Source organism: Halomonas sp. DN3 (assembly GCF_024137905.1).
Classification (GTDB): domain Bacteria; phylum Pseudomonadota; class Gammaproteobacteria; order Pseudomonadales; family Halomonadaceae; genus Halomonas; species Halomonas litopenaei.
This window is the reverse complement of sequence record NZ_CP099965.1, coordinates 1-230,686: the sequence shown is the minus strand read 5'-3', so window position 1 is coordinate 230,686 and position 230,686 is coordinate 1. Positions and strand designations below refer to the sequence as shown.

Annotated in this window: 206 protein-coding genes, 2 other RNA genes and 1 pseudogene (1 of these 209 cut by a window edge); 111 read left to right on the top strand and 98 right to left on the bottom strand. The window is 64.7% G+C overall.

Annotated elements, in window-relative coordinates; translation table 11 throughout:
- A protein-coding gene (locus NKF27_RS01040; RefSeq protein ID WP_253556392.1) for an RnfH family protein crosses the window boundary here: on the bottom strand, positions 1–131 show its start. The gene continues 169 nt to the left of window position 1, outside the view; only the first 131 of its 300 coding nucleotides appear in the window; its start codon is at positions 129–131; the stop codon falls past the left edge of the window.
- Positions 132–219: 88 nt separating this feature from the next.
- Positions 220–654, bottom strand: a complete 435-nt coding sequence (locus NKF27_RS01035) for a type II toxin-antitoxin system RatA family toxin (RefSeq protein WP_045992292.1) — start codon at positions 652–654, stop codon at positions 220–222.
- 221 nt (positions 655–875) lie between these two features.
- Between NKF27_RS01035 and smpB the strand changes: the two genes are divergently transcribed.
- Together smpB and ssrA are read left to right on the top strand one after the other, a co-directional pair.
- Positions 876–1,367, top strand: coding sequence for an SsrA-binding protein SmpB (gene smpB / locus NKF27_RS01030; RefSeq protein ID WP_045992293.1), 492 nt, complete (start codon positions 876–878; stop codon positions 1,365–1,367).
- Between the two features lie 54 nt (positions 1,368–1,421).
- Positions 1,422–1,801, top strand: a transfer-messenger RNA (tmRNA) gene (ssrA, locus tag NKF27_RS01025).
- 650 nt (positions 1,802–2,451) lie between these two features.
- Here ssrA and thpD read toward each other — a convergent pair.
- On the bottom strand, positions 2,452–3,327 hold the full coding sequence (thpD, locus tag NKF27_RS01020) for an ectoine hydroxylase (RefSeq protein WP_301271175.1): 876 nt from the start codon (positions 3,325–3,327) through the stop codon (positions 2,452–2,454).
- A 665-nt stretch (positions 3,328–3,992) separates the two neighbouring features.
- Between thpD and NKF27_RS01015 the strand changes: the two genes are divergently transcribed.
- From NKF27_RS01015 to NKF27_RS01005, 3 genes are all read left to right on the top strand, one after another.
- The gene (locus NKF27_RS01015) at positions 3,993–4,181 is read left to right on the top strand and encodes a DUF3008 family protein (RefSeq protein WP_108131823.1); all 189 of its coding nucleotides are present in this window, start codon (positions 3,993–3,995) and stop codon (positions 4,179–4,181) included.
- A 109-nt stretch (positions 4,182–4,290) separates the two neighbouring features.
- The gene (locus tag NKF27_RS01010) at positions 4,291–4,965 is read left to right on the top strand and encodes a response regulator transcription factor (protein WP_253554982.1); all 675 of its coding nucleotides are present in this window, start codon (positions 4,291–4,293) and stop codon (positions 4,963–4,965) included.
- Positions 4,965–6,362, top strand: coding sequence for an ATP-binding protein (locus NKF27_RS01005; protein ID WP_367399263.1), 1,398 nt, complete (start codon positions 4,965–4,967; stop codon positions 6,360–6,362). Before NKF27_RS01010 ends, NKF27_RS01005 begins: the two co-directional genes overlap by 1 nt.
- Before the next feature lie 42 nt (positions 6,363–6,404).
- Here NKF27_RS01005 and NKF27_RS01000 read toward each other — a convergent pair whose 3' ends face one another.
- Positions 6,405–6,869 (bottom strand): HPP family protein, encoded by a 465-nt coding sequence (locus tag NKF27_RS01000; RefSeq protein WP_308812437.1) that lies wholly within the window; start codon positions 6,867–6,869, stop codon positions 6,405–6,407.
- 798 nt (positions 6,870–7,667) lie between these two features.
- Here NKF27_RS01000 and NKF27_RS00995 point away from each other — a divergent pair.
- The 6 genes from NKF27_RS00995 to NKF27_RS00970 all read left to right on the top strand — a co-directional run bounded on the left by NKF27_RS00995 (position 7,668) and on the right by NKF27_RS00970 (position 15,227).
- A complete protein-coding gene (locus tag NKF27_RS00995) occupies positions 7,668–10,187 on the top strand; it encodes an EAL domain-containing protein (protein WP_253554978.1) in 2,520 nt (839 codons plus the stop codon).
- 155 nt (positions 10,188–10,342) lie between these two features.
- Entirely contained in the window at positions 10,343–10,789 is a 447-nt protein-coding gene (mntR, locus tag NKF27_RS00990; protein WP_045993173.1) for a manganese-binding transcriptional regulator MntR, read from the top strand.
- A gap of 251 nt (positions 10,790–11,040) precedes the next feature.
- Positions 11,041–12,048, top strand: a complete 1,008-nt coding sequence (locus NKF27_RS00985) for a zinc ABC transporter substrate-binding protein (protein ID WP_253554977.1) — start codon at positions 11,041–11,043, stop codon at positions 12,046–12,048.
- 55 nt (positions 12,049–12,103) lie between these two features.
- Positions 12,104–12,940, top strand: a complete 837-nt coding sequence (locus NKF27_RS00980) for a metal ABC transporter ATP-binding protein (protein ID WP_253554976.1) — start codon at positions 12,104–12,106, stop codon at positions 12,938–12,940.
- On the top strand, positions 12,937–14,085 hold the full coding sequence (locus NKF27_RS00975; protein WP_253554975.1) for a metal ABC transporter permease: 1,149 nt from the start codon (positions 12,937–12,939) through the stop codon (positions 14,083–14,085). The genes NKF27_RS00980 and NKF27_RS00975 overlap by 4 nt, the downstream gene beginning before the upstream one ends.
- Positions 14,082–15,227, top strand: a complete 1,146-nt coding sequence (locus NKF27_RS00970) for a metal ABC transporter permease (RefSeq protein WP_213227384.1) — start codon at positions 14,082–14,084, stop codon at positions 15,225–15,227. Before NKF27_RS00975 ends, NKF27_RS00970 begins: the two co-directional genes overlap by 4 nt.
- A 159-nt stretch (positions 15,228–15,386) precedes the next feature.
- Here NKF27_RS00970 and NKF27_RS00965 read toward each other — a convergent pair whose 3' ends face one another.
- Positions 15,387–16,175, bottom strand: coding sequence for a transporter substrate-binding domain-containing protein (locus NKF27_RS00965; RefSeq protein ID WP_108131830.1), 789 nt, complete (start codon positions 16,173–16,175; stop codon positions 15,387–15,389).
- Positions 16,176–16,312: 137 nt separating this feature from the next.
- Between NKF27_RS00965 and NKF27_RS00960 the strand changes: the two genes are divergently transcribed.
- From NKF27_RS00960 to NKF27_RS00940, 5 genes are all read left to right on the top strand, one after another.
- Positions 16,313–17,251: a LysR family transcriptional regulator gene (locus tag NKF27_RS00960; RefSeq protein ID WP_045993168.1), complete on the top strand. Its 939-nt coding sequence runs from the start codon at positions 16,313–16,315 to the stop codon at positions 17,249–17,251.
- Between the two features lie 117 nt (positions 17,252–17,368).
- Positions 17,369–18,403, top strand: coding sequence for a TRAP transporter substrate-binding protein DctP (dctP, locus tag NKF27_RS00955; protein WP_253554974.1), 1,035 nt, complete (start codon positions 17,369–17,371; stop codon positions 18,401–18,403).
- A gap of 236 nt (positions 18,404–18,639) precedes the next feature.
- Complete coding sequence (locus NKF27_RS00950; protein WP_253554973.1) at positions 18,640–19,143, top strand: TRAP transporter small permease; 504 nt, start codon at positions 18,640–18,642, stop codon at positions 19,141–19,143.
- Positions 19,140–20,417, top strand: coding sequence for a TRAP transporter large permease (locus NKF27_RS00945; protein ID WP_045993165.1), 1,278 nt, complete (start codon positions 19,140–19,142; stop codon positions 20,415–20,417). The genes NKF27_RS00950 and NKF27_RS00945 overlap by 4 nt, the downstream gene beginning before the upstream one ends.
- A gap of 7 nt (positions 20,418–20,424) precedes the next feature.
- On the top strand, positions 20,425–21,201 hold the full coding sequence (locus tag NKF27_RS00940; protein WP_253554970.1) for a M15 family metallopeptidase: 777 nt from the start codon (positions 20,425–20,427) through the stop codon (positions 21,199–21,201).
- A gap of 9 nt (positions 21,202–21,210) precedes the next feature.
- Here NKF27_RS00940 and NKF27_RS00935 read toward each other — a convergent pair whose 3' ends face one another.
- From NKF27_RS00935 to NKF27_RS00920, 4 genes are read right to left on the bottom strand one after another with little or no spacing between them, the layout of a single operon-like run.
- Positions 21,211–22,089 (bottom strand): hypothetical protein, encoded by an 879-nt coding sequence (locus NKF27_RS00935; RefSeq protein WP_253554967.1) that lies wholly within the window; start codon positions 22,087–22,089, stop codon positions 21,211–21,213.
- Between the two features lie 17 nt (positions 22,090–22,106).
- Complete coding sequence (locus NKF27_RS00930; RefSeq protein ID WP_253554964.1) at positions 22,107–23,360, bottom strand: hypothetical protein; 1,254 nt, start codon at positions 23,358–23,360, stop codon at positions 22,107–22,109.
- Positions 23,357–23,983: a hypothetical protein gene (locus NKF27_RS00925; protein ID WP_045993163.1), complete on the bottom strand. Its 627-nt coding sequence runs from the start codon at positions 23,981–23,983 to the stop codon at positions 23,357–23,359. The genes NKF27_RS00930 and NKF27_RS00925 overlap by 4 nt, the downstream gene beginning before the upstream one ends.
- Positions 23,980–27,669 carry an ATP-binding protein gene (locus tag NKF27_RS00920; protein ID WP_253554961.1) on the bottom strand — a complete coding sequence of 1,230 codons (3,690 nt, stop codon included), beginning with the start codon at positions 27,667–27,669 and terminating at the stop codon, positions 23,980–23,982. The genes NKF27_RS00925 and NKF27_RS00920 overlap by 4 nt, the downstream gene beginning before the upstream one ends.
- Before the next feature lie 210 nt (positions 27,670–27,879).
- Here NKF27_RS00920 and NKF27_RS00915 point away from each other — a divergent pair, with 210 nt between their 5' ends.
- Together NKF27_RS00915 and NKF27_RS00910 are read left to right on the top strand one after the other, a co-directional pair.
- Positions 27,880–28,512: a hypothetical protein gene (locus NKF27_RS00915; protein ID WP_253554958.1), complete on the top strand. Its 633-nt coding sequence runs from the start codon at positions 27,880–27,882 to the stop codon at positions 28,510–28,512.
- Between the two features lie 319 nt (positions 28,513–28,831).
- Positions 28,832–29,788, top strand: a complete 957-nt coding sequence (locus tag NKF27_RS00910) for an SUMF1/EgtB/PvdO family nonheme iron enzyme (RefSeq protein ID WP_253554955.1) — start codon at positions 28,832–28,834, stop codon at positions 29,786–29,788.
- 65 nt (positions 29,789–29,853) lie between these two features.
- Here the strand turns inward: NKF27_RS00910 and NKF27_RS00905 are convergent, their stop codons facing one another.
- Positions 29,854–30,171, bottom strand: a complete 318-nt coding sequence (locus NKF27_RS00905) for a hypothetical protein (protein ID WP_253554953.1) — start codon at positions 30,169–30,171, stop codon at positions 29,854–29,856.
- Between the two features lie 34 nt (positions 30,172–30,205).
- On the opposite strand from NKF27_RS00905, the gene NKF27_RS00900 reads away from it, so the two are divergent.
- Positions 30,206–31,225, top strand: coding sequence for an IS30 family transposase (locus NKF27_RS00900; protein ID WP_108450240.1), 1,020 nt, complete (start codon positions 30,206–30,208; stop codon positions 31,223–31,225).
- Between the two features lie 1,941 nt (positions 31,226–33,166).
- Here the strand turns inward: NKF27_RS00900 and NKF27_RS00895 are convergent.
- The gene (locus tag NKF27_RS00895) at positions 33,167–33,478 is read right to left on the bottom strand and encodes a hypothetical protein (RefSeq protein WP_253554951.1); all 312 of its coding nucleotides are present in this window, start codon (positions 33,476–33,478) and stop codon (positions 33,167–33,169) included.
- A 310-nt stretch (positions 33,479–33,788) separates the two neighbouring features.
- Here NKF27_RS00895 and NKF27_RS00890 point away from each other — a divergent pair, with 310 nt between their 5' ends.
- A complete protein-coding gene (locus NKF27_RS00890) occupies positions 33,789–34,559 on the top strand; it encodes an SUMF1/EgtB/PvdO family nonheme iron enzyme (RefSeq protein ID WP_253554949.1) in 771 nt (256 codons plus the stop codon).
- Positions 34,560–34,787: 228 nt separating this feature from the next.
- On the opposite strand, the gene NKF27_RS00885 is transcribed toward NKF27_RS00890, so the two are convergent.
- The 11 genes from NKF27_RS00885 to NKF27_RS00835 form a co-directional block, all read right to left on the bottom strand.
- Positions 34,788–36,977, bottom strand: a complete 2,190-nt coding sequence (locus NKF27_RS00885; protein ID WP_253554947.1) for a hypothetical protein — start codon at positions 36,975–36,977, stop codon at positions 34,788–34,790.
- Position 36,978: 1 nt separating this feature from the next.
- Positions 36,979–39,816, bottom strand: a complete 2,838-nt coding sequence (locus NKF27_RS00880) for a type VI secretion system Vgr family protein (RefSeq protein WP_253554946.1) — start codon at positions 39,814–39,816, stop codon at positions 36,979–36,981.
- 340 nt (positions 39,817–40,156) lie between these two features.
- Entirely contained in the window at positions 40,157–41,986 is a 1,830-nt protein-coding gene (locus NKF27_RS00875) for a TRAP transporter fused permease subunit (RefSeq protein WP_253554945.1), read from the bottom strand.
- 74 nt (positions 41,987–42,060) lie between these two features.
- Complete coding sequence (locus tag NKF27_RS00870) at positions 42,061–43,035, bottom strand: TAXI family TRAP transporter solute-binding subunit (RefSeq protein ID WP_253554944.1); 975 nt, start codon at positions 43,033–43,035, stop codon at positions 42,061–42,063.
- 361 nt (positions 43,036–43,396) lie between these two features.
- Positions 43,397–44,383: an inositol 2-dehydrogenase gene (gene iolG / locus NKF27_RS00865; protein WP_253554943.1), complete on the bottom strand. Its 987-nt coding sequence runs from the start codon at positions 44,381–44,383 to the stop codon at positions 43,397–43,399.
- A gap of 370 nt (positions 44,384–44,753) precedes the next feature.
- Complete coding sequence (locus NKF27_RS00860) at positions 44,754–45,542, bottom strand: hypothetical protein (protein ID WP_253554942.1); 789 nt, start codon at positions 45,540–45,542, stop codon at positions 44,754–44,756.
- Between the two features lie 21 nt (positions 45,543–45,563).
- Positions 45,564–46,304 carry an SDR family NAD(P)-dependent oxidoreductase gene (locus tag NKF27_RS00855; RefSeq protein WP_253554941.1) on the bottom strand — a complete coding sequence of 247 codons (741 nt, stop codon included), beginning with the start codon at positions 46,302–46,304 and terminating at the stop codon, positions 45,564–45,566.
- Positions 46,305–46,404: 100 nt separating this feature from the next.
- Complete coding sequence (locus NKF27_RS00850) at positions 46,405–47,193, bottom strand: SDR family NAD(P)-dependent oxidoreductase (protein WP_253554939.1); 789 nt, start codon at positions 47,191–47,193, stop codon at positions 46,405–46,407.
- A complete protein-coding gene (locus NKF27_RS00845) occupies positions 47,190–48,548 on the bottom strand; it encodes an MFS transporter (RefSeq protein WP_253554936.1) in 1,359 nt (452 codons plus the stop codon). Before NKF27_RS00845 ends, NKF27_RS00850 begins: the two co-directional genes overlap by 4 nt.
- Before the next feature lie 61 nt (positions 48,549–48,609).
- Positions 48,610–49,491: a polysaccharide deacetylase gene (locus NKF27_RS00840; RefSeq protein ID WP_045993136.1), complete on the bottom strand. Its 882-nt coding sequence runs from the start codon at positions 49,489–49,491 to the stop codon at positions 48,610–48,612.
- A gap of 577 nt (positions 49,492–50,068) precedes the next feature.
- The gene (locus NKF27_RS00835; protein WP_253554934.1) at positions 50,069–51,085 is read right to left on the bottom strand and encodes a GntR family transcriptional regulator; all 1,017 of its coding nucleotides are present in this window, start codon (positions 51,083–51,085) and stop codon (positions 50,069–50,071) included.
- 381 nt (positions 51,086–51,466) lie between these two features.
- Here NKF27_RS00835 and NKF27_RS00830 point away from each other — a divergent pair, with 381 nt between their 5' ends.
- The 5 genes from NKF27_RS00830 to NKF27_RS00810 are packed head-to-tail and all read left to right on the top strand — an operon-like array spanning position 51,467 to position 57,043.
- Positions 51,467–52,987 carry an NCS1 family transporter gene (locus NKF27_RS00830; RefSeq protein ID WP_253554932.1) on the top strand — a complete coding sequence of 507 codons (1,521 nt, stop codon included), beginning with the start codon at positions 51,467–51,469 and terminating at the stop codon, positions 52,985–52,987.
- Between the two features lie 55 nt (positions 52,988–53,042).
- Positions 53,043–54,422 carry an amidase family protein gene (locus NKF27_RS00825; protein WP_253554931.1) on the top strand — a complete coding sequence of 460 codons (1,380 nt, stop codon included), beginning with the start codon at positions 53,043–53,045 and terminating at the stop codon, positions 54,420–54,422.
- 41 nt (positions 54,423–54,463) lie between these two features.
- Entirely contained in the window at positions 54,464–54,766 is a 303-nt protein-coding gene (locus tag NKF27_RS00820) for a hypothetical protein (protein ID WP_045993133.1), read from the top strand.
- 29 nt (positions 54,767–54,795) lie between these two features.
- Positions 54,796–55,836: a GTP-binding protein gene (locus tag NKF27_RS00815; protein ID WP_108449500.1), complete on the top strand. Its 1,041-nt coding sequence runs from the start codon at positions 54,796–54,798 to the stop codon at positions 55,834–55,836.
- Positions 55,829–57,043, top strand: a complete 1,215-nt coding sequence (locus tag NKF27_RS00810; RefSeq protein WP_045993131.1) for a PotD/PotF family extracellular solute-binding protein — start codon at positions 55,829–55,831, stop codon at positions 57,041–57,043. Before NKF27_RS00815 ends, NKF27_RS00810 begins: the two co-directional genes overlap by 8 nt.
- 68 nt (positions 57,044–57,111) lie before the next feature.
- On the opposite strand, the gene NKF27_RS00805 is transcribed toward NKF27_RS00810, so the two are convergent.
- Together NKF27_RS00805 and gap are read right to left on the bottom strand one after the other, a co-directional pair.
- A complete protein-coding gene (locus NKF27_RS00805) occupies positions 57,112–57,855 on the bottom strand; it encodes a sulfite exporter TauE/SafE family protein (protein ID WP_253554930.1) in 744 nt (247 codons plus the stop codon).
- A 134-nt stretch (positions 57,856–57,989) separates the two neighbouring features.
- The gene (gene gap / locus NKF27_RS00800; protein WP_045993129.1) at positions 57,990–58,991 is read right to left on the bottom strand and encodes a type I glyceraldehyde-3-phosphate dehydrogenase; all 1,002 of its coding nucleotides are present in this window, start codon (positions 58,989–58,991) and stop codon (positions 57,990–57,992) included.
- A gap of 361 nt (positions 58,992–59,352) precedes the next feature.
- Between gap and NKF27_RS00795 the strand changes: the two genes are divergently transcribed.
- Complete coding sequence (locus tag NKF27_RS00795; protein ID WP_108131858.1) at positions 59,353–59,829, top strand: methylglyoxal synthase; 477 nt, start codon at positions 59,353–59,355, stop codon at positions 59,827–59,829.
- A 20-nt stretch (positions 59,830–59,849) separates the two neighbouring features.
- Positions 59,850–61,520 (top strand): glucose-6-phosphate isomerase, encoded by a 1,671-nt coding sequence (gene pgi, locus NKF27_RS00790; protein WP_045993127.1) that lies wholly within the window; start codon positions 59,850–59,852, stop codon positions 61,518–61,520.
- Positions 61,521–61,812: 292 nt separating this feature from the next.
- Here pgi and NKF27_RS00785 read toward each other — a convergent pair whose 3' ends face one another.
- Together NKF27_RS00785 and NKF27_RS00780 are read right to left on the bottom strand one after the other, a co-directional pair.
- A complete protein-coding gene (locus NKF27_RS00785; protein ID WP_253554929.1) occupies positions 61,813–62,232 on the bottom strand; it encodes a CrcB family protein in 420 nt (139 codons plus the stop codon).
- 22 nt (positions 62,233–62,254) lie between these two features.
- On the bottom strand, positions 62,255–62,623 hold the full coding sequence (locus NKF27_RS00780; protein ID WP_222568059.1) for a CrcB family protein: 369 nt from the start codon (positions 62,621–62,623) through the stop codon (positions 62,255–62,257).
- A 424-nt stretch (positions 62,624–63,047) separates the two neighbouring features.
- Between NKF27_RS00780 and ybiO the strand changes: the two genes are divergently transcribed.
- Positions 63,048–65,423, top strand: a complete 2,376-nt coding sequence (gene ybiO, locus NKF27_RS00775) for a mechanosensitive channel protein (protein ID WP_253554928.1) — start codon at positions 63,048–63,050, stop codon at positions 65,421–65,423.
- 324 nt (positions 65,424–65,747) lie between these two features.
- Here the strand turns inward: ybiO and NKF27_RS00770 are convergent, their stop codons facing one another.
- The 4 genes from NKF27_RS00770 to hemC are packed head-to-tail and all read right to left on the bottom strand — an operon-like array spanning position 65,748 to position 70,294.
- Entirely contained in the window at positions 65,748–66,974 is a 1,227-nt protein-coding gene (locus NKF27_RS00770; protein ID WP_045993949.1) for a heme biosynthesis HemY N-terminal domain-containing protein, read from the bottom strand.
- On the bottom strand, positions 66,971–68,563 hold the full coding sequence (locus NKF27_RS00765; RefSeq protein WP_253554927.1) for a uroporphyrinogen-III C-methyltransferase: 1,593 nt from the start codon (positions 68,561–68,563) through the stop codon (positions 66,971–66,973). The genes NKF27_RS00770 and NKF27_RS00765 overlap by 4 nt, the downstream gene beginning before the upstream one ends.
- A gap of 25 nt (positions 68,564–68,588) precedes the next feature.
- Positions 68,589–69,353, bottom strand: coding sequence for a uroporphyrinogen-III synthase (locus NKF27_RS00760; RefSeq protein WP_253554925.1), 765 nt, complete (start codon positions 69,351–69,353; stop codon positions 68,589–68,591).
- Positions 69,353–70,294 carry a hydroxymethylbilane synthase gene (hemC, locus tag NKF27_RS00755; RefSeq protein ID WP_108131862.1) on the bottom strand — a complete coding sequence of 314 codons (942 nt, stop codon included), beginning with the start codon at positions 70,292–70,294 and terminating at the stop codon, positions 69,353–69,355. Before hemC ends, NKF27_RS00760 begins: the two co-directional genes overlap by 1 nt.
- Before the next feature lie 321 nt (positions 70,295–70,615).
- Between hemC and argH the strand changes: the two genes are divergently transcribed.
- The 8 genes from argH (at position 70,616) to NKF27_RS00715 (ending at position 78,134) form a co-directional block, all read left to right on the top strand.
- The gene (argH, locus tag NKF27_RS00750; RefSeq protein WP_108131863.1) at positions 70,616–72,031 is read left to right on the top strand and encodes an argininosuccinate lyase; all 1,416 of its coding nucleotides are present in this window, start codon (positions 70,616–70,618) and stop codon (positions 72,029–72,031) included.
- The gene (locus tag NKF27_RS00745) at positions 72,028–72,243 is read left to right on the top strand and encodes a lipoprotein (RefSeq protein WP_253554922.1); all 216 of its coding nucleotides are present in this window, start codon (positions 72,028–72,030) and stop codon (positions 72,241–72,243) included. The genes argH and NKF27_RS00745 overlap by 4 nt, the downstream gene beginning before the upstream one ends.
- Positions 72,244–72,245: 2 nt before the next feature.
- Complete coding sequence (lysA, locus tag NKF27_RS00740) at positions 72,246–73,553, top strand: diaminopimelate decarboxylase (RefSeq protein WP_253554919.1); 1,308 nt, start codon at positions 72,246–72,248, stop codon at positions 73,551–73,553.
- Positions 73,553–74,386, top strand: coding sequence for a diaminopimelate epimerase (gene dapF / locus NKF27_RS00735; protein ID WP_108449492.1), 834 nt, complete (start codon positions 73,553–73,555; stop codon positions 74,384–74,386). The genes lysA and dapF overlap by 1 nt, the downstream gene beginning before the upstream one ends.
- 115 nt (positions 74,387–74,501) lie before the next feature.
- On the top strand, positions 74,502–75,221 hold the full coding sequence (locus NKF27_RS00730; RefSeq protein WP_045993941.1) for a DUF484 family protein: 720 nt from the start codon (positions 74,502–74,504) through the stop codon (positions 75,219–75,221).
- 16 nt (positions 75,222–75,237) lie between these two features.
- Positions 75,238–76,194 carry a tyrosine recombinase XerC gene (locus tag NKF27_RS00725; protein ID WP_253554917.1) on the top strand — a complete coding sequence of 319 codons (957 nt, stop codon included), beginning with the start codon at positions 75,238–75,240 and terminating at the stop codon, positions 76,192–76,194.
- A complete protein-coding gene (locus NKF27_RS00720; RefSeq protein WP_253554915.1) occupies positions 76,191–76,949 on the top strand; it encodes an HAD family hydrolase in 759 nt (252 codons plus the stop codon). The genes NKF27_RS00725 and NKF27_RS00720 overlap by 4 nt, the downstream gene beginning before the upstream one ends.
- A gap of 75 nt (positions 76,950–77,024) precedes the next feature.
- Entirely contained in the window at positions 77,025–78,134 is a 1,110-nt protein-coding gene (locus NKF27_RS00715) for a fimbrial protein (RefSeq protein ID WP_253554914.1), read from the top strand.
- A gap of 18 nt (positions 78,135–78,152) precedes the next feature.
- Here the strand turns inward: NKF27_RS00715 and yihA are convergent, their stop codons facing one another.
- On the bottom strand, positions 78,153–78,764 hold the full coding sequence (gene yihA, locus NKF27_RS00710) for a ribosome biogenesis GTP-binding protein YihA/YsxC (protein ID WP_253554912.1): 612 nt from the start codon (positions 78,762–78,764) through the stop codon (positions 78,153–78,155).
- 233 nt (positions 78,765–78,997) lie between these two features.
- Between yihA and NKF27_RS00705 the strand changes: the two genes are divergently transcribed.
- The 6 genes from NKF27_RS00705 (at position 78,998) to NKF27_RS00680 (ending at position 84,932) form a co-directional block, all read left to right on the top strand.
- Entirely contained in the window at positions 78,998–79,618 is a 621-nt protein-coding gene (locus NKF27_RS00705; protein WP_253554910.1) for a cytochrome c, read from the top strand.
- 214 nt (positions 79,619–79,832) lie between these two features.
- Entirely contained in the window at positions 79,833–80,474 is a 642-nt protein-coding gene (locus NKF27_RS00700; RefSeq protein WP_253554909.1) for a thiol:disulfide interchange protein DsbA/DsbL, read from the top strand.
- On the top strand, positions 80,471–81,295 hold the full coding sequence (locus NKF27_RS00695) for an endonuclease/exonuclease/phosphatase family protein (RefSeq protein ID WP_253554908.1): 825 nt from the start codon (positions 80,471–80,473) through the stop codon (positions 81,293–81,295). Before NKF27_RS00700 ends, NKF27_RS00695 begins: the two co-directional genes overlap by 4 nt.
- 302 nt (positions 81,296–81,597) lie before the next feature.
- Positions 81,598–82,158, top strand: a complete 561-nt coding sequence (locus tag NKF27_RS00690; protein WP_253554907.1) for a TRAP transporter small permease subunit — start codon at positions 81,598–81,600, stop codon at positions 82,156–82,158.
- Entirely contained in the window at positions 82,159–83,562 is a 1,404-nt protein-coding gene (locus tag NKF27_RS00685) for a TRAP transporter large permease subunit (RefSeq protein WP_108131869.1), read from the top strand.
- A 266-nt stretch (positions 83,563–83,828) separates the two neighbouring features.
- Complete coding sequence (locus NKF27_RS00680; RefSeq protein WP_045993932.1) at positions 83,829–84,932, top strand: TRAP transporter substrate-binding protein; 1,104 nt, start codon at positions 83,829–83,831, stop codon at positions 84,930–84,932.
- Between the two features lie 138 nt (positions 84,933–85,070).
- Here the strand turns inward: NKF27_RS00680 and NKF27_RS00675 are convergent, their stop codons facing one another.
- Entirely contained in the window at positions 85,071–85,496 is a 426-nt protein-coding gene (locus NKF27_RS00675) for a YqaA family protein (protein WP_045993931.1), read from the bottom strand.
- Between the two features lie 74 nt (positions 85,497–85,570).
- On the opposite strand from NKF27_RS00675, the gene thiD reads away from it, so the two are divergent.
- The 5 genes from thiD (at position 85,571) to NKF27_RS00650 (ending at position 90,265) form a co-directional block, all read left to right on the top strand.
- Positions 85,571–86,401, top strand: coding sequence for a bifunctional hydroxymethylpyrimidine kinase/phosphomethylpyrimidine kinase (gene thiD, locus NKF27_RS00670; RefSeq protein WP_253554906.1), 831 nt, complete (start codon positions 85,571–85,573; stop codon positions 86,399–86,401).
- A 181-nt stretch (positions 86,402–86,582) separates the two neighbouring features.
- Positions 86,583–87,428: a universal stress protein gene (locus NKF27_RS00665; RefSeq protein WP_045993929.1), complete on the top strand. Its 846-nt coding sequence runs from the start codon at positions 86,583–86,585 to the stop codon at positions 87,426–87,428.
- Between the two features lie 86 nt (positions 87,429–87,514).
- On the top strand, positions 87,515–88,126 hold the full coding sequence (locus tag NKF27_RS00660) for a chalcone isomerase family protein (RefSeq protein WP_253554905.1): 612 nt from the start codon (positions 87,515–87,517) through the stop codon (positions 88,124–88,126).
- Between the two features lie 90 nt (positions 88,127–88,216).
- The gene (dtd, locus tag NKF27_RS00655; RefSeq protein WP_045993928.1) at positions 88,217–88,654 is read left to right on the top strand and encodes a D-aminoacyl-tRNA deacylase; all 438 of its coding nucleotides are present in this window, start codon (positions 88,217–88,219) and stop codon (positions 88,652–88,654) included.
- Positions 88,655–88,852: 198 nt separating this feature from the next.
- The gene (locus NKF27_RS00650) at positions 88,853–90,265 is read left to right on the top strand and encodes a uracil-xanthine permease family protein (protein ID WP_253554903.1); all 1,413 of its coding nucleotides are present in this window, start codon (positions 88,853–88,855) and stop codon (positions 90,263–90,265) included.
- Between the two features lie 73 nt (positions 90,266–90,338).
- On the opposite strand, the gene NKF27_RS00645 is transcribed toward NKF27_RS00650, so the two are convergent.
- Positions 90,339–92,285, bottom strand: coding sequence for an ATP-binding cassette domain-containing protein (locus tag NKF27_RS00645; protein ID WP_253554901.1), 1,947 nt, complete (start codon positions 92,283–92,285; stop codon positions 90,339–90,341).
- A gap of 71 nt (positions 92,286–92,356) precedes the next feature.
- Between NKF27_RS00645 and NKF27_RS00640 the strand changes: the two genes are divergently transcribed.
- From NKF27_RS00640 to NKF27_RS00610, 7 genes are all read left to right on the top strand, one after another.
- Entirely contained in the window at positions 92,357–92,884 is a 528-nt protein-coding gene (locus NKF27_RS00640; RefSeq protein ID WP_253554899.1) for a TIGR02444 family protein, read from the top strand.
- 158 nt (positions 92,885–93,042) lie between these two features.
- On the top strand, positions 93,043–94,065 hold the full coding sequence (gene dctP / locus NKF27_RS00635; RefSeq protein WP_108131873.1) for a TRAP transporter substrate-binding protein DctP: 1,023 nt from the start codon (positions 93,043–93,045) through the stop codon (positions 94,063–94,065).
- Between the two features lie 217 nt (positions 94,066–94,282).
- Positions 94,283–94,861 carry a TRAP transporter small permease gene (locus NKF27_RS00630; protein WP_045993924.1) on the top strand — a complete coding sequence of 193 codons (579 nt, stop codon included), beginning with the start codon at positions 94,283–94,285 and terminating at the stop codon, positions 94,859–94,861.
- A 34-nt stretch (positions 94,862–94,895) separates the two neighbouring features.
- Complete coding sequence (locus NKF27_RS00625) at positions 94,896–96,179, top strand: TRAP transporter large permease (RefSeq protein ID WP_045993923.1); 1,284 nt, start codon at positions 94,896–94,898, stop codon at positions 96,177–96,179.
- 45 nt (positions 96,180–96,224) lie between these two features.
- A complete protein-coding gene (locus NKF27_RS00620) occupies positions 96,225–96,668 on the top strand; it encodes a universal stress protein (RefSeq protein WP_045993922.1) in 444 nt (147 codons plus the stop codon).
- Between the two features lie 169 nt (positions 96,669–96,837).
- Positions 96,838–97,554, top strand: coding sequence for an FKBP-type peptidyl-prolyl cis-trans isomerase (locus NKF27_RS00615; RefSeq protein ID WP_045993921.1), 717 nt, complete (start codon positions 96,838–96,840; stop codon positions 97,552–97,554).
- Between the two features lie 4 nt (positions 97,555–97,558).
- Positions 97,559–98,668 (top strand): alpha/beta hydrolase, encoded by a 1,110-nt coding sequence (locus tag NKF27_RS00610; RefSeq protein ID WP_253554896.1) that lies wholly within the window; start codon positions 97,559–97,561, stop codon positions 98,666–98,668.
- On the opposite strand, the gene NKF27_RS00605 is transcribed toward NKF27_RS00610, so the two are convergent.
- A complete protein-coding gene (locus NKF27_RS00605; protein WP_253554893.1) occupies positions 98,598–99,224 on the bottom strand; it encodes an SCO family protein in 627 nt (208 codons plus the stop codon). The genes NKF27_RS00610 and NKF27_RS00605 overlap by 71 nt on opposite strands.
- Entirely contained in the window at positions 99,221–99,742 is a 522-nt protein-coding gene (locus NKF27_RS00600) for a hypothetical protein (protein ID WP_253554891.1), read from the bottom strand. The genes NKF27_RS00605 and NKF27_RS00600 overlap by 4 nt, the downstream gene beginning before the upstream one ends.
- A 157-nt stretch (positions 99,743–99,899) precedes the next feature.
- On the opposite strand from NKF27_RS00600, the gene NKF27_RS00595 reads away from it, so the two are divergent.
- On the top strand, positions 99,900–100,811 hold the full coding sequence (locus tag NKF27_RS00595; RefSeq protein WP_253554890.1) for an AEC family transporter: 912 nt from the start codon (positions 99,900–99,902) through the stop codon (positions 100,809–100,811).
- Positions 100,812–101,478: 667 nt separating this feature from the next.
- On the opposite strand, the gene NKF27_RS00590 is transcribed toward NKF27_RS00595, so the two are convergent.
- The gene (locus NKF27_RS00590; protein WP_045993916.1) at positions 101,479–102,408 is read right to left on the bottom strand and encodes a LysR substrate-binding domain-containing protein; all 930 of its coding nucleotides are present in this window, start codon (positions 102,406–102,408) and stop codon (positions 101,479–101,481) included.
- Between the two features lie 168 nt (positions 102,409–102,576).
- On the opposite strand from NKF27_RS00590, the pseudogene NKF27_RS00585 reads away from it, so the two are divergent.
- Positions 102,577–103,524 (top strand): annotated as a pseudogene (locus NKF27_RS00585) (DMT family transporter); the annotation flags it as partial.
- A 58-nt stretch (positions 103,525–103,582) separates the two neighbouring features.
- On the opposite strand, the gene trmB reads toward NKF27_RS00585, so the two are convergent.
- From trmB to thiS, 3 genes are all read right to left on the bottom strand, one after another.
- Positions 103,583–104,329 carry a tRNA (guanosine(46)-N7)-methyltransferase TrmB gene (gene trmB, locus NKF27_RS00580; RefSeq protein WP_045993958.1) on the bottom strand — a complete coding sequence of 249 codons (747 nt, stop codon included), beginning with the start codon at positions 104,327–104,329 and terminating at the stop codon, positions 103,583–103,585.
- Positions 104,330–104,414: 85 nt separating this feature from the next.
- Complete coding sequence (locus tag NKF27_RS00575; protein ID WP_045993915.1) at positions 104,415–105,209, bottom strand: thiazole synthase; 795 nt, start codon at positions 105,207–105,209, stop codon at positions 104,415–104,417.
- Between the two features lie 86 nt (positions 105,210–105,295).
- Positions 105,296–105,496 carry a sulfur carrier protein ThiS gene (gene thiS, locus NKF27_RS00570; protein ID WP_181248714.1) on the bottom strand — a complete coding sequence of 67 codons (201 nt, stop codon included), beginning with the start codon at positions 105,494–105,496 and terminating at the stop codon, positions 105,296–105,298.
- Positions 105,497–105,602: 106 nt separating this feature from the next.
- Here thiS and NKF27_RS00565 point away from each other — a divergent pair, with 106 nt between their 5' ends.
- A complete protein-coding gene (locus NKF27_RS00565; protein ID WP_124805041.1) occupies positions 105,603–105,995 on the top strand; it encodes a DUF423 domain-containing protein in 393 nt (130 codons plus the stop codon).
- Positions 105,996–106,004: 9 nt separating this feature from the next.
- Here NKF27_RS00565 and NKF27_RS00560 read toward each other — a convergent pair whose 3' ends face one another.
- Both NKF27_RS00560 and NKF27_RS00555 read right to left on the bottom strand, forming a co-directional pair.
- Positions 106,005–106,418 carry a PaaI family thioesterase gene (locus NKF27_RS00560; protein ID WP_045993913.1) on the bottom strand — a complete coding sequence of 138 codons (414 nt, stop codon included), beginning with the start codon at positions 106,416–106,418 and terminating at the stop codon, positions 106,005–106,007.
- Positions 106,419–106,618: 200 nt separating this feature from the next.
- Positions 106,619–108,805, bottom strand: coding sequence for a malate synthase G (locus NKF27_RS00555; protein ID WP_253554889.1), 2,187 nt, complete (start codon positions 108,803–108,805; stop codon positions 106,619–106,621).
- 473 nt (positions 108,806–109,278) lie between these two features.
- On the opposite strand from NKF27_RS00555, the gene NKF27_RS00550 reads away from it, so the two are divergent.
- Positions 109,279–110,301, top strand: a complete 1,023-nt coding sequence (locus NKF27_RS00550) for an alpha/beta hydrolase (RefSeq protein ID WP_108449478.1) — start codon at positions 109,279–109,281, stop codon at positions 110,299–110,301.
- Positions 110,286–110,822, top strand: a complete 537-nt coding sequence (locus NKF27_RS00545; protein ID WP_240184265.1) for a hypothetical protein — start codon at positions 110,286–110,288, stop codon at positions 110,820–110,822. The genes NKF27_RS00550 and NKF27_RS00545 overlap by 16 nt, the downstream gene beginning before the upstream one ends.
- A 108-nt stretch (positions 110,823–110,930) precedes the next feature.
- Here the strand turns inward: NKF27_RS00545 and NKF27_RS00540 are convergent, their stop codons facing one another.
- Both NKF27_RS00540 and NKF27_RS00535 read right to left on the bottom strand, forming a co-directional pair.
- The gene (locus tag NKF27_RS00540; RefSeq protein ID WP_253554888.1) at positions 110,931–112,436 is read right to left on the bottom strand and encodes a YifB family Mg chelatase-like AAA ATPase; all 1,506 of its coding nucleotides are present in this window, start codon (positions 112,434–112,436) and stop codon (positions 110,931–110,933) included.
- Positions 112,437–112,555: 119 nt separating this feature from the next.
- The gene (locus NKF27_RS00535; RefSeq protein WP_253554887.1) at positions 112,556–112,930 is read right to left on the bottom strand and encodes an accessory factor UbiK family protein; all 375 of its coding nucleotides are present in this window, start codon (positions 112,928–112,930) and stop codon (positions 112,556–112,558) included.
- Positions 112,931–113,339: 409 nt separating this feature from the next.
- Between NKF27_RS00535 and NKF27_RS00530 the strand changes: the two genes are divergently transcribed.
- The 3 genes from NKF27_RS00530 (at position 113,340) to glnK (ending at position 115,506) form a co-directional block, all read left to right on the top strand.
- On the top strand, positions 113,340–113,678 hold the full coding sequence (locus tag NKF27_RS00530; RefSeq protein WP_045993909.1) for a P-II family nitrogen regulator: 339 nt from the start codon (positions 113,340–113,342) through the stop codon (positions 113,676–113,678).
- Between the two features lie 49 nt (positions 113,679–113,727).
- Positions 113,728–114,978, top strand: a complete 1,251-nt coding sequence (locus NKF27_RS00525; protein ID WP_253554886.1) for an ammonium transporter — start codon at positions 113,728–113,730, stop codon at positions 114,976–114,978.
- A 189-nt stretch (positions 114,979–115,167) separates the two neighbouring features.
- Complete coding sequence (gene glnK / locus NKF27_RS00520) at positions 115,168–115,506, top strand: P-II family nitrogen regulator (RefSeq protein ID WP_045993907.1); 339 nt, start codon at positions 115,168–115,170, stop codon at positions 115,504–115,506.
- 173 nt (positions 115,507–115,679) lie between these two features.
- On the opposite strand, the gene NKF27_RS00515 is transcribed toward glnK, so the two are convergent.
- Positions 115,680–115,895, bottom strand: coding sequence for a DUF3820 family protein (locus tag NKF27_RS00515; protein ID WP_045993906.1), 216 nt, complete (start codon positions 115,893–115,895; stop codon positions 115,680–115,682).
- 155 nt (positions 115,896–116,050) lie between these two features.
- On the opposite strand from NKF27_RS00515, the gene NKF27_RS00510 reads away from it, so the two are divergent.
- Positions 116,051–116,686, top strand: coding sequence for an SDR family oxidoreductase (locus NKF27_RS00510; protein ID WP_045993905.1), 636 nt, complete (start codon positions 116,051–116,053; stop codon positions 116,684–116,686).
- 103 nt (positions 116,687–116,789) lie between these two features.
- Here the strand turns inward: NKF27_RS00510 and NKF27_RS00505 are convergent, their stop codons facing one another.
- The gene (locus NKF27_RS00505) at positions 116,790–117,566 is read right to left on the bottom strand and encodes a ferredoxin--NADP reductase (RefSeq protein WP_045993904.1); all 777 of its coding nucleotides are present in this window, start codon (positions 117,564–117,566) and stop codon (positions 116,790–116,792) included.
- A 187-nt stretch (positions 117,567–117,753) separates the two neighbouring features.
- Between NKF27_RS00505 and NKF27_RS00500 the strand changes: the two genes are divergently transcribed.
- Positions 117,754–118,680: a LysR family transcriptional regulator gene (locus NKF27_RS00500; RefSeq protein ID WP_045993903.1), complete on the top strand. Its 927-nt coding sequence runs from the start codon at positions 117,754–117,756 to the stop codon at positions 118,678–118,680.
- A gap of 58 nt (positions 118,681–118,738) precedes the next feature.
- On the opposite strand, the gene NKF27_RS00495 is transcribed toward NKF27_RS00500, so the two are convergent.
- Positions 118,739–119,170, bottom strand: coding sequence for a host attachment protein (locus NKF27_RS00495; RefSeq protein ID WP_045993902.1), 432 nt, complete (start codon positions 119,168–119,170; stop codon positions 118,739–118,741).
- Positions 119,171–119,460: 290 nt separating this feature from the next.
- Here NKF27_RS00495 and NKF27_RS00490 point away from each other — a divergent pair, with 290 nt between their 5' ends.
- Positions 119,461–119,979: a hypothetical protein gene (locus NKF27_RS00490; RefSeq protein WP_253554885.1), complete on the top strand. Its 519-nt coding sequence runs from the start codon at positions 119,461–119,463 to the stop codon at positions 119,977–119,979.
- Positions 119,980–120,144: 165 nt separating this feature from the next.
- On the opposite strand, the gene NKF27_RS00485 is transcribed toward NKF27_RS00490, so the two are convergent.
- Both NKF27_RS00485 and hemE read right to left on the bottom strand, forming a co-directional pair.
- Positions 120,145–120,462: a VanZ family protein gene (locus NKF27_RS00485; protein ID WP_253554884.1), complete on the bottom strand. Its 318-nt coding sequence runs from the start codon at positions 120,460–120,462 to the stop codon at positions 120,145–120,147.
- 49 nt (positions 120,463–120,511) lie between these two features.
- Positions 120,512–121,588: a uroporphyrinogen decarboxylase gene (hemE, locus tag NKF27_RS00480; protein WP_253556390.1), complete on the bottom strand. Its 1,077-nt coding sequence runs from the start codon at positions 121,586–121,588 to the stop codon at positions 120,512–120,514.
- 171 nt (positions 121,589–121,759) lie between these two features.
- On the opposite strand from hemE, the gene ribA reads away from it, so the two are divergent.
- From ribA to NKF27_RS00455, 5 genes are all read left to right on the top strand, one after another.
- Entirely contained in the window at positions 121,760–122,395 is a 636-nt protein-coding gene (ribA, locus tag NKF27_RS00475; protein ID WP_045993900.1) for a GTP cyclohydrolase II, read from the top strand.
- An 84-nt stretch (positions 122,396–122,479) separates the two neighbouring features.
- On the top strand, positions 122,480–122,764 hold the full coding sequence (locus NKF27_RS00470; RefSeq protein ID WP_045993899.1) for a hypothetical protein: 285 nt from the start codon (positions 122,480–122,482) through the stop codon (positions 122,762–122,764).
- Between the two features lie 174 nt (positions 122,765–122,938).
- A complete protein-coding gene (locus NKF27_RS00465) occupies positions 122,939–123,256 on the top strand; it encodes a hypothetical protein (RefSeq protein WP_253554881.1) in 318 nt (105 codons plus the stop codon).
- Between the two features lie 427 nt (positions 123,257–123,683).
- Positions 123,684–123,980, top strand: a complete 297-nt coding sequence (locus NKF27_RS00460; RefSeq protein WP_108131883.1) for a hypothetical protein — start codon at positions 123,684–123,686, stop codon at positions 123,978–123,980.
- A 204-nt stretch (positions 123,981–124,184) separates the two neighbouring features.
- Complete coding sequence (locus NKF27_RS00455) at positions 124,185–124,481, top strand: hypothetical protein (protein WP_222516226.1); 297 nt, start codon at positions 124,185–124,187, stop codon at positions 124,479–124,481.
- A gap of 216 nt (positions 124,482–124,697) precedes the next feature.
- Here NKF27_RS00455 and NKF27_RS00450 read toward each other — a convergent pair whose 3' ends face one another.
- The gene (locus tag NKF27_RS00450) at positions 124,698–126,248 is read right to left on the bottom strand and encodes a Na+/H+ antiporter NhaC family protein (RefSeq protein WP_108131884.1); all 1,551 of its coding nucleotides are present in this window, start codon (positions 126,246–126,248) and stop codon (positions 124,698–124,700) included.
- 418 nt (positions 126,249–126,666) lie between these two features.
- Entirely contained in the window at positions 126,667–127,446 is a 780-nt protein-coding gene (djlA, locus tag NKF27_RS00445; protein ID WP_045993894.1) for a co-chaperone DjlA, read from the bottom strand.
- Between the two features lie 228 nt (positions 127,447–127,674).
- Here djlA and NKF27_RS00440 point away from each other — a divergent pair, with 228 nt between their 5' ends.
- Entirely contained in the window at positions 127,675–127,857 is a 183-nt protein-coding gene (locus NKF27_RS00440) for a hypothetical protein (protein WP_253554879.1), read from the top strand.
- Between the two features lie 89 nt (positions 127,858–127,946).
- On the opposite strand, the gene dxs is transcribed toward NKF27_RS00440, so the two are convergent.
- The 3 genes from dxs to NKF27_RS00425 are packed head-to-tail and all read right to left on the bottom strand — an operon-like array spanning position 127,947 to position 131,029.
- Positions 127,947–129,860: a 1-deoxy-D-xylulose-5-phosphate synthase gene (gene dxs / locus NKF27_RS00435; protein WP_253554876.1), complete on the bottom strand. Its 1,914-nt coding sequence runs from the start codon at positions 129,858–129,860 to the stop codon at positions 127,947–127,949.
- Positions 129,861–129,876: 16 nt separating this feature from the next.
- Entirely contained in the window at positions 129,877–130,746 is an 870-nt protein-coding gene (gene ispA, locus NKF27_RS00430; RefSeq protein ID WP_045993952.1) for a (2E,6E)-farnesyl diphosphate synthase, read from the bottom strand.
- A 4-nt stretch (positions 130,747–130,750) separates the two neighbouring features.
- Positions 130,751–131,029 carry an exodeoxyribonuclease VII small subunit gene (locus NKF27_RS00425; protein WP_045993891.1) on the bottom strand — a complete coding sequence of 93 codons (279 nt, stop codon included), beginning with the start codon at positions 131,027–131,029 and terminating at the stop codon, positions 130,751–130,753.
- A gap of 338 nt (positions 131,030–131,367) precedes the next feature.
- On the opposite strand from NKF27_RS00425, the gene serA reads away from it, so the two are divergent.
- The 4 genes from serA to NKF27_RS00405 all read left to right on the top strand — a co-directional run bounded on the left by serA (position 131,368) and on the right by NKF27_RS00405 (position 137,009).
- A complete protein-coding gene (serA, locus tag NKF27_RS00420) occupies positions 131,368–132,618 on the top strand; it encodes a phosphoglycerate dehydrogenase (RefSeq protein ID WP_045993890.1) in 1,251 nt (416 codons plus the stop codon).
- A 241-nt stretch (positions 132,619–132,859) separates the two neighbouring features.
- On the top strand, positions 132,860–133,762 hold the full coding sequence (locus tag NKF27_RS00415) for a DMT family transporter (protein WP_108131888.1): 903 nt from the start codon (positions 132,860–132,862) through the stop codon (positions 133,760–133,762).
- 282 nt (positions 133,763–134,044) lie between these two features.
- Positions 134,045–135,400, top strand: a complete 1,356-nt coding sequence (locus NKF27_RS00410; RefSeq protein WP_222568036.1) for an 8-oxoguanine deaminase — start codon at positions 134,045–134,047, stop codon at positions 135,398–135,400.
- A gap of 259 nt (positions 135,401–135,659) precedes the next feature.
- On the top strand, positions 135,660–137,009 hold the full coding sequence (locus NKF27_RS00405) for a uracil-xanthine permease family protein (protein ID WP_052704445.1): 1,350 nt from the start codon (positions 135,660–135,662) through the stop codon (positions 137,007–137,009).
- Positions 137,010–137,105: 96 nt separating this feature from the next.
- Here NKF27_RS00405 and NKF27_RS00400 read toward each other — a convergent pair whose 3' ends face one another.
- On the bottom strand, positions 137,106–137,669 hold the full coding sequence (locus tag NKF27_RS00400; protein WP_162816504.1) for a GNAT family N-acetyltransferase: 564 nt from the start codon (positions 137,667–137,669) through the stop codon (positions 137,106–137,108).
- Positions 137,670–137,901: 232 nt separating this feature from the next.
- Between NKF27_RS00400 and NKF27_RS00395 the strand changes: the two genes are divergently transcribed.
- The 4 genes from NKF27_RS00395 (at position 137,902) to NKF27_RS21210 (ending at position 140,369) form a co-directional block, all read left to right on the top strand.
- Positions 137,902–138,711 (top strand): enoyl-CoA hydratase, encoded by an 810-nt coding sequence (locus NKF27_RS00395; protein WP_253554873.1) that lies wholly within the window; start codon positions 137,902–137,904, stop codon positions 138,709–138,711.
- Positions 138,712–138,834: 123 nt separating this feature from the next.
- Positions 138,835–139,671 carry an IclR family transcriptional regulator gene (locus tag NKF27_RS00390; RefSeq protein WP_045993885.1) on the top strand — a complete coding sequence of 279 codons (837 nt, stop codon included), beginning with the start codon at positions 138,835–138,837 and terminating at the stop codon, positions 139,669–139,671.
- Positions 139,672–139,707: 36 nt separating this feature from the next.
- Complete coding sequence (locus tag NKF27_RS00385; RefSeq protein WP_253554871.1) at positions 139,708–140,082, top strand: Rieske 2Fe-2S domain-containing protein; 375 nt, start codon at positions 139,708–139,710, stop codon at positions 140,080–140,082.
- A gap of 89 nt (positions 140,083–140,171) precedes the next feature.
- A complete protein-coding gene (locus NKF27_RS21210) occupies positions 140,172–140,369 on the top strand; it encodes a BrnT family toxin (RefSeq protein ID WP_367399262.1) in 198 nt (65 codons plus the stop codon).
- A gap of 225 nt (positions 140,370–140,594) precedes the next feature.
- On the opposite strand, the gene NKF27_RS00380 is transcribed toward NKF27_RS21210, so the two are convergent.
- Both NKF27_RS00380 and NKF27_RS00375 read right to left on the bottom strand, forming a co-directional pair.
- Positions 140,595–141,182: a MarR family winged helix-turn-helix transcriptional regulator gene (locus tag NKF27_RS00380; RefSeq protein WP_222568034.1), complete on the bottom strand. Its 588-nt coding sequence runs from the start codon at positions 141,180–141,182 to the stop codon at positions 140,595–140,597.
- Positions 141,183–141,293: 111 nt separating this feature from the next.
- On the bottom strand, positions 141,294–142,493 hold the full coding sequence (locus NKF27_RS00375; RefSeq protein ID WP_253554869.1) for a diguanylate cyclase: 1,200 nt from the start codon (positions 142,491–142,493) through the stop codon (positions 141,294–141,296).
- A 700-nt stretch (positions 142,494–143,193) separates the two neighbouring features.
- Here NKF27_RS00375 and hmgA point away from each other — a divergent pair.
- The 4 genes from hmgA to NKF27_RS00355 all read left to right on the top strand — a co-directional run bounded on the left by hmgA (position 143,194) and on the right by NKF27_RS00355 (position 147,709).
- Positions 143,194–144,513 (top strand): homogentisate 1,2-dioxygenase, encoded by a 1,320-nt coding sequence (gene hmgA / locus NKF27_RS00370; RefSeq protein ID WP_253554867.1) that lies wholly within the window; start codon positions 143,194–143,196, stop codon positions 144,511–144,513.
- 33 nt (positions 144,514–144,546) lie between these two features.
- Complete coding sequence (locus tag NKF27_RS00365; RefSeq protein WP_253554865.1) at positions 144,547–145,569, top strand: fumarylacetoacetate hydrolase family protein; 1,023 nt, start codon at positions 144,547–144,549, stop codon at positions 145,567–145,569.
- A gap of 145 nt (positions 145,570–145,714) precedes the next feature.
- Positions 145,715–146,350 carry a maleylacetoacetate isomerase gene (gene maiA, locus NKF27_RS00360; protein WP_253554864.1) on the top strand — a complete coding sequence of 212 codons (636 nt, stop codon included), beginning with the start codon at positions 145,715–145,717 and terminating at the stop codon, positions 146,348–146,350.
- A gap of 150 nt (positions 146,351–146,500) precedes the next feature.
- Positions 146,501–147,709: a multidrug effflux MFS transporter gene (locus tag NKF27_RS00355; protein ID WP_253554862.1), complete on the top strand. Its 1,209-nt coding sequence runs from the start codon at positions 146,501–146,503 to the stop codon at positions 147,707–147,709.
- 88 nt (positions 147,710–147,797) lie between these two features.
- Here NKF27_RS00355 and NKF27_RS00350 read toward each other — a convergent pair whose 3' ends face one another.
- Both NKF27_RS00350 and NKF27_RS00345 read right to left on the bottom strand, forming a co-directional pair.
- Positions 147,798–148,202: a hypothetical protein gene (locus tag NKF27_RS00350; protein ID WP_045993854.1), complete on the bottom strand. Its 405-nt coding sequence runs from the start codon at positions 148,200–148,202 to the stop codon at positions 147,798–147,800.
- 78 nt (positions 148,203–148,280) lie between these two features.
- Positions 148,281–149,177: a PhzF family phenazine biosynthesis protein gene (locus NKF27_RS00345; RefSeq protein ID WP_253554859.1), complete on the bottom strand. Its 897-nt coding sequence runs from the start codon at positions 149,175–149,177 to the stop codon at positions 148,281–148,283.
- 273 nt (positions 149,178–149,450) lie between these two features.
- Between NKF27_RS00345 and pyrB the strand changes: the two genes are divergently transcribed.
- Complete coding sequence (gene pyrB / locus NKF27_RS00340; protein WP_108131899.1) at positions 149,451–150,479, top strand: aspartate carbamoyltransferase; 1,029 nt, start codon at positions 149,451–149,453, stop codon at positions 150,477–150,479.
- A gap of 43 nt (positions 150,480–150,522) precedes the next feature.
- Here the strand turns inward: pyrB and NKF27_RS00335 are convergent, their stop codons facing one another.
- Positions 150,523–151,329 carry a helix-turn-helix transcriptional regulator gene (locus NKF27_RS00335; RefSeq protein WP_052704441.1) on the bottom strand — a complete coding sequence of 269 codons (807 nt, stop codon included), beginning with the start codon at positions 151,327–151,329 and terminating at the stop codon, positions 150,523–150,525.
- A gap of 116 nt (positions 151,330–151,445) precedes the next feature.
- Between NKF27_RS00335 and NKF27_RS00330 the strand changes: the two genes are divergently transcribed.
- Complete coding sequence (locus NKF27_RS00330; RefSeq protein WP_253554856.1) at positions 151,446–152,258, top strand: carbon-nitrogen hydrolase family protein; 813 nt, start codon at positions 151,446–151,448, stop codon at positions 152,256–152,258.
- Positions 152,259–152,355: 97 nt separating this feature from the next.
- Positions 152,356–153,678 (top strand): APC family permease, encoded by a 1,323-nt coding sequence (locus NKF27_RS00325; protein ID WP_253554854.1) that lies wholly within the window; start codon positions 152,356–152,358, stop codon positions 153,676–153,678.
- A gap of 92 nt (positions 153,679–153,770) precedes the next feature.
- On the opposite strand, the gene ruvX is transcribed toward NKF27_RS00325, so the two are convergent.
- The 18 genes from ruvX to NKF27_RS00235 form a co-directional block, all read right to left on the bottom strand.
- Positions 153,771–154,226 carry a Holliday junction resolvase RuvX gene (gene ruvX, locus NKF27_RS00320; RefSeq protein ID WP_045993848.1) on the bottom strand — a complete coding sequence of 152 codons (456 nt, stop codon included), beginning with the start codon at positions 154,224–154,226 and terminating at the stop codon, positions 153,771–153,773.
- Positions 154,226–154,783, bottom strand: a complete 558-nt coding sequence (locus tag NKF27_RS00315; protein ID WP_045993847.1) for a YqgE/AlgH family protein — start codon at positions 154,781–154,783, stop codon at positions 154,226–154,228. The genes ruvX and NKF27_RS00315 overlap by 1 nt, the downstream gene beginning before the upstream one ends.
- A 151-nt stretch (positions 154,784–154,934) precedes the next feature.
- On the bottom strand, positions 154,935–155,900 hold the full coding sequence (gshB, locus tag NKF27_RS00310) for a glutathione synthase (protein WP_253554852.1): 966 nt from the start codon (positions 155,898–155,900) through the stop codon (positions 154,935–154,937).
- 129 nt (positions 155,901–156,029) lie between these two features.
- Positions 156,030–156,689 (bottom strand): S1 RNA-binding domain-containing protein, encoded by a 660-nt coding sequence (locus tag NKF27_RS00305; protein WP_253556389.1) that lies wholly within the window; start codon positions 156,687–156,689, stop codon positions 156,030–156,032.
- A gap of 395 nt (positions 156,690–157,084) precedes the next feature.
- The gene (locus tag NKF27_RS00300; RefSeq protein WP_083970522.1) at positions 157,085–157,429 is read right to left on the bottom strand and encodes a hypothetical protein; all 345 of its coding nucleotides are present in this window, start codon (positions 157,427–157,429) and stop codon (positions 157,085–157,087) included.
- A gap of 146 nt (positions 157,430–157,575) precedes the next feature.
- The gene (locus NKF27_RS00295; RefSeq protein WP_253554850.1) at positions 157,576–159,153 is read right to left on the bottom strand and encodes an aldehyde dehydrogenase (NADP(+)); all 1,578 of its coding nucleotides are present in this window, start codon (positions 159,151–159,153) and stop codon (positions 157,576–157,578) included.
- Between the two features lie 77 nt (positions 159,154–159,230).
- Positions 159,231–160,163, bottom strand: a complete 933-nt coding sequence (locus tag NKF27_RS00290) for an amidohydrolase (protein WP_253554847.1) — start codon at positions 160,161–160,163, stop codon at positions 159,231–159,233.
- A gap of 9 nt (positions 160,164–160,172) precedes the next feature.
- A complete protein-coding gene (locus tag NKF27_RS00285; protein ID WP_108449625.1) occupies positions 160,173–161,453 on the bottom strand; it encodes a TRAP transporter large permease subunit in 1,281 nt (426 codons plus the stop codon).
- Positions 161,450–162,022 carry a TRAP transporter small permease gene (locus tag NKF27_RS00280; protein WP_253554845.1) on the bottom strand — a complete coding sequence of 191 codons (573 nt, stop codon included), beginning with the start codon at positions 162,020–162,022 and terminating at the stop codon, positions 161,450–161,452. The genes NKF27_RS00285 and NKF27_RS00280 overlap by 4 nt, the downstream gene beginning before the upstream one ends.
- A gap of 59 nt (positions 162,023–162,081) precedes the next feature.
- Positions 162,082–163,077, bottom strand: a complete 996-nt coding sequence (locus tag NKF27_RS00275; protein WP_253554844.1) for a TRAP transporter substrate-binding protein — start codon at positions 163,075–163,077, stop codon at positions 162,082–162,084.
- A 93-nt stretch (positions 163,078–163,170) separates the two neighbouring features.
- Positions 163,171–164,166, bottom strand: a complete 996-nt coding sequence (locus NKF27_RS00270; protein WP_253554843.1) for an amidohydrolase — start codon at positions 164,164–164,166, stop codon at positions 163,171–163,173.
- A gap of 25 nt (positions 164,167–164,191) precedes the next feature.
- Positions 164,192–165,205 carry a TRAP transporter substrate-binding protein gene (locus NKF27_RS00265; protein ID WP_253554842.1) on the bottom strand — a complete coding sequence of 338 codons (1,014 nt, stop codon included), beginning with the start codon at positions 165,203–165,205 and terminating at the stop codon, positions 164,192–164,194.
- Positions 165,206–165,284: 79 nt separating this feature from the next.
- Entirely contained in the window at positions 165,285–166,286 is a 1,002-nt protein-coding gene (gene araD1, locus NKF27_RS00260; RefSeq protein WP_253554841.1) for an AraD1 family protein, read from the bottom strand.
- A 7-nt stretch (positions 166,287–166,293) separates the two neighbouring features.
- Positions 166,294–167,466, bottom strand: coding sequence for an L-rhamnonate dehydratase (locus NKF27_RS00255; protein WP_253554840.1), 1,173 nt, complete (start codon positions 167,464–167,466; stop codon positions 166,294–166,296).
- 76 nt (positions 167,467–167,542) lie between these two features.
- Complete coding sequence (locus NKF27_RS00250) at positions 167,543–168,538, bottom strand: 4-hydroxythreonine-4-phosphate dehydrogenase PdxA (RefSeq protein WP_253554839.1); 996 nt, start codon at positions 168,536–168,538, stop codon at positions 167,543–167,545.
- Between the two features lie 37 nt (positions 168,539–168,575).
- Positions 168,576–169,859 (bottom strand): TRAP transporter large permease, encoded by a 1,284-nt coding sequence (locus NKF27_RS00245; protein WP_108449618.1) that lies wholly within the window; start codon positions 169,857–169,859, stop codon positions 168,576–168,578.
- Positions 169,856–170,488: a TRAP transporter small permease gene (locus NKF27_RS00240; protein ID WP_253554838.1), complete on the bottom strand. Its 633-nt coding sequence runs from the start codon at positions 170,486–170,488 to the stop codon at positions 169,856–169,858. The genes NKF27_RS00245 and NKF27_RS00240 overlap by 4 nt, the downstream gene beginning before the upstream one ends.
- Positions 170,489–170,492: 4 nt before the next feature.
- Positions 170,493–171,467 (bottom strand): TRAP transporter substrate-binding protein, encoded by a 975-nt coding sequence (locus NKF27_RS00235; RefSeq protein WP_213227491.1) that lies wholly within the window; start codon positions 171,465–171,467, stop codon positions 170,493–170,495.
- Between the two features lie 397 nt (positions 171,468–171,864).
- Between NKF27_RS00235 and NKF27_RS00230 the strand changes: the two genes are divergently transcribed.
- Positions 171,865–172,605, top strand: a complete 741-nt coding sequence (locus NKF27_RS00230; protein ID WP_253554837.1) for a FadR/GntR family transcriptional regulator — start codon at positions 171,865–171,867, stop codon at positions 172,603–172,605.
- A gap of 50 nt (positions 172,606–172,655) precedes the next feature.
- Here the strand turns inward: NKF27_RS00230 and NKF27_RS00225 are convergent, their stop codons facing one another.
- The 3 genes from NKF27_RS00225 to NKF27_RS00215 are packed head-to-tail and all read right to left on the bottom strand — an operon-like array spanning position 172,656 to position 174,245.
- A complete protein-coding gene (locus tag NKF27_RS00225) occupies positions 172,656–172,895 on the bottom strand; it encodes a DUF2938 family protein (RefSeq protein ID WP_301271174.1) in 240 nt (79 codons plus the stop codon).
- 34 nt (positions 172,896–172,929) lie between these two features.
- Positions 172,930–173,949 carry an IS30 family transposase gene (locus NKF27_RS00220; RefSeq protein WP_108450240.1) on the bottom strand — a complete coding sequence of 340 codons (1,020 nt, stop codon included), beginning with the start codon at positions 173,947–173,949 and terminating at the stop codon, positions 172,930–172,932.
- A gap of 38 nt (positions 173,950–173,987) precedes the next feature.
- Positions 173,988–174,245: a DUF2938 family protein gene (locus NKF27_RS00215; RefSeq protein WP_253554833.1), complete on the bottom strand. Its 258-nt coding sequence runs from the start codon at positions 174,243–174,245 to the stop codon at positions 173,988–173,990.
- Between the two features lie 154 nt (positions 174,246–174,399).
- Here NKF27_RS00215 and NKF27_RS00210 point away from each other — a divergent pair, with 154 nt between their 5' ends.
- Positions 174,400–174,903, top strand: a complete 504-nt coding sequence (locus NKF27_RS00210) for a helix-turn-helix domain-containing protein (protein WP_253554832.1) — start codon at positions 174,400–174,402, stop codon at positions 174,901–174,903.
- Between the two features lie 127 nt (positions 174,904–175,030).
- Here NKF27_RS00210 and NKF27_RS00205 read toward each other — a convergent pair whose 3' ends face one another.
- Genes NKF27_RS00205 through NKF27_RS00195 form a run of 3 tightly spaced genes read right to left on the bottom strand, consistent with a single transcriptional unit; the run spans position 175,031 to position 176,779 of the window.
- The gene (locus tag NKF27_RS00205; protein ID WP_253554830.1) at positions 175,031–175,771 is read right to left on the bottom strand and encodes a 16S rRNA (uracil(1498)-N(3))-methyltransferase; all 741 of its coding nucleotides are present in this window, start codon (positions 175,769–175,771) and stop codon (positions 175,031–175,033) included.
- Complete coding sequence (gene secB, locus NKF27_RS00200) at positions 175,771–176,313, bottom strand: protein-export chaperone SecB (protein WP_045990989.1); 543 nt, start codon at positions 176,311–176,313, stop codon at positions 175,771–175,773. The genes NKF27_RS00205 and secB overlap by 1 nt, the downstream gene beginning before the upstream one ends.
- Positions 176,314–176,356: 43 nt before the next feature.
- The gene (locus tag NKF27_RS00195; RefSeq protein WP_045990988.1) at positions 176,357–176,779 is read right to left on the bottom strand and encodes a rhodanese-like domain-containing protein; all 423 of its coding nucleotides are present in this window, start codon (positions 176,777–176,779) and stop codon (positions 176,357–176,359) included.
- Positions 176,780–177,273: 494 nt separating this feature from the next.
- On the opposite strand from NKF27_RS00195, the gene gpmI reads away from it, so the two are divergent.
- The 3 genes from gpmI (at position 177,274) to NKF27_RS00180 (ending at position 181,495) form a co-directional block, all read left to right on the top strand.
- Positions 177,274–178,845: a 2,3-bisphosphoglycerate-independent phosphoglycerate mutase gene (gene gpmI / locus NKF27_RS00190; protein ID WP_253554828.1), complete on the top strand. Its 1,572-nt coding sequence runs from the start codon at positions 177,274–177,276 to the stop codon at positions 178,843–178,845.
- A 167-nt stretch (positions 178,846–179,012) separates the two neighbouring features.
- Complete coding sequence (locus NKF27_RS00185; protein ID WP_253554826.1) at positions 179,013–180,119, top strand: murein hydrolase activator EnvC; 1,107 nt, start codon at positions 179,013–179,015, stop codon at positions 180,117–180,119.
- Between the two features lie 71 nt (positions 180,120–180,190).
- Positions 180,191–181,495: a S41 family peptidase gene (locus NKF27_RS00180; protein WP_253554824.1), complete on the top strand. Its 1,305-nt coding sequence runs from the start codon at positions 180,191–180,193 to the stop codon at positions 181,493–181,495.
- A 198-nt stretch (positions 181,496–181,693) separates the two neighbouring features.
- Here the strand turns inward: NKF27_RS00180 and NKF27_RS00175 are convergent, their stop codons facing one another.
- The 3 genes from NKF27_RS00175 to NKF27_RS00165 form a co-directional block, all read right to left on the bottom strand.
- A complete protein-coding gene (locus NKF27_RS00175) occupies positions 181,694–182,956 on the bottom strand; it encodes a UbiH/UbiF/VisC/COQ6 family ubiquinone biosynthesis hydroxylase (protein ID WP_222516252.1) in 1,263 nt (420 codons plus the stop codon).
- Between the two features lie 254 nt (positions 182,957–183,210).
- On the bottom strand, positions 183,211–184,557 hold the full coding sequence (gene ubiH, locus NKF27_RS00170; protein WP_253554822.1) for a 2-octaprenyl-6-methoxyphenyl hydroxylase: 1,347 nt from the start codon (positions 184,555–184,557) through the stop codon (positions 183,211–183,213).
- A 474-nt stretch (positions 184,558–185,031) separates the two neighbouring features.
- A complete protein-coding gene (locus NKF27_RS00165; RefSeq protein ID WP_045990983.1) occupies positions 185,032–185,616 on the bottom strand; it encodes a UPF0149 family protein in 585 nt (194 codons plus the stop codon).
- A gap of 232 nt (positions 185,617–185,848) precedes the next feature.
- Between NKF27_RS00165 and NKF27_RS00160 the strand changes: the two genes are divergently transcribed.
- From NKF27_RS00160 to NKF27_RS00150, 3 genes are all read left to right on the top strand, one after another.
- On the top strand, positions 185,849–186,160 hold the full coding sequence (locus NKF27_RS00160) for a cell division protein ZapA (protein WP_045990982.1): 312 nt from the start codon (positions 185,849–185,851) through the stop codon (positions 186,158–186,160).
- Between the two features lie 210 nt (positions 186,161–186,370).
- Positions 186,371–186,555, top strand: a non-coding RNA gene (gene ssrS, locus NKF27_RS00155) — 6S RNA.
- Positions 186,556–186,591: 36 nt separating this feature from the next.
- The gene (locus NKF27_RS00150) at positions 186,592–187,212 is read left to right on the top strand and encodes a 5-formyltetrahydrofolate cyclo-ligase (RefSeq protein WP_253554819.1); all 621 of its coding nucleotides are present in this window, start codon (positions 186,592–186,594) and stop codon (positions 187,210–187,212) included.
- A gap of 387 nt (positions 187,213–187,599) precedes the next feature.
- Here the strand turns inward: NKF27_RS00150 and ilvA are convergent, their stop codons facing one another.
- Positions 187,600–189,162: a threonine ammonia-lyase, biosynthetic gene (ilvA, locus tag NKF27_RS00145; protein ID WP_260425355.1), complete on the bottom strand. Its 1,563-nt coding sequence runs from the start codon at positions 189,160–189,162 to the stop codon at positions 187,600–187,602.
- Positions 189,163–189,366: 204 nt separating this feature from the next.
- Between ilvA and rpiA the strand changes: the two genes are divergently transcribed.
- From rpiA to pelG, 9 genes are all read left to right on the top strand, one after another.
- Positions 189,367–190,041, top strand: coding sequence for a ribose-5-phosphate isomerase RpiA (gene rpiA, locus NKF27_RS00140; RefSeq protein WP_045990979.1), 675 nt, complete (start codon positions 189,367–189,369; stop codon positions 190,039–190,041).
- Between the two features lie 753 nt (positions 190,042–190,794).
- A complete protein-coding gene (locus tag NKF27_RS00135; RefSeq protein ID WP_253554816.1) occupies positions 190,795–191,754 on the top strand; it encodes an NAD-dependent epimerase/dehydratase family protein in 960 nt (319 codons plus the stop codon).
- Positions 191,751–194,570 carry a bifunctional glycoside hydrolase 114/ polysaccharide deacetylase family protein gene (locus tag NKF27_RS00130; protein ID WP_253554813.1) on the top strand — a complete coding sequence of 940 codons (2,820 nt, stop codon included), beginning with the start codon at positions 191,751–191,753 and terminating at the stop codon, positions 194,568–194,570. The genes NKF27_RS00135 and NKF27_RS00130 overlap by 4 nt, the downstream gene beginning before the upstream one ends.
- Positions 194,563–198,222, top strand: coding sequence for a tetratricopeptide repeat protein (locus tag NKF27_RS00125; RefSeq protein WP_253554812.1), 3,660 nt, complete (start codon positions 194,563–194,565; stop codon positions 198,220–198,222). The genes NKF27_RS00130 and NKF27_RS00125 overlap by 8 nt, the downstream gene beginning before the upstream one ends.
- A 26-nt stretch (positions 198,223–198,248) precedes the next feature.
- Positions 198,249–198,776: a hypothetical protein gene (locus tag NKF27_RS00120; protein ID WP_253554810.1), complete on the top strand. Its 528-nt coding sequence runs from the start codon at positions 198,249–198,251 to the stop codon at positions 198,774–198,776.
- A gap of 7 nt (positions 198,777–198,783) precedes the next feature.
- The gene (locus NKF27_RS00115) at positions 198,784–200,190 is read left to right on the top strand and encodes a PelD GGDEF domain-containing protein (RefSeq protein WP_253554808.1); all 1,407 of its coding nucleotides are present in this window, start codon (positions 198,784–198,786) and stop codon (positions 200,188–200,190) included.
- Complete coding sequence (locus NKF27_RS00110) at positions 200,177–201,187, top strand: hypothetical protein (RefSeq protein WP_253554807.1); 1,011 nt, start codon at positions 200,177–200,179, stop codon at positions 201,185–201,187. The genes NKF27_RS00115 and NKF27_RS00110 overlap by 14 nt, the downstream gene beginning before the upstream one ends.
- On the top strand, positions 201,184–202,761 hold the full coding sequence (pelF, locus tag NKF27_RS00105) for a GT4 family glycosyltransferase PelF (protein WP_253554805.1): 1,578 nt from the start codon (positions 201,184–201,186) through the stop codon (positions 202,759–202,761). Before NKF27_RS00110 ends, pelF begins: the two co-directional genes overlap by 4 nt.
- A gap of 51 nt (positions 202,762–202,812) precedes the next feature.
- Positions 202,813–204,189 (top strand): exopolysaccharide Pel transporter PelG, encoded by a 1,377-nt coding sequence (gene pelG / locus NKF27_RS00100; protein WP_253554803.1) that lies wholly within the window; start codon positions 202,813–202,815, stop codon positions 204,187–204,189.
- Positions 204,190–204,293: 104 nt separating this feature from the next.
- Here the strand turns inward: pelG and waaA are convergent, their stop codons facing one another.
- Genes waaA through NKF27_RS00085 form a run of 3 tightly spaced genes read right to left on the bottom strand, consistent with a single transcriptional unit; the run spans position 204,294 to position 208,121 of the window.
- Positions 204,294–205,589 carry a lipid IV(A) 3-deoxy-D-manno-octulosonic acid transferase gene (waaA, locus tag NKF27_RS00095; RefSeq protein WP_253554801.1) on the bottom strand — a complete coding sequence of 432 codons (1,296 nt, stop codon included), beginning with the start codon at positions 205,587–205,589 and terminating at the stop codon, positions 204,294–204,296.
- 2 nt (positions 205,590–205,591) lie between these two features.
- Positions 205,592–207,022, bottom strand: coding sequence for a bifunctional D-glycero-beta-D-manno-heptose-7-phosphate kinase/D-glycero-beta-D-manno-heptose 1-phosphate adenylyltransferase HldE (gene hldE, locus NKF27_RS00090; RefSeq protein WP_045990977.1), 1,431 nt, complete (start codon positions 207,020–207,022; stop codon positions 205,592–205,594).
- Complete coding sequence (locus NKF27_RS00085) at positions 207,012–208,121, bottom strand: glycosyltransferase family 9 protein (protein ID WP_253554800.1); 1,110 nt, start codon at positions 208,119–208,121, stop codon at positions 207,012–207,014. The genes hldE and NKF27_RS00085 overlap by 11 nt, the downstream gene beginning before the upstream one ends.
- On the opposite strand from NKF27_RS00085, the gene NKF27_RS00080 reads away from it, so the two are divergent.
- Positions 208,120–208,842: a 3-deoxy-D-manno-octulosonic acid kinase gene (locus NKF27_RS00080; protein WP_045990975.1), complete on the top strand. Its 723-nt coding sequence runs from the start codon at positions 208,120–208,122 to the stop codon at positions 208,840–208,842. The two genes, NKF27_RS00085 and NKF27_RS00080, sit on opposite strands and share 2 nt — an antisense overlap.
- A gap of 128 nt (positions 208,843–208,970) precedes the next feature.
- Here NKF27_RS00080 and NKF27_RS00075 read toward each other — a convergent pair whose 3' ends face one another.
- Positions 208,971–210,116, bottom strand: a complete 1,146-nt coding sequence (locus NKF27_RS00075) for a glycosyltransferase family 4 protein (RefSeq protein ID WP_253554799.1) — start codon at positions 210,114–210,116, stop codon at positions 208,971–208,973.
- 38 nt (positions 210,117–210,154) lie between these two features.
- Here NKF27_RS00075 and NKF27_RS00070 point away from each other — a divergent pair, with 38 nt between their 5' ends.
- The 3 genes from NKF27_RS00070 (at position 210,155) to NKF27_RS00060 (ending at position 213,788) form a co-directional block, all read left to right on the top strand.
- Positions 210,155–211,267: a glycosyltransferase family 9 protein gene (locus tag NKF27_RS00070; RefSeq protein WP_253554798.1), complete on the top strand. Its 1,113-nt coding sequence runs from the start codon at positions 210,155–210,157 to the stop codon at positions 211,265–211,267.
- Between the two features lie 87 nt (positions 211,268–211,354).
- Positions 211,355–212,113 carry a glycosyltransferase family 2 protein gene (locus NKF27_RS00065; RefSeq protein WP_045990973.1) on the top strand — a complete coding sequence of 253 codons (759 nt, stop codon included), beginning with the start codon at positions 211,355–211,357 and terminating at the stop codon, positions 212,111–212,113.
- Between the two features lie 40 nt (positions 212,114–212,153).
- Entirely contained in the window at positions 212,154–213,788 is a 1,635-nt protein-coding gene (locus tag NKF27_RS00060) for a sulfatase-like hydrolase/transferase (protein ID WP_253554797.1), read from the top strand.
- A 111-nt stretch (positions 213,789–213,899) separates the two neighbouring features.
- Here the strand turns inward: NKF27_RS00060 and waaF are convergent, their stop codons facing one another.
- The gene (gene waaF, locus NKF27_RS00055) at positions 213,900–214,952 is read right to left on the bottom strand and encodes a lipopolysaccharide heptosyltransferase II (RefSeq protein WP_253556531.1); all 1,053 of its coding nucleotides are present in this window, start codon (positions 214,950–214,952) and stop codon (positions 213,900–213,902) included.
- A gap of 13 nt (positions 214,953–214,965) precedes the next feature.
- Positions 214,966–215,922 carry an ADP-glyceromanno-heptose 6-epimerase gene (gene rfaD / locus NKF27_RS00050; RefSeq protein ID WP_108131940.1) on the bottom strand — a complete coding sequence of 319 codons (957 nt, stop codon included), beginning with the start codon at positions 215,920–215,922 and terminating at the stop codon, positions 214,966–214,968.
- Between the two features lie 92 nt (positions 215,923–216,014).
- On the opposite strand from rfaD, the gene glyQ reads away from it, so the two are divergent.
- Entirely contained in the window at positions 216,015–216,977 is a 963-nt protein-coding gene (glyQ, locus tag NKF27_RS00045; protein WP_108131941.1) for a glycine--tRNA ligase subunit alpha, read from the top strand.
- A gap of 2 nt (positions 216,978–216,979) precedes the next feature.
- Entirely contained in the window at positions 216,980–219,046 is a 2,067-nt protein-coding gene (glyS, locus tag NKF27_RS00040; protein WP_253554796.1) for a glycine--tRNA ligase subunit beta, read from the top strand.
- A 503-nt stretch (positions 219,047–219,549) separates the two neighbouring features.
- On the opposite strand, the gene NKF27_RS00035 is transcribed toward glyS, so the two are convergent.
- Positions 219,550–220,716, bottom strand: coding sequence for a zinc-binding dehydrogenase (locus tag NKF27_RS00035; RefSeq protein ID WP_253554795.1), 1,167 nt, complete (start codon positions 220,714–220,716; stop codon positions 219,550–219,552).
- Positions 220,717–221,038: 322 nt separating this feature from the next.
- Here NKF27_RS00035 and NKF27_RS00030 point away from each other — a divergent pair, with 322 nt between their 5' ends.
- On the top strand, positions 221,039–221,998 hold the full coding sequence (locus NKF27_RS00030; protein WP_253554793.1) for a LysR family transcriptional regulator: 960 nt from the start codon (positions 221,039–221,041) through the stop codon (positions 221,996–221,998).
- Positions 221,999–222,473: 475 nt separating this feature from the next.
- Positions 222,474–223,043 (top strand): D-glycero-beta-D-manno-heptose 1,7-bisphosphate 7-phosphatase, encoded by a 570-nt coding sequence (gene gmhB, locus NKF27_RS00025; protein ID WP_108131946.1) that lies wholly within the window; start codon positions 222,474–222,476, stop codon positions 223,041–223,043.
- A 1,294-nt stretch (positions 223,044–224,337) separates the two neighbouring features.
- On the opposite strand, the gene gyrB is transcribed toward gmhB, so the two are convergent.
- Genes gyrB through dnaA form a run of 4 tightly spaced genes read right to left on the bottom strand, consistent with a single transcriptional unit; the run spans position 224,338 to position 230,553 of the window.
- On the bottom strand, positions 224,338–226,758 hold the full coding sequence (gene gyrB / locus NKF27_RS00020; RefSeq protein WP_045995091.1) for a DNA topoisomerase (ATP-hydrolyzing) subunit B: 2,421 nt from the start codon (positions 226,756–226,758) through the stop codon (positions 224,338–224,340).
- Positions 226,755–227,885, bottom strand: a complete 1,131-nt coding sequence (recF, locus tag NKF27_RS00015; RefSeq protein WP_253554791.1) for a DNA replication/repair protein RecF — start codon at positions 227,883–227,885, stop codon at positions 226,755–226,757. The genes gyrB and recF overlap by 4 nt, the downstream gene beginning before the upstream one ends.
- A gap of 28 nt (positions 227,886–227,913) precedes the next feature.
- Positions 227,914–229,017 (bottom strand): DNA polymerase III subunit beta, encoded by a 1,104-nt coding sequence (dnaN, locus tag NKF27_RS00010; protein WP_253554790.1) that lies wholly within the window; start codon positions 229,015–229,017, stop codon positions 227,914–227,916.
- Between the two features lie 60 nt (positions 229,018–229,077).
- Positions 229,078–230,553: a chromosomal replication initiator protein DnaA gene (gene dnaA / locus NKF27_RS00005; protein WP_045995088.1), complete on the bottom strand. Its 1,476-nt coding sequence runs from the start codon at positions 230,551–230,553 to the stop codon at positions 229,078–229,080.
- Between the last annotated feature and the right edge of the window lie 133 nt (positions 230,554–230,686).

The window sequence follows — 230,686 nt, the reverse complement described above, 5'->3', positions numbered from 1 at the left end:
GGCAACTCGGGAAACAGCGACGGCAGGTCGGCCAACGCCAGCGCTTCACAGGCGGTCGTGCCCTTGGCGACGCGCAGCGCGACAAGGCGCTGCTTGTGCGGCAAGGCAAAGGCCACTTCCACGCGAAGCACCTCGTCGCTTGCGTCTTCCTTTATATCTGGCCGCGCCGAGTGCTCGGCAGGTGTGGGCTCGACACGAGTAGCCGAGGGTCTTGCGCTGTCAGCGCCCATAAAGCTCATCGGCACGCCGCGTAAAGGCATCCACCTGCTGGCCCGCGATCTGCTGGAAGACCTTGCCAAAGGCCATGCCCAGCAGCCGACTGGAGAACTCGAAGTCCATCTCCAGGCTGACCTTGCACACGTTCTCGCCCATGGTGATGAACTTCCAGCGCCCGTCCAGTCGCTTGAACGGCCCCTTTACCAGCGACAGCTCGATACGGTCAGGCTCGTGCAGGTCATTTCGGGTGACGATGGTCTGTTCGATGCCGGCCCGCCCCAGGGTCATTTCGCCGATCAGGTGCGATTCGTCCTTCTCCAGCAGCCGCGCGCGACGGCAGCCCGGCAGAAACTCCGGATAGCGCTCGAAATCGTTGACCAGATCGAACATCTGCTTGGGGGTGTGCCGCACCATGGCGGACCGATTGACGGTTGGCATTGACCTCTCCGCTGACTTCCAGAAGCCCAGGGCGTATCATGAGCGGTTATTTCGGCCTCAAATGGTAGCACGCTTCCCCGGCAGAACTGGAGACAGCCGAAAGGGGGACCGACGGGCAGCGCCGCCGTGGCAATCGCCTGGCGTCGACCAGCAACGCTACGCATCGGGCCGCATCGGTTACGACACCGCTTCCACGACCGATTCAGACATCAAGAGGTTCCATGGCCAGCAAGAAGGGAAAGGACAAGGGTCCCGGCAACAACACCATCGCCCAGAACAAGAAGGCGCGCTTCGAATACCATATCGACGAGTCCTTCGAGGCCGGGCTGGTGCTGGCGGGATGGGAGGTCAAGAGCCTGCGTGCCGGCAAGGCACAGCTCACCGACACCTACATTCTGGTGAAGAACGGCGAGGCCTGGTTGCTCGGCAGCCATATCATGCCGCTCAACACCACCAGCACCCATGAGGTGGCGGACCCCACGCGCACGCGCAAGCTGCTGCTTCACCGCAAGGAGATCGCCAAGATCTTCTCGCGCACCCAGGACAAGGGGCACACCTGTGTGCCGCTGAAGCTGTACTGGAAAGGCAGCCGGGTGAAGTGTGAACTGGCGCTGGTGACGGGCAAGAAGCTGCACGACAAGCGCGCCACCGAGAAGGACCGCGACTGGCAGCGTCAGAAGGGCCGCGTCATGCGGGAACAAAACCGCGCCTGAGCCGTCAGATGTAGTACAGACCGCCGGATCTTTGGTACACTGGCGGGGCGTTACGGGGGCGACATGGTTTCGACGCTGATGACAACCCCTGAGGTGCATGCCGAGAGCGTGATGTATCTCGTAAATCCAACATCACGATTAAATAGTCGCAAACGACGAAAACTACGCTCAGGGCGCGCTGGCAGCGTAAAAACTGCTAGCTTCTAGTCCTACCCGGCGGCGACGTGCTCATCCGTTGCCAATGGGCTACGAGCCAAGATAGGTGAGATCGCGGTTGGCGCTGTCCTCTCGTCAATCGCTAAACTTTGGAGGAATCGCGTTTCGGGATCCTGCCCGTCGGAGCCCGAGGCGTTAAATCAAATGACGGAACTAAGCATGTAGAGCCAATGGGCGAGTGTCGGCGGACGCGGGTTCGATTCCCGCCGCCTCCACCAACACCAGAAGAAGACCACCTGTTAAAGGGTGGTCTTTTTCGTTTCAGGGCACACAACCAGAAAAGAAGAGCCAATAGCTAGGTCGGCGCTCTCTACAGACCCGGGCTTCAATTCCCGCCGCCTCCACCAACACCGACGAAAGAACCTCCCTTGTGGAGGTTTTTTGTGCCCGAAGGAAACCAGGACCGAAGACGACCCAAGGGCGAGGTCGGCGCTCTCTACAGACCCAGGGCTTCGATTCCCGCCGCCTCCACCAACACCGACGAAAAAGCCACCTCATCTGAAGGTGGCTTTTTTGTGGCCAAGCTATGTGCAGGCCAATAAGAGCCAATAGCTAGGTCGGCGCTCTCCACAGACCCCGGGCTTCGATTCCCGCCGCCTCCACCAACACCGACGAAAGAACCTCCTTTACGGAGGTTTTTTTGTGTCTGCAAGGTCCACGACCCAAGGGCAAGGTCGGCGCTCTCTACAGGCTCCGGGCTTCGATTCCCGCCACCTCCACCAACATCGACGAAAAAGCCACCTTGTGAATCAAGGTGGCGTTTGCTGCTGGAGGTTCTCGAGTCCCAGCGACGATGGCCAGGCGAGCGCGTGACATCGCCGGTGATGGCGGAGAGGTAGGTGGCGTCGGCGCTCACCCTCTCTGGCTCTCACTCTGTCTGATGCTTTCCCTCGACAGGCTTGAGCGGGCTGTAGTCCTTGCGCGTGGCCAGGAACTCAGGGCGAGGCTTGTTGCCGCAGTAGGGGTCGTGGAGGGTATTCTCGACACTGTTATAGACGAAGAACAGGTTACTTCTCGGCCAGCAGGACATATTGATATTGGAGCCGTGCAGCGTATTGCACTCGAACATCACCAATGAGCCAGAATCGCCTTTCGGCGCCTCTATATCGTTCTCCAGCATCAGTTTCTTCAGGCTGGCGGCATCAGGAACACCGATGTCCTGGCTCTTCAATGACTCCTTGTAGTTGTCCTCCGGGGTGCGCCCGACACAAGGAACGAACTGCTTGTGGGACCCTGGTATCAGCATCGAGGGGCCGTTGAATTCACCGTTATCCGTCAGAATGATCGAGCAGCTCAGTGACCGCATCCGAGGCATGCCGTCTTCGCTATGCCAGGTCTCGAAGTCCGAGTGCCAGTCAAAACCTTTCCCCTTGAAGCCGGGCTTGTAGTTGATACGCGACTGATGGATGTAGACGTCACTACCGAGTATCTGCTGCACCATGGCCAATAGCCTCGGGTCCCGTGTCAGACGGCTGAAACGATCCGAGACCTGATGTATGCCGAAGATCGACCGGATCTCCTGTTTTCCGGGCTCCAGCACCGTCCCTTCGGACAATTTGAGGTCTTCGTCCTCTTCGTACTCCCGCAATTCCTGGATAAAGGCATCCATCTCTTCCTTGTCGAAGAAGTTCTCGAAAGAGAGAAAGCCTTTTCTATCAAACTCATCAAGCTCTTCTTCGCTCAGGGGGCCGTTCGCTCGCTGCTGCTCATCGCAATGAACGACCGGGTCGATGCGCTCGAACATGCCCAGCTTACGCTCCAGGCGTGTCGGAAAAAGATCCTGTGTATCTCGCATGCTGGCTTCCTCCCTTGTCATGGCAGAATCGCTAAACGAAAGACGAAGACGCCATGCCTGCCCGAGTCACCCATGAATCATCATGGACACGACTCGACGGGCGCTTTATGTCAAAGCTCTTGCAATAGCGTCTGAACAACACGTCACTTCGAAAATCATTCAGGTAATCCATTACGTCGCCACCAGACGCTGCCAGAGCGGGCCGCTGTTTCGTACTTCTTATTGAAAAGAGTTGTAACGCCGTGTGACCTCGCTTCTTCACATTACTTCGAACCTCGATGGTGAGATTTCGCGGCGGCCAAGCTGCCACCACTGTGCCGAGGCAAAGGCGTGAAAACCCCGGCGCAAGGACACCACCACGAAAGATCACAGGCAGACACACTCCCTGGCGAACGTCGCTCTTCCATTCATGTGATTTCGCCCACTCGCCTCGTGAATACGTTTCGGTATCGCGGCAACTGGCGTTGAACACGTAAAACACAAGTGATTATGCTGGGGCTGATCCGGGTCGAACCGGTAAGGTCAGGCTTCTCGTCGAAAGATCCTTTGAGCCTGCCAGGCAGCAAGCCATGAACGCCGGTACAACAATCTTCTTTCTCTTCAAGGAGGTAACCATGCCAGCGAAGTCGAAAGCCCAGCAGATGGCGGCAGGAGCAGCCCTCGCTGCCAAGCGTGGTGAACAGAAGGTGAGCGAACTCGACGGTGCCGCCCGGTCGATGTACGACTCGATGAGCGAAGACGAACTGGAAAAGATGGCGTCGACCGAGCGTACCGGCAAGCCCAGGCACGATTCGCAGTCCTAGGCAGAGAACAGCGTCGGATCAAGACTCCCGTCGATCCTTAAGCGTAGATTAAGGTTTTGCGCCCCATACTGGCTGAGTGACGGTTGGGTAGATCGACGGAGAACATGCCATGCGGGCACTACTGGTGGAGGATGACCCTCTGTTGGGGGAGGGCATCAAGGTCGCGCTTGAACGAGAGGGCTATGCACTCGACTGGTTCACCTGCGGCAAGCCGGCTCTCGAGGCGCTGGCCCTGGAGGCATTTTCGGTGGTGATCCTGGACCTTGGCCTGCCCGACTGCGATGGACTAGAGGTTCTGAGACGCCTGCGCCAGCAAAGTGCCATGCCGGTCCTGATCCTGACCGCCCGTGACGCCGTGGAAGAACGTATCCAGGGCTTGGACGCCGGGGCAGACGACTACGTATTGAAGCCCTTCGACCTCCAGGAACTGCTCGCGCGCCTGCGCGTCGTGATTCGACGAGCGGCTGGCCGCGCCAGCTCCACCATCGACATCGGCACGCTGTGCATCGATGAGGCCCGCCATTGCGTCGACTGGCAAGGACGGGGCATCGCCCTGAGTCGTCGCGAGTTCGCCCTGCTGATCGAGCTTGCCCGCCAACCCGGCCAGGTACTGTCCCGCCCCCGCCTGGAGAGCCTGCTCTACGGCTGGGGAGAAGAACTCGAGTCCAACGCGCTGGAAGTTCACGTGCATCATCTTCGCAAGAAGCTGCACAAGGAGATGATCACCACGGTGCGCGGCATCGGCTATCGCCTCAATACCGACTTTCTGGCCGTCGCCACGTGATGTCGATCCATCGCTATCTGTTTCGCACCCTGGCCCTGTCCCTGGCCATGGTGGCGCTGTTGTCGGTGGTGGCCGCCTGGCTGATCTCGCAGAACGAGCTGGAAGAGATCCTCGATGCCCAGCTCGCCTTTACCGGCAGGGGGCTGATGAGCATGCTCCCCGAGGCGCCCGAGGCTGACGACTATCGACGCCTGGCCCGGTGGATGGACCAGCGCAAGGCCAGCGCCCGCCTATACGCTGACAGCGGCACGTCCGACAAGCCCCCGGCGACACCAGGCCAGACCTATCACCACGAAGAGCGCAAGATGGGCTTCGGGCTGTGGACCGAGACCGGCCAGCCGGTGCTGATTGGCCCAGGATGGCAAGACGTCGACCGCCAGCCCCGGATGCCGCCACCCGGTGAGCAGGGTTTCACATGGCGATCACTGGGAGAATCTCGCTGGCGCGTCTTTGCCCTGCACGATACGGATCGCGGTCTGTGGCTACAGATCGGTATCGAACGGGACTTCTTTCTCGACATCATCGAGCGCATTACGCTCAACCACCTCTGGCCCATGCTGCTGCTGATGCCGCTGTGCCTGTTGCTGGTGCTGCGTCATATTCGGCGCGGCCTGCGCCCCATCGAGCGACTATCGCAGCAGGTGGAGCATCGAGACTCCGCCGACCTGAGTCGCATCGAACTGGACGTGCCGACGGAATTGGCCGGACTAAGGGGCTCACTCAACGACTTCATCGGGCGGCTCAAGGCGACCCTGGAAAAGGAGAGGCGCTTCACCGCGGATGCCGCCCATGAACTGCGCACTCCTCTGGCAGCCCTGAAGATCCACCTGGACAACGCCCTGGCAGGCGAAGGCGACGCCCTGCCCAAGGCTCGCCAGGGCGTCGAGCGACTCCAGCGCGTGGTGGAGCAGCTGCTGGTCCTGGCACGGGTCGATCGCCACACCGGTGCTGCACCAGAAAGGGTAGACCTGCGCTCGACCCTGCTGGACCTCGCGGCCGAACTCTGGCCGCTGGCCGACGCTCGTGGCCAGCAACTCCGTCTGGAGCACGTAGATCCGACCACGGTCGAGGGTAATGCCACGGAGCTTGGCATCATGATCCGCAATCTGCTGGACAACGCGCTGCGCTACACACCAGACGGTGGCACCATCGAAGCCATCCTTCACGAAGAGCCCCAGGGTGTGCGTCTAAGCATCCTCGATAGCGGCCCCGGCATTCCCGCTAAGCACCTGGAGCGAGTCACCGAGCGCTTCCATCGCGCCAGCGACGCCACCACCACCGGTAGCGGTCTGGGCCTTTCCATCGTGCTTGCCCTGGCTCAACAGCAGGACGTCGAAGTCAGCCTGAACAACCGTGAGTCAGCAGGGTTTGACGCCACACTTCGCTGGCGACGCTGACATGCCACCCGGCCGTGCAGCACGCCGTCACGCATCGTCACCTCACCACCAATGGCGTGGGTATCGACGATGCCGGGCCAGATTGTTGATCAGGGTAGCGATCACCAACAGCAGCAGGCACCCCGCCGCCACCGGTACCAGCGCGTATCCCCACCCCAACGCGTGCAGCTCCGGTGAGCCAATGACCGCGATCAAGGCCGTTGCGCCGCCTGGGGGGTGCAGGGTGTGGGTCAACTGCATCACCAGAATCGAACTGGAGACCGCGACCGCGGCAGCCAGCCAGTCATCCCCCAGCCATAGCCAGCAGAGCACGCCGACCAGAGCTGACAGGACATTGCCGCCCAGAACATTGCGGGGCTGCGCCAGAGGGCTGTCAGGGGTGGAATACAACAGCACAGAAGTCGCACCGAAGGAGCCGATCATCAACAGTGCCTGAGTCGATAGCCATTCGTGGCTCAACCAGCCGACGCCGGCCATGCCGACAAAGGCGCCAACCCACGACCACAAGGCATCCTTCCAGCACAGTTGCCCACGCTCAGCGTTCCCACCTTTCATCTTGCCCAGATACGTTTTCACCACCCGCCACCCCGGTTGTCCTGCCGACTCATTCAAAAGGGCCGCATACTCTTGCAAAGGTGGCATCCCGAGGGAAATAGCCTTTTGGCATGCATCTATAGCAAAAGCGATAGTGTCAGGCAGCTCCCCGCCAACCTGGTCAGGCTGTGAATTGGCCTCGGGATGCTGGCGCGAGGCCTATCCCGGACGACACCGCCGTCGAGGTTTCGCCGGTCTTGCAATGTATCCTTGTGGACGGCTTTCGCCCGGAAATTGTCGGTGGGTAGCGCCTGCGCCAAGCGACGGCTCGGCACAGGCATCGTTGGCGCACCCCATTGCCCGGTGAGGTCTGCACCGCACACGCCAGACAGCAGTACAACAAGGTCGACGACCCGAGGCCGCACAGATAGATGTTGACCAAAATGTTTGCCCGAATCGGCAACCAGGGTCGACTCGACTAAAGACAGCCGCACGCTTCGGCGCCGTCTCAGCGGCTGGCATCGCCTGCTTACGGTTAAATTTTTCTCCCGAGACAGACGCCGGCATTTACACTTTTTTCACCGCCAGGACAACAATATAGCGCCCTGTATCACGCAAGCATTGACCGACAATTCTATACTCAAACGCGGATCCATCATGCTGGCGTGGCGACCACTCAGCCCGGCAGGAGCCTTTGCTCTACGCGCCAGGTCATGCTAATCAATGAAGAGGTTGTCTTAAGGCCTTACTACAAGGGACCCACCCCGACCCATGCCGCCCATCTTTATTACCTACCCGCAGGTCGCCCAGGCCATACAGGGAGTACACACGCCCTGGCTCGTCGTCCTGTCGTGTCTGGTGGCACTGGTATCGGTGTATTCGGCCATGGCCGTCGGCGAACGCGTTCACTCTGCGCGATGGCAACATCGACGCAGGGCCTGGTGGCTGGCCGGTGGCACCATGATGGGGCTAGGCATCTGGAGCATGCACTTCACCGGCATGCTCGCCTATCGTCTGCCCTTTCCCGCCCATCATGGTCTGTGGCTGACCCTGGCTTCTTTGCTGCCGGCGGTGGTCGCCGGCCTGATCGCCGTGGCGGCGATGGCTCGCAGGGGACTGTCCACCACGCGCAAGATCATCGCGGGATGCCTGCTGGGGCTGGGTATCGCCACCATGCACTACACCGGCATGGCAGCCATGGAGGCGCCTGCCAGCATGCGCTTCGCTCCCATTCCCTTGCTGCTGTCACTGGTGATCTCGCTGCCCTTTGGTATCGCCAGCATCTACAGCTTCCATGCGTCCAGACACTTGCCCCGCGTGCAGGGCATTCGCCTGGGCAGCCTGCTGGCAGCGGTGTTCGCCGCCCTGGCCATCTGCAGCATGCACTATTCGGCCATGATGGCGGTGTACTTTCTGCCGGACCCAGGCTGGCAGGCGACGGCACCAATGGCCCATCACGGCTCGCTACTGGCCACCGCCGTCGCCGTGCTGTCATTTCTGTTTGCGCTGACCACCCTGGTCACGGTGCTTGTCGACAGGCGGCTACAGGACAGCGCCATGCGCATGCAGGTCTCACGCCGCCAGTTGGTGGATGTCATCGAATCGATGCACGATGGCGTCGTACTGCTGGATCAGCGTGCCCGCATGATCATGTGCAACCACGCCTTCGAGACCCTGACCGGTGTGCCCCATACCGACCTCCAGGGCCACTCGATGCTCAAGCTCAACACCCTGCTGCGGCTCGATCAGCATCGCAGCCAGGTACTGCGCTCGCTGCGAGAAAATGGCGCCTGGATCGGCGATGTCGAGGTCCGACACCGCCAAGGTCGCCGCTTCCCTGCGCGCCTGAGCATCAATCGTGTACGCGCCGACGAAGACGGTAGCGGGCATTTTGTCGCCACCCTCAGCGATACCTCCGCCCACCATGACGCCCAGCAGCATATCCGTTACCAGGCCTATCACGACGGCCTGACCACCTTGCCCAATCGCAGCTCGCTGCAGGAACGCATCCACGCCCTGCAACTGGCCAGCGACATCAGTGGCCGGCACATCATGTTGCTGCTGGTGGATATCGACAACTTCAAGGGCATCAACGATGCCCTCGGTCAGGCCACCGGAGATCGCCTGCTCAAGGCGCTGGCGGCCCGTCTCAGGCCCTGGGCCAGGCAAGCCAACGATCTGGCGCGGCTGAGCAGCAATGAATTTGCGCTGCTCTACGACGGTCTCTCGGTCTCCCCTGAGAATGCCATGGGGCAGGCCAGGGAAAAGGCACGCAGCGTACTGGAATCCTTGAACGGCGACTATTCGCTGGCCGGCGAGCGCCACAGCTGCCGCGTCAGCGGCGGCTACCTGTTGTTTCGTGGCGGTGACCTCGGCGTCAGCGAACTGCTCAAGCGCGCTGGCCTGGCCCTGCTCGAGAGCAAGAGCGAGGCCGCCCAGCGTCCTTGCGCCTTTGAAGCCAGCATGGTCGAGCGCCTGAATGCTCGACTCAGGCTCGAGCGACAGCTCAAGGACGCGGTCGTCGGCGAGCAATTGCGCCAGTACCTGCAGCCTCAGGTCGATCACCAGGGCACGATTACCGGCGCAGAGGTACTGCTGCGCTGGGAGCATCCGGAGCTGGGGCTGGTCTCGCCGAGTGCCTTCATCAGCCTGGCCGAGGACACCGGCCAGATCATCGAACTGGGCAACTGGGTGCTGCGCAAGACCTGTGAGCTGCTGGCCGACTGGCAACACGACCCCCACAGAAGCGCCTGGACCCTGTCGGTCAACGTCAGCGCCCGGGAATTCCAGCGCGCCGACTTCGTCACCGGCGTGGAGAGGGCCCTGACGGATACCGGGGCGCCTGCAAGCCAGCTGACCCTGGAGCTCACCGAGTCCTTGATGCTGGGTGAGGCCTATCCGGTCATCGATACCCTGACCCACCTGCGCACCCTCGGGGTGCGCTTCGCCATCGATGACTTCGGTACCGGCTATTCCTCTCTGGCCTACCTCAAGCGCCTCCCGCTGGACAGCCTGAAGATCGATGTGGCCTTCGTCCGCGATCTGACCGATGACCCCACTGCGGCTCCCATCGCCCAGACCATCATCGCCCTCGCCCAGACCCTGCAACTCGGTGTCATCGCCGAGGGTGTCGAAACCGTGGAGCAGCAAAAGCGGCTGCTGGAGCTGGGCTGTCGTTCATTCCAGGGTTATCTGTACTCGAAGCCCCTTCCCCTCCATCAATTCCTGGCCCTGTCGTCGCGCCGCCGACTGCCGGTAGGTGGATCGGCGATGCCACTGCTTCAGGGCTGACGATTTCTCTGACATGGGCATATGCGAGAAGGTCTCGACTCGGGTACGCCTCTTCCCGCGGAACACCTCTACGTGAGGTATCACCTTTGCTGAACTTGCATTACCGCCACCAATTGGCAAGATGGACACCCTGACCCGAGGCGACTCCATCCCCCATGAACGACCCCCTCAACCACGACGAACGCGCATCGCTGATTTCCCCGGAAAGCCACGTCGAGGGGTTTCGCAAGGCACGAGACGCACGCCGCACCGAACTGATCGAAGACTACGTCGAGCTGATCTCGGATCTGATCACCGACGGCGGTGAAGCGCGCCAGACCGATATCGCCCGCCGCCTGGGCGTCGCCCAGCCCACCGTCGCCAAGATGCTCAAGCGTCTCGATGACGAGGGCCTGATCATCAAGCGCCCCTATCGCGGCATCTTCCTGACCGACAAGGGCAAGGCCCTGGCCGATGCCAGCCGCGAACGACACCAGATCGTCGAAGCCTTCCTGATCAAGCTGGGCATCAATCCCGAAACCGCGCGGGTCGACGCCGAAGGCATCGAGCACCATGTCAGCGCCGAGACCCTGGCCGCCTTCGAACGCTTTCTGAAACGCTGACGCCATCGCCGGAGCCCATCCCATCCGGCTCCGTGCCCCCTCCCCCCCTCAGCCAGCCCCGGCCACCTCCAGGCGACAGGGCCTGTCGGTGCGCTCCAACGCGCGAATAGCCTGACTCGATCACCTCGATTAGCGCTCTACGCTTGACGCGAGGGGCCTTAGGCGCCAAAACTTAGCCACGTCTATAAATGATAGCCAAATAGCACTTCGATGCTGCTTGCGCGTTGTTCTTGCCCCGAGGAGCCCTGTTCATGCGTCGTTCAGCCCCGGCTTCGGCCCTGCTGACCCTGGCCTCGCTGGCCGCTCTGACCACCACCCAGGTTCACGCCCAATCCGACGCTGCGAAGACGCAGGCACCGCTGGATGTGGTCGTCACTGTCGGCATGCTCGGCGATCTGGTCGAACAGGTGGGCGGCGACTGCGTCGCGGTCAACACCATGATGGGGCCGGGGATCGATCCCCACCTGTACCAGGCCAGCGCCCGCGACGTGCACGATCTCGATCAGGCCGAGCTGATCCTCTACAGCGGCTTTTCACTGGAGGGCCAGCTCGGCAAGGTGTTCGATCGATTTTCCCGGATCAAGCCCACCGCTGCGGTAAGTGAGCAGGCCGTCGGCGACGACCAACTTATCCACACCCAGGACGCCTATGGCGTCGACCCCCACCTGTGGATGGATGCAGGACTCTGGGCCCGGAACGTTCCGGTCATCGCGGAACTGCTGGGAGAGCAGCGTCCGCACTGTGCCGAGGCCATGCAGCAGCGCGCCGAGGCCTACCAGGCGTCACTGGCCGAACTCGATGACTGGATTCAGGCCAGCATCGACAGCATCCCGGCCGAGCAGCGCATCCTGGTGACCGCCCACGACGCCTTCGGCTACTACGGACGCGCCTACAGCATCGAGGTGGCCGGCATCCAGGGGCTATCCACCGCCACCGAGACCGGCGTGGCCGATATTCGCCGCATGGCCGAGCTGGTGGTCGAGCGTGGCGTTCCCGCCATGTTCGTCGAGAGCACCATCAATCCGCGCACCGTCCAGGCGGTGATCGACGCCGCCGCCGATCAGGACCACCGGGTCGAGATCGGCGGGCAGCTCTATTCCGACGCCATGGGCGCCAAGGGCACCCTGGAGGGCACCTACATCGGCATGCTCAAGAGCAACACCGAGCATATCGTCAGCGCCCTGGGCGGTCAGCCCGCCCCCTTGCCCGAGGCCCTCGCGGAGCAGATCGCCTCCGCCAGCCAGGACGCCGACCAGTGAACACCACCACCCCGCAGCGCTTGAACGCCACCGCGAGGTCGACAGGAGCCACACCATGAGCGAGCAGCTCCACGAACCCGACCTGGCCCTCCACGTGGAGGACCTGACGGTCAGCTACCATGGCAAGCCGGTGCTGTGGGACATCGATTTCGACGTACCGCCCGGTGTCATGGCCGCCATCGTCGGCCCCAACGGCGCCGGCAAGAGCACCTTGATCAAGAGCATCCTCGGCCTGGTGCCCAGCGTCGCCGGCCACGTCACCCTGCATGGACGCCCCTACCGCCAGGCGCGGAGGCGGGTCGGCTACGTGCCCCAGCGCTCCACGGTGGACTGGGACTTTCCCACCACCGCACAGGACGTGGTCGGCATGGGCCTCTACGGCCGGCTGGGCTGGCTCAGGCGGCCCGGCCGCCGCGAGCGACACGAGGCCATGCAGGCGCTGGAGATGGTCGGCATGGACGGCTTTGCCGATCGCCAGATCAGCCAGTTGTCCGGCGGCCAGCAGCAGCGGGTGTTCCTGGCCCGGGCGCTGGTCCAGAAGGCCGACGTCTACTTCCTCGATGAGCCCATGGCAGGCGTCGACGCCACCACCGAACGCGCCATCGTCGACATCCTGCGCAGGCTGCGGGACCAGGGCAAGACGGTGATCGTGGTCCACCACGACCTGCAGACGGTGCGCAGCTACTTCGACTGGATGCTGATGCTCAACGTGCGAGTGATCGCCCAGGGGCCGGTCAACGACGTCTATACCGCCGACAACCTGCGCCGCGCCTACGGCGGCCAGATCGCCCTGCTCGACGATGTCACCGGCGCCATTCCCGCCGAGCGCGAGCTCGCCGGCCAGCGACCCGAGGCGCGCCCGCAGCAAAGCCGTGAAGAGGTGCCGAGATGAGCCTGAACGCCCTGCTCGGCGACTACACCCTGCAGAACGTGGTGATGGGCGCGGCGATGCTGGGTCTGGTCAGCGGCGTGCTCGGCTGTTTCGCGGTGCTGCGCAAGCAGAGCCTGCTCGGCGATACCCTGTCCCACGCGGCGCTACCCGGTGTCTGCCTGGGCTTCATCATCGCCGGGGGCCGCGAGATGGGCAGCATCCTCGCCGGCGCGCTGTTCACCGGCTCCTTGGCGGCGCTGGTGATGCTGCTGCTGACCCGCATGAGCCGGCTCAAGACCGACGCCGCCCTTGGCATCTCGCTCAGCGTGTTCTTCGCCATAGGGGTGGTGCTGTTGACCTATATCCAGGGCACCGGCAACGCATCCCAGGGGGGACTAGACGCCTTCCTGTTCGGCCAGGCCGCCGCCACCCTGCGCAGCGACCTGTGGATCATGGCCGGCGTCAGCGGCGTGGCGCTGGTGCTGGTCGGCGGGCTGTGGAAGGAATTCAAGCTGGTGTCCTTCGACGCCGAATTCGCTGCCACACAGGGCCTGCCGGTCACACTGCTCGAGGCCTTGATGACGGTGATGATCGCCCTGGCCGTGGTGGTCGGCCTGCAGATGGTCGGCGTGGTGCTGATGGCAGCCATGGTCATCGCCCCGGCGGTGGCGGCGCGTCAGTGGGCCAACAAACTGGAGACCATGGTCATGCTGTCGGCGCTGTTCGGTATCGTCGGTGGCGTCACCGGCGCCTTGATCAGTGCCCTCGGCCCGGGGCTCGCCACCGGGCCGCTGATCATCCTGAGCCTGTCCAGCGTGGTGCTGGTATCGCTGCTGTTTGCGCCTCACCGGGGCTTTGTGTGGGAAATCCTCAAGCTTCAGCGTGATCGTCGCCAGCTACGTCACCAGCGCGTGCTCACCACCCTCTACCAGCTCGCCAGCCACCACGCCGATCGCCAGTATCGCTCCGAGAAACGCATGGTGGACGCCTACCTGGGCACCGACAGTCGACGCGCGCTGGAGCGGTTGAGCGCCCGTGGCCTGATCACCCAGCAGACGCCGCCGTCCCACGAACCCGGTGACCACAAGCGCTGGGTACTGACGCCGGAAGGCTGCCGCGAGGCCGAACGCATCCTCGATGACCTGGGCCGGGGAGGCCGCGCATGATGGCATCGCTGTTCAACAATATTCCGCTGATGATCATGCTGGTCGGCGCCCTCGTCGGCATCGCCTCCAGCCTGGTCGGGACCTTTCTGGTACTGCGTGGCACCAGCATGCTGTCCGACGCCATCGGCCATTCCATCGTCTTCGGCATCGTGGTGGTGTGGTTGCTGACCCACCAGGCCAGCGGACCGCTGCAGATCATCGGCGCGGCGCTCACCGGCATCTTCACCGTGTTTCTTACCGAGCTGCTGGTGTCGACCCAGAAGGTCAAGAAGGACGCCGCCATCGGTCTGGTGTTCCCGGTGCTGTTTTCCCTCGGGGTCCTGCTGATCAACCTGTACGCCAGCGACGTGCACATCGATGCCCACACCGTGCTGCTCGGCGAGATCGGCTTCGTGTGGCTCGACACCCTGCCTATCGGCGGTGTCGAGGTGCCCCGGGCGCTGGTCTCCATGGGGGCCATGACGGCGCTGAACCTGGCCTTCGTGGCGGCCTTCTACAAGGAGCTGAAGCTCGCCACCTTCGACAGCGCCCTGGCCAAGGCGCTGGGCTTCGCGCCGACCGCGCTGTTCTATGTGCTGCTGCTGTTGACCAGCGGCACCGCGGTGGCCGCTTTCGACGCTGTGGGCGCGGTGCTGTTCGTGGCCTTTGTCATCGTGCCGCCCTCGGCGGCCTACCTGCTCACCGACCGGCTGTGGAAGATCTTCGTCTACGCCTCGCTGATCGCCGCCGCCTCCAGCGTCTCGGGCTACTATCTGGCGGTGGCCTGGGACGTCTCCATCGGCGGCATGATGGCAGTGATGACCGGCGTCTTCCTCGCCCTGGCCTTCCTCCTCGGCCCGCGCTACGGCGTCTTCGCTCAATGGCTCGAACGTCGCCGCCAGCGCGAGCTGAACGAGAGCCGTACCCTGATGGTGCACCTCTATCACCACGAGGACGGCCCGGAGAAGGCGGTGGAAAACGTCACCATGGCGCTGCGTGATCACCTGATGTGGGACCCCGCCCGTGCCGAGCGGGTGGTGGAGCGCTCGCGCCAGCGCCATCTGGTCGTCCAGGAGGGCGAGCGCCTGCACCTGACCCAGGCCGGACGCAACCTGGCCCGGGAGATACTCGAGCCCGGCGCCAAGGCCGAGACCGGGGCCTGAGCCTGAGCACCGCGCGGACCCGGATACGCCTCTGGCAGCGACATAAGCCCAGCTAGCGCAACAAAAAGGGCGGCCAATGGCCGCCCTTTTCGTGTTCCAACTACCGGTATCAAAGTCGCTTACTGGGCCTGGCGAGGGTCCGGCCAGGCCAGACCATCTTCAGATCTTGATGTCGTAGTCCACGTACTTGTGCATCAGCTCGTCGTAGGTGCCGTCTTCCTTGATCTCGGCCAGGGCCTGGTTGAACTGCTCTGCGAGCTCCTTGTCGCGGGGACGGAAGGCCACCGCCACACCATGGCCGAAGTACGACTTGGGCTCACGGATCAACTCGGAGCTGACCACCACCTCGCTGTCGGCCTCGTCCACCTGCAGATTGGCCAGCGCCAGCGGGTAGTACATGAAGGCGCTGTCCAGGCGTCCGGTCTTGACGTCCAGCGCCAGGTCCTCGGCGGTGGCGTAGCGACGAACCTCCATGATGTCGCCATAGGTGTCGGTGATGAAGCGATCGCGGATGGTGCCGCGCTGTACACCCACCGTCAGGCCTTCGAGGCTGTCGCGATCATCGGGGTCGATCTGCTGATCACGCAGGGTCACCCACACGCTGGGGTTGGAGTAGTAGGGTTCGGAGAACAGCACCTGCTGCCTGCGCTCCTCGGTGATCGCCATCGATGACATGATGGCGTCGTACTTGCGCGCCATCAGCCCCGGGATGATGCCATCCCAGCTCTGCTCGACCCACTCGCACTGGCGCTGGATGCGCCGGCACACCTCTTCCCCGAGCTCCACCTCGAAACCGGCAAGGGTGCCATCGGGAAGACGATACTCGAAGGGCTCGAACGGGATATCCACCCCCAGCTTGAGTGGCTCATCCGCCTGAACGGTGGTGGTAGCAAGGGCGGAGAGCCCGATCAGGGCGCCAAGCAGCAGGGGGCGGGAAAACGATCGCATCCGTGAGATTCCTTTTTTGCGTTATGGTTATTGATCTATGCCTTTTGGGCCTGATGAGTCTGCCACTCTCCGCCTGCGCCGCCAAGCCACTTGCAGGACAATGACAGACACCGCCCCACCACGACCAAGGAATTCCGATGCTCAACGGCCGTGCCCTGGCCTATCTGTGTGAAGTGCAGCGCCGTGGCTCGCTGCGCGCCGCCGCCGTCCACCTCAATGTGGACGTTTCGGCCATCAGCCGACTGATCCGGCGCCAGGAAGAAGAGCTGGCGACGCCCCTGCTGACCCGCCACCCCGACGGCGTCTCGCTGACCGAAGCCGGGCGCCTGCTGGTCGACCACCATCGCGCCCAGTGCGACGCCGAGAGCGCCACCCTATCGCGGCTCAACGCCCTGCAGAGCCTGAACAGCGGGGAGGTTCGTCTGGCGGTGGGCGAAGGCTTTATCGCCGATCTGATCAACGCCCCGCTGCAGACCTTCATGACCGCCCACCCGGGCATCGACATCGTGGTGGTGATGGCCGGCGTCAACGAGGCCATGGCCCTGATCCGCGATCGCGAGGTGGACCTGGCGCTGCTGTATGCCCCACCGGTGGACCCGACGCTGCACTGCCATGTCGAGCGCCGCCACCCGCTGGACCTGATCGTACCCGCCGACCACCCGCTGACGCGGCGCCAGACGCCGCTGACCCTCTACGAGATCAGCGACTGGCCGCTGGCGCTGATGGACAACCCCTTCGGCATGCGCCAGATGGTCGATCAGGTGGCCCACCAGGAGCGCCTGCATCTGACCTCACGGCTGCACACCAATTCGGTGGCGGTGCTGAAGAACTTCGTGCGCTCCGGGATCGGTGTCACCTTCATGCCGGAACTGACCGTTGCCGACGATATCGAGCAGGGGCTGATCCGGGTGTTGCCGCTGGCCCATCCGGTGCTCAATGGTGCCCGCGCCCAGATCGTCAGCCGCCAGGATCGACCGCTCTCGGTGGCCGCCGAGGCGTGCCTGTCCCATCTCAGACGAGGCATGCGCTTCTTTCAGGATGACGCCCCTCGCGTCAAGGCAGCTTGCCGCTACTGAGGCGTTGCCTGAAGATCAACGCTATAGGGTTTGATTAGTCAACGCGACAACGCCTAGTCTCGATATCGACTTGCAACGATGCCGTTTTACAACAACACGACAACACCGGAGAGTCCCATGAGCCTGTTTCGTCCCCTTCCCCTGGTCGCCGCCCTGTCCACCGCTGCGGCGCTGAGCCTGTCGGCCGCTTCGGCGCTGGCCGCCACCACCGTCAACCTGAGCTACAACGGCGCCCCGGATCCGGACAAGAACGCCGTCCACGTCTTCGCCACCAACCTCAAGGAACTGGTGGAAGAAAAGACCGGCGGTGAGCTCGAGCTCAAGCTCTACCCCAACAGCATGCTGGGTGAAGAGCAGGAGCGCATGGAGCAGACCATGGCCTCGCCGAGCCTGAACATCGCCTCCTTCGCCGGCATGTCGCCGATCGTTCCCGAGGTATTCGTCAGCGCCATCCCCTTCCTGTTCAAGGATTTCGATGACGCCCGCACCTTCTTCGACGAAGGCGCCTACTGGCAGGCGGTGAAGGACGATCTCGAGGGCCGCGCCGGGCTTGAGCTGCTGGCGGTGGTCGAGGAAGGCGGCTTCCTGGCCTTCACCAACGACAAGACACCGATCGCCGAGCCGGCCGACTTCGAGGGCCTGCGCTTCCGCGCCATGGACCCGAGTCAGGTGGCCCTGTACGAAGCCTTTGGCGCCTCCGGCACCCCGATTCCCTGGACCGAGGTCTACATGGCGCTGAAGACCGGCGTCGCCGACGGCCAGATGAACCCGCCGATGTACATCATCCTGGGCAGCCTGTACGAGGTGCAGGACTACCTGACGCTGGCCAACATCCAGTACTCCGACCAGTTCCTGGTGGGCAACGCCAGCATGATCAACGGCTGGGATGAAGAGACCCAGGCGGCCTTCCGCGAGGCGGTGGCCGAGGCCAACCAGCTGGCCCGTGAGCACAACCAGGCCAAGGTCGACGAGCGCATCGCCTACCTCGAGGAGCAGGGCATGGAGGTCATCCGTCCCAGCGCCGAGCAGCTCGAGGCCTTCCGCCAGCAGGGCCAACCGGCCTATCTGGAGTGGCTCAAGGACCAGAACATCGAGCAGCGCTACATCGACATGGCCCTGGATGACGCTGGCGTCGAGCTCAGCGGCGAATAACCGCTAGACCGTGCTCAGGCCCTGACGGGCCTGAGCCAGACAGCCCAAGCAAGCGCCTGGCGGCCATACCCGTCGACCAGGCGCTGCCCAGAGCGCGGCTGCCTTGAGCCCCTCTACACTGGGACTTTTCACTAAAGCCCGGTCGCTGGAAAGCCTCAATCTCCGGATAATCCTCGATTGGATGCTGCCCGAGGGCGCTCCGCCGATCTTCACCCCTGCCGTGGAAGCCTTTGCCAATGTCCTGGTCACTTGCCCACTCTCCGCCGCTGATGGCCCTGCGGCGACTATCGCTATGGGTCGCCAGCACCCTGCTGGTGATCGACCTGCTCGCCATGCTCTACGGCGTGCTCGCGCGCTACCTGGCCGGCGGCGCGCCGATCTGGACCGATGAGCTGGCCCGCTACCTGATCATCGGCGCGGTGATGCTGGCGCTTGGCAGCGTCTGGATCGAGGGCGGCCATATGCGTGTCGCTCTGATCGAGCGGCTGATTCCGCGCCTGGCCAGCAGGCTACTGTCCTGGTACCAGTGGCTGTTGACCCTGGTGCTGGCCATCGGCGGTGCCTGGTTCAGCTTCCAGTACGCCCAGTCGGTGGCCATCTTCCAGAGCCAGGGGCTTGGCATCAGCCGCGCGGTACCGGTGATGTCCGTGCCTATCGGGTTCGCCCTGCTGGCGCTGATGGCGCTGTGCCACGGGCCTCACCCGCTGCCCACCCTGGACACCGAGGAGCCGCACTCATGACCCTCGCCATGCTGGCAGTGTTTATCATCCATGTGCTGCTCGGCCTGCCGCTGTTCATCTCGCTGCTGGCCACCGCGGTGGTCGGTTTTGCCTTCGTCGACCTGTCGATGATCCCGCGCATGATGCCCCAGCAGTTCTTCGGCGGCATCGACGCCTTCTCGCTGATGGCCATCCCGCTGTTTATCCTGGCCGGCAACCTGATGAACGCGTCGAAACTGACCGACCGGCTGATGGCCCTGGCGCGCCTGCTGGTGGGCCACCTGCGTGGCGGCATGGGCCACGTCAATGTGGTCTCCAGCGTGTTCTTCGCTGGCGTCAACGGCTCGGCGGTCGCCGACACCTCGGCGCTGGGCTCGCTGCTGGTACCGGCCATGCGCAAGGAAGGCTACTCCACCGCCTTTGCCGCCGGCCTCACCGCCGGCAGCTCGCTGATCGGGCCGATCATCCCTCCCAGCATCTTCATGATTCTGTACGCCTCGCTGACCAATACCTCGGTGGGTGACCTGTTTCTGGCAGGCGTCATCCCCGGGCTGCTGCTGGGCGCCGCCTTCATGGGCATGAACGCCGTCTACGCCAGGCGCAAGGGCCTGCCCAGGGGCGACGGCTGGCCCGGGGCACGCCAGCTGGGCATCGCCGCCCTGGGGGCGCTGCCCGCGCTGATGGCGCCCTTCCTGATCGTCGCCGGCATCGTCATGGGACTGGTCACACCGACCGAATCGGGTGCGCTGACCGTCGCCTATGTGGCGCTCTACGGCGTGCTTGCCGGCAACCTGAGCCTGGCCGGGCTGTGGCGGGCCTGCGTGGACACCACCCGCCTGACCGCCGCCATCTTCGTGATCATGGCCGCTTCCAGTACGGTGAGCTGGCTGTTGTCCTACGCCCAGGTGCCGAATCAGTTCGTCGAACTGCTGACCCCCTACGTCGACAACCCGGTGGTCATCCTGCTGCTGCTGAGCCTGATCACCTTCATCACCGGGATGTTCATGGAGGAGGTCTCGGCACTGATGCTGCTGACGCCGATCTTTGCCCCGGTGGCAATGATGGCGGGTATAGATCCAGTCCATCTGGGCATCATCATCACCCTCAATATCACCATCGCGCTGATCACGCCGCCCATGGGCGCCTGCGTCTTTGTCGCCGCCGCCGTCAGCCGGCTCGAGATCACCGCGCTGTTTCGCACCATCTGGCCCTTCGTGGTCATCGCCCTGCTGGTCCTGGTGGCACTGATCCTGGTGCCCTCACTGACCCTGTGGCTCCCGACCACCCTGGGATGAGGCAACCATGACCCAAGATCGCTCTTCTCGTGATGCCTGCCGCGATCCGCGTCACACACCGATCCCCCTCGCATCGGAGCCGGCCTGGTCGCAGCTACGCCAGATTGCCATCCAGGGGCTCGACGAACCGCTGGTACCGATGAGCCTGGCACCGGTGCCGGTGAAGGTATTTCCGGCCTACGCCCGCCTCGGCATCCCCGGGGCGATCAACGAGTGCTACGTGCGCGAAGGCGTCTACCGCCGGGTGCTCGCCGCGGCCCGCTCGCTGCCCAAGGGAGTCGGCTTGATCGTGCTCGACGGCTGGCGTCCCTGGCGGGTCCAGCAGTACCTGTTCGAGACCTTGATGGAGGCGATTCGCGGCAATCACCCCGACATCGCCGAGGATGAACTGCTCGAGCGCACCCGGGAATTCGTCGCCGAGCCGAGCACCAGCCCGACCGGCCCCAGCCCGCACTTGAGCGGTGGCGCGGTCGACGTCACCCTGTGCGACGAAGACGGCCTGCCGCTGCCCATGGGTACGCTGTTCGACGAGGCGATACCGGCCTCCCACACGGCCTTCTACGAAGCCAAGGAGGCCCCCGACGCGACAGAACGCGAGGTCCGCGACAATCGTCGCCTGCTCTACCACACCATGGCCGCCCAGGGCTTCACCAACCTGCCCAGCGAATGGTGGCACTTCGACTTCGGCGACCAGCTATGGGCGCACTACGGCGGCCACCCCCAGGCGCTGTACGGCCCGGCGGAACTGGATACCATCGAGAATCGCTGGCGGCGCCAGCTCTAGGGAACTGACTCAGCGCAGCGCCACGGCCTCGAGGGGGCCAGCAAACCACTGCTGGCGCAGGCCGCGCTGCTGATCGAGGATCAGCGCGAGGTAGTCGCGCAAGGGGTGAGCGGCGCTCAGGCCCTCGCGATGGCGCCTGAGCGCTGCCTGGTGTGGCATCTGCTCGGCGGGCTGGTGCAACCCGCTGGCCTTGTGATTGAGGGTAGCAAGCGACGGCAGCAGAAGGTGGCTGGCGCCGCTCGCCAGGGCGATGGCGATACCGGCGGCGTCGAAGTCCCCGAGATACAGGTGCGGGCGCTGATCACGAAAGCGCTCGCCCCAGGCCGCCCCCAGGGCATCAAACCCCTGGCGATAGAGGGTGTCGCCACGATAGACCACCAGCGGGGCGACGACCTCGCCCAGCGCCCCCAGGGTGCCATCCAGCTCATAGAAGCTGTCCAGGTTTTCTACCTGCACCAGGGCGTCGAAGGCGGCCAGGCTGAGGTCGCGCCAGTCCAGGTCGCGAATCTCTCGCGGGGTGGTGGCAAGCCAGGCCGGCGTTGCCGAGGCCGGGGCGCTGGCCAGCACCCTGGCCTGGCGGGGTGCTGCGCGATTGGCCTTGTCCTCGTCAAAGCCGTGCGCAGCCTGCTCTCGGGTGGAGCGCCCACGGGTGGTGGCGTCGATGGGCCTATGCCCCAGCTCCTGAAGCGTCGTGTCGATGGCTTCAAGCAGGCGCCGGTCAAAGCGCAGCGTGGCCCCCCGGCGATAGTCATCAAGCCTGATGTCATGCGCGTCGCAGAACGCCTCGATCGCCACGATCGCCTTCAGCGAGCGGTTGCGCTCCACCGTCCGGGCAGCCTTTAGCTCCCGGGCGATACGCGAAAGCACCGCGTAGTCGGTCGGCTTCAATGCCCCTTCCGCCACGCCTAGACCACCAGCGCCAGGCTGACGTCGTGGATCAACTGGACGTCGTTGAAGGGGCCGGCCGGGCTCTCGTCGGGAATCAGCCGAAAGGCGCGCTGCTCCTCGCGGGGAAGGCCCTGGTACTCGGCGATGACCTGAAACAGCCAGATCTCCGGGTCCCACTCGAGTTCGCTCTCGGCCAGATACGCCAGGGCACTGGTGCCCGACGGGGCGCCAGCGGCGGGCGCCTGCTGGTCGACCACGTCCAGGTAGAAGCGCTCCACATCCTGCTTGAGCGCCTGCTGACGGGCCTCCACCATGCTCTGCGCCTCGACCATGGCAGGGCCTGCCACCTCGGCCTGTTCCGGCCGGTGGACCGCCACCGGCAACTGGTGCAGCAGCCCCGTGAGCACCTCGGCGTCGCGATGGTGATCCAGCGCCGGGGCGGCGGCGGCGTGCAGCGGGCTTGAGTGGTTGAACAGCTCCGGCACCTCGCTGCGGCGGGTGTAGTTGCCCGGCACAAAGCCCGGATGCTCACGCAGGAAGGCGGCCATGCCGGCCACCAGCCGGCTCTGCTTCTGCTGCTGGCGAAAGCGCGCCATCAGCTCGATCAGTCGTCCCTGGACCTCGCGCAGGTTGGTGTAGTGCTGGCTCAACTGCTGCTGAAGCTGGCTGATCAGCAGCTTGCGCAGGGCGCCGTCGCTGCCGACCAGATCGATCAGCTCGTCGAAGTCGATCAGCGCCATGCCGTCGAGCAGGCGCACGATCTGCTTCTGGGCGCGGTCGTTCTCGCGGATCTTGTCGTTGAGTCGGCTGACGAAGCCGAAGTCACTGTTGAGCCGCTGCCACAGGCTGTCGATGGCGTCGGCAAAGCGGCCGTTGAGGTCGTCCACCTCCTGGCGCAGGCGCAACATCAGCGGCCCCTGCTGCCAGTGCTCGCCCAGGCTGACCGCCTCGCGGTAGCTCTGCACCAGGTTGCGGATCTGCTCCAGGGTCTCGCCGACGTCGGCGTTGACGTGGCGGCGGGTCTCGTCGGCCAGCATCTCGGCGATCAGCTCGCGCACCTTGGGGGTCAGCTTGACCGCGCCGTGCTCGTCGGGCCGCCACAGAATCCGCGCCGCCAACAGCTTGCGCAGAGCGCCTTCGGTCAAGGTCTCCAGCGGCACCTCGTCGCGGGTATAGCCCTGCATCAGCAGGTCGGCGTAGCGCCCCAGCAGCGACAACCGCTCGGTGCCGGTGGCAACCAGCCGGCTCTCGAGCGAGTGTTCCTCGCTCATAGCAGCGTCTCCTGGCGGGCCGGTGCCTCGTCATCCACCGGCAGGTTCTCCTCGTCGCGGATAAAGCGCACCAACTCCACCAGGTAGTCGATCTTGGCGGTCACCAGAAAGACCTGGCGGTCGGCGTGGGGCTGCAGCAGGTAGCCGTGCTCCTTCAGACGCTTGAACACCTGCTTCATCTGGGCGTCGAGCTGCTCGCTCTGGGAGCCGAAGAAGGGATCGGTGGCCAGCCGCTCCAGGCGCTCGCGCAAGCTCTGGTTGTCCTCGCACTTGGCGCTGAACTCGGCGGGCTTGAGCACGTCACCGGGGGCCGCCAGGGAGTCCTGGCCCAGCGCCTCCTGCACCAGTTGCAGCCATTCGAGCAGCGGCAGCAGGCTGTTGACGGTCTCGCCGAGCTGGCGCGAAAGCTGCTCACGGGCGTCTTCGTTGAGCTGACGCCAGGCCAGAAAGTGGACGCTGCGATCCTCGTTGGTGGCCAGGCGGCGGTTGAGCGGGCGCAGGTAGATGTCGATCTGCTCGCGCACCTCCTCGTCCTGGAGCTTGCGAAAGGCGCTCTCGTCGCTGACGGCGCAGATGAACTCGCCGGCCAGCAGCCGTTCAAGCAGGGGACCATGTTCGATCATTGGGTGACCTCCTCGGCGCTGCGCTGCTTGAGACGCTGAGCCAGCTTGCTCAGGCGGGGTTCGATGCGCTTGAGCCGGCGCCGGCCCGGCTGGGCGGCGTCACGGTCGATCAGGTAGCGGTTGTGGAACAGCAGCAGCACGTCGGACTCCGGGTTGGGGAAGGCGCCGACGATGTGGATATGGTTGCTGTCGCAGGCCTCGAACAGCTTCTCGACGTTGTGGTAGGCCAGGGTGCCGATCTCGTCAATGGGCCAGTGCACGCTGATCTCGGCCTGGCCGCGCAGCAGTCGGGTAAAGGCCAGCAGGAACTTGCACAGGATCAGGTAGGCCATGCCGTGGCTCGATGATTCGAGCAGCTGGCGATCGTTCTTGATCACAAGGTCAGTGCCGCCCTCGTTGAGGTGCAATTCCAGGCGCAGCAGGCTCTCGAAGCTGTACTGCTGGTCGCTGCGCAGCAGGTCGACCACGTCGGCCAGGGCGTTGAGGTAGTCGTCCCCCGGCAGTCCGCCGGCCTCCTGCCAGTCGCGATAGTCTTGGGCGAAGCGCTTGAGCGGCTCCCAGAAGCCCAGCTCGTCGATGGTCGACTGAATGCGCACTTCGGCCTTGGTGATGCCCTCCAGGCGCAGGTCGTCGGCGACCTCTTCGGACAGCCGCCGACTCTGGGCACTGATGCGCCGATTCAGGTCACGAAAGACGGTAAAGAACTTGTCCAGATCGGCGCCGAGATTGCGCCCCTGCTGGACCAGCTGCTGCTGCTGGTCCTCGAGCAGCTTGAGCATTCCGCGCAGCAGCGGCAGCAGCCGGCGCGGGCTGGGCTCGGCGCCGTCGGCGGCGTCATCCTCGCGCAGCTTGGCGCGCTCGGCGCTCATGGTATCGACAAAGCCGGTGCTGGCGCCCTTGATCAGCTCGCTTTCGACCTGCTCGCAGCCCTTGCGCAGGGCGTCCATCTCACGAGCACGCTCCGACAGCGCCTGGCGGGTGCGCTCGATGCGCTCGTGGACGTCGCCGGGGGCATCGTGCCGGGGCGCCGGAGAGGGGTCCAGCGGCAGTTGCTCGACCTGCACCAGCAGTGGCTTCAAGGCGTCGATCACCTCGGCCTCGGCGCTGCGTCGGGCCTTCAGTTCGCCCAGCGCCTGCTGGTGGGCGGCGCGGTCGGACTGGAATTCGGCCTTGCGCTGCTCTCGTTCGCGCTCGGCACCCTCCTTGTCGCGTACCAGCCGGGTTTCCTTGTCGACCAGCTCGGGCTTGCGCTGGCCCCAGTCCAGGCGCATGAAGCGGCGATAGTCTTCCAGCTGCTCCTGGCGCGAAGCGGTCAGCCGGATACGCTCGTCCAGCGAGGCCAGTCGCGCCTTGGTGTCCTTCAGCGAGGCCAGGTCCACGCCCTGCTCCTGCAGTTCACGGTCGAAGGCCGCCTCGAGCTCCTGGCGCTGGCGCTGATGCTCGCTCTTCTGGTCGCTCTGGTACTGCTTCAACTGGCGGATCTGGTCATCGACGCCGTCGAGGCGGCTCTGGCCGTCGGCCTTCACCTCCAGCATCTGCGCCTGGTGGGTCTTGGCCAGGGTATCCAGGGCGGCGCGCTTCTCCTCCTTCAGCCCATCGTGGCTGGCGCGCTGGGCGGCCAGCGCCTCCTCCAGGCCCTGACGCCGCGCCTTCTGCTGGCGGGCGTGACGCTCCTGCAGCTGGCTACGCGCGTCGCGGGCGTAGTCGACCTCGGACTCGGCGCGCTTGAGCTCCATGCGTGCGCGACGTAGCGCTTCCTCGGCGGACTGTACCCGCTCATTGGCCGCCTTCATCTGGCGCTCGGCGGCCTGCACCGCGCTCTCGGCACGCACCTCGGCGGCCTCGGCCTGCTCGATGGCGGCCAGCAGACTGGCCTCCTCCTGGGCGTACTCGGGCACCTCGACCGCGGCCAGATCCAGGCTCACCCCGAACAGCTCGTCGTGGTCCTGCTCGCCGACACGGGGCGACAGGTCGCGGCGCTCCAGCAGCTCCGGCGCGATCACCTTGCCCAGACGCTGCTCCCAGCCGGGACGATGGAAGCGCAGGAAGTGGCGCAGGGTGCCCTGGGCCGGGTCACGTTGCTGGTGCAGGCCATAGGTGTGAGCTTCGGCCCTGGAAAGCTGATGGCGGGCATCATCAAGTTCCTTTTCGGCCTGATCGCGGGCGCGCTTGAGGGTGTCGAGCTCCTCGCGCAGCGCCCCCAGCGTCTCGCTCGCCGCCTCGCGGTCGGTCTGGGCCTGGTCGAGGCGAGCCTGGGCCAGCTCCGCCTCCTGGATTTCCTCGGCGCTGGCAGCGCTGGCGGCCAACTGGGCCTTAAGCTCGGCCAGCCGCTCGACGCCGCTTTCCAGGCGCTCACGGTAGCTCTCGTCGAGCTCCTGGCGCTGCTGCTGGTAGCGCTGTTCGAGCTCGCTTTCCTGACGCCACTGCTGGTCACGCAGCTCTTCGCGGGTCTCGCCCAGCTCGTCGATGCGCGCCTGGGTCTCCTCGGTCTGGCGGGCCAGCTCATCGCCCAGCTCACGCAGGCGTCCTTCAAGGCGTGACTGGCTTTCCTGGAAGGCGTTCTGCATCACCGCCAGGTGCTCGCGCAGCTGCTGGCTCTGGTCGCGCCACTGGGGCAGCGCCTGGACGTCACGCTCCAGCGCCGGCATGTCGGCCTCCTCGTAGGCCTCGAAGGTCGCCTGCAGGTCAGAAAGCTCGCGCTGGGTCTGCTCCAGCTCGCTGGTCATCTCGCTCAAGCGGTCGTTGAGGGCGTCGCGGGCCTGTTCGTAGGCGGCTTCACGCTCCTGGAACTCACGCTGGCGGTTGCCGATCTCGGCCTCGGCGTCGGCCAGGGTGCGCTCGGCGCGGTGGCGGTCGGCCTCGAGCTGGGGCTTCAACTGCCACAGGGTCGTCTCGCGCTCGGCGATCTCCTGATCGAGCTCATCGAGCTTGCCAAGCGATCGCTCCAGCGGCTCCAGTCGCTTGGACTGGCGCATCTGGGCGATCCACTCCCGTGCCTTGGTATTGCGGATGCGGGTCACCGGCAGTTCGACACCGTCCTCCTCGAAGATCGCCGCCAGCATGGTCTTGAGGGTATCCATCTTGCCCTCCTTGGCGTGCACCGCGCTGATCAGCTTCTCCATGTGGCGGATGCGATGCTCCGGCTTGACCAGGCTGAACTGGGCGGCCATCTGGCGAAGACGCAGGCTTTCCTTGCGGTTGCCCTGCTGGTGGGTGAAGTCGTTCTGGATCACCGAACGAAACTCCGAGGTGGCACCCAGCTTGGGCGACACCGGAATACCCTCACGACGCAGCTGGCTGGCCCAGTCGCCATAGTCCAGCGCCGCCACCCCAGCCTCACTCTCCACCAGGTAGTGCCCGGGCTGGTAGGGCGCACCGACGAAGCGATACTCGACGCCACCGTCGCTCTTGCGGGTCAGCACCGCCTGGCAGACGTTGCCCGCCTCGCGGCGGTACTCGTAGATCAGGTAGCTGTTGCGGTTGGGCAGGTAGAAGGCGTCAAACTTCTTGCGAGTCTTGGGCACCACCTTGTTGGGCAGCTCACCGTAGAACACCGGGACCAGCCGCTGCAGCGTGGTCTTGCCCGAGGCGTTGGTGCCGCAGATGTTGGTATGGCCGTCGACGTCCAGCTCGACCACCCCCTCGAGGTGGCCGTGGATCATCACGATGCGCAACAGGTGAGCCATTGGGATTCCTTGGTCGCTTGCCCGGTAGGAGGGCTATTCTGCCAGAGACGAAGCGCCCTGACAGTGCGACCAGAGTTGCCCGACAGCAAGCTTTCGCCTACAAGGTTCCTGCGACAGGGATAGCCCGACACGCCCCCGTCACCCCGAACGACTCCTTGCTCCGCATCCATCCATCGCTATCCACGCACCACACCACAGGGAAAGACCGCCATGCACTTCGCCACCCTCGGCCCCGAGGACAGCAACCACGCCCTGGTGCTCGCCCGCTATCTCGACGATCGCAGGCTCAAGGAGCCTGACCTCGCCGACATCGAGCCCCGGATCAGCCTGGTGGATGACTTCATCGGCGCCTTCGAGGAACTGGTCGCCGGAGGCTACGACTATGTACTGCAGGTCAGTGCCCACCCCAGCCACGCCGACTGCGTCGGGCGCTTCATGCATCGCGCCTTTCCGGTGGACGCCTTTATCGCCCCCAGCCGCCCGCTGGCGCTGGTAGCCCGCGCTGACGTGGCCCAGCCGAAAAGCGTGCTGCGACAGCCCGCCACCCGCCACTACACCGACCTTTCGGCCTTCGCGGAACACGACGCCCCCACCATCGTCGCCGCCCTCGAGCAACTGCTGGACGGCCAGGCCGACGCCGCCATCGTCGCCGAGGACGCCATCGAGCGTCATCCCGACCGGCTGCGGCTGATTCAGCCCCTGGGGCCCGCCCTGGATACCTGGATCCTTTACGCCAATCGGCCCCTGTTCCCGGACAGGGAGCAGGGGCCGATGCTGGGCGCCAACGACGCCATGGCAGAGCACTTCGCCGAAACAAGGGCACGCAATGCCGGCAAAGGGTGATATCTGGCTTCCAGGTTTAAGGTAGACGTGACCACCTGAAATTTCGCAGTCATTACGGATGCTACGGTTGTATTAGTCGACGTAGCTTGCAAGCCCGATTCACGCCAAGAATCAGCAGCCGGCAACGCCTGTAAAGCAGCTTAATTCGGCAATATAAATATCACTATTAATTGAAATCCACCAACCAAGAAACCTGGTCAGTTGCTGAGGCGATGTTACTCCAGCAAAGACAATCAATTTGTACGAAATTGCTCACAAGATATTGGTCATAATGGTGATAAACTTCCCAATCGCACTGACAATGCCTTGGAGACCCACCGTGGAAGGGATCTATCGATTTGGCGCCTTCGTTGTCATCAGCCTGGCCCTGGCTGGCTGTGATGACGTCTCATCTCAGGCAATGAATGGAACAGAATCATCGGATCAGGACAATGTGCCTCCCAACCAGGAAGCCGTCGCAGCACTGGTCCAGAAAACCATGGACAATCTGGTCTTTGTCGAAGGCGGAAGCTTTCAGATGGGAGACTTCGGACCCATCGACCCCAAGGCTGAAGGCTTGTACTATACGGCAGATACAGACGACGAGCCTGTACATAAGGTAACCTTGGATAGCTACTCCATTTCCGCCTACCAGGTCTCCTACGCTGATTTCGATATCTATACCGAGGCCACGGGACAGCCACAGATCAATATTGAAGGAAGAAATGTCGAATATCGAGCGCCTGATGTCCCCGTCGGTGTCGACTGGTATCAGGCGCGGGATTACTGCGAGTGGCTGGCAGATCAGACGGGACTTCCCTTTGCCCTGCCCACCGAAGCCCAGTGGGAGTATGCGGCACGTTCCCGGGGACAATTTCAGCTCTTCGGGACGTTTGATGGAAAATATATGAACCCAGGAGTCAATTTCCCTACACGAGAGGAGATAAAGTCTAGTACACCTTCTGGGCGGATAGGGCCGCACACTATAGGGCTTTACCCTGCCAATTCGCTCGGTATTTACCAAATGGGGTTGAATGGATTTGAGTGGGTCAGCGACTGGTATGACGAAAATTACTACGAGATAGCACCAGAAGAAAACCCTAGCGGCCCAGATAATGGAAACACCAAGGTTTTACGGGGAGCTTCTTTTTCAGAAGGAGACAGGGAAAAACTTTTAATAAATAGGCGAAATTCTGTTCCAGACCTCTCTTATGATCATCCACAGGGAAATTTAACACATAGACCTTTTAGGCTATTTACCGTCAGGTGCGCTGAAAATTCTGAAAAAAAGCCCTAGTCTTTCGGACCAGAAAGCACATTACAACATCCTTACAACTAAATATGCATCATATGTTCACCGACCTATCTAGCTTCATGAGTAGTCTCGCTCACATCTTCCACAACACAAATTGAATCATTTCCGCAAGGTGTTCCAAAGTCGCGCGCCACGTTTCCTTGCATAAAATACTCGCGACTGTCGTTTCTATAAATTTCAACGCCAATAGAAGCCTTTTCACGTAGCCTTGCCCGAAGATAGACCAAATCACTTTCGAAATGACTCGATAGCGGTGGCGGGAGGTCTTTCTCTCCTCTAGCCAAAAATTCTGATACTGCTTCTTGGCCTTTCTCCCACTCAACAAACTTCCCCACTTCGGGGGTCACGGCGGTCTCAATGAGCAAGTGCAACACCTGATCGATCAGGTACGCTATCGCTATGACTCATTGCTACCACCACCTTACTGCTGAAGAACGTGCCACCATCATGCTGATGCGTGAAGGTCACTCGATACGCTCCATCGCCAAGTTCCTTGGGAGAGCTGCCAGCACGATTTCTCGAGAACTGGCTCGGCATGCGGTACCTTCTCATGCTGGCTATGACGCCAGTCTGGCGGGTTTCAGGGCCACGCTGACGCGACATCGAGCACGACGACAATCGAAGTTGCGCCTTGGTACGCCTCTCTTCGATCTGGTGACCTACCTGTTGCGCAAGTACTGGTCTCCTAGGCAGATAGCCATCACACTGAAGCGCATGTATCCAAATGACCCTACACGTCAGGTCTCCCACGAGGCCATCTACAACGCGCTCTATGTGATGCCCCGAGGCTCGCTGAAAAAAGAGCTCATTGCTTGCCTTCGGCAGGGGAAGGGAAAGCGGCGTCCACGCAGTCGTGGCAAGGATCGTCGCCGCCAAATTCCTGACTTGGTCAGTATTCATCTCCGGCCGCCTGAGATCGAAGATCGGTTGATGCCCGGGCATTGGGAAGGCGACCTCATCATGGGGGCCAGCAACCGTTCTGCCGTAGGCACGTTGGTTGAGCGCACGACACGCTTCGTCATCCTGGTGAAAATGGACGGTACGACCGCGACGGATGCGATGGTCGGCTTTAGTGACAAATTGAACCGTGTTCCACGCTCACTACGGCTGTCGATGACCTACGACCAAGGGAGCGAGATGGTCAAGCATGCCGAAATAACCCAACGTACCGGGACAGCCATCTACTTCGCCGATCCACACAGCCCGTGGCAACGTGGGTCTAACGAGAATACCAATGGTCTGCTTCGACAGTATCTGCCCAAAGGAACGGACCTATCGACCTACACCCAGGAGGAGCTCGATGAGATCGCAGACTCACTCAATACCAGGCCTAGAGAGACGTTGAACGCCAAGACGCCTCTGGAGGTATACGCGGAGGTTCTCCAGAAATCAGTGCCCGGATCTCCGGCACTCCAATAGTGTTGCGCTTGTAGGTTGAGACCGCCCACTCTTTTCATTACACTTTTAAACTCGCTTTTTGACTGAATCAAGCGAAGAATGTTCATTATTGCTTCTTTCCGGTCGTTCATAAACCCAAAAAAACTTGGATTTTCCCACCACCCTTCCAAGTCACGATTCCCCGGGTATAGGCGATCGAACGCATTAGTTTTCATTAATTGAAAAATAATCATCCCCTTGGTATCAGGGGTGGAATACCTAAGAATCCATGGGTCCTCATTGATCTTTTCCGCAAGGCTTCCTCTTTGATAAGCAGATCCAATACTGTCAGAGAACTCATTAAAAATACTTACTGTAACATCATGTATTTCATCTGCTGTTTCTTTAAGGTAGCTTCTCAACTCATTCCCGCAAACTGTCGAAGCAGCAATAATGTTTGAAATTGAAAAAAACGCATCTTCACTTATAAAGAACAGCTTTCCATAGTCAATATTCTTCAGCTGGTATGCCACCCATTTTACGAACTCCAGCAAAAGACTCGCATCCACCTCGAAATCGACTTTTCCCTTTGCACCAAAACCGAAACAAAAGCCCGCCTTGGCGGAGATTCGGAACTTTCCATTTTCGTAGCGGACGCCAAAATTGGCCCCACCACCAATGCCTGCAAGGGCTGCGCCTCCTGTCGCTGTCTTGGCGAAGTGCTTGAACTTATGGCCTTCCTCGGGGTTCTTCCATTCCAGTTGTACACCGACGATAGCTTCCAATTGCCCGCCGGCAAAGGCCGCCATACCTGTCGCCGCCTCGGTATTGTCGGGGCTGCCATTGTCGTTTTCTCGCAGGATAACGCGCTGCTCACCGGGCAGACCGAAACGCACCAGTTCTCCCTGTACACCGTTGGCCTGCAGCTTTCCCTGGCGCATTTCCACATTGAGGTTGAGTTCTGCAGCGATACTGGCGCCTACGCCTCCTGCAATGGTCATCAGGGTGCGGCTTCTGATCATGCCGAGGTCCAGGGTTTGTTGCCCGGGCAGCTCACAGGCCAGCATCAGACCGCCAGCCGGCGTACAGTAATCCAGTGTGGCCTTGGCTTCCGCCAATACGAGTTCTGCCTTGGCGTCTGCCTTTAGCGTGGCCTTGCCGGTAAAAGGGTTGAACTCGCCAGACAGGCCACTGGCCCCCGATGTCCAGCGCATCAACTGGGCTTCGGCGGATAGCTCGACACGATAGCTGTCGCGGTGATGTTCCTCACCTTCCACGATCTCATGCTTTGCGGACAGATTTCGGTTGATGGCCTCGGACCACTTGAACAGGTCAAGGGTTTCCTTGTCTTTCTTGAGCCAGTCCTCAAACCAGGGGAAATCGACCTTGATCTTGGCCTGTCCTCGAACATTCGTCATCTGGCGAATCAACTTGTCGCTATCGACTCGACCACCGGTCAGCACACTCTCACTGGCGTTGGCACCACCACTGGCAAGGGGAATCTCTTCGGCGAAAGCCCTGATGATGTGTGAACGCGCGTAGGCCAGGCGGAAGTGTTGGGTGCGTGAACCTCCGCGGCGAATCGGGATCAGCTCCATGACCTTGTTGGTTTCGCTGCTGAGCTCCGTCAATGGCTCGATGACGTTCTTGAGTACTTGGTTCTTGTGCTCCACCTTGCGCTGCGCCGCCACGATTTCGCCCTGAAGCACTTCCTTGTCCAACAGGAAGCGATGATCGCGACGCGCCGACATCATCAGTGCCATATAGTTGCTGTTGGCTACTGACAGTTCGGCAAGGGCGTCCTGGTATTCCTCGACCACCATCTCCATCAGCCGACATTCTTCAACAAAGCTGGCGGCGGCTTCGGCCGGGACGCTCAGCAACTGGTCGCGTCCCACTGCGTAGAACAGCAGTGGAGATTCACCTACATGGACATCCTGTCCTTGCGGCATCAATCGGGTCTGTACGGCTCCATCCGTCATCTCAAGCGTCTCCCTGCTGGTCAAGGATATCATCGGCATCATCGAGGCGATCAAGCACGGTGACGCTCAGGCGCTCGGGTTGGCGGGTGACCACATTGCGTGTGCGTCCTTCGCCATCGCTACGCCCCTCGATCACTTGACCTTCCGATGTTTCGATCCGGTAGTGGGCGTATCGCAGGGGGGCTTGGGTTCGCTTATCGCGAAGGATGAAGTACTCGGCGAAGATTCCCTGTGGCGGGGGAAGCGGTTGCAGCACCTGCTGGATACTTGCCGGCCCACCAAACAGATGCTGCCCGCCCTTGACGTCGATCATTCCGGGTCCATGGATCTCGATGTTGCCGCCTTTCCGCAGAAATTACGGGCACTACGGTTGTATTAGTCGACGTAGCTTCTAAGCCCGATTCACGCCATAAATCAGCGGCCAGCAACGCCTGTAAAGCAGTCTATTTCGGCAATACAGGCACAACTATTAAGCGAGACCCACCAATCAAGGAAACTGGTCAGTTGCTGAGGCGATGTTACTCCAGCAAAGACAACCAGTTTGTAAGAAATTACTCACAAAGGTTTGATCAGCGAGGTGATAAAATTACCAGTCGCACTAGACAATGCCTTGGAGACCCACCATGGAAGGGATCTATCGATTTGGCGCCTTCGTTGTCATCGGCCTGACCCTGGCTGGCTGTGATGACGTCTCATCTCAGGCAATGAATGGAACAGACTCATCGGGTCAGGACAATGAACCTCCCAACCAGGAAGCCGTCGCAGCACTGGTTCAGAAAACCATGGACAACCTGGTTTTTGTCGAAGGCGGAAGCTTTCAGATGGGAGACTTCGGACCCATCGATCCCAAGGCAGGTGGCCTACCATACAGCCCCTATTCCGATAACAAGCCATTGCATGAGGTAACGCTGGATAGCTATTCCATTTCCGCCTACCAGGTCTCCTACGCCGACTTCGATATCTATACCGAGGCCACCGGCCAGCCACGGATCAACACCGAAGGTTTTGAGGTGGAGTATCGGGCTCCCGATGTACCCGCCGGTGTCGACTGGTATCAGGCCCGGGACTACTGCCAGTGGTTGGCAGATCAGACGGGGCTTCCCTTTGCCCTGCCCACCGAGGCCCAGTGGGAGTACGCCGCCCGATCGCGAGGGCAGTTTCTTCCGCTAGCAACCAACGATGGTTATATTCGCCGTGGTGAAAATTACCCTTCTCGCGAGGAAATTATTGCCAGCACTCCGTCTCCTCACGTTGGTCCACAGACTATAGGCCTTATTCCCCCCAACCCCCTTGGAGTGTACCAAATGGGTCTAAATGGTTTTGAGTGGGTAAATGATTGGTACAGTGAGGACTACTACGATGTATCACCAGAGGTGAACCCTACAGGACCTTAGTCCGGAGACCTAAAAGTCCTGCGCGGCACGGATTTTGGCGAGGGCAATCGTTCCAATTTAGTAATAAATAGACGAAAGAGAACTCCCGATTTGTTCTATGATGACCCTAGAGGTTTAACCGATCACAGCGCTTATCGTGTAAATACTGCCAGGTGCAGCTTGAATTTAAAAGATAAATTGTGAGATATTCTTTTCTATTCAACAATAATTAATTTTTCATGAGTTTTATCAGGATTGAACTTTTACGATGCACTGTGAACTGTTCTCGCAGGCTCTGGAAAAGTAACTTGAAATAGATCTTTGTGATCTGTATTCTTGCCTATCGTTTCTTACAATCGGCATCCCCACTCTGCTCTTTTCCCACAATCGAGCTCGCAGATGAATAAACTCTCTGGCGTAGTGTGAGGAAAATGGTCTTGGCAGCTCTTGTTCTCCACGGCCCAAAAACTCCTCGACTATCTGTTCACCGTCTTCCCAGTTGATCGTCTCGCCCACTCTTGGTACCACCCTTTGCATGACGTTGCGATATTCATTGATTGACTGGACCAGACGTAGAACATTCATGATCGCTTCTTTACGGTCGTTCATAAACCCGAAAATACTGGGGTCTTCCCACCACCCCTCCAAATCACGATTTCCGGGGTAAAAACGATCAAAGGTGTTGGTTTGCATTAACCAATAAATGGTCACGCCTTTTGCATCTGGAGTGGCATACTTAATTATTCCCTCTCCCGAGTTTATACGTTCTGCCAAGTCACCTCTTTCTGCTGCGGACTTTATGTTTTCGTTTACCACATGAAACATACGGTTAAGGTCGTCAATGATATCTGACACATCTTCCCGAAGATGGGTGCTCAGCCGCTTTCCATCTATGGCGGCCATAGTCACTATTCCTGTTATTGCATAAAATGCATCGTTTTCAATGAAAAACAACCTTCTATAATCAATGTTCTTCAACTGGTATGCTACCCACTTTACGAACTCCAGCAAAAGACTCGCATCTACCTCGAAATCGACTTTTCCCTTTGCTCCAAAACCGAAACAAAAGCCGACTTTGGCGGAGATTCGGAACTTTCCATTTTCGTAGCGGACGCCAAAATTGGCCCCACCACCAATGCCTGCAAGGGCTGCGCCTCCTGTCGCTGTCTTGGCGAAGGGCTTGAACTTATGGCCCTCCTCTGGGTTTTTCCATTCCAGTTGTACACCGACGATAGCTTCCAATTGCCCGCCGGCAAAGGCCGCCATACCTGTCGCCGCCTCGGTATTGTCGGGGCTGCCATTGTCGTTTTCTCGCAGGATAACGCGCTGCTCACCGGGCAGACCGAAACGCACCAGTTCTCCCTGTACACCGTTGGCCTGCAGCTTTCCCTGGCGCATTTCCACATTGAGGTTGAGTTCTGCAGCGATACTGGCGCCTACGCCTCCTGCAATGGTCATCAGGGTGCGGCTTCTGATCATGCCGAGGTCCAGGGTTTGTTGCCCGGGCAGCTCACAGGCCAGCATCAGACCGCCAGCCGGCGTACAGTAATCCAATGTGGCCTTGGCTTCCGCCAATACGAGTTCTGCCTTGGCGTCTGCCTTTAGCGTGGCCTTGCCGGTAAAAGGGTTGAACTCGCCAGACAGGCCACTGGCCCCCGATGTCCAGCGCATCAACTGGGCTTCGGCGGATAGCTCGACACGATAGCTATCGCGGTGATGTTCCTCACCTTCCACGATCTCATGCTTTGCGGACAGATTTCGGTTGATGGCCTCGGACCACTTGAACAGATCAAGGGTTTCCTTGTCTTTCTTCAGCCACTCCTCAAACCACGGAAAATCGGCCTTGATCTTGGCCTGTCCTCGAACATCCGTCATCTGGCGAATCAACTTGTCGCTGTCGACTCGACCACCCGTCAGCACACTCTCACTGGCGTTGGCGCCACCACTTGCGAGGGGAATCTCTTCAGCGAAGGCCCTGATGATGTGTGAACGCGCGTAGGCCAGGCGGAAGTGTTCGGTGCGTGAACCTCCGCGCCGAATCGGGATCAGCTCCATGACCTTGTTGGTTTCGCTGCTGAGCTCCGTCAATGGCTCGATGACGTTCTTGAGTACTTGGTTCTTGTGCTCCACCTTGCGCTGCGCCGCCACGATTTCGCCCTGAAGCACTTCCTTGTCCAACAGGAAGCGATGATCGCGACGCGCCGACATCATCAGTGCCATATAGTTGCTGTTGGCTACTGACAGTTCGGCAAGGGCGTCCTGGTATTCCTCGACCACCATCTCCATCAGCCGACATTCTTCAACAAAGCTGGCGGCGGCTTCGGCCGGGACGCTCAGCAACTGGTCGCGTCCCACTGCGTAGAACAGCAGTGGAGATTCACCTACATGGACATCCTGTCCTTGCGGCATCAATCGGGTCTGTACGGCTCCATCCGTCATCTCAAGCGTCTCCCTGCTGGTCAAGGATGTCATCGGCATCATCGAGGCGATCAAGCACGGTGACGCTCAGGCGCTCGGGTTGGCGGGTGACCACATTGCGTGTGCGTCCTTCGCCATCGCTACGCCCCTCGATCACTTGACCTTCCGATGTTTCGATCCGGTAGTGGGCGTATCGCAGGGGGGCTTGGGTTCGCTTATCGCGAAGGATGAAGTACTCGGCGAAGATTCCCTGTGGCGGGGGAAGCGGTTGCAGCACCTGCTGGATACTTGCCGGCCCACCAAACAGATGCTGCCCGCCCTTGACGTCGATCATTCCGGGTCCATGGATCTCGATGTTGCCGCCCTTGAGCCGGATGTAGCCGCCGCCGCTGGCCAGCAGAATTTCCTCGGCGGCGGCGATCTGTACGGTGTCCTCTGTGGAGGTGATGGTCAGGGTCTTTTCTGCGGTCAGCGCCATCTCGTCGCTCTGGGCCTGCACCTCGACCTTGCCCTGGGCGGCAAACAGCTTGATACCCCGGCGCTGCACGAACAGCGAAAGCTTGTCCGACAGGGCGCCGATCAGGCTTCGGCCGGCGGCCAGGTTGATATCCTCGCCGCTGGATAGGCTTAGCGACTTGCCCTGGGCAAGATGGGTGGATTGGGGGGTACTGGCGACGATGCCCGCCGGTGAAGCCAGGTGCAGCCAGGGCTGCTTGAGCATTCCTGCCTCACCGCGACCGGCCTGGCTGGCGCCTCTGGCGGTGGACTGATCGCTGTCTTCAGGGGGCGGCGCGGCGGCCTGCCCGTAGCGGCCCTGGGCGTCTTCGCCGGCCTGTCTGAGGTTGTCGCGACTATCGAGCGCCTCGGCGTCGTGTTCGACGGCGCTGGTGCTGAGGCCGTCGGCCAGTTGCCAGGCGCTGGCAAGCTCCCGGTAAGCCGGGGCCAGCGCCAACTGTTCGCCGTTGACGCCGAGCTGGCCCCAGCTGGTCAGCAGCAGGCCCTGGTGGGCACGGACGGCCCCGTAGGCGTCGCTGCGCAGCTCGAAGCCGGTGCCGCGAAAGTCGCCTCGGGTGTTGCCGTGCTGGTGGATCAGGTAGCCCAGGTTGAGCTGGCTCCTGGCGTGCTCGGAATTGAGCCGTACCCGCTCCTGGTCGGTGGCGTCGTCGAACACCAGTTCGTTGTACTTGCCACCTCGGTAGGTCTTCGACTTGAAGCCCGACAGCAGACCGTTGGAGTGCCACTCGGGACGCTGATCTCCGTTGTAGACGCGCCCGGTGATCAGCGGACGATCCGGGTCACCTTCGAGAAAGTCGACGATCACTTCCTGACCGATACGCGGGACGAAGACGCCACCCCAGCCGGCACCGGCGTTGGGCTCGGACACTCTCAGCCAGCAGCTGGGGAGGGCGTCACGCTGGCCGGAGCCTGGCTGGCCGCGATCCCAGTGAAACTGTACCTTGACCCGGTTGAGCCGGTCGGTGTGGATCTCTTCGCCCTCGGGACCGACCACGATGGCGGTGTGGGGGCCACCCATCACCGGGCGCGGATGATCCAGCGACGAGCGATAGGGCTGGCTCAGGCGCTGGGCTTCGAAATCGACCAGGTAATGGCCGGTGCCGGCGCGCTGGTAGTCGTCGCGGTGGAGGCTGTCGTCTTCAAGGCCATGGGCTCGCCGGGCAAGGTCCAGCTCGTCTTGCAGGCTACCTGGGAGGGTGGAGAGATGGGCCGATACCGGCAGGGAATTTTCGGCGTGCAGGGTGAGGCCCAGCACCAGAAACTCGCGTTCGGGTAGATCGCCTCGCTCATGCTGGCGGTGCTGGGTCAGCTCGAAATGCCGCCCCACCTGCAGTTGCCGCGCGCCACCGGCGCCGAAAAAGCGCTTGGCGCGGGACTCAAGCGCCTGCAGGCGATGCTCGGTCAGCCGCTCACCGCGAGGATGATCGCGATAGTAGTACTCGCCGGGAGTGTCGTAGACCTCCTGGTCACTCGGCTTGCCCTGGTCGGGGTGGGTGTCGAGTGCGGTGCGCTTGATCAAACGGGGCTGCTTGTAGTCGTAGGTGGCGAGACTGACCCGCGTGGGCTGCTGCTGGCGACGACCACCCCACTGGGTGATGGCGTCCTCGCTTTCGGTGGCGCCCTGGCGATGAAAGCGGATCTGGCGCGGTGCCACCGGCGAGCAGGTCGCCACGTCGTCGGTGATGATCAGTCGGTGGCCCGTTTCTCTGTGACTGAGCCCGCCGTGGACGGATGGGGTGGAGCCTGTTGCGTAGCCCAATTCCGCGTCGTCTGCCTGTTGGTGCTCGACGTAATAGAACAGGCCTTCCTGCTCCATCAGGCGGTTGACGAAGTGGTAGTCGCTCTCGCGGTACTGCACGCAGTAGCTGCGCGCGGGATACTCGCGGCGCAGGTCGAAGCGCCAGCCGCCTCGGGCGATGGGGTGCTGGGCAAAAACCGCCTCGATCACCTCAATGACACTCAGGTCCTGAAAGATGCGGCTGTCGCGCCCGAGGCTCAGCATCGTCAGCCAGGGCACCAGTGTCAGCTGGTAGTAATAGACGCCGCCGTCCTCGCCGAGCAGGGCCGCCGACTCCACCAGGCCGGAGTGTTGGCGATACTGGCCGTCGGCCTGACGAATGGACAGCGTGGCGGGCTGGGCCATCAGCGTCTTGAGTTCGATATCACCTCGCTGGGAGATGACGTCGAGGCGGTAGCGGAAGGGCCGGGACATCGATTCTTCGCCCACCAGACGGTGGGGGATCAGCGACTGGCCGGCCATTTTGAGCTTGAGCAGCCGCTGATCCTGCGACAGCGCGACGTCGAAGGTCTCGCGTAGTGAGTGCCACCAGGAAGGCTCGTTCATGGCGCCCCACCCTCCCGCACGCGCGGCGAACGGCCTGGAAAGACGGCGGGGGAACGGCTACCGCAGGTTGCCGCTGACGGGCGGTAACCCGAAAATGCACACCTTGACGACATGAGAGGTCCTCCTTGACCAATACAAGAAGATCCTACTCAAGCGCTCTACGTTAGCCATTGCATCTCCCGTATTTTCCGAGAAGGCCACAAAACTTTCCGGAAAATTCCTACAAATTCACCCGATACACCCACCATCATCACGTCTCGGAAAAAGGCACCTGAACCGCCTTTGCCCGCCGCCCCAACAAGGGACGGCGCAAGCCCCACTGCCGCGCCGGCAGGGATCGTCACACTGGCCAGGGCACGAAGATGACGCCGAGCCCGAGCGCCACCAGGGCTGCCCTTAGCCACCAGGCGAAACGCCCGATCAGTCCGTAGGAGACAAGGCCGAGGCCGATCAGCACGCCCAGGGTGGTGGCCAGGGCAGCGAAGACGCCGGAGCCAAGGTCGAGCAGCGCCGGGTGCGCGACCATCGCCAGCGGAATGACGTAGAGCCCGACCCCCAGCGCCATGGCCTTGCCCGCCACCTTCAGCCAGTTCTCGTCGGCCATGCCGGCGGCGATGAACACCGCACCGCACACAGGCGGGGTGATGGTGGACAGCAGCGCGAACCAGAACACGAACAGGTGGGCGGTCAGCAGCGGCAGACCCAGCTCGGTCAGCGCCGGCCCCGCCACCGAGACGCAGATGACGTAGGCGGCGGTAGTCGGTACCTCCATGCCCAGCACCAGGCAAGCCAGGGCGGTGAGCAGCAGCGCCGGCCACAGCTGCCCACCGGACAGCGACAGGATCGCCGAGGTGACCTTGACCCCGAGCCCGGTCAGCGACAGCACCCCGATGACCAGGGAGGCGCACAGGATGATCGCGCCGATGACCGCGATCTGGCGCCCGGCGGTCAGCGCTGCCTGGGCCAGGCGGGCGCGGAACTCCGCCCCCGACACCTTCAGCTCGGCGTTCATGGCCAACAGCGCAAGGCCTGCGAAGATCGCCACACTGGCGGCGTACTGGGGGGTATTGCCGGCGTGGAAGATGCGCTCGAGCAGGATTGCAAAGGGCACCGCGAAGAACAGTGCGGTGGTGATCACCTCACGCGGTGCCGGGCGGTCCTCGGCGGCCACCGGCTTGAGATCGAAACGGGTGGCGAAGGCGTTGATGCCGAGCCACACCGTGGCGAAGTAGAGAAAGGCCGGCAGTAGCGCCGCGGCCATGATCTCGGTGTAGGGGGTGCCGGTCAGCTCGACCATGACGAAGGCCCCTGCGCCCATCAACGGCGGCATGATCTGGCCCCCGGACGAGGCCACCGCTTCCACCGCCGCCGCCAGCGAACGTGGATAGCCGAGCCGCGCCATGGACGGGATGGTGATGGCTCCGGTGGAGGCCACATTGGCCGACGCCGAGCCCGAGATCGAGCCCATCAGTGCGCTGGAGATCACCGACACCTTGGCGCCACCACCGGTCAGGCGGCCCGCCGCGGCGCCGGCCAGGTTCATGAAGCCACGCCCCGCCTCGCCCGCGTTGAGCACCGCACCGAAGATCACGAAGATCGCCACCACCGAGACGCTGACCCCGGTCAGCTTGCCCCACAGCCCGCCCTCGGCGATGGTCAGTGAACCGACCAGGCTGGCCATGGGCAGGCCAGGATGACCAAACTCGCCGGGCACGTACTGGCCCAGGGCCGCATAGCCCAGCGCGATCGCGGTCACCAGCGGCAGCGGCCAGCCGATGGCACGCCGGGCGGCCTCCAGCGCCACCACAATCAGCAGTAGACCCACCGCCATCTGCAGGGGGGTGTCGATAAAGCCGTACTGGCCGCTCAGGGCGTCCTCGTTCAAGGCGATATAGCCGCAGGCGGCGATACCGAGGGCGGTCAGCCCCAGGCCGCTGATGCGCTGCCACGGCGTGCGGGCGGCAAACACCAGCACCCAGGGCAACACCAGCGCCATATGCAGTGGCCGACTGATCAGCGCTGGCGTCAGGCCGTGGAAGATCAACCCCAGGTGAAACACCACCGACAGGGCACCGAGCGCGATCCAAAACGGGCCACCCGGCCACGGCGAACGAACAGGGTCACGCGCGTCGGCCGGTACGGCCGACGAAGAAGCGTCGCTTGAGTTCATGAAATCAGCACATCATCGATGAAACGGAGCGGGCCCGCAGGGGCCCGCCGGGTCGAGTCCTGGGCAGGATCGTCTCAGCGCAGGGCCTCGGGCACCTGCACGTCGACCTCGTCGTAGTAGCGCAGGGCGCCGGGGTGCAACGGCCCCTCGAGGTTGGTCAGCATCTGCGGCGAGATCGCTTGCCACCAGGGCGAGGTCTCGGCCATGGCCTCGCGGCGCTCCCAGAAGGTCCTGGTCAGGGTGTAGGCGGTGTCCTCGTCCATCGCGCTGGTGGTGTAGGCCACCACCGGCAGCGAGGTGGTCAGCACGTCCTCGTCGATGCCCGCGTAGGTGCCGGCGGGGATGGTCTGGGGGGCGGCGCCGGTGGCCTCGACCTGTGCTTCCGTGAACGACACCAGGCCGACATCATGGCTCGCGGCGGTCTCGATCACGTTGGGTGCAGGGAAGGAACTGGCGGTGGCGAAGGCGTCGATCTGGCCGTTCTTGAGCGCGTCGGGAGCGCTGCCCACGTCGGCGTCGTCGACCTCGACCTGGTCGGTGAGGTCGAACAGCTCGAGATAGCGTGCGGCCTCGCGGGCACCGAAGGAGCCCTGGCCGATCAGCAGGTGCTTGCCGGCCAGTTCATTGATGCCGAGGGTGTCCTGCTCGCCCGCCACCACGAAGTGCATGGTCAGCGAGGGAATCGGGAAGAGTGCACGAATGTCCTGCAAGCGCGGATGGTTGCGACTCTCGAAGGGGCCGGTACCCTCGCGGGCGCGGGTCACCAGGCCGGGCGGCGAGGTGAAGACGTAGTTGCCGGGACGCGCCATCACCTCCATGACGTTCTGCACCGAGCCCTGGCTCTCTTCCAGGGTCAGGGTCATGTCACCCTCGGTGCCGGCCTTGATCGCCTCGGACAGCTCCACTCCCATCTGGTAGTAGGCGGTGCCGGCGGAGGCGGACTTGTAGGTCAGGCGGGTCTGGGCGTGGGCGCTTGCGACGGTCAGCACCATGCTACCGGCGAGCACAGCCGTCAGGGCCTTGAGGCCACGGCTTCGAAGATGACGCATTGAGGGGGTCTCCAGTCGACAGCGGGCGTGGCCAGTGCCTCGTTTTGCTTATGCTCCCGCCAGGCTTCAAGGTCTGGCGGAAATGGCCGGCCAACAGCATATTCGACTGGCGCGATTCGTGCCACGGCGCCCGCTCAGGTGTTGTCGGTCCTCTTGCGTCTGCGCGCCAGGACCGGCGCGTCGTGTCGCCAGTGAAAGTGCGCTGCTTCAAGCAGCCTGGGTAAGGGTCTCAGGTTTTCAGGGCACCAAGGAGCGTCTCTCTCTTTGCCCCACGCTGCCGTGGGGCTTTTTTATGTCCATCTTGGATTTGCCTCTTCCACCTGACTTCGACGAACAATTAACAGCCATTTTCGATCCACCTCTAGACCTCTTCGAGCCGCACCGTTCGACCTTCCCTGAACGAGATATTCGCTGCCTCGGCCAGCCTCAATGCCTCTACGCCGTCGGCGATGCCGGCGCGAGGCGCACGGCCTTCCCGCCAGCTCTGGTAGAAGTCGTCGAGCTCACGCCGAAAGGCCTCGGCATAGCGTTCGAGGAAAAACCAGCGTGGGGCCTCCTCCAGCTGGCCCTGCCTGCCGACGAACTTGAGCCGGGTGTCGCTCTCGTTCTGGGCCTGCAGCATGCCATCACTGCCAAAGGCCTCGATGCGCTGGTCATAGCCGTACACCGCACGCCGGGAATTGCTGATGGTGCAGATGCGACCGGAGGTCGTTTTCAGTATCGCCATGGCGGTATCCACGTCGCCGGCGTCGCCAATGGCGGGATCGACCAGGCAGCTTCCGCAGGCGTGTACGCTCTCGATGGGCTCATCAAGCAACCAGCGGGCCATGTCGAAGTCGTGGATCATCATGTCGCGAAACAGCCCACCGGAACCCTTGACGTAGGCAAGCGGCGGCGGCTCGGGATCGCGACTGGTGATCGCCAGCGTCTCCAGCTTGCCGATGCGACCCTGCACCAGCTGATCCTTGAGTGCCGAGAACTGCGGGTCATGGCGACGATTGAACGCCAAGGCGCAGTGGCTTCCCGCCACCCTGGCGGCGCTCGCGCGGGAGGCCGCCAGATCGAGCGCTATGGGTTTCTCGCACAGGATGGCCTTGCCGGCCGCTGCGGCGCGCTCCAGATAGTCGATATGGGTCGCGGTGCTGGAGGCGATCAACACGGCGTCGATCTCGGAATCCTCGAATACCTCGTCGATGCTCCTGACCCGGGAGTCAAAGTCTCGGGCAAGCGCCTCGGCACCCTCGAGATAGGCATCCACTACCGCCGCCAAGGTCACCTCCGGATGGGCGGCAATGGACAACGCATGCACCCTGCCGATCCTGCCCGCTCCGATCAATGCCAGCTTCATCGCCTGCTCCTTGTCTGGACGTCTGTTTGATTCGCATCCGGCCGATCAATATTGGCGTCTTCGGCCCAGCAAGAGCATAGAAGTGTTGAACGGTAGGCAGTGGGTCGGCATCGCGATGCCCGCAACTACGTAAGATATCTCGTCGCAGTAGTCAGCCGGGTCAAGCTAGTGTGATCGGCAGCTCGGCGACCGGTGTGAACCGGGTGTCTTGAAAGGCGCCTGCCCCCATCTGGCCGCAGTCAATTCCAACACTGGCGCTTTCAAATGCTCCCTGCGAGCACGCAAAAAAAACCGCTTTATCGACGGGCTTTTTCCGCGTTTTCTACCACAAGGTGCTCTTGGCTACGTGGACGATCGGCAAAAGGTGACCTCACGCGTGACGCGGGCTGTGCAGGCGCCTCTGCCACGCCCACAGGGCGCTACTGGTGCCCAGCGAGGCGGCCAGGGCGAGGCCAAAGGACAGCACGGGGGAAAGGTGCGCGGCGGTTGCCGCAAGAACGGCGCTGAAGGCCACCAGGCTGAGCATGCCAAGCTGGGTGTCGGCCAGGGTGGCCCGGGCGACCTCGGCGCCGTAGCGCTGGTGCAGGGTCAGGGCGATGGTCAGCATGCCGATAGGAAAGCTCAGGGCGACGCCGGACAGCGCCGGGGCGATATCCGCCAGCACCACGGTCGCCAGACACACGATGCCCCCGGCCAGGGTGCCGCGTATCAGCAGGTCGGCCCAGACTAGCGGCGCCGACACCGCCGCCCGCGACAATCCCAGCGAGCGCATCAGCCGCATCGCCAGGGCCAGGCAAGCGATGAACAGCGCAAGCGCGAGACCCGTGCCGCCTGGCAGCACGGCAGCCAGCGCCGCCACCGGCAGCCATAACACGGCGGCCAGGGCGACAGCCGCCAGCGCGCCCTGTCGCCCCGCCAGCCACACATACGCCAGACAGAACGCCAGGGTCGCGAACATGGCGTGCAGCGAGCCCAGCGCCGCCTCGGCAACGAAGGTCCCGGGCTGCTCGCCCAGCATAAAGAAGTAGCCGGGCCCCAGCACGATAGGAGTGCCGGCCAGCACTCCACCCAGGCGTGGCCCCAGGCGCACCACCGCCACTGAGACGCCGATCACCACCAGGGCGGTGGACAGCCACTTGACCAGCAGCAGGGTGAGCATTCACGGACTCCTGTCTGGCCGCTACATCACGTCGCCGCTATTGGGCCCAAGGGTCTGGCCCAGGTACAGGTCGCCATCCGGAGACGCCGCCAGCATCAGCGCCGAAGGCGCCACTTCCTCGGCCCTGCCGAAGCGTCCCAGCGGCAGTTCGGCCTCCTTATCGGCGATCCATTCCGGGCTCAGCCCCTCGAGCATCGGGGTCAGGATGGGGCCAGGCGCGATGGCATTGGTCAGTACGTTGAACTGCGCCAGCTCCCGCGCCATGGACTTGGTCAGGCCCAGCACCCCGGCCTTGGCGGCGCAGTAGTGGGATAGCCCCATGCCGCCCTTGAGCGCCAGCTGCGAGGCAACATTGATGATCCGCCCGGCCTTGCGCTCGACCATATGTGGCGCCACCTCGCGGCTGACCAGGAAGACCCCGCGCAGGTTGATGCCGATCATGCGGTCGAAGGTCTCGCTGGTCATCTCGAGAAACGGCGTCTCGTCGAGGATCCCGGCGCTGTTGACCAGCACGTCGATCACCTGGTGGGTGCTGATCACCTCGTCGACCATGGCCTTCACCGAGGCCTCGTCGGAAACGTCGACCCGGTGGGTGCTGACCCGGGCACGCAGCGCGCGGGCCACCTGATCACAGGCATCGGCGTTGAGATCCGCCACCGCAACGGTGGCACCTTCGGCGTGGAACAGGTTGGCGATGGCACGGCCGATTCCGCTGGCGCCGCCCACCACCAGGGCAACCTTGCCCTGAAGTTTCTGTGACATGGGTTTCTCTCCACTCGCTGGGGGCACGAGGCGAGGGCCGCCGCCCTCGCCTCGCGTCGCTGGCTTGGATGCGCCTTGGCCGGCGCCTTGACGGCTGGCCTCAGCTCGGCCAACGCACGGTCAAGCCGCCGTCCACGATCAGTTGCTGGCCGGTCACGTAGGAGGCGTCGTCACTGGTCAGAAAGCGCACCGTACGGGCGACCTCATCGGCGTGGCCGACCCGGCCGGCGGGGATCACCTTGCCCGCGGCGGCAAGGCCATCCGGGCCCAGGGAGTTGACCGGGTCCAGCGACTGCGGGGTCTCGATCAGCCCGGGAATCAAGGTATTGACGCGGATGCCCCGGGGGGCAAGCTCCACCGCCAACGACCGGACCAGGCCCATCAGCCCGCTCTTGGCGGTAGCGTAGTGGGCGTGATCGTCCCAGCCATAGACGCCGCCAGCGATGGACGACACCGCGACCATGGCGCCAGGCCCCGTCATCACCCGCGCCGCGCTGCGAAATATCCGCATCACGCCGGTCAGGTCCACCGACAGCATGTCGTTCCAGGCGTCGTCGGTCAGATCCTCGAGCGCTGCCTGACGCAGAATGCCGGCGCCGGCCACCGCGATATCGAGCCTGCCGAAGCGGTCGATGGCGGCCTGGGCCAAGGCGTCGCACTGGGCGCCATCGCGCACGTCCAGCGCCACCGCCACACACTCGCCGCCGGCCTCGGCAACCGCCGAGACGGTCGCCTCGACGTCATGGGGGTCACCGGGGTAGTAGCCGGCGACCACCTTGGCGCCTGCCCTGGCGTAGCTGACCGCCAGCGCCTGGCCGATGCCACTGGCGGCACCGGAGATGATGGCGACCTTGCCGGCCAGACCATCGTCGCGTGTCAGAGCGCTCATGCCACCGCCTCCTCGAGGGTGTCGTGTTCACGATGGTCCACATGACGGGTGCCGAACATCAAAAGTCCACTGAGCACCAGCGGCAGCGAGCCCGCCAGGATCGCCGACCAGGTCATGCTGACGCCTGCAGTAAGCAGCACCGACACCAGACCGGAGCCGACGATGGCCCCCACCGGCGCCATGACATGGGCCACGTTGGCCCCGGTGCCACGCACATGGGGCGGGAAGGATTCACCCATGTAGAACAGGATGGCGGCGAACGGACCGAGCAGGAAGAACAGGGTGACGGCGTACATCAGGTAGACGAAACCGTCGCTGGCCGGACCCAGCAGCATCAGGATGCTGGCGACGCCACCGAGCAGAAAGCCCATCAGCACGGTGTTGCGCCGACCGATGCGGTCGCCCACCCAGCCGTGGCTGAGGTAACCGACAAAGCCCACGGCATTAGCCAAGATCAGCACGTACAGCGAGCTTTCGAAGCTGACGCCCTTGGCCTCCACCAGCACCGTGGTGCCCAGTACCGCGAACACCTGGATCGCCATCCAGCTGAACAGCCAGACCAGCGACAGCGAGATGGTGTGACGACGCAGTTCCGGCGCAAACACGCCCTTGAGGCCCAGGTTGCTGCCGGTATTGACCTCGACGTCGTGCTCGGCGGCAAGCTGGGCGGCGCCCTCGGCGTCACCCGCCTTGCGCCGCCGCTCGACTTCTTTGATCGCGGCGAACACCGGCGACTCGGGCAGCTTGACCGCCATCACGATAACGATGATCGAGGCGCAGGCGGCGACGAAGAAGCTGCCGCGCCAGCCGACGATCGGCAGCAGCAGCGAGGTCATGCCGGCGGCCAGCAGGGCACCGACCGGCCAGCCACTCTGCACCAGGCTGTACATGAAACCGCGACCCTTGGCCTTCTTGTAGATCTCGTTGAGATAGACGGCGTTGACCACCTCTTCGGAGACCGCAAAGCCAGAAAAAGCGCGAATGATCACCATCGAGGCAGCGCCGATGGCGATACCGGACAGGCCGGAACTGACGGCACCGCCGATCACCAGCAGGATCAGCGTCTTCTTGCGGCCAAAGCGATCGAGCATGGTGCCGACCACCAGCGATACCAGGAACACCCCGATGGTGGCCCAGGTGTTGATGGCGGTGGCCTTGGCGGTCGTCCAGCCGAAGTCCTCGGCGATGACCGGTAGCAGGGTGCCGAACAGGGTGTAGTCGTAGACCGACGCCACCCAGGCGATAAAGCAGACCAGCGAAGCATAGCCGATCTGTTTCTTGGTGATGACAGCGTTCCAGGGCTCGTCCGCGTCGGGACGGGCCCCGGAGGGCGCGGTTTGGGTTGGCTCGGTCATTGACGTCACCCTCTTTCGTTATCGTTGTGGTGTGGTTGTCAGGGGAGGCGCGATGGCGCGTTCAGCCGCGTGGATGGCGGCTGGCGAAATCGTCGGCGATCTCGTCGAAGGTGCAGAAACGCACGCCTTCGTGGCTCTGCATATGCTCGATCAGTCGCTCGAGCATCATCAGCACCTGAGGACGGCCGGAGACGTCGGGGTGGATGGTCATGGTGAACACCGCGTAGTCGTTCTCGCGGTAGACCCAGTCGAACTGGTCCTGCCACATCTCGCCCAGCTGGCGCGGACTGACGAAGCCATGACTGTTGGGGGACTTCTTGATGAACATCATCGGCGGCAGGTCGTCGAGGTACCAGTTGGCCGGGATCTCGATCAGGTCGGTCTCTTCGCCGCGTACCAGCGGCTTCATCCACTCCTTGGCCGGCTTGGAGTAGTCGATCTTGGTCCAGGAGTCACCGACGCGCACGTAGTAGGGGTGGAAGTCGTTGTGCATCAGGCTGTGGTCGTACTTGATGCCACGCTCGAGCAGCAGCTCGTTGGTCACCGGGCTGAATTCCCACCAGGGCGCCACATAGCCGGTCGGCCGCTTGCCCGACAGCTGGGTCACCAGCTCGATGTTGTAGTCGAGCACGTCGCGTTCCTGCTCGCGGGTCATGGCGATGGGGTTCTCGTGGCTGTAGCCGTGGACCCCGACCTCGTGACCGGCGTCGACCACCGCCTTCATCTGCTCGGGAAAGGTCTCGATGCTGTGGCCAGGAATGAACCAGGTGGTCTTCAGGTTGTAGCGCTCGAACAGCTTGAGCAGGCGCGGTGCACCGACCTCCCCGGCGAACAGGCCGCGGGAGATATCGTCGGGGGAGTCCTCGCCGCCGTAGGAACCGAGCCAGCCGGCCACGGCGTCCACGTCGACACCAAATGCACAGAGAATCTCTTTCTTCGCCATCTTGAACACCTCGTCTTGTTGCTTGGTCTTGTTGGGGCTTGCGGTGGCGCCGCTGGCCCTGGTGTCGGTCGTGCGCTTGCTGGACTACCGACGAGCCATCGGTCCCGCGGCGGCAGCGGTTGTGTCGACCGCCATCAATTGAAGACTGGATACAAAGGTCATTTTTGTCAAGACAGAGATTTCAGGCGTAGAGCAGCACGTCGCGACGCTCGCCAATAGCCAAAACCTGTGCCCCAGGCCCATTAATAGGCAAGACTGGCGATACAAGCCCGACCATTCGGGCTTTCAGCAACAGCCAAAAGTGCAAATCTTCTTCGACCAATGGGTAAGAACAGGCGAGCCCGAAAAATGCCGATCGAATAAAACGTCATTTTTTATGGACGCGGTATCCAACTGACATTTTCTATCTCTAGACCAGGGGGGGGGGCGACAGGACAGCACGCCGGCCTAGGCAGGCCGAGCGCAAGAAATGGCGAAAGACCACAGGAGGAAAGGGAAAGGAGAAAACGGGTGCGGGAAATACAGGTGGGCTGGGTGCAAAGCGGCGCCGACGCTCGCCTTGCGCCCCGCGCTTGCGTCAGACGATACGCTGGAGGTAGGGGGGAAGGTCGGGTTCGGGGAACACCGACAGCACCTTGAGCCGACGACGGGTGCGCTCGGCCGCCGCCTGGAGGTGGGACTGCAGACTCGAGGCGGCGGCGTCGAAGGCGCCAAACAGCAGGTGATCGATCACCAGCTTGTGCTCCATCAACAGGGGCTCGTCCCGAGGAACCCCCAGCGTCTGGAAGAACATGCGATTGACGATGACCGGCAACTGGCTCTGGGCGATCATCTCGCCGGCCTTGCGATTGCGGTAGTGGCGCAGGCAACTCTGGTGCAGGTCACGTTCCAATCGAGCGATGGTCGCGGCAGACTGCTGCTCGGGGTGGTCGATCAGTCGCTGCACCCGGTCGCGCATCAGCTCGAGCTCCTCACGTTCGATCAGCGGGCCGGAGGCCTTGAGCGCCGCCGGCTCCAGCAGCACTCGAATCTCGTAGTCCTCGGCCACCGCCTGGGCGGTCAGCGGCCCCGCCAGCCAATGGGAGTGGCGATCCTTCTCGATCAGCCGTTGGCTGCGCAGCCGTCCCAGCACCTCTCGCGCCACGGTGCGGCTGACGCCGTAGTAGTCGCTGAGGCTGGTCTCGACGATGCGGAAATGACCAAACGCCAGACAGGTGGCCACCGCCTCCTCGACCTCGGCGTGGATACGCTCGGCCGCCGGACGGGTATCCACCACCGGTGACTCATCGATGCCGAGACCAAGACGCTCAGGGGTCAGCGCCTCCCGCGCCGGCTCCACCGCCTCGGGGTCAGGTGTCGCCAGAAAGCCGCGCCCTTCAAAGCGGCTGATCAGGCCCTGCTGGTGCAAAAGCTCCAGCGCCTTGCGCACCGGCCCACGACTGGTGCCGAACAGCCGTGCGATAGGCCCTTCCAGCAACACCTGATTGGGCGGCACCCGCCCCGACTCGATGGCTTCTCGCAGTGAATCCTGGATCAGCGCGTAGCGGGGGGCGCGACTGCCCTCCTGCCTCGACCTAGCTGGCGTACTCAGCACCCGTTCCTCCCTGACGTCCAATCACCTGACCTCTCGCTTACACGCCACCGATGTCCGGCAGCCACGATCCAAGGCCCGGCAGCCGGGCAACAAGCGCCCATCTTGACACCTCTTCAGGACCCTTTCGAGCCACTCGGAAATGACGTTTGTTGCCAACTTCACAAGATCCATGCCCGTCTGCACGAACACAAAAAAGCCTTTTTACCGGAAAACAGCCTATTACAGATTGTCCTCGGCCCCTATGCGGCTTAAGGCGCAGGACGGCCCTTGCCAAAAAATGATTTTTGTATCCATACTGCATTTATGCGAAACGGAGATATCTCTTCGTCCGACGTCGCTATCGCCTCCAACAACAACCAACGACATTCAAGGAGCGCTCCCGTGGCCACACCACAAGACGCCCCCACCCCCGCCACTTCGGCGGCAGCCCGCAACAGCGGCGACCACCTGCTGGAAGCGGCGATCCTGCCGGTCTGGCTGAATCAACGCACCATCGGCTTTTTTGGCTTCATCTGGCTATGGATCGGCATGGCGGTGATCATCGCCACCTTCCAACTGGGTGCCGGCGGGGTCGCTGGCCTTCCGCTGATTCAGGTCGTCGCCATCATCTTTCTGGCCAATCTGGTACTCGGCGTGGTGATGAGCCTTACCGCCGACATCGGTACCGAACATGGACTGTCGTTCGCGGTCTACCTGCGCGCGCCCTTCGGGCTCAAGGGCACCCATCTGCCGGCGGTATCCCGCGGGGTGGTGGCCGCCATCTGGTTCGGCGTGCAGACCTACCTGGGGGCGCTGGCCCTGAACGGCATCGTCGAGTACCTGTGGGGCCTGGACAACTGGATCCTGTGGTATGTGCTGTTTGCCGTGGTCCAGATCGTCAACACCGCCCTGGGCATCCGCGCGGTGGAGCTGCTGGCGTCGATCGCCGCCCCTTGCATCGTGGCCATCTCGGTGTGGATGTACTTCACCCTCGACGTGCTTGCCGAGACCCAGGGCATCAATATCTGGACCTTCGTCGGCGACCAGAACGTGGCCGCGCTCGGCCTGTTCTTCGCCAACATGGCGTTCTGGTCGGCGCTGGCGGTGGATATCCCCAACCTGACCCGCTTCCTCAAGACAAAAGGTGGCGAGCGCAGTTTCTTTCAGCGCAACAAGAACGTCTTCGTCGCCCAGTTTCTGGCGCTGCCGGCCACCCAGGCCTGGATCGCGCTGATCGGCGGCGTGTCATTCATCGCCGCCGGTGACTGGAATCCGGTCACCGTCATCCAGGGACAGGGCGGTGGTCTCACCCTGATCGCACTGCTGGCGATGGTGATCCTGGCCCAGTGGTCGACCAACAACGCGGCCAACCTGATCCCGGCGGCGCTGACCTTCGTCAACGCCGGCGCGCCAAGGGTCAGCTACCCGGTCGCCCTGGTCATCGCCGGCATCATCGGCACCGCCTCGATGCCCTGGCTGATCCTCAACAACCTGTTCACCTTCCTCAGCTACTACGGCGCCGTGCTGTCGGCGGTGGGCGGCATCATGGTGGCCGACTACTACCTGCTGCGTCGGCGTCGCCTCAACGTTCCGGCGCTGTACGATCCCAACGGCCAGTTCCGCTTCAGCGGCGGCTTCAACCCCGCCGGCCTCATCGCCTGGATCATCGGCGGCGGCCTGGCGCTGATCTTCCTCGAGTACGCCTACGCGGTAGGCTTCGGCTCGGCCCTGGTGGTCTATATCGTACTGATGAAAGCCTGGGTGCTGCGGCGCTATCCTCAGGAGGAGATCACCTCCGGCTACGACGACCGATTCCTCGCCACCTCGGTGGGCCGCAACTGGGTCTACACCGAAAAGGGACGCTTCGAACGCCTGAAAACCGGTGACATCCCCGACTCCGCGCTCAAGCGCGAGGATCGCTGAGTCGTCGTCTGGCGCCGCCCGCGGCGGCGCCCACCACCCGCTACAGGAGACGTGCATGCCTGCACAACCCTTCACCGCCCTGGCCATCGGCGAGGCCATCCGACACGGCGAACTCGATCCGGTCGCGTTGACCCGCCAATGCCTGACCCGGGCCACCGACAGTGACGCCGTCTTTATCTCGCTGACTGAACAACGCGCCCTGGTCGAGGCCGAAGCCTGTGCCGAGCGTCAGCGCTCGGGCACCCTGCGCGGGCCGCTGGACGGCGTGCCGCTGGCCTGGAAGGATCTGTTCGACATCGCCGGTACTGCCACCACCGCCGGCGGCAAGGTGCTGGGCAAGACGCCGGCTGAACGCGACGCCGAGGCGGTACGCCACGCAGCCGGTGCGGGCATGGTCTGCATCGGCAAGACCAACCTCACCGAGATCGCCTACTCGGGGCTTGGCCTCAACCCCCACTACGGTACGCCGCACCATACCCCTCCCCCCACCTCGAGCGAGCACAAAAGCAGAAACGAGAACGCGCCCAGGGCTCCCGGCGGGTCCAGCTCCGGCTCCGCGGTGGCGGTCGCCCAAGGCATCGTGCCGGCCGCCATCGGCACCGACACCGCCGGCTCGCTGCGCGTCCCCGCGGCCTTCAATGGGCTGGTGTCCTATCGTCCTTCCCAGGCCCGCCACTCGCGCCTGGGAGTGACACCGCTGGCCGACAGCCTGGACACCATCGGCGTCATCGCCAGCACCCTCGAGGACTGCCTGGCCATCGACGACACGATGCGCGGCAGCGCGCCGCTGGTTCGTGCCGCCGCCGTGCCCGAACAGTCGGTGATCGTGCTCGATGCAGGCTGCCTCGACGACCCGAGGGTATCCCGCGCCGTGGGCGACAATCTGGAGGCCTGCGCCAGCCGTCTCGAGGATGCCGGCTTCCACATCGTCCGCCGCCGTGTGGCGAGCGTCGCCGACACCCTGGAGGCCATCACCCGCCACGGCTGGCTGGGCGCGGCGGAGGCCTACACCGAGTACCGCGCCCTGCTGGAAGGCCCCGATGCCGAGGCCATGGACCCCAGGGTACGCAAGCGCCTGGAGGCCGCCCGCCAGATGCCCCCGGACAGCGTGGTCAGCCTGTACCGCCTGCGTCAGGCGCTCAAGACGCGGCTGCGCGATGAGCTCGCGGGCGCGACCCTGCTGACGCCCACGGTGGCGCATGTGGCGCCCTTGCTCGCGCCGCTGGAAGCCGACCCCGAGCACTTCGCCGAGGTCAATCTGGCGACGCTGCGCCTGAGCATGGTGGCGAGCCTGCTCGACTCGCCGGCGGTGGCGCTGCCCAGCGGGCGCGACGACGACCGCCAGCACACCAGCCTGCAGCTGAGCGGCCCCTGCGGCGAGGACGAAGCGCTGCTGCGGGTGGCCCTTGGCGCCAGCTCGGCGCTGACGGCATAAATCACATTCATTCGGCGCCGACGGCGCCATCGGAGGTTGGCATGTGCGGACTGTGCGGTGCACTCGGCGGCGAAAGCCACTGGAGCACCAACATCGAGGACCCCGAGCAGGCCCACTTCGCGCGCAGGCGCGCCCGCGCCTACCGGGTCACCCTGATCAATCGCGTGCTGAGCCCCCGCCGGATCACCATCGAGGACTTCCAGGCGGCGAGCTTCGTGCTCGCCACCGCCACCGGCAAGCGCGAGATCGTGCAGGATCTGGGCGGCGTATGGCTGCAGGCAGAACGCATGGGCGGTCATGAACTCGACCCGCTCGATCCCGCCTTCCTGGCCTCGCTGCAATGACGCCAGACCGCCACGACGAGGACACCACCATGAACGAGACGACACCCCTGGTGCCGGTGCACGTGATCTCGGGCTTTCTGGGCGCCGGCAAGACCACCCTGCTCAAGTCGGTGCTGGCCAGCGAAGCCTTCGGCGACAGTGCGGTACTGATCAACGAGTTCGGCGACGTCGGTCTCGACGACCGCCTGCTCGGCGAGATCGCCGAGGATGCGGTGCTGCTGTCCAGCGGCTGCGTCTGCTGCACCATCCGCGGCGAACTGTCAGAGGCGCTCAGACGCCTGCTGTCCCGACGCCAGGACGGCGAGATCCCGGCGTTCAAGCGGATCGTGCTGGAAACCACCGGACTCGCCGATCCGGGCCCGATCGCCTCGACCATCACCGCCGACCCGGTACTGCGCCACCACCTGCGCCCCGGCACCAACCTGACCCTGGTCGACGCGCTCAACGCCGTCGACAGTCGCGCCCAGCACCCCGTCTGGGAGGCCCAGGTGGCGGTGGCCGACAAGCTGGTGATCAGCAAGGCCGACCTGGTCGAGGAAGACACCCTGGCAGGGCTCGAGGCCATGCTGGATACGATCAACCCGGCAGCCCAGCGGCTGGGCGCCGAGGCGCTACGTCAGCCCAGTGATGAACTGTTCGCCAGCGGACCGCACCTGCAGCGTTTCACCCCCGGCCAGGTGAAGTCCTGGCTCGGCCCCTGGCGCAAGCCGCCTCAGCATGATCCGGACCATCTCGGCGACATTCGCTCCTTCCGCCTCGGCCTCGAGGGCGAGGTCGACTGGACCTGCCTCGGCATCTGGCTGTCGATGCTGCTCAACCGCCATGGCAGCGATATCCTCAGGGTCAAGGGCGTGCTCCACGTCCAGGGCGACGATCGACCGGTGGTACTCCACGGCGTCCAGCACACCATCCACCCACCGGAGCACGTGGAGGCCTGGCCTTCGGACGACCGCCGCTCGGAGCTGATCTTCATCACTCGGGACATCGACGCCGAGCGCGTGACACAATCGCTTGCGACCTTCATGGACAAGGTCAGCGACCATCCCAGCCCAAGGATCCTGCATGCCTGACACCGCCAAGCCCAGCGCCCCCTTTGTCCAGCGCAGTCCGGTCACCCTGCGGGTACTGGGCACCTCGGTGACACTGCTGGAGAGCATTCGCCAGCGCGCTCGCGAGGACCTGGGCCTGCGCCTGGAATTCACCGTCATGGACGGGGTGGCGGCACAGCGTGCGGGAGTGCTGGCACCGGACAGCTTCGATATCTACGACCAGTGGTTTCACAACGTCGATTTCGTGTGGCCGGCCGGGGCCATCCAGCCCATCGAGCTTTCGCGCATCCACCACTGGGATGCGATCAACGACCTGCCGAAGACCGGCCGACTGACGCCCCACGCGCCGCTCGGCGCCGGTGGTAATCCGGTCGACCGGCTCTATATCCAGGCCGACGGCAGCTGCGGCGCCCGTCCCAGCGAGCGCATCACCATGCTGCCGGTCAGCCACAACGTGGACAGCTTCGGCTACCGCCTGGACATGCTGCCCCACGGCCTCGACAGCGAGCAGGAAAGCTGGGGCTGGCTTTTGGACCCGCGCTGGCGCGGCATGGTCAGCCTGCAGAACGACAGCGCCATCGGCGCCATCGACGCGGCCCTGGCCGCCAAGGCCGCTGGCCTGGTGCAGTTCGAGGACCTGGGCAACCTGAGCGTCGCCGAGATCGACTGCCTGATCGATTGCCTGATCGAGCTCAAGCGGGCTCAGCACTTCCGCACCTTCTGGAGCAACCAGGACCAGGCCTCTTCGGACATGCTGCGCGGTCGCGTCGGCATCGAGAGCCTGTGGTCACCGGCGATGACCGACCTCAAGCAGCGCCAGCTCAAGGTGCGCATGGCGGCACCGAGGGAAGGCTATCGCGCCTGGTACGGCGGCATGTCGCTGTCACGCAGCATCGAAGGCCGCAGCCTGGACGCCGCCTATGAGTATCTCAACTGGTGGATCTCGGGCTGGCCCGGCGCCGTCATGGCACGACAGGGCTACTACATCTCGACCCCTGAATTGACCCGGCCCCATCTGTCTGCGGCGGAATGGGACTACTGGTACGCCGGCAAGCCCGCCGCGGAGGAACTCGCCGGACCGTCAGGCCCCTGCGGCATGATCCACAAGGGTGAGGTACGCGACGGCGGCGACTACATGACGCGCATGAGCCGTATCGCGGTGTGGAACACGGTCATGGACGAGCACAACTATCTGGTGCGGCGCTGGAACGACTTCATGTCGGCGTGAGCCCGCTACAGCCCGTCGCTCGGCTCTGTCCGAAAAGTCGGCGAGCGCAGGCACTTTTCAGGCGAGCCCTAGGCGAGCGCCTTGATGATCAACTGTACCCCGACCACCGCCATGGCCAGTATCACCAGCCGGTAGAACAACCGCTCGTTGACCCGGTGCTGCAGCCACAGGCCAGACCTGATGCCGAACCAGGCCACCGGCACCAGCGCCAGCGACGCCCAGATACTGGTCAGGTTGATCTCGCCAAGCCACAGGTAAGGCGGCAGCTTCATGGTATTGACCGCGGCGAACACCAGGGTGGTGGTGGCGATGAAGGTGGTCTTGGGCAGGCGCCTGGGCACCAGGTAGAGGTTCATCGGCGGGGCGCCGGCGTGCGCAACAAAGCTGGTGATACCGGTGGCGATGCCCGCGGGCCAGGCCCAGAAAGAGGCAATCGGCCTGGAGGCCGCCGGCTTCACGATCATGTAGGCGACAAACAACAGCGAGATCACCCCCAGCAGCAGCCTGACGTGGTCCTCGTCGAGGCTGCCCGCCACCAGGGTAGCCACCACCACGCCGATCGCCATGCCGGGGATCAATCGCTTCACCTCAGCCATATCCTGGTGCCCCCACCAGGCCTTGACCGCCAGAACATCCATCACCAGCAGCAAGGGTAATAACAGGCCAGCGGCGGCGATGGGATCGATCGCCAGCGCCATCAGCGGCACCGACAGGGTACCGAAGCCCCCGGCGAAGCCGCCCTTGGAGATGCCGGTCAGGTAGGTGGAGAGGATGATCAGGCCCCAGGCGAGCCAGGAGTATTCGGGCAGCATGGCATTCCTTGCGCGCAAAGACGCCGAAGCAGTGACTGCTTCGGCGTCTGTACCAATGATGGGGGCGGCGAATCGCCCCAACCATCAGAGTGCCACACCAGGCCCGCCGATGGCAGCGGGCGGGGGCTATTGGCTTACTTGGCGGCCTGCATGGCCAGGGCGGTATCCAGCATACGGTTGGAAAAGCCCCACTCGTTGTCGTACCAGGCCATGACCTTGACCAGGCGACCGTTGACGCGGGTGTGGTTGGCGTCGAAGGTCGAGGAGGCCGGATCGTGGTTGAAGTCGATGGACACCAGCGGCTGGGCGTTGACGTTGAGCACCGGAGAATTCTCCGCCGCCTTGGCCACGATCTCGTTGATCTCTTCCTTGGTGGTGTCGCGCGAGGCGTTGAACACCAGATCCACCAGCGAGACGTTGATCACCGGCACGCGCACGGCCAGGCCATCCAGCTTGCCGTTGAGCTCCGGCAGCACCTTGCCCACGGCAGCGGCAGCGCCGGTCTTGGTCGGGATCATGGAGTGGGTGGCGCTACGCGCGCGGTACGGGTCCTTGTGGTACACGTCGGACAGGTTCTGGTCGTTGGTGTAGGCATGGACCGTGGTCATCAGGCCATTCTCGATACCGACGGCGTCGTTGAGCGCCTTGGCCACCGGCGCCAGGCAGTTGGTGGTGCAGGAACCGTTGGAGACGATGGTATCGCTGGCCTTGAGCACGCCGTCGTTGACGCCGAACACGATGGTGGCGTCGCCGTCGGGGCTAGGCGCGGAGACCAGCACCTTGGCGGCACCGGCCTCGACGTGCTTGCCGGCGTCGGCGCGCGTGGTGAACAGGCCCGTGCACTCCATCACGATGTCCACGCCGAGCTTGGCCCAGGGCAGGCTGGCCGGGTCACGCTCGGACAGAATAGCGATACGGTCGCCATCGACGCTCAGACTCTCCTCGTCATGTTCTACCTTGAAGGGAAAGTGACCGTGAGCGGTGTCATGGCGCAGCAGGTGGGCGTTGAGCGAAGGATCACCGAGGTCGTTGATGGCAACGACCTCAATCCGGTCCCGGTAACCGTTCTCGTACAGTGCGCGCAGCACGTTGCGACCGATACGTCCGAAACCGTTGATGGCAACCTTGAGCGTCATAGCGAATATCCCCCTGAGCGGCGAAAGCGTTCTTGCGTGAAAGCTGGTGAGTCGACGGTAGGCGGATTCACGAAAGATGCAAATCCCCCGCAAGGACGTCGTCAGTGGGCACCAATGTGGTACAGACAGCGCCGGGACTCAAGCACTATTTTGTTAAACTTACAACATTTCTCCAAAAACATTGATGAAGGACACTCTAATAAGCACGAAATTTCGACAACTTACTGCCCACGCCTTCTCTATGAAGGCCCGCGCTAGACCTTAGTCGCATCGCCAGTCCGTAGTAATATTACCTTCAACGCTCTAAGGTATCCCTCATCCCGGTGACACCATTCACCACGCCTTTTATCCCGGAGGCCCCATGCCCCAACCCGCCAAGGAAGTCAGCCGCATTCTGCCGGCTCGCAAGCGCATCGCCCTGGTCGCCCACGACGGCAAGAAGCAAGAACTGATGGAGTGGGCCTCCCGCTGGAAGGACACCCTGATCGCTCACCAGCTGCTCGGCACCGGCACCACCGCCGCGCGGCTCAGCCGCACCCTGGGTCTGGAGGTGGAAGGCCTGATGAGCGGTCCGCTGGGAGGCGACCAGCAGATCGGTGCTCGCATCACCGAGCAACGCCTCGACCTGCTGATCTTCTTCTGGGACCCCTTCGCCCCCCAGCCCCACGACCCGGATGTCAAGGCGCTGCTGCGCCTGGCCGCCCTGTGGAACGTACCGGTGGCCTGCAACCCCTCCAGCGCCGACTTCATGATGAGCTCGCCCTGGCTCGGCCAGGACTACGAGATGCAGATCCCGGATGCCAACGCCTGGATTTCCTCTCGCAGCGATAACAACTGACCAATATCGAGGATTCTCCCGTGTTCCAGCTGACCCGAAGCGTGACCTGGCAGTCGCTGTTGAAGCTTCGCGACGAGACCGCCGACGACCGGATTCGCGACTACTTTGCCAAGGATCCGAAGCGGTTCGACAAGATGAGCCTGCGCGTGGGCGGGCTTTTTCTGGACTACTCCAAACACCAGATCTCCGACGCGGTGCTGGAGAAGCTGGTCGAGCTGGCCGAACACTCGGCGCTGGTCCAGCGTCGCGCCCAGATGTTCTCCGGCGACATCATCAACGTCACCGAGGACCGGCCGGTGCTGCACACGGCGCTGCGCAATCTGGGTGACAGCCCGGTCATCGCCGATGGCAAGGACGTGATGCCGGAGATCCACGCCACCCGCGAGCAGATCAAGCGCTTCTCCGAAGAGGTCCGCAGTGGCAACTGGAAGGGCTACAGCGGCGAGCGTATTCGCGACGTGGTCAACATCGGCATCGGCGGCTCCGACCTCGGCCCCAACATGGCCAGCCGCGCCCTGCTCAAGTACCGCCAGGCGGACCTGAACTTCCACTTCGTCTCCAACGTGGACGGCGCGCATATCCAGAAGGTGCTGAGCCGCCTCGACCCGGCCACCACCCTGTTCATCGTCTCGACCAAGACGTTTTCCACCCAGGAGACGCTGCTCAACGCCCGCACCGCACGGCGCTGGTTCGTCGAGAACGCCGGCGATGACGCCGACATCGGCGCTCACTTCATCGCCGCCTCGACCAACCGCAAGGCCGCCATGGAGTTCGGCATCCGCGAGGAGAACGTGTTCGAATTCTGGGCCTGGGTCGGCGGTCGCTATTCGATGTGGTCCTCGATCGGCCTGCCCATCGCCCTGGCGATTGGCTATGAAGGCTTCATCGAGATGCTCGAAGGCGCCTACGAGATGGACCAGCACTTCCAGAACGCCCCGCTCGGCGAGAACATGCCGGTGCTGATGGCGCTGATCGGTATCTGGTACATCAACTTCGTCGGTGCCGAGACCCAGGCCATCGTGCCCTACGACCAGGCCCTGCATCAGCTGCCGGCCTTCCTGCAGCAGCTCGACATGGAGTCCAATGGCAAGTCGGTCGATATCTTCGGTCGCCCGGTGGACTACAAGACCGGCCCCATCGTCTGGGGGCAGACCGGCTCCAACGGCCAGCACGCTTTCTTCCAGCTGTTGCACCAGGGCACCCGCTACGTGCCCATCGACTTCATCGCCTCGCTGAAGCCTGAGCCCGGTGTCGAGGATCACCACTTCGCCCTGCTCACCAACATGCTGGCCCAGGCCAACGCCTTTATGGAAGGCAGCAGCAAGGGCGGCGACCTGGACCCCTACAGCTGCCCCGGCAACCGCCCCTCCAGCGTGCTGTTGCTCGACGAACTGACACCGCGCAACCTGGGCGCGCTGATCGCGCTCTACGAGCACAAGGTGTTCGTCCAGGGGGTGATCTGGAACATCAACTCCTTCGATCAGTGGGGTGTCCAGCTGGGCAAGCGCATCGCCGGCGAGATCAGCGAGAAGATCGACGAGCGCAGCCAGGACTTCGACGCTTCGACCCAAGGACTGCTGGGCCTGGTGCGGGAGCACTTCCAGGCGCCCGGCAAGAGCGTGGAAAAGGCCGCCGAAAAGGCGGCGAAGAAGACCGCCAAGCCCGCCGGCAAGGACGCCAAGGCCAAGTAAGCAGGGCGGAGGCGGAAGGTGCCGAGCATCGAGTGCTCGGCACGGGCCCGCCATGGCGGGCACCCAGCGACGGGCAAGAAAAGATCGAGAATGACCAACGGGCCACCCCGGAGTCTGCGCTCCAGGGTGGCCCGCCTAGGTCTGGCTCGCACTGTTCTGGCTCGCGCTGGTCTGGCCCTCCGTCCGCTGGCTCGCGGGGGCTGGAATAGCGGGATTGCGCCTGGCGTGAGCGTCTGACACGAGCGCCTGGCTTGCCGAGACGAGGCCTTGACGACTCTGACGAGCGTCTGGGCTACTCGGACGAGCCTCTGACCAGGGCCCGCCGTGCGCTGACGTCACCGGCCCAGGCCGCCGCCAGCCATAGCGGCACGCTCAGCACCACATAGGCCAGCGCCAGCCAGGGGCTGCCGCCGGTGGCCAGGCGGGCCGCTTCGAGGCTGAACAGCGAAAAGGTGGTGAAGCCCCCACAGAAGCCCGCGACGACAAGCGGATGAAGGCTCGCCAGCCGAGGACTGGCGCTCAGGGCCGCATGGGTCGCAAAGCGGGCAATCAACCAGGATCCCAGCACGTTGACCAGCAGGGTCGCCCAGGGAAAGGACGAGGCCACCAGGCCCGAGACCGCAACGCCGGTCACAAGGCGACACACCGATCCCAGGGCGCTGCCAAGGCCCACCGCCAGATAGAGCCGCCAGACGCTTGTTGCCTGACTCATGCTTCTCCCCTCTGCCGACACCTCACAGGCCACCCCCGAGGGCAAGTCCCGCCACCACGGCGGCCAGGCCGGCCAGCAGCGTCACCGACACATTGAGCGCGGCCGCTGCATGACGACCTTCGCGCAGCAGGTCCAGGGTCTGCAGACTAAAGGAAGAGACCGTGGTGAAGCCGCCCATCAGTCCGCTCAGCAGCATCACTGCCGCCGTCGAGCCCGCCGACAGGCGACTGGCCAGCAGGCCGATAACAAAGGCCCCCAGCAGATTGACGACCAGGGTCCCCCAGGGGAAGCGCACTCCCCAGGCCGCCGCCGCCCGACGACTGACGAACAGGCGCCCCATGCCTCCTGCGGCGCCCCCCAGCGCTACCGCTGCCAGCGTCCACCACTCCATCACGACTCGCCTCGGCCAAAACCGACATGGTAGGCAAATACCAGGGCGATGTCGTGACCGGTGGCAATACCGCTGGACCTCGCCCTCGGCGTGGCGAAACGGGCTGATCGCAGATGGCCCGTAAAGCGACAAGGCACAGACAATGCCGAGCCTCGGAAGGCGGGAGATCAAAGATGCTGAAGGTGCTGAAAATCTAAAAAAAAACGCCGCCCGAGGGGGCGGCGAAGTTGTGCTTGCCTAGCAGGGACGAAGCGCATGGGATGCGTTCACGATCAATATGGCACAGAATTGGCAATCCGTACAACTTTTGTACATCCTTGATTGCGTACAAGCGGCAAACGGGCATGTTAGCCTGCGACAGATTCGTCCAAGGACGCCCCTCTGCCCCGACGGGCCCCACCCATCAAAGGAGAAGGTTTGCGTGATGCGATCACGACTCTGCTCTCGACTCTTCAGCGTGCTGATGCTCGCGCTCGTGCTGCTCGCGGGACCTGCCATCGCCCAGCAGGGCGGTGACGCCAGCGGCTCTGGCGGTTCCTCCAGTGACGGTCCGGCCTACTCGACCCTGGCCGACCTGCTGGAAAACGAACAGGCCCGCAGCCAGCTGATCGAGCAACTGCGACAGATGGCGGAAAACGCCCCCGAGCAGGCCCAGGCCGCCGGTGAACAGGCCGTCGACAGCGCCGCCGAGGCTACCCTGCCCAAGCAACTGGCGGACATGACCAGCCGCGTGGTCAGCGAGTTCGGCAATCAGTTCGAGAATCTCGCCGCCATCTTCGGTGGCATGATCGACGGCGCCCTGACCGAAGGCGAACTCAACTTCGATCTGTTCACCCAGGCGGCGATCAACCTCGGCCTGGTGATTCTGGCGACCTTTGTGCTGTTCGTGATCATCAGGCGTCTGGTCAGGCCACTGTTCACGCGGTTGAGCCAATATTCGCAGAACGGTCAGAACCTCAACCCCACCATCCGCCTGGTGCTGTGCGTGGTGCTGGCGGTGATCGTGGACGCCGCCGTGGTGGGTCTTGCCTACGTCGGCGGCAACCTGGCCGCCACCTTCGCCATCGGTGAGACGGGCAGCCTGTCGACCCGGGCGTCGCTGTTCCTCAATGCCTTCCTGGTCATCGAGCTGTTGAAGGCGGCCGTGCGCATGCTGTTCGCCTCACGCTATGAGGGCCTGCGACTGCTGCCCATCACCGCTCCCAGCGCGTCCTACTGGAATCGCTGGATCGCCCGGCTGATTGGCCTTACCGGCTACGGCCTGATGGTGGTGGTCCCGTTGATCAACACCTACCTGTCTTACCGTGTCGGTGAGGGCATCGGCGCTCTGATCATGATCGGCGCCTACCTGTACGCCATCACCGTGGTGCTGATCAATCGCAGCCGCCTGCGCGATGGGCTGTTCGATGCTGCCGTCAGGTCCAGCCTGTCGGCCTCCCGTGTCGCGCTGCGCCTGCTCGGCCGCATCTGGCATCTGCTGGCGATTACCTACTTCACCGTGGTACTGGTGCTGACCCTGACACGCCCCGAGGACGCCCTGCCGTTCGTGCTGATCGCGACCCTCAAGACCCTCGGTATCGTGCTGGCTGCCATGCTGGTGTCGCGCCTGCTGGCCCAGGCCATCGGTCGTCGCATCACCCTGTCCGGTGAGCTGCGCAAGAAGCTGCCGTTGCTCGAGGCACGCCTCAACTCCTATGTCCCGACGATGCTGCGCGCCTTCAACGTGCTGATCCTGATCGTCGCCGCCATGGCCCTGCTCAACGCCTGGGGCGTGTTCGACATGGCCACCTGGTACGCCTCCGAAGCGGGTCGCGTGCTGGTCAGCCAGGTGATCAACGTGGCCATCATCCTGATCGTCGCCGCGGCGGTCTGGATCGGCCTTGCCAGCCTGATCGAACACAAGCTGAATCCGACCACCGGCCGCGGCATGCCCTCGGCCCGGGCCCAGACGCTGCTGTCGCTGTTCCGCAATGCCCTGGCCATCGCCATCGTCACCATGACGGCGATGATCGTGCTGTCGGAAATCGGCATCAACATCGGACCGCTGATCGCCGGTGCCGGTGTGCTCGGTCTGGCCATCGGTTTCGGCGCCCAGAAGCTGGTGCAGGACATCATCACCGGTATCTTCATCCAGGTGGAAAACGCCATGAATACCGGCGACGTGGTGACCCTGGGCGGCATCACCGGCACCGCCGAGAAGCTCAGCATCCGCTCGGTGGGTATCCGTGACCTGCACGGCACCTACCATCTGGTGCCGTTCTCCAGCGTCGATGTGGTCTCCAACTACATGCGTGGCTTCGGCTACCATGTGGGCGAATACGGCGTCGCCTACCGCGAGAACGTGGACGAGGCCATCGTCGCCCTGCGCAACGCCTTCGACGAACTGTCATCCGACGAGGACCTCAAGTCCGAGATCCTCGAACCCCTCGAGGTGGCCGGTGTCATCGCCCTGGCCGACAGCTCGGTCAACATCCGGGTGCGCATCAAGACCACCCCGGGCAACCAGTGGGCGGTGGGCCGTGCCTACAACCGTCTGGTCAAGCTGCACCTGGACGAGGCGGGCATCGAGATCCCCTTCCCGCACACCACGATCTTCTTTGGCGAAGACAAGCAGGGCCAGGCGCCCGCCGCCAACCTGCGACTGGTCGAGAAGGATGTGGTGGCGACCGGCGAAGCCAGGGATACCGCACCGCTGCCCGGCGAGGACGGCAGTATCGACTCGCCCCGCGAGCACGAGACCCGCGAGGATGCCGAGACCAATGCCAAGTTCAAGGGCGACTACGACCCCGACGGCAACTGACAGGCCTTACCTGCAACGCTTCTGGGGCGGCCTACGGGCCGCCCCTTTTTATTGAACGAATCGCCAGGGTGCCGAGCCCTGACGCCACGCTCTGGCGCCACAGCTCTGACGCCACAGCCCTGACGCCACAGCCCTGACGACACAGGCGTGGCGGCAGCTGCACGCCGGGCCTGTACTCGCCTTCAGCATGGTGACGCCACACCGCAGCCCCCTTGGCTGGCGCTGCGCACGAGACCCATCCACCAGGACCACAAACGCCACGGGCGGGGCCGAAGCCCCGCCCGTGGCGTTTGTGGGTACTGCTTAGTAGATCGAACGCCTGGTTCAGGCCTGCTGAGCGTCGCTCGGCTGCGGCAACGAGGGCAGCGACTTGTCGAGCAGTTCGACGCTCTGGCGATAGTAGAGCTGGCTCTTGTTGTGCTCGCCCAGGTTGGCGTAGAGCCGCGCCAGCTCGGCACAGACCACTCCGCTGGGACGTTGACGCTGGCTCGCCTCGAAGTACTCCTGGGCCTTGCCCCAGTAGGCGTTGCGCAGCGCCAGGCGACCCAGGGTCAACAGCAGGTCGGGATCGTTGGGACGCTCCTGCAGCCACTTCTCGGCGGTCACCAGCTGACGTGAAGCGTCCACCCCGAGCAGGCCATAGCGCAGCACCAGACGGCTGTCCCAGTTGGTCTTGAGCGAGTGGCGCAGCAGTTTCTCGGCGATCACCTGTTCGTCGCAGCGCACCAGCGTCTCGACGTAGAGCACCAGCAGGTCGATGTTGGTGCGCAGGTACTCGGGCATGTCGGACCACAGGTTGCGCACCCGCTCGATATCCTCGGGATTACGCGTCTCCTGCAGGATCAGCTCGCGGTAGGCCTGCAGCTCGAGCTGTTCACGCTCTTCCCGGGCGATCAGCTGCTGGTCGGCCAGACGCGGCAGCAGGCGACGCAGGCCATCCCAGTCGCTGACGCTGATATAGGCGGCCTTGAGCTGCTTGAGCACCTGGGGATGGCGCGGCAGATGACGGTCCAGACGGGTCAGGATCGCCAGCGCTTCCTCGTACTGCTGGCGGTCCAGCATCAGCTGGGCCTGCATCATGCCCACCGCGGGATCGGCGCCGTCGGTGGAGATGTGGGCCCGCTTCAGCAGGGTGTCGGCCTGGTCATAGCGGCCCTGGTAGTGGGCCGCCAGGGCGGCAGACAGGTAGTTGACCAGCGGGGTGCTGGAGTCATCGGCGGCCTTGACCAAGGCCTTCTCGGCGCGCTTCCAGCGACCTTCGGCCAATGCCACCAGGCCGCGCACGGTGCGCTTCATCGCGGTGCGATTGCGTGCCCGCGAGTTCCACACCTTGAAGCGGCTGACCGGACGGCTCAGGCGGAACAGCACGCGCAGGGCAAAGTGCAGCACCATGAACAGGGCCAGCAGGATCACCAGGCCAAACCAGAACGAAGTCTGGAAGGAGGTGTCGCCCACCCGCACCAGCCAGTAGCCGGGCACCGACATCATCAGCTGACCAAACAGCGCCCCGAGCGCGAGGCCAACGACAATGAGCAGGATCAGCTTTCTCATGCGTTATCTCCCTGGCCGGAAGCGCCCGCTTCGAAGCGCTGCTCGATGAACCGGGCCAGCGCCTGCTGGGAAGCGCTGATATCGGGAAGCTCCGGGCGGATGGACTTGCCCTTGAGCTCGCCCAGACGAGCGATCACCGACTGCACCGACTCGTCGTCGACGTCGTAGTAGCCTTCGAGCAGGGTGATGGCCTTGTCGAGGCTGGCCTCGTACAGGCCGGTCTCTTCCTTGAGCAGGGCCAGCTGGGACTGCTCCAGCACCAGACGCAGGCTCTGACGCAGATAGGACTCCTGCTCCGGGGTGATCAGGGCTTCCAGCGCCTGGTCGTGGTGGCGTACCGTCACCAGCTCCTTGAGCTCTTCACCGACCCGTGCCAGCTGCTCCTGCCAGGCACCGGAAGGAGCCTCCTCGATGGTGGTATCGGCGGTGAACTGCTCGATGTCCTGGGCCAGCGGCAGACCAGCGATCTGCTCCTGCTGGGCGTTCAGGGCCAGGTAGAGGCCAGTCCGGTCAACCTTGGGTACCGTCTGCAGGGCGGCAAGCTCCTCGGCGATGGCGCGCCGTACCGGGACCAGTGCCGGATTGTTGGCCTCTTCCAGGCGAGCGTCGGCGGTGCGCAGCAGCGCCGCAGCACCTTCGACATCACGCTCGAGCTGCAGGCGCTGATTGGCCAGACGCAGCAGGTAGGCGGCCTCGGCGTGCAGCCAGTCACGCTCGTCGGCGTTCTGTTCCTTGGACAGCTCGGCCAGCACCCGATCCAGGGTCTGGTTGACGTCTGACTTGTAGGCGTCGAAGTCGCTCTTGATGCCGTCCACCGCCTGGCCCATGGTCTCGCGACGCTCGGCAAGGCCGCTTTCCAGCTGGGACGACAGCTCTTGGACCTCGGCCACGCTGGGGCTGTTCTGCTTGAGCTGGTCGATGCGCGCGGACATGGCCTGCTGCAGCTGCCAGCCCTTCCAGCCGACAAAGGCCACGCCGGCGATCAGGATGAGCACCAGCACCAGGGCCACGACGCCGGCCTTCCCTCCACCAGAGCCGCCGGAAGACGAGGTCGCGGCACCGCCGGCGCCGGCAGAAGCCCCACCGCTACCACCCTTGCCTGCCGCTGGGCTGGGCTTGTTGTCACTGGCTTTGGCGCCACTGGCCTTGGTGTCACTGGGCTTGCCATCGCCGGGCTTGCCGGCACTGGCCTTACCGCTATTGTCGGGCTTGCTAGCGCTGGGCTTGCTGTCGCTGGGCTTGCCGGCACTTGGCTTGCTGGCACTGTCCCCGGCGGCGCCCTTCGCTGCAACCGGAGCGGCGTCACTCGGCGTGGCCTTGGCGGTGCCTGCGCTCGACGACGTGGCGCCGGCAGGCGATGAGCCGCCCGTCGCCGCAGCGGGTGTGGAGGATGCCGCGCTGGCACTGGACGAAGTGGATCCGGTCGAGCTGCTGCCACTCTTGTCGCGACGCCGCGACCGCCGCTGGGAGCCCCCCTTGCCCGCGCCGCCCTTCGAGGCGTCCGTGCCTGAGGTCGCGCTTCCTGTGCCCTGCTGGCCGGAAGCGGACGGGGTCTGCTGCTCGTCCTGATCGTGCTGTTGGTTGCTCATCTGTCGCTAGCCCTTTTAGAGATCTTCATTCGCCATCCTCTGGGTCGCAGGTCCTTGCCACCGCGGCCGCCAGCGCCGCAGGAGACGCGCCAGACGCCACGACCGGGATGCGAAATCCCAGCGTTTTCGCCAGTGTAGCCAACCGCTGGCTGGATACGACAAGCGGTTGTTGAAAGGCGGCCTCTGAACACCATCTTGCCAGATGTTCAAGGATTTCTCCGCTACTGACCACCAACGCCTGATAGCCCCCTTGTTCGAGCCATGTTCTGGCCCCGGCGTCGGGAGTGATCAGGCGACGTCGATACACCTCGAGACGCGTGACACGCGCGCCCCTCTGCCCCAGGGTGTCGCCCAGCAGCGGGCGGCCACCTTCGCCCGCCACCAGCAGCACTCGCTGGTGCTCCAGGCGCTGCAGCGAGGCCAGCGCCAGCAAGGCCTCGCTGGTCTCTTCTCCGGCGGCGGGGGCAGGCACCCTCACCTTTAGTCCCAGCGCCTGGTGCAAGACCATCGCCGTGGCCTGCCCGACGGCGTACAGTTCAAGCCCCTGGGGCAGCTGTGGCCAGTAGCGATCCAGCGCCTCGACCAACCGCTCGGCGGCGGCGGGACTGATGACTACCACCTTATGAAAGTGGTCGATGTCGAGCCAGGCCGAGCGCACATCTGCCGTCTCTGGCACAGTTTCCTGCCGCATCACCTCGAGCCGCTCGGTGCTGAACCCCTTGCTTTCGATGGCCTCGGCCAGCGCCTGGGCGCGTTCGCCGGGCCGGGTGATCAGTACCTGCGTGCCCATCAACGCGGCCCGTAGACCTCGGCCAGGATATCCCCGGCGCCCTGCTCCAGCAGCTGCTCGGCGACGCGGATCCCCAGCGCCTCGGGTTCGTCCACCGAACCACGCCCCTCGGCACGCAGCACGCGGGAACCATCGGGCGTGCCGACAAGGGCTCTCAACCACAGGGTTCTGCCATCGTCCTGATAGATGGCGTGCCCACCGATGGGCACCTGGCAGCCGCCTTCCAGACGTGTATTCATGGCCCGTTCGGCACGCACTCTGGTCGCCGTCTCGATATCGTCGAGCGGTGCCAGCAGCGACACCAGCTCGGTGTCGTGCATGCGGCATTCGATGCCAAGCGCGCCCTGACCACAGGCCGGCAGGCAGATCTCCGGCGGCAGCTCCTGGGCGATACGTTCACCCAGCCCCAGCCGCTTGAGCCCGGAGGTAGCCAGCAGGATGGCATCGAATTCGCCAGCATCGAGCTTGGCCAGGCGTGTCTGGACATTGCCACGCAGACTGATGACCTCGAGATCCGGACGGGCCTCGCGCATCTGCAGTCCGCGGCGCAGGCTGGAGGTACCCAGACGGGCACCCTCGGGCAGGTCCTCGAAGCGAGCATAGTCATTGGAGACGAAGGCGTCGGTGGGCTCGGCGCCTTCCAGGATCACCGAAAGCCCCAGGCTCTCGGGAAACTGCATCGGCACATCCTTCATGGAGTGCACCGCGATATCGGCGCGGCCGTCGAGCATCGCCTCCTCGAGTTCCTTGACGAACAGCCCCTTGCCGCCAACCTTGGCCAAGGGCGTGTCGAGAATCTTGTCGCCGCGGGTCGACATCGGTACCAGCTCGACCTCGAGCCCGGGGTGAATCGCCATCAGGCGATCGCGAACATGTTCGGCCTGCCATAGGGCCAACTGGCTCTTGCGCGTCGCGATACGCAGCCTGGACATCTGTTGCACGTTGCTCTCCCTGGTCGGGCTTGCGACCAAATCGCCGCGTCCGCCATGTTAAATGAATGACGTCATCATAAAGCACGGTCTCCGTCAGTAAAATCGACGGCGACGGGACCCGTTGCCGCGCCTGCCAGAAGCGCCTGCTGCCACCCTCGTTTCAGGGGCTGATGCCGCACCGTCCTTGCCGGCCCGCTGCACCCTCGCCTCAAGGGCCGACTCTGGTACACTTTGGGCATACCAACGACAACGGCTGCCGGCTCCGTCAGCGCCCTCGGCGCCGGCCACCGATCACGTCGCCATCGCATCGTCATTCAGGAAGTCCATTCAATGAGCCAGACCACCAACCAGTCCTGGGGCGGCCGCTTCAGCGAACCCACCGACGCCTTCGTCGCTCGTTTCACCGCCTCGGTCGATTTCGACCAGCGCCTGGCCCGCCATGACATCCAGGGCTCCATCGCGCATGCCACCATGCTCGCCCAGGTTGGCGTGCTGAGCGAAGAGGAACGTGACGCCATCCTGACCGGGCTCAAGGAGATCGAGACGGAGATCGCCGAAGGGCGTTTCGAGTGGTCGGTGGCGCTGGAAGACGTGCACATGAACATCGAGGCACGGCTGACCCAGAAGATCGGCATCACCGGCAAGAAGCTGCACACCGGGCGCTCGCGCAACGACCAGGTGGCCACCGATATTCGCCTCTACCTGCGCGAGGAGATCGACCTGGTCGCCAGCGAGCTGGCGCGGCTGCGTGCCGGGCTGATCGAGCTGGCCGAGGGCGAGGCCGACACCATCATGCCGGGCTTCACCCACCTGCAGACCGCTCAACCGGTGACCTTCGGCCACCACCTGCTGGCCTGGCAGGAGATGCTGGCCCGCGACCACGAACGCCTGCTGGACTGCCGCAAGCGGGTCAACGTGCTGCCGCTGGGCGCCGCCGCCCTGGCCGGCACCACCTATCCCATCGATCGTCACCTGACCGCCGAGCTGCTCGGCTTCGAGCGCCCCGCCGAGAACAGCCTCGACGCGGTCAGCGATCGTGACTTCGCGATCGAGTTCACCGCCTTCGCGAGCCTGCTGCTGATGCACCTGTCGCGGATGAGCGAGGAGCTGGTGCTGTGGACCAGCGCCCAGTTCGACTTCATCGACCTGCCCGACCGCTTCTGCACCGGCTCCTCGATCATGCCGCAGAAGAAGAACCCGGACGTGCCCGAGCTGGTGCGCGGCAAGACCGGCCGCGTCTACGGTCACCTGATGGGCCTGCTGACGCTGATGAAGTCGCAGCCGCTGGCCTACAACAAGGACAACCAGGAAGACAAGGAACCGCTGCTCGATACCCTGGATACCGTCAAGGGCTGCCTGCGCGCCTTCGCTGACATGGTGCCGGCCATCGTCTCCAAGGGCGATTCCATGCGTGAGGCCGCGCGCAAGGGCTTCTCCACCGCCACCGACCTTGCCGACTATCTGGTACGCAAGGGCGTGGCCTTCCGTGACGCCCATGAAATCGTCGGTCAGTCCGTGGCCTACGGCATCGAGAGCGGCAAGGATCTGTCTGACATGAGCCTCGACGAACTGCGCCAGTTCTCCGACGTCATCGGCGAGGACGTGTTCGAGGTGCTGACCCTGGAAGGCTCGGTGGCCGCCCGCAACCATATCGGTGGCACCGCCCCCGACCAGGTGCGCGCCGCTGCCCAGCGCGCCCGTGAGGCCCTCAAGACCCTTGCGTCCGGCCAGGGAGGCGCCCAATGAACCGCCTCGTCAAGGTGCTGCGACCCGCCCTGTTGCCGGCCCTGCTGCTGGCTCTGATGGCCCTGTCGGGCTGCGGCCAGAAAGGCCCCCTGTACCTGCCCGGTGACGAAGAAGCGGCGGAGCGCTACGGCCCCCGCGAAACCGTCGAGGACGAACAGGGCGAAGAGGACAGCCAGGAAAGCGACCAGAGCGCGACCGAGGACGAGAGCTGAGCATGGATCACTTCAACTACCGAGACGGCGAGCTGTACGCTGAAGAAGTGCCTCTGGCCCGCATCGCCGAGGCGGTGGGCACCCCCTGCTACGTCTATTCACGTGCCACCCTGGAACGCCACTTCCAGGCCTACCGCGAGGCGCTGGGTAGCCACCCGCATCTGATCTGCTACGCGGTCAAGGCCAACAGCAACCTGGCGGTGCTCAACGTGTTGGCGCGCCAGGGTGCCGGTTTCGACATCGTGTCTCAGGGCGAGCTCGAGCGGGTGCTGACCGCCGGGGGTGACCCGGCCAAGGTGGTGTTCTCCGGTGTCGCCAAGCGCCCCGACGAGATGGCGCGCGCGCTCGAGGTCGGCATCAAGTGCTTCAACGTGGAGTCGCGCCCAGAGCTTGAAGTGCTCAATGAAGTGGCAGGCCGCCTGGGCAAGGTGGCGCCGGTGTCATTGCGGGTCAATCCCGACGTCGACGCGGGCACCCATCCGTATATCTCCACCGGACTCAAGGACAACAAGTTCGGTATCCCGGTGGATGAGGCGCTGGAGGTCTACCGCCTGGCCGCCGAACTGCCGCACCTCAAGGTCACCGGGCTCGACTGCCATATCGGCTCCCAGCTCACCGAGATCGCTCCCTTCCTCGACGCCCTGGAGCGTCTGCTGGTGCTGCTCGACCGCCTGCGCGAGGAGAACATCGAGGTCTCGCACCTCGACCTGGGCGGCGGCCTCGGCGTGCCCTACAGGGACGAGACGCCGCCGGCCCCGTTCGACTACGCCTCGAAGCTGCTCGAGCGCCTGTCGCGCTGGGACGGCGGCGAGCGCCTGACGCTGCTGTTCGAGCCGGGCCGCTCGATCGCCGCCAACGCCGGCGTCATGCTGACCCGGCTGACCTACGTGAAGCCCGGCGAAACCAAGAACTTCGCCATCGTCGACGCGGCCATGAACGACCTGATGCGGCCCTCGCTGTACCAGGCCTGGCAGGCCATCATCGAAGTCGACACTCGCCTGGACCGCGCAAGCGACGTCTACGACGTGGTCGGCCCGGTGTGCGAGACCGGCGACTTCCTCGGCAAGGAGCGTCAACTGGCGGTGGCCCCCGGCGACCTGCTGGCGGTGCGCTCGGCAGGCGCCTACGGCTTCGTGATGGCCTCCAACTACAACAGCCGCCCGCGTCCGGCGGAGGTACTGGTGGACGGCGACGGCTATCAGGTGGTGCGCCGACGCGAGACCCTCGAGGACCTCTGGGCCGGTGAGTCGCTGCCCGGCGAATCGCAACCGGGATCGGCATCGGGATCGACGTCAGGAGCACCGCGCTGATGCTTCTGCACTTCACCAAGATGCATGGCCTGGGCAACGACTTCATGGTGGTCGATCTGGTCACCCAGCGGGCCCGCATCGAGGCCGAGGAAATCCGCCGTCTGGCCGACCGGCGCTTCGGCATCGGTTTCGATCAGCTACTGGTGGTGGAACCGCCGCGGGACCCGGACATGGACTTTCGCTACCGGATCTACAACGCCGACGGCAGCGAGGTCGAGAATTGCGGCAATGGTGCGCGCTGCTTTGCCCGCTTCGTACGCGACAAGCGGCTGACCCACAAGCGCCAGATCCAGGTCGAGACCGCCGGCGGCCCGCTGGTGCTGGACGTGCATGACGACGAGCAGGTCAGCGTCGACATGGGTGCCCCGCGCTTCGCCCCGCCGAGCCTGCCCTTCGAGGCCGACGAGGACCGCCTGCGTCACACCCTCGAGGTCGACGGCGAGACCCTCGAGATCGCCGTCGCCTCCATGGGCAACCCCCACGCGGTGATCAAGGTCGACAGCGTCGACCAGGCGCCGGTGGAGCGCCTGGGACCGCTGGTCGAACACCACCCGCGCTTTCCCAAGCGGGTCAACGTGGGCTTCATGCAGGTGGTCTCCAGCCACGAGATTCGCCTGCGGGTGTTCGAGCGTGGCAGCGGCGAGACCCTGGCCTGTGGTACCGGCGCCTGCGCTGCGGTGGCCTGCGGCATTCGCCAGGGCCTGCTCGAAAGCCCGGTGACCGTCCACCTGCCCGGCGGCAGCCTGACGATCCGCTGGGAAGGTGGCGAGCGCCCCTTGATCATGACCGGCCCCGCCGAGCGGGTGTTCGATGGACGAATTCCGCTGCGTTGACCCCAGGCGCACAGGACTCGACGGGACTGGGCTAAGCTGCCAGCAAGGTACCGGTCCCTCGCGTTCCCGGAACCTCGATCCAGCCTAGACATTGAACTCCAACAGGAAGACGCGCATGCCTCAAGCCGCCCCAGAGCCCCGCAAGACGCTCGACCCGGACCGCGTCGCCGAATGGCTGGCACGCCACCCGGACTTCTTCGTCGGTCGCGAAGGCCTGCTGCAGAGCCTCACGATTCCCCACCCGGAGACCCAGGGCGCCACCTCGCTGCTGGAACGGCTGGTCCATGACCTGCGCAAGCGCGCCGAAGGCGCGGAACTGCGGCTCGAGCAACTGCTCGACTCGGCCCGCCACAACGAGGCGCAGTATCGGCGCACCCGCGAGCTGGTGCTGGCACTGCTGGAAGCACAGGACAACGACGCCCTGGGCCAGGCCCTGGCCACCCAGCTAAGCGAGCGCTTCCAGACGCCGGCGGTGTCGCTTTGGTGCCCCGCCAGCCTGACCGATCGCGACCCCAGACCGCCCCAGGCCCCGCGTCACGTGCTCGACGACCACACCGGCCAGCGCCTGACCGCGCTGCTCGATGGGCGCGCCAGCCGCTGTACCCGTCTTACCCCCACCGACTGGAAGCGCCTGCTGCCCCACGCCAAGGCGCCGACCAAGTCGGGCTCCTGCGCCATCGCCCGCATGACCCTGGGCGAGCCCCAGGGCTTTGTGGTGCTGGCAAGCCCTGATCCCGACCATTTCCGTGCCAGCATGGACACCCTGTTTACCGAGTACCTGGCCGAGGTGCTGGTGCGCCTGAGCGTGCGCCTGTGCGAGCGTGATGATGGCTGAGAAGGCGGCTGAGAAGGTGGCTGAAAAGGCGACTGAGTGGCAGCTTGACCGCGCGGTGGCGGACTTCCTCGATGAGCTGGGCCGCACCGCCAGTCCTGCCACCGTCGACGCCTACCGGCGTGACCTGGCGACCTTCGAGAACTGGTGGCACGCACAGGCGAACGAGACGGGCGCCAGGCCGCCGGATGATCAAGCACTGACCTCCCACACGCTCAGGCGTTTTCTGGCCGCCGAACGCAGCCGGGGCATGGCACCGCGCAGCCTGAAGCGCCGCCGCGCCGCGCTGTCGCGACTGTGTGAACACCTGGTGGCGGCTGGCCGGCTCGACTACAACCCGGTCGGCCTGAGCCGCGGCCCCCGGGCGCCGAAGGATCTACCGCGGCCGGTGGACGTGGACCTGCTGGCGCGCTTTCTCGACACCCCCCACGATGGCTCGCCGCTGTCGGTACGCGACCAGGCGATGCTGGAACTGCTCTACTCCAGCGGATTGCGGCTGGCGGAACTGGCGGCGCTGGATCTCCCCGACCTTCACGGCGGCCGGGTGCGTGTCCTCGGCAAGGGCAACAAGCCGCGCCAGGTGCCGGTGGGCTCGCGTGCGCGCCGGTCCATCGACCAGTGGCTCGGCGTGCGCTCGGTGCTGGCCGCCGACGGCGAAACAGCGCTGTTCGTCGGCCAGCAGGGCCGCCGGCTGGGCCATCGCGCCATCCAGGCACGCCTGGTCACCCAGGCCCGCCGGCGCGGACTGCCGGAGCACCTGCATCCCCACCGCCTGCGCCACTCCTTCGCCAGCCACCTGCTGGAATCGAGTCAGGACCTGCGCGCCGTCCAGGAGCTGCTGGGCCACGCCAACCTGTCCACCACCCAGGTCTATACCCGGCTGGACTGGCAGCACCTGGCCGAGAGCTACGACAAGGCCCACCCTCGCGCGCGGCGCAGCCGGAGCGACGACAGCCATCCCGGAGACACCCCTTGATCGACCACGCTGCAGCGGACGACTTCCGCCGACTCAAGGCCATCACCTTCGATCTGGACGACACCCTGTGGGATAACAGCGGCGTCATGCAGCGCACCGAGCAGGGCCACGTCGAATGGCTGACCGAACACCTCGGCGCCTGGCAGCGCGGCCGCGAGGAGCCGTTGACGCCCCCCATCGCGCTGGCGGACTACCTGCGCGAGCGCCAGGCCCTGGCCAGGCGCAGCTGGTCGCGGCGCGGCGACTTCAGCTGGCTGCGTGAGCGCACCCTGATCCAGCTGCTGGAAGAAAGCGGCGTCAACCGGGCGGCAGCCCACTGGTGGGCGGCGCTGGCGATGCAACGTTTTCACGCGCTGCGCATCCTGGTCACGCCGTTTCCCGACACCGACGCCATGCTGGAAAGACTAAAGGGCCGCTATCGTCTCGGCAGCATCACCAACGGCAACGTGGCCTTCCACCGTCTGCCGCTGGCCCGCCACTTCCAGGCGCGTATCGCCGCCGGCGAGATGTTCGCCCCCAAGCCCGATCCGCGGCCCTTTCTGGCGATGCTGGCACGGCTTCAGGTCAAGGCCTGCGAGACCCTGCACGTGGGCGATTCCTGGGAGGAAGACGTGCTGCCGGCGATTCGCCTGGGCTTGCGGGCGATCTGGATCGCGCCGCCAGAGGCCGAGACGGATCCCTTGCCACGCGGCGTGACCCGCCTGGCCCGGGTCACCGAGCTGGAAGCCCTGCTCGGTGAGCATCTGGATCAATAAAGCGAGAAAAACCCCGGCGGTCGCCGACGTCGCGTGGTAAACCGGCAGGCACCTGTGCCATGAGTGCCTGCTGCCATGCCCCGCCCGCTTTATCGCTTCCTTGCTTTATCACCATCGACCCGGCGTCGCCTGCGACGCGCCCTCAAGTTCGGGCTGGCGTTTGCACTGCTTCCGGGGCCGGGGCTTGTTTCAGGGCTTGTTTCAGGACTGGGACCGGGGCTTCCCTTGCCCCTGGGCATAGCGCCAGCCCTGGCGGCACGCCCTACCTGCGACACCGTACGTCCGCCCGGTACCTGCGGCCTCTTCAGCACCGGCATGTCCTACCCCTCGACCTTGTCCGGCACCACGCCGGAAGGCGACACCGCCGGGATAGCCTCCTTCCACACCACCTACGCCTGCCAGACCGGCAGCGACGGTCGTGTCTACATCCTGCTCGACACCCAGGGGGCCTACGACAGCGCCACCGGTGACGCCGAAAGCTCAGTGCAGGGCTTCTACTTCGACAAGGCCGACACCAGCATGGGCGGCCATCACCACCAGACCCTGGTCGCCTCCCTGCGCACCGCCAACCACGCATCTGGCTGCGTATCCGGCAGCGTCACGAAGGAGATCCCGATCGTGCGCCATGGCGATACCGAACCGGGCTTCTACAGCCAGTTTACCTACTCACCTCATACCCACGTGGCGACCAGCACCGGCGCCAGCGACAACTATACCGGCACGGTAGTCGGCCTTGGCGGCGGTTACGTCACCGTGATCGAGAGCACCTGCCGGATGTGGGTCCCCAACATCACCCTGCCCGACATCGACCTCGGTGAACTGCCAAGCACCGGATCTCGGGCGGGCACTACCACCGCCTACCTGAACTTCAACAACTGCGATGAAGTCAACATGGCGGACCTGTCCATACGCTCGGGCGGCGCCAGCGTCATCAACGCCAGACAAGGCATCCTCGGCAACGACGACACCTCAGGCGGCGGCGCCAAGGGCATCGGGCTGGCGCTGGAAATCGACCCATTTTCGGTCAACGCCTTCTCCCCTGTGGACCTGTCAGGCTCCCGGACGATTGGCCTGATGGGGCAGGCGCCCAGGGTTCCGCTGCGAGTCAGCTACTACCGCCATGCCGAGCAGGCATCCGGTGGGCGCGTCAAGGGCCTGCTGGAGGTCACCGCTACTTACAAGTAGTCGGCGGGCTCGTCGTGCCTACTGGCCGGCATGCTCAAGCCAGCCGTCCAGGCGGCGATGGGCTTCTTCAACGCCCTGACGCTTGAGCGCCGAGAACAGCTGCACGCTGACCAGATCCTCCCACTCCCGCAGTCGCGAGCGGACCTGCTGCAGGGCGTTCTTGGCGGCGCCCTGCTTCAGCTTGTCAGCCTTGGTCAGCAGAATGTGCACCGGCAGGTCTCGTTCATCGGCCACGTCCAGCAGCGCCAGGTCGAACTCGGTCAACGGGTGACGCACGTCCATCACCAGCACCAGTCCCTTGAGCGAAGCGCGCTTCTGGAGGTATTCGGCCAGGTGGCGCTGCCACTCCAATTTGACCTTTTCGGGCACCTTGGCGTAGCCGTAGCCGGGCAGGTCCACCAGCCGGCGTTCGCTGTCCTCGCCCAGCGAAAAGACGTTGATCAGCTGGGTGCGGCCCGGCGTCTTGGAGGTACGAGCGAGCGCCTTCTGTTGGGTGATGGTGTTGATCGCGCTGGACTTTCCGGCATTGGAGCGTCCGGCGAAGGCGACCTCGACGCCACTGTCTTCGGGGCATCGGGCCAGCGTCGGCGCACTGGTTAGGAATCGGGCCAAGGAGTAGTTGAAAGCCATGAGATGGAAGAAATCCTGACGGTGATCAAAGGTAGGGTCGAGGGCCCTGGCATTCCCGCCCCCGGGGTGTTTGGTTATAGTAAGCTTTGAGGCGGCTGCGACCCGGGGAATCATCATAACATTGTGCCGCTGTCGCCAGCGACCGGCCTCAGCGCGGGCGCTTCCCCCTGCAGTGAAGGCCATACCTTCCGCGGGACCGTGAAAACATTAAAAACGGCATAAGTGAACTAGCGATGAGACAGTTACTGGCAAGCCTGGCAATCTCCCTCGGCGTCGTCGGCGCCGCCCATGCCGACCTCCAGAGTGACGCAGACGCCGCCGCAGGACGCGACAAGGCCACCGCCTGCGCCGCCTGTCACGGCCAGACCGGCGCCAGCATCGCGCCGACCTTCCCCAACCTGGCCGGCCAGCAGGCCTCCTACCTGGCCAAGCAGATCATCGACATCCGTGACGGCACCCGTCCGGTGCCGCAGATGGCGGGGCAGGTGGACAACTTCAGCGACCAGGACGCCTGGGACGTTGCCGCCTTCTTCGCCGGCCAGGACCCGGTGGTGGGGCAGGCCAAGGACGACGAGGCGTTGCTCGAGCGCGGCGAGGCGCTCTACCGCGCCGGCGACCTGGCCAAGGGCATCCCGGCCTGCAGCGCCTGCCATGGCCCGACCGGCAGCGGCATCGGCTCGGCGGTCTATCCCGGGCTGTCCGGCCAGCATGCCGGTTACGTGGTCAGCACCCTGCAGGCATTCGCCTCCGGCGCCCGCGCCAACAGCCCCGGCGGCGTGATGGCCGACATCGCCGCCAAGATGAGCGATGCCGACATGGAAGCCGTGGCCAACTACGTCCAGGGCCTGCACTGATCGATTCGCCTTTCGATGCGTCCCGCGGGGCGGCCCTTGTGGCCGCCCCGTTGCGTTTACAAGCAAAGATCAACATATGCCGCCTGCCCATTCGGGATATTCGGGAACCCTTCGAACGTTGTAGACTCAAAACAGCGTTCGCTTTGCGGCTCCAGGTTCGTCGCGCCCACGCGCCGCCATGGCATGCCCGCCTCAATCAAGGAGAAAACATTCTATGCTGAAGTCACTGATGATGGGCCTCGCCGGCCTTGGCCTGTCGACCATGGCGGTCGCCGCCTCGATCACCGAGGGCGAGGACTACACCGTCGCCCCCAATCAGGTCGAGCTGGGTAGCGACGATGGCAAGATCAACGTGACCGAAGTGTTCTGGTATGGCTGCCCTCACTGCTACTCGCTGGAAGACCCGCTCAACGCCTGGGTCGCCGAGTTGCCCGACGACGTCGAGTTCGAACGCATGCCGGCCACCCTGGGCGAGACCTGGGTCAAGCACGCCAAGGCCTTCTATGCCGCCGAGCAACTCGAGATTCTCGACGAGGTGCATGAGGACTTCTTCGATGCCATCCATCAGGAAGGCGAGCAGCTTACCGAGCCAGCAGACATCGCCGCCTTCTTCAGCGACTACGGTGTCAGCGAAGAGCAGGCACTCAAGGCACTGGACGGCTTCGGCGTGAAGTCCCAGATCAATCGCGCCAGCGCCACCATGCGCAACCTCGAACTGATGGGCGTGCCCGCGCTGATCGTCGATGGTCGCTACATCGTCTCGCCGAGCACCGCCGGCAGCCTCGACAACATGCCGCGCATCGCCGAGGCGCTGGTGGAGCAGATCCGCAGCGAACAGGAGTCTGGCGCCCAATGAGTTCACTGGCCGAGGAACGCCACCCCACGCTGGACGGAGGTCACCTGAGGCTGGTGACCTTCAACCTGCAGGTAGGTATCCAGACCTCGGCCTATCACCATTATTTCACTCGTAGCTGGCAGCACCTGTTGCCTCACCCGCGTCGTCAACGACGACTCGACATGATCGCCGAGGTGCTGTCGCACTTCGACATGGTGGGGCTACAGGAAGTGGACGGCGGCAGCTTCCGCTCGAATCAGGTCAACCAGCTCGAGTACCTGGCGGGACAAGGCGGTTTCCCTCACCACTACCAGCAGCTCAACCGCAACCTCGGTCGGCTTGCCCAGCACAGCAATGGCCTGCTCTCCCGGCTGGCCCCCAGCCGCATCGAGGAGCATCGACTGCCAGGGACCCTGCCCGGCCGGGGCGCCATCCATGCTCGCTTCGGCCAGGGCCCCGAGGCCCTGCACCTGTTCGTCGCTCACCTGGCCCTGGGCCAGCGCACCCAGAACCTGCAGCTCGACTACCTCAGCGAGCTGATCCAGCCGCTCAAGCACGTGGTGGTGATGGGGGACTTGAACTGCACCCCGGATCGGCTGCACGCCCACGACCGCTTCTGTGCCTCGCTGCCGCTGCACCCGGTGCGACCGGCGCTGAGCTACCCTTCCTGGCGCCCCAGCCGAGCGCTGGACCATATCCTGCTGTCGTCGTCGCTGGAGGCCGACGAGGCCGAAGTGCTCGACCGCCTGTTCTCGGACCACCTGCCGGTGGCCGTCGATATTCGCCTGCCCCAGCCCTGCCTCACCGCCATCCAGGCCGATCAACCCGAACAGCCTGCCTGAGCTACCCGCCTGACCTTCCCACCTGACCTTCCCACCTGAGCTGCCCACCTGAGCTGCCCGCCAGAGCCACCCTGTCGGCGGCGGACGACGCGAGCGCAGACCTCGACTTTCGGTGTCATGACAGTGCTACCTCGACTGCCGTATAGTCAGCGTTGACGTGCACCGAGATTCGCTAATGTCTCCGCGTGCCACACTATCCGTGACTCCAGGCGCCCCCCGGCAACCCGACGTCCCGCCCTGGCGACGGCGTGCCCGGGCGCCAGCCTGGACAATGATCGCCCTGACACCACCAGCGAGTTCCTATGTCTACATCTTCCGGCTTGCCGGGGCCACTGGCGGCCCTGGACGCCTTCTCCGAACGCCTTGGCAGGGGCCTTTCCTGGCTGATCCTGGCGATGATGATCATCCAGTTCCTGATCGTGGTGCTGCGCTATGCCTTCAGCGTCAACAGTATCCCCATGCAGGAATCGGTGATGTACATGCACGCCTCTGTGTTCATGCTGGCGGCGGCCTACACCTTGAAGCACGGCGGACACGTGCGCGTCGACATCTTCTATCGGGCGATGTCGCCCAAGCGCAAGGCGCTGGTCGACCTGCTTGGCACCCTGCTGCTGCTGTTGCCGGTGATGGGCTTCGTGATCGCCACCAGCCTCGGCTACGTCGGCAAGTCCTGGGCCATCTTCGAGGGCTCGCCCGACGCCGGTGGCATCCCCGGCGTGTTCCTGCTGAAGACGCTGATACCGGCCTTCGCCGTGCTGATGATTGTCCAGGGGATCGTCGAGATCTACCGCAACGCCCTGATTCTGAAAGGACGTCTCGACCCCAACGCCCTTCCCCATGACGCCGACGAGGAGCACCTTTAAATGCTGGAGTTCATGCCCCTGGTGCTGTTCGGTGTCATCTGTACGGTCTTGATGTTCGGTTTTCCGGTCGCGCTGTCGCTGGCCGGTACCGCCCTGGCCTTTGCCGGGCTCGGCTACGGCCTGGAGTCCCTCGGCATCGATGCCAACTTCGACGGCAGCTACCTCAACGCCTTCCCCAATCGCCTCTACGGCATCATGACCAACACCACCCTGCTGGCGGTGCCCTTGTTCGTGCTGATGGGCGTGCTGCTCGAGAAGTCCAAGGTCGCCGAAACCCTGCTCGACGCCATGGCCCTGCTGTTCGGCTCGCTGCGCGGCGGACTCGGCATCTCGGTGACCCTGGTCGGCATGATGCTGGCCGCTTCCACCGGCATCGTCGGCGCCACCGTGGTCACCATGGGCCTGATGTCGCTGCCGACCATGCTCAAGCGCGGCTACAGCCAGTCGCTGGCCACCGGCACCATCTGCGCCACCGGCACCCTGGGTCAGATCATCCCGCCGTCCATCGCTCTGGTGCTGCTTGGTGACGTGCTGTCCAGCGCCTACCAGCAGGCCCAGCTGTCCATGGGCATCTTCAGTCCCAAGACGGTGTCGGTGGGCGATCTGTTCATGGGGGCGCTGGTCCCGGGCCTGATCCTGGTGCTGGTGTATATCGTCTACGTCAGCCTGGTGGCGCTGTTCAAGCCCAGCGCCGCCCCTGCCGCCGATCGCCAGGAACTGATGGCCGAGCTGGGCCACACCTCGGGCATCGGCCTGTTGCTGCTCAAGGGCCTGGTGCCGCCCATCGTGCTGATCGTCGCGGTGCTCGGCTCGATCCTGGCCGGACTGGCCACCCCCACCGAGGCTTCCGCGGTGGGTGCCTTCGGCGCCCTGGTGCTGGCTCTGGCCTATCGTCGCCTCGATCTGGCCACGCTCAAGGACGTGCTGCGCTCCACCACCCACGTCACCACCATGGTGTTCCTGATCCTGATCGGCGCGGCACTGTTTTCACTGGTATTCCGCGCCTACGGCGGTGAAGAGCTGGTCACCCATCTGTTCGAGAACATGCCTGGCGGGGTAGTCGGCGCCACCATCATCGTGATGCTGGTGATCTTCCTGCTCGGCTTTATCCTCGACTTCATCGAGATCACCTTCGTGGTGGTGCCGATCGTCGGTCCGATTCTGCTGGCCATGGGCCTGGATCCAATCTGGCTGGGCATCATGATCGCGATCAACCTGCAGACGTCCTTCCTGACGCCTCCCTTCGGCTTCGCCCTGTTCTATCTGCGCGGGGTGGCCCCGGAGTCGGTACCGACGTCCGCGATCTACCGAGGCGTCATTCCGTTCATCGTGCTGCAGCTCGGCATGCTGCTGGCCCTGTCATTCTTCCCGGAACTCGCCACCTGGCTGCCGGAGCAGTTCTGATGCCGAAAACCTCTGCGCCGGGCCCTTTCACTCTCGACGCTGGCCCGCAGCTCGCCACCTGGCTGCCGGAGCAGTTCTGACCCGGCGCGTTGGCGATGCGTGGACGGCAGCCCACGCCGGGGGGCGCCCCCGGCGTCTATAGTTGCCCGACGAGCCATCGCCCGCTTCACGGCGTCTCGGGCCATCCCGCGAGACGCCAACTACCCGCCGGCCCTACCCTGGCCGGCAGGTCCCGACAACGCCAATACCATACAAAGGGGACTTACATGCAACGCAGCTCAATCGCCAAGGCCATTACCCTCGCCGGTGCCTCCGGTCTACTGCTGGTCGGAGCCCAGGCCCAGGCCCAGGACACCTTCGAGTGGAAGCTGGTCACCTCCTGGCCGAAGAACTTCCCCGGTGTCGGCCAGGGTCCCGAGCGTCTGGCCAAGCTGGTCGAGGAAATGTCCGACGGCCGCCTGACGATCGAGGTGTTCGGTGCCGGCCAGCTGGTACCGGGCTTCGAGGTCTTCGACGCCGTCGCCGAAGGCACCGCCCAGATGGGCCACTCTGCCTCCTACTACTGGAAGGGCAAGGCGCCCGCCGCCCAGTTCTTCGCCGCCGTGCCCTTCGGCATGAACGCCCAGGAAATGAACGCCTGGCTGCACTATGGTGGCGGCCTGGAGCTGTGGAACGAGCTCTACGATGACTTCGGCGTCGAGGTCATGACCGCCGGCGCGTCCGGCGTACAGATGGGCGGCTGGTACAACCAGGAAATCAATTCGGTCGACGACCTGGACGGCCTCAAGATGCGCATGCCGGGCCTCGGTGGTGAGGTCATGAACCGCATGGGCGTGGCCATCGTCAATATGCCCGGCGGCGAGATCTTCACCTCGCTGCAGTCCGGCGCCATCGATGCCACCGAGTGGATCGGTCCGTACAACGACCTGGCCTTCGGCCTGCACCAGGCCGCCGAGTACTACTACTACCCGGGCTGGCATGAGCCGACGGTGATGTTCGAGGCCATCGTCAACGATGAGGCCCTGGCCGAACTACCCGCCGACCTTCAGGCGATCCTGCGCACCGCGGTACGCGACGTGAACCAGGACGTGCTGGACGAGTACACCGCGCGCAACAACGATGCCCTGGCCACCCTGATCAACGAACACGACGTCCAGCTGCGCAAGCTGCCCGACGACGTGCTCGCCCAGGCTCAGGAGATCTCCGCCGAGGTGGTGCAGGAACTGGCCGACTCCAGCGATATCGCCGGTCGCATCTACGAGTCGTACCGCGACTTCCAGGACAAGGTGGTGAACTACCACGCCATCTCCGAGCAGGCCTACTACAACGCCCGCAACCCGGACGGCGGCACCGACTTCGGCCAGGAGTAACCCATCCAAAAGGTGTCGAGCATTGCCGACACAAGCACCCAGGGGCCGCCTCGCGCGGCCCCTGTCCGTTTTCGGGGCACGGGCGGACATCGTGTCGACTCTCGAGCCTTGCTCAAAGCGCTCGCTCTCGAGCAGTGATCAGCCGCAGCTGAAATAGCGTTCGGCAAACCACAGCAGCACCGCGTAGCGCCCGCCCTTGCTGACGACGATCCACAGCGTGGCACGCCACCACGGCAGCCGGGCGATTCCCGCGAGTACCGTCAGCGGATCCCCCACCACCGGCAGCCAGGCCAGCAGCAGACTCGCTTCTCCGCCCTTGCGATACCAGCGCTGGGCTCGTGCCAGTCCCGCCCGGGAGGCGGGAAACCAGCGCCGATCCACATACTGGGTGGCGTAGCGGCCCAGGGCGACATTGACCAGACTGCCCAGGGTATTGCCCAGGGTGGCAACCAGCCACAGCGCCAGCGGCGCTTCGCCCCGGCACCACAGCCCGGCCAGCCATAGCTCGGACCCTCCGGGCAGCAGGGTGGCGCTGGCAAACGCCATGACAAACAGACTCAGCATGATGCGCTCGACATTGGCTCTCTCAGCGCCGCCTCTTGTATTCTGTGTCTTCTGCTGACTTTCGGGTGTCTTTCATGTCCCACACCGTATCCATCCCTCACACGCTGACCATCGCCGGCTCCGATCCTTCTGGCGGCGCCGGCCTCCAGGGCGACCTCAAGACGCTGTCGGCCCTGGGCACCTATGCCACCAACGTCATCACCGCGGTGATCGCGCAGAATACCTGTGGGGTACGCGAGGTGCACCCGGTGGCTGCAGAGAGCATCCGGGTGCAGCTCGATCACCTGCTCGACGACGTGCGCATCGACGCGGTGAAGATCGGCATGGTCGCCAGCCGCGAGGTCGCCGAGACCCTGCGTGAAGCGCTCGAGGCCAGGCGTCCCCGCTGGATCGTGCTCGACCCGGTGATGGTGGCCAAGAGCGGCGACATCCTGGTGGATGAAGCCGGGATCAGCGCGGTACGCGATGTGCTGGTGCCGCTGGCCGACGTGATCACCCCCAACCTGCCCGAGGCGGCGGTGCTGCTGGGGGTCGAGCCGCCCACCAGCGCCGATGCCATGGAGGCGATGCTGCCGGCGCTCAAGCAACTGTCCGCCCCCTATGTGCTGCTCAAGGGTGGCCATCTCGATGGTGATAGCTGTCCCGACCTGCTGGCCTCGCCCGGTGGCGATCGCTGGCTGCCGGCGCCGCGCATCGATACCCAGAACCTGCATGGTACCGGTTGCGCCCTGTCCTCGGCGATCGCCGCCAAGCTGGCCCATCTGCCCCAGGACGCCGACGAGTCGCAGGTCATCGACGCCATCGGCGACGCCAAGCGCTGGCTGCACCAGGCGCTCGACGCAAGCCGGCGGCTGTCGGTGGGCCAGGGGCGCGGCCCGGTGCATCACTTCCACGCCTGGTGGTAGCGGCAGGAGCAGTGGCGGGCGATGGCGGGCAGTAGAGGGCACGAAATGCCCAGTCTGATCTGATCCGAGCGCAGGACGGCGCTATCGTGCACTGACAGGGACTGACGACACCGTCGCTTGCGCGAATCGGCACGTCCGCCCATGCTGAAGGTTCACCCACTGGCGTCGTGAGGGCAGAGCCATGACTCGCACCCTGCTGTTTGCCTGTGACCTGTCGGCAGAAAACCGTTCCGCCTTCGGCCGCGCCATCCGCCTGGCCAACGAGATGGGCGCCCGTCTCGATGTACTGCACGTGCTGGATCCCTACCTGCCGCACCGGGTGCTGCGCGACCTGGAAGGTGCGGTAGTAGATGACATCCACGCCATCGCCACCGACCTGCGCGAGGACTACGCACTGGCCGAACCGCCGCTGCTGGTGCAGACGGTGACCGGCGCCCCCTACGCCGAGATCATCCGTGAGGCCCACGATCGCAACGCCGAGATGATCATCCTCGGCACCCATCGCAAGCGCGGACACCCTGACCTGATCGGCGGCACCACCCTGGCCCGGGTGCTGTTGAGCGCCCCCTGTCCGGTGCTGACTGTCAGCCAGCCCCCCGCAGAGCCGTGGAACGACATTCTGGTCCCGGTGGACTTCTCCCTGACCTGCCGTCGCACCCTGCGCGAGACCCTGCGACACTTTCCGGAATCCCGCCTCGAGTTGCTCCACGCCTGGGACGTGCCGGGCGAGCGCGAACTCGGCTCCGATACTGACTTCGCGCAGTGGCGCGATCGTGAGGTCATCCGACTTAGACAGCAGCTCGAACAGGAGATCGACCACCTGATGGCGGAATTCGATCGGGTGCCGGAACTGGAACTGGTGCTGGAACAGGGCGACCCCCTGGACGTGTTGATCGCCCATCTGCGCCGTCAGCCTCCCGATCTGCTGGCGCTGGGCAACCGCAGTCAGGCGGGCAGACGCAGTCAGATTACCAAGCGTCTGCTGGCGGAGCCCCGTTGCGACATCATGCTGTGCCGCGCCTGGTAGTCACGGGAAGAACGCTCTACAAAAACTGTACATAAGTCATATCTCGCGCCATGATGTGTACAACATCATGTCACGGGAGTTTCATCATGCCTTCGCGACAACCCCGACAGCACCCGCTGGTTCGGCTGCTTGCCGCCGTCAGCCTGATCACCTGTCTGACCCTGACCATGGCCGCGCCCCCCGAGGCCAACGCCCAGACGTTGACGCAGCAGGTCAGCGTCAAGAGCGCTAGCTTTGCCACCCAGATCGACGACGGCCGGCGCTACGAGATGATCGGCCACGGGCTCTTCACCTATCTGGTGTGGGACGCCTACGCCGGCGCCTACTACCAGGCCGCGGGGTACCCCCGCCCCGCTCCCGAATCCGACGTCCCGCGCCGGCTGGTGCTGCACTATTTCCATGCCATCGAGGCCGACGACTTCGCCAGCACCACCCTCGATACCGTACGCGAGCAGGTCGGCGCCGTGGACTTTCCGTCGATTCGCCGCCCGCTGACCGCGCTGGTCGACAGCTATCGCTCGGTCGCGCCGGGCGACCGCTATTCGCTGACCTGGGATGGCGAGAGCCTGATCCTGGCGCTTAATGGTGCCCCGCTGTACCGCTCCAACGACAAGGCGCTTGCCAACGCCATGTTCGCCATCTGGCTCGGTGAAGATCCCCTGGACCGCGACTTCCGCGACGCTCTGCTGGGGCGCTGACGCCGGCACCTCCCCGGGCGATCGAGCCCGTGCTAGGCTAGCGGGCCCTGCTGTGTGCAATCCCCCACCTGTTGCCAGAGGAAGCCCTGCATGAAAGCCCTGATCCAACGTGTCCGCCGTGCCAGTGTCGAGGTCGAGGATCGCACCGTCGGCGCCATCGACCACGGCCTGCTGGCCCTGGTCGGGGTGGAAAAAGGCGATGACGAGGCCTCGGCCGACCGCCTGTTGCACAAGCTGCTGCACTATCGCGTGTTCGCCGACGACCAGGACAAGATGAATCTCAATGTGCAGCAGGCCGGTGGAGGCCTCTTGCTGGTATCCCAGTTCACCCTGGCCGCGGATACCCGCAAGGGGCTGCGTCCCAGCTTCTCCAGCGCGGCGCCACCGGCCGAAGGCGATCGTCTGTTTCACTACCTGCTCGACCAGGCCCGCCAGCGCCATGCGCCGGTGGCCAGTGGCGAGTTCGGCGCCAACATGCAGGTGGCATTGATAAACGACGGGCCGGTGACCTTTCTCCTGGAGAGCTGAGAGCCCCCTCCTGGCGCCGAGCGCCAATAGGCAGCGCACGCGGCGTCCTGCCGCCTGTCTGATCTTCAAAAGCCCGATGCAACGCGATGTCGGCGGGGCGGTAAACCAGGCTGTCTCGTCTAATCCCGTCTCGCCTTGATGTTTATGGAAACATTTACCACAATCACCTGTATACAAAAACAACCGGTGATCGTATCCATGAGCAACGCCCGCTACCCCGCCAGCGTCTCGGTCTTCGACTTCCACGGCCGGCCACCACTGAGCCGTGCCCTGCCACTGTCGCTGCAACACATCCTCGCCATGATCATGGGTACCATCACGGTGCCGATCATCGTCTCCGGTGCCATCGGCGCCTCCACCGCCGAAACCCTGCTGCTGATCCAGATCTCGCTGGTGGCCTCGGCGCTGTCGACGCTGATCCAGCTGTTCGGCGTCTGGCGCTTCGGTGCTCGCCTGCCGACCATCTTCGGTGTCGGCTTTGCCTACGTGCCCACCCTGACCGCCGTGGGCGCCCAGTATGGCCTCGGCGGCATCCTCGGCGCCCAGTTGATCGGCGGCATGGCGATGCTGCTGGTCGGGTTCGGTATCCGCCCGCTGCGTCATCTGTTTCCGCCGGTGGTGGCGGGGGTGGTGGTGCTGGTGATCGGCCTGTCGCTCTACGACATCGCCATCCACTACATGGCCGGGGGCAAGGGCAGCGCCGACTACGGTGGCGGCAGGCAGTGGCTGGTGGCGCTGGTCACTCTGGCCGTGGTGCTGGCGATTTCCCAGTTCGGGCGGGGCTTCATCAAGCTCGCCGCGATCATCTGCGGCATCGTGGTGGGCTACGCGCTGGCACTCGCGCTGGGCATGGTGGACTTCACTGCGGTGCATCAGGCGGCCTGGTTCAGCGCGCCGCGCCCGCTCCCCGTGACGCTCGAATTCGCGCCGGTGGCGATCCTGTCCATGGTGATCATCTGCGTGGTCAATTCGGTGCAGACCATCGGTGATCTATCCGCTACCACCATCGGTGGCATGAATCGCGAGCTGGGCCATCGGGAGCTGTCCGGGGGCTTGCTGGGCAACGGCCTGTGCACTCTGGTCGGTGCCCTGTTCGCGGCACTGCCGACGGCGTCGTTCAGCCAGAACGTCGGTATCGTCGCCATGACCAAGGTCATCAGTCGTTCGGTGCTGGCACTGGCGGCGCTGTTTCTGCTGGCGGCGGGACTGATGCCGAAGTTCGGCGCGCTGATGACCACCATTCCCTATCCGGTGCTCGGTGGCGCCACCATCACGGTGTTCGGCATGATTACCATGACCGGTATCCAGCTGCTGACCCGCGACGAGCTGTCCGGGCGCAACATGACCATCGCCAGCCTGGCGCTGGCGCTGGGCCTCGGGCTCGCCGCGGCGCCGCAGGCCATCGCCGCGCTGCCGGACACGATCGAGATGGCGATCGGTGGATCACCCGTGGTGGCGGCGGCGTTCACCGCCGTGCTGCTCAATCTGCTGCTGCCTCACAAGAGCCTGGCCGACGAGCAGGCCGAGCGCGAGCGGCTGGCCGCGCGCATGGAAGCCAGCGACACGGCTCCCGCTAGCGTGCCCGCCTCATCCCGGTGCGACTCGCAATAGCCGTTCGCCACACCCACTCGCCCCGGCTATCGAGCGATCCGGCGACCCGAGGCGCTATCGAACCGAGCGTGGCTCAGCCCGATAGCGCCTCGTTCATTTCCTCGAGCGCCTCTTCGGCGGCGAGCCAGTCGGCCTCCAGCTCCTCGAGGCGCGCCTTGAGCTCGCCCTGGCGCGCCAGACAGTCGGTCAGTTCCTGCTTGCGCGCCGCGTCGGTGTAGAGCTCGGCGTCGCCGAGCTGCGCTTCCACCTCACCGAGCTCAGCCTGGACCTTCTCCATGGCCTTTTCGGCCTTGTCCCGCTCGCGCTTCAAGGGCCTGAGCTTCTCGCGCAGCTCGGCGGCGGCGCGGCGCGAGGCCTTGCGATCCTCCCGCGGGGCGGCCTGGCCAGCCTCGGCCCTGTCGGCCTTGTCTTCCCTGGCCGCGCGACGATCGCTTTCCAGGCGTGACTTGAGCCAGGCCCGGTAATCCTCCAGATCGCCATCGAAGGGTTCGACCCGATGGTCGGCGACCTTCCAGAACTCGTCGACGGTGGCCTTGAGCAGGTGGCGGTCGTGGGATACCACGATCACCGTCCCTTCGAACGACGCCAACGCCTCGGTCAGCGCCTCGCGCATCTCCAGGTCCAGGTGGTTGGTCGGCTCGTCGAGCAGCAGCAGGTTGGGCTTCTGCCAGGCAATCAGGGCCAGCGCCAGGCGTGCCTTCTCGCCGCCGGAGAACAGCTCGACCCGGGCAAACACGTCGTCTCCTGGAAAGCCGAAGCCACCCAGGAAGTTGCGGATATCGCTGTCGGCGGCCTGGGGCGACAGGCGTTGAACATGGGTGAAGGGGGTCGCCTTGAGATCGAGCCCTTCGAGCTGGTGCTGGGCGAAGTAGCCCACCGCCAGGTGCTCGCCGGGCACCCGACGGCCAGAGAGCAGCGGCAGATCGCCGGTCAGCGACTTGATCAGGGTCGACTTGCCCGCGCCATTGGGACCGAGCAGTCCGATGCGCTGCCCCGGCAGCAGGGTCAGCTTCACGTCGGACAGCTGGGTGCGCTCGCTGCCGTCCTCACGACGATAGCCCAGGCTGGCGTCATCGATCACCAGCAGCGGATGGGACGTCTTGTCCGCCGCCGGCAGGCTAAAGTGAAAGGGGGAATCGACGTGGGCCAGGGCGATGTCGCCCATGCGCTCGAGCATCTTCAGTCGGCTCTGGGCCTGGCGCGCCTTGGTCGCCTTGTAGCGAAAGCGGGCGACAAACTTCTCGATTTCCTCGCGACGCGCCTGCTGCTTCTCGGCCTGGGCCTGCTGCAGCGCCAGCTTCTCGGCCCGGGTCCGCTCGAAGGTGGTGTAGTTGCCCCGATAGAGCACCAGGCTGCGACGATCGAAGTGCACGATGTGGTCACACACCGCATCGAGAAAGTCGCGGTCGTGGGAGATCAGCAACAGGGTGCCGGGATAGCGCGTCAGCCACTGCTCTAGCCACAGCAGGGCGTCCAGGTCCAGGTGGTTGGTCGGCTCATCGAGCAGCAGCACGTCGGAGGGCATGAACAGGGTACGCGCCAGGTTGGCTCGCATACGCCAACCGCCGGAGAACGCCGACAGCGGCTTGTCCAGATCGTGCTGGGCGAAGCCCAGCCCGACCAGCAACTGGGCCGCGCGGGCTGGCGCGCTGTAGCCGTCCAGCGCCTCGATGGCGCCGTGAAGTTCGGCCTCGCGGTGGTGGTCACCGTCGGCCTGGGCAGAGGCGAGGGCAGCCTCGGTACGCCTTAGCTCCGCATCCCCGTCGAGCACGTACTCGATGATGGGGCGAGACAGCGCCTCGACTTCCTGCGCCATATGGGCGATGCGCTGGCCGCCACTCATCTCGACCGCGCCCTTGTCGGCGCCGATCTCGCCGAGGATCAGGCCAAACAGACTGGACTTGCCGGCGCCATTGGGGCCCACGATACCGGCCTTGTGGCCGGCGTGCAGGGTCAGGTCGCCACCCTCGAACAACGGCTCGGCGCCGCGTTGCAGGGTTACTTGGCGCAGTGCAATCATCACGGCTCCATCGGGATGAGCCCGCCGGGCCGGGCACCCGCGAGCTTCTCTAATAAAAGAAGGATATCGTCTTGGACCCCGATTCTACCGAATTCACCGCTCGCCTGCGCCCTCGCCTGGCGACTTCGCCGCTATGGGACTTCGCCCTGGTAATCTATGCCCGGCCAGGCGTCGAGCAAGCCTGCCTGACGCTGCAGGATGAGCACGGCTGGGATGTGTGTGAACTGCTGTGGCGATGCTGGCTGTATCAACAGGGCGCCCAGGCAGGTGCGCTGCCGTCAGAGGTCGCAGCCTGGCAGCGCGAGGTCACCCAGCCTCTGCGCCGACTGCGCAGGGATCTGAAGCCCCAGGCGCAAGCCGACTCGCAGGTGGCGAGCGTTCGCTCGCGGATCAAGCAGGCGGAGCTCGAAGCCGAGCAACAATGCCTGCAGATGCTCATGAAAATTAGCCTGAACGAACTGGCTTTCTCGCCGATACCCGCCAGACGCCAAGGTCTAGAAAATGTGCTGCTTTCTAGCCAACAACGGCAGAAAAAAACGCAACTTATGGCCATAAGAAGCGTGGAAAGCCAGCTTGACCCTCTTCCGGCAGCGCGCTAGCCTGACGTTAACTGCATGAGAATTCCTGCATTTTCTGCATGATCGATCTTGTTCGCGCCAATAGCACAAGGTCCGAGATTCCGAAGCGAGACACGAAGCAATACAACAGGCGAGCGCGATCCGCCCATAGCTCCAACACCTGCAGAGGAACCACAAGAATGAAGGCAACACAGCTGCTGACCACCGCCAGCATCGGCGCCCTGATGCTGGGTCTTTCCTCCACCGCCATGGCCGACAACTGGCGCTACGCCCACGAAGAGTACGAGGGCGATGTCCAGGACGTCTTTGCCCAGGCGTTCAAGCAGTACGTCGAGGAGAATTCCGACCATTCCGTCCAGGTCTACCGCTTCGGCGAACTGGGTGAATCCGACGACATCATGGAGCAGACCCAGAACGGCATCCTGCAGTTCGTCAACCAGTCTCCCGGCTTCACCGGCGCGCTGATTCCCGAAGCCCAGATCTTCTTCATTCCCTACCTGCTGCCCACCGACGAAGAAACCGTGCTGAAGTTCTTCGACGAGAGCAAGGCGATCAACGAGATGTTCCCCGAGCTCTACGCCGAGCACGGGCTGAAGCTGATGCAGATGTACCCGGAAGGGGAAATGGTGGTCACCGCCGACGAGCCGATCACCTCGCCGGAGGACTTCGACAACAAGAAGATCCGCACCATGACCAACCCGCTGCTGGCGGAGACCTACGACGCCTTCGGCGCGACCCCCACGCCGCTGCCTTGGGGTGAGGTCTACGGCGGTCTGCAGACCGGCATCATCGACGGTCAGGAAAACCCGATCTTCTGGATCGAGTCCGGCGGTCTGTACGAGGTCTCCCCGAACCTGACCTTCACCGGCCACGGCTGGTTCACCACCGCCATGATGGCCAACCAGGACTTCTATGACGGCCTGTCCGACGAGGACAAGCAACTCGTCCAGGACGCCACCGACTCCGCCTACGACACCACCATCGAGCACATCCAGGGCCTCGCCGAAGAAGCCCTCGGCAAGATCCAGGAAGCGTCTGACGAGGTCACCGTGACTCGCCTGGACGACGAACAGATCCAGGCCTTCAAGGATCGCGCTCCGCAGGTCGAGGAGAAGTTCATCGAGATGACCGGTGAAGGCGGTCAGGAACTGCTCGACCAGTTCAAGGCTGACCTGGAAGCGGTTCAGTCCGGCGAGGAGTAATCCTCGTCTGAGCCATCGCTCCCGAAAGGGGCAGCCCTACCCGGCTGCCCCTTTTGTGTTTCCAGAGCCCTGAATAGCGACCCGACAGTCGCCGCCACGCCAGGCGCGCTGCGTGCATCCAGCGTTGACCAGATGGCTGCGAACCGCGACCCAGAGGGCGTACGCTGCGATACAGGTACGTGCGTTTCTCCCGGAATTCCCGACCAAGGATCCCATCATGACCGAAGAAGAATCCGAACAGCACTACCACTCGGGGTTGCCTGGTTTTCTGGGCACCATCGATACGTGGATCAGCAAGCTGGAAGCCATCATTCTTGCAGTGGGTGTGCTGCTGATGGCGGCCAATACCATCGCCAACGTCGTTGGCCGCTTCGTGCTCGGCGAGAGCATCTTCTTCAGCGGCGAGATCAACCGCATTCTGATCATCATGATCACCTTTGCCGGTATCGGCTATGCGGCGCGCCACGGGCGCCATATTCGCATGTCGGCGATCTACGATGCCCTGCCGGTAGGTGGCCGCAAGGCATTGATGATCTTCATCTCCCTGTTTACCTCTCTGGTGATGTTCTTCCTGCTGTACTACTCGGTGATCTACATCGTCGACCTGTATGACAAGGGGCGCATTCTGCCCGCCCTTGGCATCCCGATCTTCTGGATCTACCTGTGGGTACCGCTGGGCTTTCTGATCACCGGTATCCAGTACCTGCTCACCGCCATCAAGAACCTGACCTCCCGCGACGTCTACCTGTCGACCGGCGTGCTGGATGGCTACAAGGATACGGAGACCGAAGTATGAGTGACGCGACGGCGGCAGCAGGAGGACAGCCCCAATGACAACCATAATGGTCACCACCATGATCGCCCTGCTGTTGCTGGGCTTCCCCATGATGATCCCGTTGATCACCGCGGCGGTCATCGGTTTCTTCATGATGTTCAACGGCCTGGACCAGATGGACACGCTGATCCAGCAGATGATGGCGGGCATCCGGCCGGCCTCGCTGATCGCCGTGCCGATGTTCATCCTCGCCGCCGACATCATGACCCGCGGCCAGTCGGCAGAGCGCCTGATCAACATGGTCATGGCCTTCATCGGCCACGTGAAGGGCGGCCTGGCGGTATCCACCGCGGCCTCCTGCACCCTGTTCGGCGCCGTGTCCGGCTCGACCCAGGCCACCGTGGTAGCGGTGGGCTCGCCGCTGCGCCCGCGCATGCTCAAGGCCGGCTACTCCGACTCCTTCACCCTGGCGTTGATCATCAACTCGAGTGACATCGCCTTTCTGATCCCGCCCAGCATCGGCATGATCATCTATGGCGTGATCTCGGGCACCTCCATCGGCGAGCTGTTCATCGCCGGCATCGGGCCAGGCCTGCTGATCCTGCTGATGTTCTCCATCTACTGCGTGCTCTACGCGGTGATCCGCGACGTCCCCACCGAGCCCAAGGCGTCCTGGAGCGAGCGTCTCTCCGCGGTGCGTCAGGCGCTGTGGCCGCTGGGCTTCCCGGTGATCATCGTCGGCGGCATCTACGGCGGCATCTTCAGCCCCACCGAGGCCGCCGCGGCCTGCGTGCTGTACGCGGTGCTGCTGGAGTTCGTGGTGTTCCGATCGCTGAAGATGAACGACATCTACGCCATCGCCAAGTCCACCGGCCTGATCACCGCGGTGGTGTTCATCCTGGTCGCCGTGGGCAACGGCTTCTCGTGGATCATCTCCTTCGCCCAGATTCCGCAGGCCATGCTCGAGGCGGCCGGGATCAACGAAGCGGGTCCCACGGGTGTGCTGATCGCCATCTGCATCGCCTTCTTCGTCGCCTGCATGTTCGTCGACCCGATCGTGGTCATCCTGGTGCTGACGCCGATCTTCGCGCCGGCCATCGAGGCCACCGGACTCGACCCGGTACTGGTGGGTATCCTGATCACTCTGCAAGTGGCCATCGGCTCGGCGACGCCACCCTTCGGCTGCGACATCTTCACCGCCATCGCGATCTTCAAGCGGCCCTATCTGGACGTGATCAAGGGCACACCGCCGTTCGTGTTCCTGCTGATCCTGGCCGCGGCCCTGCTGATCATGTTCCCGCAGATTGCGTTGTTCCTGCGCGACGTCGCCTTCCGCTAGGCGGCGTCTATCGGATGCGCGGAGACCAAGCTTGAGGAGAGACCGATGTTCAATCGAATCCTGGTGGCGGTGGACGGCTCCAAGGGCGCCCTCAAGGCGCTGGAGAAGGCCGTTGGGCTGCAGTACCTGACCGGCGCCGAGCTCTACATCCTGTGCGTGTTCAAACACCACAGTCTGCTCGAGGCCTCCCTGTCGATGGTTCGCCCGGACAAGCTGGACCTGCCCGACGATGCCCTCAAGGAGTACGCCTCGGAGATCGCCGTGCATGCCAAGAACCACGCGGTGGAACTGGGGGTACCGCTGGAAAAGGTGCGCGCCTTCGTCAAGGGAGGCCGCCCCTCGCGCACTATCGTGCGCTTCGCCCGCAAGCGCGAGTGCGACCTGATCGTGATCGGCGCCCAGGGCACTAACGGCGACGCCAGCCTGATCCTGGGCAGTGTCGCCCAGCGGGTGTCGGGGTCGGCGCAGTGTCCGACCCTGGTGGTCTAGCGCCACATTCATCACGGCTAGCACAGACGCAGCCGCAACCACAGGCCCGGGTCATGCCCGGGCCTGCCTCGTAGGGGGTAACGCGCGGCGGGTGCGGAACCCTTTTGCCCCTGTTACAGTCACAACAACGACATTCACACTACGGCCAACGCGCCAGCCAAGGATTTCCATGAAGACACTGCTGACTTCCGCCTCCCTGATCGCCCTGCTGGGCGCCGCTCCCATGGCCTTTTCCGCCCCCGAGAGCGACCAGGAAAAGCTTAGCTACAGCCTGGGTGTGACCCTGGGCCAGAGCATCAAGCAAGACGTGGAAGACCTCGACACGGATGCCTTCAGCGAGGCGATCAAGGACGTGTTCGCCGACGACGGCCTCGACATGACCGACGAGGAGATCGCCGCCGCCCTGACCAAGTTCCAGGAAGAGGCCATGGCCAAGCGTGCTGAAGAACAGCAGCAACGTGCCGAAGAGATGGCCCAGCAGGCGGACGCCAACAAGCAGGAAGGCGAGGCCTACATGGCCGAGAACGCCGACAAGGACGGCGTTACCACTACCGACTCCGGGCTGCAGTACAAGGAGCTCGAGGAAGGTGACGGCGCCTCCCCCGAGGCCGGCGACACCGTGCAGGTCAACTACGAAGGCAAGCTGATCGATGGCACCGTGTTCGACAGCTCCTACGAGCGCGGCGAGCCGGTATCCTTCCAGGTGGGCCAGGTCATCGAGGGCTGGCAGGAAGCCCTGAAGATGATGAACGTGGGCGACACCTGGGAAGTCGTGATTCCGCCGGAGCTGGGCTACGGCGCGCGTGGCCAGGGCCCCATCGGCCCCAACGAGACCCTGATCTTCAAGGTCGAGCTGCTTGACGTGAACCCCAGCGACGAAGGCTGAGTCGATGACTCACCTTAGTCGTGCCAACGCCAGCCTCCTCGCGGGGCTGGCGTTTTTCGTGCTGGCACCTCAGGCCACGGCCGACTCCCCCGACGCCCTGCCCGCGCTGGGTCTCTCGAAGGACCGTCTGGCCACCATCGGCGTCTCGTCCGGCGGCTACATGGCCGCGCAGCTGGCGGTGGCCTGGCCCGAGCGCTTCGATGCGCTCGGGCTGGTCGCCGCCGGCCCCTGGGGCTGTGCCCGGGGCGAGCTGGGAGTGGCGCTGGGTCAGTGCATGTTCACTCGCCTTGGCGACCCCGACCTGGCGGCGATCGACAGCCGCCTTGCGGACTACCGCGAGCTCGATCGCGCGGGTAGCGCTGAATCGCTCGACGACCTCAAGGTGTATCTCTGGCACGGTGAGGACGATGGCACCATCGATCCCGACGTCGGACACGCCGCCGCTCGACAATGGCGTGACTGGCTCGCCGACGATGAGCAACTGAAGGCGGTGTTTCAGGACGGCGCGGGGCACGGCTGGCCGGCGCTGGACGCCGCTGGCGAGGCGGACCTGGCCGACTGCGAAGAGGGCGGTGCGCCCTTCCTGCTCGACTGCGGCCTGGACCTGGCCGGCGAGGCGCTGGTCTGGTGGTGGGACGATCTGGCGCCTGCCGGCGAGGCCGACGACCAGCGCCTGCTGGCCTTCGACCAGAGCGAGTTCGACGCCAAGGGACTCGCCGACACCGGCTTTGTCTATCTGCCGAAGCAGTGCGAGAGCGGCGACTGCGCACTGGTGGTGGCGCTGCATGGCTGCCAGATGGGCGTGGACGACGATGAAGGCGCAGCGACGCCATTCACCCGGGCAAGCGGCCTGAACCGTTACGCCGAGAGCAACGACCTGGTGGTGCTCTACCCCCAGGCCGAGGCCAGCCTGGCCAATCCCAAGGGATGCTGGGACTGGTGGGGGTTCAGCGAGAGTACCTGGCAGCGTGATCCTTTGCATGACAGCCGGGACGGTCGTCAGGTCAGCGCCCTGATGCAAATGGTCGACAGGCTGCAGGAAGTTAGTTCAACACCCGATCCAGCGCCGCCGAAAGCGGCCCCGGGGTCGGCGCGTGCAATACCCGTTCGATGATTTCGCCGCTGGCGTCCACCAGATAGAGCGAGGCCGAGTGATCCACCAGATACTCCACGGCGGATTCCGGCGTCTCGACCTTGCGCCAGACGACGCCGTAGCGCTCGCCGATATCGGCAAGCTCGGCCTGGCTACCGGTGGCGCCGATGAAGTCGTCGCCAAAGGCCTCAAGGTACTCCGACAACCGCTCCAGGGTGTCACGCTCGGGGTCCACCGAAATCATCAACGGCACCACCCGCCGACGCTGCTCTTCGGGCAGTGCCTGGCGCGCCTGGCGCACCACCGCCAGGCTCATGGGGCAGACGTCGGGACACCAGGTGTAGCCGAAGAAGATCACCGCCAGCTGGTCATCATCGAGATCGCTCAGCGCAAAGTCGCCCACGGTCGACGCCAGGCGTATCTCACCAGCGACCAGCCCGTCCTGCTCGGCGGGCTGCCAGGGCTTGAAGGTCCACAACAGGGCCGCCGCCAGCATCACCACCGCCGCCAGGACCAGCCCCAGGGTCCGTCGATCGAAGCCGTGTCGTCGTTGCTGCTGTCGTTGCCGTCGGGTCATGGCAGGCTTCGCTCCACGTCCAGATCGAAGGTACTTCCGAGACGCCCACGCGGCGCATCGAAGCTGACCCGGGCACGCCAGGTCATGCGCTCACGGGTGCAGATGCCGAGCTGTCCCATCCCCTGAAATCGGCCCGGTTCGCCGCCTTGCACGGCGTCGAGATGGAAGCGATGCTCGCCCATGTCCATGCCGACCCCTTCGAACACCACCCGTACGTTCTGTGCTTCCACGCCGTCGATGCGCACTTCGAGGGGCAACGACTCCAGCGGGCGAATGTCGCCCTCCACCGGGATCGCCAGGGTCAACCGCTCATCCTCCTCGAGGCCGACGCTGCAGGGCCCCTGGTGCAGATCGCAGCCGGGCGCGGCCGGATACCAGGTCGTCTCCTGGTGATCGCCAAGCTCGTAGCGCAGCAGGTACCATAGGGCGATCAGCAAGGTGACCACGGTCACCGTGATCAGCAGGCGAAGCCGAGGACGACGGGCGCCGCGCGAGGCTGGGGACTGGCGCGAATGCATGTCGGAGGGCTGCCTCCAAAGGGAATGGGCGTAGGGTAAGCTTATCAGCAAAACTCCGACGCCCCCTGCGCGACAATGTCGCAGCCGTCAACGCGCGCTTACTCACGCTCGACGGCGCACTATTCTGCCACCGGCCTCGCCCGGACAAGGAACGTACATGGCCTCCATCACTGCGGCCCTGGGCCCGCTTTTTCTGCTTATCCTGCTTGGCGCCGTGCTGGGTGTCGGACGCATCCCAGGCGGGGACTTCTGGGCGCGCATGGAGCGCCTGATCTACTTTCTGCTGTTTCCCGCCATGCTGGTGGCGACCCTGGCCAGGGCGGACATCAGCCAGGTACCGGTGGCCAGGCTCGCCCTGGTGCTGCTGGGCACCATGCTGGTGCTCTCCGCTCTGCTGTGGTGGCTCAAGCCCCGCCTGAAGCTCGACGCCGCCGCCTTTACCTCGGTCTTCCAGGGCGCGGTGCGCTTCAACACCTATGTCGGCGTCGCCGGTGCCGCTGCGCTGCATGGCCCCCAGGGCGCCACGGTGGCAGCGGTGGCCCTGGCGCTGATGATTCCCACGGTCAATGTGCTGTGCGTGCTGACCTTTATCGCCGCGGGCACCCTCGGCCGCTCGGGTCTATGGCGCTCACTGCTCGCCCTGGCCCAGAACCCGCTGATCCTCGCCTGCCTGATCGGTATCGGGCTCAATCTCTCGGGTATCGGCCTGCCGGGCTGGTCGGCGGGAACCCTGGAGCTGCTGGGACGAGCGGCGCTGCCGCTGGGGCTGGTGGCCGTAGGGGTGGCACTGCGACCCCAGGCCCTGCTGAGGCGCGATCTTGGCCTGTGGGTCTCGAGCCTGGTCAAGCTGGTGCTGATGCCGGCGCTGGTGCTGGTGCTGGCGTGGCTGCTGGGCCTCGACCCTGTCAGCCAGGATGTGGCGCTGCTGTACGCCGCCCTGCCCACCGCCACCTCCGCCTATATTCTGGCACGCCAGCTGGGGGGGGACGCTGAGCTGATGGCCGGACTGATCACCGCCCAGACCCTGGCGGCGATGATCAGCCTGCCGCTGTGGATGCAGCTGACCTGAGGGCAAGTCGAGACCAGGCCAGGCGAGACCAGCCCCCGGCTTTATTAAAAAATATTCTCGTTTGTGTTGACGAAACAAATGAGAATGATTTACGCTGAGATTGTCGGCGTTGATGAGTCGCCGGCGCCAGATACCAGACATTGCCAGTCGCTATCTGGTTTCTCCTCCTCATTGCTAGTCACGGTCCTTGCGCCGCTTCCCTCTGGAAGCGGCTTTTTCATGGCCGCTTGGTTCGGTCCCGTGGCCAGCGCTCCTTCGCCTCGTTGCTCAAGACGTCCTGCCACCGCTTGATTCCGCCATCCCGAGCCTCTGCCCGGTTTCGCCTGCTGTCTTGGCGCCGCCCCTCGCATGCGTCCCCCTTGGCAGAAAGTTAGCGAGGGTGAGCGGAAACATCGCCTTAATAAAAAATATTCTCGTTACGCTTGACGAAGAAAATGAGAATGATTTACGCTGAGGTTGTCGGCGTTGATGAGTCGCCGGCGCCAGATACCAGACATTGCCAGTCGCTATCTGGTTTCTCCTCCTCATTGCTAGTCACGGTCCTTTCACCGCTCCCCCGGGAGCGGTTTTCTTTTTTCTGGCCATCGACGCTTCTGGTCAACCTCGCCCCAGGGCCTTGGCTCCTGTTCGTCGCACCGCTCCCTGCGTCTCACCGCTCTCGTTCATCTCACCCCAGTGCCAGCGGCCTGGCCTCGCGGCTATTCGCAGCCCAGGGGCCTGCACCGCTCAGACGCTGGCGCAAGAGCCCCGCCAGGGCTTCCACCGCCGGCCAAGAGGCTGCGGCGATGCGCCGACTGAAGTACAGGCAGGCGTCACTGGTACCCAGGTGGGGCAGGCCCTCGGCCTCATCCAGCACGCGCATGCGCGGCGTCAGCCGCTGGCGATCGAGGATGCTCACGGCCAGGCCGACTTCCACGGCCTTTTCCACCGCATGGATGCTGGTACTGGTGAAGACCGCGTACCAGTCGCGCCCCTGACTCTCCAGGGCCTCGACCCCGAGCGAGCGGAATGGGCAGTCCAGCGGATGGAGCGCCAGCGGTAACGGCGCCTCGTCGGCGACGCGAAACTCACGGGACGCCGCCCACACCGGCGAGGTCTGCCACAGCGTTTCGCCATTGGTCAGCTGATGCGGACGGTCCAGCGCCACCGCCAGCGACAGCTCACCGCGCTCCAGGCGCCGGGCCAGCTCTCCGCTGGGCGCCGTGACCGCCTCGAGCAGCACATTGGGGTGGCTGGCCAGAAAGTCAGGCAGCACCTGCTCGACCAGATGCGGGGCGTAGCCCTCCGGCATGCCGAAGCGCACCCGCCCGCTGAGTCCCTGTCCGGTCAGTCGCGCCACCAGGCCGTCGTGCTGGCGCAGCAGCTCACGCGCCTCCTGCAGCAAGGCCTCGCCGGCCGGCGACGGCGACACTCCGCGCGGCCCACGGATCAGCAGGCGCGCATCGAGACGCTGCTCGAGGCGCTTGATCTGCATGCTCAAGGCACTGACGGTTCGGTGTCGCAACTCCGCCGCCGCCGCCAGACTGCCCTGCTGGGCCACCGTCACAAAGCTGCGCAGCGCCTCCAGATCCAGCGCCGCGCCCGTGTTCTCGGTCATCGTTGCTCCCCCTATGGCGCCAGACCACCCTACCCGAAGACTTCAATATTATTGAAGTCAGCGTGAAAAACGTTTCGCTACTCGAAAGGCTAGCACCACGGCAGACTGCTCATCCAGCGCTTCCTCTATCCAGCGCTGCCGTCATCCACCCGTGCTCAAGGAGGCCCCATGCAGACGCTGCTACCCCGCCTGATCCCCCTGCTCCACCAGCTTCCCCGGCAGCTGGGCAAGCACTCGGGTGCCCTGATGGTCGCCACGGGCTTCGTGGTCTGCTGGAGCAGCGGTTTCGTCGGCAGTCGCATGGCGGTGGACCTGGACTTGCCGGTGATGGGGCTCTATGCCTGGCGCTTTGCCCTGGCAACCCTGCTGGCCTGGATGCTGGTGGTCTGTCGTCTGGGCCATCCGGGGCATCGCCCGAGCTGGCGCCAGGCAGGCCACGAGTTGCTCACCGGTGGTCTGACGGTGGGCGTCTACCTGCTGACGATGCTGGTGGCGGTGGCCGAAGGTGTGAGCGCCTCGGTGGCGGCGCTGATCGGCGCGCTGCAGCCGCTGGCGGCGGCGCTACTGGCACGGCACCTGCTCAAGGAGCGCAGCGACAGCGCACAATGGTGGGGCATGGGGGTAGCGACGCTCGGCGCCATGGCGATGATCGCTGGCGACATGCGCAGCGTCGGCGGCGCCCCCTGGTGGGCCTACCTGCTGCCGCTGGTCGCGGTCGCCGCGGTATCGATCGGCAGCATCCTGACGCCGCCGGCGACCGCCAGGCCCGGCGAGGAGAATGGCGGTGTGGTGCCGCTGTCACTGATCACCCGCCTGGCGCTGCAGCTGAGCGCGGCAACGCTGGTGTTCATGCTGGCGGCGGTGATGCTCGAACCAGGCCTGCCGGCGCTGCCTCCGGCGACGCTGGACGCCTGGCTGACCATTGGCTGGCTGGTGGTGCTGGCCACCTTCGGTGGCTACGGCTTCTTCGTGGCGTGTCTGGGGCGCTTCGGGGTGACCCCGACCTCGGCGCTGATCGCGCTGACCCCGGCGGTGACGCTGTTGATGACGCTTTCGCTGTTCGGCGAGCGCCCGGATGGGCTGGGCCTGGCGGGACTGGTGCTGTCTCTGGGTGGCGCCCTGTGGGCGCTGGCGGCCGGGCGACGCGGCCAGGGCCGCGCCGCCGATGCCGGCGTCAGTCGACGCGGCGGAAGATCAGGTCCCAGACACCGTGACCGAGCCGTTCGCCCCGCGCCTCGAACTTGGTCAGCGGACGAAAGTCGGGACGCGGCACATAGGGCGCCGTCTCCGGGGTCGCGGTATTGAGGTAGCCCGGGGCTGCCTCCATCACCTCGGCCATCCATTCGGCGTAGGCTTCCCAGTCGGTGGCCATGTGCAGGGTTCCACCGCTGGCCAGGCGAGTCCGCACCAGCTCGACGAACGCCGGCTGGACGATGCGCCGCTTGTGATGCTTCTTCTTTGGCCAGGGGTCGGGGAAGAACAGCTGCAGGGTGGTCAGGCTGCCCTCGGGCAGGCACTGCTCCAGCACCGCCAGGGCATCCTCGCGGTAGACCCGCAGGTTGGTCAGCCCACGCTTGTCGGCTTCGTCGAGCAACTTGCCGACGCCCGGGGCGTGTACCTCGATCCCGATGAAGTCGGTGTCCGGGTGGGTCTCGGCCTGCTCGATCAGCGAGGCTCCCATGCCGAAGCCGATCTCGACCACCCTGGGCGCCTGGCGGCCGAACAGCGCATCGAGGTCCTGGCGCCCCTGGGCGAGGGTCAGTCCCAGCCGCGGCCAGACTTCCTCGAGCCCACGGGTCTGCGCCTGGGTCATGCGCCCGGCCCGCAGCACATAGCTCTTGATACCACGGCGATGCAGCGGTGCGTCCGGTCCTTCCGGGCCGGTGGTCTTGCCCTCGTCGGGGCGATCTTGGTCGGTCATGATGATGTCTGGGGGCGTGGTGAAAGTGTCAGGGCGAGGAAGCTGAGCAGGAGCGGCAGGCTGGGCCTTGCCGCTCCTGCGGGCTTCAGGCGTTGATGCGGCCGGCGAACGGCGATGACGCCTCGGCGCCGCGACGCGGCATGCGACCGGCGAGAAACGCCTGGCGTCCCGCCTGCACGGCATGCTTCATGGCCTCGGCCATCAGCACCGGCTGGCGCGCGTGGGCGATGGCGGAGTTCATCAGCACGCCGTCACAACCGAGCTCCATGGCCAGGGCTGCCTCGGAGGCGGTGCCGATCCCGGCATCGATCAGCACCGGGACCTTGGCCTGCTCGATGATCAGGCGCACATTGTGCGGATTCTGGATGCCGTGGCCGGAGCCGATCAGCGAGCCCAGCGGCATCACCGCGCAGCAGCCGATGGCCTCGAGTTCCCTGGCGACGATGGGGTCATCACTGGTGTAGACCATCACGTCGAAGCCATCGGCGACCAGCGTCTCGGCGGCCTTGAGGGTCTCCACCACATTGGGATAGAGGGTGTTGTCGTCCCCCAGCACCTCGAGCTTGACCAGCTTGTGGCCATCGAGCAGTTCCCGCGCCAGCCGACAGGTGCGCACGGCATCCTTGGCGTTGTAGCAACCGGCGGTATTGGGCAGCAGGGTATAGCGCTCCGGCGGCACCACGTCGAGCAGGTTGGGCTCACCGGCCTCCTGACCCAGGTTGGTGCGACGCACCGCGAAGGTCACGACATCGGCGCCACTGGCGGCGATCGCCTCGCCGGTCTCGTCGAAGTCCTTGTACTTGCCGGTGCCCACCAAGAGACGCGAGGAAAAGGCGTGGTCGGCGACCCGCAGCGGGCTGTCCTGAAAGATGTCGGTCATGCTCAAGTCCTTCTCACGAAACGGAACCAGGCCGCCTTCGAGCGGCACCTCTAAAGTCGTCGGTATCTGCTGGCGGGTGGTTCGCCTCAGCCGCCGCCGATGGCATGGACGATCTCGATGCGATCGCCATCCGCCAGGCGGGTCTCGCCGTGCTGGCTGCGCGGCAGGATGTCCTCGTTGAGCTCGACGGCGATGCGGCGCCCGCCCAGACCCAGGGCGTCGATCAACTCCGCCACGGTCTGCTCGCGGTCGAGGGCGTGGGGCTCACCATTTAGCTGAATCTGCATGGCCACCTCATTATCAAGATGTCGCGGGGGCAACATTGTAGCGGCTCGGGCCGCCGCGGGGTACGGTTGAGGGCAGATTCCTCTCTCTCGTCGTCAAGGAGCCTCGATGCCGGATCGTCACTGGTGGATCACCCTCGCCCTGTCCGGCGCCCTGGTGGTGGCGCTCGGCGCCTTCGCCGCCCATGGCCTCGACGGACGCCTGCCTGAGCGTCTGACCGCCGCCTTTACCACCGGGGTGCGCTACCAGGCCTGGCACACCCTGGCAGGCCTGGCGCTGCTGGCCTGGCGGGCCCAGCAGCCGCTGGCCGCCCAGCTGACGGCACTGAGGCTGTGGTCGGCAGGTATCCTGCTGTTCTCGGGTTCGCTGTACGCCATGGCCCTGGCCGGGCTCTACGGCGTCGGGCTCGGGCCGCTGGGGCTGATCACACCGCTCGGCGGCGTGCTGTTGCTGCTTGGCTGGCTGGCGCTGGCCTGGGGACTATGGCGAGCCCGCGTGTGAGATAGCCTCTCAGTCGTTATCGGGCAGTACGTAGGTCGCCGTCACGTGCGCCACCGGCGCCTCGTCTCCGTCAGAGAACAGCTCCACCTCACCCACCGCCAGGCGGCGTCCCAGCTTGATCAAGCGGGCGTTGGCGATCAGATCGCGATCACCCCGGGCGCGCCGTAGAAAGTGGCAGTTGAGGTTGCTGGTGACCGCCATGGGCTCCGGCCCGATCTGGGCCAGGATGGCCACGTACAGGCAGACGTCCGCCAGTCCCATCATGGTCGGGCCGGAGACGCTGGCGCCGGGCCGCAAGTGTTCATCCTCGATGGCCAGGCTCATGGTGGCCCGCATCTCCGAGACGGCTTCGATGGTGCCCATGCGCTGGGGAAAGACGTCGTCCAGAAAATCCTCGATGGCGGCGGCGGTCATCACGGTCATGGTTCTCTCCCTGAAGGCAATCCGGCTCGTGATAGCTTCACCATAACTCAAGCCCGGATACGACGCCTCAACGCCCTCGCTGCTGTGCGCTTTCCCCTCGACACAACGACACACCCCCGGGGAGGCCCGGGGGTGTGTCCAGGGAAACGCCGCCTGGATCGCGGCGTTTGCTTGGCGTACTCGGTGGCGTCCCGAGTGTGTTACTTCGCCTTGTGGACCTGACGCCAGTGGTGCAGCAGCGGTTCGGTGTAGCCGGCCGGCTGCTCACGCCCCTTGAAGATCAGGTCGCTGGCCGCCTGGAAGGCGGTGGACTTGTCGAAGTCAGGGCTCATCGGGGTGTAGGCCGGGTCGCCTTCGTTCTGACCGTCCACCACCTTGGCCATGCGCTTGAGCGTCTCTTCCACACGCGCCGCGTCGACTACGCCGTGGTACAGCCAGTTGGCGATGTGCTGGCTGGAGATCCGCAGGGTAGCGCGGTCTTCCATCAGGCCCACGTTGTGGATGTCAGGCACCTTGGAGGCGCCGACGCCCTGCTCGACCCAGCGCACCACGTAGCCGAGGATGCCCTGACAGTTGTTGTCGAGCTCCTGCTGGATCTCGTCGTCGCTCCAGTCGGCGGAGGCGACCACCGGCACGGTCAGCAGCGCCTTGAGCAGATCATCGCGCTGCTCGCTTTCGTCCAGCTCCTCGAGTTCGCGCTGGACCTGGGCCACGTCGACCTGGTGGTAGTGCAGGGCATGCAGCGCTGCAGCGGTGGGAGACGGCACCCAGGCGGTGTTGGCGCCCGACTTGGGATGGCCGATCTTCTGCTCGATCATCGCCGCCATCAGGTCCGGCATGGCCCACATGCCCTTGCCGATCTGGGCGCGTCCGCGCAGGCCACAGGCCAGTCCGACCAGCACGTTGCTGCGCTCGTAGGCCTGAATCCAGTCGGCGCCCTTCATGTCGCCCTTGCGCAGCATGGGGCCCGCCTCCATGGCGGTGTGCATCTCGTCACCGGTGCGATCGAGGAAGCCGGTGTTGATGAACACCACCCGGCTGGTGGCCTCGTTGATGCAGGCCTTGAGGTTGACCGAGGTGCGGCGCTCCTCGTCCATGATGCCCATCTTGAGGGTATTGCGGGCCATGCCCAGCAGGTCTTCGACACGCCCGAACAGGGTGTTGGCGAAGGCTACTTCCTTGGGACCGTGCATCTTCGGCTTGACGATATAGACGGAGCCGGTGCGCGAGTTGCGCGGCTGATCGTCACCCTTGTTGAGGTCATGCAGGGCGATCAGCGACGTCATGATGGCGTCGAGAATGCCCTCGGGCATTTCGTTGCCGTCGGCGTCGAGCACTGCCGGGTTGGTCATCAGGTGACCCACGTTGCGCACGAACAGCAGCGAGCGTCCCGGCAGGGTCAGCTCGGAACCATCCGGCGTGACGTAGTCGCGATCCGGATTCAGGCGACGGGTGAAGGAACTGCCGCCCTTGGCCACCTCGGCGGTGAGGTCACCCTTCATCAGGCCCAGCCAGCTGGCGTAGACGCCCACCTTGTCCTCGGCATCCACCGCCGCCACGGAGTCTTCGCAGTCCATGATGGAGGTCAGCGCGGCTTCCACCACCACGTCCTTGACGTGGGCCGGGTCGGTCTTGCCGATGGGGTGGCTGTCATCGACCTGGATTTCCAGATGCAGGCCATGGTGGGACAGCAGCACGGCACTCGGCGCGGAGGCGTCGCCCTGGTAGCCCACCAGCTTGCCCGGCTCCTTCAGGCCGGTCTCGCGGCCGCCGTCCAGAGACACCACCAGGTGGCCATCGCGCAGGAAGTACTTGACCGCGTCACGGTGGGAGCCGGTCGCCAGCGGTGCCGCCTGGTCCAGCACATTGCGGGCGTAGGCCACGACCTTCTCGCCGCGCTTGGGGTTGAAGCTCGAGCCCTTCTCGCAGCCATCCTCTTCGCTGATCACGTCGGTGCCATACAGCGCGTCGTAGAGGCTACCCCAACGCGCGTTGGCGGCGTTCAGCGAGTAGCGTGCGTTGTTCACCGGCACCACCAGCTGGGGACCCGCCTGGGAAGCGATCTCGCGGTCCACGTTTTCGGTGGTCACCTCGACCTTGGCCGGCGGATCGACCAGATAGCCGATTTCCTTGAGGAAGGCCTGGTAAGCGGCCATGTCATTGACCGGCCCCGGGTGCTCACTGTGCCAGGCCGAGAGTTTCTGCTGCAGCGCGTCGCGCTCGGCCAGCAGGGCCTGGTTGGTCGGCGTCAGGTCGTGGAAGATGGCATCGACGCCCTTCCAGAAGGCATCGGCATCGATCCCCGTGCCAGGCAGCGCCTGTTCGGTGATGAACTGGTCCAGCTCGGCGGCCACCTGCAGGCGATGGCGAGAAATGCGTTGCGTCATTGGGTCTAGCTCCTCGTTGGGCCTTGGGTGCCCCCCTGGCACCTTCCAGCCGGACAGGGGAAAAGGTGACTGCTCCAGAATGATTTTGTGGAAAATCATTCCATTTGTAAACCGAAAACCCCGCTCTACCGCTCAAGGCTAGACCAAATGATTAGCTGTCGAGGGCCTTGTCGATTGGGAAACAGTGGTGCCGAACTCGCTGGGTCGCTAGCATGGAACAGGCAAGGAAGCCCAGACAGGAAGGTGTTGACGTGTGCTGGCGACTCCCTCATCTGACGCCGAAGGCCATACCTCCATGGCACAGGTGAGCAACGACGGCCTCCGGACGGTGTCAGAAGAAGCAGGTGGCCAACGATCGGTCAGGGTGCAATCAGGCGCAGGGTGATGACGCTACCCTCCACGCCATCTGGCCGTCCCAGCACAACCGAGTGCCGAGCAACGCACGCCACCGCCCCTTCCCAGCGGAGGACGCTATGACCGACTACACGCCCCTTGAGACCATCGAACGGCTGACCCCGGTGGCAAGACAAGGCGAAGGCTTGGTGGCGACAGCCGCCCCGGCCATGGCAACGACCCTTGAACGCTATCTGGCGCACTATCGGCTCGATGTCCTGCTCACCGAAGGGGTAACGCTGCACGCGGGTAATATCGAGACGCCACGCTTCCGCCTGTGGACTCAGGTATGGCGCCCGCCCCACCCGCGGGGCACCGCGGTGGTGGTTCACGGCTACTACGACCACCTGGGCCTGTACCGCCACCTGCTCGAGCTGCTGCTGGAACTCGAGCTCACGGTGGTGCTGTGGGATCTGCCGGGACACGGGCTGTCCAGTGGGGATCGTGCCGACATCGACGACTTTGCCGACTACGGCGACTGCCTGCGTACGCTTCAGCAGCACCTGAGCGAAGCCGGCCTGGCCCAGGGACCTTGGGTCGGCGTCGGCCAGAGCACCGGCGGCGCCATCCTGGCCACCGATGCCCTGAGCCGGGGCGATGACGGCCACTGGTCGGCGCTGGTGCTGCTGGCGCCCCTGGTCAGACCTTGGGGCTGGACCCGAGCAGCCTGGGTCCATCGCCTGGTCAGCCCCTTTGTCTCCAGCGTGCCGCGCAAGTTTCGGGCGAACACCAATGATGACGACTTCGCCACCTTTCTGCGTGAACAGGACCCGCTCCAGCCCGTGCGCCTGCCCACCGGCTGGGTCAGCGCCATGCGCCGCTGGATGCCCCGCCTGATGCAGCTGCCCCCGTGCCAGCTACCGACCCTGATCCTGCAAGGCGAGAAGGACCTGACGGTGGACGGGCCCTGGAATCTGGCGGTACTCGGCAAGAAGTTTCCCGGCGCGCACATCTGCTGTCACCCGCAAGCCCGCCACCATCTGGTCAACGAGGCCGAGGCCATCCGCCTGGACCTTTTCGCCGAAGTGCGCCAATTTCTGGAACAACAGCTCAGTGAAGGGCCTCTACCGAAAAGGATGTCATCTCAATGCCCAGACGCTTGACCCGACAGACGGTACACCGCGCTGGCAGCCACGCCTCCTTGCTGCCCTGGCTGGCGCTGGTGCTGCTGGTCTGGCTGGCCGGCTGTGCCAGCGCCCCCGAGCGCCCCGAGACGCTGCGCCAGGCGCTGCTGGGCCTTGGCCAACAGGCGGCCGAGCGGGTCGCCGAGGCGCCGGCCCTGGCAGGGGAAACCCTGGCCGATCAGGTGCTGCTGCTGTCCCCGCCCAAGGTCGACGAAAGGCTGGAGCTCGGCGTCGGCCGTGTCCAGGAGAGCCTGACCCGTGGCCTGCTGGCGATCGACGACGGCCCCCAGGTGCTGGACTGGCAGCCCGGTGATACCCCCGCCGCCGATACCAATCAATGGCTGGTCGATAGCCGACTGATCGCCGATGGCCCACGCCTGACGCTGTCTGACCGGGAGCTTCTGCCCTACCGCTTCGAACTCCGCCTGCGCCGCCCCGGCGACGGCGCCGCGCTGTGGTCCACGGTCATCAGCGGCGCCTTCGACGCCGACGCGCTCTAGGGCTTGCTGAAAAGTGCCTGCGCTCGTCGACTTCTCGGGCAAGGCCTGGACCCGGGCAGGGGCCATGCCTGGCGATAACGGGTGCATGGAACGACCGTGCGGCGCCCGTCAGCCCTTGCGCAACAGCCGATCCAGCTGGCGATAGCCGATGGCCTCGATCAGGTCATCACGGCACGGACGTTCGCGCCCGGCCAGGTCGGCCAGGGTCAGCGCCACCCGCAGCACCCGGTGGTAGGCCCGGGCGGACAGCCGCAGGCGCTCAAGCGACTGCGCCAGCCAGGTGCGCTCGGCCACATCCAGGGCGCAGGCGCGCTCCAGCGCTGCGCCGGCGAGCTGGGCGTTGAGCGTCCCCCTCTGCTGCTGACGCTGACGCGCCGCCATCACGCGTCGGCGCACCATCTCGGTGCTTTCCCCCGGCTGATGCGACGTCAACTGTTCCACCGGCAGCGCCGGCACCTCCACCTGCAGGTCGATGCGATCTAGCAGGGGGCCGGACAGGCGCGCCTGATAGCGCTGGATCTGGGACGCGGTGCATACACAGTCCTGACGCGGATCACCCAGATGGCCGCAGGGGCAAGGATTCATTGCTGCAACGAGTTGAAAACGAGCAGGAAATCGCCGCTCGTGGCTGGCCCTGGCGATATGGATCTCGCCGCTTTCCAGCGGCTCGCGCAATACCTCCAGCACCTGGCGACTGAACTCCGGCAACTCGTCGAGAAACAGCACGCCGCGATGGGCCAGCGAGATCTCGCCGGGCCGCGGACGCGAGCCGCCACCGACCAGCGAGACCGCGCTGGCGGTGTGGTGGGGCGAGCGAAACGGACGACGGCCAAAGCCATCGGACAGGGGAAGCGCGCACACCGAGCGAATCGCCGCTACCTCCAGCGCCTCGTCATCGCCAAGCGGTGGCAAGAGCCCGGGCAGTCGGCTGGCCAGCAACGTCTTGCCGGTGCCGGGCGGCCCGGCAAACAGCAGGTTGTGCCCACCCGCCGCCGCCACCTCCAGCGCTCGCCGGGCCTGATACTGGCCACGCACATCGCACAGATCCAGCGCCGCAGGCCCGTCTTGCGGCGGTGCGGCGGGTAGGTGAGCAGCGAGGGGAATGCGCCCGACCAGGTGGGCGACGACGTCGAGCAGGTGTGCCGCCGGCAGCACCTCCAGGCCGTTGACCAAGGCCGCCTCATCGGCGTTGGCCTCGGGCAGAATCAGGCGCCGCCCGGCCTGACGGGTGGCCATGGCGAAGGGCAGCATGCCGGTTACTGGCCGCAACCGACCATCGAGGGCCAGTTCGCCGGCGCACTCGACACCCTCCAGTGCGGCGGCGGGCAACTGACCGGAAGCCACCAGCAGACCCAGCGCGATGGGCAAATCGAAGCGTCCACCCTCCTTGGGCAGATCGGCGGGAGCAAGATTCAGGGTAATACGGCGTAACGGGTAGTCGAGGCCGCAGGTGGCGAGGGCGCTGCGCACCCGTTCGCGGCTTTCGCGCACTGCGGTCTCGGGCAGGCCGACCAGGGTCATGCCCGGCAGGCCGTTGGCCAGGTGTACCTCGACCTGCACCTCGGGGGCGTCCAGCCCCAGTCCCGCACGGGTGGCAATGATGGCAAGCGTCATGGGCTCCCTGCCTGACGGAAGGCTCATGACCAGTAGAGCACGCCGACCTCACCGGCGCCGCATGCCGGCCCCCCGCCAGGGCGGGCCGGCATATCTTGTGACGTTCTGCGTCCGAAGCCTCAGGCGGAGGGCTTGTCGGCTGAACCGCTCGATGCCTCGTCCTGCTTGCCCTGTTCCGGCGGCACCGGCACCTCGGCAGCTTCCTCGGCCACGGCTGGCGCCGCGGTCGTTTCGCCAGCGGGCGCTGCACGTTCCTCGACCAGGCTCTCCAGCGCCGCTACCTGCTTTTCCAGCGCCTCGACCCGGGAGCGGGTGCGCTGCAACACGTCCATGAGGATGTCGAAATCCTCGCGTGACACCAGTTCGAGACGATCGAAGGCGCCACGCACCACCTGCTGGACCCCCTTCTGGATGTCTTCCGGGGCCTGGGAGGCGCCCTGCAAGCGCTCGCCGATCTGCTGTGCCAAACGGCTGATGCGATCCTGACTGACCATGATGGCTCTCCTTGAAACGTCGATGGGAACTCCGTTGCCGACAGGATACGCAAGCCGGGCGCCCAACGCATGCTTCGTGGCCCTTGCCCATTGGCGCCCGGCGCATTGGCGACTCCCTGATACCAACAGGCTACCCGGCACGCGGCTCAGCACGCGACCCATTGCTCCACCCAGCACAACATGCTCGCCAATGACGCACCACTAATACGCGCCAGCACCAAAACAGTGCATTAACTTTGATGCAGTGCCGCAAACTCGCGGGTGTTTTTCGTCTCTCGCCTTCCAAAACAACCACAAGCCATTGTAAACAAAGCTTTTGCCAAATTTATGGCACGTATATCGCTATGCATAGATATCCATGCACCGAGCGGAAACAAGCCGCCACCTTATGCACGTAGGGAGCCATGCCATGAAACTGATCACCGCCATCATCAAGCCCTTCAAGCTGGACGACGTCCGCGAGGCGCTGGCCGACAACGGCGTCCAGGGCATCACCGTGACCGAGGTCAAGGGCTTCGGCCGCCAGAAGGGCCACACCGAGCTATACCGCGGCGCCGAGTATGTCGTCGACTTTCTGCCCAAGGTGAAGGTCGAGGTTGCGATCGACGAGGCCCGACTGGACAGCGTGCTGGAAGCCATCTGCAACGCGGCCAACAGCGGCAAGATCGGTGACGGCAAGGTGTTCGTCACGCCGCTGGAAGACGTCATCCGCATTCGCACCGGCGAGCGCGGCTCCGACGCGGTCTGATCCCCGTCCCCTGACCCGACTTCCGATAAAAATATAGCGAGACACTTCCATGGTCGATATCAGTGAACTCAGCTACGCGCTGGACACCTTCTACTTCCTTATCTGCGGCGCCCTGGTCATGTGGATGGCCGCCGGTTTTGCCATGCTCGAGGCCGGCCTGGTCCGGGCCAAGAACACCGCCGAGATTCTGACCAAGAACATCGTGCTGTTCGCGGTCGCCTGCACCATGTATCTGCTGGTGGGCTACGCCCTGATGTACTCCTCCGACGCCGGCGGCTTCATCCCCAACCTCGGCTTCTTGATCGGCGCGGAAAACAGCGTCGATGCGGTGCTGGCAGGTGGTGAAGACGCACCCTACTACTCGGCCCGCGCCGACTTCTTCTTCCAGGTCGTGTTCGTGGCCACCGCCATGTCGATCGTCTCCGGCGCTGTCGCCGAGCGCATGAAGCTGTGGGCCTTCCTGGCCTTCGCCGTGGTCATGACCGCCGTGATCTATCCGGTCTCCGGCTACTGGACCTGGGGCGGCGGCTGGTTGTCCGAAGCAGGCTTCTCCGACTACGCAGGTTCCGGCATTGTCCACATGGCGGGTGCCGCTGCAGCCCTGGCCGGTGTGCTGGTGCTCGGTCCGCGCAAGGGCAAGTACGGCAAGAACGGCGCCATCTACGCCATCCCCGGTGCCAACATGCCGCTGGCGACCCTGGGTACCTTCGTCCTGTGGCTGGGCTGGTTCGGCTTCAATGGCGGCTCCGAGCTCAAGCTCTCCGACGTGTCTTCCGCCAACAACATGGCCCAGGTGCTGGTGAACACCAACGCTGCCGCCGCCGGGGGTGTCATCGCCGCGCTGATCCTGGCCAAGATCTGGTTTCGCAAGGCTGACCTGACCATGGCCCTGAACGGCGCCATCGCTGGCCTGGTCTCCATCACCGCCGACCCGCTGTCCTCCACGGCCCTCGGCGCCACCCTGATCGGTGCAGTCGGCGGTGTCCTGGTGGTGGTCGCCATCGTGGTCCTCGACAAGCTGCGCCTGGACGATCCGGTCGGTGCCATCTCCGCCCACGGTGTGGCCGGTATCTGGGGTGTCCTGGCGGTCCCGCTGAACAACGCCGACGCCACCTTCGGCGCCCAGATGCTCGGCATCATCGGCATCTTCGCCTGGGTCTTCATCGCTAGCCTGGTCGTGTGGCTGATCATCAAGGCAATCATGGGTGTGCGTGTCAGCGAAGAAGAAGAATACGAAGGCGTCGACCTGGCCGAATGCGGTCTTGAAGCCTACCCCGAGTTTAACGTCGTCAAGAAGTAAGCTAGAGCTTACCGCGACACCAGTGAGCTGGCGTGCTCCTCCTGGCCCCTTCGGGGGCCTTTTTTATTGCTGTTCGCCAGGGGTATGCTTTGTCACACTAGTCAGGACAGGCGCAACGGCGCGCCGCCAACGGGTTGGCGCCAGGCACGACCGACGCCGCCCCCACACGGACAGGATGAGGAACCCGCCATGAAACTGGTGACCGCGATTATCAAGCCATTCAAGCTCGACGACGTCCGCGAGTCGCTCTCCGAGATCGGTGTTCAGGGCATCACCGTCACTGAAGTGAAGGGCTTTGGCCGTCAGAAGGGCCACACCGAGCTGTACCGGGGAGCCGAGTACGTGGTCGACTTTCTGCCCAAGGTGAAGCTTGAGGTGGCGGTCGACGACGGTATGACCGAGCAGGTCATCGAAGCCATCGTCCAGGTCGCCAACACCGGCAAGATCGGTGATGGCAAGATCTTCGTCACTCCCCTTGAACAAGTTATTCGTATCCGTACCGGCGAGACCGACAAGGACGCTGTCTGACCGACGATGGCAGCTGTCTTCAGCCACCCCCCTCGAGCAAGTCATTCGTATCCGTACCGGCGAGACCGACAAGGATGCTGTCTGACCTCGACCGACAAGGACGCGGTTTAAGCTAGACCGACAAGGGTGCGGTCTGACGACGGCGACCGGTTCTCCCCGCCAGGTGGCGCCGCTCAGCCGCGGCGTCGCAACGGCTCCAGCAGGTCGCTCAGGCCGTTGTGGTCGATCTCGTGCATCAGCGCCAGCAGGCGTCCGATCTCTCCGGGGGGAAACCCGACCCGGGCAAACCACGCCAGGTAAGGCCCGGGCAGATCGGCGATCAAGGTACCTTGATGCTTGCCGAAAGGCATCGGCAAGGTAACCAGGCGTTCCAGGTCCTGAGGATTCATCGCTGCTCCTGAGCGGGTGGGTGAGGGAAAGACGCACAGGGTACTGGCCTGCGGGCGGCGTCGCCATCGATTCGCCTCCCCATTGAAAGTCTCCCCGTTGAAAGTCTTCCCCATCGACGCCATGGTTATTTCCAGGTATCGACAAGGAGGCCGACATGACCACACTCGTGATAGGTGCCAACGGCCAGATCGGCCGCCAGGTCTGCGCCATCGCCCACCGCCAGGGACATCCGATTCGCGCCATGATCCGTAGCGCCGAGCAACGCGACTGGTTCGAGCAACAAGGTATCGAGACGGTCGTCGCCGACCTGGAGGACGACTTCGCCTCCGCCTTCGAAGGTTGCGATCAGGTGCTGTTCACCGCCGGCTCCGGCCCGAACACCGGGCCCGACAAGACACTGTTGATCGACCTCTACGCCGCTACGCGGGTGGCGGACGAGGCCAGCCGCCAGGGGCTGGATCGCATGCTGATGGTCAGCGCCATGCGCGCCGAGCAGCCGCTGCAGGCGCCGGAGAAGCTCAGGCCCTACATGGCCGCCAAGTTCGCTGCCGATGCCTACCTGCGCAGCAGCAAGGTGGACCACGTCATCGTCAAGCCAGGCCGGCTCACCGACGACGACGCCACCGGCCGCGTAGCCACGTCGCTGGACGAGACCGGGGGCAACAACCAGATATCCCGAGCCAACGTGGCCCAGGCCCTGGTCTATCTATTGGGGCAACGAAAGATCCGTAATCACGAGACGGTACTCCTGGACGGCGAACGCGAGATCGCCGAGGCTCTCGGCGACTGACCACCGCCACACCGGCCAGGCGATTCAATCCGCCAGCAGCAACGACGACGCCGATGGCAAGTGGCCATCGGCGTCGTCGTTTGCGGCGTCCTGTCGTGGGGTCTTACTTCTCCACGAAGGCACGCTCGATGACGTAGTCGCCGGGCTCGCCCATGCGCGGAGAAATATTGAAGCCGAGCTCGTCGAGCAGTGCGCTGGTGTCGTCGAGCATGGCCGGGCTGCCGCAGATCATGGCCCGGTCCTGCTTGGGATCGATGGGCGGAAGCCCCTTGTCGTCGGTCAGCTTGCCGGTGCGGATGTGATCGGTCAGGCGGCCCATGGTGTGGAAGTCTTCACGGGTCACGGTGGGGTAGTAGACCAGCTTCTCGCTGATCTCCTCGCCCAGGTACTCGTGCGCCGGCAACTCCTTGGTGATGAAGTCGGCGTAGGCCAGCTCGTTGACGTGGCGCACGCCGTGCACCAGCACTACCTTTTCGAAGCGCTCGTAAACCTCGGGGTCCTGGATCAGGCTGAGGAAGGGCGCCAGACCGGTGCCGGTGGACAGCATGTAGAGATTGCGCCCAGGCAGCAGGTCGTCACATACCAGGGTACCGGTAGGCTTGCGGCTGACCATGATCTGATCGCCTACTTGCAGGTGCTGCAGGCGAGAGGTCAGGGGACCATCGGGTACCTTGATGCTGAAGAACTCGAGGTGGTCCTCGTAGTTGGGACTGGCCACTGAGTAGGCACGCATCAGCGGCTTGCCGTTGACCTCGAGACCGATCATCACAAACTGGCCGTTCTTGAAACGCAGGCTACGCTCACGGGTCGTGCGGAAGGTGAACAGGGAGTCGTTCCAGTGATGAACGCTCAGCACTTCTTCCAGGGCAAACTTGCTCATGCCAACTCCTTAAAATGCGTGGGCTTATTCCTGAAGTGAATAAAGCCCGATATCAAGTCTTGCGGATAATTCTAAGACCGGCCATATTATCTGTTAAATGGATTGTATGGATAACGCTTATCCAATTCATTGATATAGATGCCCATCGCCGACGTCTTTACCCCTATCGCGCCGGAGAGCCCGTGCCATGCGCTACACCCTTCGACAGCTGGAAGTCTTTGTTGCGGTCGCCCAGCACGAGAGCGTGTCCAAGGCGGCGCGCGCCCTGGCCCTGTCGCAGTCGGCGGCCAGTACCGCGCTGTCCGAACTCGAGCGCCAGTTCGACTGCCAACTGCTCGATCGCATCGGCAAGCGCCTCAAGCTCAATGCACTGGGCTTCCAGCTGCTGCCCAAGGCGGTCGCCCTGCTCGATCGGGCCGAAGAAGTGGAAGAACTGCTCAGAGGCCAGCAGGGCATCGGCAATCTGGATGTCGGCGCCACCCTGACCATCGGCAACTATCTGGCGACGCTGTTGATCAGCGACTTCATGCAGCGCCACCCCGGCAGCCGGGTACGGCTGCAGGTCCGCAACACTCGCTCTATCATCGATGCGGTTCGCCATCACCAGCTCGACCTGGGGCTGATCGAGGGGCAGTGCGAGGAGGACGAGGTCATCACCCAGCCCTGGGTCGAAGACGACCTGGTGGTGTTCTGTTCGCCCCGTCACCCGCTGGCCAACCGCGGGCCGGTGGAGCTCGACCGCCTGCTGCGTGAAGACTGGATCATGCGAGAGGAGGGCTCAGGCACGCGCCTGACCCTCGAACAGGCAGCCCGCCATCGACGTGGTCGCTTCAATATCCTGCTCGAACTGGAGCATACCGAGGGCATCAAGCGTGCGGTGGAGTCGGGGCTGGGAATCGGCTGTGTCTCACGCCTGGCGCTGCGCGACGCCTTTCGGCGTGGCAGCCTGACCCCACTGCCCACGCCGGAACTGGACCTGAGTCGGCAGTTCACCTTTATCTGGCACCGTCACAAGTACCTCACCGCAGGCATGCGCGAATTTCTACGCCAGTGCCGGCAGATGACGGAGGGGATCCAGCGCAGCGACGAGATCGATCTGCCGCAGGTGCCCTGAACGGCAACGACTAGCGCTATGCAGGAGAGAGCCCGCCGCGGACGGCGGGCGGCACAGATCAGCGCAGATCGTCGACGGCGTCGGTGATCTTGTCGCAGTCGGCCTTGGTCAGATCCTTGGAGAGGGAGTGGATGACCAGTTTGGCGGTGGGAGCATCGAGCTTGTCGCGCAGGTGGCCAAGAAAGCGCGGCGGCGCCACCATGATCAGCTTTTCCATGCTGTTGTCGACACGGGCACGATACAGTCGATCGGCTACCTCTCGGGCAAAGATGACTTCATGGTGCTGGGTCGCCACCTCCTCGCCGCCAGCCTGACGCGAGGCGGTAGCACTGGATTCATGTACGTCACCGCCCTTGTCGGTCACCAGATCGCCTTCGTGGAGCCGCCCTTCGGCGTGCACCAGGCTCTCGACTTCATTCAGCTTGCGTCCTGTCCGAGTGAAGATTCGCGCACGCGACGCATCGGCTACCACGATATAAGTCGTCGTCATGGTCGGTCCTCGCCTCCCTGTGTTCAGACTTCCCGGCACAATGACCGGTACAAAGTCACCATGGCAACGGACCCCGGCAGCGTCAACTGGTGGTTATTGGCGACACCGGCGTCGCCCTCCACGGACACTGACGAGCCCTGCCTCCTTTGGGGTAGCATGCAGGCATCTGTTACACGCCCCGGCGGCCTGCGGCCCTGTCCGGTTATCGCCTTTGCCTGCGCCGCACCGCTGATACTCGCGGGCCGCCCATCCTGGCGCCCTGCGAGTTCCCCTGCTGGAGGACCTCAACCATGCGCCAGTTCTTCTTTCCCCGCGCCCCACTGGCCCGGCGCACCCTGCTGAGCTGTCATTTCATTGCACAGCTCGGCGTTCTCGCCGCCGGTCTGTGGTGGCTGATCCCCCGCACCCCCTGGGTCGCCATGACCACCTGGAGTGAGAGCTGGCCTCCCCTGGCGCTGGGCGCCGGCCTCACCCTGCTGACCATGGTCGCACTACGCCTGCTGGCCGAGCTGTGGTTGCTGCCCCATCACCTGGGCAGTCAACGGCCCGGCTTCGCCCCCGGCGCGGTGGTCACCCGCTCCTACGATCGTCGTCCGGCGGTGCATGATGACGACAAGGCCTGGACCTCCCAGGCCCGGCCGCTGGAGGACGACGACACGGTGGTCGGCGATGCTCGGGTGACGCGCAAGGCCGAACCGCTGAGCAAACGCGGACATCGCGAGCCCGGCCTCGACCTGAACCGTTCTTCTACCGGCGAGCCCGAATCACAAAGGGTCCAGAAGCCGAGTCGCCAGGAGCCAAGTCTCTGACGCGGTCGACGCTTTGACCGGGATGACGCCGCGGCTCGGTGTCCCCGCATGGCCGACATTGTGCGCCTGGACGCTTTCAGGGCGTTTCCCAGGCGTCATTGAGGCTCAAGGGAGCTAGCCGAAAGTCAGCCGACTTCCAGCACAGAGCTTTTTCAGGACAGAGCTTCAGCGGCGAGCGCGCTGCCGCCATCGGCACCACAGCCAGACCGACCCGACACCGAGCCCTGCACCCAGGGTATTGGCGACGATGTCCCAGACATCGCCGCCAAGACGCCCGGGTACCGGGATCTGGGCGAACTCGATGGCGACGCCGTAGGCCACCGCCAGTGACATGGACAGCCCGCTGCGCCCGCTCGCCAACGCCAGCAGTGTTGCCAGACCAGCGTAGGCGATCAGGTGGTTGGCCTTGTCCCAGGGCAGATCTTCAGGCAATTCGCTGGCGGGCATCAGGCTACCCCAGGCGATGACCAGGGCGGCGGCCACGGCCAACGCCCACCACCACCGCGCGAAGGCTGCCCGCCTGCCCGAGACTTCAGCCTGAGGCGATCTGGGCATGGTAGGCCGGGCTCAGCTCGTGCAGCGCCTCCATGAAGGCGGTGACGTTGTCGGGGTTGGTAAACTGGCTGATGCCGTGGCCGAGATTGAAGATGTGGCCCGGGCCGTGGCCGTAGCTGTCGAGGATACGGCCGACCTCGGCACGAATCGCCGAAGGGTTGGCGAACAGCACATTGGGGTCCATGTTGCCCTGCAGTGCCACCTTGCGGCCCACCCGGCTGCGCGCGCTGGACAGCTCAGTGGTCCAGTCCAGCCCCAGGGCGTCGGCGCCGGTGTCGGCCAGATCCTCGAGCCACTGCCCGCCGTTCTTGGTGAACAGGATCACCGGTACCCGGCGTCCGTCCTGCTCGCGAATCAGCCCCGCCACGATCTGTTCCATGTAGCGCAGCGAGAACTCGCGATAGGCCGGCGTCGACAGCGTCCCTCCCCAGGTATCGAAGATCTGTACCGCCTGTGCGCCCGCTCGGATCTGCGCATTGAGGTAGTCGGTCACCGCCGTGGCCAGGGTATCGAGCAGCTGATGCATCACGTCAGGGCTTGAGTAGAGCATGCCCTTGACGTGGCGAAAGTCCTTGCTGGAGGCGCCTTCGACCATATAGGTCGCCAGGGTCCAGGGACTGCCGGAGAAACCGATCAGCGGCACCCGACCGTTGAGTTCGCGACGGATGGTCGAGACCGCGCGCATCACGTAGTCGAGGTCGCGTTCGGCGTCGGGCGCCGTCAGCGCGGCCACGTCTTCTGCGCTGCGTACCGGCTTGCGGAACTTGGGACCCTCGCCGGTCTCGAAGTACAAGCCCAGCCCCATGGCATCGGGGATGGTCAGAATATCGGAGAACAGGATGGCGGCGTCCAGCGGATAGCGTTCCAGCGGCTGCAGGGTGACCTCACAGGCGCGGGCGGTATCACGACACAGGTCCATGAAGCTTCCCGCCTGGGCGCGCACTTCCTTGTACTCCGGCAGGTAGCGACCGGCCTGGCGCATCATCCAGACCGGAGTGCGATCCACCGGTTGACGCGCGAGAGCGCGCAGAAATCGATCGTTCTTCAGTTCCATGCAGGCGTCATCCAGGGAAAATGTGCGACTCATTGTACCGCAATGACTCCCGAACGCGTGGCCTCCTGCGACCCTGTGTCGTCGGCAAGGTGTCGTGAGCCTTGCACGACTTCCTGATAAACTGGGCGCCCCCTTGACGGCGCTGCCGTTGTTTCGACTCCGAGGTACCCCGTGACGATTCGCTTTATCGCCGCCTCTCGCCTGCCCACCCCCTGGGCGACCTTCACCATGCACGGCTTCGAAGACGAGGCCACGGGCAAGGATCATATCGCCCTGACCCTGGGGGAGATCGACGATGGCGCTCCTGTGCTGGGACGGGTGCACTCTGAATGCCTGACCGGCGACGCCCTGTTCTCGATGCGCTGCGACTGCGGCTATCAGCTTCAGGAAGCGCTCAAGCGTATCGCCAGTGAAGGCCGCGGTGTCATCCTCTACCTGCGTCAGGAAGGCCGCGGCATCGGCCTGCTCAACAAGATTCGCGCCTACCACCTGCAGGACCAGGGGGCCGACACCGTCGAGGCCAACGAACGCCTGGGCTTCGCCGCCGACCTGCGCCGCTATGACCTGTGCGTGCCGATGCTCGAACACCTGGGTGTCGAGGGGCTCAAGCTGATGACCAACAACCCGCGCAAGGTCGACGCCCTGACCCAGGCCGGCGTTCAGGTGGTGGAACGCGTCGCCCTGACCACCGGGCTCAATCCCCACAACGAGCACTACCTGTCCACCAAGGCAGGCAAGCTCGGTCACATGATGGCGCTGGGTGACTTTACCCAGGCTGACGACGTGGATATCGAAAAAAAATCATAGGCCGCGTAAGGAATCCGGCCCACCCTCGACTCAAGATCAAACGCAACATTACGCTCCATTGATCTTGACCTTCGAGGTGCCGACATGAAACTCAAGCTGCTTTCGATTGCCGCCATTGCCGCCGTGACCACACTTCCGCTGACGGCCCAGGCCGACGCCCGTGCCACCGACCTGGCCCGCGCGCTGAACAGCCAACCCCTGTCCATGCGCGACGCCATGCCCCAGCAGGGCCATGAAGTGATCAATGCCCACATCGCCAGCGACAGCACCGAAGCCCTGCGCAAGGCTCGCCTGCGGCTGCAGTCTCGCCATGTGGAAATGACCGACTTCATGCTCAATCTCGACCTCGGTCGCGCCGCCACCAAGTAACAGCAAGAAAAAAATGCCTTTGTTTTTGCACCGCTACAGGCATACGACCGTTTTAATAGAGCCGCATTATCGAAGCCATAAAAGCGATTACCTGGCACTTTCGATAGAACGCTAACAAAATACACACATCGACAGCGGGTGACGCCACCCGCTGAAACCGGAAGGAGCTTCGACATGAAACCCACCTTGATCCTCGCTGCCCTGATCGTCGCCTCTCTGCCCGCTCTGGCCCAGGCTGCACCACCCAAGTACGCCCTGGCCCTGAACGAATCGCCCTTGACCGACCAGGCCCCGTTGGTCGATGACGTGCTGGGGCAGCAAGTTGCCGATGTCGAGCCTCTGGCTATCGGTGGTCAGCGTATCGGCAATACCGCCGCCTCGCCCCATGATGGCAAGACGCTGGCAAACGCCAGGCTGCAACTGCATCGCGACCAGGCCCAGGCCGCTCGCTTTTTGCAGCAGGACGGACGACGTGTCGCGGTGACCATCTAGGGCTTGTCTGAAAAGTGCCTGCGCTCGGTAATACGGCGTTAAAAATCGGATCAAAATGCTCATTTACACCCCGTAAACTGCGCTTTCTCACCGATTTTTGCCTTGTCTAACCTTCGCTCGTCGACTTTTCGGACAGCGCCTAGGCTGCGCTGTGTAAAGGCGACTTAGACCAAGGTCGAATCGGTATTTGACATTCCGTTAGCCTGTTAATATTATTGCCGCAAGTTTTCATGCAGTACCCGTTGGATACATCCTTCGAACGCCGGACAGAGTCAGCAAGGTCCAGGCAGACAAGGATGACAAGCTGCAGAAAAGGCAGGCCCTGAGGGGCCAAAAAATGCCAACAAAATTAAAACGACCGTTTTATTTTTTAGCTCGGTCGAATTCAAGAGAGACAAGGGCCACGAGGCCCAATAGGAGAGACACCATGAAAGCCACTACCAAGATCGCCGCTACTGCCCTGCTCGCCGCTGCCCTGCCGCTGACCGCCCAGGCCGACCGCGCCAGTGACCGTGCCCAGGCGCTCAACGCCGAGCCGCTGTCCAGCCTCAGCGTCGCCGCCCTCGACGCCGCCCATCAGGTCGGCAACGCCCATATCGCCGACAACGGCAGCAATGCGATGGCCAACGCCCGCCTGGAGCTGCTGCGCGAACAGGCCAAGCGTACCGACTTCGCCATGAGCGAGCATGACCTGGACCTGGCCCGTCAGGCCACCACCGGCTAATTTTTGCCGGCCAGATTAAAACGACCGTTTGACTTGATAATGACCGGCAACGTCCAAATGACGCCCGGCGTCATCTCCAACAGACGATCGCGAAGGCCAGCAACACAGGCCCTTCGACAAAGACTGCAAGACGACCGCTGAAACCGACATACGCGATGGCCAAGGGCTCACCCAGAAGCCCATCAGGCCTACAGGAGAGACACCATGAAAGCCACTACCAAGATCGCCGCTACTGCCCTGCTCGCCGCTGCCCTGCCGCTGACCGCCCAGGCCGACCGCGCCACTGACCGCGCCCAGGAGCTCAACGCCGAGCCGTTGGCTCAGGTCAGCGCCAGCGCGCTGGAGGCCGCCCATCAGGTCGGCAACGCCCATATCGCCGACAACGGCAGCAACGCCATGGCCAATGCCCGGCTGGAGCTGCTGCGGGTTCAGGCCAAGCGCACCGACTTCGCCATGAGCGAGCACGACCTGGACTTGGCCCGTCAGGCCACCACCGGCTAAGCGCACCGATCCGATGGGTGCCCACGGGTAAAGACCCCGGGTACCAACGCAAAGGCCCCGCCGACGTGATGTCGGCGGGGCCTTTTTATGTGCCGGGTCTTTTTGTGCTCGGCCTCTTTGTGCCGAGTCTTTTTATGCTCGGCCTGGGGAAGGGTCTACCGGACACGGGGCCAGGTGCGGGACCAGGCACTCAGCGACCCGGCCGTCGAGGCTGCGTCAGCGTGTCTGAGGCGCGGAATCGACCTGCCGTGGCTGCCACAGCGCCTTCATCACCAGCGCGATGGTCAACATCACTGCGACACCGCTGATCGCTCCGATCCAGGTGGTACCGGTGACACCGGCCACGAAGAAGGCCACAAGTCCTGCGACACCGGCTGTCACCGCGTAGGGCAGCTGGGTGCGCACATGGTCGATATGGTCACAGCTCGACCCCGCCGACGACAGAATGGTGGTATCGGAAATCGGCGAGCAATGATCGCCGAAGATGCCGCCGCTCAGCACCGAGGCGATGGCCAGCGCCATGGGCAGGTCCATGGCCGCCGCCACCGGCATGGCGATCGGAATCATGATGGCGAAGGTGCCGTAGGAGGTGCCGGTGGTGAAGGCCACCACGGCGCCGATCAGGAACAGCAGCACCGGTACCAGGCTGGGCGGAATGCTGGCCTCGGTCAGGCTGACCAGGTAGTCGGCGGTGCCAAGCTCGGAGGTGACGCTGCCGATGGACCAGGCCAGCGCCAGGATGATGTAGACCAGGGTCATGCTCTTGATGCCCTCGACCACGATATCCATGGCCTCGCGGAAGTCGAACAGACGCTGACTCATGCCCATGGCCAGCCCCGTCATCACCGCCACCAGGGTGGCGATCAGGATCGACTGACCGCCGTCGGCGTTGCCCACCGCAGTCACCAGGTCATTTTCCGGGAAGTTGCCGGTCCACAGAAACAGCGGCGGAATCATCGCCAGCAACACCCCGATCGGCACCAGCATGTTGCGCTTGCGAGCGGTGTCTTCCGGCGCCTTGAGCTCCATGGCATCGGTCTCGGAAGGCGGCTTGGCGGTGTCTTCCATCAACTTGCCGGTCTCCCGGGCGCGACGTTCCGCCCGCGCCATGGGACCGAAGTCCCACTGGGTGACGACGATATAGAAGATCATCCCCAGCGCCAGCCAGGCGTAGAAGTTCAGCGGAATCGAGGACAGGTAGATCAGGTACTCCGATCCGCTCACCTCCATCTCGCCCAGCTGAGTGCCGATCAGCCCCATGACGAAGACCACCCAGGTGGACACCGGGCCCAGCAGGCACATGGGGGCCGAGGTGGAATCGACGATGTAGGCGAGCTTCTCGCGGGAGACCTTCATGCGATCGGTGATCGGACGCATCACGCTGCCCACGGTGAGGGCGTTGAAATAGTCCTCGAAGAAGATCAGCATGCCAAGGCCAAGCGTGCTGCCCTGGGCGCCACGGGCGCTGGCGACCTTGCGCGAGATGGCGCGGGCGATGGCGTGGGCGCCACCGGTACGCTGCAGCACGCTGATCAAGACCCCGAACAGGCCACAGTAGATCAGCACGGTGGCGTTCCACTCGTCGCCGATGCTCGGCACGATAAAGTCAGAAAAACTGTTGTAGAGGCCGGCGGCAGGATTGTAGCCGGCGAGCATGGTCGCCCCGAGCCAGACGCCGCAGAACAGCGCGGGAATGACGTTGCGCGTCGCCAATGCCAGCAGGATGGCCAGCAGCGGAGGCAACAGGGATAAGAGTCCGAAGGACATCGGGAGTCTCCTGGGTTCTTGTCGGTCTTGGCCCGAGGGGATGACGCCGGACGGCGTCGTGCGGGCAGCGGGGCATCCTAGGCGCTTGCGGCACAAACGGCAACCGCGCTGTCACATCCCCGCAACCGCCGTTCCAGAAGTACAAGCCGGCGCCGGCCTGCAGCTAGCTGACCACCCTGAAAATTCCCCTCGGACATCGGGTGACGGCGCCGACAGATACCTCCATCACCCCGCGACCCGCCTCCCCAACACCGACAGCCGATACCCTCTCTGGAGATACACCAGGCAACGTCCCGACGGCCCTCGCCTCAGTCAGAACGTCGGGTCTCCACCTCCACCCCCTTCATGCCCTGTGCCGTGTAGCGCTCGCCGGCAACGACGTCAGGCGCCAGGCCAGTGCCACTTGGCCCTGGGGCCGTCAGGCCTGACCGCGGGCCTGGCGAATACGCTGGTAGGCGTTGCCGATCTCGACGGTGCGGGCCTCGGCGACCTCGCGCATGCTGTCGGGCAGGCCACGACTGGCCAGCTTGTCCGGGTGGTTCTCGCTCATCAGCTTGCGGTAGGCGCGCTTGACCTCGGCGTCACTGGCCTCGTCGCTGACACCGAGCACCTTGTAGGCATCTTCCAGCGGGCTCTGGCTCTCCTGGGTCGCGCCGGCACCGTGGGAGGCGCCGCCCCGAAGCATGGCTTCGATCTGGGCGATCTCGGCCTCGCTGCAGCCAAGCCCGCGAGCCACCCGCATCAGCATGCTGTGCTCGGCCGGGTGCAGCACCCCATCGGCGGCGATGGCGGAAAGCTGCACCTGCAGGAAGATCTGGCGCAGCGCGCTGCGCCCGCGTGTCAGCCGGGCCACCCGGGCGATCTCGCCGTCGAGATCGAAGTCACTGGCGCGCCCGCGCTCGAAGGCGGCGCGGGCGCTGGCACGGGTGCTTTCCGGCAGACGCAGGCGCACCAGCAATTGCTCCAGCACCTGGCGCTCCTCGCCGCTGACCTGACCATCGGCCTGGCACACCGCCCCCATCACCGCGAAGGTGGAGTCCATGAACTGACGCTGCATCTCGGCCAGGCCCTTGCTGAGCATCAGACCGCCGCGCAGGCGCCCGCCCAGCCACCAGCCGATACCGCCGCCGATCAGCATGCCCAGCGGCCCACCGGCCAGGAAGCCCACTACCGCGCCAATCACGATGATGGTCAGCATAAAATCCTCTCTTGTGCGCTACGTCGCCAAGCGGCGGCGCCACGTCTTTTTCTGTTTCGGCCCTGGCCAACCGTCGCGGCGATGCCAGGTCCCGCCAAAGGGGTATGAGCAGGCAGCATACCATCGCCGTCGAGCCGGCGGCGAAGGTCCAGCCTTCGCTGTTTCATCGAATGGTCATCTGCAAGCGCGACACTGCACGCCATTTCAAGCCGCTCGGTTCACACTCCCATGCGACTATCGATCACTCGCCTTGCCATCGTCGGCGCCATCGCTTGCGCCAGCATCAGCGTCAGTCTGGCCTCCAATGCTTCGGTATTCCCCTGGCAGGGCTTGCTGGGAGTGGGCACGCCGCCATCTGACACTGCCAGATCCGTCATCGAACGCCTGGTCGAAAGCGCCAGCCATCGCTGAGCCTGCTCCCATACGCCATCGGCCCCCTGGAGCGGGGGCCGATGGCATGACGGACATACTTGCGCCGTGCGCGACGCAGGCACCCTCGCTCAGCGCTTTCGGTGCTTGTCCAGACGGCGACGAATCGCCGCCTCGATACCCTCGGCATCGAGGCCACAGTCACGCAGCAGCTCCGCTGGCTTGCCGTGTTCGGCAAAGACATCGGGCAGGCCCAGGTTGAGCACCGGCACGGCGACACCCTCGGCCAGCAGCAGTTCGTTGACGCCACTGCCGGCGCCTCCGGCCACCACGTTTTCTTCCAGGGTGACCAGCAGGTCGTGGTTGCGGGCGGCCTCTAGCACGGCGTCACGATCCAGCGGTTTGACGCTGCGCATATTGATGTGGGTGGCGTCTAGCCGCTCGGCCACCACCCCGGCGGGGTCATTGAGGCTACCGAAGGCCAGCAGCGCCACGCCCTTGCCCTGACGCCGCGGCTCGGCCACGCCGATGGGCAGCGGCTCGAGGTCGGCGGGAATGGGCACACCGGGACCGGTACCGCGGGGATAGCGCACCGCCGCTGGGCCCGGATGATGGTAGGCGGCGCTGAGCATGGCGCGACACTCGGCCTCGTCCGCCGGCGCCAGCACCACCATGCCCGGTACGCAGCGCAGGTAGGTCAAATCCAGGGCGCCATGGTGGGTCGGGCCATCCTCACCGACCAGGCCGGCACGATCGATGGCGAAGGTCACGTCCAGCTCCTGCACCGCCACGTCGTGGATCAACTGGTCATAGCCGCGTTGCAGGAAGGTCGAGTAGATCGCCACCACCGGTTTCATCGCCTCGCAGGCCATGCCGGCGGCCAGGGTCACCGAGTGCTGCTCGGCGATGGCCACGTCGTAGTAGCGCTCGGGGTACTCCTTGGAGAAACGGATTAAATCCGACCCCTCACGCATGGCCGGGGTGATACCGATCAGACGTTCGTCGGCGGCGGCCATGTCACAGATCCAGTCGCCGAACACGCTGCAGTACTTCTTCTTCGGCGGCGCATTCGACGCGGTCGCCGGGGGCTTGGCCTTGGCGGCCTCCGGCGTCTCCAGCTTGGTGATGGCGTGGTAGCCGATGGGATCGGACTCCGCCGGCAGGAAGCCCCGGCCCTTGCACGTCTTCACGTGCAGAAACTGAGGTCCGTCCAGCTCACGCATGCTGGTGAGGGCATCGGTCAGGGCGTCGATATCGTGGCCGTCGATGGGACCGACATAGTTGAAGCCCATCTCCTCGAACAGGGTGGCCGGACTGACCATGCCCTTGACGTGCTCCTCGGTACGCCGCGCCAGCTCCAGCGCACCCGGCAGGTGGGACAGCACCCGCTTGCCGTTCTCACGCATGCTCAGATAGGGCTTGCTGACCAGAATCCGTGCCAGGTAGCTGGCCACGCCCCCGACGTTCTCGGAGATCGACATCTCGTTGTCATTGAGCACGACCAGCAGGTTGGCGTTGACGTGGCCGGCGTGGGCCAGGGCCTCGAAGGCCATGCCCGCAGTCAGGGCGCCGTCGCCGATGACGGCACAGACGCGCCGCTCCTGCTTCTGCGTGCGCGCCGCCAGGGCCATGCCGAGGGCCGCCGAGATGGAGGTGCTGGAATGGCCGACGCCAAAGGTGTCGTACTCCGACTCGGCACGCCGGGGAAAGGCCGCCAGACCACCGTAGCGGCGAATGCTGGTCATGGCCTCGCGGCGGCCGGTCAGAATCTTGTGGGGATAGGCCTGGTGGCCCACGTCCCACACCAGGCGATCGTGGGGCGTGCGGAAGGCGTGGTGCAGCGCCACGGTCAGCTCGACCACACCAAGGCCGGCGCCGAAGTGGCCGCCGGAAACACCGACGCTGTACAGCAGATAGGCGCGCAGCTCATCGGCCACGCGCTTGAGCTGCTCTGCGTTCATGGCACGCAGCGCAGCCGGGGTATCCAGAGTATCGAGCAGCGGTGTCGCCGGCCGCTCGGTGGGAATCGTGTCGAACAGCTTCATGTTAGCCCTGTGGTCGTCAGTGATCGCGCTCGATCATGTAGCGGGCAAGCCCGGCCAGAGGCGCCGCCGCCTCGCCCAGCGGGGCGATGGCGTCGAGTGCCTCGTCGATCAGCGCACCGGCCTTGGCTCGGGCGCCGTCAAGCCCGAGCAGGGCGGGATAGGTCGGCTTGTCGCGGGCCGCGTCGGCCCCCGAGGTCTTGCCGAGGGTATCGGTGTCGCCGGTGACGTCCAGCACGTCGTCATGCACCTGAAACGCCAGGCCCATGGCCGCAGCATAGGTGTCCAACGCCCCCAGACGCGAATCGTCCTCGGCCACCGCCACCAGCCCACCGAGGCGAACCGCGGCGCGAATCAGCGCACCGGTCTTGTGGCGGTGCATGGTTTCCAGCATCGCCAGGTCGGGACGTTCGCCCACCACCGCCAGATCCAGCGCCTGGCCGGCGGCCATGCCGTCGCGACCAGACGCCTTGGCCAGGGTCGCCACCAGGGCACCCAGGCGGGGCGAGCGAGAGCTCGCCAGCAGCTCGAATGCCAGCGTCTGCAGGGCGTCACCGGCAAGAATCGCCGAGGCCTCATCGAAGGCCTTGTGCACCGTGGGCTGGCCACGTCGCAGGTCGTCGTCATCCATCGCCGGCAGATCATCGTGGACCAGCGAGTAGGCGTGGATCAGCTCGATCGCGGCGGCGGGGATATCCAGCTCGTCGTCGTCGGCCCCCAGCGCACGCCCTGCGGCGTAGACCAGGATGGGGCGCAGGCGCTTTCCTCCGACCAGCAGGCCGTGGCGCATCGCCGCCTCGAGCCGGGGTTCGACGACGTGGCGCTGTTCGAACAGTCCCTCGAGGCAGCGGTCTACCCGCGCCCGGTCTGCGGCCAGGCGGGCCAGCATGGTGTCAGCGTTCACCCGGTTCCTCCCCGATATCAAAAGGCGACAGCTGCATGCCACCGTCGGCGTTCTCCGTCAGGCTGCGCACCTTGAGTTCGGCCTCGTCGAGCCGCTTCTGGGCATCTCGCGTCAAGGCCACGCCCTGCTCGAAGGCCTTGAGCGACTCCTCCAGCGTCAGCTCGCCGGACTCCAGGCGCTCGACCAGTGTCTCCAGCTGGGTCATGGCCGAGGCGAAGTCGAGCGACTCGTCATCTTTCTGTGTTGGCTGGCGGTCCTGCGTTGCCATGCGCCCCTCCAGGCGGCGGGTCAAAGGCTGACCCGAGATTGCGAGTTCACGGCCGACGATGGGCCACCCGGGAAACGCAGGCTCGCTGACGACGTCCGGCCTTTCCCCAAAGGGCGACAGTATACACGCTCTCCCCCCGGGGTCGTCTGCCCTGGCCCTTATCCGCGGCCCGCGAAGCGCCCCTCGAAAGGACGGCGGTACATGCAGATGGCTCATGCTGCGGTGCAAGGATTTTCAACGTGAAAATGCCGCCCTGTGGTACTCTATGGACCCTGATTTTTCGCCTGCCCCACCACACAGCCGCTGGCTGCCGCCAACTCCAAGAGGTTGATTCGACCATGGCCAAAACGTCCCTGGACAAGAGCAAGATCAAGATCCTGCTGCTCGAGGGCGTCCACCAGAGTGCAGTGGACAATTTTCTCAACGCCGGATACACCAATATCGAGCATATGCCGACCTCGCTCGACGAAGAGTCGCTGATCGAGAAGATCCGTGATGTTCACTTCATCGGCATTCGCTCCCGCACCCAGCTCACCGAGCGGGTGTTCGCGGCGGCCGAGAAGCTGGTGGCGGTCGGCTGCTTCTGCATCGGTACCAATCAGGTCGATCTCACGGCGGCGCTGGTGCGCGGCATTCCGGTGTTCAACGCCCCCTACTCCAACACCCGCTCGGTGGCGGAGCTGGTGCTGGCCGAGGCCATCATGCTGCTGCGCGGGATTCCCGAGAAGAACGCCCGTGCCCACCAGGGCGGCTGGCTGAAGAGCGCCAAGAACAGCCACGAGGCCCGCGGCAAGACCCTCGGCATCGTCGGCTACGGCAGCATCGGCTCGCAATTGTCGGTGCTGGCCGAGGCGCTTGGCTTCGACGTCATCTACTACGACGTCATCACCAAGCTGGCCATGGGCAACTCGCGCCAGGTCGCCAGCCTCGAGGAGCTGCTCGCCCGCTCCGACGTGGTCAGCCTGCACGTGCCCGACCTGCCGTCCACCCGCTGGATGATCGGTGAGGAGCAGATCAGCCTGATGAAGCCCGGCGCCATCCTGATCAACGCCGCCCGTGGCAGCGTGGTAGTGATCGAGGCCCTGGCCGAGGCGATCAAGGAAGGCCGACTCAACGGCGCCGCCATCGACGTCTTCCCGGTGGAGCCCAAGGGCAACGCAGACGAGTTCGAAAGCCCGCTGCGTGGCCTCGAGAATGTCATCCTCACCCCGCACATCGGTGGTTCCACCCTGGAGGCCCAGGAGAACATCGGCGTCGAGGTGTCCGAGAAGCTGGTGACCTTCTCCGACAACGGCACCAGCATCACCTCGGTCAACTTCCCCGAGGTGGCACTGCCGGCCCACCCGGACAAGCACCGCCTGCTGCACATCCACGAGAACGTGCCCGGCGTGATGTCCGAGATCAACCGGGTGCTGTCGGAAAACGACATCAACATCTCCGGCCAGTACCTGCAGACCAATGAAAAGGTCGGCTACGTGGTCATCGACGTCGACAAGGCCTACGGTCCCCAGGCGCTCGAAGCCCTGCGCGAGGTGAACCACACCCTGCGCACCCGGGTGCTGTACTCCGAGACCAACTACGCCGACTGAGCGGCGGACGTAGCGCCTGCTCGCGGCGAGCTATCCCGCGCGGCAGCTATCGCACTCGGGATGACGATGAGGCTCCGCTCTCCTTCGGGAGGGCGGCGCCTTTTTACTCGCAGGCCTTTTTACTCGCTTAACGGTCGCGCCCCGTTCGCGCCCCTCAAAAGCCGACACCCAAAAGCCTGTGGCTCAGCGAGAAAACGCCTATCCTGAGCGTCTTCCCGATGACCTCTTCAAAGGATGCACGATGCCAACCGGACTGGCCTATCTGATCGTGGTGCTGGTGTGGGCCTCCACCCCGCTGGCCATCAAGTGGAGCGCCGAGGCCGGCGCCCCCATCGGCAGCGTGATGCTGCGCATGGGCCTGGCGCTGGTCGCCGGCGCTCTGATCCTGCTGGTGCTCAGGCGCGGCGTCCGCCTCGATCGCCGCGCCCTTGCCAGCTACGCCGCCGCGGTGCCAGGGGTGTTCGGCGCCATGGCGCTAAGCTACCACGCCTCCCAGTTTCTGCCCTCGGGCCTGCTGTCGGTGATGTTCGGCATGGCGCCGTTGATCTCCGGCTTCATCCTCCAGGCCCTGCCCGGCAGCACCCGGCTCAGGCGCTGGCACTGGATCGGCTGCGGCCTGGGGGTGGCGGGGCTGGCGGTGGTGTTCGCCGACAGCCTGACGCTCGGCGGCGGCGCCCAGGTGCTGGCACTGGCCATGATGCTGTCGGCGGTGACCCTGTTCAGCGCCAGCGGCATCGCCGTGCAGCGGGTGGCCGCCGGGCTCGACCCCTTGCAACAGACCGTGGGGGCGCTGGCCGGCTCCATGCCCTGCTTTCTGGTGTTATGGCTCGCCAGCGGTGAACCGCTGATGATTCCACTCAGCCCCCGTGGGCTGTGGGCGGTGCTTTACCTGGCGCTGTTCGGCTCGCTGATCGGCTTCCTTTGCTACTACCTGATCCTGTCTCGGCTGCACGCCGCCAGCGTCGCCCTGGTGACCCTGATCACCCCGGTACTGGCGCTGACCCTCGGCATGCTGCTCAATCAGGAAACCCCTTCGCCTTCGATGCTGCTGGGCGCGCTACTGATTCTGGTGGCGCTGGGTGCCTACCTGTTCGGGGACCGACTGAGCCGGCGCCGAGCCGCCCGCGAGGCCGCCAGGCCCTGAAGCAGAGGGACACTTGACAAGCCCTGACGTCACGGCCATTTTGTACACAATAACGGTCATATATTGCGCACCACAATGGTACACAGGCCGCTCGATATCGGTGCAGCGTGAACCGTGAAACTGATGACGCTCACCGCCCTCGGCGGCTGTCACTGAAGGCACCTGAACCAGGTATCCGCTACGCGACGAGCCCTCGCCCTCCTTGACCAAGGGACGGCGTCGGGAGCAGGGCACGATGCTTGGGTAACCCTTCGCTCGGCGAAGCCAACCCAGGAGAACTGCATGAGCTCACATCCCCCCGTCACTTGGATCAAGCATCCACTGGCCGCCAGCGACCCTGACGCGGCCGGTGGTGTCGTCGTTCAGGACGGCCGAATCATCGAAGCCGTGGCCGCCGGCCAGACGCCCCGAACCCGCGTCGAGCAGACCTTCGATGCCTCCCGCCACGTGCTGCTGCCGGGCCTGGTCAACACCCACCACCACTTCTACCAGACCCTGACCCGGGCCTACTCGCCGGCGCTCAACAAGGAGCTGTTTCCCTGGCTCACCACCCTTTACGACGTCTGGGCCAACCTCGACGAGGCCCAGCTGGCGCTGGCCAGTGAGCTGGCCATGGTGGAGCTGCTGATGAGCGGCTGTACCACCGTGGCCGACCATCACTACGTGTTCTCCGGCGCGCTCGAGCACGCCATCGACGTCCAGGTGGAGACCGCGCGTCGGCTCGGTGTGCGCGCCGCCCTGACCCGCGGCTCGATGAGCGTGGGGCGCGAGCAGGGCGGGCTGCCGCCCCAGTCGGTGGTGCAGGATGAGGCGACCATCCTCGACGAGAGCACCCGTCTGATCGACGCCTACCATCAGCGCGGCGAGGGCGCCATGGTGACCCTGGCGCTGGCGCCCTGCTCGCCCTTCTCGGTCAGCCGTGAGCTGATGGTCGACAGCGCTCGCCTGGCCGAGCAGAAGGACGTGCGCCTGCACACCCACCTGGCAGAAACCGAGGACGAGACGCAGTACTGTCAGAAGCTGTTCGGGATGCGACCGCTGGACTACCTCGAGGCCACCGGCTGGCTCAGCGATCGCACCTGGCTGGCCCACGGCATCCACTTCAACGACGACGAGGTCGCCCGCCTGGGCCAAGCCGGCACCGGCATCGCCCACTGCCCCTCATCCAACATGGTGCTGGGCTCTGGCATGTGCCGCACCCTGGAACTCGAGGCCGCCGGCTGCCCGGTAGGCCTGGCGGTGGACGGCTCGGCCTCGGCGGATCACTCCAACCTGGCCGAGGAGATGCGCCAGGCGATGCTGATCGGCCGCCTGCGCTACTCGCCCAGCCAGGTACGTCACCAGGACGTCATCCGCTGGGCCACCGAAGGCTCCGCGCGTTGTCTGGGGCGCAGCGACATCGGCGGACTGAAGGTTGGCCAGCAGGCCGATCTGGCGCTGTTCCGGCTGGACGAGCCACGCTTCTCGGGCGCCGAGAACCCGCTGGCCGCGCTGCTGCTGTGCGGTGCCCACCGTGCCGACCGAGTGATGGTGGCCGGCCAGTGGCGGGTGGCCGACGGCCAGCCGCTCGACGTCGATCTGGGCGAGCTGATGGCCCGCCACAACGCGGCGGCGGTGCGGCTAAGGCGTGCGGTCTAGGAGGCTCGGGGCGCGCCTGGACGCACACCTTCGAACAGGACGACGGGAAGACAAGAGGCAACAACAGCGAACGACGAACGGATCTCGAGCGCAGCGCGGCACCACGGGCCAGGGCCGACGCTGCCGCCCCCTGACAACGGTCGCCGTGCCACGGCAGTCAGCACAGACGGTCTGACACCTGTCACGGTCTCCGGGGTTTCGCCGCCGACGCTCCGACAAGGACGCCGGTGCTACAACGACAACAGGAGAAAACCCTGCCATGCCCACCCACGACTCCTCCGGGGACACCCTGGAAAGCGCATCTGTGCGCTCGACCCATGACGTCAACGCCATGCCGCCCCTGGGGCGCGCCATTCCGCTGGGCCTGCAGCACGTGCTGGCGATGTTCGTCGGCAACGTCACGGTGCCGATCATCATCGCCGGCGCCGCCGACCTGCCGGCGGACCAGACCGCCTTCATGATCCAGGCGGCGATGTTCGTGGCCGGTGTCGCCACCCTGGTGCAGTCGCTGGGGATAGGCCCCATCGGCGCCCGCCTGCCCATCGTCATGGGCACCAGCTTCGGCTTCGTCCCGGTGCTGATTCCCATTGCCGTGGGCATGGGGCTTCCGGCGGCCCTTGGCGCAGCCCTGTGTGGCGGGGTCGCCATGGCCCTGGTGGGCATGTTTCTGCCGGTGTTCCGGTTCCTGTTCCCGCCGGTGGTCACCGGCACCTTCGTGGTCATGCTCGGCACCCTGCTGATGCCGGTAGGCTTCGCCTACTGGGGCGGAGGCTTTGGCGCCGCCGACTTCGGCGCCACCCACCACCTGCTGCTGGGGGCGCTGGTACTGGTGGTGACCCTGGGCCTGCACCAGTACGGCCGCGGTATCTGGTCCGAAGCGGCGCCGCTGATCGGCCTGATCACCGGTTACGTAGTGGCCACCATGTTCGGCTATATCGACTTCTCCACCATCGGTGACGCCGACTGGCTGTCACTGCCGGTGCCGCTGACCATCGGGCTTGAATTCCATCTGGCGGCGATCCTGCCGGTGGTGCTGCTGGCCGTGGTCACCTGCGCCGAGTCCATCGGCGACATCGTCGGCACCACCGCCGGCGGCATGGACCGCGAGCCGACCCACAAGGAGCTCTCCGGTGGGGTCATGGCCGACGGCCTGTCCAGCGTGTTCGCCGCGATCTTCAACGCCTTCCCCCAGATCAGCTTCAGCCAGAACGTGGGCATGGTGGCGCTGACCGGTGTGGTCAGCCGCTATGTGGTGGCCATCGGCGGCGCCTTCCTGCTGCTGGCGGGCCTGATCCCCAAGCTGGGTGCCATCGTTTCCAGCATCCCCAATTCGGTGCTGGGCGGGGCGGTACTGATCATGTTCGGCATGATCGCCAGCGCCGGCATCAAGATGCTTTCCCATATCGACTTCAACAAGCGCAACATGGTGATCATCGGGGTCTCGCTGTCCGCCGCGGTGGGCCTGCCGGCCCAGGAAGGGCTCTACGCCAATCTGAGCGACAACCTCCAGGCCATCATCGAGTCAGGGCTGATCCCCGGCGCGCTGTTTGCCATCGTGCTCAATCTGGTACTGCCCAAGGCCGATCGGGTCTTCCGCGACAGCGTCTGACACGCCACACCGTCCCCTCGAGGACACCATGACGCCACTTTCGGGCCCGCCACGCGGGCCCGCTTCGTTTCCCCAGGACAGGGACGCAGCCCAGGCTCAGCAGCTTCTGACTTCACGGTAGCGATGACGCCTGTAGACCTTCACTCGCTGGCCCTCGAGCGTCGTCATCCCTTCCCACACAAAGCCCGCGTTCTGTGCCACTCGGCTCGACGGCACATTGGTGGGATCGACCACCGCCACCAGCGACTCGCAGTCGGTGATGGCAAAGGCGTGGGCCACCACCGCCAGGGCCACCTCGGTGGCAAGCCCTCTACCCCAATGATGCACGGCGTAACGATAGCCGATGGCCAACTCCCGCTCGCCGTCGAGGATCTCGTGATCGAAGCCGCAGAAGCCCATCAACGCTCGCGATACCGGGTGCACCACCGCCCAGTAGCCAAAGCCCTTGTCGGCGTAGCTCGCGCGACAGGCATCGAGAAAGCGACGGCTCCCCGCCATGTCCTGCACACCGTGGAGCGAGTGACGCATCACCCGGGGATCGGCCAGCAGTCGGCTCAAGCCAGGCAGATCATAGCGCTCTAGCGGGCGCAGCCGGCTACGCGGCGTGGCCAGCACGTCGCCCTGCATCGGCCTGGGCCTCAGCCTGTCGTCCTGCATCATGCGCCTCTCGCGTCGTGGATCGCTTGTGCGAATGTACGCCATCCTCCACGGCCATGACCACGGACGCTAGCCGCCAGCAAGCCGCCCCTGTCGTCGTCCTGGCGCTACTCTGACGCCGCTCTGGCGTCAACCAGGGAGGCCAGGCCACTCTTCCCCTTTGGTCGAAGCAGGCCCCGAAAAGGCGTCATCACGCGCTAGGCTTGCGAAGTTTTCCCTCGTTGGAGCCATGACGATGCCCGCCTCACCTTCCGCCCAGCCTGACACCGGTGACCTCGCCGTGGTGCGTCACGATGATCGTGGGGTCGTCCATCTGACCCTCAACCGCCCGGCAAGCTTCAACGCCCTGTCCCGGGACATGCTCACCGCACTGGATGATGCCTTTGCCGCAATCGACCCCGATCCTTCGTTGCGGGCGGTAGTGATCGCTGCCGAGGGCCGCGCCTTCTGCGCCGGCCATGACCTCAAGGAGATGCGCGAGCTCGGCGACGAGGACGACTATCGACAGCTCTTCGCCCAGTGCTCCCGGGTCATGCAGCGCCTGCAGGACTGTCCGGTGCCGGTGATCGCTCGAATTCAGGGGCTTGCCACCGCCGCCGGCTGCCAGCTGGCAGCCAGCTGTGACATGGCGGTGGCCGCCCGCTCGGCACGCTTCGCCGTCTCCGGTATCAAGGTCGGGCTTTTCTGTTCCACCCCGGCGGTGGCGCTGACCCGCAATATCGGTCCCAAGCAGGCCGCCGAGATGCTGTTTACCGGCGAGTTCATCGACGCCGACCAGGCGCTGGAGTGGGGCCTGGTCAACCGGGTCGCCGAGGACGACGCCCTCGACGACAGTCTCGAGGTGCTGCTCGACAGCCTGCGCGCCAAGAGCCAGGTGGCGCTGTTCACCGGCAAGGCCATGCTGGCCCGCCAGCGTGCCCTGCCGCTGGGCCAGGCCTACGCCTACGCAGGCGAGGTGATGGCCGCCAACATGATGGCCGAAGACGTGGCCGAAGGCATCGACGCCTTCGTCGCCAAGCGCGCCCCCCACTGGCGCCATCGCTGAGCGCCGGACCAGGCTCAGCCAAGGCAGGGCCGCTTGTGGAAGCCTTTTCCGCAAACGCGACAAGCGGCCGCGCCAACAGGTATGCTAAGGACTGTGCCAAACGGTTGACCCAGGAGATGCAAGGTGACGGAAAGCAAGCGCAGAACGGCCGGCCGACCGGCCAGCGGCAAGGCCAGCGGAGGCCACAGCCAGTCGCTGGTGCGGGGACTCAACCTGCTGGAATTGCTGGCGATGCACCCGGGCGGCCTGGCGCTGTCCGACATCGCCGAACAGGCCGATCTGGCACCGTCCACGACCCATCGCCTGCTGCAGGCCCTGCTGAGCCAGGGCTTTATCACCCAGGACGAGGAACTCGGCGTCTGGCGCATCGACGTCAAGACCTTTCGCATCGGCAACAGCTTTCTCGAGGCACGCGACTTCGTTGCCACCAGCCGTCCTTACCTGCGCCGACTGACCCGTGAGACCGGCGAGACCGCCAATCTGGGCGTGCGTGAAGGCACCACGGCGGTGTTCCTGGCGCAGAGCGAATCTCCTCAGATGATGCGCATGATCACCCGTCTGGGCTCACGTGCCCCGCTGCACGCCTCGGGCGTGGGCAAGGCGCTGATGGCCTGGCTGCCCGACGACGACCTGGAGCGGGTGCTGGCCGAACGCGGTCTGGACCGCGTCACCGTCAACACCCTGTCGAGTCCATCCGAGCTGCGTCGCGCCATGGCCGAGATCCGTGAACGCGGCTACGCCTGTGACCGCGAAGAGCATGCCATCGGCCTGCACTGCGTCGCCGCCTGCATCCATGATGAACTGGGCACGCCACTCGCAGCCATCTCGGTCTCCGGGCCGGTGGCGCGCATCCCCGACGAACGCCTGTCCCAGCTCGGTGAGCTGGTGCGCGACACCGCTGCCGAGATCACCGCCCAGCTAGGCGGACGCATTCCCGCCGCCGAGGACTTCAAGCCCTGACGCCCGGGTTCACCGGCTCCCCCAAGAGATCCCCCGATGACCGACGCCTGGCGCAAGTACAAGAGCGCACCACCGCCCGGGACCGCCGTGCTGGAATCGACCAGCCTGGCCCCGGGCGAGAGCCGCTGCCTCAATATCGAGAGCGACAACGGCCGCTTCCCGCTGATCCTCGCCCGCCACGCCGACGGTCAGGTGCACGCCTACGTCAACGCCTGCCCCCATCAGTACCTGCCGCTGGACGGGCGCGGCAGCAACATCCTCAGCCGCGACGGCGAGCTGTTGATCTGTACCCACCACCAGGCCTGCTTCCGTCTCGACAGCGGCGAGGGCATCTCTGGCCCCGCCCAGGGCGAGGCACTGGACCCGGTACCGGTGGAAGAGGTCGATGGCTGGTGGGTGATCGGGGAGTGAGGGGGCGAATCTGCCCGTCGCAGTGGCGACTTGACCCTTATCCGCAGTGAGGACCTGCCCTCGATCCCGGCCCCAAGGCCAAGCATGGGATTGACGCCCTTGATGCACAACGACGCTGGTTTGACCCTCTCCTTATCGAGATCCCCGCCAAGACGCCCGACGAACCTGGATTGCTGGTTATTGGCTCGATCGAAGGCAAGCACTGTTCTGCCGTTGTAACGCCGCGCGACCGGGCTACGCATCATCTCTGTAAGGCGCTCGCGGAAGGAAGAGGTGGAGCTCCATGAAAGCCAGGACGCTTGATCAAAAATTCGATGATGGCAAAGACGTCTCGGAAGCCCTCGGCCTGTCCAGGACTCGGCGCCCAATCAGACACAAGGACGGGTCAACGTCGACTTTCCTGTGTGGATGATCGAGTCTCTCGACAAGGAAGCCAGCCGCCCGGGAGTGACTCGCCAATCGATCATCGAGGTGTGGCTGGCCGAGCGCCTGGAGCAGTGCGCGAACAGGCCCTAGCGATCCTGATCGAGCTCGGGAGAACCCGGCGTCTCCATGGGATCGCCGGAGCGGTCCTGGGACCAGGGGCCACTGCCCTGCTCCAGCCGATCGAGCTGGCGCTCGAGCTTGCCGATCACGCTTATCAGTTGATGACACTCGCCCTGAGAGAGAGCGGCCACCACATCGGCCTCCCATTGCAAGGCATCGGGGATCAAGTCGGCCAGTAAGGCCTGCCCCGCCTCGGTCAGTCGCAGGTGCTGTACACGCTGGTCACTGGGCGAAGGCGTTCTTCGGATCAGACCACGCTCTTCCAGGGCCTGTACGGCCCGAGAAATACGCACCTTATCCATGCGAGTAGCTTGGGCGATCTGCTTGGCCGATAGCTCATCCAGGTGCGACAACCACGCCAGCACTCGCCACTGGGCAATGGTCAACTGGTAACGTTCTGCGTACATCTGCGAAAGCGCCTGACTCAAACGGTCCGCCAGACTGTTCAGCCGGTACGGCAGGAACTGCAAAAGATCCAGATGCGGTACCCCGCTGCTGGTCGGTGTTTCTCGCTTACGCGAGCCCATGGCCTCGTCCCCGTGGTCAGCGTCCATCGCGACAGCGCCACGCCAGCGTGGCACGCCACCATCCGTCACTGACGATAACCGGGAACGCCAGAACCGGCAACGTAGCTCGCGACCTTACCATCAGCATCGCTTTCGCACTCACGCCTGGCTCTCGCGACAGGCTACTACCTGGTCTCTGCCGTCACGCTTGCCGACGTAAAGCGCCTTGTCGGCGCGATGAATCAGCACTTCCAGATTGTCCTCATCGGGCCGGGCTTCGACAATGCCGATGGTAACGGTGACCGCCGCCCCCCTCTCACCCCCCTCAAACGGCAGCGCCAGGTCGGCGACCGCTCGATGCAGACGTTGTGCGACCGGCAAAGCGTCACTCAAGGAGGTATCAGGCAATGCGACCACGAACTCTTCGCCGCCGAAACGCGCGATCAGATCATGGGAACGCAGTGACTCGGCACACACTCGGGCGATCTCCATCAGCACTCGGTCTCCATGACTGTGGCCCCAGGTGTCATTGATAGTCTTGAAGTGATCGACATCCAGCATAAACAGGCTGAAGGGCGCCTGTGCTTCCCGGGCAGACTCAAACATGCTCTGGGCCCGCTTCATGAAGTGCCGACGATTGGCGAGACCGGTCAAGGCATCGCGCTCGGCCAGCTGTCTCAACTGACCTTCAAGGGACTGACGATGCGCCATCTCACGAAGCAATTGTCGGTTTTGGTCGCGCTCTTCGCTCAATATCGCGAACTGCTTGCGCTGCAGGCGCTCTACCCGCAGCAAGGTGCAGAACCCGACCGCATTGGCCATGATCAACAACAGCGCCATGCGCAACACATCGACGGGCGAACTGTCGGCAAAGATGGCAGAGGCGCACAGAAAACCGATACCCAGATACAGGCTCGCCATCGCCACCACGGTGAGCAGGTTGGGAATCAGCAGATAAAAGGCCATGGTAGCAACGATGACAGCCATCATCTGCGTCGAAAGGGAGTCCGGACGTAGCGGAACAATCAGGATGATGCCCGTCGCCATAACCCACAACGGCAAAGCATGCAGCCAGAGGCGCTGCGAATAGCTTCCCCATCGACCAATCGCCCAAGCCAGAAAAAGACAGCTACCGACGACGACCACGCGCATGGCCAGCAACAGGTAGAGCTCGCGGCTCTGGCCGACATAAAAGTAATCGGAAATCGAGAACATGCCGAATATCAATGCGGCAAGCATCCAGGCCAGTCGTGACTCGCAGCGCACCCTCTGCTTGATCGCGCGGCGATACCAGGCTTCTCGCTCAGTTTCACGAAACTGTCCAGTTAACCAATGCACCAGATGGGGCATCTTTGCCATCGACACTTGCTGTTCTCCCTGTGCATAGGCTCGACGTCTGATGACCGATGCCCACTACCTTCGTCATGTCGAGATCGAAGGGACTTTTGTCCACTTCACGTTGACGGCGTCTTATTATTTTTTAAACAAACGCTTATATGACTTTAAGATAACTCAATAACACGATGATAACGTTACTTTTCGTGGCAGCACTGCCCAATTCTATGCTTTTCGCGGCAATGGCACAGCGTCTGTCATGCTCTCTCGAAGTCCACTTCACTTGCAGGGAAGTAGCCCCCATCTCGTATTGCGGCCTTCACACCCCGCTGGCTATCACGACGCCGATCCACACTTGCCCAACGTGGGTGGGCGCGGTCTAGGCGACCTTTCCCCTGCGCTCATACCGTCGCCTGGCCCCTTGGGGATAGTGTCTACACCGCACCCAACCGCCAAGTGAAGCTTCGCACCACGGTATTGCTATAGACGTATGTCTTATCCCATTAATCTCATGTTTTTAAAGGGTAAATCAGATACCGGTGGGGTTGGCACCGTCTCTCTAGCGATAAGGCCTGGAATATAGTTTCAAATGAAACTATATTCCAGGCATGCCATAGCGATGATGTGACCGCCTCGACCCGAGCTTTATCACAGGACTCAGTATGCAGTGGGGCGGCGAGCATCCCGACACGACACCTCATCATCCTGAGCGGAGGATTTCCCGATGTCCCGACGTCTCGACCAGACGCCGCTTGCGTATCAAAGCGGTTTTCGTAATCACTTCGCCAGCGAAGCGCTGTCCGGCGCCCTGCCTCAGGGGCAGAACTCGCCCCAGCGCTGCGCCTACGGGCTCTACGCCGAGCAGCTCACCGGCTCGGCCTTCACCGCGCCGCGCAGCCATAACCTGAGAAGCTGGCTCTACCGCATCCGCCCCTCGGTGGCCCAGAGCGCCTACCGCCCGCTGGAGCACGGCGGTCTCGCCACCGCACCGCTGTCGCGTCCCGCCGCGGACCCCAACCAGATGCGCTGGGACCCGGCTCCCCTGCCCGAGGCGGCCACCGACTTCATCGATGGTCTTGCCACCATCGCGGTCAATGGCGACGCCGGCACCCAGGCCGGCTGCGGTGTCCATGTCTATGCCTGCAACCAGGACATGACCGAACGCTTCTTCTACAACGCCGACGGCGAACTGTTGATCGTGCCTCAGCTGGGCACCCTGCGCCTGGGCACAGAGTTCGGCGCGCTCGAGGTGGGCAACGGCGAGATCGCGGTGGTCCCGCGCGGGGTCAAGTTCCAGGTCCGCATCAGTGAGGGCGACCAGGCCCGGGGCTACGTCTGCGAAAACTACGGCAGTCCCCTGGAGCTGCCGGAGCTCGGCCCCATCGGCGCCAACGGCCTGGCCAACCCGCGCGACTTCCAGTCGCCGGTAGCCGCCTACGAGGACCTCGAGGGCGACTTCGAACTGGTGGCCAAGTTCTCCGGGGCACTGTGGGCGACCCGGCTGGACCACTCGCCGCTGGACGTGGTCGCCTGGCACGGCAACGTGGCGCCCTACAAGTACGACCTGGCCAACTTCAACACCATCAATACGGTCAGCTTCGACCACCCGGATCCTTCGATCTTCACCGTGCTGACGTCGGCGTCGGACACCGAGGGAATGGCCAACATCGACTTCGTGATCTTTCCGCCGCGCTGGATGGTGGCCGACAACACCTTCCGCCCGCCCTACTTCCATCGCAACCTGATGAGCGAGTTCATGGGCCTGATCCACGGCGAGTACGACGCCAAGGCCGAAGGTTTCCTGCCCGGCGGCGCCAGCCTGCACAACTGCATGTCGCCCCACGGCCCCGACGCCGAGACCTTCGAGAAGGCCTCCGACGCCAGCCTCGAGCCTCAGTATCAGGGGGCGACCCTGGCCTTCATGTTCGAGAGCCGCTACGTCTTCCAGCCTACCGAAAAGGCGCTGGCCGCCGATTTCCGCCAGCGCGACTACGTGGATGTGTGGAAGGGACTCAAGTCCCACTTCGATCCGACGCGGCCCTGACCGACCTCTGCTTTGACCACAAGGAACCCTCTGATGAAACTGGCCACCCTCAAGAGCGGACGCGACGGCGAGCTGATCGTCGTCTCCCGCGACCTGACCCACGCCGTACGAGTGCCGCAGATTGCCACCACCCTGCAACAGCTCGTCGAAGACTGGGACGAGCTGGCCCCGCGCCTTGAAGAGATCTACCAGCGCCTCAACGACGACGCCGCCGAGGAGGCCTTCGAGCTCGACCCCAGCGCGCTGCACTCGCCGCTGCCGCGCACCTACCACTGGGCCGACGGCTCGGCCTATCTCAACCATGTGCAACTGGTGCGCCAGGCGCGCAACGCCGAGATGCCGGAGACCTTCTGGACCGACCCGCTGATGTACCAGGGCGGCGGCGACAGCTTCATCGGTCCCTATGACGATATCGAGGCGGTCAGCGAAGACCACGGCATCGACTTCGAGGGCGAGATCGCGGTGATCACCGACGATGTGCCGATGGCGGTGAGCCCCGAGCAGGCAGCCGGCCACATCAAGCTGCTGATGCTGGTCAACGACGTCAGTCTGCGCGGCCTGATCCCCGGGGAGCTGGCCAAGGGCTTCGGCTTCTTCCAGGCCAAGCCGGCCTCTAGCTTCTCGCCGATCTGCGTCACCCCGGACGAGCTGGGCGAGGCGTGGAAGGATGGCCGCGTGCACCTGCCGCTGACGGTCCATCTGAACGGCGACAAGTTCGGCGAGCCCGAGTCCGGCCCGGACATGATCTTCAACTTCCCGCAACTGGTGGCCCACGCCGCCCGCACCCGCTACCTGGGCGCCGGCGCGGTGGTCGGCTCCGGCACCGTGTCCAATCCGGACCCGGATGGCGGCCCCGGAAAGCCGGTGGCCGACGGCGGCGTCGGCTACAGCTGCCTGGCTGAGGTGCGTATGGTCGAGAAGATCCTGCACGGCGACAGCAAGACGCCCTTCCTGCGCTTTGGTGACCGGGTGCGCATCGAGATGTTCGACAAGGCCGGCCAGAGCATCTTCGGCGCCATCGACCAGCGGGTGGTGAAGTACCAACCCAAGGACTGAGCCAGCCCCCTCAAGTCCTGGGGCGGACGTCCACCACCGTCGACACCTCGGCCCTCGACGCCCGCCGTCCCCGGCGGGCGTCCCGCCACCGCTCGGGCCGCCACACGAGCATCTGGCCCGCCCCCGCCAATTTCTGGAACCTGCCATGCAACTCTACGGTTACTTTCGCTCTTCGGCGGCCTATCGCGTGCGCATCGTCGCCAATCTAAAGGGCATCACCCTCGACCATCACCCGGTCAATCTGGTCAAGGGCGAGCAGCGTGATGCCGACAATCTGGCGCGCAATCCCCAGGGCCTGGTGCCGACCCTGGTCACCGACCAGGGACAGGCGCTGACCCAATCCCTGGCGCTGTGCGAATACCTCGACGAGCGCTACCCCGAACCACCGCTGCTGCCCGGCTCCGCCGAGCATCGGGCGAAGATCCGGGCGCTGGCCCAGGCCGTCGCCTGCGAGATCCACCCGCTGAACAATCTGCGGGTGCTCAAGCACCTGACCGGCGAACTCGGACTATCGGATGACGCCAGGCTCGCCTGGTACCGCCACTGGGTAGCAACGGGGCTGACCGCCGTCGAGGCGATGCTTGAGCACACCATGGGCGACTTCTGCGTCGGCAATGAGCCGACCCTGGCCGACGTCTGCCTGGTGCCCCAGGTGTTCAACGCCGAGCGCTTCGAGTGCGACCTCGTGCCCTTTGCGCGAGTGCGCGCGGTATCGGAGCGAGCGCGAGCGCTGCCGGCCTTCGACAAGGCGGCACCGGGTGTTCAGCCAGACGCTGTGTGAGATCGGCTACAATAAGCCGACTAAGGAAACACTGACGGAACGATGTTTGCCTCCAAGCAGCAGCATCGACACCGCGAAGGGAGCGCGAAAAGCGCTCCCTTCGCTGTCCCTGACCCGACCGTCACCGTACCTGACACCAAGGAGTTGCGTGTGCTGAACCCGACCTCCCGCGCCACCGTGGCCCTGCTGGCGGCGCTGACCGCCCTGGGCCCGCTGGCCACCGACATGTACCTGCCGGCCATGCCAGCCATGCGCGAGGCGCTGGGCACCGGAGCCGATCAGATCCAGCTGACCCTGTCGCTGTATCTGATCGGCTTCGCCATGGCGCAGCTACTGTGCGGTCCGCTGTCCGATCGCTTCGGTCGCAAGCCGGTGCTGGCACTCGGGATGGGGGTGTTTCTGCTGGCGAGCCTGGTCTGCGCCTTCGCGCCGAATATCGAGACGCTGCTGGTGGCGCGCTTCTTCCAGGCCCTGGGTGGCTCGGCGGGGCCGGTGCTGGGCCGCGCCGCGGTGCGCGACATCCACGGCCCCTTCGAGGCCAGCCGCATCCTCTCCTACATGGCCAGCGTCATGGCACTGGCCCCGGCGCTGGCCCCGGTGGTCGGTGCGGGGCTACTGGTGTGGTTCGGCTGGGACGCCATCTTCCTGCTGCTGGCGCTCTACGCCGCCGCCATGCTGGGGCTGATCGCGATGATGCCCGAGCCGCTGCCACGGGACCGACGCCAGTCGATCAAGCCCTCGGCGCTGGCCCTCACCTTCCGCTCGCTGCTCGGCCAGCGCGACTTCGTCGGTTATACCCTGGCCAACGCCGCTGCCTTCTCCGGCCTGTTCGCCTTTCTGTCGGGTTCGTCGTTCGTGCTGATCGACTACATGGGGGTCAGCCCCGACGTCTACGGCTACCTGTTCGCCGCCATCGTGCTCGGTTTCTTCATCGGCTCGCTGACCAGCGCCAAGCTCAGCCGTCGCCGCAGCCGCCATCAGCTGCTGGTCGCCGCCAGCCTGATCGCCGCCCTCGGCGGCTCTGCCATGGCGCTGCTCGCGCTGGCCGGGGTGCATACCCCCTGGGCGGTCATCGGCCCCCACATGGCCTACATGATCGGCTTCGGCATCATCATGCCGCAGACCATGGGCGGCGCCCTGGCACCCAACCCCCACTGCGCAGGCTCGGCCTCGGCGCTGTTCGGCTTTATCCAGATGAGCATCGCCGCCGGCGTCGGCGCCCTGGTCGGCCAGTTCCACGACGGCACCTCCCACAGCATGGCCATCGCCATCGGCCTGTCCGGTGTGCTGGCGCTGGTCTGCTACCACTTTATCGTCACCGACAAGGGCGACCTGGAAGCGCAGACGGCGTCGGCCTGACGACCAAGCGCTACGGGACCCGCGAACCTTAACGACAGCGGCCCCGCCTGTTTTCAGACGGGGCCGCTGTCGCTTCAGCAGGGCGCATCTACTGACGCCAGGCGCGCACGAACATCCAGGTGCCGAGGCCCCAGGCGCCGTTGACCATAAAGCCGATGGGGAAGATCGCCGGGTCGATGCCGCGCCCCTTGAGCGGGAACACCACCAGCATGGCCACCAGGGTCAGGGCGATGCCGCCGAACAACCCTGCCTTCCACCAGCCCCCCTGATCGATCCGCCTGAGCGCGAACACCAGCATCATCACAAGCCCCCAGACGCCGCCCCAGAAACTCGCCGAGAACCAGGCCGGCACGCCCAGGGGGGCGGCGGGTGAGGTGGAATAGGGGGCAAAGGGGATCACCCCGTAGGCGTGCAACAGCCCCACTACCGGCTGGTGGAAACACAATACAGCGAGAAAGCCGGCAACGAAGGCCAGAACAAGATGACGGGTCATGCAAGACTCCAGAAAGTGCAGTGACAGGGTGGTAAAGGCACGGGCTTCGGTGACACCTCGATCACCAAGGACGATGCCTCAGTCACGAGGATAGAGACCGCCCTCACCCATCAGCACCGCCTGCCCCGCGATCTCGACGGTGACCTTGTCCTTGTCGTCGCGGGTGGCGCGGGCGTGGATCTGGCTTGGGCGGTGCATCGCCTCGCCCTGGTGGATGCGCCAGTTGTTGCCCTGGCTCTTCGACTGCTGTCCCAGAAATCCCGCCAGCGCCGCCGCCGCGCTGCCGGTGGCGGGGTCCTCGACAAAGCTGCCGGCGTGGCGCGAGAACATGCGAGCGTGAATCTCGCCGGATTCCTTGGCCTCGCGTACATAGAAGTAGACCTGCTCCACGGCGCTGGGTGACACATGCCGCTGCCAGGCTTCGCCATCGAGCGCCAGCCGCGCCAGCGCCTGGACGTTGACCAGTTCGACCAGGTGAAACGGCAATCCGCAGGAGGCCTGGACCGGGTCCGCGGCGACGTCATCGAGCTCGAGCCCGGCCAGCTCCGCTGCGCTGGACTGGCCCAGCGTGCTGGTGCCGACCTCCGGCGCGCGCGCCATCTTGAAGCGTGCCAGGTCGCCCTCGTAGGTCACCTTGAGCGGCCCGCCAGCCAGATCCAGGATGACCGGGCTATCGGCGCTGACCTCGCCGGTGTTCACCAGTCCCTGGGCGGCGATCAGATGGGCCACGCCGATACTCGGATGGCCGGCAAACGGCAGCTCGCGGTGAGGAGTGAAGATACGTACCGGAAAATGCCGGCTCGCCTGGGCCCGCCCGACGAAGGCCGTCTCGGCCAGGTTCAGCTCGTTGGCGATGGCCTGCATGCGCTCCCCCGCGATACCGTCGGCGTCGAGAAACACCGCCAGTGGATTCCCGGCGAACGGTTGGTCGGTGAACACATCGAGCAGGTAGTAGCGGGTCAGGGACGGCAGCATAGGCGGCTCCACTTGGACTTGGTAGACCAGGGCCAGGCTACATGCGCCCGACACCGGTGGCGCCTTCCAGCATAGAGGCCCCGGCGTCCACCTTGCCAGCGCGCGAACGAGCAAACCCCTCTACGGCAAAGTCAACGCTAGAGCGTTGGCAAGCATCCGTCACTGCCTTGACGGCCTCCCTAATCTGATGAGGGGCACGGCAAGCGCTCTTCGAGGCTGAACTCAGTGTGCACCAGCGGTACACTAGCGCCCGTTCCCACTGCCGAGGCCGCCGTGATGTCCCACCTGCTCTCCATCGACTCCCTGTCCCGCGACGATATCGATCACCTGATGCGGGTGGCGGCCACCATGGAACCCGTCGCCCAGCGACGCAAGGTCACCCGGGTGCTGGAAGGCGCGGTGCTCGGCAACCTGTTCTTCGAGGCCAGCACCCGTACCCGCGTCAGCTTCCACACCGCCTTTTCGCGGCTCGGCGGCAGCGTCTGCGATACCACCGGCTTCACCTTCTCGTCGATGGCCAAGGGCGAATCGCTCTACGACACCAGCCGCGTAATGGCAGGCTACTGCGACGCCATCGTCATGCGTCACCCGGACCAGGGCTCGGTGGCCGAGTTCGCCGGCGCTACCCACGTACCGGTGATCAACGCCGGTGACGGCCCCGGCGAGCACCCGAGCCAGGCGCTGCTGGACTTCTACACCATCGACAAGGAATTCAGCCGCCAGGGCAAGACCCTCAAGGGTGCCCACGTGCTGATGACCGGCGATCTGAAGTACGGCCGTACGGTGCACTCGTTGATCAAGCTGCTGGCGCTCTACGCGCCCATGCGCGTGACCCTGGTGGCGCCGCCGGGGCTCGAGATGCCCAACCACCTGATCGAGCGGGTCAGCCGCCAGGGCCTGGACGTGGAGGTACGCGAGAGCCTGGCCGGGGACTTCTCCGATGTCGACGTGGTCTACACCACCCGCATCCAGAAGGAGCGCTTCACCGCCGAGATGAGCGAAGGCTTCAACCTGTCGCGGGACTTCACCGTCCACCGCGCCTTCATGGACAGCCGCTGCAATCCGTCCACCATCATCATGCACCCGCTGCCCCGGGACAGCCGTCCGGAGGCCAATGATCTGGATGTCGACCTCAACGGCGACCCGCGCCTGGCGATCTTCCGCCAGACCGACAACGGCATTCCGGTGCGCATGGCGATCTTCGCCACCCTGCTCAAGGTCGAGCACCTGATCGAACGCGACCTGCGCGACGTGCCCTGGTTTGTGCCGGGCAGCGTCGGTGTCGACGACGCCAAGTTCTAGCTGCGGCGGTGCCGGGCGGGAGCCTGGCGCCGGCGCCACAGGTTCAGGGGCGCTCCTGCCAGAAGCGCGAGAAAAGCTCGGCCTGGGTGTTGATCCCGAGCTTGGCGTACAGGTGCTTCTTGTGGACCCTGACGGTCTCCACCGAGATGGACAGGCGTCGGGCGATCTCCTTGGTCGACCCGCCGCCCAGCATCAACTGGCTCACCTCGCGCTCGCGATCGGTCAGCCCGAAGCGGGTCGCCGTCTCTTCGACGCCACCTCGGTGCGGATGCCAGGGGTGGGGGCCGGGCGTCTCGCCGCAGCGCTCGAAGTGCATGCGCAGTCGCATCAGCTCACCGAGCCAGGGCTCGACCAGATGCAGCAGGCCGATTTCGCTGTGCAGGAAGGTTCGGGTGGAACCCAGCGACAGGCACAGGGTACGACCAGCGCCCAGTGACCGATTGATCTGCACCTCGTCACTGACGATATTGCGCCGGAAGTAGCGCTGGTAGTACTCGGTCGCGGTGAACCGTGCCGGGGCCACGTCATCCAGCGTTACCAGGCCATCGAGACCATTGTCGCGGGCGGCGACGTAGAAGGGATCCAGCAGATACAGGCCGCGCTGGTAGTCCTCGAACAGGCTTTCATCGGCGCCGTCGTCCTCGTCGCTTTCGGCCAGGATCGTCGGCGGCTGGTCGGCGTGGAAGACCAGCGCCACCCAGGTGTTGTAGACGATGTGGCGCGCCAGGGTGCGGCTGACGGCCTCCCAGAAGTCTTCACTTTCCAGGCGTGCCAGCAGGCGCGCGAAGTCGCGATGCCAGCCCATCGCCTCGAGCATTCCCGTGGTTCCTTCCTCACTGTTCTGCGACATCTGACGGCGCCTCACCCTATGGGGGTAACCCTGCCATGGAATAGGCAGCCTCGGTGAATAGAGGATACTGACATTCTATAAAACGCCAACCGACAACAACGGCTGTGGAGTCTTCCATGCAGATAGCCCTGGCACAACTTCCCGGCATCGAGGGAAACATCGAGGCCAACCTGGACGCCGCCCTGAGCACCCTGGAACGACACGGCGACCAGGTGTCGCTGGTGGTCTTTCCCGAGACGCATCTCAGCGGCTTTGCCGAACAAGACCACGTCGACGATCGTGCCCTGGCGCTCGATGGTCCGGAGGTGGCTCGTCTGATCCAGGCCAGCCGTGACCACGACTGCGCCCTGGCCATCGGCCTGCTCGAGCGGGCCGCCGATGGTGTCTACAACACCACGCTACTGATCACCCCGGAAGACGGCATCGCCCTCACCTATCGCAAGACCCACCTGTGGCCCGATGAGCGGGAGCTGGTCGGTCTGGGACAGCGCATCGGTGTCACCCGCTGGCGCGGGCTGACCCTGGGGCTGATGATCTGCTACGACATCGAATTCCCCGAGACCGCACGGGCCCTGGGCGCGCTGGGCACCGACCTGATGCTGGTGACCAACGGCAACATGGACCCCTACGGCCCGGTACACGCCCGCGCCGCCCAGGCCCGCGCCCAGGACAACCAGTGCTTTGTCGCCATGGCCAACCGCTGCGGTGAGGGCGCCGGCCTGACCTTCGCCGGCCACAGCGCTGCGTATTCACCGCTAGGCGAGACCCTGTTCGAGGCCGATCGCGACACAGGGGTACACCTGGTATCGCTCGACCTCGAGCTATTGAATCGTGCCCGGCGGGACTATGACTACCTGGCCGATCGACGCGTCTCGCTGGACCTTCAGCGCGACGACGACTCACGAGGCCCCGGTTTCCGCCTCATCTGACCCGGCCTTCCTGACCATGATTGCATGACCATGTTTGCCTGGCCATGGTTGCCTGACCCGACTGTCCATCACCAACAACCATAACGCGAGCCCCAAGATGTCTCACTCCAAGCCCCAACTCGGCCTGTGGCAGGTCGTTCTATTCGGCCTTGCCTACATGACACCGATCATCGTCCTCGGCACCTTCGGCGTGCTGGCGGTGGTCTCCGAAGGCGCGGTATCCGGCGCCTACGCGGCGGCACTGATCGCCATGCTGTTCACCGCCCACAGCTATGGCCGCATGGCCAGCGCCTACCCGGTGGCCGGCTCCGCCTACGCCTATGTGCGCCACGCCATCAACGATCGACTGGGTTTCATGGCCGGCTGGGCCATCCTGCTGGACTACCTGTTTTTGCCCATGGTGATCTGGCTGATCGGTGCCGCCTATCTGCACTCGGCCTTTCCGTCAGTGCCGGTGCCGGTGTGGCTGATCGCCTTTATCGCGGTCACCACCTTCATCAACATCATCGGCCTCAAACTAGCAAGCCTGGTCAACAGCGTGCTGATGCTGGTTCAGGTGCTGGTGATCGCCGCCTTCGTCGCCCTGGCGGTGCACTACGTGCTAGGCGACCCCAGCCAGCCGCTGTGGAGCCTGACGCCCTTCCTCGGCAGCGCCGACAGCCCCCAGATGCCACTGCTGATGGCGGGCGCCGCCGTCGCCTGTTACTCCTTTCTCGGCTTTGACGCGGTGACCACCCTGACCGAGGAGACCCGTGACGCCGAGCGGACCCTGCCCCGCGCCATACTGCTGATCACCCTGCTGGGCGGCCTGATCTTCATCCTGGTGTCCTATTTCGTGCAGCTCGCCGCGCCGGGCTACGAGTTCGCCAATGCCGACGCCGCCGCCTACGAGATCGCCCGCAATATCGGCGGAGACGTCTTCGTCTCGATCTTTCTGATCGGCCTGGTCGTCGGCCAGTTTGCCTCCGGCATCGCGGCCCAGGCCAGCGGCTCGCGACTGCTTTACGCCATGGGCCGCGACGGCGTCCTGTCGACCCGCCTGCTTGGGCGCCTGGGACGCTTCGGCACGCCTACCGGTGGCCTGATACTCAGCAGCGTGGTGGCGCTGCTGGCGTTGACCATGGACGTGCTCTCGGCGGCTTCCTTCATCAACTTCGGGGCCTTCCTGGCCTTCGCCCTGGTCAACCTGTCGGTAATCGCCCACTACTACATCAAGCAGGGCCGACGCGGCCTGGCCGACAGCCTGTACTTCCTCGTCGCGCCGACCATCGGTCTGCTGGCGATCCTGTGGCTGATGGCCAGCCTGGACCGCTCCGCGCTGATGCTGGGCGGGATCTGGCTGGCCTGCGGCCTGGCGTGGCTGGCCTGGCTGACCCGCGGCTTCCGCCAGGCGACACCGGAGCTAAGCCTGGAGGGTTGAACCTGCCTGGGTCGATTGCCCCGAAAAAAGCCCGAGGCCATGGCCTCGGGCTTTTTTTGGTGCTTCACAAGTTCGGTGCAACAGTGGCAACCTCAGCGGCTCGGCAACCCTTCCTCCCGGGCAAAGAAGCCTTCCAGGATCAGCACCGCAGCGATGCCATCGACGCTTTCCTTGCGGTAATTTCCCCCGTGTCCCTGCTCCCGGGCGATGGCCTTGGCCTCCCGGGTGGTGCCGCGCTCGTCGAACATCTCGCACTCGACCCCGTAGCGGCCAAACAGCCGCTTGCCGAACTTGCGCGCGCGGGTGCTCATCTCGCTCTCGCTGCCGTCCATGTTGAGCGGCAGGCCGACCACAAAACGATCGGGCTGCCACTCCTCGACCAGCGCGCTCACCCGTTGCCAATCGGGAATGCCATCCCGGGCCGGCAGCGGCTCGAGCTCCCTGGCGCTGCGCAACAGCTCGTTGCCCACCGATACGCCGATGCGCCGGGTGCCGAAGTCGAAGGCCAGGATCAGGCGCTCGCCCGGCTCACGCTTGCGACTGGCCATCAGCCGTGCCCGGCCTCGCGGGTCATCAGGTTGAGATCGATCCCGAGGATCCCGGCGCTGGCCGACAGGCGCTGCTCCGGCGGCGTCTCGAATAGCACGTTGGCGCGGCCTTCCACGGTCAGCCAGGCGTTGTCCATCAGCTCGTTCTCGAGCTGACCGGACTCCCAGCCGGCGCAGCCCAGGCACACCAGAAAGCGCTCGGGGCCCTCGCCCTTGGCCAGCGCCTGGAGCATGTCCATGGAGGTGGTCAGGGCGATATCGTCGGTGACCTGGATGCTCGAATCCCAGGGTTCGGCGGAGCCCGAGTGCAGGATAAAGCCACGATCCTTGTGCACCGGGCCACCGTAGTACACCGGGGCCTGGGCGTTGGCCGCTTCCTCCACGCTGATCTCGAGCTGCTCGAACAGGGCGTCGAGGGTCAGATCGGTGGGCTTGTTGACGATCACGCCCATGGTGCCGTTCTCGTCGTGGTCGCACAGATAGCTGAGCGTCCCGGCGAAGTTCGGGTCTTCCAGATGGGGCATGGCCATCAGGAAATGGTTCTTCAAGCTTTGCATGTGACTCCCAGGCGGTCTTGCGCGCCGTCCAGATGCGTGGCCAGGCCTCAGGGCGAGTCGTCGCCCCGACGGCCCGGCAGGATGCCCCCAGTGTACCATCCGGGGGCATGGCGCTCAGTGACTGTGGGGAAAACTCGACGTGATCGACGGTCTAGCCGCGCGCCGCCAGGCGACGCTCGATGGCGTCCATCAGCAGGCCGGCGATGTCTGTGCCGCGCTGGTCATCGATCTCGCGCACGCAGGTCGGGCTGGTGACATTGATCTCGGTGATGTAGTCACCGATCACGTCGAGCCCGACGAACATCAGGCCCTTCTCCTTGATCACCGGCTTGACCTGCTCGACCAGCCAGTAGTCGCGATCGGTCAGCTCGCGGCTGACGCCGCGACCGCCGGCGGCCAGGTTGCCGCGGGTCTCGCCGGCGGACGGGATCCGCGCCAGACCAAAGGGCACCGGCTCGCCGTCCACCAGCAGGATACGGGTGTCGCCGTCCTTGATCTCCGGCAGAAAGCGCTGAGCCATGATCTGGCGCCGGCCGCGTTCGGTCAGGGTCTCGATCACCGCCCCCAGGTTCCGCCCCTCGGGGCCGATGTGGAAGATGCCGCTGCCACCCATGCCGTCCAGCGGCTTCAAGATGACGTCGCCGTGCTCGGCCTGGAAGGCGCGGATCTCGCTGTCGCGACAGGACACCAGGGTCGGTGTGCAGCACTGCGGGAACTGCTGGGCGAACAGCTTTTCGTTGCACTCGAACAGCGGCCGGGTCGGGTTGACCACCAGCACACCCTCGCGCTCGGCGAAGGCCAGCAGATGCACAGCGTTGAGGAAGTGGCCATCCACCGGCGGGTCCTTGCGCATCAGGATGACGTCGAGCTCCGCCAGCGGCCGCGACTCGACCTCGCCCAGGTCGAACCAGTGCTGCGGGTCGCGATGGACCTTCAGCGGGCGCTGGTGGGCATAGGCGCGGCCTTCCTTGAGGAACAGGTCCTCCTGTTCCATGTAGGAAAGCGTCCAGCCGCGGTCCTGGGCGGACCACAGCATGGCGAGACTGGTGTCTTTCTTGTAGGTCAGCTGGTCGATGGGGTCCATCACCACGCCGACACGAAGGGGGCGATTGATCATTCGGGGGGTCGTCCGCTAGCGGTTGATGCCGTCAAGTATGCCCGACACCCCAGGCACCACCAAGGTCAGTCGCTGTCGGTGCTCCTGTTTATCCTGCAAGGCCCCTGTTCGCCGCCCAGCGCCATTACCTCAACCGCTTTCATCGGTCGTGGTGGTGCCGGCATCCCGGGGCGCCAGGCGCACCCCGCTGTCCTCGATGATGATCAGGCGTCGCTTGTAGAGCCTACCGATGGCCTGCTTGTAGGCATTCTTGCTGACGCCCAGGCGCGCCTTGATCTCGGCGGCCTGACTCTTGTCCGACAGCGGCAGGTAGCCGCCAGCGTCGCGCAGTGCCTTGAGCACCTGCTCGCCGACCACGTCCAGACGGGCCGAGCCCGGCGGCAGCAGCGACAGGTCCAGCCGGCCATCCTCGCGCACCCGCTTGACGTAGCCTGTCAGGCGCTGGCCGCGGCGCAGCGGGCGACTGATCTCATCGTGATAGATCAGCCCCCAGCAGCGGTGATCGACCACCGCCTTGACCCCCAGGTCGGTGGTGTCGGCGATGACCAGGGCGACCTCATCGCCGGCACGATGGTCATCGCTGTGATCGGTGATGTAGCGCTCGAGACGCTGGGAGGCCACCGGCCGCCCGCTGCGGTCCTCGCTGACCTTGACCAGTACACGCCGGCCCACGGCCGGCGTCAGGCGCTGTTCGCTGAGTGGCAGCAGCAGGTCACGCTCGTGGCCCCAGTCGAGAAAGGCGCCGAAGTCGGTGACCTGCACCACTCGCAGATCCGCCACCTCACCCATGGCGACCTTGGGTGAGCCGTGGCCCTGACGAGATCGTCCCGACGAGGTCGACCGCGAGGACTTGCCGGCAGCACTTCGAGAGCGGCTGTTCGCAGGGTCGTTCGAGGCGCTGTTCGAAGAGCGATGCGAAGACGGCTTGTCGTTGCTGGAGCGCGGCGGAGAACCGCGACGGCGGGAATCGGACATGGAGAGGGGTTCCGCAAGAATGTGCAGCCCCATTATGGCGACTGCCGCGGGCATATGATACCGCCCGCGGCACTTGCCTTGCTGACGCCTGCGAGCTGACGCCTGCAAGCTCAGACCCGCAAGCTCAGACCCGCAAGCTCACACCCACAAGGTCAGGTCCACAGACGGCCTGTACCCTGCCTTTGAGACGAACGCCTGTGAAACGACGCTCAGGTCGGCCAGCTGGGCCCTCGCTTGCTCAACCGCCGGGTGTTGGAGGATGTCTTGCGTCCCAAGGGTTTGATCGCCGCCGTCAGCACCTGGTCGGGGCTGCGGCCACTGATCGCCGCCCGCTGGGCGGCCATGGCGGCCTGGGTAAAGGCCGTCATCTTCTCGGTGACCATGCGCAGGTCCTCGCCGGGAGCCACCGACCAGAACCCTTTCATCCCCATCAGTCGCATGCCGATCACCATCTGAGCCTCGACCAGCATCTGGGTCATCTTCATCCCCATCATCCAGTAGCCAAGGGGCGTACCCCATTGAGCCATCGGGGAGGCTGCACGACGTCTCGCCATCATCCTTCTCCTTCATCAGCGGGCAGGAATACCCATTTCAGGGTAGTTGGGTAGACGCTATCCCTTACAAGCTACTCGATCTGCTTGCCCAGCGCTCACCTCAATGACGGTGATTTTCCTCATCGCCCGCGACTGATGGGAAAGGCTCAGCTCTCGCGCTTGCCATCCACCAGGCGGCTGGCGTTCAGCGGATTGCCGTCCTTGAGCGCCTGCGGCAGCAGGGCGTCCGGCAGGTTCTGATAGCACACCGGGCGCAGGAAGCGGTGGATGGCGGCGCTGCCGACCGAGGTGGTGCGCGAGTCCGAGGTGGCCGGATAGGGGCCACCGTGGACCATGGCGTGGCACACCTCGACCCCGGTGGGCCAGCCGTTGGCCATGACCCGACCGGCACGCCGCTCGAGGATCGGCAAAAGGCCACGGGCTGCGTCGATATCGCCGTCGTCCATCTGCAGGGTCGCGGTCAGCTGGCCCTCGAGGCCCTCGGCCAGTGCCTTGACCTCGTCCAGGTCAGCACACTCGACCACCAGCGAGGTCGAACCGAACACCTCGGCCTGCAGCGCCTCATCATTGAGGAAGTCGCTGGCCTTGGCCACGAACAGGCCGGCCTGGCACTGGTTGGGTCCGTCGCCCTGGGGGCCGCGCGCCACTTCACGGGCCTTGTCGCTGCCGCCCAGGGTGTTGACGCCCTGGGTGTAGGCGTCGTGGATGCCCGGCGTCAGCATGGTCTGTGCGCCGGCACCCTTGACCGCTTCGGCGGCGGCCTCGACGAAGCCGTCGAGCGCCTCGCCCTTGACCGCGATCACCAGCCCCGGGTTGGTGCAGAACTGACCGGCCCCCATGGTCAGCGAGCCGACGAAGGCCTCGCCCAGCGCCTTGCCACGTGCCTTGAGCGCCTCGGGCAGCAGGAATACCGGATTGATCGAGCTCATCTCGGCGTACACCGGGATCGGCTCGGGACGCGCCTGGGCGGTCTTCATCAGGGCGGTGCCACCGCTGCGCGAGCCGGTGAAGCCCACCGCCTTGATCCGCGCGTCGCTGACCAGCCCCTGGCCGACCTCGCGACCGGAGCCGAACAGCAGCGAGAACACGCCTTCCGGCAGTTCACAGCGGGCCACCGCCTTCTGCAGCGCGCGGCCGACCAGCTCCGAGGTGCCGGGGTGGGCCGAGTGGGCCTTGACCACCACCGGGCAGCCGGCAGCCAGGGCCGAGGCGGTGTCGCCGCCGGCCACCGAGAACGCCAGCGGGAAGTTGGAGGCGCCGAATACCGCCACCGGACCCAGCGCGATGTGGCGCTGGCGCAGGTCGACCCGCGGCATCGGTTCGCGCTCCGGCAGGGCCGGATCGTGCCGCACGTCGAGCCATTCGCCGGCGCGCACCACTGAGGCGAACAGACGTAGCTGGCCGCAGGTACGGCCGCGCTCGCCCTCAAGACGTGCCTGGGGCAGGCCGGACTCCTGCATGGCCCGCTCGATCAGGGCGTCACCGAGCGCCTCGATCTCATCGGCGATGGCCTCGAGAAAGGTCGCACGGGCCTCGAGGCCGGTCTCGCGGTAGCTATCGAAGGCCGCCCAGGCCAGTTCGCAGGCGCGCTCGACCTCGGCCTTGGAACCTGCCTTGTAGCCAGGCTCGAGGGTCTCGCCGGTGGCCGGATTGACGGCGTGGATGGGCTCGCCCTTGGCCTCGATGGCCTGGCTGCCGATCAGCTGCTTTCCTTCCAGGGTCATGACTCTGCTCCTCGTCTTGTCATGAAAAACGTCGATCTCGTGAAAAAGGTCGATCGAATAGTTGCCACGCCCCTGGTTCAGGACGCTTGCTCGTTGATATCGAGGCGATAGCAGCGTACGGCGTTGTCGTGCAGGATCGCCTGTCGGGCCTCGGGCGCCACCTGGGCGATGGCCCGCTCCACCATGGCAAGCCAGTCGGCGTAGCTGGCGTTGAGCCCGGTCACCGGGAAGTTGCTGGCGAACACGCAGCGATCAGGCCCGAAGATCTCGATGGCCTCGGCCAGGATGGCGACGTTGGCCGCCTCGTCCCAGGCCGCCATGGGACTGCCGAGTTCCGACAGCTTGACCGTGACCCCGGGATTCTCGGCCAGGGCGCGCATGCCATGGCGCCACTGCGCTAGCCCTTCGTTGGACCGATCCCAGGGCAGCCCGGTATGGTTGAGGATGACCCGCAATTCGGGCGTCGCCTCCAGCGTGCGAGCGGCTGCCGACAGGTGCCAGGCCGGTACCCGCAGGTCCCAGGAAAGCTCCCGCTCTTCCAGCAGACGCAATCCCCGGCACCAGTCGGCGTCCTCCAGTGATCCGGGCTGGCCGTGGACCTCGGCCAGCCTGTCGGGCCGAGCAGCGGTGATTGGCTTGGCGCGCACGCCGCGAAACAGCGGCGAGGCCATCTGCGCTTCGAGCTGGGCCTCGCAGCCGGCATCCAGAAAATTGGCCCAGCCGACCAGTGCGATAGGCAGCCCGTAGCGCTCGGCGTGGGCGGTCAGCCAGTGGGTTTCGCGCTCGGGTTCACGGCGATCGGCCTCTGCCTCGCAGTGCACCGTGCCGACCAGTCGATAACCGTCCGGCACCAGTGCCTTCAAGTCCGGCGCCTGAAACGGACGCCGAAAGGCCGCGTAGTCACCCAGGAAGAAGTGAGGGTCGATCTCATCCTCGAGCCAGGGGTAGTGCACGCTGCCGTCCAGGGCCCAGAAGTGATGGTGCGCGTCGATCAAGGGTTGTGTCTTCATGCGGTCTCCTCAACCGGCCAGCCAGTAGAGCGGCGCGGTGATGATCTGGGGGAAGGCCACGAACAGCAGCAGGATGACCACGTAGGCCAGGGCGAAAGGCATGACGCCGGACACCGCCTTCTCGAACTTGAGCTGACCGACGCTGGTGATCACGTTGAGCACATTGCCCACCGGCGGGGTGATCAAACCGATGGCACAGTTCAGCACGAACATGATGCCGAAGTAGACCGGATCGATACCGGCCATCTTGACGATCGGCATCAGGATCGGGGTCAGCACCAGGATGGTCGGCGTCAGATCCATGACCATGCCGACGATCAGCACGATGGCCATGATGGCAAGCATCAGCAGGCGCGGGTCATCGGCCAGCGGCGACAGCAGGTCCGCCACCATCATCGGCAGCTGGGCGATGCTGATCAGCCAGGACGCCACGCTGGCGGCGGCGATCAGGAACATCACCACGGCGGTGGAGCGCGCCGCCTGCACCAGCACCTGGTAGAGCTGGGCAAGGCTCAGCTCGCGATAGATCAGCGTCGATACCAGGATGGCGTAGACCGCGGCCACCACCCCCGCCTCGGTGGGGGTGAAGATGCCAGTCTTGATCCCGCCGATGATGATCACCGGCAGCAGCATGGCCCAGAAGCTCTGGCGCAGCGCCTTGAGGCGCTCCTTGCCGGTGGCCTTCTCGGCCACCACCAGGTCTTCCTTGCGGGTCATGAACAGCCACATCAGCACCAGGGTCACGCCCATGATCAGCCCCGGCACGATGCCGGCCAAAAACAGCTTGGTGATCGAAATACTGCCGGCCACGCCGATGATGATCAGCGGAATCGACGGGGGAATGATCGGCGCGATGATGCCGCCGGCCGCCATCAGCCCCGACGAACGCCCCAGCGGGTAGCCGGCCTCGCGCATCATCGGCAGCAGCATGCTGGCAAGCGCTGCGGTGTCCGCCACCGCTGAGCCGGACAGGCTGGCCATGACGATGGCGGCGAAGATGGCGACGAAGCCGAGCCCGCCCTTGCGATGGCCGACCAGGCTCATCGCCAGCACCACGATGCGCTTGGACAGGCCACCGCGCGACATCACTTCGCCGGCGACCAGGAAGAACGGAATGGCCAGCAGGGTGTAGCTGTCGGCGCCGTTGACCAGGTTCTGGGCCAGAATCTGGGAGTCGAACAGTCCCAGGTGCAGCATCAGCACCACCGCGCTGACCAGCAGCGCAAAGGCGATCGGCAGACTGAGCCCGATGGAGGCCAGCAGCGAGGTCAGAAAGAGTCCGATGGTCATGACAGCCCCTCCACGGACGGGGCCGGCCGCAACAGCGAGGCCGGGGCCAACAGCCGGAAGACCAGGATCACCGACATCAGCGCACCGGCGACCAGTCCGGCCAAGTAGAAGACGCCGACCGGTATGCCGCTGATCGGCGAGACATTGCTCCAGTTGAGCAGCGTCTGGGCATAGCTGCCCTTGAGCAGCATCAGGCAGCAGCCGAGCATGACCAGGGTCACCAGCCGCGCCAGCACCGCCTGCAGCGGCGCCGGCAGGCGATCGCTGAAGGTGGTGACGCTGAGGTGCTCATGACGCATCAGGCAGACCACGGTGCCGAGAAAGGTCACCCAGACAAACAGGAAGCGCGACAGCTCGACGCTCACCGAGATGCCGCTGTTGAAGCCGTAGCGCAGCACCACGTTGGTGAACACCAGCGCGATCATGACCACCAGCGCCATCACCATCAGAGCGTTGAGCAGCCGCTCGGTCCAACGCGACAGTCGCGCGAGAAACGTCGCGGAGCCGGCGCTGTCGCCCTCGCCTCGGTGCTCCGGGGTGGAATGAGTGGAACGAGAGGATTGCGACATGGCGTCGACCTCCTGAAGGAGGGGGCGGCGACGCCGCCCCGAAGGTTTCCACGTCAACCTCAGCGGGCGTCCGCCAGGGCCTTTTCGAACTCGGCGACGAAGTCCTCGCCGAGCGCCTTGCGGTGCGCCTCGATCACCGGTGCCAGACGCTCGCCCATGGCCCGACGCTGCTCCAGCGGTACCTCGTTGATCGCCATCTTGTCGGACAGCTCCGCCAGCAGGCTGGCGTTAAGTTCACGGCTGGCCTGGCGCTGATACAGGGTGGCCTCGCGGGCGGCCTCACTGACCGCCTGGCGCTGCTCGTCGCTGAGGCTGTCCAGGAAGCTTTTCGAGCCGATCAACACCTGGGCGTCGTAGGCGTGGGCGGTCTGGGACAGGTACTGCTGGACCTCGAAGAAGCGCTTGGTGTCGATCACGCTGTAGGGGTTTTCCTGGCCGTCGACAGTGCGCGTCTCCAGCGCGGTGAACAGCTCGTTGACCGGCATCGGCACGGCGTTGGCACCGAGGCCATTGAACATGTCGATGTACAGCTCGTTCTGCATGGTACGGATCTTCAGCCCCTCGACATCTTCGGCGGTCTGCACCGGACGGCGGCTGTTGGTGATGTGGCGAAAGCCGTTTTCCCAGAACTCGAAGCCGACCAGGCCCTTGTCGTCGAGACTGGCCAGCAGGTCGCGCCCGGCCGGGCCGTCGAGCACCGCGTCGGCGTGCTCGCTATCGTCGAACTGGAACGGCAGGCTGACGATGCTGAAGTTGGGGTTGAGACTCGCCAGGGTGGCGGTGGACGGCGCGGTAAAGGCCAGGGTGCCTGCCTGCAGCATCGAAGTCATGTTGACGTCGTTGCCGAGGATACCGTTGCTGAACACCTGAACCTTGACCTCTCCTCCGGTCTTTTCCTCGACCAGTTCGGCGAACTTGTTGGCGCCCAGGGTCTGGGGATGGGTGTCGGGCAGGCTGGTTCCCATGCGTGCGGTGACCGCTGCCTGACTGGTGATGGCGAGACCGAGACCGGCCGTCAGCAACGAAGTGAGTAGTGCCTTCTTTATCATCTTCATCTTGGGGCTTCCTTTTATGTTATTGCTTTTTATGCATTATTCGTTTCGATGCGCGAGCCGTTGTCGCCGAGCGCTCAGCCAGGACGGCGGCTGTCACCCAGCAGCACCGGCATCGTCACTGGTGACGCTGAACGCGTCGCCGTCGAGGCCATAGCAGCGCAGGGCGTTGTCGCAGAACATCGCCAGGCGCTGCTCCCGGGTATAGTCCGCGCTCACCGCCTTGAAGGCGTCGAACAGCTCGGCGAGATCGACGACCAGGCTGTCCACCGGGAAGTTGCTGGCAAACATGCAGCGCTCGGGGCCGAACAGCGCGATGGCGGTGCACAACAGCTCGCGGTTGTCGGCGAGCCGCCAGGGTGCGTCAGGCAGCCCGATACCAGACAGCTTGAGCATGACCTGGGGAAAGGGCGCGACCCTCGCCAGCGCTTCACGCCAGCCGGCCAGGGTGGCCGGCGCGCGGTCCCCGGGTACGCCGGCGTGGTTGATCACCACCGGCATCTCGGGATGACGCTCAAGCAGCGCCACCAGCTCGCCCAGATGCCACCAGGGCACCTGCAGCTCGAAGATCCAGCCACGCCGCGCCAGCGACGCCACCCCTGCCTGGTAACGCGGGCACTCCAGTGAGCCGGCCAGGCCATGGCCCGGCCGATAGTCCTCCTGCGGCAGACTCGCCGGCTTGTGGCGCACGCCCTTGACCAGCGCAAAGCGCGACAGCGCCTCCAGCTGGTCCTCGACATCGTCACGATCGAGCCAGGCCTGGGCCAGCATGGCGTCGGGCCAGCCCGTTGCCTCGTGCAACTGCTGGATCCAAGCCGCCTCCTCCACCGCCTGGCCCTGCGCCCACTCGGCCTCCATGTAGACGCAGCCCATCACCCGGTGGGGGCCTGCCAGCCGACGATACTCGTCGGGCAGAAAGGGCCGCCGGATGGCCCCGTAGTCGCCGTAGCGAAACGGGATCATCGGCTCGTCGCACAGCCAGGGATGGTAGTTGTGCGTCGGGTCCCAGAAGTGCAGATGGGCGTCCACCATCGGCAGGTCCCGGTCATCGCCGCTGTCCAGAAAGCGCTGACGCGCCTTTCGCAGATGCATCGCCCTTCTCCTGTCTGTCGCCAGGCTATTCGGCGGCCTTGGCGGCCAGAATGGCGTCGATCAGCTCGCTGCCGTACTCGTCGGCGAAGGTTGCCTGCACCGGGTCGGCCACCGCCTCGCGCATGGAGTCGCGATCCGGGGCTTCCACCACCTGCATGCCCTGGTCCTTGAGGAAGGCCAGGTCATCGGCCATGCCTTCGGCAAGCAGCTCGCGCTCGTAGCTGGCAGCCTCGCGTGCGGATTCCACCAACAGGGTCTGAAGCTCCTCGCTGAGTCCGTCGAAGCGCGCCTTGTTCATCACCAGCGGCGCAGCGGTGTAGGCGTGAGCGGTCAACGACAGATGATCCTGGACCTCGTAGAAGTTGGCCGAACGAATCAGGCTGACCGGGTTCTCCTGACCGTCCACGGTGCGGGTCTCGAGCGAGGTGAACAGCTCGGTGAAGGGCATCGGGGTGGGATTGGCACCGAGCGCCTGGAAGGCGGCGATATGGGCCGGGTTCGGCGTGGTGCGCAGCTTCAGTCCCTCGATGTCAGCGGCAGACTCCACCGCTCGACGAGAGTTGGTGAGGTTGCGAAAGCCGATCTCCCAGAAGGCGAGGCCCGTCATGTCGTGCTCGCCGAGCTTGTCGAGCAGCGACTGGCCGACCTCGCCGTCCAGCACCCGATAGGCGTGCGCATAGTCGTCGAACAGAAACGGCAGGTCGAGCACGTTGAGCTCACCCACCAGACCGGTGTAGTAGGGGTTGCCGGTCAGCGCGATGTCGACGCTGCCGCTGCGCACGCCGCTGACCAGGGCGGTATCGCTGCCGAGCTGGCCACTCGGGAAGACGCGCACGTCGAGTTCACCGCCACTACCCTCCTTGACCAGCTCGGCGAAGTGTTCGGCGGCCTTGTGCTGGGCGTCCTGCACCGGGTGGGTATGGGCGAAGGTCAGGGTCGCGGCGGACACCGAGGCGGCGCCCAGCGAGAGTACACCGGCCAGGGCGGCGAGTGCGGTGAAACGAACCGTTGGAGCAAGGGCGTTCAGGGGCTTTGTCATTGTCGGGACCTCGTCTGAGGTGGAAGACACCGCCACGCCTTCCCGGCGTGGCAGCGACCTGCTCGACGCTCGTCGGCGCCTAGAGCACGCTAGGCCGAATCTCGGCCTCGGGGGCTGCCTCTTCCTGAGCCAGCGGATTACGTAATGGACGCCCGAAGGCAGGCAGTTCGATCTCGAAGCGATCCCCAGGCGCCACCTGGATACCGTCGGCGAAGCTCAGGGTGGCGGTGCCGAAGAAGTGCACATGGACATCGCCGGGCTGGCGGAAGCCGTCGTACTTGAAGTGATGACGCTCCAGGTTGGCAATGCTGTGGGACATGTTGGCCTCGCCGGTGAGAAACGGCTTCTCCCAGCGCACCTCGCCACCACGGGTGATGCGGCTGACGCCTTCCAGGTGGTCGGGTAGCTCGCCGATCACCAGCTCCGGGCCGAAGCTGCACGCGCGCAGCTTGGAGTGGGCCAGCCACAGATAGTTGTGGCGCTCGGTGACGTGGTCGGAGAACTCGTTGCCGACGGCGAAACCGATCCGATACGGACGCCCGTCCGGGCCGATGATGTAGAGCCCCACCAGTTCAGGCTCTTCGCCGGCGTCCTCGGCGAATGCCGGCGACGGCAGCGCGGCTTCCGGCGCTACTACCCAGCGCCCGTCACCCTTGTAGAACCACTCCGGCTGGGCGCCGCTCTCGCCGGGGCCCGGCTTGCCGCCTTCCACGCCCATCTGGAACATGCGCATGGAGTCGGTCAGCTCGGCCTCGCTGGCCCCCTCGATCTTGGCGTGCATGGCGCTGCGGGTATCGGCGCTGCCCAGATGGGTCAGGCCGGTGCCGGTCACCAGGCAGTGGGCCGGGTCCGGGTGGGTCACCGGCGGCAGTAGCCGGCCTTCGTCGACCAGCGTCTGATAGTCGAGGGTCGTCGCCTCGAGACGGGCCTCGATCACGCTCTCGAGCGAGGCGCCCTGGTCGATGGCAATCCGCGCCAGGCCAAGCACACCGTCCTCGACGGCGATGGGCACCACCTGCTCGGGGCTTATGACCTTGGCCGCGCGCAGGCGGCCCTGGTCGTCAAATTGAATCACGCGCATGGTCGCCTCACTCGATGATGGTGAACTGGTCGAAGTACTCTTCATTGAGCTCCAGCCCCAGGCCCGGCAGGTCGTCGTCCAGGTCGAGGAAGCCATCGACCGGCTCGGGATCGCCCTTGAACAGGTAATAGAACAGCTCGTTGCCGATCTCGACGTCGTGCACCGGGAAGAATTCCGCCATCGGTGAGGCCAGGGTCGACATGGTCAGATGGTAGTTGTGCATCTGGCCGGCGTGGGGAATCACCGGCACGCTGAAGGACTCGGCAATGGCGTTGATCTTGCGTGCAGCGGTGATCCCGCCCACCCGGTTGGTGTCATACTGGACCACCGACACCGCACGCTTCTCCAGCAACTGGCGGAAGCCATAGTGGTTGAATTCATGCTCGCCGCCGGAGATCGGGATACTGGTCAAGGCGTTGAGTTCGGCGTAGCCGTCGACATCGTCGGCCAGCACCGGTTCCTCGAGCCAACGCGGCTCGAAACGCTCGAGCTTGGGCAGGATGCGCTTGGCGTACTCCAGGTTCCAGCCCATGTAGCACTCGAGCATCAGGTCGATGTCGTCGCCGATCACCTCACGCACCGCGGCCACGCTGTTGAGGTTCTCGCGCACCCCCTCCGGGCCGTCCTTGGGGCCATAGCCGAAGCGCATCTTCATCGCCTTGAAGCCCTGGTCCAGGTAGGACTGGGCCTCGCGCTGCATCTCGTCGAGGTCGGTGCGGTAAAGCTTGGAGGCGTAGCAGGGGATCTTCTCCTTGGTGCGCCCGCCGAGCAGCTTGAACACCGGCTTGCCGACGGCCTTGCCCATGATGTCCCAGATCGCGATGTCGACGCCGGAGATGGCCGCCATGCCGATACCGCGTCGCCCCCAGGCGTGGGTCGAGCGGTACATGCGCTGCCACAGGTACTCGTAGTCAAAGGGGTCCTGGCCCACCACCAGCGGCGCCAGGTACTGGTCGATGATGGCCTTGGCGATGCGCGGCGCCAGCGCCACGTTGCCGAGCCCGACGATGCCGCTGTCGGTCTCCACCTCTACCGTGGTCCAGCCGTGGAAGCGGAAGGTGCCCATGGAGTCGCCCTTGTCCCACAGCTCGTCCATGGCGTTGGAGCAGAAGTGCGCCTGGGGGGCGACGGTGTGGCCCTTCCACTCGAACACTCGGGTGCGTACGTTGGTGATCTTCATGTCGATTCCTGTTGCCTTGTTATTGTGCCGCGGGACCGCGACCTGGCACTGATCAGGCCGCCGCCCCGGCGCCGTGTCAGTGCTGGCACATGGCCTTGACCAGGTTGGAGGCGTTGCGCGTCGGGGTCAGATTGGCCTTGCCCTGGCCTGCGATATCGAAGGCAGTACCGTGGGCCGGGGAGCCCACCGGTACCGGCAGCCCGCCGAGGATGGTCACGCCGCGATCGAAGCCCAGCATCTTGATGGCGATCTGGCCCTGGTCGTGGAACATGGTCACCACCGCGTCGAGATCGCCGTCGCGGGCCTTGAGGAAAATGGTGTCGGCGGGATAGGGACCGACGATGGGGTAGCCCTGGGCCACGCACTTCTCCACCGCAGGCGCGATGATGTCGACTTCCTCGCGTCCGCAGGTGCCGCCCTCGCCACCGTGGGGATTGAAGCCGGCGACGCCGACCCTGGGCGCGTCGAAGCCGGCCTTCTTGAGGGTGTCGTAGATCAGGGTGGCAGCGGAGATGATGCGATCTTCAGTGACGTAGGTGTGCGCTTCCTTGAGCGGAATATGCGACGAGATGCGCGAGGTCCACAGCGTGCCCAGGGTATTGAACTCGCTGAAGAAGGTGGTCACGCCGAATTTCTCGACAAACCAGTGCAGCTCGTCCTCGTGGCCCAGGCCGCCGAGCTTCATGGCGTACTTGTTGAGCGGCGCAAAGCAGATGCCGTCGACCTCGCCAGCCTTGTTGGCCTCGATGCAGCGCTCGAGCACCGCCAGCACCGAGGCGCCACCGGCGGCGTTGGCCTCGGCGTAGGCCGTCTGGTCCCGGGACACCGTGTCCATCTCGAGAAATACCGGGCCGGCGTGATCGCGCGCCTCGCGGAAGCTTGTCACCTCGGGCAGCTCGAGGCTCACCCCGGCCACCCGCTGGCCTTCTTGCCACAGCCAGCGGTCACCGATCAGCACGGTGTGGCAGTCTTGGGTGGCTTCGCCCTCGGCCAGCAGTTTGGCCACCAGTTCCGGGCCGATGCCACCAGGGTCGCCGAGGGTCAACGCAATCACGGGAGTCGTCTGGGTCATGTCAGGGTTTCCTTGTCGGGTTGGAGGCATGCGGGCACTAGCCGTAGAAGGCATGTACCAGGCTCATGGGAATCGCCGGCACATAGGTGACGAGCATCAGCACCACGAACAGCACGAAGATCATCGGCAGATTGACCTTGGTGACTTCCCACATGTCGGTCTTGGCGATGGAGCAGGAAGTGGCGAGTACCGAGGCCACCGGCGGTGTCTGCTGGCCGATCGCCAGGTTCAGCGTCAGGATCAGGCCGAAGTGGATCGGATCGATGCCAATCTGCTGTACCAGCGGCATCACGATGGGCACCACCAGAATGATCGCGGCGGCACCGTGGAGGAACATGCCGAGCAGCAGCAGCAGGATGTTGAGCAGCGCCAGCACGGCCACGGGATCGCTGGTGATGGCGGTGATCTGGCGCGCCAGCTCCTGGGGCAACTGCATCTCGGTGAGAAACAGTCCCAGCACCGCCGAGGTCGCCACCAGCAGCATCACCACCGCGGTCTGGATGACGCCTTCGATCACCGCGCGGTAAAGAATCTTGAGATTGAGTTCGCGGTAGACCAGGCCGCCGATCAGCAGCGCCGCCAGCACCGCGATGCCCGCACCCTCGGTGGCGGTGACGAAGCCACCGAAGATACCGCCAAGGATGATCACCGGCAGGGTCAGCGCCCAGAAGGCGTCCTTGAAGGCCTTGCCCAGGCGCGACAGAGAGAACGCCTCTTCCCGCGGCAGATCGTACTTCACCGCGTAGTAGTAGCAGGCCAGGGCCAGCCCGACGCCACCGAGGATGCCCGGGATGATGCCGGCCACGAACAGCTTGACGATAGAGGTATCGGCGATGGCGCCGTAGAGAATCATCGACAGCGACGGCGGGATGATGATCGCCAGCGACGCCGACGACGAGGTGATCGCCGCCGAGAAGTTGGCGTTGTACTTGCGCCGCTTCATTTCCGGGATCAGCACCGAACCGGTGGCGGCCACGTCAGCCACCGCCGAACCAGAGATTTCGGCGAAGAACATCGAGACGCCAACGTTGACCATGGCCAGGCCCCCGCGCACGAAACCGACCATGGCCGAGACCAGGTTGATCAGGCGCAGCGAGATGCCGGAGGTATTCATCAGGGCCCCGGCGAAGATGAACAGAGGAATGGCGATCAGCGGGAACTTGGTCGCTCCGGTGAACAGCGTCAGCGGCACGTTGACCAGGGAGTCGACGCCCATGAAGACGGCGACCCCGACCACCCCGACGGTGCCGATGGCCACGGCGATAGGCACATTGATCAGCACCAGGGCGAACAATGCGGCGATCACGATCAAGAGAGTCATGAGCGGTGCTCCTTCAGGTCTTCCTCGGCGATGCGGATGGCCTCCTCGATGGCCTCCTCCTCGCTGTCGATGCCCGCGCGCACCTTGTTCCAGGCCACCGGCAGGCTCAGCAGTTCACACAGGATGAACAGCGCAGCGCTGATCGGAATCACCGACTGGGTCACATCGAGCCCCACCGACGGCAGTGCGACCAGCCTGTCCCAGGCCAGGATCGGCAATACCTTGTAGCCGTAGTAGCCAACCACCACGAAGAAGCCGATGACGATGGCCTCGGAGATCACGAACAGCGAACTGCGAAGGCCGGGGCTGGCCTTGGCCACCAGCCCGGGAAAGCCCATGTGGGCGCGTTTGAGCGCGGCCAGGCAGGCGCCGTAGAAACTCAGCCAGGCGAGGTTGATGGAGGCCACCTCGTCGTACCACGGCAGGTTGCCGCCAAAGGTGCGCAGCGCCACCGCCACCAGCACGATGGTGGTCAAGGTCAGCAGCAGGGTGACGGTGAAGCACTCGAGCAGGCGCTCCAGCCAGCGGCGTGCGGTATCGAGCGGTGTCATGCTCTCGATCTCCTGGGGATGCAGATGGACGGTCGGGTCGGCAAGGGGCGCCACCTGGGCGCCCCTGCAAGCAGGCACTCGCTCACTCTTCGGCCAGCGCCATGGCGCGGTCGATCAGATCCTGGGCACCGTCCACCTGGTTGGCGAAGGCCTCGTACACCGGCGCGCTGGCCTCGACGAAGGCGCCACGATCGACCATGTTGACGGCCATGCCGCCCTCCTCGAGCACCGAGACCAGTTCGCTGTCGAGCTGCTCGCCCTTGGCCAGCGCCCAGCCCTGGGTCTCCACGGCCACCTCCTGAATGGCGCTGCGCACGTCTTCAGGCAGCTTCTCCCAGCCGCCCTTGCCGGCGGTCAGCCAGATCGGCGAATAGACGTGGTTGGACAGCGACAGATAGTCCTGCACCTCCTGGAACTTGGCCCCGTTGATATTGGAGAGCGGGTTCTCCTGGCCGTCGACGACGCCGGTCTGCAGCGCCACGAACACCTCGGAGAAGGCCATCGGGGTGGGGTTGGCGCCCCAGGTCTCGAACATGCGGGTACGCCACTCGCTCTGGGGGGTGCGCAGCTTCAGGCCATCGAGGTCTTCCGGCACATTGATCGGACGCTCGTTGTTGGTGATCTGACGGAAGCCGTTCTCCCAGGTCGAAACGATCTCGAGCCCCTGCTCGCGGGCGTCCTCGGCCAGGTCGGTCATCACGATGTTCTGGTCGATGGCCACCAGGTGATCGCGATCCTTGACCAGAAACGGCAGGTCGAACAACGCAAAGCTCGGTGATACCGAGGACATGATCGAGGAGATCGCCGCCAGATCGACGGTGCCCAGGCGCAGCTTCTGGATCAGCTGGCGCTCATCGCCGATCTGGCCGCTGTGGTAGTACTCCACCTCGTGGGCGTCGCCCAGACGCTCCTGCAGGGCATCGGCGAAGTACTGTGAGGTCTGGCCCTGCAGACTGCCGGGAGGCCCGCCGATGGCGAAGACGATCTTGTCGGCCTGGGCCGCGGTGGACGCCAGGGCCAGTGCCAGAGCGGAGAGAGTCAGCGTGCACTTGTTCATGGAGGTGCTCCTGTGACGTTGTGTCGTTGTTATGGGTGGTGCCTGCGAAAGACGCCGGAGTCACCTGCTGGCCCTGCCGTGGTGAAGCTCCGCCGCACTCTGGTCTAGTGGTTGGATTACCAGACCAGTTGAAACGAAATCTAGGCGGGGTGTTCCGGACCAGTCAACCTGTTCGAGCAAAAACTAGACCTTTGTCTAGCAGATAAGTGAAAACGACAAGGAGTAAGTTTCGACAGGTGACGATCTGGTCTAACATTCAGACCAGATAACCAGGCCGACGACCCCATCGAAAGTCCCGGTTAGGCCACACCAATAGCGAGACGAACACGTGACTCGGCAGCACCAGACGCTTGGTCGACATCGTCGAGCAACGCCGACGCATCAGGGAGACCACGCCATGGAAACCTCGGCCTTCGCCTTCGAGAAGACCCTGAAGAACAAGACAAAAAAGGACATACTGGCGGACAAGCTGGTGGGCATGATTCTGGATGGCCTGTTGCGCGACGGCGACGTGATGCCAAGCGAGCGGGACCTGGCGCAACTGTTCGGCGTCAGCCGCGAGACGGTGCGTGGCGCCATGTCGCTGGTCAGCGGCTACGGCCTGATCAGCGTGTCCCACGGGGCCAAGACCCGGGTGTGTGCCTCGGACAAGGCACTGGAGGCCTATCGTCGTCAGCATGGCTTCGACGAGGGCCACGCCGTCAATCGACACGACGTCGACAGCGTGTTCGAGAGCCGCATCGTGGTCGAGGCCGCCATTGCCCGCAAGGCCGCCATGAACATCGACGACGATGGGCTTATGCGGCTGGAGCGGTTGCTGGAGGCCCAGGCAGCGATGTTCGACTCCCCGGTGCCCTTCCAGCTGTCGGACCAGAACTTTCACAAGCTGATCTCGGAGTACGCCCACAACGAGATCCTCGCCGGCTACAGCGAGGAGCTCTACGCCTACGGCCTCAATGTGCGCCGCCAGGTGATGATCGAACCCGGCGCCATCGAGCGCAGCTATCGCGAACACTGCCATATCCTCGAAGCCTTGCAGCGCCGTGACCCAGACGCCGCCGAGCGCGCCATGCTGGCCCACCTCGACAGCGTCTACCGCACCACCCGGGCGAAGCTTGGGCAAGACCAGGGGCAGTAACGCCCATTGGCAACCCGCACCGGGACGAGCCGGAGAGAACCGCTAGAAAGCTAGAAGGCGAGCATGCCCCCAAGCCCGGATACCCAAAGGCCAATACCAAAGCTTGCGTGTGCCGTCAGGCTGCGAAGCCTGGCGATGTTTGGCTGAGGCGTCCTGCGCGCGGCGATGCCTGCGCCCAACCCCGGTTGCAGCACCAGAAACGGGGCGAGCACCGTCACCACACCGAACACCAGCGCGGACACGAACGCCGGTCGTTGCTGCCAATCCGATCCGACAAGTACCAGAAACACCAGGGCGAGGCGGTCTCAACCTACAAGCGCAACACTATTGGAGTGCCGGAGATCCGGGCACTGACTTCTGGAGAACCTCCGCGTATACCTCCAGAGGCGTCTTGGCGTTCAACGTCTCTCTAGGCCTGGTATTGAGTGAGTCTGCGATCTCATCGAGCTCCTCCTGGGTGTAGGTCGATAGGTCCGTTCCTTTGGGCAGATACTGTCGAAGCAGACCATTGGTATTCTCGTTAGACCCACGTTGCCACGGGCTGTGTGGATCGGCGAAGTAGATGGCTGTCCCGGTACGTTGGGTTATTTCGGCATGCTTGACCATCTCGCTCCCTTGGTCGTAGGTCATCGACAGCCGTAGTGAGCGTGGAACACGGTTCAATTTGTCACTAAAGCCGACCATCGCATCCGTCGCGGTCGTACCGTCCATTTTCACCAGGATGACGAAGCGTGTCGTGCGCTCAACCAACGTGCCTACGGCAGAACGGTTGCTGGCCCCCATGATGAGGTCGCCTTCCCAATGCCCGGGCATCAACCGATCTTCGATCTCAGGCGGCCGGAGATGAATACTGACCAAGTCAGGAATTTGGCGGCGACGATCCTTGCCACGACTGCGTGGACGCCGCTTTCCCTTCCCCTGCCGAAGGCAAGCAATGAGCTCTTTTTTCAGCGAGCCTCGGGGCATCACATAGAGCGCGTTGTAGATGGCCTCGTGGGAGACCTGACGTGTAGGGTCATTTGGATACATGCGCTTCAGTGTGATGGCTATCTGCCTAGGAGACCAGTACTTGCGCAACAGGTAGGTCACCAGATCGAAGAGAGGCGTACCAAGGCGCAACTTCGATTGTCGTCGTGCTCGATGTCGCGTCAGCGTGGCCCTGAAACCCGCCAGACTGGCGTCATAGCCAGCATGAGAAGGTACCGCATGCCGAGCCAGTTCTCGAGAAATCGTGCTGGCAGCTCTCCCAAGGAACTTGGCGATGGAGCGTATCGAGTGACCTTCACGCATCAGCATGATGGTGGCACGTTCTTCAGCAGTAAGGTGGTGGTAGCAATGCGTCATAGCGATAGCGTACCTGATCGATCAGGTGTTGCACTTGCTCATTGAGACCGCCCGAACACCACTCCCGTGAGATAGTGAAACGTCCACCCCAGCGCCGCCTCTGCGCGTATCGGCGCGCTTCCCGAGATGGGGCGATGAACGATAGTGCCTCCCGCCAGGTGACCCAGCCAGCGCCCCACCAGGGCGTAGTCCAGGGAGGGAATGCCGAGTACCCGGCGCTGCACCAGCGCGACGACATCCATGAAGGCGGTCGCCCCCACGCCAAGCCAAAGGGCATCAACCAGAAGTTCTGCCACTGCACTACTCCTTCAGCAAAGAGAGCCCGCTGTCGAGCCGATCGAAGAGAAACGCATCCTGAGGATCAAGAGACGGCAAGGTCGCGCGCTCTCTTGCAGATTCAGGCAAAGCCGAAGTAGCTTACGACCTCAAGTAAACTTGAGGTCAAGCGCCATGCTCGACATCTCCGAGGTCTCCCGGCAAAGCGGCGTCGCCGCGTCGAAACTGCGCTATTACGAAGAGATCGGGCTGATCCGCTCGATCGGACGTAGTGGGCTGCGGCGGGTCTTTGCGCCGGACGTGCTGTCACGCCTGTCGCTGATCGCCCTGGGACAGGCAGCCGGGTTCTCGCTGGCCGAGATAGGCGACATGCTTGGCCAGGAAGGCAAACCCGACATCGACCGCGAAAGACTGGGTGCCAAGGCGGACGCCCTGGACCGGCGCATCAAGCAATTGAGCGCGATCCGCGATGGCCTGCGCCATGCCATGACCTGCACCGCACCTCGCCACCTGGATTGCCCCACCTTTCAGCGCCTGATGCGCATCGCGCTTGCCAAACAGTCAGCGCGGGGGCCTGGGCGACAAGGGGCGAAAGGGGCAAAAGCAGCGAGAGGGGCGAGAGGGGCGAGAGAGGCGAGAACCCAGCATGGACGAACAAGACTGAGGCGAGATGGCTGAACGGATCTCTGCCACTAGCGCAAAAAAGGCCCGACTCCTCGAAACAGGAGCCGGGCCTTTTTCGACACGCGGATCAGGATGCCGGATCGGGTCAGCCGGGACGACGCTGAGCACCTAAAGTAAGCACTTACATATCCCCGAAGCGCGATTGCAGAAGCGTCATCGCCACCACCGGGGCGGTTTCGGTACGCAGAACCCGTGGCCCCAGGGTCAGCGCCGCAAACCCTTGTGCCGTCGCCGCCTCGACCTCGCGGGGGGACAGGCCACCCTCGGGGCCGATCAGCACGCAGGCGCTGGCGACGCGCTCGGCTCGCTCGAGCACGCCTGGCGTACCCGGGTGGAGCACCAGCCTGAGCGCCTCGTCACGCTGGCCCAGCCACTCGCTCAGCGACTGCGGGGCCTTGACCTCGGGCACCGTGGCGCGGCCGCACTGCTCGCAGGCGCTCACCGCCACCGCCTGCCAGTGGGCCAGCTTCTTTGCCTCACGCTCGCCCTTGAGGCGCACATCGCCGTGCTCGGTGTACAGCGGAGTGATCGCGGCGACGCCGAGCTCCACCGCCTTCTGGATGGCGTAGTCCATTCGATCGCCCTTGGAGATCGCCTGGCCGAGGTGCACAGACAAGGGCGATTCGCCTTTGCCATCGCGCACCTCGAGTATGTGAACGCTTACTTTCTTGCGATCGGACTCGGCGATGTCGGCACGGGCTTCGCGACCCTGACCGTCGAACAGCACCAGGGGATCACCGGGCTTGAGCCGCAGCACGCGCCCCACATGTCGCGCGGCTCCTTCGGGCAGAACGACGTCGCCGCCGGCGACAAGCGCGGCGGCGACGTGGATGCGGGGGCCCTGGAAGGCGGCGTCGCTCATCAGTGGGCGGTCGGCGCCTGCTCGCCCTGGGCAGTGCCCTGAGCATCGCCCTGCTCGGCCTCGCGGCGCTTCTTCTGGGCGTAGAGCGCCTCGAAGTTGACCGGTGCCAGCATCAGCGGCGGGAAGCCGCCACGATTGACCAGGCTGTCGACACACTCGCGGGCGTACGGGAACAGCACGTTGGGGCAGAAGGCACCCAGGGTGTGGTCGAGCTGGTCACCTTCGATGCCGGTGATGCGGAACAGGCCGGCCTGTTCGATCTCGGCCAGGAAGCAGGTGGTGCCGCTCTCGCTGTGGGTGACCTGGGCGGTGACCTTGATCACCACCTCGAAAAGGCCGTCGGCGACCTTGGTGCTGCGGGTGTCCAGGTCGAGGCCGACCTTGGGCTTGAACGGCTGACCGAAGACGCCAGGTGAGTTCGGCGCCTCGAAGGAGATGTCCTTGACGTAGATGCGCTGCAGCGAGAACTGCACCTGCGGCTTTTCCTGATCCTGCTGACCGGCGGCCTGGGCGCCAGCGTTCTGGTTGTTGTCGTCTGCCATGAGAAAGATCCTTGAATCGGGTAATCAGAAATCGTGCGGACGGTCACTTCTTGACGATGGGCAGGTTATCGGTCTGCCACTGGGTCATGCCACCCTTGAGCTTGAACACGCGCTCGAAGCCAGCCTTCTTGAGCTTGGCCGCCACGGCACCTGAGCTCTGGCCGTGCTTGCACACCACCACGATGGGCGAGGCCTTGACCTTGTCGAGCTCGTTGATACGGGAATCGAGGCTGCTCTGGGGAATGTTGCGAGCGCCGGCGATGTGTCCCGCCTTGAAGTCGTTCTTGTCGCGAACGTCCAGAATTACCGCGTCTTCGCGGTTGACCATCTGGGTCGCTTCGCTGGTGGTGACGCCACCGGCGTTGGCGTTGCGCAGCTCATACAGCAGCCAGGCCGTCAGCACGGCCAGGAAGGCAGCCACCAGCAACGGGTGATTCTGCACAAATTCGAACAGCTGATCGATCATGGGGTCGGCTAACTCTCGTCGGATGCAAAAATGGTGGTGGCCTGGGTGGCGAAATCGGCGTCCATGGCCTTTGTTACAAGATCTATGTCACAAGACCGGTGCCTCAAGGCCGGTGTTGCGAGTCCAGTCTACAGACCGGACGACGCGAGACGCAGGTACGTTGCCCGCGCTCGATCACCGCTACCCGCCGCAGGGCGGCCAGTATACACGACTCGGGGGCGATGCCGCCTGCCTCCGGACACTGCCTCGTCGGGTCAATGACGACCGCTGCCAGCGTGCGATATGATGCCGCAAGGAGGATCGTGTCGCGAGCCTGAAACCGCAAGCCACGAGACTCACGAAGACGCGCCGATCTTATTGTCGGGCGCGCTTCCCGAATCGCCAGGCACCAGCGTTTACCCACGACACCCCAGGACATCCGGCGACGACGCCAGGCGTCGAGCGCCAACAAAAGGATGCCGGGCGAGGTCATCTTGAGCTAGAGGCAATTCCTCATGACGGATACTGCGACCGCACCGCGCCCGGTGGCGCTGATCATCCTCGACGGCTATGGACACAATGAAGACGCCGCGTCCAACGCCGTCGCCGCCGCCGACACCCCCAACATGGACCGCCTGTGGCAGCAACGCCCGCACACCCTGATCCACACCGATGGCCGCCACGTGGGCCTGCCGGACGGTCAGATGGGCAACTCCGAGGTCGGTCACATGAACCTCGGCGCCGGGCGCATCGTCTACCAGGACTTCACCCGCATCACCAAGGCCATCGAAGACGGCGAGATCGACGACAATGCCGTGCTGACCGCGCCCATCGACGCGGCGGTGAAGGCGGACAAGGCGGTCCACCTGCTCGGCCTGCTGTCCCCCGGTGGCGTTCACAGCCACGAGGATCACCTGCTGGCGGTGGCCGAGATGGCCGCGCGGCGTGGCGCCAAACGCATCTACCTGCACGGTTTCCTCGACGGCCGCGACACCGCGCCCAAGAGCGCCAGAGCCTCCATCGAGCGCGCCAACGCCAAGCTTGCCGAGCTGGTGGGTCAGGACAACGGCTTCGTCGCCTCGATCATCGGCCGCTACTTCGCCATGGACCGCGACAACCGCTGGGACCGCGTCGAGAAGGCCTATCGCCTGATCACCGAGGGCCATGGCGAGCACCAGGCCGAGAGCGCCGAAGCCGGCCTCGACGCCGCTTATGAGCGTGGCGAGACCGACGAATTCGTCGCCGCCACCAGCGTGCGCCCGAACGGCAAGCCAGTCGCTGCCGAAGACGGCGATGCCGTGCTGTTCCTGAATTTCCGCGCCGACCGCGCCCGCGAGCTGACCCGTGCCTTCGTGCTCGAGGACTTCGACGGCTTCAACCGTCAAGTACAGCCGACGCTGGCCGCCGACGGCCTGGTCATGCTGACCCAGTATGCCGCCGATATTCCCGCGCCCTCGGCCTTCCCGCCTGCGGACCTGAACAACACCCTGGGCGAGGTCATGGAGACGCGCGGCAAGACCCAGCTGCGCATCGCCGAGACCGAGAAGTACGCCCACGTCACCTTCTTCTTCTCCGGCGGCCGCGAGAAGGAATTCGAGGGCGAGAAGCGCGAGCTGATTCCTTCACCCCAGGACGTCAAGACCTACGACGAGAAGCCCGAGATGAGCGCCTTCGAGCTCACCGACACCCTGGTCGACGCCATCGACGGCGGCAGCTTCGACCTGATCATCTGCAACTACGCCAACGGCGACATGGTCGGCCATACCGGTGACTTCAACGCCGCCAAGGCCGCCATCGAGGCGGTGGACAAGTGCGTGGGTCGGGTGGTCGAAGCGATCGAGCGCGCCGGCGGTGCCTGCCTGATCACCGCAGATCACGGCAACGCCGAGCAGATGGTGCACCCCGAGACCGGCAACCCCCAGACTGCGCATACCACCTTCCCGGTGCCGCTGGTGTACGTGGGCAGCCGCGAGGCCCGGCTAAAGGACGGCGGTCGCCTGTGCGACCTGGCGCCGACCCTGCTGACCATGATGGGCGAGTCGGTGCCGGAGGAGATGACCGGCGAGGTACTGATCGAGCTGTCGTGAGACCTCTGCGCACCGCAGCCCCAGTCGCGCCATCGAGGCGCCAGCCCGGCAGCTGCCCACCACCACGTACGACGCCGCCCCGCCCGGGGCGGCGTTGTGGGTTTGTCCGCGCGGCTGTCGCCCTGGGCGCAGCGGTCCTGTGGCTGGGTGGCCTGCCGCTCACTCCTGTGACGCAGGCCGGCCTGCCGCTCGCTCAGGCCAGTCCCAGCGAGCAGCAGGCCAGGCAAAGGCTCGACGCCATCGGCGAGCGTATTCAAGAGGCCAGTCAGCGCCTGGCCAGCACCGATAGCGCCCGCGACCAGGCCAGCGAGGCCCTGCGCGAGGTGGAAACGGCACTGGCCGAGACCCACCAGCGCCTGGATACGCTGCAGGCCGAACGCCGCCGGCTCGATCAGGAGATGGCCGAGCTTGCGCATCGCCGAGAACTGATGGAAGCCGAACGCCGGGAGCAGCGGGCAGCCCTGGGTCGTCAACTCGATGCGCTCTATCGCATGGGCCTGACACCACAGTTGAAGCTGCTGCTGAATCAGGACGACCCAGCACGACTGGACCGCCTGCAGGCCTATCTCAACCATCTTGCCGACGCCCGCAACGAGCGCCTCGACCTGCTCGCTGAACTGGACCAGCGTCTGGAGGACAACCGCCGCGAGCTCGAACACCGCAGCGAGGAGCTGGCTTCCCTGGAGGCCGATGTGGCGGCCCGTAGCCAGGCCCTGGCCAGGCAGAGCCGCGAGCGCCAGGCGCTGGTGGCACAGCTCGACCAACGCTACGACACCGAGGCCTCGAAGCTGGCCTCGCTGGACCAGGACCGGGCCCACGCCGAGCGGGTCCTGCGCGAGGTGCAGGAAACCATGGCACGGCTCGAGCGCCCGCCGCCGTCCACCGCCATCGAGCGCACCCGAGGCGACCTGCCGTGGCCGGTGCAGGGCATGATGCTGTCGCGCTTTCGCGAATCCCGCGGCGTCCACCGCAACGGCATCCTGATTCAGGCGCCATCCGGGACTTCGGTCGAAGCGGTTCACCCCGGCCGGGTAGTGTTCGCCGACTGGATGCGCGGCTTCGGCAATCTGCTGATCGTCGACCACGGCGACCAGGTGATGACCCTCTACGCCCACCTGCAACGCTTCGAGACGGAGGTCGGCAGCCGTGTGGAGCGTGGCCAGACACTGGGCCGCGTCGGCGTCAGCGGAGGCCGCGACGCTCCGGGGCTGTATTTCGAGGTACGCCGAGGCGGAGACCCCATCGATCCTGGTGGCTGGATCGCGCGGCGCTGAGCACACGCCATTTTCAACCATCCGGCCTAAGGCTATGCTTGAACCTTGCCCCTACGTCGAGCGGAGACCGCATGACCGAACCCCGAGCCGCCCACCGTCCCTCGCGCCTCAAGACACTGACCGGGACTTGCCTTGCGTGGTGCCTCGCCGCGTCCCTGGCCTGGCCTTCGCTGGCCAGCGCCCAGGCGACCGACGATGATCTGCCGATCAGCGAGATCCAGGCCTTCTCCGAGGTGTTCGAGCGGATCAAGCGCGGCTACGTGGAAGAGGTCGATGATGCGACCCTGCTCAAGAACGCCATGCGCGGCATGCTCTCGGAGCTGGACCCCCACTCCAGCTACCTCGACGCCGAGGCCTATCGCAACCTGCGGGAGACCACCGAAGGCGAGTTTGGCGGGATCGGCATCGAGGTCGGGCTCGACGACGGCCAGCTGACGGTGATCTCGCCGATAGACGACACCCCGGCCGAGCGCGCGGGACTTCAGGCTCAGGACGCCATCCTGCGCATCGACGAGACCCCCACCGATCGGCTATCCCTGCAGGAAGCGGTGGACATGATGCGTGGCGAGCCAGGCACCGAGATTCGCCTGACAGTGGTCGGCGCCGGCGATGGTGCTCCACGTGAGGTCACCCTGGCCCGGGAAATCATCCGTACCGACAGCGTGAAGAGCGACATCCTCGAGCCCGGCTACGGCTATCTGCGCATCAGTCAGTTTCAGGCCCGCACCGGCGAGCAGGTCGAGGATGCCCTGACCGAATTGCGCGACCAGGGGGCCCTGTCAGGCATCGTGCTGGACCTGCGCAACAACCCCGGCGGCGTACTGCAGTCGGCGGTGGACGTGGCCGACGCCTTCCTCGACCGTGGCCTGATCGTCTACACCGAGGGGCGACTGTCCGATAGCGACATGCGCTTTTCGGCGACCCAACGCACCGCGGCGCCGGACGTGCCGCTGGTGGTGTTGATCAACGGCGGCAGCGCCTCCGCCGCAGAGATCGTCGCCGGCGCCCTGCAGGACCAGCGCCGAGGCGTGGTGATGGGCACCGAAAGCTTCGGCAAGGGCTCGGTGCAGCAGATCATGCCGCTGGGCAATGGTGAAGGGCTCAAGCTGACCACCGCGCTCTACTACACCCCTAACGGTCGCTCGATCCAGGCCCAGGGCATCGAGCCCGACGTCGAGGTCGTGCGCGGCCGGCTCGAGGTCGCCGATACCAGCAACCTGCGCATTCGCGAGTCTGACCTGGAAGGGCACCTTGGCGATGGTGGAGATCGCGCCGACAGCAGCCGCAGCGATCGGCTGGACGGCGACTACCAGCTGGGCGAGGCACTGAATCTGCTGAAGGCGCTGAATGTGATCAGTCAGCGCGACACGCGCTAGGGCTTGTCTGAAAAGTGCCTGCGCTCGGTAATACGGCGTTAAAAATCGGCTGGTGCGCCAGCCCGGTCAAAATGCTCATTTACACCCCGTAAACTGCGCTTTCTCACCGATTTTTGCCTTGTCTAACCTTCGCTCGTCGACTTTTCGGACAGCGCCTAGGCCGGGCGACAAGGCCCCGGCCTGCACTCTGCCTGCCCCCTAGCGACAGCTAAGCGGCAGGCGTCCGCGTGAGCCGGTGGCCTGCTGCATGATCAGGCGCTTGATCGGAGACAGCCGGTCGACGCCGGAAAGCCCCAGGTTGCGCGCCAGCGTCAGGCCCGGGTGGCGGCTGCCGAACAGACGCCGAAAGCCTTCCATCAGCACCAGCATCATGGCGTTATCACCACGCCGACGTCGCTCATAGCGTGCCAGCAGGCTCAAGCCACCAGGTGCCACACCGCGACGGCGCCCGTTCAGCAACTCTTCGGCCAGTACCGCCGCGTCGAGAAAGCCCAGATTCACCCCCTGGCCGGCCAGGGGGTGAATGCTGTGAGCGGCGTCGCCGATCAGCGCAAGCCCCGGCAGGTGGTAGCGCTCGGCGTGGCGCTGGCTGAGCGGGAAACTCCTGGCCTCATCCAGCACCTCCACCGCACCCAAGCGATGATCCAGCGCCTCGGCCATGGCCTGGCCCAGCGCCGCCGGCGAGAGTGCCGCAAGACGTTCGGCTTCCTGCGGGGTGGTGGACCAGACGATCGAGCAGTAGTGGCTGTCTCCCGCCACCGTCAGCGGCAGGAAGGCCAGGGGGCCGGTGGCCAGAAAGGCCTGACGGGCTACACCGCCGTGACGCCGCTCGGTCTTCACCGTGGTCACCAGCGCGCACTGCCCGGTGTCCTGTTCACGTACCGCTATCCCGGCCAGTTCGCGCAGCGGTGAACGTGCACCGTCGGCGCCGACCACCAGCGGGGCGGCCAGCACGCTGCCATCATCCAGGGTCACCCGCCGACGAACGGCGCCGTCGTCCAGCGCCACCACCTTGCGACCATGCAGGCGTTGCACCTGAGGCAGCCTCGACAGCTCGGCTTCCAGCGCCGCAAGAATCACATCGTTTTCGACGATATGGCCAAGCACCGGTACGCCGGCCTGATCGGCGCGGAAGCCGACCTCGCCGGAGCCATCGGCGTCCCACACCTGCATGGCGGTGTAGGGCGTGGCGCGCCAGGCGTCGATGCGCGGCCAGGCACCGAGGCCTTCCAGCAACCGTCGAGACACCGGGGTCAGGGCGCTGACGCGGGGCGCCGGCACACTGCCCGGCAGGTCATCCGAGTCCAGCGGGCCCGGACGCGGGTCCACCATGGCGACCGTCCAGCCTTCCCGTGCCAGCAGCACGGCCAGTACGGCACCTACCATGCCGATACCGGCGATCACCACATCGACTCCCGTCGGCGCTGCCTTGGCGGCTGAACCCTCTGCCTGCTCCTTCATCGGCGTCTCGCTCTCCCAGTCTTCCTGACAATCACTGACTCGCTTGCACCACGTGCCTTTGCGGATTCGCCCTCAGGGGTCCTTTGCGGATTCGCCCTCAGGGTCGCGGCAACGCAGCGCACCCAGTGTACCGCCAAGGGCAATCCTATGCTCGACCGCCAGGCTTTCAGGGGCAGTGCCTGAAGGCTGCCTGACGCCATGGGAAGGCCCTGTGAGCCAGATGACACCAACGGGCCAGGGTTGCCCCTACCCAGTTATCGTTCGCTGCCCATGGCCCGCCTGGCGAGGCCCCGCCTCAGCGGCCCTGCGAGGTTCAGGCCAATCAGTCCCGCGGCACGGGCGTGGGACAGCAGTGGCTGGTCGATGCCGAACAGCCGAATCAGGCCGTCGCTGAAGCGCACCACATTGCGCTGGTCCGTTTCGCGGCGTCGCTCGAAGGCGGCCAGGGTCGCCGCGCTGCCAGGCGCCTGGCCGGCCTCGAGCCCTTGCTCGATGGCCTCGACCAGGTCGATCACCCCTCGCAGCGCGAGGTTGAAGCCCTGGCCCGCCACCGGGTGCAGGGCGTGGGCGGCGTTGCCCAGCACCGCCAGTCCCGGCCGTGTCGTCTCCCGCGCGGTGACCAGCGACAGCGGGTAGACGTGACGCTGGCCGACCTTGACGAAGGCGCCGGCTCGATCGCCAAAGGCGGCCTGCAGCTCTTCGAGAAAGGCGCGGTCCGACAATGCCAGGCGGCGCTGTTCGCTGCCCTTTTCATGGGTCCACACCAGCTCCATGGCCTGTCCCGGCAGCGGCAGCAGCGCCATCGGGCCTTGCCGTGTGAAGCGCTCGTAGGCAACGCCCTGGTGAGGGCGCCCGACCGCGACATTGGCGATCATTGCCACCTGATCGTAGGGGGTCGCGTCGCTCTCGATCCCCAGCGCCTCCTTGAGGCCAGAGCGACCGCCGTCGGCCAGCACGGTCAGGCCGGCCTCCAGCACGCTGCCGCTGGACAACCACAGACGATGGCCTGCGGCCACGGGTTCGATACGCTCCACCCGAGCCGGACAGTGCCAGTCGAGCGGCAGCTCGGCCAGGCGGCGGTGCAGCACCCGCCCCATCCAGGCGTTGGGTACCACGTAGCCGAGCGCCTCGACGCCCATTTCGTCGGCACGCAGGCGCGTCGCACCAAGGCGCCCCTTTTCGCTGACATGGATCAGCGAGATCGCGCTGGCCTTCGCGGCCATGGCGGACCACACCCCGAGACGCGAAAAGTGCGCGGCGGAGCCCGCCGCAATGGCGCTGGCGCGGGCGTCGAAACTCGGCTGCCAGGCGTCGTCTTCTCCCGCCGAAGGCGCCGCTTCCTGCGGCGACGGTGCGAGCGGCGCCATCGGTGCGGCCTCGACCACCGCGACCTTGAGGCCGGAATGTTCGATCAATTCCGCCAGGGCCGCCCCCAGGCTCGCCCCCACCAGCCCCCCGCCGATGATCGCCACATCGACCCGCTCGACCGCATGGCCACCTTCCTGGCAAGACGCCTGAACCTGGCAAGACGCCTGAGGGGCGTTCGCTGAAAGGCGGCTTGCCGTTGGTTCCACAGTGCTCTTGGGGGTGTCTTGCGGCATTACTGTATTCCTGTAATAACTTTACGTAATCAAATATTTATTAGCGTGCAAAGTGGCCATAAAACCACCAATCGCCCTGGCGAAACAGCACCCTGATTTGTACCCCAGCCACCGCCATCCCTCCCTGAACGAAGGCTTCGACAAGACGCAAATGCAGGGAAACGCTGGCATGCCAACACTCAAGACAATCCGACGATCATCCAGTCCACGACGCTCCGGTCACCGACGAGCGTCGGCGCCCCAGAAAAGGGCGAGACGAGCCCACGGCACCAGGGACACGCACCGATAAGACAGGTGTCATCGCCGAGAAAGGCATGATCGACAGTGGCAGGTCAGCGGCCGATGCGCCGGCGATCCGAGCCCTGAAGCACGACGCCAGATCAATCACATCAACCAGCATAGCAGGCTATGGCGACGGGAAAAGGAGGGAAAAATCCCGAACTTTGCAGGCATCGTTCGGGACTTTGGCAAACGTCAGTGGGTGGTGGGAGGCGTCTCGTCGACCTGCTCGACCTGCGGGGTGCCCGGGTGCTGTTCGGTATAGAGCAGCATCGCCGCCATCCGGGCGTGTTCGGTCAGGGCAAAGAGGTCGTTCTCGTTCTCGGCGCTGTCGTCGATATCGGTCTCGATGGCGGCCAAACCCGCGAGATCCTCGATGGCCTCCCTGAGCGGCTCGGACCACTTCTTTCTGGGCGCGTCGCCCGCGTCCTCCACCACTTCGAGAAAGCCGAGGGTCCACTCCTTGAGGCCCTGCGCCCGCTCGGCCAGCGAGAACATCTCGTCAGGCAGCAGCGGTTCGAAATTGAGCTCGGTGCTGGCCAGGGCGTCCAGGGTCTGGCGGCGCCAGCCGAGCAGGCGTTCAGCGCTGGGCTCGTCTCTGGGCTGGTCGACCCCGAGGGTCAGGCAGACCTCCTCGAGCCAGGCCTCGGCGGTGAGGTCGTGCAGGCCGAGTGCCGCGCACAGGCGCCCGTCGAGGAAGGCCGGCGACTGCATGCTGCCATGCAGCAAAAAGGTGTCGGCGATGGTGGAGAAGTCCTGGCGTTCGTTGATCAAAGACATGATGATATCCGCTGAAGAAGAGGTTCAGGGTGGCAATACCGCGGCGCCCCCGGGGTGACCAGAAGCCGCTTGCCCATGGCATCGGCAAGCGCCGCCGATGCTCCCGTCTTGAGGTGTCGCGTTGACCCCCCGCTGAAGGCTCTCTTATAGTGACTCGCAATCGATCCCCGATGGTAACGCATCCTGCCCGTTCGGCGCTGCGTTAGCCAAGGCCCGCCCCGGAGCCAGGCCCATGAATGACACCAAGCGGCATACCACCGACATTACGCTGCTAGAACGCCCCTACACCATCGCCTGTGCCCCCGAGGAGCAGGAGGGACTGGAGCGCGCTGCCCGCTATCTGGACCAGGCCATGCAGGGGATCCACGCCCAGGGCAAGGTGGTGGATCGGGAGAAGATTGCCATCATGGCTGCACTCAATCTGGCCCACGAACTGCTGGGCCTGCGTGACGAGAAGCGTGCAGGCGAAGCCAGCCTGAGCGAGTTGAATACTCGCCTGGAGCAGGCGCTCGCCAAGGCGCCGAGTCGCGATTCCGACGTCTGATCAAGGCTGATCAGGGCTTTCGGTACCTGAGCCCGCACCACGTCCCGCACCGCCACGGTGGTCCGCGCCCCGCCTCATCTGCGAGAGCCGTGCCAGCACCTCATCCCCTTGCTGGTGTCTCGCGACCAGCGCGCCTGGTCGACACTGCCTCCCCAAGCACTCGAAGGCATCTTCACTTTGGCGCCAGGCCCCGGTCTGGTAGCATGGAAGAGTTCCCTGGGGTGTGCGCCAGTCGTTACAGTCCCTCGAGCCTATGCGCAGTACCCAGGGGGCCAAATGCTAGCCGGGCCCGTGTGCAAGTCCGTGCGACGGAAAGCCTGACGGCTCGGCTGCGGCCACCCACCTTGAACCTATGGGTTCAAGGGCCAGAACGACAGCGGCACTCTGGGGAACCTCGAATGAACGATCTGCGCTCTTCCATTGACGCACAGATGACGCTCGGACACTTGTCACGTACCGAGCTGCGACGCGAACTGCGACGCCGCCGCCGGGCCCTGAGCCCGCGCCAGCAGCAGGCCGCCAGCCAGTCACTATTGGCTCGCCTGCGTCGCCTTCCTGAACTGCTGAGTGCCCGTCGCGTGGCGCTCTACCTGCCCAATGACGGGGAGATCGATCCTCGTCCCCTGCTCGACTGGCTACGCCAGCGGCGCGCCCAGGCCTATCTTCCGGTGCTGCGCCCCCTGAGCGACAATCGCCTGTGGTTCGTCCGCTACGACGAGCACACCCCCATGGTCGCCAATCGCTTCGGCATCAGCGAACCCTGCAGCCGTCACGGCGCCCATCCGTCGCGTCGTCTGCCGCCCTGGGCGCTGGACGCCATCCTTCTACCGCTGGTGGGCTTCGACGACGCCGGCCAGCGCCTGGGCATGGGTGGAGGCTTCTATGATCGCACCCTGGCCTTCGCCCATCCCGACAGCGGGCAGGGCGGCCCCAGGCCACGCCTGATCGGCCTGGCCCATGACGTCCAGCGCGTCGAACGCCTGCCGGTGGCCTCCTGGGACGTGCCGCTGAACGCCATCGTCAGTGATCAAAGAGTGATCCGCCCTGCCTGAAACGCCTCCGGCCGCCCCTGAGGGCGGCCGGAGTTGGATCTATGCCGATGTCGTGACCATGGTGCCTGGTGCGTCAACCTCCCACCAGCGCCTGGGCGTAGCCGGTCGCCACGACTCCCAGGCCGAACACCAGCACCAGTGACATGATCAGATCGGGCTTGCGTTTCATTCCTGACTCCCTTCATACGGCCGCTTGCCGTATTGTCTTGATGTTGTGGTCAAAGCGACTGACTCAGACTATAGGGTGATCACCCATGTATGGCAATCATCACGCTTCCACGATGAAGCCCGTCAGCCAGGCGTCATCATGCCCAGCAAGTAAGTCAGCGCTTGCGCGCGCAGGATACGCCGCTTTGCCTCGACTTCCAAGACGTCATCCCGCCATGGCTATGCCATGAACAGTTGGTAGGCGGGATTGTCACTTTCCTTCCAATAGCGATAGCCAATGGCGTCAAAATGTTCCTCGACGTGGGAACGATCCCCGTTGGGAATCTGCATGCCGACCAGCACCCGACCATAGGCAGCGCCGTGGTTGCGGTAGTGAAACAGCGAGATATTCCAGTCCTGGGGCAGGTGGGTCAGGAAGTTCATCAGCGCGCCGGGGCGCTCGGGAAATTCGAAGCGATAGACTTCCTCGGTGAACTCGGTACGGGGCCGGCCGCCGCCCAGATGACGGATATGCAGCTTGGCCAGTTCGTTGTCGGTCAGATCCTCGACCGGGTAGCCCGCCTCGATCAGTTTGCCGATCAGCGCCTGGCGATCCTCGCCGCCCGGCTTGACCTGTATGCCGACGAAGATGTGGGCCTGGTCGGCATCGGCGTAGCGATAGTTGAATTCGGTGACCATGCGCTTGCCGATGGTGCGGCAGAACTTCTTGAAACTGCCAGGTCGCTCGGGAATGGTCACCGCCAGGATCGCCTCGCGCTGTTCGCCGAGTTCGGTGCGCTCGGCGATATGCTGGAGCCGATCGAAGTTGGTGTTGGCGCCGGAGTTGATGCATATCAGGGTCTGGCCCTCGGCCCCGGTCTCCTGGATATACTTCTTGAGACCGGCCAGCGACAGCGCGCCGGAGGTCTCGGACACCGCCCGGGTATCCTCGAAGATATCCTTCACCGCCGCACACATCTCATCGGTGTTGACGGTGATCACCTGGTCCACCAGATCCCGCATCAGGGAAAAGGGAATCTCGCCGATCTGCGCCACCGCCACGCCCTCGGCGAACACCCCGACCTGTTCAAGGATGACCCTTTCACCGGCCTCCAGCGCGGCCTTCAGGCAGGCGCTGTCCTCGGCTTCCACCCCGATCACCTTGATCTCCGGGCGCAGGTACTTGATGTAGGCCGCCATGCCGGCGATCAGGCCACCACCGCCCACCGGAATAAACACCGCATCGATGGGGCCGCTGTGCTGACGCAGGATCTCCATGGCCACGGTGCCCTGTCCGGCGACCACATCGATATCGTCAAACGGCGGGATATAGGTGTAGCCGTGGGCCTCGACCAGCTCCTGAGCGTGCTCTGCGGCGGCGGCGAAGGCGTCGCCCTTGAGGATGACCTTGGCGCCCCAGCCGCGTACCGCAGCCACCTTGATCTCCGGGGTGATGCGCGGCATCACGATCACCGCCTTGACGCCCATCTGCTTGGCCGCCAGCGCCAGGCCCTGGGCATGGTTCCCCGCGGAGGCGGCGATCACGCCCTTGGCTTTCTGCTCATCAGTCAGGTGGGCCATGCGATTGTAGGCACCGCGCACCTTGAAGGAGTGCACCGGCTGAAGGTCTTCACGCTTGATCAGAATCTGATTGTTGAACCGTCGCGACAGCATGGGCGCAGGTGAGATCGGCGTTTCTCGGGCGGCTTCGTAGACCCGGGCCTGGAGAATCTTCTTGACGGTAGCTTCGAGCATTCTGGTATCCAGCGTGAGGGAGGCGGGCAAAACCCCTATTGTTAGCATCGCCTCACGCCCAACGTCCAGCGCCAGCCACCCCAGGCAGACATTGCTTGCCTCAGTGCCGAGCTGCCGCGACCGCGATGAAGGCAGAAACGGGCGGAGCCCAGGCACCACGGTGACACGCCAGACAGCGTTTCTTCCGTCTTTCGCGATGCCCTATAATGGCCGCAGCTTTCCTCTTCTCACGCTCCCCATCGCAGGTATTCCATGACCCAGGACGAACTCAAGGACGCCGTCGCTGCCGCCGCCATCGACGAGGTCCGCCCGATGCTCGGCCGTGACATCGTGATCGGTGTCGGTACCGGCTCCACCGCCAACTGCTTCATCGACCGCCTGGCAGAGCTGCGCGGGGACTTCCGCGGAGCGGTGGCCAGCAGCGAGGCCAGCGCCCAACGATTGAAGGGGCACGGCATCGACGTCTACGAGCTCAATGAAGTCGGCACCATGCCGGTCTACGTCGACGGCGCCGACGAAGTGAACGCTCACTTGCAGATGATCAAGGGTGGGGGGGCCGCGCTGACCCGCGAGAAGATCGTGGCGGCCTGCTGCAAGACCTTCATCTGCATCGCCGACGCCTCCAAGCGGGTCGAGCGCCTGGGCGACTTCCCGCTGCCCATCGAGGTGATTCCCATGGCCCGTTCCTACGTCGCCCGAGAACTGGTCAAGCTTGGCGCCGATCCGGTCTACCGCGAGGGCGTGGTCACCGACAACGGCAATCAGATCATCGACTGCTACGGCCTCGACATCGATGACCCCGTCGCCCTGGAGACCCGCATCAACGCGATCGTCGGGGTGGTGACCAACGGCCTGTTTGCCGCTCGTCCGGCGGATATCCTGCTGATCGGCGGCGCCGACGGCATCAGCCGGCATCTTCCTGCCTGAGCCTTGCTGACCGAGCCTTCCCGTCCACGTCATCTTACTTGTGCACGTGGGCGGGATCGCAGTCCCGGGACCCTGGTCGCGCTTCGCTTCTTGCTGCGTACTTCTTGCTTCTTGCTTCTTGCTTCTTATTGCCCGCGCCCCTTGTTGTATCCCACCGCTGAAGCCGGTCTGAGCGTCCCCGTTGCCAGAGACACGGGGGCGCGTTCTTTGAAATGACCACCTGATAGCCAACATTCTTTGCATGCCCGCCAAACCACGCCCTTCGCGTCTCGCCTTCACCGCTTGCTGACCTGTCCTGACGATATACCTTGACGTTCTTTTGATTAAAGAAGGCAAAAATGTCATTTCGGCTACGTGAAAGACGCTTGAAACACCGTTCAGGGGAAAGCATCACCAATAGTCATCTGCAAATAAGCACAGAACAAAGTCATAAGCCCCAAATAGAAAACCTCATATCAAATCAATAAAAAAGACAATAAAAACAACATAAAAATTATACAACAATTATTTTAACCTCTTGTTATAACTAAGCATTTTAAATTCTTTTTTGCTTATTTAGTCATCATGTACCTTCGGGCATTGTGTCGCTTTCACAGCGACAAATATGGTGCTTCACATGGGTCCGGGAATTTTCGACGAAGCGTATCAATCCTTCCAGTGGCCGCCTTATTAACGGCGATCGACAAGCACCTTCTGCTTCGTCAAGACCACCCCCGGACACCACCTTCGAACACCATCTGGGGGAACCAGGCAATGTCAGCGACCATCCTTGTCACCGGTGGAGCAGGTTTTATTGGCTCCCATAGCGTCGACCAGTTGCTATCGGAAGGACACCATGTGCGTGTCCTGGACAACTTTTCCAGTGGCAAGAAGCGCAATCTGCCTGAGCATCCCCGACTCGAGATAGTGACCGGTGATGTACGTAATCGGGCCGATGTGGACCGTGCCATGGATGGCGTCGAGCGCTGTCTGCACCTCGCCGCTCAGGTGTCGGTGGCGCGCTCCGTCAGCCACCCCGACGAATCGGCTCAGCACAACGTCATGGGGACGCTACAGGTGCTCCACGCTGCCTGCCTGCATGGCCTGTCACGTGTGGTCTACGCCTCTTCTGCGGCGGTCTATGGCACCCCCGAATCCCTGCCGCTGAGCGAGGGAGCAAGACTCCGTCCGCTGTCCCCTTACGGCCTCGAAAAGTGGATCAACGAGCGCTACGCCAGCCTCCAACACCAGCTCCACGGTCTATCGACGTTGGGTTTTCGCTATTTCAACGTCTATGGCCCGCGTCAGGACCCTCAGTCTCCCTACGCCGGTGTCATCGCGCTGTTCGTCGATGCCCTGCGTCACAACCGCGCCCCCACGGTCTTTGGTGATGGCGGCCAGACCCGCGATTTCGTCTTCGTGGCAGACGTCGCGCGAATGAACGCCCGCGCGCTGTTCAGCGAACACCAGGGAGTCTGCAACCTTGCCACAGGCAAGGCCTCGTCACTTCTGGATCTGATTGCAGCTCTGAACACACTACTGGAAAGCCAGCAGGTTCCCCGCTTTGACGCCCCTCGCAGCGAGGATATTCGCCACTCCCTGGGCGCCACCGCTCGCCTGCATAAATGGTTCGGCCTCAAGGAGCCGCGCTCGCTGGAAGACGGTCTGAAGGCCTTGATCGAGCACGACGCACGCTGGACAGCACAGGGGCCTCAGGAGGGCCAGATGGCATGAGCGGTACCCGAACTTCGGCTGGATTCCGCCATGCCTGCACCTGGCTGGCGGCTCTGGCGACGTCACTGCTGGGGCTGACCGCCCAGGCAGCTACCCAGCCCAGCGTCGCCTTCTACTACGAAGCAAGCCCCCCTGTGGAGCTGCTCGACCAGTTCGATTGGGTGGTGGTGGACGCCGACGCTGTCACCGAACGCGAACACCGAGGTCTGGCGGCACATGGCGCCGAGGTCTTTGCCTACCTTAGTGTGGGCGAGTGGGACGCCGACAGGCCCACCGACGCGCAAGCACCCCAGGCAGCGCTGGTCGGGAGCAATCCCGACTGGGACACCCGTATCGCCGACCTGAGCGACGATGGCTGGCGCAACCATCTCCTCGACCAGCGTGTCGAGGTGCTGATCGATGCCGGCTACGATGGCCTTTTTCTGGATACCCTGGACAGCTACCGGCGCTTTGCGCCGGATGGCCCGGCCGCCCACGCTCAGCAACTGGCGCTGGTATCACTGATCGACGAGATCCATAGACGTCATCCGAACCTCAAGCTGCTGCTCAACCGGGGCTTCGAGGTGCTCGGCCAGGTCCATGACAAGATCGCCGGTGTCGCCGCCGAGTCCCTGTTCCGTGAGTGGACGCCTGCCACCGGCGTCTACGGCGGCGTCACTCCCTCCCGCCAGCAATGGCTGCAGCAGCAGTTCGAGCGTGTTCGTGGTTATGGTCTTCCGGCGATTGCCATCGACTATGTCCCCGCCGCGAATCGGGAGCTCGCGCGTCAGACCGCTCGGCGTATCCTCGATATTGGTGCGATTCCCTGGGTCACGACACCCGGCCTCGACCAGATCGGCGTCGGACTGATCGAGCCGATCCCGAGAAGGATCCTGATCTTCTATGACGCCGATACCGCGGAAAAAGGCGACGTCAGCAACCTGGACGCCTTTCGCTATCTCGCCCCCATCCTCGACTACCTCGGTTACTCGGCGGAGTATCGGGACATCGGAACCCCTCCTCCCCCCGGCATCATGCAGGGGCGCTATGCCGCCATCCTGAGCTGGTTTCCCTCTCCGCCAGCGCGCGACACCACGGCCCTGTCCGCCTGGCTGTCCGCCCAGGTGTCGTCGGGCGTTCGGCTGATCCTGATGGGCGATCAGGGTATCGACCTCTCACAGGGGCTGGGGCAGCAGCTCGGCATCATCAACGTCGAAAGCGTCGAGACTTCCAGCCTGAAGATTCGACAGCACGATGCGCTGGTCGGCTTCGAGGGCATGCCGGAGGGACCTGGCATCTATCCCGCCGGTTACCGCCTGCTGGCCGAGACCAACACCGCCCACCTGACCCTGGCCGACCGCAACGGTGTCGAGCTATCGCCGGTGGTGACCGGTCCCTGGGGCGGGGTGGCGCTGAGCCCATGGTTGTTCCAGGAGGCAAGCGACAGCCAGCAGCGCTGGATCCTCGATCCCTTCTCCTTCATTGCCAAGAGCCTCGGCATGGAGGATTTTCCGGTCCCAGATGCCACCACAGAGAACGGTTCCCGCCTGTGGCTTACCCATATCGACGGTGATGCCTTCATCAGCCGCGGCGAATGGCCTGGCGCTCCCTTCACCGGTGAAGTGATGCGCGACAGGATCCTGAAGCGCTATCGAGTGCCCACCACGGTCTCCATCGTCGAGGGCGAGTTCGGCGAAGGCGGCACCCATCCTGAATTGAGAACGCAGCTGGAGCCTCTGGCGCGGGAGATCTTTGCCCTTCCCTGGGTCGAGATCGCTACCCATACCTACAGCCATCCCTTCGACTGGCTCGATCTCAAGGAAGGAGATCTTGCCGGCCAGGGCCGAACGCCGGCGGGCTTTCCCTTCAACATGCCGTTGGCTGGCTATCACTTCTCGCTGGAGCGAGAAGTGGCGGGCTCCACCGCCTATATCAATCACGACCTCGCTCCCCCGGGAAAGAAGGTCACGACGATTTTGTGGAGTGGCGACGCCGTGCCGCCCGAGAAAGCCCTGGCCATCAGTGAACGCCTGGGACTGACCAACCTCAATGGTGGCAATACCCACATCACCCGGGACAACCCCTCTCTGACCCAGGTATCGCCGATGCTCAGACCCATCGGCCACTACCTGCAGGTACTCGCGCCCGAAATCAACGAAAACGTCTACACCGATCACATGACCACGCCCAAGTGGGGTTATCGGCGGGTACTGGAAACCTTCGAACTAACCGACCTGCCTCGGCGGCTCAAACCCATCAACATCTACTACCACTTCTACAGCGCAGCGTATCCCGCTTCACTGCGCGCCCTCGAAGAGGTCTACGACGCCGTACAGCAGCAGGACACCCTGCCGCTGTACGCCAGCACCTACAGTGACATCGCCACCCACTGGTACGACCTGGGCGTCGCCCGCCGACTGGACGGCGCCTGGCAGATTACCGGTGGCTCGAGCCTGCGTACCCTGCGCTTGCCCGCGTCCCTTGGCTGGCCTGACCTGGGGCGCTCCATCGGGGTGGTCAGCGTCACCGACATCGAGCAGGGGCGCTACCTGTCGCTGGACGGGCAACAGCGCCAGATACTGTGGCTTGGTCAGGCATTTCCCCACCAGCCTCACCTGCGTCGTGCCAATGGGCGAACGACGGCCTGGCATAGAGCCACGGATGGCGGCTTCTCGCTGACCCTGGAAGCCGAACAGGTCGCCCTTGAAGCCGAGCTGACCGGGCTCGGTCAGTGTCACGTAAAGGCACCCGGTGCCCGCCAGCACCGCCAAGGCGACAGCCTCGTGCTCGACTACTCGGGTCCCGGCCCCGCCACGATCGAGGTGTCCTGTGGATAGGCCACGCGAGTCGTTGCTGCCTCCCTGGGTATTCAGGCTACTGGTGCTTGGGCTGGTGCTGGTGCTGATCGGTTTCCAACCGGCGCGTCACCTGCTGTCCCAGGCCAGCATGAATGCCGAGAACGATCGCCACGCCGCCTTGTTGCTGGCCAAGGCACGCCTGGACGCCGACCCTCAGCGTCGCGATCTTCGCCTGGCACTGGCCAGGCTTCAACTCGAGGCCCAGCAGCCTGGCGCGGCCGGTGAGACCCTGGCTCACCTCGAGGATGATACAGACCCCGAGGTTCAGTGGTGGTTGCTGGAACAGCGTTGGCAGGCCATCAATGCCCTCGAGCCAGGCGATCCCCATGACGCGACCCTGCGCCGCCATCTGGTCGAGCGCTTCTACGACATCCATGCCTGGGCCGGCATCGATGGCCCGGGCGAAACCGATCCGCGTCTTTCCACCGATCGACTGACACTGATGGCGCATCGCTGGCTGTCCCTCGAACATCCTTGGGAGGCCGCGGAATGCTTCGAGGCCCTGGCCCGGCGCGATCAGGATCGACGCTTCCACTGGCTCAGGGAAGCCGGGCGTAGCTGGATGCAGGCCGGATCACCGATACGCGCCTCATCCGCCTGGCACAGGGCTTGGCTGGCGCGAGATGTGGGCGCCTCTCCACTTGGCTGGCTCGATCTTGTCATCCCGCCGGCCCAGGCCGCGGACCAGATCGAAAGTCCTGACCGGCAAGTCGCCAGACAGTCGCTGGAGGCGGCATTCCAGAGCGACAGTCAGCAGGGCATCAACTACGCACGACAGTATCTGGAGGCCTATCCGAACGACGCGGAACTGATGGACCTGGCCATTCGCCTGGCGCTGGCCGTCAATGACGTGGACCAGGCGCTCACCTGGGCCACCAGACTGCAGGCGCTGGACGCGGACGACCCCGAGCGCCTCGAGCGACTGGCGGCGGTCGCCCTGGCGGCAGGCAAGCCAGAGCTGTCGGTAGCGCCGCTACAACGACTGAACGCCACCGATCCAACCACCTACGCCCATCAGTTGGCCAATGCCCAACGCTGGTCAGGCGATACACCCGGCGCCATGGCAACACTGGAAGCCCTGGCGACGTCATATCCGGATGCGGCAGCAGATCGCCAACTGGTCGAACTGGCACTGGCCGGCTACGACCGTGTTCGGGCCCGCGCCGCCCTCGAGCGCCTGAATGCACGGGACGAACTGACCGCCGTGGAGCAAGGTCAACTCGTCGACGTGCTTGATGATCTGGGCGAGCCCGACGCGGCCATCGCCTATCTGCGCCACTGGAACAGCCAGGGACAGCTCTCTCTTCTGCTCAAGGTGCGTCTGGCCACTTTGCTGGAGCAGACCGGTGCACTGGCGGACGCCGAAACCCAGTGGGCAGCGCTGCGTCAGGCGTCTTCCTTCGATCACGATGAAGCGGCTCGCCAGCAGGGCCGACTGCTGCGGCGCCAGTGGCAACTGTCCGATGCCCTCGCGGTGCTGCCTGCCGATAGCCCCAGCACCTGGCAACAGCGCGCCGAGCTGGGTTGGTCAGCGGGTCACGCCCAAGAAGTGATCGATTCCTACCGCCGACTGTCCACCCGGCGAGAGCTGAACGAGCAGGAAAGCCTGCGCCTGCTTCACGCCGCCGTGACTGATGGAGATGCCGTACTGGTGGAAACCCTGGCCACACAGCGCTGGCAGCGATTCAAGGATACCGACGCCATCCTGGCCGGATTTCACACGGCCCAGGCGCAGCACCGACCCGACATTGCGCGTCGCTTGCTGACGCTCGCCAGGCAGGACCCCGAGCGGTTTGCCGATTCTCCCGCCTACTGGGGCTTGATCGCCGACAGCGAACTGAAAAATCTCAACCCCCGGGACGCACTGAACGCACTCCGCCAAGGGCTTCGTCTGGCCCCCGCTGATCCGAGCCTGCGGGCAGGCGAGATCTATGCGCTGACCATGCTTCAGCACCGAGAACTGCCACAGCGTCTGGCCGAGGCGGAATCCCTGGCGTCGACCAGCCAGCAGTTGAACCTTGCGGTGGCCGGCGGCTACCGGTCCATCGGTGACACCCAGCGAGCACGACTGTGGTATCGCCGCAGCGCCCAGGGCCCAGCCCCCGGGCCTGAGGTGTTGATGGAAATCGCCGACGTCCTTGCCCAATCCGGCCATCCCGGGGTCGCCCTGGGGCTGCGCAGGCGAGCGGTGGCCCTGCTGGCACCTCAGCTTGCCAGTCAGCTGGATCCGGCTCGCAGCCTGGACGAATCGATCCTGGGGCGACAGCTGGAAGGGCTCACCTGGTCGGCACCACAGATCGGCGCCGAGCCCGCCGCGAACTGGTACCAATCGCTGGCCGCCCACCTGCCCTTGCTGGACACAGAGGCCCTCTCCAGTGGTGTGCGCAGCCTTGATCTGCTGGCGCTGCTCGGGTGGCAGGCGCGCTACCGCTATCTGTGGCTGCAGCGGCACCACCTGGGCCTGCCCACCCCCAGCTATCACCGCCTGAACGTCGCCATCGCCCAGCTGGACCATGCCACCGTCGGCCAGATGCTGGACGATCCTGGCCAGCCCCTTGCACCCAGTGATCGACTGGCCGGCGCCATGGCCCTGGAGCGACGTGGCGATGCCATGCAGCACGCCCTGCTCCTGCATCGTCGTGGAGCCGATCAGCGCGGGGAAATCGTCAGCCTGGCAAACAAGATGCCGCAACGCGCCAGTATCGGCCATCGCTACCAGGAAATCGGCGAACTAAGCCTGGAGCACACCCAGGCCATCTTCGAGCGCACCAGTGAACGCTGGGGCGCAGAGCTCGCCATCGGCAGCATTTCCCTGGACGAGGATGATCTCTCTCCCAACCTGACCAGCCACGACCTGGACGAGGAGCGCCTGGTGGCGTTGAGCGCCACCCATCGTGGAATTCGCAGTATCACCCGGCTCTCCGTGGGTAGCCGTGACAGTGACGCCGAAAACCATCTAGAGGCTCAGCTCGGCCATCGCTACAACCTCACCAGCCGGCTCAGCGCTCGCTTCAAGGCAGACTGGCAACAGCCTTCCACGGCCAACGACACCTTACGCCTGCTGGCCACCGAAGACCGCCTGGGCATCGGCCTGGACTGGATGCCAACGCTGCGCGACAGGCTCAGCCTCGATGCTCGCCATACCCGCTATCACGAGCGTTTCGACGAAAACGGGTTGGGTAGTGGCCGATACTTCGAGTCCAGCTGGGAGCACGCTTTGCTCCAGGGAGAGACTCGGCGCCTTGGCCTGCGTCTCTTCGCCACCCACGAGAACCAGGACCCCGATGGTCACCTGCCAGGTGTGCTTGCCGACCGCCTCGGCCCGGACATCGATCCCGACGCCCTGTTCAACGACGACGCCAGTGTGCTCGGACTCGGTCTCAGCCTGTCTCGTGGTGCCCCTGGCGCTCCCTACCCCCAGGTGGCCTCCCCTCGCTGGCAGCTGGACGTGTCGGGCGGCCATCGCTGGCCCAGCCGCGAGCTGGCGGGCAGTGCCTCGCTGATGGTCGGTACACGAGTGTTCGGAAGTGACGAACTGTCCCTGGAAGCAGGGATCGATCGCGGGACCGGGACCGATGAAAGCACCCGGCTGAATGCCGCGCTGAACTACCAGTACTTTTTCGGGCCCTGAGCGCCCAGTTTACCAAGGAGTTTTCCATGACGATGCGTTCCTGGCTGTTCCCTCTCGTGCTCTCGCTGACCTTGTCGGCCTGCGCTTCCACCACCCAGGTACAGACGACGACACCTCTGGACGCCAGCGCCGGCTGGGCGCTGGCGCCACTGGCCAACCACTCGGAGACGCCCCTGGCCGGCGAGCGCGCCCAGGGCACCCTGCTGACCCTGCTGCACCGCCACGGCGTCATGCCTCTACGAGAAGTGCCTCGCAGCGGCCCGGTCAATCCCCTGGCGCTGGACAATGGCGCCGACCGCCAGGCAGCACTCGGCTGGGCCCAGCAACAGGAGCTGGCCTATGTGGTCACCGGCGCCATCGACGAATGGCACTACAAGACCGGGCTGGACGGCGAACCCGCCGTCGGCATCAGCCTCCAGGTGCGCGACGCCAATACGGGGGAACTTCTATGGAGCGCCAGCGGCAGTCGCGGTGGCTGGGGGTTCACCACCTTGAGCGGCGTTTCCAGCGACCTGATGGCCGAGCTGGTCGACGCCCTGCCACTTGCCAGGTGAGCGACTCATGAGCACGCCATTGATCGACCACGAGCCACTGACGCCCATCGACGGTACTCCGGTGAGCGGCCTCGATGACCTCCATGTCAGAACGCCGGGCCACCCCAGGCGCATGACCGAGACACTGGTGATGGCGGGAATCTTCGCCGCCCTGGGGCAGCTGCTGATGGCCAACGCCGCACCGATGCTGTCGCCAGGGGTTCCCTGGTGGTTGCTGGTAGCGCCTCTGTTGTGCGGACTGCGCTACGGCAGTGGCTACGGCATCCTGGCCGCCGGCGTCGGCAGCGCCGTGGCCTACTGGGGGCCGACACTGCTGTCCACCCAGACGCCCGGCGCACTGGCATTCGCTGGGGCATCGCCGCTGATCACCGCCTTCGGGCTGGCGCTGGTCGGGCTGGTCAGTGGCGAGATGTGCTCGCACCTGCGCCGTCGCCTCGATCAGATGCACACCCTGTGTCAGCTGCAGCTCCATCGTCACAAGGCGTTTCTACGCCACTACCACGTGCTGCGCGTCTCCCATGACCAGCTGACCGAGCGACTGGCTGCGGCTCCCTTCACGCTACGCGACACCCTGATTCAACTGGAACGCGACTTCGGCGAACGCCCTGGCACGCCACCTGCTGCTGCCGATGAACACGGCCTGCAGCAGATCGCCAGCGAGCTTGTGTCCTTTATCGCCCTGCATAGCCGGGTGCAGCGCGCTGCCCTGGTGGCAGTGACCGACGGCAAGCCGCTGTCGACACCTCTGGCCTGGCTAGGCAGTCCCGGGGAGCTGGACCTTGAGCATCCGATGATCCAGGCATGCCTCGAGCATGGTCAGCTCGTTTCCCTGCGCGATGTCCTCACCGCTTCCTCGGATGCGCCGGTGGCGGTGATCCCGCTGAGCGATCTGGATGATCGTATTCATGCCTTGCTGCTGGTCATGGACCTGCCCTTCATCGATATGGATGAAGGCCAGATGCAGCGACTGGCGATCATCGGTGCAAGCCTCGGCGAGATGATCGCTCGCCGCTGCCTGCCAGCCCCCAGCCTGGCACGCAGCCTGGAACAGTGGGTCAGGCACGCCCGTCATCAACGTCTACCCTCGTTGATTGTCGCACTCGATCTGCCCCCCACACTGGCACCACGTCTGCCCGACATCGTCCAGCACTTCGAAGGTCGACGCCGCAGCGTCGACGAAGCCTGGCCGCTTGCCCTGCCCGACGGCCACCATCGTCTGCTGATCCTGATGCCGCTGGCAGGTCCCGAAGCGGGGCGCGCCCTGCAACAGCGGCTGTCAGTCGTGCTGGAGACGTATCTCGACGACGCCTCGACACTGCTGAACTGGAAGACCTGGGCCATCGACGGCTCCCGCTCCAGCAGCGACCTGATCGATGCCCTGTGGCCACAAGGAGCGCCCCATGTCCTGGCCTAGAGCCTTGCCGGCCACGGCGGCCATGACAGGACTGGCCGCTCAGGCACTCGCCCTGTCCCTCTGGCTGGCTCCGGAAACCCTCCTTGCCGGACTGCCCGGGGTATTGATCGGCACGCCTATGGCCCAGGGATTCCTGTTGCACGGTGCCGGCACCCTGGCGCTGTTTCTTGGCCTTCGCTACCTGGGACAACCAGGCGATTGGCGCTTCAACACGGCCACCGCAGCCGCACTGCCGGTGGTGGGCGGTCTCGGCCTGCTGCTGACGGAGGCTATCGTACTGCTGCCTCGCCAGGATGACCGTCAGCCAGCGTGGCGCCGCCACCCTTTGCCCTCGCTGCCCGACAGCCCGGTAACACCACCGGACGAAAGCGGCCAGGCGCTGCGAGAAGGGCTCGCCAGCGTACTGGCGCAGAGCCAGGACAGCCACCTGCGACAGGAAGCCCTGCTACAGAGCCAACACCTGCCCATGCGCACCGCCATCTCGCTGATGCGGCGAGGACTGGCCGACGATGCCGACGATATCCGACTGCTCGGCTACTCGATGCTCAACCGCCTCGAGAGCCAGCTCGAGCAGCGGATTCAACACCTGCGTCAGGTCATCGACAAGGAAGGGGACGCCTCGGGCCGAGCCCATGAGGCACTGGCCTGCCTGTACGCCGAATACGCCTATCTGGAGCTCGCCCAGGGGAGTGCCTGCGAACTGATGCTCAAGCAGGCTCTGGACAGCCTCGACCACGCCATCGACCGCGCCCCCAGCGCCGAAAGGTGGCGCCAACGCGCCAGGCTGGGACTGCTCCAGAGGCGCCCGCAGCAGACACGCATCGACCTCGACAAGGCCACCGCCCAAGGCGCGCCAGACCTGGCCGTGGCCACACTATCGGCGGAGCTTGCCTACCTGGAACGTGACACTGTCGGCTTGCGTGAAACGCTGGCTACCCTCGCCGACCACCATCATGTTCCGCCGCGCCTGCAATCACTTCGAGAGTTCTGGCAATGACCTTTCCCCGACTTTCCGCTACCGACGATCCCGCCGACGTGGTGTTGCTGCTCGAGGGAACCTATCCCATGGTGCGAGGCGGGGTGGCGGGCTGGCTCGACCAGTTGATCCGCGGCCTGCCACAGTATCGCTTTGCCGTGGTGTTTCTCGGCAGCCGATCCCAGGACTACGAAGGCCTGAAGTATGAGCTGGCCGACAACGTGGTGCATCTCGAGTGCCACTACCTGATGGGATCGACGCTCACACGATCGGGCCGTCGCCCAGGCGGCTGCCCGAGAGCCTTCGAACGCTCCCGTGCGCTGCACGACCGACTCGGCCAGCCGGGAGGGGACATCGATGACGCTCTGGCAGAAGTCGCCGCCCTGGTGGGACAAGGGTCGGGGCTGAGCCGCAACGACTTCGAGGGAAGTCAGCTGGCCTGGGACGAGATCGTCGAACGCTATACCACCTGCTACGACGAGACGTCCTTCCTCGACTACTTCTGGTCGGTACGAAACATGCACTCGCCCTTGTTCATGCTGGCCGATCTGGCCCGCCGCCTCCCTCGCGGACGCTGCCTGCACGCCATCTCTACCGGCTATGCGGGTTTTCTCGGCGCCCTGGCACGCCACCAGACGGGCACACCATTGATGGTTACCGAGCACGGCATCTACACCAAGGAGCGCCACATCGACTTGCTGGAGGCGGACTGGATTCATGCCCCGATGGATCCCTTGAGCCATGGTCTCAAGGCCGAGAGTGGTTACCTTAGACGCCTGTGGATCCGCTTCTTCCACAGCCTGGGGCGCATGACCTATCAGGCCGCCAGCGATATCACCACCCTGTACGACGGCAATCGTCGCCGACAGCTCAACGACGGTGCACCGGCAACCCGCTCCCGAGTGATCCCCAACGGCATTCGCATCGAGCGCTTTCGCCCGCTGCGCGAGGCGACCCAGGCCAATACCCGGCCGGTGATGGTGCTGCTCGGGCGGGTGACTCCGATCAAGGACATCAAGACCTTCCTGCGGGCCACCCGCCAGCTCCAGCTGCAATTGCCGGAGCTGGAGGCCTGGGTCGTGGGCCCTGACGACGAGGACCCCCTGTACGCCCAGGAATGCCGCGACCTCGCCGAACAGCTCGAGCTCGGCGAAAACCTGCGATTTCTCGGTTTCCAGAAGACCGAAGACATCCTCGCCCAGGCACGCCTGGTGGTGCTGACCTCGATCAGCGAAGCGCAGCCGCTGGTGGTACTGGAGGCACTCGCCGCCGGAGTCCCAGTGGTCACCACCGACGTCGGCGCCTGTCGCGAAATGGTGCTGGGAGATGGATCCCCCGAACAGGCCGCGGGCCAGGTGGTACCGATCGCCAACCCACAGGCCACTGCGGCAGCGGCGGCTACGCTGCTCAAGGATACGGCTGCCTGGCAGGCGGCGCGGGAGGTGGGCATCGAAAGGGTCGAACAGCACTACACGGAAAAACTGATGCTCGAACGCTACGCCGAGCGCTACCAGGTGGCCATGGAGGATGCCATGGCCGACAGCGAGGCGCCGGCCTGCGCAACAGCACGACATGGGCACAACATTGACGCTTGAGCGCTACCGGGTGGCCAGGACAGCGGCACGACTTTCAATTGAGGGGTAATCATGGCGGGTATCGGCTTCGAATTGCGGCGGCTGCTCAAGCAGGACAGCTATCTTGGTCTGTTGAGAGCCTACGGCTACGCCGCCCTGATCGGTTCAGGCCCCTGGGTGATATCGATTCTGGCGGTGATGACGCTTGGCATCCTGGCGGCCGCGGGCCAGGGCGACTCCCCGATGTTCATCACCGATTTCCTGGTATCGGTGACCTGGCTGGTAGCCGGCTCGCTGATCTTTACCGGGCCACTGCAACTGACCTTCACTCGCTTTACCGCAGACCGACTCTACGAAGGCCGAGACGACGAGGTGCTGCCCAGCCTCAAGGCGGTGCTGACCCTGACCACCGTCGCCGCGCTGCTGGCTGCGATTACCATCGCCTCGACCCTGGCCGATGCCAGCCCGCTGGCCTATCGCGTACTGATGGTCATGGGCTTCGTACTGCTGTGCAATCTCTGGTGCGTGGCCGTCTTTGTGGCCGGGGTCAAGCGCTACCGGCAGGTACTGGCGGCCTTCGCCCTCGGCTATGCGACCACGCTCGGCCTCGGCCTGTGCTGGCAAGGCCTTGGCATCACCGGCCTGCTCGGTGCCTTCGTCATCGGTCAGACACTGTTGTTGTTCGTGCTGCTGGCCATGGTGACTCGCCACTACCCCAGCCAGCGGCCCTGGTCGCTGGCCTTGCTGATGCACGGCCGATGGCAGCCAAAGCTGGTGGCGATCGGACTGTTCTACAATCTGGGGGTGTGGATCGACAAGCTGGCGTTCTGGTTCCACCCCGCCACCTCGGTGCCGATGATCCCCCCCCTGCGTGCGGCACCGCTGTACGACCTGCCGCTGTTCCTGGCCTATCTGTCCATCGTGCCCGGCATGGCGATCTTCCTGATGCGTATCGAGACCGACTTCGCTCTCAACTGTCAGCGCTACGACCTTGCCATCCGCAGCGGCCGCTCGCTGGAGGAAATAGAGTCCTGGCGCAGGGCCATGGTGATCAGCGTGCGGCGCGGCATCTATGACATCATCAAGGTCCAGGGTGTCACCGTGGCGGCTCTGCTGCTGGCGGGTCCACACCTGCTCGAGGCGCTGGGTTTCTCCGACTGGAACCTGCCCATCTTCAACCTGCTGCTGGTGGCAGTCGCCATCCAGGTACTGTTCCTGGCGGTCCTCAATGTGCTGTTCTATCTCGACCGGCTGACACCGGCCCTGTGGCTATGCGTCGCCTTCTGCGCCAGCAATCTGGGCTTTACCCTGATCACCCAGCACCTGGGGCCCGACTACTACGGCTACGGCTATGCCCTGTCGCTGCTGCTGGTCGCCGTCATCGGCCTGCTACGCCTGGACCAGGAATTCCAGCGTCTGACCTTCCATACCTTTATGCGTCGGCGCTGAAACCGGGTACTCGGTCGGTCGGCAAGCATCGACTAAAAGTAAGCGCTCGCAAACTCCCGGGATCCCACAGATATTGACAGAAAGGGAGGAAGACGGGGGCTACGTCAACCGCGAGAGAATGCCAGCAGCCGGTCGAGGCCGTCGAGGGTGGCCTCCAGGGCGCCCCGGTGGGTGTCGATGACATCTTGACCGGCCTCGCTCAGCCGCTTGCGCTGTTCTGCGTCCTCAAGCAGCGCGGCGACACGCTCGACCAGCTCGTCGGCGTCGGCGATCTCGACCAGCGCGCCGGCGTCTCTCAGCAGCTGGGCCACGTCCTCGAAATTGTCGATATGCGGACCGGTCACCACCGGCACACCCATCAGCGCGGGTTCGAGCAGGTTGTGGCCGCCGATGGGCACCAGACTGCCGCCGACGAAGGCCAGGTCCGCGGTGCCGTAGAGCGCCTGCAGCTCACCCATGCTGTCGCCAAGATAGACCTCTGCCCTGGCGCTGGGGACGCGCCCCCGGGAGCGCCTGACGGTCTCGAAGCCGGCCTCCTGGCACAGCCTGGCGACCTCCTCGAAGCGCTGCGGATGGCGCGGCACCAGCACCAGCAGGATATCGGGAAAACGCTTCTGCAGGCGGCGCTGGACCCCGAGCAGCAGCTCATCCTCACCGGGGTGGGTGGACCCGGCGACCCAGATCGGGCGATGCCCGATGGCTGCGTGCAAGCGCTCACTCACCTTGAGAGATGCATCATCAAGGGCCATGTCGAACTTCATCGATCCGACGACCTGGATGTGGTCGGACGCCATGCCCAGTTCGACGAAACGCTCGGCATCCTCACCGGACTTGGCCGCCAGCCAGTCGACACAGGCCAGCGACTCGGCCATCAGCGGTCTCAGGCGCCGATAGCCACGAAAGGCACGGGGTGACAGGCGACCATTGACCACCGCCACCGGGATACCCCGCCTGGCGCAGGCTCTCAGCAGGTTCGGCCACAGCTCGGTCTCGAAGAAGATCGCCTGGCGAGGGGCCAGACGCTGGACAAAGCGGCGCGCGGCGCCGGGAAAGTCGAGCGCCACGAAGACATGGCTCAGGGGAGCGGCCGCCTCCGCCTCGGGAACGTCGTCCACCAGCGAGAGCACTCGTTCGGCACCGGTGGCGGTCATGGTGCTGACCACCAGTCGGTGATCGGGATGGCGCAGGCGCAGGGCGCGTATCAGCGGGCGTGCCGCCACCACCTCGCCCACCGAGGCGCAGTGCAGCCATAGCCGCGGACGCTCGTCGGCGAAGGGCCGCAGACAGCCCATCCGCTCGCCACGAGCGCGATCCGGCAGCTGTTCGCGCCAGACCCGTCGCCAGATCAGCGGCGACAGCAGTCCGATGGCACCTGAATAGGCGAGCCGTGGCCAGCTCACCCTCAGCTCTCGCGATCGAGGATGGTCGAGATCATGGCGGTGGTGGAGACGCCATCCTCGAAGCCGAGCACCTTGACCTCGCCCCCGGCGTCACGCACCGCTTCGCCGCCGGCGATATCCTCGGGCCGGTAGTCCCCGCCCTTGACCAGCACGTCCGGCAGCACCGATTCGATCAAGCGAGCCGGCGTATCCTCGGCGAAGGGCACCACCCAGTCCACCGCGCCGAGCCCGGCCAGCACCTGCATGCGGCGATTGAGCGGATTGATCGGCCGCTTGGGGCCCTTGAGCCGACGGATCGAGGCGTCGTCGTTGACCGCCACGATCAGCCGGTCACCGAGCTGGCGGGCGTGCTCCAGGTAGGCCACGTGGCCGGCATGAAGAATGTCGAAACAGCCGTTGGTCATCACCACTCGCTCGCCACGGGCCTGGGCGGCGCGCACCGCCAGCACCAGCGGTGATTCCTCGATGACGCCGAATTCGGCCAGCTTGTCGCCGTGCAGCGCGGTGTAAAGCTCGGCGATGGACAGCGTCGCGGTGCCGGGCTTGGCCACCACCAGACCCGCCGCCAGATTCGACAGGGTCATGGCCTCGGCGAAGCCGTGACCGGCAGCCAGCGCCAGGCCCAACACCGCGATCACGGTGTCGCCGGCGCCGGTGACGTCGTAGACCTCACGGGCCCGAGTCGGCAGGTGCAAGGGGTCATGGCCTTCGCGAATCAGCGTCATGCCCTTCTCGCTGCGGGTGATCAACAGCGCCTCGAGCTCGAGCTCCTCGCGCAGCGCTTCGCCCTTGGTGGCCAGGATGTCGTCGCTGGGGCAGGGCCCGACCACCGCCTCGAATTCGGCCAGGTTGGGGGTGATCACGCTGGCACCACGATAGCGCCGGAAATCGCTGCCCTTGGGGTCCACCAGCACCCGCTTGCCGGCCCGGCGCATCTCCGGGATCACCATCTCGACGTTGGCCAGGGTGCCCTTGCCGTAGTCGGACAGGATGATCAGGTCGAAGTTGTCGGTGGCCTCGATCAGCCTGGGCGCCAGCTCCGAGGTGTCGATCTTGTCGAGTCCATCCTCGAAGTCCAGCCGGATCAACTGCTGATTACGGCTCATCACCCTGAGCTTGGTAATCGTGGGCATGCCGGGGGTACGGTGAAAGTGAGTACTTACACCCACCTCCTCCAGGCGCGCGGTCAGACGGTCGGCATTGTCGTCGTCACCGACCAGTCCGGCCAACGCCGCGTGGGCGCCCAGGGAGGCGATGTTCAACGCCACGTTGGCGGCGCCGCCCGGACGATCCTCGCACTCTTCCACGCGCACCACCGGCACCGGGGCCTCCGGCGAGATCCGGGAGGTGCCGCCGTGCCAGTAGCGGTCCAGCATGACGTCGCCCACCACCAGCACGCGGGAGCGCTCAAGCGCGGTCAGATCAAGCTTCATCGGGTGACTCCCTATCGAGGTCGGTGCGGTGTTGCGAGGCGGTGTCGGCGAGCAGGGTATCGAGTCGCTCGATCACGTCGTCGGCGCGAATCAGCGACATCGCATCGGGATGGCGGACCCGCTGGCCCCAGGTGATGGTGTCGGGATCCGCCTGGAGGAACTCCCGGACGGCGTCAGGGTAGCGATTGACCACGTAGTCGCGCCACAGGTAGGGCGCGGCGCGATCGGGGTTGGTGGTGGCAAACAGGCCCACCACCGGGGTAGCCAGGGCGTTGGCCATGTGTACCGGGCCGGAATCCGGCGCGATCACCACCCGGGCGCGGTCAATCAGCGCCAGCAGCCCCTTGAGCGAGGTGGCGCCGATGGCGTCGATCACCGCCTCGGGGTGACACAGCGACTGAATGCGCGAGCCCATCTCACGCTCCTGGGTACTGCCGCCCCCGGTCATCACCGTCTTCAGACCAAACTGGGTCCAGGCGTGCTCCACCACGGCGGCGTAGCCTTCCGCCGACCAGTTGCGAAAGTTGCGCAGGCGCGGATTGGCACAGGGACTGATCAACAGGTAGGCGCTGTCGCCGGTGAGCTCCCGGGCCTCGGCGTAGGCGCTGTCCGGCACCGGCAGTCGCCACTCCAGCGAGGTATCCTCGACTCCCAGCAGGCGCGCGAAGTCCATGAACGACTCCAGCACGTGGGCCCGCTCACGCGGGGCCAGCTGACGGTGGGTGAACCAGTATTGGCGGTCCTTGGCCCGGGCCGGGTCGAAGCCCACCCGCACCTTGGCCTTGAGTCCCAGCGACAGCACGCTGGCTCTGAGCGCCTGCTGCATGTGCAGCAGCACGTCGAAGCGTGTATCGGCCAGCTCGCGCCATAGCGCCCGCATGCCCTTGAGGCCGGTCGACTTGTCGTAGACGACAAACTCGACCCCTGACAGGCCGGTCAGTAGACTGTATTCGCCCTTGCCGACGATCCAGGTGATCCGCGCCTCGGGCCATTGGCGCTGCAGGGCTCGAACCGTGGGCACCAGATTGCACACGTCTCCCAGGGCAGAGAGACGCAGCACGCCGATGTGGGCAGGACGAGCGGGCAGAGGATGCTTCATGCGGTTGGCAACGTATCAGTCAGGAAAGGTGGGCATTTTATACGATGCCACCAGTTTATGTGACGCTGTACCGCGGCCACAAATCGGACCCGCTCTGCTGGCGCCAGAATACTGGCGCGAGGCAGGCCTGGTGACCGGACAGGCGCCGGGTCGCGGCCAGAGTCTGTTTCTCGAGGTGGGCGATCGTCAGTGGGTGCTGCGGCCCTACCGCCGCGGCGGTCTCGTCGCCCGGCTATCGACCTCCCGCTACCTGTGGACCGGGCTCGAACGCAGTCGCGCCTTTCGCGAAGTGCGTCTGACGGCGCGGCTTTACCAGGCCGGCCTGCCGGTGCCGCGGCCGGTGCTGGGAGGCGTCGTTCGTCATGGCCCAAGCTACGAGGCCGCGCTGATCACCGAACGCCTGCCGGCCACCCGAGCGTTGGCAGAGCATCTCGGCAGCGGTGATCTGGCCCCGGGCCTGCTCCATGAAGTGGGCCAGGTCATCCGACGCTTCCACGATCATGGCCTCGACCATGTCGACCTCAACGCCCGCAACCTGCTGGTCGACGACAGCGACCGGGTCTGGCTGATCGACCTGGACCGCTGTCGCCTGCGCGCCCCTGGCAAATGGCGCGAGGGCAATCTGGCGCGACTGGGACGTTCGCTGGCCCGCTTCTGCGTCGACGAGAGGTCGGCCCAGCAGGCGCTCGAAGAGATCCGCCGCGGCTATAGCGACGCCTAGCCTGTGATCGATAGCGGCCTTGATCGATAGCTGCCTGTGATCGATTCTCGGCTTCAAAACACCTTTACAGCACCACCCACATCGATAGCGACCGCTTACTCACATCTCTGAGCAAGCGGTGTCACTCGTCAGACGGCAGGCCGGCCAGCGAGCACGTCGTCATAGACCTGAGTCAGCCCCTCAACATGCTGTGACAGCAGGAAGTGCTGCTTGACCCGACGTCGCGCCTCTTCGCCCAGACGTCGCCTGAGCTCGCCATCTTGCGCCAATTCCAGCATGGCGGCGGCCCATTCGGAGGCGGATTCGGGGTCTGCCAGGCGGCCACTGTGAGCGTCGATCAACTCGGGGATGGCGCCACTACGCGAACCAATCACCGCCTTGCCGGCGGCCATGGCCTCGATCACGGTCAGGCCGAAGGCCTCGTTGCGCGACGGCACACAGACCACGTCGAGCACCTCGAACAACCGCGCCAGGTCACGCCGAAAGCCGGTAAAGGTGATGCGCTGCGACAGTCCCTGCTCGGCGACCAGCGCCTCGAGCTCGGCCACGTACTCCTCACGACTGCCCTCCTCGGCGCTGAGTCCACCGATGATGACCCCATGGATATCGAGCGCCGGATGCTCGGCGATCAGTCTCGCCAGGGCCTCGACGAACACCCGCTGGCCCTTGCCGGGCGTCAGTCGCCCCGCCACTCCGATGGTGGTGGCCGACGCCGGCAGCCCGAGGCTTGTGCGCAGGGCGCGCCGCTCGCCGGCGTCCAGACGCGGCGCCAGCGGCGCCGGGTCGATCCCCAGGTACAGTCGCTGGATACGCTCGGCCGGCAGAGCGAAGGCCTTGACGTTACGTCGCCGGGTCGCCTCGCTGATGGACAACAGCCGCGACACCCGTCCGTAGGCCCAGCGGTGATACAGGTCCTTCTTCGGCCGGGTGACCCCCATATGGTCGGTGAACACCACCTTTAGCCGAGGACGCAAGGTCGCCAGCAGAGCTGCCAGGCGCAGGTCGCTGGACTTGTGGCAGTGCAACAGGCGGATGTCGTGACGAGCCAGGTACTCAAGCCACCGGCGCACACCGAAAAGCGCCGAGCCTCTGGAGCGGGCAGTCAGCGTCGGCACACCGGCATCATCGAGGCTCCTGGCCACCCGCGACCCGCCCAGTGCCAGGGCATGCACCTGCCACCCCTGAGCGGCAAGCTCCGGTATAATCCTCGAAGGATACATTTCCAGTCCGCCCCAGCCGTCCGACAGGCAGATGTGCATGACCTTGTGACTCAAGGTGGTCTCCTTTCCGATAGCGGGGCTCGGGAGCCCAAATGACAGCAACGACGGCCTCGGCCGACGCTCGTGCCCCTCGACTGCTGGTGGTACGCAACGACAAGCTTGGCGATTTCATGCTCGCCTGGCCAGCACTCGCCGCCCTCAAGAAGGCCAAGCCCGCCCCTCATGTCAGCGTGCTGGTACCCGCCTATACGGCGCCGATGGCAAGGCTCTGTCCGTGGATCGACGACGTCGTCATCGACCCGGGTGAACAGGCGCCGAAGGATGCCCAGCGCGCCCTGCTGGCGACGCTGCGCCAGAGCAGTTTCACGGCGATGCTGACGCTCTACTCCACCACCCGCATCGGCTGGCTTGGTCTTCGCTCGGGGATTCCCCTGCGCATGGCGCCAGCCACCAAGTGGGCCCAGCTATTCTACAACCGTCGCGTCACCCAGCGCAGATCCCGTTCGGCCAAGCCTGAATACATCTACAACCTGGAACTGGCCGAGGCCATGATTCAGGCGCTGGGACTCTCGTCAGGACAGCCGTCGCAACAGCACCCCGCGCCCCCCTACTGGCCCCTGGCCCCGCAACAACGTGACGCTCAGCGTAGCGCGCTGGGCCGGGCGCTGGGGCTCGACGACACGCGCCCTTGGGTGTTCCTGCACCCGGGCAGCGGCGGCTCGGCGGTCAACCTGACTCCCGAGGCCTACGCCGGGCTTGCACAGGGTATCGATCGGCGCCTGGCCGAGTCGGGTGAGCGTCCGCCCCACTGGATCCTCACCGCCGGCCCCGGCGAAGACGCCGTGGCCGAGGCCCTGGTCAAGACGCTGGACGAGGCTGGGCTCAGTGCTTACCGACAGCCGGCCTGCGCAGGGCTCGCCGACTTCGCTCGCAGTCTGGCGGCGGCCGACGCCTTTATCGCGGGTTCCACCGGCCCGCTGCACGTGGCAGGCTGTCTCAACCTGATCACCGTCGGCTTCTACCCGTCCCATCGCTCGGCCACCCCGCTGCGCTGGCAGACCTGCAACGACGCCGACCGGCGACTGGCGTTTCATCCACCGACGGATGCAGCTCACCAGGACATGTCGGCCATCGACCTGGAGACCGCCGCCGCCGCCACTGCAGCGCGTCTGAGGAAGGTCAACCACCATCGGTCGACGGCATAGCAACAGCGTATCGGCGCATCCCACTCGCCACAGCGTATCGGTTGTTGGCACCAGCACCCCATCAAGCCCTTCGTATAGGCAGGCCCCATGACCCCGATTACCGGCATCATCATTACCCTCAACGAGCAGGACAACGTCGAGGAGGCCATCGCTTCGCTGGCTCCGGTGTGCGACGAGGTGATCGTGGTCGATTCCGGCAGCAGCGATGACACCGTTGCCCTGGCCGAGGCCGCCGGCGCTAGAGTGATCCATCAGCCCTATCTGGGCGATGGCCCGCAGAAGGCCTTCGCCGTCCCCCAGGCGTCACATGACTGGATCCTGGCGCTGGATGCCGACGAGCGCCTGGACGACGACGCCGTGGCGGCGATTCGCGAGCTGTCGCTGGACGACCCGCGCAAGGCCTACCGCTTCAAGCGTCGCAACTTCGCCGGCCGCCACTGGATTCGCGCGGCGGGTTTCTACCCGGACCCGGTGACCCGGCTGTACAACCGCACCACCTCGGGCTATCTGCCCAAGAAGGCGCATTCCTCGGTCCAGGCACCGGAGGTGGTCGACGTGGACGCCCATCTGCGTCACTTCACCTACCGTGACCTGTCCCACTGGATGCAGCGCATCGATCAACTGTCGACCCGCGACGCCTGGGCGATGAAGGAACGTGGTGTCACCCCCTCGTCGACTCGTCCCACGCTGCACGCGATGACCGCCATGCTGCGCAAGCTGGTGCTCAAGGGCGGGCTGCTGCAGGGCCAGGATGGCATGACCGTCGCCATCACGACGGCATTCCATGCGTACATGAAGTATGCAAAGCTGAACGAACTGTACGAGAACGAGCGAGCCGATCGCTGATTCGTATCGGTTTCACGGAACGACACCTGGCGCCTCGATCATGCCCCTGCACCGCCCCGCCACCTCGACCTGGCTTCGCTGGGCCGTCCATCTGATTCTCGGCCTGTCCGTGGGCCATGCCCTGGTCATGGTCACCCGACTGCCCGGCTGGTGCCTGCCGCTGCCGGCACTGGTGTGGTGTGCCCTGGCCGGATGGAAACGCTGGGGCGCGCCACCTCCGCCACGGCTGCGGGTGCAGGTGATCCCCTGGGCGCTGGCGCCACTGGCCTTCTGGGGCATCTACGTCTACCTGGCCAACAGCTTCGGCCAGGTGGACATGGGCGCGGTCTATTTCCACCTGCAGGCGGGCATTGCCAAGCACGGCGGCAGTGAGCGCAGCGTGGCGGCGATACTGTACACCGCAGCCATGTTGCTGATTCTGGCGGCCTACACCTGGCTGGTGCGAGCCGACTACCGCTGGCAACGCTGGGACCACTGGCTGGCCTTCGTGCTGCTGGTCGCCAATCCGATGTTCTACTCCATGGGCCAGCGCGGCGCGGCGGTGGTCACCGATCCCGGCACCTGGCTGGAGCGTCGCTACGTCGAACCGGTGATCCTCAAGGCGCCACCGCAGCCTCCCAACCTGCTGTTGATCTACCTGGAGAGCCTCGAGCGTACCTACGCCGACGAGGCCCGTTTCGGCGACGCCTACGCCGACCTGGCCGCGTTGGAAGCGGATGCTGTGGTGTTCGACAACGTTCGCCAGCTCGACAACACCGGCTGGACCATGGCCGGCATGATCGCCAGCCAGTGCGGCACACCGCTGATGCCCGCCGGCCTGCTCCACGACAGCCAGTTCGAGCCGCTGCACCACGTGGTACCCGGAGTCGCCTGCCTGGGAGATCTGCTCGCGGGGATTGGCTACCGCCAGACCTTCATGGGCGGCGCCAGCACTGAATTCGCCGGCAAGGGGCTGTTCTACGAAGACCACGCCTACGACCGCGTGCTGGGGCGCGAGCAGCTCGCAGGCCGCCTCGACGACCCGGACTACCTCAATAGCTGGGGCCTCTACGACGACAGTCTGTACGCCATGGCGGAAGAGGAAGCAAAGCGCCTGGATCGTCAGGACGGTCCCTGGAACCTGACCGTGCTCAATCTGACCGCCCACGCCCCGGCGGGCTATCCGGCCAGGGCCTGCCAGGCCAATCAGGGTGAGCACGACGGTGTGGATATCCTGTACGCGGTGAAATGCTCGGCCTGGCTGACCCGCCGGCTGATCCAGCGCCTTGGCGACCAGGGCCTGCTGGAGGACACCCTGGTGGTGATCGCCAGTGACCATCTGACCATGCGTGTCTCGGCCTGGGATCAGCTGATTCAGACGCCACGCACCAACACCCTGATGATGATGGGCAATGCGCTGACGCCCCAACGCATCTCGACCACCGCCACCACCATGGACACCCTGCCGACGCTGCTGGAGGCGATGGGCTTCACCATCGACTGGCACCGCGCCGGACTGGGCGTCTCGCTGTTCTCGAACGATCCGACCCTGGCCGAACGCTACGGCCTGGAAGCACTCAACGGGTACATGCGTGAAGAAACCGCGCTGCAGCAGCGCTTGTGGCAAGGCCTGGCCCCGGCGTATCGCAACGACGGACAGCCCGACAGCCCGCCCGAGGCGCCCCAGCAGCCTTGACCTTGGCGTCTACCTGCCTGGGCGCCCATATGAAGAGTAGCTGGCGACAGGGCGCCTGGATGACGACCAGGACGGCTGGACAAGGCTTCACAGACGACACCTTGCCCCGGATCACTCGTTGCTGGCGTCGATCCGGTTCGGGGCCTCGTCTGTCAGGATCGCCTCCAGCACGCTGTCCACAGTGATCTGCTTGAGGCAGTTGGTATGCCCGAGCGGGCAATGTCGCTCGAAGCAGGGCGAGCAGGACAAAGCCAGATAGTGAATCCGGGCGTTGTCGGTCAGCGGCGGCGTATAGGCCGGCGACGAGGAGCCATAGATCGCCTGGATACGCGTCCCTACCGCGGCGGCCACATGCATCAACCCGGAGTCATTGGTCACCACCTGACGACAGTCGCCAAGCAGGTCGACGGCATCCTCCAGGCGGGTCTCGCCACACAGGTTGTGGGAATGCTCGAGACCGGTCACGATCTCCTCGCCCGCCGCGTGATCCTTGGGCCCACCCAGCACCCTTACCTCGAACCCTTGAGCAATCAGCTCCCCGGCCAGGCGATGGAAGTAGGCCAGCGGCCACTGCTTGGCGGGGCCATATTCCGCCCCTGGCATCAGGCCAATGGCAGGACGCACGCCGAGTCGATGTTCATCATGCAACCGCGCCAGGTTGATCGCATCCTGACGCAGCCGTGGCTGGGGAATCTCGAAGTCGCCGGCAGCGGCAGCGTCCGCCGGCAGCCCCAGCGAGACGAAGCGCTTGACGGTCTGGTCGAGCACATCGCGCTGCAGCTCACGGCGCTCGTTCAACAGGCCAAAACGGTGTTCCCCGGTGAACCCGGTTCGCCTGGGTATCCGCGCCAGAAAAGGCACCAGTGCCGACTTCCAGGAACGCGGCAGCACGATGGCATGATCGAAGCGTCCCTTGAGCGACCTGGCCAGCCGTCGTCGGGCGGAAAACCCAAAGACGCCGTGTCCGACGCCCAGCTCGACGACCTCGTCGACCTCATCCATGCGCTCGAGGATCGGCCTCGACCAGGCAGGAGCCACCACCGCCAGGGCGGCGGCGCCCTGCTGCTTCAGCGCCTTGAACAACCCCTGGGCCATGACCATGTCACCGACCCAGCTGGGACCGACCACCAGCAGCCGCTGGCCCGCCAGCCGCGGCTGCGCCATGACCGGCGCAGCTTCAGCCATTCAACCACTCCAGGTAGCGGGTCACGCCCTCGGCCACGGTGTGGAATTCCTTGTCGTAGCCGGCCTCGCGCAGCCGCGAGATATCGGCACGGGTGTAGCTCTGGTAGCGCCCCTTGAGCTCTTCCGGGAAGTCGATGTAGTCGATGCGGCCCTTGCCGTAGAAGTCGATGACCGTCTCGCCGATGGTCTTGAACGGCTCGGCGCGGCCGGTACCGAGGTTGTAGATTCCCGACACCTCGGGGTTGTCCAGAAACCACAGATTGACGTCGACCACGTCGCCGACATAGACAAAGTCACGGCTCTGCATGCCCGCGTCGTAGCCGTCCCAGGCGCCGAACAGGCGCAGGTTCTCGCCGGCGCTGATCTGGGTGTGGTGATGGAAGGCCACGCTGGACATCTTGCCCTTGTGCTGCTCGCGGGGGCCGTAGACGTTGAAGTAGCGAAAGCCCACCACCTGGGTCTTGAGTTCGGCCTGGCGCGAGCGCACGTACTGGTCGAACAGCAGCTTTGAGTAGCCGTAGACGTTGAGCGGCTTCTCGTGCTCGGGGGACTCCACGAACACTTCGCTGCCGCCGTAGGTGGCCGCCGACGAGGCGTAGAGGAAGGGAATGCCCTCCTGCTCGCAGAAGTGCAAAAGCTCCTTGGAGTAGGTGAAGTTGTTCTCCAGCATGAAGCGTCCATCCCACTCGGTGGTGTCCGAGCAGGCACCTTCGTGGAAGATCGCCTCGATGGGCGGAAGCTGGTTCAGCTCGCCGCGCATGTGGGCCTTCACCCGGGACAGGAACTCGTCCTTGTCCATGTAGTCCCCGAGGGTCAGGTCCGCCAGGTTGACGAACTTGGTGCCGTCCCGCAGGTCATCCACCACCAGGATGTCGGTGCGCCCCCGGTCATTGAGGGCCTTGACCAGATTTGAACCGATGAAGCCGGCTCCGCCTGTCACTACGATCATGGGAAAACCTCTGTTGGCGCTGTGCCTATAACCGAATTGCCTGTGATTGTATACTTGACGGCTCGTGAATTCATGGCCAACGGTGCTTCCCAATGACACAGTCGACGCCAGACGTGGCAACCTTCCAGGGCCTGATCCTCGCCCTGCAACAGTACTGGGCCGAACAGGGCTGCGTGATCATGCAGCCGCTGGACATGGAAGTCGGTGCGGGCACCTTCCACCCGGCCACCTTCCTGCGCTCCATCGGACCCGAAACCTGGAACTCGGCGTACGTTCAGCCGTCTCGCCGTCCCACCGATGGCCGCTACGGCGAAAACCCCAATCGCCTGCAGCACTACTACCAGTTCCAGGTGGTCATGAAGCCCTCCCCGGCCAACCTCCAGGAACTGTATCTGGGGTCGCTTGAGCGTCTCGGCATCGACCCGCTGGTCCACGACATCCGCTTCGTCGAGGACAACTGGGAGTCACCGACCCTGGGTGCCTGGGGACTCGGCTGGGAGGTCTGGCTCAACGGCATGGAGGTGACCCAGTTCACCTACTTCCAGCAGGCCGGCGGCATCGAGTGCTTCCCGGTCACCGGTGAGCTGACCTACGGCCTCGAGCGCATCGCCATGTACCTTCAGGACGTGGACAGCGTCTACGACCTGGTATGGACCATCGCACCCGACGGATCCCGCGTTACCTACGGTGACGTCTACCTGCAGAACGAGCGCGAGCAGTCCACCTACAACTTCGAGCATGCCGACGTGGACGCCCTGTTCGGCAACTTCGACCACCAGGAAAGCGAGTGCCAGAAGCTGCTCGCCGCCAACCTGCCGCTGCCGGCCTACGAGCAGGTACTCAAGGCCTCCCACACCTTCAATATGCTCGACGCCCGCCACGCCATCTCGGTCACCGAACGCCAGCGCTATATCCTGCGCGTGCGCACCATGGCCCGCGACGTGGCCCACGCCTACTACGCCTCACGCAAGGCGGCCGGTTTCCCGCTGGCCCCGGAAGCGCTGCGACGTGAACTTCTCGACGACGAACCCCTTGCCGCACAGGGAGACGCATAAGCATGGCCGCCCACACCCTCTTGCTTGAACTCGGCGTGGAAGAACTTCCGCCGGGAGCCATCGACACTCTCTCCGACGCCTTCGCCGAGGGCGTGCGTCGCGGCCTCGCCGATGCCGGCGTCGACTTCCAGGGCGTCACCGCCTACGCCTCCCCCCGCCGGCTGGCGGTACGGGTCGAGGCACTGGCCGACAAGCAGCCCGACCGCGACGTCGAAAAACGCGGCCCTGCCCTGGCGGCAGCCTTCAAGGATGGCGAGCCAACCAAGGCAGCCCAAGGCTTTGCTCGCTCCTGCGGCGTCAGCGTCGACGACCTGATCCATCTGGAGACCGACAAGGGCACCTGGCTCGGCTACCGCGAACAGCAACAGGGCGAGGCCACCGTCGCCCTGCTGCCCGCCATCATCGACAAGGCTGTGGCGGCCCTGCCGGTGCCCAAGAACATGCGCTGGGGCGCTTCCCGCATCGAGTTCTCCCGCCCGGTTCACTGGCTGGTGGCGCTCTACGGCGACGAGGTCGTACCCGCCACGGTGCTGGGCCTTGAGGCCGGCCGCGAGACCCGCGGACACCGCTTCCACGCCCCCGAGGCCATCGTCCTGAAACATGCCGACGACTACCTCGGTGCCCTGGAGGATGCCTGGGTGCTGGCCGATCGCAGCAAGCGTCGCGAGCGCATTCGCGAACAGGTACTGGCCGAGGCAGAACTGCTCGAAGCCACCGCCGTCATCGACGAGGACCTGCTGGAAGAAGTCAGCGGTCTGGTCGAGTGGCCGGTGGCGCTGACCGGCAGCTTCGACGAGCGTTTCCTCGAGGTGCCGGCGGAATGCCTGATCTCGTCGATGAAGGCCAACCAGAAGTACTTCCACCTGCTGGATGCGGACGGCAAGCTCAAGCCCGCCTTCATTACCGTGTCCAATATCGACAGCCGCGAGCCGGACAAGGTCATCGCCGGCAACGAGAAGGTGATTCGCCCTCGTCTGGCCGATGCCGCCTTCTTCTACGAGACCGACCGCAAGCGCCCGCTCGCCGAGCGCATCGAGGGCCTCTCGAGCGTGGTGTTCCAGAAGCAGCTCGGGACCCTCGCCGACAAGGCCAGACGCAGTGCCAACGTGGCCGCGCACATCGCCAGCCGGACCGGCGGTGACGAGTCCCGCGCTCGCCGTGCTGCGGCCCTGGCCAAGTGTGATCTGGTCACCGAAATGGTGCTCGAGTTCCCGGAGCTTCAGGGCATCATGGGGCGCTACTACGCCGAGCACGATGGCGAAGACGCCGAGGTCGCACGCGCGCTGGAAGAACAGTACCTGCCGCGGTTTGCCAGCGACGCCATCCCCCAGACCCTGACCGGTCAGGCGCTGGCCATCGCCGATCGCCTGGATACCATCACCGGGATCTTCGGCATCGGCCAGCGCCCCAGCGGTACCAAGGACCCCTTCGCCCTGCGCCGCGCTTCCATCGGCGTGCTCAATATCCTGGTCAAGGGTGAGCTGGATCTGGACCTGCGCGAGCTGCTCGAGCTGGCCGTGGCTCAGCATGAGGCGCTGCCCAAGGCAGACGGCCTGGTCGATGACGTCCTTGGCTACATGCTCGATCGCTTCCGTGCCTGGGCCCAGGACGAAGGGATCGGTGCCGAGGTTTACCTGGCGGTACGTGCACGCCCGGTGACCCGCCCGCTGGACTTCGCCCGTCGCCTGCGCGCCGTGGCGCAATTCGCCACGCGTGATGAAGCCGCCGCCCTGGCCGCCGCCAACAAGCGTGTCGGCAACATCCTGTCCAAGCAGGATCACGATGGACGCACCGAGGTCGACGAGAGCCTGCTCTCCGAGGACGCCGAGAAGGCCCTCAAGAACGCCGTGGCAGCTTGCCAGGAGCAGGTCGCTCCGCTGTTCCAGCAAGCCCGCTACAGCGACGCTCTGGACGTGCTGGCAAGCCTTCGGGCACCGGTGGATGCCTTCTTTGACCAGGTGATGGTCATGGCCGAGGACGAAGCCGTTCGTGCCAATCGTCTGGCCCTGCTGGCAAGCCTCCAGGCGCTGTTCCTCGAAGTAGCGGATATCGCCGAACTGCAGCAGTAATCCTGCCCCTGGTGGTAACGAGGCCGGCCCCGCAAGGGGCCGGCCTTTTTTATATCGACAGGCTGAGCCCGCCTGGCCCACTGCCCCACGGCCCCAAAGCTCCTGAGCCCTTCATAGGGGATACCACGGCCGCTACGAACGCAGGAGTGAGCCAATGGGATGTCGCATGGAGAGTCAAACCTGGCGATGCAGAGTGTGGCACTCGCCACCGACGTTTCACGTGGAACATTGCCCAGATAGTAAGCGCCGGCGGCGACAATGTTTCACGTGGAACATACCGGAGTACAGGCAAGGACAGGCGCTCGTGTTTCACGTGAAACCCGCCCCGCTTGATGTACCCCCCAGTACGCCGCCTGGAGCTTGTATCCCGGAGCCCGCCCTGAGCCTCACGCCCGCTGCTTTTCTTGGCGCCCGCCTTCGTCGCTTTACTCAATGCCCCGACTCTGCCGCTTTACTCAGCGCCCCGATTCCGCCGCTCTACTCTGCGCCCCGACTCCGCCGCTTTACTCAGCGATACGTTCCGCCAGCCGCTGATCCATGATCACTACCGTCTTGCCCAGTTCAAGATCATTGTCTTGCGAGTCCGTTGCCGGCAGGCCCACGCTCGGGTGACGGGCGGCTATGGTGCCCGAACGCAAGCCACTGCCCATGGCGCCGTTGGCGAGCCACTCAGACAAGTCGTCGGCGCTCAGGCGACGTCCGATAGCGGGCCTGAGTCCGTGGCGATCCATATAACCGAGCATGGCCTCCAGGTCGTCACGGCTGCCGACGCTGATCCCTTCCAGATGCAGCAACTTGCGAATCGCCGGTCCCACCAGATAACCCTCGACACGGCCACTCTCGAGAAAGCCCACCAGGGCGATATGCCCATTGGTAGCCATTGACGGCAGAATGGCATCGACCAGAAACTGCCCGCCCACCACATCGATGGCACGCCCTACGCCCACAGACTCGGTGATGGCCATCACCTGGGACACCACGTCGGCCGCCCCGCCCTCCCGACCGATCACCGCTACCGCGCCTAAATCCCTGAGCCGCGCTGCCAGAGCGGGTCGCGACGTCACCACAATAGGCCGAGCACCGGCCGCAGCCGCCATCTGCAGGGCCTGCAGCGACACGTTGCCGGTTCCCGCCAACAGCAGGTAACGGCCCTTCAGCTCATCCAGGTCGCCAAGCGACTTCCAGGCCGTGACGCCGGAGATCGCCAATGCAGCGGCTTCATCGAGCCGCCAGCCAGATGGCACGGCAACCAGCGCACGACGCGGAACGATGACCTCCTCCGACAACCAGCCATCACCAGGACCGCCCAGCTTTGAGGCGTGGTAGGACTCCTTGAAAGCACCAGATATCCAATCGATGGTGTAGTGGCCGAGCACCGGTTGTCCCACCTCGAGATCAACGACATCCCTTCCCGTTTCCAGCACCACCCCAGAGCCTTCAGACAGCGGCACGAAGGGGCGTGGCATCTGCGGCAGATAGCTGCCGTCCTGCAGCGCCCTGTCGCGGTAGTTCAGCCCCACCGCAGCGACCCTGACACGCACTTCTTCGCTGGCCAGGTCACGACGTGCTACCTGGTATTCATGGATTCCTTCAGGCCCCACCCTGTCAGAGCGGAATTGACGAAAGTGACGTAGCGATACCAATGGGCGTAGACGAGCTTCCAGTAACATGGGAACAACCTCCTCGTTGGTCTTCCCCTATCCTGGCCCGTCCGAGACCAGCGCAGTAGCGAAGCTCACGGAGTACTGTCTTGCACTAGACTCAACAATAAGGCCCCGACACCCACCCGACGCCTGGACCTTACCGCGCCTAAGCAAGGTCATGGTCTCTGAAAGGTGGTCATCCACACCAGGAGTTCGCCCGTCGTGTCGCCACACGTGCCTCTGTTTACGTGAGGTCGGCAGGAAGACTTGGGCGAAACCGACTGCATCGACCCTGGCCCCATGGCGACTCGTGCAATGACCAACCCCTGCCTCTGGACGAGAGTGCACCATGCCATCCCATCACGACACACTGGTCGCTGGACTGCTTGCCCTGGTTGAAGTGGCAAGATATGGCTCACTGCGTGCGGCCGGCGAGCAACTCAACCTCACCAGCGGCGCGGTCAGTCGCCGCCTCGATGCGCTGGAGTCTCGGCTCGGGACGAAGCTGTTGCACCGGACCACCCGTGAGGTTTCACTGACCCTGGCGGGCCGCACCTACCTGGAACGCGCCGTCCCTGCTCTACGGTTACTCGACAAGGCGGCGGATACCTTGCAGGACATCAGTGACCGACCGCGAGGACTGATCCGCCTATCACTACCGGTCAATTTCGGCCGAATCCATATTGCGCCCTTCCTCCCCGAATTTCTCGATCGTCATCCAGACATTGAAGTTGACGCTGACTTCGACGATCGCTTTGTCGATATCGCCTCGTCCGGGCACGATCTGGCAGTGCGAGTCGGGGTGCTCGAGAACTCTCGCTTGGTCGCCCATCCCTTGGCCGCAGATCAGCGCATGCTGGTGGCGTCGAAGGCCTATCTTCAACGCCAGGGTGTACCGCGTCACCCACTGGACCTGCTGCACCACAACTGCCTTCACTACACACGGTTCCAGGGTATTCAGCGCTGGCCACTTCGCCGTGGCGACGAGATTCACAACGTGCCGGTCAGCGGAAGCTACAGAGCGAACTATGGGCACGCACTGGTGATCGCGGCAGAGGCAGGTATCGGCATCCTTCATACCTCCCGCTCCATCGTCGGGGCCTCGCTGGAAGCCGGCAGGTTGCTCCCCGTGCTCGAGGACTGGTCGCTGCCAGACATCAGCATCCACGCGCTGCTTCCAGGACGGGATCCGCCAATGCGGGTACGAGCATTGCTCGATCACCTGAAGGACTCGATACCCACAGCACTGGCGACAGCCGGCGCGACAGGCTTGGACACCGACACTACGTCGCCACCACTTTTGGACTAGGCGCTGTCCGAAAAGTCGACGAGCGAAGGTTAGACAAGGCAAAAATCGGTGAGAAAGCGCAGTTTACGGGGTGTAAATGAGCATTTTGATCCGATTTTTAACGCCGTATTACCGAGCGCAGGCACTTTTCAGACAAGCCCTAGGGTGTTGCCAGCGACAGCTAAGGGGGCTGGGGTCGCAGCGCTCTGTGTCTTACCGAATACGGAGGAGCCTGGGATAGTTGTCGCTGGAAAGGGCTTGCATGAGACCCTTGCATGAGCCCCTTGTTACGCCCTCGACATGGCGGGAATAGCACGAGCTTCCACTGGCAAAGGGTGTGACAGGCAGCAACAGCGGCGGGGTTGGCAAGAACTGCAACGAGGGCCACGGACACGGCCTCGACAGCACCTGATTGTTTCACGTGAAACATGCCCCTACACTGGACCGATTGCGTGACAGCAACCACCCTTACCCATCGCACAGACCAGGTAGACCCATGGCCCCACGACTCGTCATTCTCGACCGTGACGGAGTGATCAATCAGGACTCCGACAACTATATCAAGTCGCTCTCCGAGTGGGTTCCCTACCCCAGCGCCATCACCGCCATCGCCCGTTTGTCCCAACAGGGCTGGACCGTCGCTGTTGCCACCAACCAGTCAGGCATCGCTCGCGGCTACTACGATGAGGCTACGCTTGAGGCCATGCACACCAGGATGCTGAGCCTAGTGGAGGCCGAGGGCGGTCGGATCGAGCATATCGCCTACTGCCCTCACATTAGCGAGGACCGCTGTGATTGCCGCAAACCCTTGCCCGGTCTGCTCCGCCAGATTCAGGCTGCGCTTGCACTCGACAGCCTGGAAGGCGCCTGGATGGTGGGCGACAGCTACCGGGATCTCGAGGCAGGCGCTGCCATGGGCTGCCGCCTTGCATTGGTGCGTACCGGCAAGGGCGAGCGCACACTAGCCAAGCATCCAGAACTTGGCCGGACAGACAGCGAGGCAGAGGTCCATGACGATCTCGCTGGTTTTGTCGATCAACTGCTGCAAGGAAACCTGGATACCTGAAACGACCCTGCATCAGGCTCGCCCCCTCGTCAGCCCTCGGCGAGGCTCCAGGCCTGGCCGACGACGTGGCTCTCCTTTCATCTGTCTACAACTGCCGAGCCGCCATGTTTCACGTGAAACATGGCGGCTCGCATTCTTCGTATATCAACGTCCAAACAACAAGTTAGAGCACGGGAAAGCTCTTGCGACTTACCCGCCGGGAGAGGACATGGTGCTCAATTGTCGGTCTTTCTGTGATGACTGCGAGTGCAATGTATCGAGCCCCCTCCGGACAGGTTCCCGCACGTTCCATATACTTCGACAACCAAGCCATCCAGTCTGAAGCGTGAGACTCATCAGGTCCAAATAAGAGGAGGCGGATAACAAGCCGCGGGTAACAAGATCCAGGCAACAAGACACAGATGGCAAGACGCCGATCGCAAGATGCGGATAGCCAGACACGGTCCCAGCCTTGGAATCTCAGGCCTGATGCCGTGATGTTTCACGTGAAACGTTGCGGAGGAGCGAGGCCACGGACGCAGCTCGATTATGGCTTGCCGTACGCTCTCGTCTGCCCCCCCTTCCCACCATCCCTTCCCCCCCCGTACCAACAGCTCCTTCCAACAACACCTCCATTCCTCCCTTTCTGATTCCCTCCTTCCATCCCCTTCTTTGAGATGACGCCAGGAGTATCGATACGCCGCCTTTTCGACCACTTCACATGTCAGCACGCAAGCCAGATACCTTCCTCCGAGTATCTGCCTGAAGCTCGGGTACTCCCCGTACTCGGCACGAATGCTGATATCGACCAGACATTTGATATCAAAGAGGCGTGAGTCCTGGCTTGAGCAGCTGGACCTTATATCGCCAGATGTTTCACGTGAAACGTGCAGGCTGCGCCGCTGTCCTCAAGCGCCTGCCCACCGTGCAACCGCCATGGAGACACCGCGCCTTCGTCTTTCCTCTACTGACGTCCATCGACGTCCACTGACTTCCATCGGACACACCGCGCCCACTCACCACCCACTCACCGCGTTCGCCAGCAGAATCGGACTACCCCAGCGTATGGCGTGTTGTCAGATCTGTCTTTGCACATTCGCGATACACCCTCGCCGGATGGCAATAGAAGCCTGGTGCACCCCGCCCTCTCATAGCGGGCCTTTCAAGAAACCAGCCACCCAGCCATCCAACCATCCGGCCGCTGGCAAACTACTGATAATAAAAAAGAAAAAACCCCGATCCTCAAGATCGGGGTTTTGTCGCGTGATGTTTCACGTGAAACATCGAGGCCATGGGCCTGGGACTTCCTGCTGCACTAGATGTCCAGATTGGCCACCAGAGCGTTGCGCTCGATAAAGTCACGACGCGGTTCGACTTCATCACCCATCAGGGTGTTGAACATCATGTCGGCGGCAACGGCATCTTCGATGGAAACCCGCAGCATACGCCGCGTATTGGGATCCATGGTGGTTTCCCACAACTGCTCCGGGTTCATCTCGCCCAGGCCCTTGTAGCGCTGGATCGACAGACCACGCTGTGCCTCGTTCATCAGCCAATCCAGCGCCTCATAGAAGGTCTTGACCGGCTTCTTGCGCTCACCACGGGCGATATAGGCGCTCTCTTCCAGCAGCCCATCCAGTGTCTCACCGAGGCCAGCGATGGCGCGATAGTCGGCGCTGGTGAAGAAGTCCAGGCCCCAGACGTAGTCGGTGGTCACGCCATGGGCAATCAAGGTTACCGCCGGCAGGAAGAACCCGCGTTCATTGTCTTCCTGCAACGAGAAGGTGTAACGCGGTCCACCCTCGTAGGCCACCAGATCGTCCATTTCCTTCTGCAGGAACTCGATCCAGTTCTGCATGGTGCCGCGATCACGGAGGCTATTTTCGCCGTCAAGATGTGCCGCATGGACGATCTTGCGCAGCACCTCGCTGGGATAGACCCGCGACAGACGATCGATGCGCTTCATCACATCACGGTACTGGTTCACCAGAGTCTCGAGCTGAGCCCCGCTGATTCCAGGCGCATCTTCACTGACGCACAACCGCGCCCCGTCCAGGGCGGTGGTGGTCAGGTAGTCGATCATCGCCTGCTCGTCCTTGAGGTAGAGCTCCTGCTTGCCACGCTTGATCTTGTACAGCGGCGGCTGGGCGATAAACACATGCCCGCGTTCGATCAACTCCGCCATCTGACGGAAGAAGAACGTCAGCAGCAGGGTCCGAATATGCGAACCGTCCACGTCCGCATCGGTCATTATGATGATCGAGTGATAGCGCAGCTTGTCCGGATTGAACTCCTCACGGCCAATGCCACAGCCCAGGGCAGTGATGAGCGTCCCGACTTCCGCAGACGACAGCATCTTGTCGAAGCGTGCCTTCTCGACGTTGAGGATCTTGCCTTTGAGCGGCAGGATAGCCTGGGTACGCCGATCACGCCCCTGCTTCGCACTACCCCCGGCCGAGTCACCCTCGACCAGGTAGAGTTCGGACAGACCGGGGTCCTTTTCCTGACAGTCGGCCAGTTTGCCGGGCAGCCCTGCGATGTCCAGGGCGCCTTTGCGGCGGGTCATATCACGCGCCTTGCGCGCCGCCTCGCGGGCCCTGGCAGCGTCCAGCATCTTGTTGACGATGGCCTTGGCTTCGTTGGGCTTCTCTACCAGATACTCCGAGAAAGACCGCCCAAGCTCCTGTTCTACCGCGGTTTTTACCTCGGAAGAGACCAGCTTGTCCTTGGTCTGGGAGGAAAACTTCGGGTCCGGCACCTTGACCGAGATGATCGCGGTCAGGCCCTCACGGGCATCGTCACCGGAGGTATTTACCTTGGTTTTCTTCAGCAACCCTTCCGCTTCAATATAGTGATTGAGCGTACGAGTCAGTGAAGCGCGGAAACCGGCCAGGTGGGTACCGCCATCCCGCTGAGGGATGTTGTTGGTGTAGCAGAAGATGTTCTCGGCGAAGGTATCGTTCCACTGCATCGCCACCTCGACCGCCACGCCATCTTCCCGCTCCACATTGAAGTGGAAGACGGGGTTGAGAACGGTCTTGTTGGTGTTGAGGTGGTCGACGAAGGCCTTCAGGCCACCTTCATAGTGAAACAGCTCTTCCTTGCCGCTACGCTCGTCCAGCAGGCGGATAGCCACACCAGAATTCAGAAACGACAGCTCACGCAGACGCTTGGCCAGAATATCGTAGTGAAACTCGATATTGGCGAAGGTCTCGGGAGACGGACGGAAGTGCACCCGCGAACCGGTCTGCTCGGTCTGCCCCACCACAGCCAGCGGCGACTCGGGAACACCGTGACGATAGATCTGCTCGTGGACCTTGCCGGCACGCCAGATGGTCAGCTTGAGCTCTTCAGACAGCGCATTGACCACCGAGACACCGACGCCGTGCAGGCCGCCAGATACCTTGTAGGAGTTGTCATCGAACTTACCGCCCGCGTGCAACACCGTCATGATCACTTCGGCCGCCGATACGCCTTCCTCTTCATGAATATCGGTAGGAATGCCACGGCCATTGTCACTGACGGTGATCGACTCATCCGGATGGATGATCACCCTGATCTCGCTACAGTGGCCGGCCAGCGCTTCGTCGATGGAGTTGTCCACCAGCTCGAACACCATGTGATGCAGGCCGGTACCATCATCGGTATCGCCGATGTACATCCCGGGCCGCTTGCGTACGGCATCCAGGCCTTTCAGTACCTTGATGCTCGATGAGTCGTAAGCATGTTCGCTCATTGACCACTCCGTCGTGAAGTCTGTCTGTCTATGGCCTGCAGCTGGCCGAAGCCGTCAGCGTCTTGTTTCACGTGAAACATTGCCATCGGCGTATCGGGTTGCCACAGGTCGGCCAGTACCTCGTGATCCACGCTGGTGATGAAGGCCTGGCAGCGCATCCGCTCCAGCCACTGGCAAAAGATCCTTCGGTGGTTCTGGTCCAGTTCGGCGGGCAGATCGTCGATCAAGTAGAGACAGGTCCTGCCTGTCATCTTCTCGAGTAACCGTCCCTGGGCAAGCTTCAGTGCGCTCACGACGAGTTTCTGTTGTCCTCGTGAAAGCACTTCGACCGCTGGTCGTCTGCCGAGGCGAATCGCCAGATCCGCTCGCTGGGGCCCCTGCTGGGTAAAGCCCATCTGACGATCGGTGTCGCGTCCCTGCTCGAGCACCTCGGCCAGATCTCGCTGTCGATCCCAGCCACGGCTATAGCGCAGCGTCAGCGATGGCAGTGAAATCAGCCCTTCCAGCGTTTCCTCGAATACCGGGATAAAGGTATCGATCCATTCCCTGCGCAGGATGTCCATGCGCTCGCCCGAAAGCGCCAGCTCATGCTCCCACACTGACAGGGATTGAGGCTCCATTCTACCATGCCTGAGCAGGGCATTCCGATGTTTCAGGGCGCGACGGAAACGCTGCCAGGCCTGCAGGAAGTCATGTTTCACGTGAAACACTCCCCAATCCAGGAACTCCCTCCTGCCGGCGGGAGATCCCTCCAGCAGGCGGAATGCGTCGGGGTTGATCAACTGCAGGGGCAGGGTCTCCACCAGACGAGACACCCTGTCGAGTCGCTCACCGCCAATGCGCAGCGTCAATTCGCGCTCCTGACGCAGGCGGCGCAAGCCGATCGATACAGGGGGATCACCGGCAAGGCGGCCATGCAGGACAAGGGCGTCAGCATCGTGGTGGAGTACCTGGGACAGCCGACGCGCCCGAAAGGACCGCCCCATGCCCAGCAGGTGGATACCTTCGAGCAGGCTGGTCTTGCCGCTGCCGTTGCTTCCAGTGATCAGGTTGATCCCGGAAGATGGTGAAATATCAAAGGCCTGCAAGTTTCGCAGGCCTTGAAACATCAAGCGGTCTAGCGCCATGGGAAGGCCTTGCTGGCAATGAATACCGTCACAGGCGCATCGGCATCACGACATAGAGGGCATCGCCGCCACCGGGTTCTTCCATCAGCGCGCTACTGTTGGGATCGCCCAGCGTCATCTGCACGCGATCCTCACCCACGGCGTTGAGCACATCGATCAGATAGCCGACGTTGAAGCCGATCTCCATGGCCGGCCCGCTGTATTCGATGGCGATGTTTTCCTCGGCCTCTTCCTGCTCCGGGTTGTTGGCCATCACCCTCAGGTTGCCCTCTTCCAGATTCAGCCGCACCCCACGGTACTTCTCGTTGGAGAGGATGGCGGTACGCGACAGCACCTGACGCAACTCCGAACGTTCGGCGATGAAGACCTTGTCGCCGCCCTTGGGCACGACCCGCTCGTAGTCCGGGAACTTGCCGTCCACCAGCTTGGAGGTGAAGGTGAAGTCCCCGGTGTGAGCACGGATATGGGTAGAGCCCAGGGTCAGGCTGACAGGCTCTTCGGAATCGTCGAGCAGCCGTACCAGTTCGAGTACACCCTTGCGCGGAACGATCAGCTTCTGGGCCGACTCAATGTTGATCTCCACGGGGCGACAGCTGACCGCCAGGCGGTGGCCGTCGGTAGCCACGGTGCGGACCAGGTTCGGGGCGAACTCCAGCAGCAGGCCATTCAGATAGTAGCGAACGTCCTGCTGGGCCATGGCGAAGGAGGTGGCGTCGATCAGCTGCTTGAGGGTCCCCCGCGGCAACGCCAGTTCGACACTGCTCTGACCATCTTCAATATTCGGAAACTCGGCGACCGGAAGCGTGGACAGGGTAAAGCGTGAACGGCCACTGCGCAGCACGGCCCGCCCGTCCTCGATGGACAGCTCCAGCTCGGACTGGTCTGGCAAGGACTTGCAGATGTCCATCAGCTTGCGCGCGGGCACCGTGATGGCGCCAGGCTCATCCACCTGGCTGGCCACGGTGCGGCCGACCAGTTCGACTTCCAGGTCGGTGCCGGTCAAGGCGACCTCGTCCTGTTCGACCTGGATCAGCACGTTGGAGAGCACCGGTAACGTCTGACGGCGCTCGACCACACCGGCCACCAGCGTCAGCGGGCGCAGCAGCGCTTCGCGGGAGATGGAAAATTTCATGTCGGCTCCACTTCTTGTCCGGGAGAGTGAGACGGTCACGCGGTTGATGACGTAGAGACGTTAACTGGTCAAAAGCCGCAACAGATTCTTGTAGTCTTCACGAATATCGGCGCTTTCTTCCTGCAGCGCCTGCACCTTGCGACAGGCATGTAGCACGGTGGTGTGGTCTCGGCCGCCGAAGGCGTCGCCGATTTCCGGAAGACTGTGATTGGTCAGTTCCTTGGCCAGGGCCATGGCGACCTGTCGCGGGCGCGCCACGGAGCGTGAACGCCGCTTGGACAGCAGGTCCGCCAGCTTGATCTTGTAGTACTCCGCCACGGTACGCTGGATGTTGTCCACGCCTACCTGCTTGTCCTGCAGAGCGAGCAGATCCTTGAGCGATTCGCGGATGAAGTCCTGGGTGATCGACTTGCCCATGAAGTGGGAATCGGCGATGACCTTCTTCAGCGCCCCTTCCAGTTCACGCACGTTGGAGCGAATCTTCTGGGCGATGAAGAAAGCCGCATCATGGGGTAGATCCACCTTGGCCTGGTCGGCCTTCTTCATCAGGATCGCCACCCGAGTCTCGAGCTCAGGCGGCTCTATCGCCACCGTCAGCCCCCAGCCAAAACGGGACTTGAGGCGCTCCTCGACGCCGCTGATTTCCTTCGGGTAGCGATCCGAGGTCAGGATCATCTGCTGGCCACCCTCAAGCAAGGCATTGAAGGTGTGGAAGAACTCCTCCTGGGAGCGCTCCTTGCCGGCGAAGAACTGGATGTCATCGATCAACAGCGCGTCGACGCTGCGATAGAAGCGCTTGAAGTCATTGATGGCGTTGAGCTGAAGGGCCTTGACCATATCGGCGACGAAGCGCTCCGAGTGAAGATACACCACCCGAGCGTTCTCGCGACGCCCCGCCAGGGCATTGCCCACCGCATGCATCAGGTGGGTCTTACCGAGGCCGACGCCACCATACAGAAACAGCGGGTTGTAGGCTCCCCCTGGGTTCTCCGACACCTGGCGGGATGCCGCCCTGGCAAGCTGGTTGGACTTGCCCTCGACAAACGTCTCGAAGGTGAAGTTGGGATTCAGGCCACTGGAGTGCTTGAGACTGCCCTCGACCTGAACCTGACGCTCACCACCGGGTGGACGCGTGACCGGCGCCTCACCGCCTTCGTCGCGCAGGCGGTCGACCTCGCGCTCATCCCCCACATCGCCGCGGGAGCTGGTGTGCACGGCCGCCGAGCGGGCCGGAGCGGCGGAGACAGGATCGCCGAGTTCGCGAGTCTGGGGTGGGGCCGGCGCAGCACGACGACTGCCCACGGTCAGCATCACCTTGGGCGGCTTGGCCGGCGCCAACTCCCGCATCAGTTCACTGATACGCTTGGCGTACTTGTCACTGACCCAATCGCGCACGAAGCGGTTGGGTGCCAGCAGCCTGAGCTGATTGGACTCCCCTTCTTCCGCCTGCAGAGGGCGAATCCAGGTGTTGAACTGCTGCGAGCTCAGTTCATCCTGAAGGGTTTGTAGACACTGTTGCCAGAGAGCGAGCGACACGCGAGCTACCTTGGTTGAAGAACGACCGCACATTGTAGCCTTGTCACCACGAGTTATCCACACGAGAACGGCACCGAAACCTAGCTGTGGAAAACCCTTGTACGCCATTCGGAGTTGTGCTGGAACAACTTGC

Coding starts and splice junctions, on each gene's coding strand:
- NKF27_RS01035 (WP_045992292.1), bottom strand. CDS start 654: ATGCCAACCGTCAATCGGTCCGCCATGGTGCGGCACACCCCCAAGCAG.
- smpB (WP_045992293.1), top strand. CDS start 876: ATGGCCAGCAAGAAGGGAAAGGACAAGGGTCCCGGCAACAACACCATC.
- thpD (WP_301271175.1), bottom strand. CDS start 3,327: ATGTTCGAGCGCATCGACCCGGTCGTTCATTGCGATGAGCAGCAGCGA.
- NKF27_RS01015 (WP_108131823.1), top strand. CDS start 3,993: ATGCCAGCGAAGTCGAAAGCCCAGCAGATGGCGGCAGGAGCAGCCCTC.
- NKF27_RS01010 (WP_253554982.1), top strand. CDS start 4,291: ATGCGGGCACTACTGGTGGAGGATGACCCTCTGTTGGGGGAGGGCATC.
- NKF27_RS01005 (WP_367399263.1), top strand. CDS start 4,965: ATGTCGATCCATCGCTATCTGTTTCGCACCCTGGCCCTGTCCCTGGCC.
- NKF27_RS00995 (WP_253554978.1), top strand. CDS start 7,668: ATGCCGCCCATCTTTATTACCTACCCGCAGGTCGCCCAGGCCATACAG.
- mntR (WP_045993173.1), top strand. CDS start 10,343: ATGAACGACCCCCTCAACCACGACGAACGCGCATCGCTGATTTCCCCG.
- NKF27_RS00985 (WP_253554977.1), top strand. CDS start 11,041: ATGCGTCGTTCAGCCCCGGCTTCGGCCCTGCTGACCCTGGCCTCGCTG.
- NKF27_RS00980 (WP_253554976.1), top strand. CDS start 12,104: ATGAGCGAGCAGCTCCACGAACCCGACCTGGCCCTCCACGTGGAGGAC.
- NKF27_RS00975 (WP_253554975.1), top strand. CDS start 12,937: ATGAGCCTGAACGCCCTGCTCGGCGACTACACCCTGCAGAACGTGGTG.
- NKF27_RS00970 (WP_213227384.1), top strand. CDS start 14,082: ATGATGGCATCGCTGTTCAACAATATTCCGCTGATGATCATGCTGGTC.
- NKF27_RS00965 (WP_108131830.1), bottom strand. CDS start 16,175: ATGCGATCGTTTTCCCGCCCCCTGCTGCTTGGCGCCCTGATCGGGCTC.
- NKF27_RS00960 (WP_045993168.1), top strand. CDS start 16,313: ATGCTCAACGGCCGTGCCCTGGCCTATCTGTGTGAAGTGCAGCGCCGT.
- dctP (WP_253554974.1), top strand. CDS start 17,369: ATGAGCCTGTTTCGTCCCCTTCCCCTGGTCGCCGCCCTGTCCACCGCT.
- NKF27_RS00950 (WP_253554973.1), top strand. CDS start 18,640: ATGTCCTGGTCACTTGCCCACTCTCCGCCGCTGATGGCCCTGCGGCGA.
- NKF27_RS00945 (WP_045993165.1), top strand. CDS start 19,140: ATGACCCTCGCCATGCTGGCAGTGTTTATCATCCATGTGCTGCTCGGC.
- NKF27_RS00940 (WP_253554970.1), top strand. CDS start 20,425: ATGACCCAAGATCGCTCTTCTCGTGATGCCTGCCGCGATCCGCGTCAC.
- NKF27_RS00930 (WP_253554964.1), bottom strand. CDS start 23,360: ATGAGCGAGGAACACTCGCTCGAGAGCCGGCTGGTTGCCACCGGCACC.
- NKF27_RS00925 (WP_045993163.1), bottom strand. CDS start 23,983: ATGATCGAACATGGTCCCCTGCTTGAACGGCTGCTGGCCGGCGAGTTC.
- NKF27_RS00920 (WP_253554961.1), bottom strand. CDS start 27,669: ATGGCTCACCTGTTGCGCATCGTGATGATCCACGGCCACCTCGAGGGG.
- NKF27_RS00915 (WP_253554958.1), top strand. CDS start 27,880: ATGCACTTCGCCACCCTCGGCCCCGAGGACAGCAACCACGCCCTGGTG.
- NKF27_RS00900 (WP_108450240.1), top strand. CDS start 30,206: ATGACTCATTGCTACCACCACCTTACTGCTGAAGAACGTGCCACCATC.
- NKF27_RS00895 (WP_253554951.1), bottom strand. CDS start 33,478: ATGATCGACGTCAAGGGCGGGCAGCATCTGTTTGGTGGGCCGGCAAGT.
- NKF27_RS00890 (WP_253554949.1), top strand. CDS start 33,789: ATGGAAGGGATCTATCGATTTGGCGCCTTCGTTGTCATCGGCCTGACC.
- NKF27_RS00885 (WP_253554947.1), bottom strand. CDS start 36,977: ATGACGGATGGAGCCGTACAGACCCGATTGATGCCGCAAGGACAGGAT.
- NKF27_RS00880 (WP_253554946.1), bottom strand. CDS start 39,816: ATGAACGAGCCTTCCTGGTGGCACTCACTACGCGAGACCTTCGACGTC.
- NKF27_RS00875 (WP_253554945.1), bottom strand. CDS start 41,986: ATGAACTCAAGCGACGCTTCTTCGTCGGCCGTACCGGCCGACGCGCGT.
- NKF27_RS00870 (WP_253554944.1), bottom strand. CDS start 43,035: ATGCGTCATCTTCGAAGCCGTGGCCTCAAGGCCCTGACGGCTGTGCTC.
- iolG (WP_253554943.1), bottom strand. CDS start 44,383: ATGAAGCTGGCATTGATCGGAGCGGGCAGGATCGGCAGGGTGCATGCG.
- NKF27_RS00860 (WP_253554942.1), bottom strand. CDS start 45,542: ATGCTCACCCTGCTGCTGGTCAAGTGGCTGTCCACCGCCCTGGTGGTG.
- NKF27_RS00855 (WP_253554941.1), bottom strand. CDS start 46,304: ATGTCACAGAAACTTCAGGGCAAGGTTGCCCTGGTGGTGGGCGGCGCC.
- NKF27_RS00850 (WP_253554939.1), bottom strand. CDS start 47,193: ATGAGCGCTCTGACACGCGACGATGGTCTGGCCGGCAAGGTCGCCATC.
- NKF27_RS00845 (WP_253554936.1), bottom strand. CDS start 48,548: ATGACCGAGCCAACCCAAACCGCGCCCTCCGGGGCCCGTCCCGACGCG.
- NKF27_RS00840 (WP_045993136.1), bottom strand. CDS start 49,491: ATGGCGAAGAAAGAGATTCTCTGTGCATTTGGTGTCGACGTGGACGCC.
- NKF27_RS00825 (WP_253554931.1), top strand. CDS start 53,043: ATGCCTGCACAACCCTTCACCGCCCTGGCCATCGGCGAGGCCATCCGA.
- NKF27_RS00820 (WP_045993133.1), top strand. CDS start 54,464: ATGTGCGGACTGTGCGGTGCACTCGGCGGCGAAAGCCACTGGAGCACC.
- NKF27_RS00815 (WP_108449500.1), top strand. CDS start 54,796: ATGAACGAGACGACACCCCTGGTGCCGGTGCACGTGATCTCGGGCTTT.
- NKF27_RS00810 (WP_045993131.1), top strand. CDS start 55,829: ATGCCTGACACCGCCAAGCCCAGCGCCCCCTTTGTCCAGCGCAGTCCG.
- NKF27_RS00805 (WP_253554930.1), bottom strand. CDS start 57,855: ATGCTGCCCGAATACTCCTGGCTCGCCTGGGGCCTGATCATCCTCTCC.
- gap (WP_045993129.1), bottom strand. CDS start 58,991: ATGACGCTCAAGGTTGCCATCAACGGTTTCGGACGTATCGGTCGCAAC.
- NKF27_RS00795 (WP_108131858.1), top strand. CDS start 59,353: ATGCCCCAACCCGCCAAGGAAGTCAGCCGCATTCTGCCGGCTCGCAAG.
- NKF27_RS00785 (WP_253554929.1), bottom strand. CDS start 62,232: ATGAGTCAGGCAACAAGCGTCTGGCGGCTCTATCTGGCGGTGGGCCTT.
- NKF27_RS00780 (WP_222568059.1), bottom strand. CDS start 62,623: ATGGAGTGGTGGACGCTGGCAGCGGTAGCGCTGGGGGGCGCCGCAGGA.
- ybiO (WP_253554928.1), top strand. CDS start 63,048: ATGCGATCACGACTCTGCTCTCGACTCTTCAGCGTGCTGATGCTCGCG.
- NKF27_RS00770 (WP_045993949.1), bottom strand. CDS start 66,974: ATGAGAAAGCTGATCCTGCTCATTGTCGTTGGCCTCGCGCTCGGGGCG.
- NKF27_RS00765 (WP_253554927.1), bottom strand. CDS start 68,563: ATGAGCAACCAACAGCACGATCAGGACGAGCAGCAGACCCCGTCCGCT.
- NKF27_RS00760 (WP_253554925.1), bottom strand. CDS start 69,353: ATGGGCACGCAGGTACTGATCACCCGGCCCGGCGAACGCGCCCAGGCG.
- argH (WP_108131863.1), top strand. CDS start 70,616: ATGAGCCAGACCACCAACCAGTCCTGGGGCGGCCGCTTCAGCGAACCC.
- NKF27_RS00745 (WP_253554922.1), top strand. CDS start 72,028: ATGAACCGCCTCGTCAAGGTGCTGCGACCCGCCCTGTTGCCGGCCCTG.
- lysA (WP_253554919.1), top strand. CDS start 72,246: ATGGATCACTTCAACTACCGAGACGGCGAGCTGTACGCTGAAGAAGTG.
- dapF (WP_108449492.1), top strand. CDS start 73,553: ATGCTTCTGCACTTCACCAAGATGCATGGCCTGGGCAACGACTTCATG.
- NKF27_RS00730 (WP_045993941.1), top strand. CDS start 74,502: ATGCCTCAAGCCGCCCCAGAGCCCCGCAAGACGCTCGACCCGGACCGC.
- NKF27_RS00715 (WP_253554914.1), top strand. CDS start 77,025: ATGCCCCGCCCGCTTTATCGCTTCCTTGCTTTATCACCATCGACCCGG.
- yihA (WP_253554912.1), bottom strand. CDS start 78,764: ATGGCTTTCAACTACTCCTTGGCCCGATTCCTAACCAGTGCGCCGACG.
- NKF27_RS00705 (WP_253554910.1), top strand. CDS start 78,998: ATGAGACAGTTACTGGCAAGCCTGGCAATCTCCCTCGGCGTCGTCGGC.
- NKF27_RS00700 (WP_253554909.1), top strand. CDS start 79,833: ATGCTGAAGTCACTGATGATGGGCCTCGCCGGCCTTGGCCTGTCGACC.
- NKF27_RS00695 (WP_253554908.1), top strand. CDS start 80,471: ATGAGTTCACTGGCCGAGGAACGCCACCCCACGCTGGACGGAGGTCAC.
- NKF27_RS00690 (WP_253554907.1), top strand. CDS start 81,598: ATGTCTACATCTTCCGGCTTGCCGGGGCCACTGGCGGCCCTGGACGCC.
- NKF27_RS00685 (WP_108131869.1), top strand. CDS start 82,159: ATGCTGGAGTTCATGCCCCTGGTGCTGTTCGGTGTCATCTGTACGGTC.
- NKF27_RS00680 (WP_045993932.1), top strand. CDS start 83,829: ATGCAACGCAGCTCAATCGCCAAGGCCATTACCCTCGCCGGTGCCTCC.
- NKF27_RS00675 (WP_045993931.1), bottom strand. CDS start 85,496: ATGCTGAGTCTGTTTGTCATGGCGTTTGCCAGCGCCACCCTGCTGCCC.
- thiD (WP_253554906.1), top strand. CDS start 85,571: ATGTCCCACACCGTATCCATCCCTCACACGCTGACCATCGCCGGCTCC.
- NKF27_RS00665 (WP_045993929.1), top strand. CDS start 86,583: ATGACTCGCACCCTGCTGTTTGCCTGTGACCTGTCGGCAGAAAACCGT.
- NKF27_RS00660 (WP_253554905.1), top strand. CDS start 87,515: ATGCCTTCGCGACAACCCCGACAGCACCCGCTGGTTCGGCTGCTTGCC.
- dtd (WP_045993928.1), top strand. CDS start 88,217: ATGAAAGCCCTGATCCAACGTGTCCGCCGTGCCAGTGTCGAGGTCGAG.
- NKF27_RS00650 (WP_253554903.1), top strand. CDS start 88,853: ATGAGCAACGCCCGCTACCCCGCCAGCGTCTCGGTCTTCGACTTCCAC.
- NKF27_RS00645 (WP_253554901.1), bottom strand. CDS start 92,285: ATGATTGCACTGCGCCAAGTAACCCTGCAACGCGGCGCCGAGCCGTTG.
- dctP (WP_108131873.1), top strand. CDS start 93,043: ATGAAGGCAACACAGCTGCTGACCACCGCCAGCATCGGCGCCCTGATG.
- NKF27_RS00630 (WP_045993924.1), top strand. CDS start 94,283: ATGACCGAAGAAGAATCCGAACAGCACTACCACTCGGGGTTGCCTGGT.
- NKF27_RS00625 (WP_045993923.1), top strand. CDS start 94,896: ATGACAACCATAATGGTCACCACCATGATCGCCCTGCTGTTGCTGGGC.
- NKF27_RS00620 (WP_045993922.1), top strand. CDS start 96,225: ATGTTCAATCGAATCCTGGTGGCGGTGGACGGCTCCAAGGGCGCCCTC.
- NKF27_RS00615 (WP_045993921.1), top strand. CDS start 96,838: ATGAAGACACTGCTGACTTCCGCCTCCCTGATCGCCCTGCTGGGCGCC.
- NKF27_RS00610 (WP_253554896.1), top strand. CDS start 97,559: ATGACTCACCTTAGTCGTGCCAACGCCAGCCTCCTCGCGGGGCTGGCG.
- NKF27_RS00605 (WP_253554893.1), bottom strand. CDS start 99,224: ATGACCCGACGGCAACGACAGCAGCAACGACGACACGGCTTCGATCGA.
- NKF27_RS00600 (WP_253554891.1), bottom strand. CDS start 99,742: ATGCATTCGCGCCAGTCCCCAGCCTCGCGCGGCGCCCGTCGTCCTCGG.
- NKF27_RS00595 (WP_253554890.1), top strand. CDS start 99,900: ATGGCCTCCATCACTGCGGCCCTGGGCCCGCTTTTTCTGCTTATCCTG.
- NKF27_RS00590 (WP_045993916.1), bottom strand. CDS start 102,408: ATGACCGAGAACACGGGCGCGGCGCTGGATCTGGAGGCGCTGCGCAGC.
- trmB (WP_045993958.1), bottom strand. CDS start 104,329: ATGACCGACCAAGATCGCCCCGACGAGGGCAAGACCACCGGCCCGGAA.
- NKF27_RS00575 (WP_045993915.1), bottom strand. CDS start 105,209: ATGACCGACATCTTTCAGGACAGCCCGCTGCGGGTCGCCGACCACGCC.
- thiS (WP_181248714.1), bottom strand. CDS start 105,496: ATGCAGATTCAGCTAAATGGTGAGCCCCACGCCCTCGACCGCGAGCAG.
- NKF27_RS00565 (WP_124805041.1), top strand. CDS start 105,603: ATGCCGGATCGTCACTGGTGGATCACCCTCGCCCTGTCCGGCGCCCTG.
- NKF27_RS00560 (WP_045993913.1), bottom strand. CDS start 106,418: ATGACCGTGATGACCGCCGCCGCCATCGAGGATTTTCTGGACGACGTC.
- NKF27_RS00555 (WP_253554889.1), bottom strand. CDS start 108,805: ATGACGCAACGCATTTCTCGCCATCGCCTGCAGGTGGCCGCCGAGCTG.
- NKF27_RS00550 (WP_108449478.1), top strand. CDS start 109,279: ATGACCGACTACACGCCCCTTGAGACCATCGAACGGCTGACCCCGGTG.
- NKF27_RS00545 (WP_240184265.1), top strand. CDS start 110,286: ATGCCCAGACGCTTGACCCGACAGACGGTACACCGCGCTGGCAGCCAC.
- NKF27_RS00540 (WP_253554888.1), bottom strand. CDS start 112,436: ATGACGCTTGCCATCATTGCCACCCGTGCGGGACTGGGGCTGGACGCC.
- NKF27_RS00535 (WP_253554887.1), bottom strand. CDS start 112,930: ATGGTCAGTCAGGATCGCATCAGCCGTTTGGCACAGCAGATCGGCGAG.
- NKF27_RS00530 (WP_045993909.1), top strand. CDS start 113,340: ATGAAACTGATCACCGCCATCATCAAGCCCTTCAAGCTGGACGACGTC.
- NKF27_RS00525 (WP_253554886.1), top strand. CDS start 113,728: ATGGTCGATATCAGTGAACTCAGCTACGCGCTGGACACCTTCTACTTC.
- glnK (WP_045993907.1), top strand. CDS start 115,168: ATGAAACTGGTGACCGCGATTATCAAGCCATTCAAGCTCGACGACGTC.
- NKF27_RS00515 (WP_045993906.1), bottom strand. CDS start 115,895: ATGAATCCTCAGGACCTGGAACGCCTGGTTACCTTGCCGATGCCTTTC.
- NKF27_RS00510 (WP_045993905.1), top strand. CDS start 116,051: ATGACCACACTCGTGATAGGTGCCAACGGCCAGATCGGCCGCCAGGTC.
- NKF27_RS00505 (WP_045993904.1), bottom strand. CDS start 117,566: ATGAGCAAGTTTGCCCTGGAAGAAGTGCTGAGCGTTCATCACTGGAAC.
- NKF27_RS00500 (WP_045993903.1), top strand. CDS start 117,754: ATGCGCTACACCCTTCGACAGCTGGAAGTCTTTGTTGCGGTCGCCCAG.
- NKF27_RS00495 (WP_045993902.1), bottom strand. CDS start 119,170: ATGACGACGACTTATATCGTGGTAGCCGATGCGTCGCGTGCGCGAATC.
- NKF27_RS00490 (WP_253554885.1), top strand. CDS start 119,461: ATGCGCCAGTTCTTCTTTCCCCGCGCCCCACTGGCCCGGCGCACCCTG.
- hemE (WP_253556390.1), bottom strand. CDS start 121,588: ATGGAACTGAAGAACGATCGATTTCTGCGCGCTCTCGCGCGTCAACCG.
- NKF27_RS00470 (WP_045993899.1), top strand. CDS start 122,480: ATGAAACTCAAGCTGCTTTCGATTGCCGCCATTGCCGCCGTGACCACA.
- NKF27_RS00465 (WP_253554881.1), top strand. CDS start 122,939: ATGAAACCCACCTTGATCCTCGCTGCCCTGATCGTCGCCTCTCTGCCC.
- NKF27_RS00460 (WP_108131883.1), top strand. CDS start 123,684: ATGAAAGCCACTACCAAGATCGCCGCTACTGCCCTGCTCGCCGCTGCC.
- NKF27_RS00455 (WP_222516226.1), top strand. CDS start 124,185: ATGAAAGCCACTACCAAGATCGCCGCTACTGCCCTGCTCGCCGCTGCC.
- NKF27_RS00450 (WP_108131884.1), bottom strand. CDS start 126,248: ATGTCCTTCGGACTCTTATCCCTGTTGCCTCCGCTGCTGGCCATCCTG.
- djlA (WP_045993894.1), bottom strand. CDS start 127,446: ATGCTGACCATCATCGTGATTGGCGCGGTAGTGGGCTTCCTGGCCGGT.
- NKF27_RS00440 (WP_253554879.1), top strand. CDS start 127,675: ATGCGACTATCGATCACTCGCCTTGCCATCGTCGGCGCCATCGCTTGC.
- dxs (WP_253554876.1), bottom strand. CDS start 129,860: ATGAAGCTGTTCGACACGATTCCCACCGAGCGGCCGGCGACACCGCTG.
- ispA (WP_045993952.1), bottom strand. CDS start 130,746: ATGCTGGCCCGCCTGGCCGCAGACCGGGCGCGGGTAGACCGCTGCCTC.
- NKF27_RS00425 (WP_045993891.1), bottom strand. CDS start 131,029: ATGGCAACGCAGGACCGCCAGCCAACACAGAAAGATGACGAGTCGCTC.
- serA (WP_045993890.1), top strand. CDS start 131,368: ATGGCCAAAACGTCCCTGGACAAGAGCAAGATCAAGATCCTGCTGCTC.
- NKF27_RS00415 (WP_108131888.1), top strand. CDS start 132,860: ATGCCAACCGGACTGGCCTATCTGATCGTGGTGCTGGTGTGGGCCTCC.
- NKF27_RS00410 (WP_222568036.1), top strand. CDS start 134,045: ATGAGCTCACATCCCCCCGTCACTTGGATCAAGCATCCACTGGCCGCC.
- NKF27_RS00405 (WP_052704445.1), top strand. CDS start 135,660: ATGCCCACCCACGACTCCTCCGGGGACACCCTGGAAAGCGCATCTGTG.
- NKF27_RS00400 (WP_162816504.1), bottom strand. CDS start 137,669: ATGATGCAGGACGACAGGCTGAGGCCCAGGCCGATGCAGGGCGACGTG.
- NKF27_RS00395 (WP_253554873.1), top strand. CDS start 137,902: ATGCCCGCCTCACCTTCCGCCCAGCCTGACACCGGTGACCTCGCCGTG.
- NKF27_RS00385 (WP_253554871.1), top strand. CDS start 139,708: ATGACCGACGCCTGGCGCAAGTACAAGAGCGCACCACCGCCCGGGACC.
- NKF27_RS00380 (WP_222568034.1), bottom strand. CDS start 141,182: ATGGACGCTGACCACGGGGACGAGGCCATGGGCTCGCGTAAGCGAGAA.
- NKF27_RS00375 (WP_253554869.1), bottom strand. CDS start 142,493: ATGGCAAAGATGCCCCATCTGGTGCATTGGTTAACTGGACAGTTTCGT.
- hmgA (WP_253554867.1), top strand. CDS start 143,194: ATGTCCCGACGTCTCGACCAGACGCCGCTTGCGTATCAAAGCGGTTTT.
- NKF27_RS00365 (WP_253554865.1), top strand. CDS start 144,547: ATGAAACTGGCCACCCTCAAGAGCGGACGCGACGGCGAGCTGATCGTC.
- maiA (WP_253554864.1), top strand. CDS start 145,715: ATGCAACTCTACGGTTACTTTCGCTCTTCGGCGGCCTATCGCGTGCGC.
- NKF27_RS00350 (WP_045993854.1), bottom strand. CDS start 148,202: ATGACCCGTCATCTTGTTCTGGCCTTCGTTGCCGGCTTTCTCGCTGTA.
- NKF27_RS00345 (WP_253554859.1), bottom strand. CDS start 149,177: ATGCTGCCGTCCCTGACCCGCTACTACCTGCTCGATGTGTTCACCGAC.
- NKF27_RS00335 (WP_052704441.1), bottom strand. CDS start 151,329: ATGTCGCAGAACAGTGAGGAAGGAACCACGGGAATGCTCGAGGCGATG.
- NKF27_RS00330 (WP_253554856.1), top strand. CDS start 151,446: ATGCAGATAGCCCTGGCACAACTTCCCGGCATCGAGGGAAACATCGAG.
- NKF27_RS00325 (WP_253554854.1), top strand. CDS start 152,356: ATGTCTCACTCCAAGCCCCAACTCGGCCTGTGGCAGGTCGTTCTATTC.
- ruvX (WP_045993848.1), bottom strand. CDS start 154,226: ATGGCCAGTCGCAAGCGTGAGCCGGGCGAGCGCCTGATCCTGGCCTTC.
- NKF27_RS00315 (WP_045993847.1), bottom strand. CDS start 154,783: ATGCAAAGCTTGAAGAACCATTTCCTGATGGCCATGCCCCATCTGGAA.
- gshB (WP_253554852.1), bottom strand. CDS start 155,900: ATGATCAATCGCCCCCTTCGTGTCGGCGTGGTGATGGACCCCATCGAC.
- NKF27_RS00305 (WP_253556389.1), bottom strand. CDS start 156,689: ATGGGTGAGGTGGCGGATCTGCGAGTGGTGCAGGTCACCGACTTCGGC.
- NKF27_RS00300 (WP_083970522.1), bottom strand. CDS start 157,429: ATGGCGAGACGTCGTGCAGCCTCCCCGATGGCTCAATGGGGTACGCCC.
- NKF27_RS00295 (WP_253554850.1), bottom strand. CDS start 159,153: ATGACCCTGGAAGGAAAGCAGCTGATCGGCAGCCAGGCCATCGAGGCC.
- NKF27_RS00290 (WP_253554847.1), bottom strand. CDS start 160,163: ATGAAGACACAACCCTTGATCGACGCGCACCATCACTTCTGGGCCCTG.
- NKF27_RS00285 (WP_108449625.1), bottom strand. CDS start 161,453: ATGACCATCGGACTCTTTCTGACCTCGCTGCTGGCCTCCATCGGGCTC.
- NKF27_RS00280 (WP_253554845.1), bottom strand. CDS start 162,022: ATGTCGCAATCCTCTCGTTCCACTCATTCCACCCCGGAGCACCGAGGC.
- NKF27_RS00275 (WP_253554844.1), bottom strand. CDS start 163,077: ATGAAGATGATAAAGAAGGCACTACTCACTTCGTTGCTGACGGCCGGT.
- NKF27_RS00270 (WP_253554843.1), bottom strand. CDS start 164,166: ATGCATCTGCGAAAGGCGCGTCAGCGCTTTCTGGACAGCGGCGATGAC.
- NKF27_RS00265 (WP_253554842.1), bottom strand. CDS start 165,205: ATGACAAAGCCCCTGAACGCCCTTGCTCCAACGGTTCGTTTCACCGCA.
- araD1 (WP_253554841.1), bottom strand. CDS start 166,286: ATGCGCGTGATTCAATTTGACGACCAGGGCCGCCTGCGCGCGGCCAAG.
- NKF27_RS00255 (WP_253554840.1), bottom strand. CDS start 167,466: ATGAAGATCACCAACGTACGCACCCGAGTGTTCGAGTGGAAGGGCCAC.
- NKF27_RS00250 (WP_253554839.1), bottom strand. CDS start 168,538: ATGACCCAGACGACTCCCGTGATTGCGTTGACCCTCGGCGACCCTGGT.
- NKF27_RS00245 (WP_108449618.1), bottom strand. CDS start 169,859: ATGACTCTCTTGATCGTGATCGCCGCATTGTTCGCCCTGGTGCTGATC.
- NKF27_RS00235 (WP_213227491.1), bottom strand. CDS start 171,467: ATGAACAAGTGCACGCTGACTCTCTCCGCTCTGGCACTGGCCCTGGCG.
- NKF27_RS00230 (WP_253554837.1), top strand. CDS start 171,865: ATGGAAACCTCGGCCTTCGCCTTCGAGAAGACCCTGAAGAACAAGACA.
- NKF27_RS00220 (WP_108450240.1), bottom strand. CDS start 173,949: ATGACGCATTGCTACCACCACCTTACTGCTGAAGAACGTGCCACCATC.
- NKF27_RS00210 (WP_253554832.1), top strand. CDS start 174,400: ATGCTCGACATCTCCGAGGTCTCCCGGCAAAGCGGCGTCGCCGCGTCG.
- NKF27_RS00205 (WP_253554830.1), bottom strand. CDS start 175,771: ATGAGCGACGCCGCCTTCCAGGGCCCCCGCATCCACGTCGCCGCCGCG.
- secB (WP_045990989.1), bottom strand. CDS start 176,313: ATGGCAGACGACAACAACCAGAACGCTGGCGCCCAGGCCGCCGGTCAG.
- NKF27_RS00195 (WP_045990988.1), bottom strand. CDS start 176,779: ATGATCGATCAGCTGTTCGAATTTGTGCAGAATCACCCGTTGCTGGTG.
- gpmI (WP_253554828.1), top strand. CDS start 177,274: ATGACGGATACTGCGACCGCACCGCGCCCGGTGGCGCTGATCATCCTC.
- NKF27_RS00180 (WP_253554824.1), top strand. CDS start 180,191: ATGACCGAACCCCGAGCCGCCCACCGTCCCTCGCGCCTCAAGACACTG.
- NKF27_RS00175 (WP_222516252.1), bottom strand. CDS start 182,956: ATGAAGGAGCAGGCAGAGGGTTCAGCCGCCAAGGCAGCGCCGACGGGA.
- ubiH (WP_253554822.1), bottom strand. CDS start 184,557: ATGCCGCAAGACACCCCCAAGAGCACTGTGGAACCAACGGCAAGCCGC.
- NKF27_RS00165 (WP_045990983.1), bottom strand. CDS start 185,616: ATGTCTTTGATCAACGAACGCCAGGACTTCTCCACCATCGCCGACACC.
- NKF27_RS00160 (WP_045990982.1), top strand. CDS start 185,849: ATGAATGACACCAAGCGGCATACCACCGACATTACGCTGCTAGAACGC.
- NKF27_RS00150 (WP_253554819.1), top strand. CDS start 186,592: ATGACGCTCGGACACTTGTCACGTACCGAGCTGCGACGCGAACTGCGA.
- ilvA (WP_260425355.1), bottom strand. CDS start 189,162: ATGCTAACAATAGGGGTTTTGCCCGCCTCCCTCACGCTGGATACCAGA.
- rpiA (WP_045990979.1), top strand. CDS start 189,367: ATGACCCAGGACGAACTCAAGGACGCCGTCGCTGCCGCCGCCATCGAC.
- NKF27_RS00135 (WP_253554816.1), top strand. CDS start 190,795: ATGTCAGCGACCATCCTTGTCACCGGTGGAGCAGGTTTTATTGGCTCC.
- NKF27_RS00130 (WP_253554813.1), top strand. CDS start 191,751: ATGAGCGGTACCCGAACTTCGGCTGGATTCCGCCATGCCTGCACCTGG.
- NKF27_RS00120 (WP_253554810.1), top strand. CDS start 198,249: ATGACGATGCGTTCCTGGCTGTTCCCTCTCGTGCTCTCGCTGACCTTG.
- NKF27_RS00115 (WP_253554808.1), top strand. CDS start 198,784: ATGAGCACGCCATTGATCGACCACGAGCCACTGACGCCCATCGACGGT.
- NKF27_RS00110 (WP_253554807.1), top strand. CDS start 200,177: ATGTCCTGGCCTAGAGCCTTGCCGGCCACGGCGGCCATGACAGGACTG.
- pelF (WP_253554805.1), top strand. CDS start 201,184: ATGACCTTTCCCCGACTTTCCGCTACCGACGATCCCGCCGACGTGGTG.
- pelG (WP_253554803.1), top strand. CDS start 202,813: ATGGCGGGTATCGGCTTCGAATTGCGGCGGCTGCTCAAGCAGGACAGC.
- hldE (WP_045990977.1), bottom strand. CDS start 207,022: ATGAAGCTTGATCTGACCGCGCTTGAGCGCTCCCGCGTGCTGGTGGTG.
- NKF27_RS00080 (WP_045990975.1), top strand. CDS start 208,120: ATGCGGTTGGCAACGTATCAGTCAGGAAAGGTGGGCATTTTATACGAT.
- NKF27_RS00085 (WP_253554800.1), bottom strand. CDS start 208,121: ATGAAGCATCCTCTGCCCGCTCGTCCTGCCCACATCGGCGTGCTGCGT.
- NKF27_RS00070 (WP_253554798.1), top strand. CDS start 210,155: ATGACAGCAACGACGGCCTCGGCCGACGCTCGTGCCCCTCGACTGCTG.
- NKF27_RS00065 (WP_045990973.1), top strand. CDS start 211,355: ATGACCCCGATTACCGGCATCATCATTACCCTCAACGAGCAGGACAAC.
- NKF27_RS00060 (WP_253554797.1), top strand. CDS start 212,154: ATGCCCCTGCACCGCCCCGCCACCTCGACCTGGCTTCGCTGGGCCGTC.
- waaF (WP_253556531.1), bottom strand. CDS start 214,952: ATGGCGCAGCCGCGGCTGGCGGGCCAGCGGCTGCTGGTGGTCGGTCCC.
- rfaD (WP_108131940.1), bottom strand. CDS start 215,922: ATGATCGTAGTGACAGGCGGAGCCGGCTTCATCGGTTCAAATCTGGTC.
- glyQ (WP_108131941.1), top strand. CDS start 216,015: ATGACACAGTCGACGCCAGACGTGGCAACCTTCCAGGGCCTGATCCTC.
- glyS (WP_253554796.1), top strand. CDS start 216,980: ATGGCCGCCCACACCCTCTTGCTTGAACTCGGCGTGGAAGAACTTCCG.
- NKF27_RS00035 (WP_253554795.1), bottom strand. CDS start 220,716: ATGTTACTGGAAGCTCGTCTACGCCCATTGGTATCGCTACGTCACTTT.
- NKF27_RS00030 (WP_253554793.1), top strand. CDS start 221,039: ATGCCATCCCATCACGACACACTGGTCGCTGGACTGCTTGCCCTGGTT.
- gmhB (WP_108131946.1), top strand. CDS start 222,474: ATGGCCCCACGACTCGTCATTCTCGACCGTGACGGAGTGATCAATCAG.
- gyrB (WP_045995091.1), bottom strand. CDS start 226,758: ATGAGCGAACATGCTTACGACTCATCGAGCATCAAGGTACTGAAAGGC.
- recF (WP_253554791.1), bottom strand. CDS start 227,885: ATGGCGCTAGACCGCTTGATGTTTCAAGGCCTGCGAAACTTGCAGGCC.
- dnaN (WP_253554790.1), bottom strand. CDS start 229,017: ATGAAATTTTCCATCTCCCGCGAAGCGCTGCTGCGCCCGCTGACGCTG.